Source organism: Bacillus paralicheniformis, from assembly GCF_002993925.1.
GTDB lineage: Bacteria > Bacillota > Bacilli > Bacillales > Bacillaceae > Bacillus > Bacillus paralicheniformis.
The window spans coordinates 2,506,334-2,737,019 of the sequence record NZ_CP023665.1; the positions used below are offsets into that span (position 1 = coordinate 2,506,334).

Here is a 230,686-nt window from a genome sequence, read left to right on the forward strand (position 1 = left end):
AAGTGCAGCAGCAGATCCAGCGGCCCTTCAAACGCCTCGATTTTCACCTGATATTCCATGTTCATTTCTCACCATTTTCAAAATCGCTTCTAAGCCGGCTAAAACTGGCTACCCTTTAGTATAAATTACGCGTCTGCATGAAGTCCAATATAATTTAAGAAGCTTTGGCATTCGCCTATACGATTTGAGCGTATGCTGCATAGAATACTGTGTAAAATCTTAAACCTGAGGAGGGAACAACATGGGAGGTAAAGGCTTCGGCTACGGCGGAGGATTTGCTTTGATTGTCGTTCTGTTTATTTTGTTGATTATTGTAGGAGCGGCATGGATCTATTAACATAAAAATGAGAAGCGTCCGTTACCCGGGCGCTTTTTTCATAGCCTGGATATATCTCCGTTTTTCCTCCGTTCCGTTCTTATGATACACTTTAACGGAAACTTAAAGGAGGATGTCAGATGTATCCCCAAGCTTATATCGATTACCTGGCCGAATTCCACGGGTCAAGGGATTATTTTGAATGCCACGAAATTTTAGAAGAACATTGGAAAAAGGACAATCCCGGCGAGCGGAAATCATACTGGGTTGGATTGATTCAGCTGGCAGTCGCACTCTATCATCAGCGGAGAAACAATTTTGCCGGTGCAGAGAGATTAATGGCGAACAGCATCCGCATCCTGGTGTCCGAAAAAGACGCAGTCGAATCGCTCGGATTAGATTACAGCCGCTTCATCAAGCTGTTAAGGAAGACTTACCAAAAAATCAAAGCCCATTCTCCTTATGAAAGCATCATGCTTCCGATCACAGATGAATCTTTGATCAAAGCATGCCGGAAACAATGTGAAAAAAAGTCGTATGAGTGGGGAGCAAACGATCCACCGGACGCCTTCATCATTGATAAACACCTGCTGAGAGACCGGACTGAAGTGGTTGCCGAGAGGGAAAAACAAATCGAACGGCGAAAAAAGAGCAGAGGCTAGAAGCCTCTGCTCATTGGTTATATGTGATGTCTTCATTTTCGTGATCCTGACAGCGCTCAAAGAATCCTTTAGTTAATTCATTCGGAACCAGCGGTTTAGGTGCAAACATTTGCGAAATGGCCGACACCATTTTTTTGCCGATTCCTTGATGACGGTGAGACGGGTTTACACTGATATGCTTGATCTCGACTTCTTCTTCTCTTTTCTCTACTCCTACACAGCCGACAATATCCTCGCCTTCTTTCCATAGGAACAGCTGCCTTTCAGTGTCCGTTTCATAGTCTTTAATTGTCTGCTGAAGCTGCTTGACGTCCTTCTCATTCGGCATAAACGAAAGGAGCCCCATCGCAATCTTTTCGAATGACTTTTTATAACGAATTAACATAAATACCCCTCAATATATCAAAATGTGGATCTAACGAAGGCTAGTCGCTTCACATCACATTATAAACATTTTTATAACCTTTTTAAACTCTTTTTCGGTAATTATTGAAGCGACCGGGTCAGGTTCGCCATTTCAATCGCTGCCGCGGCAGCTTCTGCACCTTTATTTCCGGCTTTTGTTCCGGCGCGTTCTACCGCCTGCTCGATCGTGTCTGTCGTCAATACGCCGAAGATCACCGGAACGCCTGTTGACATGCTGCTCGCCGCAATCCCCTTTGCCGCTTCATTGCAGACATAGTCATAGTGGCTTGTCGCTCCTCTGATGACCGTGCCCAGTGTAATCACGGCGTCGTATTTTTTCGTTTCAGCCATTTTTTTGGCGATCAGCGGAATCTCGAATGCTCCGGGAACCCAGGCGACATCAATATCATCAGCTTTGACCCCATGTCTCAACAGCGTATCTTCTGCACCGCTTAGAAGTTTGCTTGTAATAAAATCGTTGAACCTTGACACAACGATCCCAATTTTCAAATCTGTTCCAATTACATGACCTTCTATTTTATTCATATGAATCCCGTCCTTTTTTGTGATTGATTTTAGTTTAAAAATGAAGCATATGCCCCAATTTTGATTTTTTCGTTTTTAAGTACTTTTCATTGTCTTTTTTTGTCTCCATCTGCAGCGGCACCCTGTCTGCGATCGTCAGTCCGTAGCCTTCGAGACCGGCAATCTTTCGCGGATTGTTCGTCAGCAGCTTCATTTGTTTCACGCCGAGGTCTCTTAAAATTTGGGCGCCGATCCCGTAGTTGCGAAGATCTGGGAGAAAACCGAGCTTTTCATTAGCCTGCACGGTGTCATATCCTTCTTCCTGCAGTTTATAAGCTTTCAGTTTATTGATTAAGCCGATTCCTCTTCCTTCCTGTCTCAAATAAAGGAGCACGCCCCGGCCCGCTTGTTCGATTTGCGCGAGTGCGGCAGCAAGCTGCGGGCCGCAGTCGCAGCGGTAAGAGCCGAAAACATCGCCCGTCAGGCATTCTGAGTGTACGCGGACAAGGACAGGCTCGTCTCCGAAAGGTATATCGCCTTTGACGAGTGCTATATGTTCCTTGTCATCGATTTCGTTTGTATAGCCGTAAACCTTGAATGTGCCGAATTCGGAAGGCAGCGTAATCTTCACTTCTCGGTTGATCAGCGTTCCCTTGCTGTAGCGGTATTCGATCAAATCTTTAATCGTAATCAATTTCAAGTCGTGCTGGTCGGCTATTTTTTTGAGTTCAGGCACCCTTGCCATCGTGCCGTCTTCATTCATGATTTCGCAGATGACGCCGGCCGGCGCGGAACCGCACGCCTCCGCAAGGTCAACGGCCGCCTCCGTATGTCCGGCTCTTTTTAAAACGCCGCCTGTTTTCGCAATCAAGGGGAAAATGTGCCCCGGTCTTTTAAAATCGCCCGGAAGCGCGTGATCATCAATCAGCGACATGACGGTCAACGACCGCTCTTGAGCGCTGATCCCCGTCTTTGTATCGCGGTGATCCACACTGACCGTAAATGCCGTGTGATGAGAATCGGTATTTTCGTCCACCATCGGATGGAGGTCGAGCCGTGAAGCGATCTCTTCATTAAGCGGCGCGCAGATCAAACCCCTTCCGTGCGAAGCCATAAAGTTGATCACTTCAGGTGTTGCGTATTCTGCCAGCGCAACGAAATCGCCTTCGTTTTCCCTGTCCTCGTCATCGACCACGATGATGACTTTTCCTTGCTTCAAATCGCGTATCGCTTCTTCAATTGTGTGAAACATAGGCGCGCAGCCTCCTTTCATTTAAAACCCGTTTTCTTTAAAAAACGATTCAGTCAATGGCTTTGCCTGTTTGTCTTGTTTTGCTTGGTGGAGAAACCGGTAAATGTATTTGCCGATCATATCGCACTCGATGTTGACGATGCTTCCGGGCTTTTTTTCCGAAAAAATCGTTTCATCCAATGTGTGCGGGATAAGCGAGACTGTTACTTGATCTTCCGTCAGTCCAAAAATGGTGAGGCTGACGCCGTCTACGGCGATCGAACCTTTTAACACAAGCATTTTGGCCAGTGAAGGGTCAAGTTTTAAATCATAGTATACGGCGTTAGCCGCTTTTTCTATGCGCACGATAGACGCGGTGCCGTCGACATGCCCCGACACCATATGCCCGCCGAAGCGGCCGTTTGCCGCCATCGCCCGTTCAAGATTGACGCGGCTTCCTTTTTTTAATGTGCCGAGTGATGTTGCTTTCAGGGTTTCAAGCATGACATCCGCCGTGAAACTGCCGGAACCGAACTCATTTACGGTCAGGCAGACTCCGTTGACAGCAATGCTGTCGCCAAGCTTCACATCCTCGGTCACTTTGTTGGATTGGATGACTAAAGACATGGCGCTTCCCGCCTTTTTCATGTCCAAAATCATTCCGACTTCTTCAATGATTCCTGTAAACATATGCCACCGCCTTATTTTTTTATCGGTTTTGCCGCCAGCTTTATATCTTGGCCGATTTTGGTAATGGTTGTGAAATGCAGTAAGGGGACATCTTTCATCGATTGAAAGCCTTCACCGGAGAGGATGCTGGGAGATTGCAGCCCTCCGATTAATTTAGGGGCAAGATAGAAGATCATTTGCTGATAGAGTCCTTCTTTGACGAAGCTTGCGTGAACCGTCGCACCACCTTCGACAAAGACTGAAGCGATACCTCGGTCTGCAAGGTGCAGAAGCACGTCGCGCACCGGAAGTTCATCCGCATCCAGCACGGTTACCTGTACACCTTCTTTTTCCAGGTTCCGAACCTTTTCGGGATCTGCCTTGGACGTCGTGTAAATCCAGGTTGCCGCTGCTTTATCCTGAATGACTTTTGACTGAAGCGGGATTGACAGCGTCGTATCGAGAACGACACGCACCGGCTGATTCACTGCACCGGGGAGACGGCATGTCAAACTCGGGTCGTCTGCTTTTATTGTGCCCGATCCCACTAAAATACTCTGGTGGTTTTTTCGGTATTGGTGAGCGTCCATCCGCGCTTCTTCAGAAGTAATCCATTTGCTGTCGCCTGTTGCGGTAGCGGTTTTGCCGTCAAGGCTGGCAGCTGCTTTTAATGTCACATACGGAAGGCCTGTCCGCATAAAATGCATGAACTTTTCGTTCAGCTCTTCCGCCTGTTCTTTGAGAACGCCTGTTTCGACCTCGATCCCGGCGCTTCTCAGCATCCCGATTCCTCTTCCGGAAACGAGCGGATTCGGATCTTCGGCCGCCACGACTACCCGCTTCAAACCGGAACGGATAATCAGTTCCGCGCAAGGAGGCGTTTTGCCGTAATGGCTGCACGGTTCAAGCGTCACATAAATGACGGCTCCTTCCGCATGGCGGCCTGCCATTTGAATGGCGTGCACTTCTGCATGCGCTTCGCCGTATTTTAAATGAGCCCCCATTCCGACCACTTCACCGTCTTTGACGACAACGGCTCCGACAAGCGGATTGGCTCCTGTCTGACCTTCACCCTGCTTCGCAAGCTCCAATGCAAGATTCATATAATGCGCATCTGTCATGAATTTCCCTCCCTTCTTCCAAAAAAATAACCCCGGATGTCGATCCGGGGGGTTGTTTTTGTGCATGAGAAATAAAACTATGCATCATCATTATTTTTCACATAGTCTCTTCATCCTTCTCCCATCCAGACTTTCACTGTCGGCTTCAGCTTCTCACTGAATCCACCGCTTTGCACGAAGCACAGCGGGTCACGGGCTCTAAAGCTGTCTCTCGCTTTATTACCGCCGGTCGGGATTTTCACCCAGCCCCGAAGGATACAATCGATATTTACTTGTCCTTATGCGTAATTATAGCGGCCGCATATTAAAATTGCAATGAAAACTGCTTGCACAAAAAAACCCTCTGAGAAACAGAGGGTTTTTAATCTGCCACCTTGACGACTTTGATTAATCCGTCGATTCTGTTGGCATTAGAGAAGTAGGCCTTTACTTTGTCTCCTTCTTTAATGTCGGACAGATCCTGGTTGAGATTTTTCGCATTGAAAATGATCTTCGTTCCGTTATCTGATACCCCGTGGTATTCAGTGCCGTCAATTTTGGTGATCTTATATTGATAAATGGTATAGTTCTTTTCCTCAGATGAGACGGTTTGGCTGAGCGCCGTTGAGACATCTTGAACGCTTCCGTTTTTTAAATAATAAAAGCCTCCGGCCAGTACGGCAGCCAAAACGAGCAGAACCGTGAGCTTGAATCTTATTTTCCCCATGATCAAAACCTCCAGAACACGTTCTGAACTATCCTATGTTTATTTCCTGTGAATGATGAAATAAAACATGTTCGATTCAGACGGAAAATATGTGGTTTTTAAGTATAACGCAAAATGAAGGGAAATCGTTTCATATTCAGACGAAATACTACTTATAACCTACGAATGTACATTCTGGTTTAGGGGTGTGTGAGTGAAAACAAGCTTGAAAATTGAGTCTAAATAACTATGTTTCAAGAAACCGTTTGTTCTGTTTTCTTCACTTTAGGTTTCGCTGTAAAAGTCGTTTCGGATGGTGATAACGGACTGGTTTTTAAGATACTCGCTGTCTTTCGTTTTGGCCCAGGCGAGAAACTTCACATGCTCGGAATGGAACAGGGCCTCGTGATGGGGCGAGCGACCAGCAGCCGCGCCGAGTCTGTGCTTGATACCGCGCACGAACTTCCAATATTGATAGAAAGGCAGTTTTAATTTTGTCATAAATCCTGCCGAGTCTTCAATCACATATCCTTCCTCTTCAATCGACGGGTCATTTGACACAGATAGGTACCATTTATAAAAATCGGTCCACTGGTCAAAAGAAATGACTTTTTGCTTACATTCTACGCGAAATGTCTCAGAAAAACAGAGGACATCTTCATACGGCAGCTTTTCATATTTCATCTGTCTTTTGACAATGTCGAGAAGGACAAGCTTATCCGATTTGTACTCGATAATGTGCGGATCTTTTTCTGGCAGCACGACTTCAAACACTAACGAAACATTGCGTGTTTTTACATATTCTTTTATATCCTCAATCTGAGATGCGTCAAACGTTTTGTGAAACAGCTCTTCCACCCATTTCGCATGGCCGTCTTTTTGTCCGCTTGCCGATGTATAAGATTTTGAGGTGAAGACTAGCTCATCGGTTTCAGAATTGTAGCCGACCGTTCCCAAAAATCCATTCGCCTTATCATAAACAGTGACCGGAAAGCGCAGCGTGTTAACGAGAACATGCATTTTCGTCGTCAGGCGTTCATCGATGTTGAAAAATTTGTTGTAGCTTCTGCTGACGATTTCCTTGGTGTTTCTGTTGATAAACAGCCCTCTTGCCTTCATGCTGACGCTGTCCCATTTTCTCTCCTGAAAAGCCTTCCTCGTAAAGTTAAAAGAGGAAATGCCTCCGGCTAATTTTTGCTCAGATACATAATCGTGTTCGTCCAAATGCTTTAGAAAATGGTCGACAGTCAGCTCCTCGTGTTCGTGATGAGAATCAAGCGAAGGAGAGGACGTTTTAAACACATCATTTTTTATCTCATGTGTTTGAATGCCAGACCGATCGATGGTGACAACCCTTAAATGCCCGCCGTGCTCCACCTGCCCTTCCAGGTTATATGATTTTGCGGCTGCATGCACTGGAAGCCGGAACATGTTTCTGTGCCCGTGGATTTGAATGATGTTCCGCCCTTCCATATTTTTCGTAAAGACATGGTCGATATCTGTCTCATATCCGCCGACACCGTTGATCAGCTGGCTGGTAGCTGTAAGCAGAAGGTTGTCAGGAAGCGCGGAAATACCTCCGTGCGTGATGATGTAAGTATCTTCTCCATACGTGAAGTAGACAATTTGGTGGAAGCGCCTGGCCAGTTCCCTGATATCTTTTTTGTCAAAGCCTGCTTCGTCTAATTCCGGTTTTGTCTTCTTGTTGAATACGCTGCTTCTTGTTTCTTCATCATGCCCGTATTGCTTCAAATATTTATCATGATTTCCTTCGAGCAAAATCACATTTTTACGATCTTTGATACTGAGCAGGAATTGAACGACTTTTGCGTTTTCTATTCCTCTATCAAGCATATCACCTGTAAAAATATATAACTCGTCATCTTCGAGTCTGCCTTTCAAATAAGAATCCAGCACCGTAAAACAGCCGTGCACATCCCCGATCACATGTATTTTTTCATAACTGTCGAGCCGCCTCGGCTTATACTGCATCACATCGTCAAATTCTTCCGGCTTGATGACCGTTGTCCAGGAAGGCGCCGGTTCGGTTAAAATCCGCTCGTGCATGGCGTGAACCACGCTGTCGGGCACCCGCTTATGCTCAGCCCTCTCCCGGTTTCTCAACAGAGCGGTCTCAAGCGGAATATCGGAAAAATCAACCACATACGCTCTGTAGCGATACTTTAAAACGAGAGCTTTATAGCTTGAAATCATGCTTGGTTTCGCATGTGTGGCATCAACAACGGTGAATTCCCCCCTTTCCATCCTTTCTTCAAGGAGGGTGAACAAAAGCTTCCATACTTTTCCGTCATTTTTTTGAGAAATGTCGTATTTCCCTTCCAAATTTAACACGGGTGACTGATAGATCAGCCTCAGCTGATCAGCAGACAGTGTATATTGATTCAATTGATGATCCCTGATCCAGGTTGATTTTCCGGTGCCAGGGCAGCCTCTAAGCAGTACCAAAGTCCTCATTATTGATCTCCTTATTTAGTTCTGATAAGTTTTATTATAAAAAAATTTAGCATTCCTTCTAAGAATATACGTCCTTATTTGCTTTTTGTTTCAAAAAATAAACAAAAAATATCCCCTAAAGGGGACTTTTTACGTGTTATTTCACACCTATCCTCTTTTTATCGGACATAAAAAAGGCAGTGCTCATATAAGCGAGCACTGCCCTTTGACGGAATATTATGTTACATTTCGTTCTCCGATATGAATCGGTGACGTTTTGGCAGATGTTACGTTTCTCTCAGCAACATGTACCGGTGTGGATGTTACATTTCTCTCAGCGATTTGCACCGGTGTGGACGTTACGTTTCTCTCGGCGATTTGCGTCGGTGCGGACGTTACATTTCTCTCGGCGACTTTCATACCATCTGTTTGCGTCATCAGCACAGCACTTGCCAGAGAAAGTCCTGCTACTGAAGCAACGGCGGTTAACAACAGTTTAGATTTCATACGACCAGTCCCCTTTTTTCATTTGTTTTCGAGCACTGAATACCGTTTGATAGAAATAAACAGAGTCGCTCAAGCGCCCAATTTCATTATAGTATTCAGCAGCTTCCAATGCCAAGTCCTCAATATCGGGATACATCTTTTTTGACCCGAGCAGCTGAAAAGTTTCCAGCATTTGAGCTCTTCCGTCATCATCAAGATACAAGGCTTTCAAAAAATGAAATTTTGATAGATAGATCGAATCGTCTGATCGCCGGGCGATGTCAATCCCTTTGTTTAACGCGTCATCCGCCTGTTCCAGCTGCTTCAGCTTGAAATATGCATGTGCAAGACTAAAAAACGCTTTTGGGAGAATATCTGATGACTCTTCTTGATAAATCGCAGCAGCTCTGTTAAAGTATTCAGCCGCCCGATTAAAATCCCCCATCTTATAATAGCAGTTACCCAAATTGTAATAGGTGTGTCCTTCCAATATGAGCTGGCCTTTCTCCTGTGAAAGCTTCAGCGCCTTTTCAAGATGCGAAAGCGCTTTTTCATTCGAATCCAGATCGTCATAGTTGCCTGCGATGACGAACTCGCATTGGATTCTCCGAACCGTGTAAGTTTCATGCGCCTGGTAGGTTTCAATCGCTTGAAGCGCATAATTCATCGACACGTGGCTCTGTTTCATATGATAAAACACTTCAGCCATTTTAAAATGAAACTCTGCTCTCTCTATTTCGTCCTCGACATGCAGCAGCTTTTTTTCGGCGCGCCTGTAAAAAGAGATCGCTTTAATATAATCATGGTTTTTATATTCATACATCCCTCTAAAAAAATTGAAATAATATTCAAGCAGGCCTGTCAGCTTTCCTTGTTCATCTTCGATATCTTTTAATATTTCAGAAAAGTCAGGCGGGGTTTCGCCTTCTTCCAATGGTTTTACGTAATCAAGCATAATTCTGTGTCTGAATTCCATTAAGGCGTAATACAATAATAAGTCTTGATCTTCTTCCATTTGAGAAATTTCGCGCTCAATTTCTGCCTTCAGCATTTCGGCGTCCGTAACATTGAATTTGCGTATCGCGTTATACCAGTCATTAATTTTTACGCCGACTGCAGTCGATGGGATTTTTACGCTCACCCCTTACGCCCCTTCCTTTTATACAGATTGCGTTCTCTTTCTAGCTCTTCACTTGAATATATTTTACATAAAGGGTCATTTTTTCACAATTATTTTATTTATTAGGATCATCATTTCCTAGCAAAACGCGGTCGAAGAATCGGTCCCTGGTCCTATTGCATCTGGAAAATGAACACCGTTTCAGACAAAAAAACAGCCCGGCTTAGCGGGCTGTTTCTTCGCTTTCTAATTATGCGTCAAATACTTCGACTTTTTCCATGCCTTGTCCCTGCTCCATTGAAGTGACAGCATCAAGACCTGATGTGACTTTTCCAAAAACAGTGTGTACGCCGTTCAAGTGCGGCTGAGGCTCATGGACGATAAAGAATTGGCTGCCTCCAGTATCTTTTCCTGCGTGAGCCATTGAGAGAGAACCGGCTTCGTGTTTATGCGGATTCCCTTCTGTCTCGCATTTAATCGTATATCCAGGTCCGCCTGTTCCGGTGCCGTGCGGGCAGCCTCCTTGGCTGACGAAGCCCGGAATGACGCGGTGGAACTTCAACCCGTCATAGAACCCTTCGTTTGCAAGTTTTTCAAAGTTGGCGACAGTTCCCGGCGCCGCTTCCGGATATAGTTCAAACTCGATTTTTTTGCCGTTTGTCAGTTGTATGTATCCTTTTTTAGCCATCTTGATTCTCTCCTTTCATTTCACAAGGGTCATTATATCATATCAAAGAAGCACAGAGCCAATCTACCTGAAATAAACGGCGCTCTTGCATCACTTTTGTAAAAGATTTAAAAAAAAGGTTGAATCGCCTGTGAAAATCATGAATGATAAAAGAGCGTGTGATACGATACCCGGAGGGCATTTGACTTGAAGAAAAATGGATCTCTTTTTTTCTTTGAAACCTCTCTCATCTTTCATCCGTCTATATTTCGGAACGCATTATTTCCGTTCCGGCAGGCTTCTTTAAAAGTACAGCAATTCTGCCTGAAGCCTGCATTTTTAAGGAGGGCATTGAGCTTGAAAAAATCGATACTAGGAATCTTTACAGCATTGTGTCTGCTCATTTTCCCGCAGGTCAGCTTTGCTGACGCCGCAGTGGGTGATGTGATCGTCACGCTGGGGAAAGACTTGTCAAGCCAGGACAGACAAAAGGTATTAAAAGAAATGAATGCGCCTGAAAATGCGACCATCATCGAGGTGACAAATGATGAGGAGCATAAATATTTAGGGGATTATATACCGAAAGCACAAATCGGAACAAGAGCGATTTCTTCTTCTTCGATTACCGTAGCGAAAAAAGGCACCGGTTTGGAAGTGCAGACACACAATATCAGCAGAATTACGGATGAAATGTATTTAAACGCGCTGATGACAGCCGGTGTAAAAGACGCTAAAGTCTATATCACTGCACCATTTGAAGTATCAGGCACAGCCGCTTTGACCGGTTTAATGAAAGCCTATGAAACGACTTCGGGCGAAAAGATCTCCGAAGACGTGAAAAAAGTCGCGAATGAAGAGCTAGTCACCACTTCAGCGCTTGGCGAGAAAATCGGCAGTGAGAATGCATCAGCGCTGATGGCCAAAGTCAAGGAAGAAATCTCGAAAAACGGGGTTCCCGAATCAAAAGAGGAATTGGAAAAAACGATTGATTCCGCCGCTTCCGATCTGGGAGTGACGCTCACAGAGGATCAGAAAAAATCTCTCATGTCTTTATTTAATAACATGAAAAATATTAATATCGACTGGAACCAGGTTGGAGACCAGCTTGACAAAGCAAAAGATAAAATCACGAAATTCCTGGATTCTGAAGAAGGACAAAATTTCCTTCAAAAACTGATCGACTTCTTTGTGTCTCTGTGGAATGCCATCGTTTCCGTATTCACCGGCGGCGGCACCTCAGAGTCCAACGGTTAACACAACCGCCAAAACACCTCCTTTTTCAATTGAAGGGGGTGTTTTATTTTTGCAGAGGGGAAGCCCCCTCCGTCTTCTTCATAGTTTTCGTGAATAAAATCGGTCAGCAGTTTTGTAAATCGGTAAAACGTTTCGTTTTGCGTCGCTGCCCTGTCTTTTAGCGTGAACCGATCAAATAAAGATTGGCGGAATCCTGTGCTCATTTCAAGCTGAATGCTCAGCCCGGAAAGCGACTTGTTGGCGATGTTATTCGGATGGGTTCCGGCGTACTTGTCGTCCGTCGCCAGCATTTCAGCGGCAAACCCCGAGCGATTCAGCTCATCAACCAATATTCTGATTTTAACGCGGTCTGTCCCGCCCACTTTAATAGCGCGGTCTTCACTGTAATAGCCGTGAAGCGACATGACATACTGGTGACTCGCAGTGATGGCGAGCGCCGCCGGCTCGTCAAAACGGGTGCTTGTAATGTGAAGAGCCCTATTGCCTGATGATTTCAGCCCTTCAAACAAGTACAAGGAATAATTTTTCGCCACTTCATTGGCGATTTCACTTGTTCCGGGTTCGATGCCGCCTCCATGGATCGCCATGATGAGCATCGGCACTTTTGCGTCCTTCTCCGTCATTCGGTAAGACGCCGGATCTTCATTCCGCTTCAATTCTTCAAAGCTTGAATATTTATCAGCGGACTGTGTTGCAGGATGAGCCGCAGCAGAATATGGGAATGAAATCACAGCAGAAATTAATAAAATATTCACAGAACTGTTTATTGCTGTAAAACACTTCGCTATGTTACAATCAACACATTGCTTCAGGCACTGGAGCATGCGGTGGAGTAGGGATACTTTGGCCGGTTTCATCTACTCCGCCTCTAAATCCGCAAAATCAGCAAATCTCATCCTTTTCACCTTGATCATTGCCTTTACCATCTCCTTTGTTAAATTTTTGTTAAATTCCCAATATTATATACAATCAGCCCGGTCGCTGTTCTATGCATGTCATGATCTTTTTTGCAAAAAACACCGCCCGATGGCCGGGAAATATTCTTCATGCGGCAAACGGGAAAAAATTCTTTTTGAATAAAAAAATGGAGACCCCCCTTGAGGGAATCTCCATTTTTTATTGTTTTACTTTCGATTTCAGCGGCAGATCCAGCTTGACGATATCCTCATACGTCTCTCTCTGAATGACGAGCTGCGCTTCTCCATCCTCGACAAAAACGACGGCCGGGCGCGGAATGCGGTTGTAGTTGTTGGCCATGCTGTAGCCGTATGCACCGGTGCAGAAAACGGCGAGCACATCTCCGTCACGAACTTCGGGGATTTCCAAATCCCAAATCAGCATATCTCCGCTTTCACAGCATTTTCCTGCAATTGATACGGTATCATGACAAGCATCGTTCATCCTGTTGGCGACGGCCGCTTCATATTTTGCCTCATAAAGCGCCGGCCTGATATTATCGCTCATGCCGCCGTCAACAGCCACATATTTGCGAATGCCCGGCACCTCTTTTTGCGAACCGGTCGTGTACAGTGTGGTTCCCGCATCTCCGACAAGAGACCTGCCCGGTTCGATCCAAATCTCAGGGATGTCAAAGCCGAAATGCTCGGCATTTGCTTTGACCGCCTCGATGATTTTTTCAACATAGACATCGGCAGCGAGCGGCTCGTCGTCTTTTGTATAGCGGATGCCGAAGCCCCCGCCGAGATTGAGCACTTCCGGAATGAATGAGTAAGTCTCCCTCCATTCAGCGAGCTTTTCAAAGATTTTGTCTGCCGCAAGAACAAATCCTGCCGTATCAAAAATTTGCGAACCGATGTGGCAGTGCACGCCGAGGAGCTTAAACGCAGATGAGCGAAGGACTTGTTCGATGGCTTGTTCGACCTGCCCATTGTGCAGATCAAAACCGAATTTCGAATCTTCCTGTCCCGTCGTAATATAATCATGCGTGTGCGCTTCAACTCCCGGTGTGATTCTGAGCAAAACGTCTACAGTTTGTCCTGATTGCTTGCAAAGCTTTTCTGTAATGGCGATCTCGTGAAAGTTATCGAGCACGATGCAGCCGATTTGATGCTCCAGAGCCATGGCTAGTTCTTCAGGGCTCTTATTGTTTCCGTGAAAATGAATCCGTTCAGCGGGGAACCCTGCTTTGATCGCAGTAAAAAGCTCTCCTCCCGATACCACATCCAGAGACAGCCCCTCTTGTTCGGCAAGCTGAATCATGGCGACCGCTGAAAACGCCTTGCTTGCATAAGCTACCTGCGCTTTTAAACCGGCTTCCCTGAATGCCTTCTGGAATTTTCGGGCGCGCTCTCTTATCAGCGCGACATCGTATACATAAAGAGGTGTTCCATATCTTTCTGCCAATGATAGAACATCGACACCGCCGATTTCGAGGTGTCCACTTTCATTTCGTCTGCTAGTACCATGTAAAAACAATTGTCATTCCCTCTTTCTCTATCTACAAAGGTGCAAGGGGCGGTCCGATTGCTGCCCGATGCATCTTCCGGCTTCATGATAGTGCGATTCTTATGTTGTATTATAACATTTCGTTTTAAAAACTAAACCACCATTTGTCCAAATTTTCTTGATTTACAAAGGGAATAATCCCCTAAAAAACCAATCCATTCTATTGATTATAGAATAACAGAAAACAGCACTTGATAGAAATAGGCATACATAACGTCCATTCAGTTAAAAAAAGAGCTGAAAAATCGAGATTATCGCCCATACAAATAGGCATTTACCTGAATATAATCTTAAAGATGAAACCTAAAAAAACGAAGTGGGAAAGAGGTTATCATATGTATCCAAACCGTTACCCCTACACCCCGGCTCCAGGCTATACACCGGAAGATGTATACGGCTCTTATCAGCCGGCTGTACATCATGAACAGCGAATTTACGAGCCTTATGAAGGGCAGATTATTACAGCTCCGGCGAATACGAGATTTTGGCGGAGAGGAACCGAGGTTTTCCTTCATTCGTCAACGTTTGACCCGTCCGGCCGCGAAATGTTGTATGTCGTCTATCCGATCAGAAGACAGAACAACATCTGCAGTCTCCGGGCAGTCGCGATCTCTGCGAACGAATACAGAGGCATCGGGACCCCTGAATTCGATTACTGAAAAAGAGGCTTTTCCCCGGGGAAAAGCCTCTTGGAGTACCGTCTTCATGGCTGTCTGGAGCGGTTTCGCGGATGAACGATGCTCGGCCTGACTTTTCCCCCGGGAACGGAAGTGCGCACGAGAACATGCCAAAACGCTTTTCCGTTGAACGGGAGGAGGGGCCATAAGTAAGGCGTCCGCAATGATCTGATCGAAGTCATCACTATAGTTAAGATCGTTAATCCGATGACAAATCCCTCCACTTTAAAAAGCGCCACCAATATCAGCATAAACAGCTTCACCATTTTATTCGCCAGACTCAGCTCGTAGCTTGGTGTCGTGTACGCTCCGATTGCCGAGAGGGAAACGTATAAAATGACTTCGGGAGAAAACAAGCCGACATTGATCGCGATATCGCCGATCAATACGGCAGCAATCAGGCCCATTGCAGTCGAAAGCGCCGTCGGCGTATGAATGGCGGCCATTCTTAAAAATTCGACGCCGAGATCCGCCAGGAAAATCTGCATGATAATCGGGATATGAGTGTCTTTGTTTAAACCGATAAACGATAAATGATCAGGCAAGAGCGACGGCTGAATGACAAACAACAGCCAAAGCGGCAGCAAAAAGGTGGAGGCCAAAATACCGAAAAACCGCACCCACCTTAAAAACGTCCCAACAGCCGGTGTCTGTCTGTATTCCTCAGCATGCTGTACATGGTGAAACAAAGTCGTCGGCGTAATGATGACGCTTGGCGACGTATCGACGATCACGATGACATGCCCCTCTAAAATATGGCTTGCGGCTACGTCTGCCCTTTCCGTAAACCTGACAAGCGGAAACGGATTGAAGCCTTGGCCGACAATGAATTCCTCTACCGATTTATCCGACATCGGCAGTCCGTCGATCTTCACATTTTCAATTTCTTTTTTTAATACTTCAACAAGATCGGGATCTGCAACATCTTCCAAATAGCAAAGGCAGATGTCTGTTTTGGAGCGTTCACCGATATGAAGCATTTTATAGCGCAGGCGTTCATCTCTGATCCGGCGTCTGATCAGGGCTGTGTTGACGATGATGTTCTCGACGAGCCCGTCTCTTGCACCGCGTACGACTTTTTCTGTATCAGGCTCTTCCGGCGTTCTGCCCGGATAGCTTCTGACATCAATGATAAATGCAAATCCCGCATCTTCGACGATGATGGCAACCAGGCCCGACAGCACTTGGTCCACCGCTTCATCAAGCGTTTCTGCTTTTGAAACCTGCTGGTTCAAAAGCCTGTTTTCGACAATGTCTTCGACCTCGCCCGACTCTTTTTCTTTATCATTGAGATGCACCAGTTCCCTTAACAGGTGAATGATGTATTGGGTGTCACACAACCCGTTGACATAATAAAGCTGAACTTCATGGCCGAGGATAAAGACCTTGCGTACGCCAAGGTCAAAGCTTTCTCCCATGCCGACCCGCTTCTTGAAATACGCTTCATTCTTAGAAGGATCAAGGAATACGTTCGTCTTCTCTTGCTTTTGAGCACTCATGATACCCGCTCCTTTCTAAAATGAGCTCGACCGCTTTCATTGTAATCGGCGACCCTTTTTCCACATCGTCTTTTCTGTTCATTTTACCGATATCACCGATTCCGACGATGATCGGAACATCCAGCTGATCAAGGCAATAGACCGTGTCACCGTTCATTCGTTTGACATCGAGCTCTTTGACCCCGTGTTTATCGACGCCGAATTCCGTCAGTTCACCTTCCGCATCGATTGATACATCGACCCTTGTCCACTCTGCATAATGAGTTTTTGAAGCGACGGCGATGACCCCGAGCACCTCGATATCGGCATGCATCGCTACATATTTCATCGCTGTCTCTCCCGGCCCTTCGCCTTGAAGTCCGGAATCATCAAACATCACGAATACAGGATCATGAGGGGTTTCTAGGATCATGGATACAAGCTCCGGTCCCGTTTTAATGCTTGGATTCCCCGCCGATTGGGAAATACAGCGGCCGCCCGTTTTTCTTGCCGCATATTCGATTGCTTTTGCAGCGTATATATCGCCGTCTGTGACCAAAATGACCTTGCGTTTTGCTGGCATTATCCTTTATCCTTTCGGTTTAAAAATCACGGCAACAAGAAAAGCAAACAAGATAGCGGCAGATACACCGGCAGATGTCAGTTCGAATATCCCCATGCCGATTCCGATAAAGCCATGTTCCTCAGCCTGGTGCATCGCGCCGTGCAAAAGAGAATGGCCGAAGCTGACAATCGGGACTGTAGCCCCGGCACCGGCAAATTCGATAAAACGGTCGTAAAGGCCGAAACCGTCAAGGATCGCTCCTGATACGACAAAAGTTGACATGACATGAGCCGGCGTCATTTTAAAGATATCAAGCAAAAGCTGGCCGATGACGCAAATCAATCCTCCTGCAATAAAAGCAATGACATATTCCATCTTAAGCGTTCCCCCCTTCGGCCCGTTCAAATACGACGCCATGGGCAATGCATGGTATCGATTCTTTTTGCTGGACGATCGTCGGGCTTAAAAGGGCGCCTGTCGCTACAACAAGCACTCTGTTCAGCCTTCCCGCTTCAATTTCTTTAAAAATGTGGCCAAAGGTGACGACAGCGGAACAAGCACATCCGCTTCCGCCTGCAAAAACCTGCTGGTCAGGCGTATAGATCATCAGTCCGCAGTCATTATGTTTTGTCCCGACATTGATTCCTTCCTCTTTTAACAAATCCTTCAAAATCGGGCTGCCGACACCTGAAAGGTCACCGGTTAAAATTAAATCGTAATCATCAGGGGTGCGTCCCAGATCCTCTAAATGCTGCTTGATCGTATCCGCCGCAGCGGGGGCCATCGCCGAACCCATATCCTGCGAATCGGTAATCCCCAAGTCGATAACTCTTCCGACGGTTGCACTGCTGATTTTGATGCCGCCTGGCTGCTGACTGAGGACGACTGCTCCGCTTCCGGTCACTGTGGATGTAGCGGTTCCCGGCTTTTGGCCGCCGTATTCCGTCGGGTAGCGAAACTGCCTTTCAGCAGTAGCATTATGACTGCTGGTTGCCGCTAGGGCACGCTTTGCGAAACCTCCGTCAATCAATGCCGAACTGATCGCGATCGATTCCATTGATGTCGAGCATGCTCCAAATAAGCAAAGAAAAGGAATTTTCAAATGCCTCGCCACATAGTTGGCTGTCACGTTTTGGTTGAGCAGATCGCCTGCCAAAAAGATATCGATGTCTTCCTTTTTAAGGTTTTGTTTTGATAACGCAGTCTGAACCGCATCCTCCATCAGCTTGCGCTCTGCCATCTCCCAGTTTTTCTGGTTGCAGTGCATTTCATCATAGGTTTTGTCAAATAAGTGTCCAAGCGGACCTTCTTTTTCTTTAGGTCCAACCGCTGTTCCGCTCGAGTTAACAAACAGCGGGTTCTCGAACTCCCATGTTTGTTTTCCAGTTAATTTCATGATGTTTTCCTCCTAAAACAACTTGTCAAAGGCAAAGCGGATCATTCCCACAATATAAGCGGCCACAACGCCGAACACGATGACGTTTCCGGCAAGCTTGAACATGTTTGTCCCCACGCCGAGAACATAGCCTTCGCTTTTATGCTCAAGGGCTGCACTCGTCATACTGTTGGCGAACCCTGTAACCGGAACGGCGGAACCAGCGCCGGCAAACTGGCCGATTCTGTCGTAGACGCCAAGGCCTGTTAACAGAGCGGAGATTAAGATGAGCGTAGCAACCGTCGGGTTTCCAGCTGTTTTTTCATCAAAGTGGAATACGGCCATATAAAAATTCTGGAGAGCCTGGCCGATCGTACAGATCAGACCACCGACAAGAAAAGCCTTGATACAGTTCAGGACATAAGGCGGCGTAGGCTGATAAGCTTTGACTTTCGATTGGTAATTATCTTTCAAACTTGACATCATATTCCTCCTTTTATGACAAATGAACAAAAATGAGCCATTGAAACATCGAGCCAAGGATCTTCCCGAACACAATGGCCATTAAAAGTATCAAAATCCTGTCCCCCATACCGATGCGTTTCGCCAGTATCGGAAGCACGTTCAACACTTCTGTCAGCGCCGCTGCAAGCATTCCGATGAAAACGCCCGCAAAAAGGCCGATCGGAACAAGCAGCCATTTGGATAAAAAAAAGCGGGACATGTTCAGCGATTCCCATCCTCCGAACACCGCGCCCAGAATGACAGCCCATTCATACGCCTGGATAAACCCTTGCGTTTTCGTCAGCTGAGTCAGTCTCGGGATAATGCCAAGCACGGTAAGAAAAGCGACAAATCCAGATCCAACCGCAATCCCTCCTGCGAGTCCGAGAAAGATGATAAAGATCACGCTAATGATCATGAATATCCTTTGTCGTTTCTTTGTTTTCGTGCAATGCCACATAATGGTCCAAATCAAGCTGATATTTAAACATCTCGACCTCCAGAGGGCTCGGCTCCTCGTTAAACCGTTTTTTAAATAAATGATTAAAAAACAAAATCATGCCGAGACCGAGACCGATGCTGTACGGAATCTGCAAAAGGTATGGATAGCGGTTCTCCTTGCCCGTCACCATTTCGTAAAGCAAGATGTGTACGTCCCTCATGCTGACATCTTCATGAAAGTTCATGACAGCAAGGCCGGCACCGACGAACAGGAGCAGCCAGACGCCGACGAACAGTACGGGAGACAGCCCCCTTTTCGGATATTGGATCTCCACGATTGTTTCGGAACCGCCGACGGTTTGGACGTCAAGGTCAGGAAACGATTTATGTACAGCTTCGATCACCTTCATCACGTCCAACACCACCATGCTTTGATCCGCTTTGCTGACCTGATAAATAGGCAGCCGTTCAAGCTTTTCTTTGTATCGGCGGTCGCCCGCTACCTGTGCGATATGGCCGAGCAGAATCAATTCATCGGGATCGGCCTCAAGCCGGTGGCGGAGTCTGATAAAAACTTGACGTTCCATCTGGGTCACTTCCTATATGATGGTTATAGTTGTAGTATGAAGTACATCCCATTTATCATTCAGCAAGCGGCAAAAGACCATAAATTACCACAAAAAAACCGGAACACTCTTTTTTGGAGCGTTCCGGTTTTTCATTAGACATCCGAGCAGCCTCAGCTTTCAAATTGATCCATCTGGTTTTTGATTTGCTTTAAAATCTTTTTTTCAAGCCTCGACACTTGCACCTGGGATATGCCGAGGCGGTCGGCAACTTCAGATTGCGTCTTGTCTTTGTAATACCTTAAATAAACAATCAGCTTTTCCCGTTCATCCAAATCCTTGATGGCTTCCTTCAAAGCGATTTTATCGAACCACTTCTCTTCCGACTGATCGGCGATTTGATCCAGAAGTGTAATCGGGTCTCCGTCGTTTTCGTAAACCGTTTCATGAATGGATGAGGGAGAGCGGACCGCTTCCTGAGCCATCACGACTTCTTCCGAACTGATTTCGAGATAATCGGCGATTTCCTGAACGGTCGGAATCCGTCCGTTTGACTTGGAAAGCTCGTCTTTTGCCCGCCGGATTTTGTTGCCGAGTTCTTTCAGCGAGCGGCTCACTTTGACGGTTCCGTCATCTCTGATAAACCGCTGAATCTCGCCAATAATCATCGGGACGGCGTAGGTGGAAAACCGAACGTCATAGGAAAGATCGAATTTGTCCACCGACTTCAAGAGGCCGATGCAGCCGATTTGAAAGAGGTCATCAGGCTCATAGCCTCTGTTCAAAAAACGCTGAACGACAGACCAAACAAGACGCATGTTTTTTTCTATGAGGAGGTCCCTTGCTTTTTGATCGCCGTTCTGGCTGTTTTTAATCAGTTCTTTCACTTCATGGTCTTTAAGCTGAGTGTTCTGGTTTTCTTTTTTAACCTCCACATCCATAACAAATCTCCCTTAATTGCAAAGCGCTTTGCTTTTTGATAAGTGCTTTGTTAAGTGTATTGTGGTTCCCATCTCAGGTGAGGAGTCGATCGAGATATCATCCATGAAATTTTCCATGATCGTAAAGCCCATTCCCGACCGCTCGAGTTCAGGCTTTGTCGTGAACAGGGGCTGGCGCGCTTCCTCAAGATCAGGGATGCCGACTCCTTCGTCACGAATCGTTAAGTAGACGATATGATCATGAAGGGTGACGGAAATGTATACGTCTCCCTGCCCTGAGTTTTCATAACCGTGTATGATCGCGTTTGTGACCGCTTCGGATACGACCGTTTTAATTTCGGTCAGTTCATCCATCGTCGGGTCGAGCTGAGCGATAAAAGCAGCGACTGTCACCCGTGCAAACGATTCGTTTTGGCTGAGTGCCGTGAACTGGATATTCATTTCATTTTTCATGACGCCACCCCCAACGTTTCAAGTGCACGCTGCTCTGATTGCTCAAGGCGAATGATTTTAAACAGCCCGGACATATCAAATAAACGTTTGACAGCAGGAGAAATGGCGCAGACGATCATTTCTCCGCCGAGCTGTTTAATCTCCTTATATCTGCCGAGCACGACGCCAAGTCCTGAACTGTCCATAAACGAAAGGTCTGCAAGATTCATGACAATATGGCGAATGCCGGATTGTTCCAGATGGTCACTGACTTGTTTTCTCAAGGTTTCTGCTGTATGGTGATCGAGTTCACCTGTCAACCGAATGCATAGTACGGATTCTTTGACGTGAATATCGATTCCGAGGCTCATCCTCATTCCTCCTTGGTTTAAATCGGATAATGAGTGTTTCGCTTCAGACTTTATAAATTCCTTCACCGTGACAAAACTAGTGACCGTTCGGCATTATTCACTCCACTTCGTCCAGTGGGTCATCGTCCGCTTGAACATCGTCCACATCCCTGCTTTATCCATGTCTTTTTCCGCGACAAGAGGGCTTTCAGCGAGAACCTTTCCGTCCTTTTTCAATACGAGCGTCCCAAGCTCTGTGCCTTTTTTGACAGGGGCCTGGATATCTTCCTTCTGTTTGATTTCTTTTTTAACAGCTTCGATATTTTCGCCTTTTTTCGTCAAAAGGGAAATCGGTTCCGATGTGACAAGGTTTATTTTTTGCTCATGGCCTTTATTGACCTTCAAATCGGAAATGATTTCATTGCGTTTATACATCGGATGCGTTTCATATTGGCTGAATGCAAAATCAAGCATTTTTGTGATTTGGGCATTTCGTTCTTTTGGCGTACTGGCACCAAAAACGACAGCGATGACGCGCATGTTTCCTTTTTTCGCTGAAGCTGTCAGGCAGTACTTTGCTTCATTTGTAAAGCCGGTCTTGACTCCGTCAACGCCGGGATAAAATTTGATGAGGCGGTTTGTGTTGACGAGCCAGAATTTTTTATCACTGTTTTCTCTCAGATAGTCTTCATATGTTCCCGTAAATTTCGTGATGTTTTCATATTTTAAAAGCTCTTTCGCCATGAGTGCCATGTCATAGGCTGTGCTGTAATGGCCTTCTTCAGGCAGACCTGTCGTATTTTGAAAAGATGTATCCTTGAGGCCGAGCTCAGCGGCTTTTTCATTCATTCTTTTGACAAATTCCTCTTCAGATCCGGCAATATGCTCTGCCATTGCCACAGAGGCATCATTACCCGATCCGATGGCGATCCCTTTCAGCATATCTTCAACCGTCATTTCTTCGCCAGGCTCAAGGAAAATTTGCGATCCCCCCATTGAAGCGGCATACTCGCTTGTTCTGACTTTGTCTTTCATTTTGATCTTGCCTTCATCAAGAGCTTCCATGATCAACAGCATGGTCATCACTTTTGTCATGCTGGCCGGGGGAAGCTTTTCACGGCTGTTCTTGTCATACATCACCTTACCGGTATCCCGCTCGATTAAAACGGCAGATTTTGCGTCATCAGCAAGCTCCGACGGTTTCTTTTCGCTCTCTTTTGCAAACGCCGGCGGCGCAGTCATCAGGATTATCGTAAAAATCAGCAATTTGGATAAATGACGTTTCATCACCCAGACCTCCATTTCGTAATCCTCTCTATTTTTTCCAATCCAGTTGGATTTATACGGATTGTTTGGAAAAAATTTCTCATCAGGCAAAAAGAAAGAGCCAATGCAGGTTCTTATTTGAACTTGCATTGGCTCACATTTCAACTTCGCAGCGGTTTTAGCCGATTTTGGCGACGGCCGCTTTAACAAACCGCAAAAAGTCGGCTTTTACTTTTTCGGTGACTTCGATCACTTCGTCATGGGAGAGCGGCTGATCGAGGATTCCGGCTGCCGCGTTTGATATACACGAAATGCCGAGCACGCGAAGGCCCGCATGTTTTGCCACGATGACTTCCGGAACCGTCGACATGCCGACGGCATCCGATCCGATCGTTCTGAGGAAGCGCACTTCGGCAGGCGTTTCGTATGTAGGTCCTGTGACGGCTGTGTAAACCCCTTCTTGTACACTGATGTTCAATTCTTCGGCTGTTTTTTTCGCCAAGAGGCGCAGTTCCTTATCATATGCGGATGACATGTCAGGGAATCTGACACCCAGCGAGGAATCGTTCGGCCCGATCAGCGGATTCGTTCCCATATAATTGATATGATCGGATATGATCATCAAATCGCCGGGACGGAACGATTCATTGACGCCGCCTGCGGCATTGGTCACAATTAAAGTCTCGATCCCGAGTTCTTTCATGACACGTACCGGGAAGGTTACCTTGTCCATTGAATATCCTTCGTAAAAATGAAAACGCCCTTGCATCGCGACGACTTGCACATTTTCAAGTCTGCCGATGACAAGCTGTCCGGCATGCCCTTCAACAGTGGAAACAGGAAAATCCGGGATGTCTTCATATTTAATGCGAACGGCGTCTTTTATCTCATCAGCAAGCACGCCAAGGCCCGATCCCAAAATCAGGCCGACCGCCGGTTTGATTTCTGTTTTGCTTTTAATATAGTCTGCGGCATTTGCAATCATCTGTTTCACGTCGTTTCCTCCTATTTCAGCAGGGATAAAAAGCTTTTTCCGTACTTTGGCATATTCGTTTTAAAGTTGTCGGCAATCGTCGCGCCGATGTCCGCGAATGTATCTGCGAGCGGAAGCGCACCGGGCTTTTCGTGCTTTTTGCTGTATACAAGAAGCGGCACGTACTCCCTTGTATGGTCTGTGCCATGGTGAACCGGATCATTGCCGTGGTCGGCGGTAATGATGAGCAGATCGTCTTCACGCATCTTTTCAAATACTTCAGGAAGGCGCGCGTCGAATTCCTCGAGCGCTTTTCCGTAACCTTCAGGATCGCGGCGGTGCCCGAACAGCGCGTCAAAGTCCACGAGGTTTACAAAGCTGATCCCTGTAAAATCTTTGTCAAGCGTTTGCACCAGCTTATCCATCCCGTCCATATTCGATTTCGTTCTAAGCGATTCCGTAATGCCCTCGCCGTCGTAGATATCGGAGATTTTGCCGATCGCAATCACATCAAAGCTGTCATCTTTCAATTCATTCATTACGGTTCTGTCAAACGGCTTCAGCGCATAATCATGCCGGTTCGGCGTCCGTTTAAATTCGCCCGGCTTGCCGACAAACGGCCTCGCAATGACGCGTCCGACCATATATTTCTCGTCAAGCGTAAGCTCGCGCGCGATCTCGCAGATTTTGTACAATTCCTCGAGAGGCACGACTTCTTCGTGTGCGGCAATCTGCAGAACGGAGTCCGCTGAGGTGTAGACGATCAGCGCGCCGGTTTCCATATGCTCCGCACCGAGCTCATCCAAAATCGCAGTGCCTGATGCAGGTTTGTTTCCAATCACTTTTCTTCCGGACTTCTGTTCAAGTTCATGGATCAATTCGTCCGGAAAACCTTCGGGAAACACCTGGAAAGGTTTGTCTATGTAAAGTCCCATTATCTCCCAATGACCAGTCATCGTATCTTTTCCGTTTGAGGCTTCTTTCATTTTGCCGTAATAGGCAAGCGGCTCTTCTGCCTTTTCGACACCTTTGATTTCTCGGATGTTGCTGAGTCCGAGCTTCGACATGTTCGGCAGGCGGATGCCTCCCATGTGTTCGGCAATATGGCCCAATGTATCTGCGCCTTTGTCATTAAATTGATCGGCATCAGGCGCCTCGCCGATTCCAACGGAATCCATCACAATTAAAAATACGCGGTTGTAATCAAATGCAGGCATTTGTCGGCCTCCTTTTTTTCTTTCTGTCAGCTGTAGGCTGTCACGCTTGGCATAAAAAAACCAAAATACCGCTATTAGCCAAGTATAAACCGTTTACACAACAGTTGACAATACGAACGGGAATAGTGAGAAACTTCCCGCAATTTGCTGCTCACTCAACATGAAAAACCGTGCTTTCGCCTGTTCTTTTAGGCTATGCACGGGGATGGTATTGCTTATATACGTCTTTCAGCCTTGTTTTCGTCACATGTGTATAAATTTGCGTCGTCGAAATGTCGGCGTGTCCGAGCATTTCCTGAACGGCCCGGAGATCGGCTCCGTTTTCGAGCAGGTGTGTGGCGAATGAGTGCCTCAGTGTGTGCGGCGTCAGCTCTTTATTAATTCCCGCTTCCAAGGCGATTTTCTTTAAATTTTTCCAAAACCCCTGCCGGCTCATCTGTCTGCCGTGGTGATTCAGAAACAGGGCGTCTTCGGAATTTTTTTTCAAAAGCTTTCCCCTCGCTTTTGACAGATATTCGCCGACCGCATGTGACGCCGCTTCGCCGAGCGGAACGATCCGCTCCTTTCTTCCTTTCCCGAAGCAGCGGATAAAGCCCATCGATAAATGGACATCGGACAGCTTTAATGCGATCATCTCGCTGACGCGGATTCCTGTCGCATACAGTAATTCCAGCATCGCTTTATCGCGGTAGCCGAACGGCCCCGTCAGCTTCGGCGTATCGAGAAGCGTTTCGACTTCCTGTAATGACAGCACCTTCGGGAGCGTCCGTTCCGTTTTTTGTGACTCAATATGGACGGACGGGTCCTGGGCTGTTACTTTTTCCCTCAGCAGAAACTGGTGAAAGCTGCGGATGGAAGCGAGATGCCTCGCAATCGTCTTACCGGATTTTCCGGCGTCTTTTAAATGCTTTAAAAACTGGATGATGGTAAGCCTTGTCACCTGGTCAAAAGAGCTCAGCTGCTCCTGTTCCTCTAAATAGGCGGCGTAGCTGTTCAAATCCCGTTCATAGCTCACAACCGTGTTGTGGGAAAGCCCCCGTTCAACAACGGCGTAGTGGATAAAGTCTTTAATATGAACTTTCACGCTATCCTACTCCCCGTTCAAATAAAAAAAGATTAACCGGTTAAACCAGCTGCCCTGCTCGTCCCCTTCCATCGAGGCGACCTTGAGGGCTGCTCCTTCAGGTTTATCATACCGATGATAGTTTTCATACTCTGAATTTATCCATATCATAGCATAATAAAACAAGACGGTAAAACCGGTAAACAGCACGAACACCTTGATCATATCGGCAGCCGTTTTCAGCATTTTCATACGGTTTCAGGTCCCTTCTTTTGATTCGATTACTAAAACTTATGCCAAATGAGACAAGTTTTATACGTCTGAATCAAAAAAGAACCCGCTCATGGCTGAAAGGGTTCTCTCCGGTTTAGACTATTCCGATTCCTTTTGCTGACAGTCATGACAGATGCCGTGGAACGTCAGCCTGTGGTCTTTTATTTTAAATTTCCAATCCTTTTCAATGATTTCTTCCACGTCTTCAAGCAAATCTTCTTCAATTTCAACAACCGAACCGCATTCCATGCAAACAAGGTGGTGATGGAAATGTGCGGCACCTTCTTTACGGAGGTCATATCTTGACACACCGTCGCCAAAATTGATTTTATCCACTACTTTTAATTCAGTTAACAGTTCAAGAGTCCGATATACTGTCGCAAGACCAATCTCAGGAGATTTCTCTTTTACGAGGAGGTATACATCTTCTGCGCTTAAATGGTCTTCCTCATTCTCAAGCAGCACCCTTACAGTAGCCTCGCGCTGAGGGGTGAGTTTATAGCTGGAAGAATGCAGTTGCTTTTTAATCCGATCAATACGTGTTTCCATTGACTTTCCCTCCTACGCCGCATTACCTAGCTTATTATAACAAAACAAGCGCAGGGAGCCAACTATAATCATTATAAATTGAGAAACAAAATGAATATTTTTTAATAATCATTATAAATTAATGCTGTTTCGGCAAGACGTACTCCGTCAGCTTTTCCATCAACACCGGCGAAAGATATGCTTCAAAGGAAGAGGATATAAGAGACATCGCGAGAATCAGGACGAGCACAAAAGCGTACCGGCCAAACCAATGGACAGGCGCTTCTGCAAGGCTGCGTTTGACAAAAAGCTGGCGGATGAGCCTCATCGAAAAGGCGATGGCGCAAGTCCCCATGATCAAGTAAGCTGGGATCAGCAGCATATTTTGCGGGAGCACGGAGACAAAAGACAGGAAAAAGCCGTTGATTCCCATTTGATTGACGAGAAAGCCGACTGTAAATCCGACGACGATCCCTTTTAAGAAGACCATGATAAAAATGACGGGCAAGCCGATGATGGAAATCCCGAGAATCCACATTAAGCCTAAATATTTCATATTATGAAGAAAGCTTTGCAAAAACATTTCCTTTGAACTGGCTGCTTTTCCTTCGGAAAGCTGTCCAAAAAATCGATTCAAATAGTAGAACAAATCTTCTTTTTGACCGATCGTCATGCTGTTGACGATGACCGCGCCGAAAATCACACCCATTAAAAACAGCACTGAAACAAATAAATAGATTGACAGATGATCCTTCATATGTTGAAAGATGAGCTCTTTGATTGTGGGCTTCCGCATGTATCTTCCTCCCAGACGTGCTTTTGATTTTAATAGATTGTATGAGAGAAAAGAGAGCCGCATGACTTTTTTTGAAAAAAGACAGGCGCCCGTAAAAGGCGCCCTGATCACGTTATGATTCCTCCCTGTTTTCCGAAGAATGCTCCCTGTCCGTATTCACAGTCTTGTTGGCAGCCATTACAAACGGCAGATAAATCACTGTTGAAATGGCGAGGCAAAGAAAGCCGACCCCGAGCGCAAGCCAGTTTCCTCCTGTCCCGAGAAACGGAATCAACGGCCCGGGCGTTGTCCACGGAACAGCGTATGCGATCGGCGGAATCAGCTGAAACTTGATGAACAAGTAGCCGATGACAGTGTTGACTGCCGGAACGATGATAAAGGGAATCATGAAGATCGGATTGAGCACGACCGGAAGTCCGAAAATAACAGGTTCATTAATGTTAAATATCCCCGGCCCGATCGAAAGCTTACCGATGTCTTTATAATCCCGGCGCTTTGAAGCGATGAATATTGCGATCAAAAGCCCCAGCGTCATGCCCGATCCTCCGTAGTTTGCAAAGGCGTCATTCAGCGCCCATGTTTCAGGAAACGGAGCGTTCCAGGCAGAGCCTGTTTTGGCGGCAAAAGCGAGATTTTCAAGGTTTGCTTCGGCAAAGATCGTTTCTCTGATCGCCGCGATTGTATTCGGGCCGTGAATGCCGAACAGCCATAAAAAGTTGGCGACGATTCCAAGGAAAACAACAGTGAAAATATTCGTTCCCATCTCTCTCAACGGCGCCTGCAGCACGGTATACACCAATTCATGCAAACCGTTTTTCGACAGAGACAATAGCGCAAAGCTTAACATCGCAAAACCAATCGTAATGAAGATGATCGGAAACAGCACTTTAAATGTCCGGGCAACCGCAGGCGGCACCTGCGGAGGCATATGAATTTGCAGGCGCTTGGCATTTGAAAGCCTGCTGAACACTTCACCGACGAGGATCCCGATGATTAAGGCAACGAACAGCCCTTGCGCACCGAGCCACTTCGTCGTTAAAAAGCTCTCGTTTTCGATCAGGCGGTACGGTGAATAAATGATAAAATAACAGGATACGGCCGTTAATCCGGCAAGCAGTTCATCCGCTTTCATTGAGATGGCTAAATTGCGTGCGACGAGAAACACGACAAATATGGACATAATATCGAGCGATCCCCGCAGTACGGGGGTAAAGACCGACTGATAATCAGCCAAGTTCGGAAATATCTTTTCAAGGAACAAAATTTTGGCGATAAACCCGTCCGGAGATAAAATAGCGAAATTCAATAAAATGATAATCGACCCTGCCATAATAATCGGAAATGATAGAATAAAAGCATCTCTGATCGCACATATATGGCGCTGTGAGTTCAGTTTTGTAGCAACGGGAACCAAAAACCGTTCCACGTTCCGCTCAAACTTCTCCATAAACCCGCTCATCCCTGTCTCCCCTCCTTTTTATTTCATCAGCTGCAGCGCTTTTTGCAACACAGCTTCGCCGTTCATGGTGCCGTAGTCGCGCATGTCGATCACCTGAACCGGCGTGTCTCCCGCGCTCGCCTCAACCTGTGACTTTTGGTACCTGACTTGCGGCCCCAGCAATACGACGTCCGCGCTTGACGCGGCAGTCCCGGCTTCGGATACAGGCAGTGCGATGATGTCGACCTCTTCGTTCAGCGCCTCGGCATGCTTTTTCATTCTGCTGACAAGCAGGCTCGTTGACATGCCGGCCGCGCAAACCAATAAAATTTTTTTCATTATTTGTTAACCCCCTTCAGTTTCACCTTTTTCCCCGCCGATCAGAAAACGCTTTCATTACAATGCGGAGTAATATTTCAACCTGGTCTTTTATCCTATGACCGAGATAGACAACTGTTTCATAAAAATCAATATTTTTATAACGGTTTCAAACGGCTCGTTTAGTCAACCTCAACAAACGCCTTGAAACATTTGTTTAGTTTATCTAATGAATTTTTCAGAATAATAAGTTATATTTTTCCTTAAAAATAAGCGGAGGGATTATATGAAATCTGGCCAATATGAAAAAGTTCAATCAGACCGTACACTCTCAAACAGCGACCTGCAGCCTCTAAAGCCTGAGGAACGCACATGGAAAGCGGTCAATTTCGCATCGATCTGGATGGGCTGCATCCATAACATCCCGACTTACGCAACGGTTGGCGGACTGATAGCGATCGGGCTTTCTCCGTGGCAGGTGCTTGGGATTATCGCAGTCGCTTCGGTCGTGCTCTATGCAGCCCTCGCATTGAATGGACATGCCGGCACAAAATACGGCGTGCCTTTTCCCGTGTTAATCAGGGCTTCTTTCGGGATATACGGGGCTAATATTCCGGCGCTTCTCAGAGGTTTTGTGGCGATTATGTGGTTCGGCATTCAAGCGTTTGCGGGAAGCATGGCGCTTAACATCCTGATCTTAAATGTGTGGAGCGGCTGGAAAGACATCGGCGGCGATTGGAACTTGTTTGGATTGCATTTATCAGGGCTTTTGTCATTTGCTTTCTTTTGGGGAATTCATCTGCTTGTCCTTCACCACGGAATGGAGTCGATCAGAAAGTTTGAAGTCTGGGCCGGCCCGCTCGTTTATCTCGTCTTTGGCGGAATGGTGTGGTGGGCAGTCGATATTGCGGGAGGACTCGGTCCGATTTATTCGCAGCCGGGAAAATTTCAGACATTCGGCGAATTGATTTGGCCGTTTCTTGCCGGTGTGACGGGAATTATCGGCATATGGGCGACACTCATTTTGAACATTCCCGATTTTACGAGGTTTGCAGCCTCTCAAAAAGAACAAATCAGAGGGCAGTTTTACGGTTTGCCGGGCACATTCGTTCTGTTTGCATTTGCAAGCATTACCGTCACCTCCGGCTCACAGGCTGCCTTCGGGGAGCCGATTTGGGATGTTGTCGATATTCTCGCCCATTTTGACAACCCGTATGTGATCGCGCTTTCGGTCATTACGCTTTGCATCGCCGCCATTTCGGTAAACGTTGCAGCGAATATTGTCTCGCCAGCCTATGACCTGGCCAATTTTTTGCCGAAATATATCGATTTTAAGCGAGGCAGCTATTTGACAGCTGTTTTGGCCCTGTTCACTTTCCCATGGAAGCTGATGGAGAATGAAGCGAGCGTGTTTTCGTTTCTCGGCACAATCGGCGGAATATTGGGGCCGGTCGCAGGCGTTATGCTTGCCGATTATTTTATCATCCGGAAGCGCACGCTTCACATCGAAGATCTCTACTCTCTAACCGGGAGGTATACGTACTATAAAGGCTACAATTACCGCGCATTTGCCGCAGTTGGACTTGGAGCGTTTATGTCTTTGATCGGGACATACTTGCCGGCCCTGAAACCCCTCTATGATATTTCATGGTTTTCAGGCGTGCTGCTCGCATTTGCCGCATACATCTTTTTGATGCGCATCCATCCACCCGGCGTCCTTAGAGATAAAACCGCTGACTACGCTGCCGAAAGCAATGTATAAGCACGGGCTCAAGGTCCGCGAAAACGCTATTCGCGATCCATTTTTTGTTATATTCAGTCATTTTAAACAAATTCGAGCTAAGGAATGTGATAGACTAATGGATATAAAAAATGATTGGAATATCTCATGAACAAACGCTTTGATGGTAAAGGGCTGAGCTACATCGTCAGGCCAGCTGTCCAACAAGATGCAAAGGAATTATCTGCTGTAAGGGTACAGATCGATGGAGAAACCGAATATTTGGACAGGGAAAAGGGTGAAGGTTTTATTGATGAAGCGGGTTTTAGAGAGCTGATCAAAAGAGACAGCGAACATGACCGATGCTTGTTTTTAGTGGCGGTCGCTCGAAACAGGATCGTCGGCTTTTCAAGATGTGCCGGACAGGATTTAAAACGCTTCTCTCATCAAATCGAGTTTGGCGTATGCGTATTGAAAGAATTTTGGGGATACGGCATTGGAAAACGCCTTTTAAACGAATCGATTGTTTGGGCTGATGCCGCAGGCATTCAAAAAATGACCCTGCGCGTGTCGGAAACAAATGAGAGGGCTTCTGCCCTGTATCAAAAGCATGGCTTTAAAATAGAAGGGATTTTAAAAAAAGACAAGCGGCTTTCTGACGGAACATATAACAACACGATTATGATGGGAAGATGGCACAATCGAAAATAGAAAGAATATCTGGAGGGAACCTGGATGAATCCGATACTGCTCGATTTTCCGGACAGTTTTGAAACCCCGCGCCTTTTTGTCAGAGCGCCAAGGGCAGGCGACGGCGCGGCCGTCCATGACGCCATTCGAAAATCGTTGCCTGAGCTCAAGCCGTGGATGCCGTTTGCAAGGGAAATGCCCGAGGAAGAACATGTAGAAATCAACGTCAGGCAGGCACAGGCCGATTTTATTTTGCGCAACGATTTACGGATGCATATTTTCCATAAAGAAACGGGGAAATTCGTCGGCAGCACAGGCCTTCACCGCATGAACTGGCAAGCGAAACGGTTTGAAATCGGCTATTGGCGCAGTTCTGAATTTGCCGGACAGGGGTACATGACCGAAGCACTTAACGGACTGATTGATTTCGCGAGGGGACACATCAAAGCCAAGCGGCTTGAGATATGCTGTGACAGCATGAACACGAAAAGCAGAAAAATGGCGGAGCGCCTCGGCTTTCAGCTGGAAGCCGTTTTACAAAGCGATGACCTTTCGAATGATTTAAGCGAACATCGGGACACATGCATGTATTCGCGCATCTTCTAAAAAAAGAACCCTTATGATCTTCATGAAGCAAATCATAAGGGTTCTTTCGTTTATGTTTCATATGCAGCTTTGCAAGCTCTTCCCGCCTGCTTTTCGTTTTTCTGACGTGCGTGCTGAATTCAGGCGCCTTGCCTCTTGATACGGCGGCATCTCTGCCTGTGTTTCTCAACATGTGCTCACGCTTTTTCCTTGCCTTGCTTTTGGCCATGTTCCCCACTCTCCTGTCAAATTTTTATCTTATTATTATAGAAAGGCGGGGTTCTGAACGCAAGTCATACGGTTTCTGCCGTTTTGATCATATCCACATGCGGAATGCCGTCCTCCATATAGACGTCTGATATTGCTTTAAATCCGAAGGAGCCGTAAAAGGAACGCAAATGATTCTGGGCGCTGATCTTGACCCTTTTCTCCCCCCGCTCGTCTTCCAAAAAGCGGAGCGCTTGATCAAGAAGCGTCTGCGCATATCCCTTTCCCCTGTCCTCTTTACGGACGATCACCCGGCCGATTGATGCCTCCGGGTAAGCCGTACCGCTCGGGAACAGCCTGCAATACGCAGCGATCTCTCCTTCTTGGCTTAGAAATAAATGGTGTGCCCGCTCATCTAAGTGATCAAGCTCATGATACGGACAGTTTTGTTCAACGATAAAGACGTCTATTCTAAGCTTGATGATGCGGTACAACTCTTCCTTCGACAATTCCTCATACGATTTTAGTTTCCACTCCATCCCTTTTTCCAAAGCCCCCTTCAGCTCTGCACTTTTCCATAGGTTCCGCCGCCTCCGGCTTTCAGCTCTAAATCCCCGTTCCTTGCTTTGATCACGAGATCAGCCGTCTGCGGACGAATGGTTTCTTTTAGTTCGCCTTCTTTTACCCGGTGAAGGATATTCATCTCAGTGCCGAAAGCATCTTTCAGCTTCTGAATCGTTTTCGGACCGATGCCGGGGATCAGCTGCAGCGGAACCTGGTGAACGTACGGCGGGCGCTTGACCGGGCTTTTATCCTGATCGTAAAGCTCCATTAGACGTGTGCTGACGCCTTTTGTAAACTTTCGGCTTCCGCACGCTTTACACACCGTTTCACCTGCCTCCTGCAAACGGCCGCATGTTTCACAAGCGGTTTGAAAATATTTGCCCAACTGCGGATTCATTCCGTAATTGGCGGCAATGCAGCGCCCTTCTTGTCCTCTTAAAGCAAGTGAAAACTCTTGAAAGCTGGCATGTTTAATGTGTAGCTTATTATACTCCCTGCCGATTTTCCCAAGAGAATGGGCGTCCGAATTGGTCAAAAATGCATAGGGATTCAGTTCGGATACGTGTGAAGCCATATCTGTGTCGCTGCTCAGCCCGAGTTCAACCGCATCAATCATCTTCGGGTCAAGCACTTCTTGCAGCGAAAATTTGACTCCTTTGCCATACAGGCTCTTATGCGGCGTAAAAATGTGAGCGGGAATGAACAAGCCGCCGAGCTCTTTCACCTTCCGCTGAAGGCCGATGCCTGTCTCATAGATGCGCTGGGAGCTCAGATGGATATTCGTCACCCTTTCCGAGAGCCAGGCGGAAAACTGCTTCATTGCGGAGATCGACGGCATAAATGCCAGCACATGAATCGGGCCCCGGCATCTGTCATCATTGATTTCCAATTCAGAACCGCACAGAAGCACGGTATCTTTATATTTGATTCCGCCGTCTTCAAGCTCTGTATAACGGCCTGAAGACACCCCTTTTTCAATTTCCGCCAGCACCTCCGGTGAATGACAATCTATAATGCCGATCAGTTCCATTCCTTTATGCTCGCTTGCTTCAATCAAAATTTCGTCGAGCGTAAGCGTTCTGGCAGCCGTTATCTTAACGGGCCGGCCTGATTCCGTCCGCCCGATATGGATATGCATGTCTGCGAATATTTCTTTCATTTTTTTGCTTGCAGGGCCTTTCTCAGCTCCAGATACTGCACGGCATAAGCCGTTTTCGCATCATAGATGTCCTGAGTTTCCATCAGTTTCAGCGCACCTGTAAGCGGCACCTCCATTACTTCTACAAATTCGTCTTCATCAAGTTCGCGCTTTTCTTCAAGCGGTGTCAGCTCTTCGGCAAGATACAGGTGCACCAATTCGTCCGCAAAGCCCGGCGATGTGTAAAAAGCGGTGATTTTCTCCAGCTTTGCCGCCGTGTATCCCGTCTCTTCCTCAAGCTCCCGCAGCGCGGTATATTCAGGTTTCTCTCCTTTTTCAAGCTTGCCTGCCGGTATTTCAACGATCGTCCGTTCAAGCGCTTTTCTGTACTGCTTCACCAAAATGATGTTTCCTTTATCAGTCAAAGCAAGCACCGCAACAGCGCCCGGATGCTTCACGATTTCGCGCTTTCCCGTTTTACCATTCGGCAGTTCGACGTCTTCAAGATAAAGATCGATCACCTTGCCCGAAAAAAGTTTTTCTTTAGATATGGTTTTCTCCTCTAAATGCTTCAGTTTGATCATCTCCTAAGTTCTGCTCTGGCTTTTGATCCCATACATTTTATCATACACCATGGAAGGGGGACGCGCCATGAAGGTCTACCGGCTGAACAACTGCATCGTCATGTCGGGGAAAGCATGGGAAATCCGCGCCAAGCTGAAGGAATACGGACGAATGTATCACTATGTGAAAGACTGGCTTTCTGAAAAAGAAAATCGCATGATTTTGATTGACATCAAGAAGGATCGCATGAAATAATACTTTTCAGTAACATTACTTGAAAGTATTATTTTGGAGGCGGATGAATGTGGGAAATGAAAAAGGACGCAAAGGTAAAGAAAGCCGGAAGCGGCTGCTCACAGTTGCTGCAAACGAATTTGCAAACCGGGGATTCCATGAGACGAAAGTAAGTACGATTGTCAAAAGAGCGGGGCTGACTCAGCCGTCTTTCTACTTATACTTTCCAAGCAAAGGCGCCATCTATAACGAGCTGATCAATGGCTTTCACGCGAACTTAAAAAATCTGATCGAATCGTTTCGTTTAGAAGAAGGAATCGAGAAAAAACACGTATCAAAACGGGTAACGGCTGCTGTAGAGGCTGTATTTCGTTTTTTGGCAGAGGACCCGGATTTGACCCGCATCGGTTTTTTTCTCAGCCCGGAAGCATATGAAATGAAAAAAGATTTAACACTGGCCTTGAAAGAAAACTTGAAAGCAGAGCAGGAGCTTGGCTACTTCCGGTCCGGCCTGGAAATGGAGACCGTTGCCGAATGCCTGACAGGCATGATTGAGCACCTTGCCGATATCTATTTGCTTGACGGATCAAAAGACTCCTCAAGTCTCGCAAAACAAATCACGGATCTTTTGATCCACGGGATGCTCGTTAATCCGCAACATCCAGAAACGGAGTGAACATGGTGGCATTTATTTTCGTAAAAGCAGGATTGGCGGCATTTATGCTGATCGGAGGCGTAATCAAGGCGATGCACGTTCCTTTTCAAGTGGAACATTGGCGCCATTATCAATACCCGCTGTGGTTTCTTTCAGTAACAGGATTTCTTGAAATCGCCGGAGCGCTCGGCATGATCGCCGGGATTTGGAATGTGCATCTGGCTGTCGGCTCGGGGCTGTTGTTCTCCCTGCTTATGACAGGCGCCATTCATGCCCACCTATTCCGGGCGCGGCAGCCTTTTTTTACGGCCATCCCTGCCGCGGTTTGTTTGATTTGCGCCCTAAGCGTGATCATCTTCGAGCTGTACTTCTGATTCCGATGCCGATGGGTTGAAAACTTCGCTCCTTTGTATTACGTTCAAAGTAAGAAAAAAAGGAGTGAAGCTTATGAAAAAAAGGACGCTCGGACATTCCGATTTACAGGTGAGTGAAGTCGGCCTCGGCTGCATGTCTCTCGGAACAGACAAAAAGCACGCAGTGTCAATTTTGGATGAAGCTTTGGCGCTAGGCATCAATTATTTGGATACTGCCGACCTGTACGATTTTGGACGCAACGAAGAGATTGTCGGTGAAGCGATCAAATCAAGGCGCCAAGACGTGATCCTTGCGACAAAAGCAGGAAACCGCTGGGAGGAAGGAAAACAGGGCTGGTTCTGGGATCCCCGGAAAGCGTACATAAAAGAAGCCGTCAAGCACAGCTTAAAGCGGCTGCAAACCGACTACATCGATCTTTATCAGCTGCACGGCGGCACAATTGAAGACAATATCGACGAAACGATCGAAGCTTTTGAAGAATTAAAACAGGAAGGCGTCATCCGCCATTACGGCATTTCTTCAATTCGGCCGAACGTCATTAAGGAATACATCAAAAAATCAAACATCGTCACGGTCATGATGCAATACAGCTTGTTGGACAGACGGCCTGAGGAATGGCTTTCTCTCCTTGAAGAACATGGAATCAGCGTGATTGCAAGAGGACCTTTGGCAAAAGGGATTCTGACAGAAAAACCTCTGTCAGATGCAAACGCCGCGATCAAGAAAAACGGCTATTTATCGTATTCCTACGATGAACTCGTTAAAACAAAAGCGGACATTGAAAAAACGGCGCCTGATTTATCCGCGACCGAAACCGCGATGAAGTATATTCTCGCCCAGCCGGCTGTCGGAGCGGTCATCCCCGGAGCGAGCAAAATCTCCCAGCTTCGGGAAAACGTTGAATCTGTCGGCGGACGCGGTCTGACAGAACAGGAAATCAAAGCGCTCCGCTTTTATACAAAACGCGGCGTGTACACTGCACATCGCGAATAAAGCAATAAGAAAGCCCCGTCTCTTGATCAGACGGGGCTTTCTTACTTATACTTCTTCCAGTCGTCAATTCCGCTTTCGTTGAGGAGCTCTTCAAAGCTTTTATTTTTTTCCCTTTCTTGTCTTTCCTTGATGAGCCGCTCTTTCTCACGCTCTTTTCTTTTTTCGTCCTCCTCTTTCAATTCGCTCTTCATTTGCTGAAGTTTATCTTTCAAATCGTCGGCGAGCGCATCTTTCAGCAGCTGCCGGGCATTTGGGTCTTGTTTTTTCTTTCCCATATCCTGTCCTCCGTTCTCCCTGTTTGTGATGATAGTTTATCAGGAATCTAAAAGTTCAGGCAAGCCGTCACTCGGAGAGCCGTCTCTCTCGGCAAATGCCAATCGTTGTGTGGTATGATAAAGTGAGAAGCATTTAAGAAAGGAAGAATACATCAGATGTTGATTTGGCTGGCTGCTATCGGGGCGGTTTTGCTGTTTATTGCCGCGCTCGGAATCTATTTTACGAATCAAATCATGTACATTAAAAAACGGACAGACGAATACATTATCGAGCGGGAAACGGCTGACGGCCATTATGACGAAAAAGCTTTTGCCGCTCTCCCGAAAGAAGAAATCAACCTCCCTTCTTCTTACGGCTACAATATTAAAGGATACTACGTCCATCCGCACAAAACGAAAAACACCGTGATTATCTGCCACGGGGTGACGATGAATTTGCTGAATTCGATCAAATATATGAATCTGTTTCTTGATCTCGGCTGGAACGCCGTCATATATGACCACCGGAGGCACGGCACAAGCGGCGGAAAAACAACGAGCTACGGATATTATGAAAAAAACGATTTGAAAACGGTTGTCCATTGGCTTCGGGAAAAACACGGCGAACACGCGCTGATCGGCATTCACGGCGAATCGATGGGCGCTGTCACGACGCTTCTTTACGCGGGAATGGACGATGCCGACGCTGATTTTTACGTGGCCGACTGTCCGTTTGCCACATTTGAGGATCAGCTCGTTTACCGGCTGAAAGAAGATTTTCATCTTCCGGGAGCTTTCATTTTGCCGCTTGCCAGCCTCTTTTTGAGATGGCGGGACGGCTACCGCATCGGTGATGTCTCCCCTTTATCCGTCGTCGGGAAGATCAAAAAACCGGTGCTGTTCATTCACAGCAAACAAGACGACTATATCCCGGCTGAATCGAGCGAAATGCTTTACGAGAAGAAGCCGGGGGAGAAAAGGCTTTATATCGCTGAAAAAGGTGTGCACGCGATGAGCTATACCCAAAACAGAACCAGCTACAAAAACACGGTGCGGGACTTTCTTCAAGAGATCACAAATCGGCGTAAAGAAGGCGAACGAGCATAAGTCTCGTCCGCCTTCTTTTGTGCTACAAAATATCCGTAATGTCGCTCATATGATCGCCGATCCAAGAGATGGCCGTCTCAATTGTATCGAATTCCTTTGTTTCAAAAGTCATTTCATCCTGAAGAAGCCAGACATCCTTTTTGACGGACTCTGTCCCTCCGATTGACCAATGAAGGAGTGTATACGGATGATTTTGATGTAAAAAGGACGCCCATGTTTTATTTTGAGCGGTTTGTTTTAAAGATTTTACCTTTTGATTCAAATCGAACGCCACCCTATTTCACTAAAATACTCATTCTGGGAGAAAGCACCTGTGCCGGACTTTTCAGCATCAAGGCACCCGCTTTCTCATAATAGTCGATGGTCATCGCTTCATCAAAAAAGACTTTTTGCGATGACTGAATATAAATCGGAAGCCCGTTTGTCTCAAGAGGCTCGCAACTTCCCGATAATTCGTCCGTCAGCCACAGAACCGGCACGCCGCTGACCGCGCATCCGCAGCCCTCGGAATCATAGCGAAGCTGGATCTTTTTATCAGGATAAGGCTCTGTTGCCCGTTGAATGGCTTGTTTTGCCTGTGCAGTGATTTCAAGCTGCATGATATCATCCTTCTCTATTTCGTTTACGGACATTGTACCACAGGAGCGGGAAAAAGCGCATCGTTTCCGACTGTCAGGCATAAATATGAAGGGATTCGGAGGTGGAATGATGCCCAAAAAAGTGCAGATTAAAGTGATGGACAACGGCGGTTTCCGGGTCACGGGAGACGTCGAATTGATCGATATGGAAGGAAACCCGTTCCCTGAAAAACCCGCTTTTTCGCTCTGCAGATGCGGAAAATCGCTGAAAATGCCTTACTGTGACGGAAGCCACAAAGGAACGTTTGACTCTTGTGTCAGAGCCTGAAACAGGAGGGGGCTTTACCTGTCCTCCCCTCCCTTTTCCCATTGTTCAGCCAAGCGCTCAGTCTCTTTTATCCAGCCGTTTTTGCCGTCAACATAGCCCGCCATGTCAAGCGGAAACATCTCCGCCAGCTTCATCTTCAGAGCAGCATATTCTTCGGCCCGCTCCGGATGCGAGATTAAATAATCCCGAAACGCGAGATGCCGCCTGATATCGGGATGCCCGCTTTCATACAGATGGACATGGTGTGTACGCTTCCGTCCTCCTTTTTGAAAGAACCTTCTCCCCGGAATTCCGTTTTCCCCCTTCGATTCATAGCCGAGCATTTTCATCCCCTTTTCGAAGCGGGCGGCGGAGCCGAGATCGTTTACTTCGATCAGGATGTCAATGACAGGCTTGGCGCTCATCCCCGGAATTGACGTGCTTCCAATGTGGTGAATATGCAAGACTTCATTCTGGAAAAGCGCTTCAAGCTGCTTTTTTTCTTTGAAAAATTCGCCCTTCCACTCCTCTTGATAGGAGACGACTTTCACCTTTCTCGGCGCATTCAGCGTCAGTCTTGAAAGAACAATTCCTTTTTCAGGTTCATACTGCTCAATCTCGGAAAATCCCAATTTCTGATATAGCGCTTTTGCCGGTTCATTCTCCGCTCCCGTCGTCACTTCAAACGCTTCGGCTTCCTTCTCCATCAATAGATAACGAAGCAATGCCATCGCAATCCCTTTTCGAAAATGGACGGGATGAACGGCCAGCCTGCAGATCGTCAGCTTTTCGGCTGTATGTATAAAGGAAGCGATTCCGGCTAATTCTCCTCCCTCAAACCAGCCGATGAAAGTTTCACGGGAATCCATCACATCAAAAGCTGTTTCATTCAGCTGCGGAATGCCCTGAAATTGAATAATCTCCGCTTCTTTTTCATAAGCCGGCCTTTGAACATTTACAATGCAGCGGGCCGTGTGCGGGTCTTTATGATTTAACAATTGAATCATTGCATTTCCTCCCCGCCGGTGCCATCTGACGGGGGCCGGCCGGGCCGCTCCGAAATCCTTGCGGCTTCAACTTTTGCAACCCGCACGGCAAAGTCAGAATACCATTTTGTTCGGCCTTTTTCCTTCGCCTGCCGGTGTTCGCTGTGAAACTTCCATTTTTCAATCGCCTCAAGGCTTTCCCAATAGGAAACCGTTATTCCTTTTCCGTTCATGTCCCTTGCGCTTTCTGCTCCTAAAAAGCCTGGCTGTGCTGCGGCAAGCTTTAGCATGTTCGCAGCCGTCTCGTTGTAGCCATGATCCCCGTTCGTTCTGACCGATGTGAAAATCACTGCGTAATACGGCGGCTCCGGCGTTTTTGAAATCATGTTCATCCCCCTTTGGTAAACAGGACTTGATCCTGATCCGGTCTGTCATCATTCGAAACGTCTTTTTTTTACGAAAATCCCGTTTTCCGCTGATAAGCAATCAACACTTTGTTGATATGCAGCGGACCGCTTTGCAGTCGGAAAAAAACTGCACATGAGAGCACAGGCACATTGTTTTCAATGCCCATGTTTTCATCAAAATCTAACCTCTCCTTTCAACATTATACCTGACCATCGGCACAAATGTTCTGCAACTAAGCAATGGATATGCTTCCTTATTATACCGTTTCCCGCTCCCAATTTACCATTTTAATACGTCAGTAGATGAATGGGAGTAAATTCTTAGTTCTAATTCAACAGCACAAATCGATTTGCCATCTCCCTGAAAAGCTTCACTCACCTTGCCCCATAGGATACCGGCGCGCCCAGCGGCAAAAAACCGTTTCATATACTGCTCTTTTTCCGAGTGTAAAAAATAGATAAATTTACACTTCGTTTTCATATGTTCGTTTTATAGAATTGTCGTTGTTGTGAACTTATTACTTTTTTAGGAGGAGAAACAATGCGTCGCCATTCATTTTTATCTATTCTATTGATTTGCATGCTGTCTGTTGTGTCCGTATTTTCATGCCGGCCTTCAACAGCTTCCGCCGCTTCCCACAATCCGGTCGTCATGGTTCACGGCATCGGCGGAGCCAATTATAACTTCATCGGCATTAAATCGTATTTACAATCTCAAGGCTGGACAAGCAGTGAGCTTTACGCCATCAACTTTATCGATAAAACAGGAAATAATAAAATTAATGCGCCGACATTATCCGAATACATCAAGCATGTGCTGAATCAAACAGGAGCATCAAAAGTCGATATTGTCGCCCACAGCATGGGCGGGGCCAATACGCTCTATTATATTAAAAATCTGGACGGAGCAGATAAAGTCGGACATGTCGTTACCCTTGGGGGTGCTAACCGGCTGGTTACAAACACGGCGCCTCAGGGAATCGCTCCGAATGACAAAATCTCATACACTTCGATTTACAGCACAAGCGACTATATCGTCTTAAACAGCCTCTCCAAACTTGGTGGTGCAAACAATGTGCAAATCTCAGGCGTAAGCCATGTCGGCCTTTTATTCAGCAGCAAAGTGAATGCCTTGATTAAAGACGGGCTGACCGTCAACGGGAAGTAAAAGTGAAGGAACCTTGAAGAGCTAAATTTCTTCAAGGCTCCTCCTCATTTATCGGGACTGTCTTCCCGCCCGGCAAAAATAAAAAGGACTCTAAATAAACGCCATTTCCGATCGTTCATTCAGTGTCCGTCAACCCCGTCGATATATGATTATTCCACAATGATTTCAAAGACTCTTTGTTCGAGATTGTATTTAGCGTCTTGGAATGTAAATTTATAATCATCTGCGTCGGCATCAGGTGAAAGCCAAGCTCCGTATTTTCTGATCGTCTGGACGATGCTTTCGAGTTCAGCAGGAGTGAAGTCACCTATGTCTGTGCCTTCGGTTTCAGCGGTATGGCGTATTTTTACTGTAATCATCATCGCTTTATGGCTCCTTTCACTTGCTGTTTGAACATCTTATTAACAGCATATTTTTTTCCCCTGTAAATCGTTCCATTAACTCCCTTGTTTCAAATTATTCGGGCTTTCTTTTTTGCAGACCTATTTTATATGGAAAAGCTGGCCGGGCTCCGAAAAATTTGTCCACGCACTTTCGTCAAACACGAACAAACATTCCTTTACAACAAAGGAAATATCCCCTATGATAATGAGGGTAAATCGAAATCATTACTACTTGGGGGTATTAACCGATGGCTTACATAGCAAAACGCATGATCATACCGATTGTTTTTCTCTTCATTCTCGCTTCCTGCTCCGCCGGAGGCGCTGACTCAGCGAAAGGTGATGAGAAGAAACTCACCTTTCTTTTCAATATTCCAAGTCAAACCCTTGACCCGAATCTCGATGTCAATTATACGGCTGTCCGCGCCGGCATCAGCGAAACGCTCGTCAAAATCAGCGCTGACCTTTCCATCGAACCTTGGCTTGCCAAGGATTGGGAAAGTAAAGACGGACAAACATGGGTCTTCACCCTTAAAGACAATCTGACGTTTCAAAATGGCAAAAAAGCGGATGCCAAAGCGGTAAAAGCGTCTTTAGAACGGACGATACGCGAGAGCAAAGCGATGAATAACGCCTTAAAAATTAAAGAAATCAAAGCTGCAGGACAAACATTGACGATTACAACAAAGGAGCCTTTTCCCGAATTCCCTTCAGAGTTGGTTCATCCAAACACATCGATCATTGACGTCAGCGCAGCAAACATTTCTCAACAGCCCGTTGGGACGGGCCCTTTTCAAGTTTCCTCTTTTGAGGCCGGCCATAAAATAGAGTTAGAACGGTATGACGATTATTGGGACGGCAAACCGAAGCTGAAGCACGTCACATTTTCGTTTAATGAAGACGCAAACGCCCGCGTCATGGCTCTCCAATCAAAAGATGCCGACATTATTTACAGACCGAGCGTGGAGGATATTGACCAAATTCAAAAAGATTCATCGATTACCGTTGATTCGGTGCCGAGCTTGCGCGTTCACCAGATTCTCTACAATACAAAGAAGGATCATTTCGCTGACCGTCACCTGCGCCGCGCCTTCGACGCATTACTGGACCGCAAAGAAATCGCTGAAAGCATTTTGAACGGGCATGCTCAGCCGGCAGACGGACCTTTCTTAGCGGATTTCCCGTTTTCCGCCGGTACGGTTCAAAAGCCGAGCGGACTGGAAGCGGCAAAAGCTGAGCTGAAAAAAGCCGGCTACGAGCTTGAAAACGGCAAAGCCGTGAAGGACGGACAAGCCTTATCTTTTACACTGCTAACCTATCAGTCTCGTCCGGAATTGCCTTTAATCGCACAAATTCTTGAATCAAATGCGAAGGAACTGGGCATTTCGATTAAGATTCAACAAGTCGAAAATATCGATGAGTATTTGGCGAAGAACGATGATTGGGATTTGGCGACATACAGCTCGATGACCGCGCCCAGAGGCGATGCCGGCTATTTGCTGAACACCGCCTATATGCCGAATGGCGCTTTAAACTACAGCGGCATCGAAAATCAAACCTTGATCAAATGGATTGAGGAATTCAACCGCACAATCGACAAAGAGAAGCGGGACCGCCTTGCTAAAAAAGCAGCTGAATTGATCGAGAAGGAGACATTGAACTCTTTTATCGTCACTCCCGAAAACATCACGGCATACCGAGACGGTGTATTAAATTGGGAAACGAGCAAAAGTGAGTATTATATGCTGACGAAAGATTTGGATGTGAAAACGAAATGAAGCAGATCGCTAAGCGGCTGTTTGAACTGGTTCTATTCTTATTCCTGCTTTCGTTTATCAGCTTTGTATTTATGAAAGCGGCTCCCGGTGATCCGGTGAAACAGATGCTTCGCGTAGATGATGTAGCGGTAACAGACGAGCAGATCGAGGCATTCAAAGAGGAGCTCGGTTTGGACAAACCGGTTTATATTCAATATTGGAACTGGTTTAAACGCTTTTTCCAATTTGATTTGGGAAAATCCTATACAACACACGAACCCGTCATCGACGAGCTCAGCCGGAAATTCCCGGCGACATTGCTTCTGACCGGCGCATCGCTTCTCGTCATGCTGCTGATCGCCGTGCCGGTCGGAACGCTTTCCGCTTTATACCGGGATCGGTGGATCGATCATCTCGGCCGCTTGCTCGCTTTAGTGGGAGCCGCGCTCCCAAGCTTTTGGCTCGGATTGATACTGATCGATCTCTTCTCCGTCAGGCTGAATTGGCTGCCGTCGATGGGAGCCGGAACGTTTAAACATTTGATTCTCCCCTCTCTCACGCTCGGGATCGCGATGTCGGGCGTTTATGTCCGCCTTGTACGGTCAAGCTTGATCGAAAGCCTTGGTCAGGATTTCATCAGATCAGCCAGGGCGCGCGGTATCAGCGAGGCGAGAATTTTCTTCTTTCACGCGTTTCGCCACTGTCTTGTCCCTGTCATCACGATATTCGGGGTCAGCCTCGGCAGCCTGCTCGGCGGCACGGTGATTATTGAAGTCCTGTTTGCATATCCCGGCGTCGGCAAGCTTGTCGTTGACGCCATCGTTCAGCGTGATTATCCGATCATTCAGGGGTACATTCTTTTCATGGGGATCACGGTTGTCCTGATCAATCTTTTGGTCGACCTCTCCTATCGGTACCTCAATCCGGAAATTCGCTTAAAGGAGGCTGGACGCCGATGAGAAAAAACGTCAAACTTATATTCCGAACCAAAACAGGACTGTGGTTCGTGCTGCTGTTTTCCGCGGCGCTGTTCACCGTCCCCTTCTTTTTGCCGTTCGATCCGCTCCGCACAGATATGGCCAACCGTCTCCAGCCGATCAGCTTGCAGCACTGGCTCGGGACAGACCATTTGGGCAGAGATATATTTTCCCGAATGATCGCCGGTGCGAAAGCGACGGTCGGCACCGCCTTGGCCGCGATTCTGATCTCCGTTTTCATAGGCGTTCCCGTCGGGCTTGTCTCCGGCTTTTTCGGCGGACGGCTGGATCGGATGATCATGAGAATCGTTGACGCGGTCATGGCGTTTCCGGACTATATTGTCGCGATTGTTTTAAGCGGTTTGCTTGGCCCTGGTCTGATGAACTTAATATTAGCCGTTGTCGCTGTCAAATGGGTCGGCTATGCAAGGCTGGTCCGCAGCACGGTGTTTTCGGAAAAACAAAAAGATTACATCGCCTTGGCCGAGCTGACGGGCTTAGGCTCCGGGGCGATTTTAAAAAAGCACTTGCTGCCCCATGTTCTCGGCAACGTTTCCGTACTTGCGACACTTGATATCGGAAAAACGGTGTTAATGATTGCTGCCCTGTCCTATATCGGACTGGGTGCTCAGCCTCCATACCCGGAATGGGGCGCCATGCTGAATGACGGAAAACATTACTTTTTGCATGCGCCTCAGCTTATGGTGATTCCCGGTCTTGCGATCATGTTCATCGTTCTGTTGTCCAACCTGTACGGTGATCGTTTAAGGGACAGGTTTGACGTTAAACACAAGAAAGGAGTTTCTTAGCATGCCGATGTTATCCATTGAGGGCTTATCAATCAGCTCCCGACAGCACACCATTGTCAAAAATGCCTCCTTCTCGATCCATGAAGGGGAATGGTTCGCGCTGCTCGGGGAAAGCGGCAGCGGAAAAAGCCTGACCGCTTCGGCCATAGCCGGGCTGCTTCCGGACGGACTAACGGTGTCCGGCGGAGATGTGATATTTGAGGGCCGCCAGATGCTTCAAGCCGGCCGCAAAGCGCTCCGACGCATGCGCGGAAAGGATATCGCCTGTATTTTTCAGGACTGTCACGGAGCATTCACCCCTTTTATACGGATCGGCAGACAAATTGACGAAATGGTCAAAACGCATACCGATTGGTCTAAAAACAAGCGAAGAGAAGCGATTCTCCGCGCTTTTCGGGAGGTTTCTCTGCCGGAAAACAGAGTATATGAAAGCTACCCGTTTCAATTGAGCGGCGGGCAGCTGCAAAGGGCCGCGATCGCTCAAGCGATGGTGCTCCGCCCGAAGCTTCTCATCGCAGACGAACCGACAACGGCTTTAGACAGCATCACGGCCGCGGACGTCTTGCAACAGCTCACCGTGATGCGCGCCAAAACAAACTGCGCCATCCTTTTTATCACTCATGACCTCCGGCTTGTCAAAAGGTACGCCGATCAAACCGCTGTCATGCAAAACGGAGAAATCGTCGAAAGCGGTTTAACCGCTGATTTAATCAGACAACCGGCACATGAATGTACAAGACGTTTATTCGCAGCCGTCCCGCCGCTGAAAAATCCTCCGCCGAGGCTGACAGCCGCGCCTGAAACAAAGGAAGCGGTGCTGGCGGGAACAGGAGGTGCGTGATGACCCATTCAGCAGAAACCGTTCTTTTTGTCAGCAATCTGACAAAACATTACGCTTGCGGCCACAAAGCGGTTGACAATGTATCGTTCTCCATTCGAAAAGGCGAATGCCTCGGGCTCGCCGGCGAGAGCGGCAGCGGGAAAAGCACCCTCGCGCGCTGCCTTCTCCTGCTCGAAAAAATCGATCACGGAGAGATTCGGCTTCATCAACATCCGCTTCCCGGCATAAACAAAAAAGAGACCCGAAGACTGCGCCGAAAGCTGCAGGCTGTTTTTCAAAATCCGGCCGCATCATTGAATCCAAAGCTCAATATTATCGATTCAGTTATGGAGCCGCTTGATGTTTCCAAACAAGACATACCGCCATTTTTAAAGGACTTCCAAGGCAGCCGCCGTCTGACGGCTGAGCGTCTGTTCTCAATGGTCGGCCTTCCCTCGAGCCTCCTTGACCGCTATCCGCATGAATTAAGCGGCGGGCAGCTCCAAAGGGCCTTAATCGCCAGAGCCATCAGCACTCACCCGTCTTTAATCATCTTTGATGAGCCTACGGCAAGCCTGGATGTCACCAGTCAGGCGAAGATCCTCGACCTCCTCAAAGATTTGCAGGATGATATGGGGCTTTCCTATTTGTTTATTTCCCATGATCTGGCCGCTGTCCACTTTATGAGCCATCGCATCATGGTCATGAAAGACGGGCAGATTGCCGATCAATTTAAAAAAGAAGAGCTTTTTTCTGCCGAAAGGCACCCATATGCCAAAAAGCTGCTTCAGGTGTTTGAATCCTAAGGGGGGTCATAAGAGATGAATCACAGACATTATCTAGCACTCGCCGTTCCGCTGATCATTTCAACGATCACCACTCCTTTGCTGGGGGCGGTCGATACGGCGGTAGCCGGGCAGCTTTCCTCCCCTGCTTACATCGGCGGTGTTGCAGTCGGAACGATGATTTTTAATACGATGTATTGGCTCCTCGGCTTTTTGCGGGTGAGCACATCGGGGTTCGCTGCTCAGTCGCTCGGCTCCCAAAACAGATCAGAGAGCGTTTTGGCTCTTGCCCGGCCTGTTTGCATCGCGGTTTTTGCCGGACTGATGTTCATTCTCTTGCAAAAACCGCTTGAATACGCAGCGCTGACGCTGATACAGCCTGACCGCCATACCGCTGAATTCGCCTCGCAGTATTTTTCGCTGAGGATTTGGGGCGCTCCATTTGCTTTAATCAGCTATTGCATTCTCGGCTGGCTGATGGGAATGTCCCTTATCAAAGTGACATTGCTTTTGCAGATTTCGATGAACGTCTTGAATATCGTGCTTGACATCGTTTTTGTCTACGTCTTTCACATGGAAGTATACGGCATCGCTCTAGCCACTTTGATTGCGGAAGTGACGGGCTGCCTGATCGGCTGCTGGCTTGTGAAAACGAATGCCGCCATGCGGTTTAAGCTGCCGTCCGTCAAGGTTTTGTTCGACCCGAAACCGTTTAAAAAAATGATGGTTGTCAACCGCGATCTATTGATTCGGACATTGTGCCTTTTAACGGTTTTTAATTTGTTTACGGCTAAAGGAGCCGGCTTCGGCGCTGAAGTTTTGGCCGCAAATGCGATCTTAATTCAAATTCATTATATGATGGCTTATGTGTTTGATGGATTTGCCAATGCATCGAGCATTTTTGCCGGGAAAGCCGTTGGAAGAATGGATCGGGAACTTTATTCCCGTACGCTTTCCCTTTCGATCCAGTGGTCGCTGATCTCGGCCGCGCTGCTTTCAGTCGGCTACTTTCTTTTGAAAGGTGTAATCCTTCCCTTGTTTACACCGCTTGAAAGCGTTTTGGAAGCAGCGAAAACCTACGATATTTGGATCGCTCTCTTTCCTTTGGCCGCAAGTTTCGGACTCGTTTTTTACGGGATTTTTACAGGAGCGACTGAAATAGGCCCGGTCAGAAATTCAATGTTCTTGGCTGTTCTCGTCTTCCTGGCCGCCTTTTTTACCGCTGTGCCCGCTTTCGGAAACCATGGGCTGTGGCTCGCTTTTCTTTTATTCAGCCTTGGACGTTCCGTATTCTTATGTATGGCTGTTCCCGGGCTGACCACCCGTCTCTTCGGAGAGCGAAGTGCTGCAAAAGAGGCAGGCTAAAAGCCAAATCATAAAACCCCCCGGCTAAAGCTTAGCCGGGGGGTTCTCGTTTATTCTTTCGTTAATTGTGCGACGAAATGGTTCAGATGATCCAGCGTCATCACATTTTGATTGCATGTTTCACTGTCACAGCAAATATAATTGCCTCTGTCTGTATAGGTTTCTTTCCCGCTTTTCACCCGGGCCATGAACAGTCCGATCTCTTCGGTCCTGTTGCATATCGCGCAGATTCCTTTTTTATTGCTGGATTTGATGGTGCCGTGTATTCCGGTCAGCTTTCCGCCGGCATCCACAATCATGTACTTTCTGCCTGATCCTGCATCATTCCATCCCAGGTAGGAATATCCGCTGAAATCCATCTGTTCAAAATCGGGCGTCTTTAACTTCTTCACTTTAGAAAATAGCTTTTTAGCGGTTTTTACTGTTATACGCTGAAATGGAATGACATGAGGCTTTAATTCGGCTAAAAAGCGCATCGCTTCACCGCTGTCTTCCACTTCTGCCATCTTCTGCAGCAAAGACTTTTGATCGCTGCTGAGATCAGGAAACAGGTTGAACACTTGATCGAGCGCATTGCATTTCAAAGCGTCAAGTACGTTTTCGTCATTGATGTTCGCATGTCCCTGAACAAGGCTGTCCGTTTGAAACTTAATAAAATTATATTGGTCATTTCTGATAAAAGGTGTCTTCATTTCTGCCAGCTCCTTATTTATGGATCTATATTTAAAAATAAGGTGCAAAGCCGGATGATCAGAAATGATACCTTGCTTTTTTTAGGCGATTTGTTTATAACCCCGCCTCATGCAAAGTATCGCCTTTCAAGATAACAGGCTTTGCATGAGACGCTGCAGTCGGCAAATGAATGTCATTTACCATTTTATCCACCTCCGAATACTGATTCTATTATAAACGACAATCGTATTCAATCTCAATGATATCCTCCATCTTTAAAATGCATATTTCATCCGCCCGGCTTACGATCCGCAGCTCCCTTTTCAGGGCGTCGGCATAGTGAATCCGGCCGGCCAGCGTTTTCACTTCCCCCTGCCGATAATAGGCAAATTGCAACATTCTGTTTTCTGCCATCGCTTCACAAATGATTTCATTAAATTCTTCATATTTTTGTTCATCCAGGATCGGTTTTTTGAGTTTTTGAAGGCTTTCATGATATTCCCTGAGCAATTCCACGTGCTCAGGCAGCATCATGGAAACCCATTTGATACTGCCTCTGTCGCGAAGCATAAATGATTCTCCTTTCTATGCCTGATGGCCTCCGACCAATTTTGACCGCAGCCGGGCCGTCCCGGCGTTTGTATAGGAAACAGCCCGCAAAAGCGCTGTTGATCCGTGCCGTTCTCTGATGCCGTCCATCACGTACCCGAGCTGCCGCTTCTTTTCCTGATCGGGACGAAAAAGATCAAGCTGCATATTGGTGTCGTCTTGAATATTGGACAAAGAGACGGAAATTTTCCGAACCGTTTTGCCGGCATAAAACCGCTCGAACAATGCCAGACATGTATGGTAGAGATCAAGGGTGACATTTGAAGGGCTTTCCATTGTTTTTGAACGGTAAAACCCGCCGCCAAGCTCATCGCGGCTGTATTCGACGCCAAGACTGACGGTCCGGCCCGCCTGGCGGTGGGCGCGCGCCCTTTTGGCCACTTCTTCACACATTTCAAGAATGACATGCTTGACTTCCTCCGGATTCGGATAATCGCGAAGCAAAATCTGGCTTTTTCCATAGCTGACCTGCCCCTCCAAGAGCGGCGCTCCGATCGCTGAAAGGTCGATGCCCCAAGCGTGATAATAGAGCTGGTTTCCCATCACCCCGAATGTTTTCTCAAGCCGCTTGAGATCATAGTGAGCCAGCTGACCGACTGTAAAAATCCCCATCCGGTTTAACGTCTTTTCCAGCCTGGAGCCGATTCCCCACATGCGGCGCAGCGGAGACAGCGGCCACAGCTTCGTTTTCACGTCTTCGTAGCCCCAAACGGCCACTCCGTCTGCTGATTTTTTCGCTTCAAGGTCAAGGCACAGCTTTGCCATCAGCAGATTCGGTCCGATTCCGACAGCACAGGGAAGGCCAAACTCCCTTTCCATATCATCTTGAATTTTCATCGCAATCGTTCGGGCGTCTCCCCACATGCTCTCAACACCGTCCACCTGAATAAAGCTTTCATCCACGCTGTACGTATGAATGGCATCAGGCGGCACATAGCGGCAGAACAGCCGGGTGAGCTCTGTAGAAACACGGACAAACAGCCCCATCTTTGGATTGACCAGCTTGATGCGCGGATCATCCGGCAGCTGATAAAGCCTTGTTCCCGTTTGCACGCCGAACTCTCTTTTCAGAGCCGGAGAAGCAGCGAGAACGATGCTCCCCTGCCGCTCCGTGTTTCCGACAACCGCCAGCAGGCAAGTCATCGGATCAAGTCCGAGCAGGACTGCGGCACAGCTTGCATAAAAGCTCCGCATATCAACGCACAAAACCGAACGCGACGGATATTGACCGTAATCCATCTCTCTCCCTCCAAAAAGAACTGATGTTCGCACAATTAGTGTATGAATACTATACTCCGAATATACGTTCGATTTCCAGGCGTAATTTTATCCAAAGAAAATCCTGGCTGAAAGCAACAAAAAACACCTTCTTTGGAAAGAAGGTGACATGGCGGATCATTCCAGTTCGGAATGCTGCCGCATCCGGTTTAATGACTCAAATTGAAAGCTCCCTTGAGAACCTCGTTTTTTCCTAGTAAGATAAAAGAAAAAGCGCTCCTAAAGGAGAAAGACAAATGGATGAGAAACTGATTGAAAAAATGCTCGGACAGGCGCTGAAGCAGTACGGACGCAATGTTGCAACCGATCCGCTCAGCCCCGGCGAAAAAGAAATCCTGAAGATGGCTTTGCAGGAAAGGCGGATCGAGGAACCGAATGAGGGGCTGCATGCCCATATCGAAGATGTCATCTATGATTATGTCACAAATCAAGGCTTGTTCTCCTTTTGATCACCCAGCATATAGAAATTCCTCTATTCACCGCCATTTGTTTCATGTATGATAAACAAATAAAAACGTAACGGAGAGTTTCTCATGAAACAAAAATGGCAGAACATCCACCCGCTCAGCTGGACCATTATTGTCGGAACCATTTTCGGACGTATGGGCACAGCCATGAGCATCCCTTTTTTAGCAATTTATTTGACACAAGTGAAAGGCGCCTCTTCCGGCTTTGCCGGCGCCGTCATTGCAGCGAGCTCTCTGATCGGAATTGCGGCAAGCTTTTACGGCGGGTACTTATCAGACAGGTTCGGCCGGAAAACCATCATGCTCGTTTCGATTTTCGGCTGGACATTCGTGTTCGCCGGTTTCACGCTCGCCGATCATGTCTGGACATTCTTTGTCATGAATGCCTTAAACGGATTATGCCGCGCTTTGTTTGAACCGACTTCAAGAGCGCTGCTTTCAGACGTATCCAAACCCGAAACGCGCCTTTTCGTCTTTAATCTCCGCTATACCGCGATCAACCTCGGCGTCGTCTTCGGTCCGCTTTTAGGCCTGTACCTCGGATCTTCGAAAACGACGCTGCCGTTTTTCATTGCGGCTTTCATTTATTTTATTTATGCGGCGGTGCTGGTCATTCAATTTAAACACCACACCGTACCGGCAACTGAGCGGAATAAGCGTATAAAAGTGCGGGAAGCGCTGGAGGTGACAAAAAAAGACCGGGTATTTACGATTACACTAATCGGTTCGATTCTTTGTTTATTCGGGTATTCCCACTTCACATCCACGCTCGCACAATACATGGCGGCCAGCCCGTTCATCGAAGACGGGACGAAAGTGTTCGGTATGATGCTGACGCTGAATGCCTTGGCCGTGCTTGTCGTACAGTACCCGATCGTACATATCGCCAAACGGTTTTCACCGATTTTATCGCTGATTGCCGGAAATGTGCTGATTAGCGGAAGCCTGTTCAGCCTCTCGTTTTTCCACGATCTATGGTCCATCGTCTTGATCATTATCGTGTTTACGATCGGGGAAGTGCTTCTCTTTTCGATGATGGATTTACTGGTCGACCGGATTGCCCGGCCTGAGCTGAAAGGCACTTACTTCGGGGCTATAGGCTTCACCCAGCTGGGAAGCGTGATCGGCCCTTGGGCGGGGGGAATGCTGCTGGACGCCTTTGGAGCGGAAAAGCCGTTTTTCACTTTTGCAATCCTGTCCGCTGTCACCATTTGCGGCGTTCCTTTCCTGGTGGCAGCCTTCCGGAAGCTCAAAATAGATGAAGCAAAAGTCAAATTAAGTTCGAAAAAAACGATGCAGCATTAATTGAAAACAGGCCGGCTCGGTCAAAGGCCGGCCTTCCGGCGGACGCCCGCCTCAAGGCGCCGCAAGTTCGACTTTGATGCGGTCGGGATCTTCGGTATATAAGGCATAATGCCCGCTTCCGCCGGCAAACGGATGTCTGTCTTCATATAAAATGCGGCATCCCCGCTCCCTCAGTTTCATTGTCATTTCGTCGACCTGTTCTTTGGATGCCGCGTAAAAAGCAAGATGGTTTAAACCGACGCGGCACCTGTGATAACCTGCTTTGACAAACTGCTCTTTCGCCTGCACAAGCACGAGATAGGCGCCGTTTGCTTTCCAGCTGATCCCGTCTTCCCATTGTTGAAAAACCTCATAGCCGAGCTCTCCGAGAAACCAGCCCCAAAAGCGCTTCGACGCTTCCAAATCTGAAACATACAGTTCAATATGATGGATCATGCAAGCCTCCTCTTCTACACCCGTCTGACGAGAATCTCTTCCACCTTGTGGCCTTCGCCTTTTCTCAAGATTAAATCAGACCGGAATTTTGTAGGCAGAATGTTCTCATACAAATTCGGACGGTTGACGGTCTCCCATATTGACTTTGCCATATGGTCCGCTTCTTCGTCCGCAAGGTCTTTGAATTTATGGAAATAAGAACTCGGATCTTGAAATGCCGTCTCTCTGAGCATGCGAAAGCGTTCAAGATACCATTTGATAATGAGGTCTTCTTCGGCATCCACATAAATTGAGAAGTCAAAAAAATCGGAAACGAAAACCCGCGGTTTTGTCCGGTCGTCTTCGATCGTCGGCGTCTGCAGCACATTGACGCCTTCGATGATGACGATATCCGCTTGTTCAACCGTTTCGTAAACCCCTTCCAATCTGTCGTACGTTAAATGGGAATAAACGGGTGCGCGAACGATTTCCTTGCCGGATTTTAAATCGTTTAAAAACTCAAGCAATGCTTTGACATCATAGCTTTCCGGAAACCCCTTCCGCGACATCATCTGTTTTTCTGTCAGCACCGCATTGGGATAAAGAAAACCGTCGGTTGTGATCAGACTGACTTTCAGCCGTTCCTGCAAACGGGAGAGCACCGTCTGAATGATGCGGGCCGTCGTGCTTTTTCCAACCGCGACGCTTCCGGCAATCCCGATGATGAACGGAATTTTGGCCGCGTGAGGATGGTTCAAAAAACCGTTCACCCGGGTGTTCCGTTCATATTGAGTTGTCCGGTGTAAATAAAGCAGCCTCGCCAGCGGAACATAAACGGTTTCGACTTCTTCCAAAGACAGATAGTCATTTAAACCTTCAAGCCTTTTTACTTCCTCTTCGGTCATTTCTACCGCCATATGCCCGCCGAGATTTGCCCAGGCATCGCGGGTATGACTCGTATATAACGTGTGCAAATTCAAATCCTGATTCGCCATTATACTCACCTGCCCTCTGTTCAAAAGCTGTTTACTAAAAAGTGCATGAATTCCTGAGACCGCTTTATTATTATATAGAATTTTTCGAATATTTACGAGGAACAAGGTTTCAATCAAAACAACCGCCTCATCCAGAGACGGCAGATTCTGTTGTTCCAACTATTTGACACTCGCCTGCCAAACCTGAGCCAACGGGCATCCGTCGCTTGCAAAAAAAAGAGCGCAGGCACTTGCGCTCTTTTTTCAAACGACATATTTGCTTTGCCTGTGCGCCATATAATAAGTAACCGCAGACAGCAAGCCGATGGATGCGGCTAAAATGATGACGACCGGAATCATGTCCACCTTCACCGGTGTAAACAGTTTAAAGCCGCCGCTGAAACTGAAAACCGCATGCCCGAGATTAGACAGCAGGTTTTTCAAATCGAATCTCCCCAAAGCAGGGATAAGCAGGCTGTAAACGATATACAGCAAAGCAGGCGTAATAAAGCTTCTGAAGAGGACGCCCAAATAAAATCCGACCGTCGAAAAAATGAAGCTGACCGCCAGAACGACAACGAGCTGAAGCGGGATATTGCTTTTTGAAACAGCGGGTATTGTGAACTCGCCGACCGGTATGGCCCTTGAAGCCAGGGAATAAAAGACGAAGCTTGACACATATGCCGTACATACAACGGCGATCACGGCGGCAGCCATCACCATGTAAACCGAACACTGTTTGGCCAGCAGAACGGATTTCCAATCATGGCTGACAGCTTTCACTTTCACCGTCTTGAACCTGATGTCGTAAGAGGAGATATAGATGGCATACAGCGTAAAAGCCAAGGGAAAAATGATGAAGCCCATCAGCTCAAGCGTCATGATAACCGACTGCTTGGGCTCCAGATGATGGAGGGACAAGACGAAATTCTCATAGTCAAACCTTAAAATATTTTCGACGATCTCTCCGTCGCCATCCTCGCTTTTCAGCTCCCCTTCCTTCACCTTGACGGGCGACGCCAGCGCCTGCTTAATATCGATACCGAGTTCTTTATATTCGTCTTCAGTCTTTTTAAACTGCTGATAGCTGTCAATTGTATTTTTATAATGTACATATATGTATCCGGATGAAATGAATAATAGAGGAAGCAATAACATGACGAGCATTTTAGAATATGATTGAAATGCAAGCTCTTTTTTGAAAATATTATAAATATTCTTTATAGACATCGCCCAATTCTGCTCCATTCGTTTTAAAATTGTCTATGTGGATAGCTGAACCGTCTTTCAACACGTATAATTGATCGACGATTGAAGAATAAAACTCAAACTGATGGCCGGCGGCAACAATCGTCATCCTGCTCGACCAGTCATTGATCAGCGCCTGAAGCTCCATCATGGACCGGTAGTCAAGCCCGTTTGATATCTCATCCAAAAACAAATATGACGGTTTGTTTAATGCAGCGATCATTAAGGCCAGCTTTTTCTTTTGTCCGTATGAATAGGTCTTAACCTTTTTTTTCAGCAGCGCCCGGCCGAGGAACTTTTGCGATAATTGTTCCAGCTCTTCTTTGCCGGCAGGTTTATTGATCAACAGTTTAATATTTTGATATCCGCTCAGATGATCGTAAAACGGGGAATCGTCATAGATAACGTGCACTTTGCTCCTGACGGCTTCAAGCGGCTCTCCGTCGTACAGAATGCCGCCTTCGAAATGTTCCAGCTTGAGCAGGCATTTCAAGAGCGTCGTTTTCCCGGCGCCGTTTTCCCCCATCAGGAAGGTGACTTTGTTTTTTTCGATATTCATGTTGAGACGGTTGAATACCTTTTTGCTTCCATAAGATTTCGTCAGGTCATCGATTTTGATCAATTTAAAAAATCCTTTCTTGCATCAGGATGGTGTTGCAACATTCTCCATTATACAACGCTGCCATTAATTTCAAAATAGTCTTTTAGCAGCGTTGTATGAAATGGCTTACGGCAAATTAATCGTTTCCGTATTTTCCTTTTTTATTGACCCACCTTCTGTCTGTAAAGGTTGAGCTGGCGAATTCAACATCTCCCCACGGTGTAACGGTCCCGAAGCTCAGCGTTTTTTTCGCTCTCCATTTGTGAAGCCCTGAAGACTTGTAATACCTTTTAATCCCTTTTGCTCTCACGACATTCGGAAAGACGTAGCCGACATCCTGCGATCCGCTGCTTTTCGATACTTTTTTGCCGTTGTAGTACCAGTCGATATAATCTTTCGACCAGGCGAGGAAGCTTCCTCTTTTAATTGTGAGCCTTTTTCCTGCATATGCCGTCACACCGCTTTGGACAGATGCCTGTTCAGGAAGTGACTGCACGTATTCTGTCTTGGCTTCAAGCAGTTCTTTTTGCTCACTTGTCAGCTGCCCGTCCCCAGCAGCCGCAGCGAATGAGGATGGAACCAGGAGCGCCGCAGACAAAGAAAACCCTAAAATCGCTTTTTTCATTTCGTTTCCCTCCGTATTTTTGATAATTCGTATGTACGTCTTCAGCTGCCATCCATAAGCTACTGCCGCATCCAAAACAATTTAAGGTCCGAGTTCTCTCATTTTAATGGATGAAAAAATAGATTTCTAGCAGAATGGACCATTTTATCATTACCTATTGGAAATTATCACCTCCTATGTATTTGATATTATACCATATTTTTACTTATATTCAATTCCTATTATTTGGAATTTTCGTCATGAATAGCCCGCATCTTTTATAATGGGGATGAAAAAAGGAGGAAGAAGAGGAACCTATATACCTGGAAAGCGATTCTACAGCTGTTATTCGTACAAAAAAACAAAGCACCCGACAGACCGTCTACCTTCATGGAGACGGTCATATACTCTTGCTGTCGGGAACCGCCTTCGATTTGGAGGATGAAGAAGCCGATCGTTTATTTGTGAGTGCACATAGCAAAGGCTGCCTAAATCCAAGGCAGCCTCATCCTTTAAAAGTTCTTCGATTTATCGTTCGATTTGCTTTTGGAAGGAACAATCCGGTGTTCCACCTTTTCATAAAGGGACAGCATTTGATGAATAAATGACAGCTTTGGTGCTGTCCAGAATACAAACAGAGCTGACAACACGCCAAGAAGGGCTCCCGCCGCAACATCGAGCGGATAGTGAACGCCCGACCAAATGCGGGAAATGCCTACGGCAAACGCAAGCACAAGCCACAGCCAGCCCGTCTTTTTGTGAAACAGGAAGATTAAAAAGCCGATTGAAAAAAACAAAATCGTATGGTCGCTCGGAAACGAATTGTCAATTTCATGCTCTATCAGCTTGTTGACATTCGGAAGCGTGGCAAACGGTTGATAGTTGGAATGCAGAAAGCCCATGATTTTCCCAAGAATTTCGGCAATCACAAATGCGATGACTGCATAAATGACCATCAATCTGTTTTTTGTCGTCCGGGTCAGCCAATAAACGACAAGACCCAACGCGAGGAAGTACATCATATATTCGGCCAGAAAGTAAACGACCGGATTCAGCATCGAATACTCTTTTCCCAAATCATTAATGAAACGAAAAGCATCAATATTTAATTCTGAAAAAGACATGTTCCATTCTCCTTTTTTATACTTTTATCCTAAATATATCCATCAAAATTGTGCAATAAGCCTTTATCGGGATTAGGAATGTACAAACATGTGTTGCACATTCCCTTAGACTCCTCCTGCATCAATGAATATCGATTTTTTTAAAGTAAACGATTGTCGCGGCTAATCCAAGAACGGTTGTGGCGGCAACACTGATAAAAGAATATTCGGGCGGATATTCCGGAAAGAACGTACCCGAAGCGATCACCCATACCGCCGACCAGGGGAGTAAAGCGCTGTACTCCGTGCCGTATACCATAATGCTGACCATTGATATAATGATTGTAAAGATAATGGTGGGCACGTAGTTTTTAAACAGCAGTGTCACAAATATAATTGGACTGACCAGGAAGAAAAGAAGTGCCCCGCCTATCATAAATTGTTTAAACCCATCTATTAAAACCGCCGAACTGAGCCCTTCAAACTGGCCGATCAGCCCAAACAGCAGCGTCAGCACCCAGGCAATCAACGTCAGCATCATGATCCAAATGAGGAGCAGAACCAATTTGCTGACAATCAGGCTGATTCTTGAAACAGGAATCGTCAATAGATTCTTTAGCGTGCTTTCAGCGTATTCCCGATTGAATAAATATGATGTAATCACGCCATACAACGGGACTCCGATCAAAAGCACAATATACAGGTTGGTATCGGAAAAGGTCTCACTGAAGCGAATCGGTACATCAGGGTACTTGGCTTTTTTAGCCAAAGACGATATAAAACAGATGAAAGGGGCTGCCGCCGCTCCCAGGATACTGACAAGAAACATCTGTGACCGCTTAAGCTTCAGCAATTCGGTATATAGCAAATTAGCCAATCGTCCCGCCCCCAATCAACTTCACGAAATAGTCTTCAAGACTGTCTTCGCTCATCGCAATCTTCAATACGTCTATTCCGTTTTCGACAAACAATTTATTAAGCTTTCCCTGCTGGCCCAAATGGGAGTATACCCGGATGATCCCGTCCTGGTGAACTTCGTAGTCATGAATATCAAAATGCTGTTCCATCAGAACGACCGCTTTATTTTGATCGGATAATTGAAATTCCAGATATTTGCGGTTTCTTTTTTTGAGATGGTCAAACGGAATTTCTTCAAGCAGTTTTCCTTCATGAATGATCCCGACATGATCGACGAGCTGTTCGATTTCAGACAAAATGTGGCTTGATATAAAGATGGTGATGTTTCTTTCTTTGGCGAGAGAATGAATGAGTCTTCTCATTTCTTTGATCCCGATCGGGTCCAAGCCGTTTGTCGGCTCGTCCAGTATCAACAGCTCCGGATAGTGAAGCAAGGCTCTTGCAATTCCCAGCCTTTGTTTCATGCCCAAGGAAAACTTGCCGACGAGCTTTTTCGTTTCATGCTGCAGGCCCACGATCTCCAATACTTCATCGATCGCATTTTTTTTATGGATACCTATGATTTTCGCATTGATCAGCAGGTTTTCCCTTGCCGTCAAGTTCGCGTAAAAGCCGGGCACTTCCACGATAGATCCGATTCTTCTTAAAATTTCTTTTTTATTCTTGAAAAAATTCTCTCCGAAAATTTCTATCTGCCCGCTGGTCGGTTTGATCAGGCCCAGCAGCATTCTGATCGTCGTCGTTTTGCCGGCGCCGTTTCGTCCCAAAAATCCGTATATATCTCCTTGTTTTACATTGATATTGAGATGGTCTACAGACTTTTGCGGCCCGTACATTTTCGTGAGATCCGTCGTTTTAATAATTGTGTTCAAAGTTGATCCACTCTCTTTCACTCGCCTTATAACTACATCATAAACAGAAGGATTTAACTTCTTCTTAACCAATTCTTAATTAATTCTTAAATGATTGGAGATGGTTTTGTTTAGGCAGCGAAAAACCAAACGTCGTTTTTTCCCACGGAACGCTCTGTGCCCATATGCGTCCGCGGTTTTTTTCGACGAGCGATTTGGCGATGGCAAGCCCCAGGCCGCTCCCGTCATCAAGGCTTCTCGACCGGTCTCTGCGGTACATTCTATCAAACACGTTTTCAATATCGTTTTCCGGAATTCCCGGACCTTGATCCCAGATGAGAAGCTGATATTCATGTTCTGATTCCGTCAGTTCGATTCCAAGTACTTTTCCCTCTTTTCCATAATGAATGCCGTTTCTCACGATGTTTTCGATCACGCGGATCAAGCTGAGCCGATCTGCAATAACAGAGCATTTCTTTTCCGGGATCTGTACATTCAAATCAATGTCATGTTTTTTCAGTTCCGGCAAAAAGTCGATCAGCGTTTCCCTAGCGACTTCGGCCAGGTCAAAAAACTCTGTTTTCAACTGGACTTCATTCGCGTCTAATTTCGCCATGTTGAATATTTCATCGATCAATTGCTTGAGGCTGTTGGATTTTTTAGAAAGGATATTGAGATATTCCTGTTTCTCTTCTTCCGAAGACGCGACCCCGTCTTTTAATGCATCAACATAGCCAATAATTGATGTGAGCGGCGTTCGGATATCGTGGGAAATATTAGACAGCAGCCGTTTTCTGGCCGCTTCCGATTTTGCGGCGTTGATTTGAACTTTTTCAAGCTGCTCTATCAATTCGTTAATGGAAAAAATGATTTCATTAAACGGCTGACCGCCTTTCGCCAGCAATCTTCTTCTTAAATTTCCATCCGCCACGCGCTTCAGCTCGGTTTCGATCAGCTTTAAGCGATCGATGAAGCGAAGCCTCATCGTAAACAGCAGCGCGGTAACGGCAAACAGAAAAATAAACAACATTGTGCTGAAAACCCCAAAGGAAGCCGTTTTCATATAGATGAACAAAAGTGCTGCAATCGCCGCACATTGCAGAATGAGAAGCAGCAGCTTTTTATCGGTCAGCATCTTTCTCACCTACAAACTTATAGCCAATTCCCCAAACAGTTTGAATAAATTGTGGATCGGAAGGGTCCGGCTCTATTTTTTTTCTCAGCCTTCTGATATGCACCATGACCGTATTGTCATCTTCTATGTATTGATCGCTCCATGCGTTTCGAAACAGCTGCGTTTTCGTAAATACCTGCCCCGGATTTGAGGCGAAAAACTTCAGCAGTTCAAACTCCTTCGCCGTCAGAGAGATCTCCTGTCCGCCCGCGGTGACCGTATATGTTTTCAAATCGATGGTCAATCCTTTAAATTGAATCAGCGATTGTTCATCGGAGCGGCTTTCGCTTCCGAGGACCAAAAAGCGCCTCAGCATGGCTTTGATCCGCGCAAGCACTTCGTTTACGCTGAAGGGCTTTGTTATATAATCGTCGGCGCCGATGGACAGTCCTAAAATTTTATCGCCTTCAAGGTCTTTGGCGGTCAGCATCAGGATCGGAACATTCGTATGATTCCTCATCCTTCTGCAGACCTCGATGCCGTCGATTTTCGGCATCATGACATCCAATATCACGAGGTGGTAATGGTTTTGTTCAAACAGCCTTAACGCATCTTCTCCGTCAACTGCCACGTCAACCTCATAACACTCTCTTTTTAAATAGGTTTTCAATAAATCTCTGATTTCTTTTTCATCATCCGCTATGAGCACTCGAATGGTTTCCACTTGGTTCACCCGCTTTTATTTTGTCTTGATAGATGTTCACACCGCAGCACCAGCTGCTGCTTGTTTTTTGAAATATTTCCTCTCTTTTCTTTGCCTTTCATTATAACAGAGAGTTGATAAGGCAAACAAAAGGCACCCTGAAAAGGATGCCGTTTTGTTCATATTTTGACAGTCTTATTGATGATATCATGGATCAATCTTGCATTTCTTTCAAGAATGTCGGGATGGGACTTGGAGATCATTTGCATATGGGTTCCGGCTCCTTGAACGACTGTAAAGGTTTTGGACGCCGCTTTTTCCCACATCATCATATTTTCATCCCGCTGATTGTCGCTTGACTTGATATAGCTGATATGTCCGTCAATTGCGCCGGTTGTGACTGTGTTTTGTATATATACATAAGACTTCATCACCAAGTCCACTAAATAGTCGCTCAATAATTTCTCTGCATCGCGGTATTTCTCAAGTTCAAATGTTTTGGATATCTCTTCTCTGTATTCCTCCTCTGTGAACTGATGTTTCTCGGCTTTTGTCCGATATTTTGAATCCATGATGATCAAATCTTCGACTTCATATCCTTGCCGGTTCAATTCTTTCGCCACATCAAATGCCAGGATTCCGCCGGATGAATAGCCGATTAATGTGTACGGCCCTTCACCTTGAATGTTTTTAATGATATCCGCGTATTTTCGAACCCTGTTTGCGGATGGAATGAAGTTGAAGCTGTACACCGAATGCTGCTTTAGATACTTGGCCAAGCCCATGTAGGCAATGCCCATCGACGCGGCCGGCGGGAAGCAGAACAGGTTTTTGCCGCCTTCTTCCGCCCTGGTCAGCTGCATGCAATCATCTGTGTAGTCTTTCAGCAGGTCTTGTGCATGCTTCAGAAAATCAGACAGCTCTTTAATGGTCGGCTTGGAGAAAATGTCCTTAAACGGAACTCTGAAGCCAAGCTCTGCATATAGCCTAGAGACAAATGACATGATGTTTAAAGAATTCGCTCCGATATCGAATATGTTGGCGTTGATGCCAATCAGTTCGATATTCAGGATGTCTTCCCAAATGGCGGCCATTTTTTCTTCCAACTCATGTCTTGGAGGCTCATATTCCAGTAAAGCGCCCGCGCTTCGATCTGGCTCTGGAAGGGCCTTCAAGTCGACTTTTCCGTTTGGTGTCAGCGGCAGCTCATCAAGCTTCAGCAAATAGGACGGCACCATATATTCCGGAAGCTCCTTAACCAAAAACGCTTTGATGTCTTCCTGTGTGATGTCTCTTTCGGAAACGACGTATGCGCAAAGAACTTGATCGTTGCTTTGATCTGTTTTGGCGGCAACCGCCGCTTCTTTTATATCGCTGTGCCTTAACAATTGATGCTCGATTTCGCCAAGTTCGATGCGGTAGCCCCGAATCTTGACTTGGTGATCGATCCGGCCCAGATACTCAATATGTCCATCCGGCCTCATCCTTGCAAGATCTCCTGTTCGATACATTCTTTCACCCGGTAAAAACGGATTTGGCAGGAATTTTTCAGACGTCAGTTCCGGTTTGTTCAAATAGCCTTTTGCGACTCCGTCTCCGCTGATATACAGCTCTCCGGCAATTCCGACCGGCTGTACTTCCTGACGCTCATCCAGAATATAGAGCTGGACATTGGAGGCCGGCTTGCCGATCGGGACAGAAACTTGCCGGTCCCGTCCGGCATCATATTGATAGATCATGCAGCCGACAACCGTTTCGGTCGGACCGTATTCATTGTAGATTTCAATGTTGTGATGAAATCTCTCCGTGATTTCTTTGGCCAGTTCCGTTTTTAAATCTTCTCCGCCGACGATCAGGCGTTTGATGCTTGATCCGCTGGCACCCATGTCTTTGACAAGGCTTAAATGAGACGGGGTTAATTTGACAATCCCGGCTTTTTGGTCTCTGAACACTTTTCGAATCAGCGGTTCCCCGTCCCTGCTATGCTGATACACAATCACCCGGTTGCCTGAGATTAATGGCGTAAATATCGATGTCACCGTTAAATCAAAGGCAATGGATGAGTAGAGGGCAAAATCAAGCTGTTCGCCTTGGACATATACACGGGCAGCCCAGGTAATATAGTTAACCAGCCCTCTTTGCCTGATCATGACCCCTTTTGGTTTTCCTGTGGATCCTGACGTGTAGATGATATATGCAAGGCTGTCGGTGTTACCCGCCAGTTCCAGATTGTCAGCCGGATAACTGCTGAAATCTCCGGTTAATTCGACGGCTTCCTGATGAAGTGTGCCCAAGTCCTGCTTGTGATCCACAAGGATGATGGCCGCTCCGCTGTCTTCAAGCATATACTTGATCCTTTCTTCCGGATAATCGGGATCAATCGGCAAATAGGCTCCTCCGGCTTTCAAAATGCCCATGATTCCGACCACCATTTCCGGTGAGCGTTCTGCCATGATGGCGACAATCGTATCCTCTTTGACTCCTTTGTCCCTGAGGTATCTGGCAAGCTGATTTGATTTTTCATTGAGCTCACGGTACGTCAGTTTGTCATTTCCTGAGACAACCGCAGCAAGCTCAGGGGTTTTTTCGGCTTGTTCCTCAAACAGCCGGTGAATCGTCTGATTCGGATATTCCGCTTTCGTGTCATTCCATTCGTACAACAGCCTGTTTCTTTCAGCTTCCGAAAGGACTGTGATGTCGTTTAATGACTGATCTTCATTTTGGACGACCTGTTCCATCACTTGTTGAAGGTGTCCTTTGATACCGGCGATGATGTGGTCATGATAGATATTTCCGTCATAAGTCAATTTGATGACCAAACGTTCGCCCGGGACGGCCACAATATTAAATCCGTAATTTGTTTGTTCTTCGGCGTGAATTTCTTCAAAGATAAAACCAGCACCGCGTTTGCCGCTTGTCTCAAATGCACTCTGATCAACCGCGTAATTTTCGAAAATCAGGATATGATCCAGCAGCTCTCTTTTTAATTCACTGAGCGACTGTACTTCCGACAGATTCATGTCATGATATGTCCTGCCTTCCAAAGCCTGTTCCTGAACGCTTTTGATGAGTTCCTTAAAGCTTTGGCTTTTTTCCAGTCTAATTCTCGTCGGTACAGTGTTGATGAATAATCCGACCATTTTTTCGATTCCGGCTACTTGTGCATCCCTGCCGGAAATGACTGTACCGAATACGACATCATCCGTTTGATTGTACCTTGCCAAAAGCATTCCCCAAATGCATTGTAAAACAGTATGGAGGGTGACATTGTTACGGCTGGCAAGCTCTGTGATCCGGCCGGTTAATTGTTGCGGGAATTCTATGACGGCCTCTTTTCTCTTATATTTCGCATGTCCGGAAGAACTCGCCAAAACCGAAATCGGCGATTTTTCGGTAAAGCCTGATAAATAGTTTCTCCAGTACGCTTTTGGAGCTTCTTTATCTTGTTGCTCTAGCCACCCGATATAATCGCTGTACGGTCTTGCCTCTTCAAGCCGGTGTTTTTGCCCGCCTTCTTTCATATGATACATTTGGAACAGCTCTCCCATAATGATTCCCCGGGACCAGCCGTCAAGCAGAATATGGTGGTTTGTCCATATGAACGTATAACTGTCATCCTCGGTTCTCATTAGCGCGGCTCTGATCAATGGTTCGCTGTTTAAGCAAAAACCTTTCTCCCGATCTGCTTTGCGATACGTTTGAATCACTTGCTCCCGTTCCGCCGGACTCTGCTTTCGCAAGTCATGATAGTCAAGATTGATCTTTCTGTCCTTGATGATCACATTTCTTGGTTCATCCGTTATTTCATACTCGATCGAGGCCCTTAGAATCTCGTGTCTTTCCATGATGTCATTGAACGTTTCTGCAAACAGACGCTCATCGATCAATCCTTTCATATCGATGGCCATTTGTTCAAAGTACGCCTGTGATTCCTTGTCTTCGAGTGCGTGGAACAGCATGCCCCTTTGCATGTTGGCAAGCGGATAGATTTTTTCGATTTCCATCCCTTTATATTTCAGTTTGATTTCCTCAAGCTGATCTAAGCTGATGCCTTTGTCTCCGTAATCGGACGGCGTTTTTTCCGTCTCTTCTCGTTCCGCGCAGTGGCGAATGACCGCTTTCAAGGCTTCTTTATATTTTTGAGCAAAAGTTCTGACGACGTCTTCACTGTATGCTCTTGTGTTATAGGTCGTTTGAATGGCCAGTTGTCCCCTGAAGACCACCGCATTGATTTCGAGTGGATTTTCTCTAGTGATGCCCTTTCCGGCTGCTTCTCCCGGCGACAGGTGTGATGAAGAAAATTCTCCGCTGTTGATGTCTTCATCAAGCTGTCCCAGGTAATTGAACAAGATTGGTGATGTTGCGCCTTTTGCGATCTCACTGTCCCGGGTGAGATACTTTAAAATTCCGTAGCCGATGCCTTTGTTCGGCACGTTTCGCAAGTGCTCTTTCACCATTTTAATCGTTCTGGACATGTCTGTTTCTTGTCCCAAATCGATGAATACCGGGTATTTCGAGGTAAACCAGCCGACCGTTCTGCTGATATCGATGCCATCTGCCACCTGTTCTCTTCCATGCCCCTCCAGCGTGATTCTTAATTTATTTTGCCCGGTCATATCTCTTGCCGCCACCAGAAGCGCAGCGATCAGAAGATCGTTGATTTCGGTACGGTAAGCTTGGTTTGTTTCTCTTAAAAGCCGCGCTGTCTCCTCTTTTTCGAGTTCCGTGCTGAATGTTTTGCTGTCCTCAACTTTGAAGACACCTGCATCTTCATTCATTTCCAGGAATTTGACGTCTTCACAAACGGCCTTCAGCCAATACTGTTTTTCACCAAGCAGTTTTTCAGTTTTTGAATATTCCGTGATGTGATGTGCATATTCCTGGTAGGAAGCTGTTTTTGGATAGAACTCGACTTTTTCCCCATTTGATAACTGACTGTACCCCAGCGCCAAATCTTCAAATAATATTCTCCAGGAGATACCGTCGACCACAAGGTGATGGATGATGATCAGCAGGTGATCCCCATTATTCGTTTTGAAGAGCGCCAGTTTAACCAGAGGGCCGGTTTTAATATCGATGCTTTGCTGAAGCTCCGTTGCCAATTGGTACACTTTCTGTGGCTGGTCGTTTTCGCTCGAGACATCATAGACAAATAGGTCAAACAGCTTTTTGCCCGGTCCCCGGTTGTACTGAATGATCTTTCCGCCTTCTTCTCTAAACACCGTCCGGAGTGTATCGTGATGTTGGATGATTTCTCTGAATACACGTTTGACGATGCTCTCGTCGAATCCGTTTTTCCTATAAAGTATAACCGCATGGTTGTAATGGTTCCTGTCCGTTTTGTTCAACGAGAAATACTCTTGTTGAATCGGAGTCAAGAGAACCTCGCCCTCTACCGTTTCATATGATGCTGATTTGTCGGTTTCGGCCTTGACATATCGGCTCAAAGACTTGATTTGCGGATTTGCAAACAGATCTTTCATTTCTAGCGACAGGCCTTCTCTTGATAATCTTGAGATCATTTGCAGCGCTTTGATGGAATCGCCGCCTGCTGCAAAAAAGTGATGAGTGATCCCGATCTTGTCAATGCCAAGCACATCTTCCCATATTTGAACAAGCTTTTCTTCCGTCTCGTTCCGCGGCGGTTCGTATTCCGTCTCTTTTCCCGGCTGCGGTTCAGGCAATGCGGTTGTATCGATCTTTCCGTTGGCTGAAAGCGGCATCTTCTCAATTTGGACAAATGAAGACGGAATCATATATTCTGGAAGCTCGCGCATCAGATACGTCCTGATGTCCTCGAACGGTAATTCGGCGTTTGCTGTGAAATAGGCGCACAGCTGTTTTGCACCTTTATGGTCTTCCCTTGCAGCAATAAAGGCTTCCTTGATATCATCATGAGCCAACAGCCTGTTTTTGATTTCTTCCGGTTCTATTCTGTAGCCCCTTACCTTTACTTGGCTGTCCATCCGTCCTGCAAGTTCGATATTTCCATTGCTCAGCCTTCTGGCAAGGTCCCCGGTCCTGTACATTTTTGTATGCGGTGCAAACGGATCTTCGACGAATTTTTCTTTCGTGATATCCGGTTTGTTTACATAGCCGCCTGTCACTCCGGCGCCTGCGATGCAGAGCTCTCCGTACACACCTTCCGGAAGCAGTTTCATATTTTCATCAAGCACATATGCATTCGTATTATGGATCGGAGTGCCGATAACCGGATATTCTTTGAAAGAATTGAGGTGTTCCGGGTCGATTACTTTAAAGACTGAGCCGATTGTCGTTTCCGTCGGGCCATAATGATTCATGACTACATGATCGGGATATTGGTTGTAAAATGTCTCAACATCCCTTGTATTGATCATCTCCCCGCCCAAGACGACCAGCCTGAGAGAAGCGCAAGGTTTTTCGGCGGAAAAGCCCGGATCATTGACAAAAATGTTAAACAGAGACGGCGTCAGTTTGATATAGGTGATGCCGTTTTCTTTGATATACTTTAAAGCCCGGTGCGCATTTGTATAGCATTCTTTTCGTGCGATATGCAGTTCGCTTCCGCTTAACAGCGCCGAAAAGATGCTCGTATAGCCCAAATCGAACGCATATGAAGACACAAGCATGGCTTTGTCGTTTTCTGTAAGACCCGCTTCCTTCATAAACCATGCTGTATAATTCACCACATTCCCGTGTCTGATAAATACGCCTTTCGGCTTTCCGGTGGAGCCTGATGTGTATATAATATATGCATTCTGATCGGCTGCACCCGATGCAGACAGGTTTGACGCGGCCTTCGCATCAATCAAACCGTCGGCAACATTGACGATTTCTCCAGCGAACGCGACGTTTTCTTTGACAGAGCCTTTGACAAGCAATATTGCAGCTCTGCTGTCACTTAAAATCTCATTCGTCCGTTTGGCCAATTGCTCCGACTCGATCGGCACGTAAGCCGCTCCGGCTTTCAGTACCGCCATCATGGAAATGATCATCTCAAGCGATGGTTCAATCATGATCGCTACAGGTGCACCGGCGCTTGCTCCTTTGTCTCTCAAAAGCCTTGCCAATTGATTTGCTTTTTCGTTCAGTTCCCTGTACGTCAGCTTTTCATCCGCAAAGACCACCGCTGTTTGCTCCGGCGTTTTGCCAGCCTGATGCTCAAACAGCTGATGAACCGTTTGATCTTTAGGGTAATCTGTTCGTTGTCCTTGATTCTGATCCCGAAGCACTCTGATTTCTTCATCTGACAGCATGTTCACGTCGCTCAACGGCATTTGCGGATCGTTTGCCGCTTCCTTTAAAATATTGATCAAATGGCCCGCCATTCTTTCAATCGTGGACCGCTTAAACAATTTTGTACTGTAGTTGAAAACACATTGAATGCCTTCATTTGTCTCAGCGGCTGTCAGCGTCAAATCAAATTTTGAGATGTTCACCTCGGTTTGGAGTGGCTGGAATATCAAGCCATCGATGTCCGCTTCATCGCCGTCGAAGTTTTGCAGAACAAGCATGGTATCAAACAGCGGGTGTCTGCTCATATCCCGTTTGACATCAAGTTTTTCAACCAGTTCATCAAATGGATAGTCTTGATTTTCATAAGCTTTCAGCGCCGTTTCTTTAACCTCTTTTAAATAATCGGCAAATGGCATGTCTCCTATTGGATGGTTCCTCATCGCCAGCGTGTTGATAAACACTCCGATGACATGTTTCAAATCGCTGTGATGCCTTCCCGCGATCGGTGAGCCGACAACGATATCCTCCTGGCCTGTATACTTCGCCAAGAGCGTTGTGTATCCCGCCAAAAGCAACATATACATCGTCGCGCCGTTCTCTTTCGCCAGTTTGTTCAGCATGGCGGACGTTTCGCCGTCTATTTCAAACTGAACGATATCTCCTTCAATCGAACGCTTTTGCGGACGTTTTTCATCCGCCGGCAAATTCAGCACCGGCACTTCACCTTGAAAAACGTTGAGCCAGTAGTCTTCCTGGCGTTTAATCTCATCTTTTTGATAAAAAAGTTTTTGCCATTCTGAAAAGTCTTTGTACTGAATCGTTAACGGCTGCAATGTTTTCCCCTCATACAACTCGGCCAGTTCTCTTGTGAAAATGGCCATGGATACCCCGTCTGAAATGATATGGTGCATGTCGAACATCAGTACATGTTCATCGCCACTCGCTTTTAATACTTCCACTCTTAAAAGCGGCGCTTTTTCCAAAGCAAACGGCTTGATGAACGCTTTGATTTTTTCTTCCAGCCGGTCCTGTCCGAGTCGTCCGTACTTCACTTTAAAATCGACTTCTTTTTCGATTTTTTGTACAGGCTCGCCGTCAACCACCACAAAGGCCGTCCTCAAGGCTTCATGTCTTTCTATCAATTGCCGAAAAGCATCCTCGAACCGGTCGACATCAAAATCTCCTGCAATTTTCATGGCGAAAGGCATGTTGTAAGAGAGGCCGCCTGGTTCGATTTGATTAAGGATATACAGCCTTCTTTGTGCGGATGACAATGCGTAATACTCTTTCTCTTCCGCTTGTGTGATGGACGCATAAGGGCTTTCTTTCATGGATTCGATAAAATCACCGATGTCTTTGATTGTTGGTGTTTCGAATATTTGTCTTAAAGGGACTTCAATCTTCATTTCTTTATGCAATTTTGCAGTCAATGCCGCAGCTTTTAAGGAATGGCCGCCAAGTTCAAAGAAATTGTGGCTGATTCCGATGTTTTCGATCCCTAAAACGTCCTCCCAGATTGAGACAAGCTTTTCCTCTGTGCGGTTCCTCGGTGCTTCGTACGTCGCTTCACTGATTGTGCCGCTAGGTTCAGGGAGCGCTTTTCTGTCGATTTTGCCGTTTGCCGTAAGCGGCAATTGATCGAGCTTGACAAAGTATGACGGCACCATGTAATCCGGCAGTTCCTTTAACAAGCATTTTCTGACATCTGCAACGCCGGCCGTTTTGTCCGCGACGATATATGCGCATAGGTATTTTCCGCCGGCTTGATCTTCCCGCGCCATAACTGCCGCCGCGTCAATGCCTTCTATTTTCAGCAATTGGTTTTCGATTTCGCTCAGTTCGATTCTGAATCCGCGGATTTTGACTTGGTGGTCGATTCTTCCTAAATATTCGATTTGGCCATCAGGTAAAAATCTTGCGAGATCCCCCGTCCTGTACATGTTTTCTCCTGGAACAAACGGGTTTGGAACAAATTTTCCAAGCGTGAGGTCAGGTCTGTTTAAGTATCCGCGGGCAAGGCCTTCCCCGCTCAGACAAAGTTCACCGGGTGTGCCCAACGGCAGCAGTTGCTGGTTGTGATTTAAAATATAAGCCTTGTGATTGCTGATCGGCCGGCCGATGACGACTTTTTCGTCATCTTTTTGCAGCTCGCCCCGCGTTGAGCAAACGCTGTTTTCCGTCGGTCCGTATTCATTAAACAATTTGACGTTCGGCAGCTTTTCAAAATGCTGCCGGATCAGACTTTCATTGAAGCCTTCCCCTGCGACCGTGATAAATCTTAAATCCTCTAAAGGCTGCTCAATCGTGTCGAGCAGGCTTAGATAAAAGCTCGGAACGGCCAGCAAGTTTGTCGCTTTATGCGTTCGCAACGCACCGATGATCTCACGCGGATTCATCCGCAAATCTCTAATTAAAACCAGCTTCGCCCCAGATATAAGCGTCGTGAAAATATCTTCAACAGAACTGTCAAATGAAAAGGACGGCACTTGAAGTGTGGCATCGGCTGTACTGTAGCCATACGATTGTTTCCTCCAATAAAGCGTATTAACAATTGATTGATGGTTGACCATGACACCCTTCGGCTTTCCGGTCGAACCTGAGGTATAGATGACATAAGCCATGTCAGAAGAACCGCTCGTGTGCTCTAAGTTCTCTGTGGCTTTGTCTTTTGTCAGCCCTTTTTCGTTCATATCGATACAGGTGAGATCAACGTCAATCTGTTTGTCCGCCTTTTTCAGCAGGATGCTGATGCCGCTGTCTTCGATCATGTATCTGATCCGGTCTTCCGGATATTCGGGATCGATCGGCAAGTATGCGCCTCCGGCCTTCAGCACCGCCAGCATTCCGACAATCATCTCCACAGAACGCTCCGCCATAACGCCGACGATCATGTCAGGTTTTACGCCTTTTTCCCTTAACAGTCCCGCCAGCTGATTTGACCTTTCATTCAGTGCTTTGTACGAGAGCTTCTCCTTTTCAAATACGACCGCAGTATGCCCAGGCGTCCGTTCCGCCTGTTCTTCAAATAATTGATGGATCGTTTTATTCCTTGGATAATCTGCGTTTGTCCGGTTGAACTCATATAGAAGCGTCTTTCTTTCTTCCTCCGCCAGCATGTCAATCTCTGCGATTTTCGGGTTCTCATTTGCCGTCACTTGCTCAGCGACCCTTTTGATATGACCTTCGATATTGTTGATGATATCCCTGTCATAGACATTGCCGTCATATGTCAAAACAAGGGTGAGCTCTTCGCCAGGAGTCACCGACATGCTAAAGCTGTAATTGCTTTGTTCCGCAGCGCTGATCTCATTCACCTTAAAGCCTGTCTTCATTTGACTCTCTTCAAAGTCCTGTTCATCAGTTTCATAGTTCTCAAATACGAGAATATGATCGATCAGATCTTTCTTTAAGCTGCTCAAAGCCTGGACTTCAGCGAGATTCATATAGTTGTAGCGGTTGCTTTGAATCGCATCTTCCTGAACCTTTTGCAAACATTCGTTAAAACGCGCCTGCTCATTGAATCTGATTCTTGTCGGGATGGTGTTGATAAACAGACCGATCATGTCTTCGATTCCGTCTACGTTTGCTTCCCTGCCCGATACGACCGTTCCAAACACGACATCATCGATCTTATTATATTTCGTAAGCATCAAGCCCCAAATCGTTTGAATCACCGTATGAAGCGTAACGCTGTTTTTAGCAGCGAGCGCCTTCAATTGTTTTGTCAGCTGTTTTGACAAATGGATGACCTTCTCCCGGCGGTCATACAGGCTGCTTTTTTTGCGTTTTGTTAATGTAGGCAGCTGTGCCTGTTCCTCATACCCTTTTAAATATTCGCGCCAATATTGACGGCCCTCTTCCTGATCCTGTCTTTCAAGCCACTTAATATAATCGCTGTACGGCTTCGTCTCCTTTAATGGACTGGCTTTGCCGTTCATCCGGTTTTCGTAGATGACAAACAGCTCACGCATGATGATGCCAAGGCACCAGCCATCGAGTAAAATATGGTGATGGCTCCAGACAAGCCGGTACGAGCGCTCCGCCGTTTTCAGCAAGTAAGCCCTCATTAACACATCTCTGCTTAAATCAAAGCCTTTTTTTCGATCTTCATTGATCAATCTCTCAATGAACATTTCCTGTTGCTGTGCGGAGCTTTTCGCGATATTGAAATAGGTGAAATCGATGCTGCGGTTTTCGATGATGATCTGCCTCGGTTCTTCAACAATTTCATATTCATAAGAGGCCCTTAAGATTTCATGCCGTTTCATGATGTCATTAAAGCTTGCCTCAAGAATCGCCGGATCGACATATCCTTCAATATCCATAACCGTCTGCTGAAAATATGCATCTGAGGTATGATCCTCGATGGCATGGAACAGCATACCTTTTTGCATGTTGGCAAGCGGATAGATTTTTTCAATGACGCCTCTGTATCTTCCTTTGATTTCTTCAAGTTCGTCTAAACTGATATTTGTATCTCCATAGTCGGACGGCGTTCTTTCGCTTTCCGTCTGTTGCGTGCAGTGCTTAATGATTTGTTCCAGGCGTTCTTTTAATTGATGATTCAGCCGGCTGATCGTATCTTTTTCGTATTCCATTTGATTAAAGGTTGTATGAATCACCAGCTCATGATGAATCACGATGGCGTTGATTTCGATAGAATGACTTCTCGCGATTTTTCCGCCGATGCTTTCCCCTTCGGAGAAGCTTGAGCCGGAAAATTCGCCGCGATTCATGTCGGCATCGATCTCGCCTAAATAGTTAAATGAAATCCGGGCCTTTTCTTCGTTGATAAAATCCGGGTCTTCGGCCATATACTTTAAGAGCCCGTAGCCGATTCCTTTATTCGGTATTTTTCTCAACGTTTCTTTGACCATTTTGATATGTTGGGAGAGGGCTTTTTCTTCTCCTGCATCAAGAAGCACCGGATACATCGTCGTAAACCAGCCGATTGTTCTCGTGATGTCAACGCCTTCTAAAATATCTTCCCTGCCGTGGCCTTCCATCATGACCTTCAGTTTGTTTTCCCCTGTGATGTCCTTTGCTCCGGTTAGTAATGCCGTTAACAAAATATCGTTGATTTCGGTGTTGTAGGCTCTGTTCGTGTTTCGCAAAAGGTCCGCTGTTGCCTCTTTGCCGAGCTTGATGCTCAACGTCGTGCTGTTTTCGTATACATCTTCCTTTAATATGTTCTTTGGCGGAATAAACCGGACACGTGCCTTGGCAACGTTCCGCCAATATTTGGCTTCCTTCAATAAGGTTCGGCTGCGGGCGTATGCTTTTAACCTGCGGGCGAATTCTTGATAGGAATCCGTTTTGTAGCCGATCTCGAGCGTTTGCCCCTTTAATGCCTGACTGTACAATGTTTCGAAGTCCTCAAACAGTATTCTCCACGATACACCGTCGACGACAAGGTGATGGATTACAATGAGCAGGTGGTCGCCCTCATCAGCCCGGAAGATGCCGAGATGAACAAGTTTTCCTTTTCTGATCGATGTTTGTTTTTGAATGCTTGTCGCCAGCTCATACACCTTTTCCGCTTGACGATCAAGCCCTCTTACATCATAAACATCCAGGTCGAACAGGTCTTTCTGAAAGCTTCTGTTGTACTGAATGAAGTCCCCGCCTTTTTCCTCATAGATCATCCTTAACGCGTCGTGCTGCTCCATTATTTTATTGAAAGTCTTTTTAACACAGCTTTCGTCAAATCCGCCCTTTCTGAAGAGCACAAATGACTGGTTAAAGTGATCCAGCTCTTCTTTGTTATTAGTAAAATACCATTTTTGGATCGGAGTGAGTTCTGCATGTCCCGTGACGATTGTATTGGCATTTTGCCTCTGTGATTGTTTTTTAACATACTTGGAAAGATCCTTGATTCTCGGATTGGCGAACAGATCCTTCATTTCAAGCTTCAGGCCAAGCCTGGACAGCCTTGAGACGATTTGCAACGCCTTGATCGAATCTCCTCCTGCTGCAAAGAAGTGATGGCTGATACCGATGTCTCCGGCACCGAGAACATCCCTCCAGATGTCAACGAGCTTAGCTTCTGTGTCATCCCGCGGTGCTTCGTATTCCGCTCCTGTTGCGACATGTCTGTCAGGTGCAGGGAGGGCTTTTCGATCGACTTTATCGTTTGCGGTGAGCGGCAGCTTATCCAGTCTGACAAAATAAGCCGGAATCATATAGTGAGGGAGCTCTTTTTCGAGCCATTCACTGAGCTCGGTTGATGTCCAGTCTTCTTTGGAGACGATATAAGCGCACAAATAATCGCTGTTGTCATCGTCCTTCCTGGCTATAACCGCCGCTTCGTCGATTTTGTCAAGCTTGAGCAATTGATTCTCGATTTCTCCCAGTTCAATCCGGTATCCGCGTATTTTCACCTGATGGTCTATTCTTCCTAAAAACTCGAGATGTCCACCGGGCAGCCATCTGGCCAGATCACCCGTCCGGTACAATCTTTCCCCTGATACAAACGGATGTGAAATAAACTTTTCGGCTGTCAGTTCCGGCCGGTTTAAATACCCGCGTGCAAGACTGATTCCGCCGACGCAAAGCTCTCCAACAACGCCTGTCGGCACAGGCTTCTGGTTTTGATCCAATACATATACGTTTGTATTGTCAATCGGACTGCCGATATGAGGACGACCGGATCCTCCGTAAACCCCCGCCGTTGCACAGACCGTCGTTTCCGTCGGTCCGTAGGCATTGATAAACAGCCGATTTCCGAACCACCTTTTTGCGAGTTCTTCAGTGCAGGCAGAGCCCGCGGAAACGATCACTTTGAGGTTTTCCAATCTGAATTCATCCAACACATTCAGAACGGTCGGCGGCAAAGTCGCATGAGTGATGTCATACTGTCTTAGAAAGCTTGTTAACGGCTGCCCCGGCATCATTTCCTCCTGCCGTCCCAACACTAAAGCCGCCCCGGCTGCCAGCGCCGGAAAGATTTCAAATGCTGACGCATCAAATGATAGTGAAGCAAATTGAATCACTCTGCTGTCCGTGTTTAAATGCATCAATTTGACAACTGCTGAAACAAGATTGCTCAGCCCTTTTTGTTCGATTAAGACGCCCTTCGGTTTTCCTGTGGACCCTGAAGTATAGATGATGTAAGCCAAATCCCCACTATGGCTGACAGTCTCCAATTGAGCCGCATCCAGTGCGGCAATTTGTTTGTCGTGAATATCAATGTTGATCATGCCGGCCTCTTTGATAAAGGACCGTTTTTTGATGAGCGCCTCTTCCGACAGAAGAAACTTTGTTTGGCTGTCGCCTAGGATGTATTTGATCCTGTCTTCAGGATATGCCGGATCAAGCGGCAGGTACGCGCCTCCGGCCTTCAAAATTCCCAGAAGGCCGATGATCATCTCGGGAGAGCGGTCCACCATGATGCCGACGGCTGTGTCCGGTTTAACCCCTTTGTCTCTTAAAAACCGGGCCAGCTGATTTGACCTCTCATGCAATTGTCGATAGGTCAGCTTTTGATCTTCAAACACGACCGCGGTTTGGTCAGGCGATGTCTCCGCCCGCTCCGCAAACAGCCGGCAAATGGTTTTGTCTGTTGGAGCATCAGTTTTCGTATCATTAAACCGGTATAACAATGTGTTTTTTTCGTCTTCTGACATGGCCTCTATTTGATCAAGCCGCTTGTCCGGCCGATTGGAAATATCCTCTAAAGCACGGACGAAATGCGCCGCCATCCTTTCGACCGTTTCTCTTTTAAACAGCTTTGTACAGTATTCCAAATCAAATTCGATCTTCGAGTCTTTTTCGATTGCCGATAAAGTGAGGTCAAATTTTGAAATATGGATGTCGCTTTCAAACGGTTCAAATGTGAGCCCTTCTATTTCAGCATCCGCTTTTTCCAAGTTTTGCAGGACAAACATCGTATCAAACAGCGGATTTCTGCTCATGTCGCGTTCAAGGTCAAGCTGTTCGACAAGATCGTCAAATTGATAATCTTGGTTTTCATACGCCTTCAGCGCCGTCTCTTTTACATCTTGCAAAAATTCAGCGAATGTCTTGTCGCCCTTCGGATGATTTCTCATCGCCAGCGTATTGACAAACATTCCGATTACATGTTTCAGCTCGTGATGTTTTCTTCCTTGAATCGGCGTTCCGATAATCAAATCTTCCTGTCCGCTATATGTTCTAAGCAAAACCGTATATGCCGCCAGAAGAAGCATATACATGGTCGCTCCGTTGTTTTTGGCGATCCGCTTGAGCTTCTTCGTCAATTCGCCGTCGATTGCAAAACCGATTCTATCGCCTTCAACACTGTGCATTTGCGGCCTCGGGTAATCCGTCGGCATGTTGAGGACTGGAATCTCGCCTTTGAAAATATTGAGCCAGTACTCTTTTTGCCTTTTCATCTCATCTTTTTGATAAAAATCCCTTTGCCATTCTGAATAGTCTTTATATTGGAGGCTGAGCGGCTCCAGTTCTTTTCCGCCGTACAAATCGCAAATTTCTTTTGTCAAAACCCCCATCGATGCGCCGTCTGAAATGATATGGTGCATATCAAACAGAATGATATGTTCCTCGTCGTCAACCTTGACCACCTCTGTTCTAAAAAGCGGGGCCTTTTTTAAATCAAACGGTCTGACAAATTGTTTGATGATCTCTTGAATGGATAGAGACTCTATTTCGCTGGATTTGATGCTGAAATCTACTTCTTTTTCAATCTTTTGAACTGGCTCTCCATCCGCCATCAAGAAGGACGTTCTAAGCGCTTCATGTCTTTGAATGACAATTTGCAATGCGTTCTCAAACCGGCGTATATCGAAGGAGCCCTTGACTTTCATGGTAAAAGGGATGTTGTAGGACAATCCGCTCCCTTCGATTTGACCTAGAATGTACAGTCTTTTTTGCGCGGATGAAAGACGATAGTATTCTTTTTCTTCCACTTTTTTAATAGATGAATCAACACTATCTTTTGTCGATCTGATATATTCTCCCAATCCTTTGATTGTCGGCGTTTTAAAGATTTGCCCAAGAGGGATTTCCGCTTTGAGCTCCTTTCGGATTCTTGCCGCCATCGCGGCCGCTTTGAGAGAATGTCCCCCCAGCTCGAAGAAATGATCGTTGATACCGGCCTTTTCCACCTTTAAAATATCACGCCAAATTGCTGCCAGCTTTTCTTCCGTTTCATTTCGCGGCGCCTCATACTCACTTTCCGCTCCCATCGTTCTGTCCGGCTCAGGCAGGGCTTTTCTGTCCACTTTCCCGTTTTTGGTGAGCGGCAGCTTGTCCATGTTCACGAAATAGGCGGGAATCATATAATCCGGAAGCTTTTCACCTAAAAACCCTTTCAGCTCATCAAGGGAAATCTCACGCTTTGCCGTGATATAGGCGCAAATGTACGGGCGGTTCTCTCCGTCTTCTCTGACGGTAACGATCGTCTCGTTGATGTCTTCATGCATCTCCAACCGGCTTTCGATTTCGCCGAGTTCGATTCTGAAGCCGCGGATTTTCACCTGATGGTCGATTCGGCCGATGAATTCGATGTTGCCGTCAGGCAGCCATTTCGCTAAATCACCTGTTTTGTACAGCCTTTCTCCCGGAATGAACGGATGCGGGATGAATTTTTCCGCCGTCAGTTCCTCGCGGTTTAAATATCCTGTGCTTAAACCATCGCCTGCGATGCACAGCTCTCCGGGAACCCCGATCGGCACGAGCTTGCCGGCTTCATCCATGATCAAGACTGACGTATTCGCCAGCGGGCTGCCGATCGGGATTGTATCGGCTTTTTCATCTATTTCATTGATGAAATAATATGTCGCATATACCGTGCTTTCCGTCGGGCCGTAAACATGAATCAATTTATCCCGGCCGACATGATCCAACACTTTTCTCACATGCGGTATCGACGCTCTTTCCCCGCCGAAAAGGATTTTCCGCAGCTTGGCAAGGCAGCCGATATTGATGTCGGCGAGCGTATTGAACAGCGCTGTCGTAATGAACATCACGCTGACTCGTTCTTTCTCAATCACTTCGGCCAACTCATGTGTATTCAAGACCGTCTCTTTTTCGATCAGGACGAGTGAGGCTCCGTTTAAGAGAGCGCCGAAGATGTCGAACACCGATCCGTCAAACGAATAGTTGGACAGCTGGAGAATGGCGTCATCTTCAGTGATGTCGATATAATTGGTGTTTTTAACGACTCTTGCCGCACTGTAATGCGGGATGACCACTCCTTTTGGTGTTCCGGTTGAGCCGGACGTGTAGACGATGTACGCTGTATCGCTTGAGCAATTCACACGCGGAAGATTCTCTCCGCTTAGTAAGTGCAACTCGTCCGAACGCAAATCAACGGTTTTTATATCAAAAGGTTGAAGAAGCGAATCTGTTGTTACTAACAATGCCGCACCGCTATTTTCCAACATATAATCGATTCTGTCCCTAGGCGTTTCAGGATCGATCGGCAAATACGTGCCTCCCGCTTTTAAAATACCGATGATGCCGATGATCATCTCAAAGGAGCGGTCCGCGATGATCGCGGCAATCGAGCCTCTGCCGATCCCTTTTTCCCTGAGGAGTCTCGCGGTTTGGTTTGCTTTCTTATTCAGCTCTCTATAGGTCATGCGCTGAGCACCGAACACAAGAGCCGTCTGGTCAGGCGTCTTCATGGCCTGTTCCTCAAAGAGCTCATGAAGCGGCTTGTCTTTCGGATAATCCGTTTTTGTATCGTTGAATGTGTCTAAAATCCTCTGTTGTTCTTCTTTTGACACAAGGTTGATGTCTTGTAATGTTTGTGCCTCATCTTCCGCCACTTGTTCTGCGACGGTGATGATATGCTTTTCTAATGTTTCGATGATGGTGTCGTCATATACATTTTCATCATAGATGAAGAGCAGCTTTAATTGATCGTCAAGAGCCGCGGAAATGCTGAAATGATAATTGGTCTGTTCTTCCCCGCTGACATTCACCATTTCAAAACCTACATCATTTTTTTCTTCAAACGCTTTTTGGTCAACGGCATAGTTTTCAAAGACCATGACATGGTCGATCAAATCATTTTTCAACTCGCTTAGCGCTTGAACCTCCGCTAAATTCATGTAATTGTAGCGGCTGCTTTCCAAAGCGTCGGCTTGGGTTTGGCGCAGAACGTCTTTAAAAAGCTTGTCTTTGCCCAGCCTGATTCTGGTCGGGATGGTGTTGATGAAGACGCCGACCATTGTTTCTATACCTTCCACTTCGGCATCTCTGCCGGAAACAACGGTTCCGAACACCACATCCTCGCTGTTGTTGTATTTCGCCAAAATCACGCCCCAAATGCTTTGCAACACGGTATTGATCGTTACATGATTCTGGTTGGCCAATTTGATGAGGCGATTTGTCAATTCTTTGGAACATTCAATCGTTTTCTCTCTTCTTTTAAAACCCGTCTCAGAAGGTGTGCGAAGCTTTGGAAGCGAATTTTTTTGATCATAGCCGCTCAAATAGCTCTCCCAATAGCTCTGAGCTTCTTCTTTATCCTGATCCTCCAGCCATTTGATATAATCGCTGTACGGCCTCGGGTCTTCCAATTGATGATGTTGGCCTTTCCGCTTCATTTCATATATCGTCAACAGCTCATCCAGGATGATGCCAAGGCACCATCCGTCAAGCAAGATGTGATGATACGTCCAGACAAATTGATACGAATCGTCAGACGTTCTGATGAGACAAGCTCTCATCAACGTATCTTTGGCTAAGTTAAAACCCTTTTGTCTATCTTCTGCCAAATAACTCTCCAAAACGCCGTCTTGCTCATGCCGGCCTCGTATATCAAGATAGTCAAACTTCATGTGCCGATCTTTGATAATGACGTGCAGCGGCTCATCCAATCTGTGATGAAATGATGCTCTTAGGATCTCATGCCTTTTCATGACTTCATTTAGGCTTTCTTCAAACATCCGCTCATCCACATCACCTTTTAATTCAATGATGAACTGCTCAAAATATGCGTGTGACGCTTCGTCTTTCATGGCATGAAACAGCATTCCTTTTTGCATGTTTGATAACGGATATATTTTCTCAACTTTTGTTTTCATATCGTCATCTCATCTCCTAGAATTCCTTTTGTTTTCAGATCCACATGGGCCGCCCATTTTTAAGCAGCAGGTTAACCATTTCAAGGGGGCTTCTTTAGCTTTTTTCATGATATCTAGCTGTCGATAGATTCATATTCATTTAATAATTCTTCAAGATCTTCCAACGAGAGTTTGTCATAACCGTAGTCAGAGGACGTTTTTTCGGTTTCATTTTTGCCCGTACAATGGCTGATGACCATTTGCAAACTTTCTTTGAATGCTTGATTCAATTCGCTGATCGTATCTGGAGAATACTCGTATTCGTTAAATGTCGTACTGATCATCAATTGCCTGCCGACAACAACTGAATCGATTTCAACAGAAGCATCTCTTGCACTTTTTTCTCCGATGCTTTGACCTGTTGAAAGCTTTGACGATGAAAATTGTTCAGTCGTCAGATCATGATCGAGCTCACCAAGATAATTGAATAAGATCGGAGGCTTTTCATCCTTTATAAGCCCTTCGTCTTTTCTCAAATACTTGAGGATGCCGTATCCGATTCCATTATTCGGTATTTTCCGCAAAGTTTCTTTCACGATCTTAATCATCACAGACAAGTCTGTTTCATCTTCTAAGTCGATGAATACCGGATACATTGCGGTGAACCAGCCGACCGTTCTCGTAATATCCACATCTTGCAAAATATCATCTCTTCCATGGCCTTCCATAAGAATTTTCAGCCTGTTTTCCCCCGTCAGCTGCCTTGAGGCGATCAACAAAGCCGTTAAAAGGAGATCATTAATCTGCGTATTGTATGCTTTATGCGCATTTTTCAGGAGCTGTTCCGTCTCCATTTGGCTGAGGGATATTCTGAGTGTTCTGCTATTTTCATAGTTATCATGTGCCGCTTGGCGATGTTTAGGGAGGAATGCCATCTTTCCTTTGGATATCTCCCGCCAATATTCTTGTTCTTTCAGGAGCTTTTTGCTGCTTGCGTACTCAGCCAGTTTTTCGGAAAACGTTTTGTACGAATCCGTTTTATAACCGAGCTCTATCGGTTTGCCTTGCAAGGCTTGACCGTATGCCGCTTCAAAATCCTCGAACAATATTCTCCAGGACACGCCGTCTACCAAAAGGTGATGGATCGCAATCAGCAGATGGTCTCCCTCCGTTGTTTTAAACACGCAGAGCTTGATCATTTTGCCCTCGCTGATGGATATGTCTTTTTGAATATTCGTCGCTATCTGATAAACAGTTTCCTCGAGATTTTTTTCCGTTTTCAAATCATAGACATTCAGATCGAAGACGCTGTCTTCCAAGCCGCGGTTATGCTGAATGATTTCACCGTTCTTCTCCCGATAGACCATCCGTAATGCATCATGGTGTTCTGTGAGTTTACGGATAACCTTTTCGACGATCCTTTCAGCAAACCCGTTTTCCCTGTAGAGCATAAACGCTTGATTATAATGGTTTTGCTCCCTTTGATTCGCTTCAAAAAACGACCTTTGCACAGGAGTCAGCGGCACTTGCCCTTGCACGATTTCGCTGGTGCGAGCTTTCGTTTCTTTTTTGACATATTTACTGAGGTGTCTGATGGACGGATTGGTAAACAGATCTTTAACCTGAAGCTTGAGATCGGCTCTTGATAATTTTGAAACGATTTGCAGAGCCTTAATTGAATCTCCCCCGATTTCAAAAAAATTATCGTTGATTCCGATTTTGTCCCTGTCCAGCACCTCCTGCCAAACAGCGGCCAGCTTTTCTTCCGTTTCATTGCGCGGCGCTTTATATCCGTTTGCCGCTATGGCATCTCCGGCAGGTTCAGGAAGCGCTTTTCGATCGATCTTTCCGTTTGGCGTGAGGGGCATCTTGTTGATTTGAATAAAATAGGAAGGGAGCATATAATCCGGTAAATGATCGGACAAATATTCCCTCAGTTCATTTGCGTTTGTTTTCGCTCGAGCGACAATATAGGCGCACAGGTACTTATGTCCTTTCTTGTCTTCCCGGTCTATAACGACAGCTTCGCTGATGTTTTGATTTTCCAAAAGCTTCGTTTCAATTTCGCCTGTTTCTATTCTGAAACCGCGAATCTTGACTTGGTGATCGATTCTCCCGAGGAATTCGACATTTCCATCAGGCAGCCACCTTGCCAAGTCTCCCGTTTTATACATCTTCCCCCCGGCGGCAAAACGATTTGGAACAAACCTTTCCTTCGTGAGTTCCGGTTTGTTTAAGTATCCCCTCGCGACCCCTTCACCGCCGATGTACAACTCACCATAAACGCCGACCGGCTGCGGGTTTAATGAGGAATCCAATATATAAAATGCTGTATTGTCCAGCGGCTTTCCTATCGGCGTATTCGCAATCTCTGGAATCCGATCCAAAGCTTCTTCATAATAGCCGGAATCGACAGAAGCTTCTGTGACGCCATAGCTGTTGATGATTCTCATCCTTTGTCCGAACCGTTCAACGAGCCACTTATAATCTTTGATCGTGCAAGTGTCAGAACCCATGATCAACAGCTTCATGCTTGAAAGGTCAAGCTTGTGATGATCGATATATTTCATCAAAGGAATGATCAGGCTTGGCGTCGATTCCAACATATGAATGCCGTATTTGTTGATCATGTCATACAGCAGATTCATTTCCAGTTTGACATCATCCGGGACCATATACATTGTTCCGCCGTTGAGAAGACTGCGGCATAAATCTCCTGCGAATACATCAAACGACATGCTGGCAAGCTGGAGCAGGTTAACTGAAAATGATGCCAATTCATAGTGCTTTCTCCAAGTATAGTGGGCATGAATGATATTGCGGTGCTCGACCATCACGCCTTTCGGGTTTCCCGTCGTACCCGAGGTATAGATGACGTATGCCAAATCACCGGGGGAATTAAGATGCTCCAAATTGCTTCCATCCGTGTCGTAAGCATCGGCCTGATCGATTTGGATGATTTCTCCGGCAAAGCTGATGCTGCCAATAAGCTGATGCTGGGTCAGCAATAGATCAGCTCCGCTATCCGTGATAAGATATTGGATGCGCTCTTTCGGAAGCCCCGGATCGATCGGCATGTACGCCCCGCCGGCCTTTAGAACCGCCAATATGCCTGTCACCATTTCCAACGAACGCTCCGCCATGATTCCGACTACTGACTCCCGCTGAACCCCTTTTTTCCGCAATGTTCTGGCCAATTGATTCGCTTTTTCATTTAATTCGCGGTATGTCAACATATGATCTTTGAAGACCGCCGCCGGATGATTCGGTGATTTTTCGGCCTGCTCTTCAAACAGCTCAGAAAAAATTCCCGACGGGTGTTCGGCGTTCGTATCATTAAATTGATACAGCACTGTGTTCCTTTGTTCCTCTGAAAGCATGCTGATTTCGTTTAACGGCTTCTGCGGATGATCGGAAATATCTCTTAGGATATTGACGAAATGCTGCGCCAGCGTTTCGGCGGTTTCTTTTTTATACAGCCTTGTGCAGAATTCCAGGTGAAACGTAATGACGCCTGCGGACTCTGCTGCTGCCAGCGACAAATCGAATTTTGAAATCTGAAACTCCAAATCAACGGGTTCAACATGCAATCCCTCTATATCAGGCTCTGCATCATCCAGCGCCTGCATATCAAACATTGTGTCAAATAAGGCATTTCTGCTGATGTCCCGTTCCAAATCTAATTTGTCTACGAGTTCATCGAAAGGATAATCTTGATTTTCATAGGCGTTAAACGTATTTTCTTTTACATCTTGCAAATACTCAATGAATGTCCTGCCGCCTTTCGGATGGTTTCTCATCGCAAGGGTGCCTACGAACATCCCGACCGTCTGTTCCAACTCCTCCCGGGTTCGCCCCGCAATCGGCGAACCGACAATGATATCTTCCTGTCCGGTGTATTTCGAAAGCAGTATTGTATACCCGGCCAACAGCAGCATATACATCGTGACTCCGTTTTCTTTCGCTGTTTTTTTCAGCTTATCCGTCAGCTCTCTTTCGATTGCAAATGCGATTCGATCTCCTTCATAGCTTTGCATTTGCGGCCTTGGAAAGTCCGTCGGCATGTTCAGAACAGGGATGGCGTCTTGAAAAACGGATAGCCAGTATTCTTCCTGTTTTTTCAACCGGTCTTTTTGACAGGACTCTCGCTGCCACTCGGAATAATCTTTATATTGGATCTTTAACGGTGCAAGTTCCTTTTCTTCATATAAAGCCGCCCATTCTTTCATCAAGATCCCGATTGATACGCCATCGGAAATGATATGGTGCATATCAAGCAGGAGAATGTGTTCGGCTGCGTTCACCCTCACCAGCTCCGCTCTCAGAAGAGGGGCTTTTTCCAGGTCAAACGGTCTGATAAATTGATTCATCCGTTCCCGAAGGCTGCAATTGTCAAGCTCCCGGTATTTCATTTCAAATGTGACCCCTTCGTTTATATTCTGAACGGGTTCGCCATTGATGGTCACAAAGGATGTTCTTAAACTCTCATGTCTTTTGATTAGCGTTTTGAAGGCCTTCTCGGCCTTTTTCGTTTGGAGCCCACCTCTTATTTTCATCGCAAAAGGCATATTGTAGGCGGTTTGGCCTTCTTCGATTTGATTGAGGATGTACAGCCTTTTTTGAGCGGAAGAAAGCGGGTAGTATTCTTTCTTTTTCGCTTTTAGAATGTCGGATTGAACTTGTTTTTGTTTTTGTACGATATAAGCTGCGATGTCTTTAATCGTCGGATGGCTGAAGATTTCCTTTAGCGTCACTTCGACTTTTAATGCCGCTTGAATTTTCGCGGCCATTGAAAAAGCTTTTAACGAGTGTCCGCCGATGTCAAAGAAATGGTCGTTAATCCCGATCTGTTCCGCTGGCAAGATATCCTGCCAGATCGATAAAAGTAAGGCTTCCGTTTGATTGCGCGGGGCTTCGTAGCGGGCTTGGGCAAATGCCCCTCGATCCGGCTCCGGCAATGCCTTAAGATCAGCCTTTCCATTGATCGTGCGGGGAATTTGATCAAGCTTGATAAAGCAGGACGGAATCATATACTCCGGAAGGTCCTTCGCCAAGCGTTCTTGAACCTGCTCAATATCTGCGTTTTTGTTATTGAATGCGATGTAGGCGCATAGATATTTGCTGTTTTCCTGATCTTCCTTCGCCACCACGATGGCTTCATTAATATCGTCGTTCATCAGCAACCGGTGTTCGATTTCTTCCAGTTCGATCCGATAGCCGCGGATTTTGACTTGGCTGTCGATTCTGCCTAAAAACTCGATGTTTCCGTCAGACAGCCATCTGGCTAAATCGCCTGTACGATATACTCTCTCGCCTGATTCGTCCAGCACAAAGGCCGCTTTTGTCAATGTTTCATGATTCAAGTATCCCCTTGCGACCCCTTCGCCGCCGATCAATAGTTCGCCCGGTACTCCAACCGGTTGCGGCCGGCCGTATTGATCTGCAATGTATACTTTATAATTGCTTAAAGGCTTGCCGATAGGAATGCTCGTTTTTTTGCGGTCTGCGCTGCTTAGTTGATAATAGGTTGCACAAACTGTCGCTTCCGTGGGACCGTAAGAATTGTAAACGTCGGCGCCTTTGATGATATTTTCGACGTACTCAAATTTTAATACGTCGCCTCCACTGATAAATTTCATCTGCGGATGAAAGGTTAAGTGCTGATTTTTATCGATTTCATTCAATAGAAGCGGGGAGCAGCTGACAAGTGTGACACGATGCTTCCCGATCGTTTTCACCAGTTCATCAATGTTCAGATCGCTTACTTTTCTGCTGATCACCAAGCGCCCTGAGCAAGCTAAAATAGGGTAGACTTCTTCAGAAAATGCATCAAATGAAAAGGATACGACTTGCAAAACTGTATCATCTTCGCTCAAAGGGATCCTTTTCGTAAAAGCATCAACATAATGAACGACATTGCGGTGAGTCGTCATGACACCTTTCGGCCTGCCTGAAGAACCCGAAGTATAAATTACATATGCCAAATCAGAAGCCTTATTGACATTTGGGAGATTTTCTTTGCTGAAAGATCGGGTGTCTTCGGCGGTTATCAGTTGACGCCCGTCTATTTTCGATTTAAAGGGCTCCTGGATGACGACCATATCAGCCCCGCTGTCTTCCAGCATATATTTGACTCTGTCCTCCGGATAATCCGGATCAATTGGCAGATAGGCTCCGCCGGCTTTTAAAATTCCGATAATTCCGATGATCATCTCGAATGAACGGTCTGTCATGATCGCGACAATTGTATCCGGCTTTACGCCCTTCTCTCTTAAAAGCCAGGCCAATTGGTTGGCTTTTTCGTTCAGCTCTCTATATGTCAATTGCTGATCTTCGAATATAACAGCGGGGTGATCGGGTGTTTTTTCAGCCCGCTCTTCAAACAGCCGGCTGAGTGTCTTGTTTTTCGGACCATCTGTCTTCTCATGATTGAATGTATGTAAGATGATGTCTTTCTCCTCTTCCGACATCATCCTAATCTCGCTTAACGCCAGTTCAGGGTGATGAGCAGCGTCTTTTAAAACATTCAAAAAATGTCCGGCCATTCTTTCAATCGTTTCTTTTTTATACAGATCCGTGCAATATTGAAAATCAAATTTCAGGTTGTCTCCATGCAAAAATGCCGTCAGGCTTACATCGAATTTCGCGACATGAAATGGAATATCATACGTGTCAAAATGCCCCCCGCCGGCTTCAGATGCGAAATCATCCGCATGCTGCAGATCAAACATCGTATCAAACAGCGGATTTCTGCTCATGTCCTGTGTCAAGCCCAGATGTTCGATCAATGCATCAAATTGATAATCTTGATTTTCATAGGCGTTCAATGTATTGTTTTTGACCGTTTGGACATATTCGCTAAATGTCATGTTCCCCGTTGGCCGGTTTCTCAGCGCAAGGGTGCCGACAAACATCCCGATTGTCCCGTTTAAATCGGCATGCGGTCTTCCGGCAATCGGCGAGCCGACAATGATATCCTCTTGTCCGGTGTATTTTGACAGCAGAATGGTGTAGCCTGCCAAAAGAAGCATGTACATCGTAACGCCGTTTTTTGCGGCTATCGTCTTCAGTTTTTTTGTGGTGTCCTGATCCAATTCCACAACCGTTCTGTTCCCTTGAAAGCTTCGGATTTTCGGTCTCGGAAAATCAAGCGGCATATTCAATACCGGAATGTCTCCCCGGAAGGTGTTAAGCCAATACGCTTCCTGCTTCTTCAACCGGCTCTGCTGCTCGATGTCTTTCTGCCACTCTGAATAATCTTTATACTGAACCGCCACCGGAGGTAATTCTTTGCCTTCACAGCAGTCGGCGAATTCCTTCATTAATATTCCGATAGAGATGCCGTCTGAAATGATATGATGCATATCAACGATCATCATATGCTCAGCTTCATCCACTTTTACGATTTCCGCTCTTAAAAGCGGGGCTTTTTCTAATTGAAAAGGTTTGATGAAACGGCTGATTTTCTCCTGGATGCTTTGATCCCCCAACTCGCTGTATTCAAGTCGGAACTCGGCTTCCTGTTCGATTTTCTGCACCGGTTCGCCATCGAGCATGACAAAAGAAGTTCTTAACGATTCATGCCTTTTGATGAGCGCTTTCCATGCCTGTTCAATTCGGCTGATTTGAACTTCACCGTTTATTTTTACTGCCATCGGCATGTTATAGGCCGTTTTGCTGTCATCAAGCTGATTTAAAATGAACATCCTTTTTTGTTCCCTTGACAAAGGATAGGTTCCGCTTTTAGACGGCGCCGCTTTCGGAAAGCTTCGCTCAATGTCCGTTTCGCCCGCTTCCAGCGCTGCGATGATGTCATCTTTATACCGCTTGATTTGCTGTTTTAAGTCAGCCGTCAATAATTCTTGAGGACCGATGATTTTGATTTTTCCCTTGTTATGGTATAAGGTGATATTTTTCTTTTTCAAATCATTTATGAAGTCCATTATGCTCATACTCATCTCACTCCATTCGTCAGACTTGCGGCCAATATCAGAATCGTTTTTTTGCGGAAAATGGGGAAGCTGTACAATCTATCATTTCAAATGATAGATTGTACAGTGCAATTCCATCACACTTCCTCTTCCGCGTACTCCTCACTAACGGCCGATTCGGCTTCAGCGGTTAATACAAAACGCGCTAATGATTTTGCAGTCGGATGTTTAAAGAACGTGCTGATCCTCATATTAAGGCCAAACGTTTTGTTAATGGAATGAACAGCTTGCATCGCTTTCAGCGAATTCCCCCCCTTGTCGAAGAAATGGCAGGAAATACCCATCCGCTCTGTTCCGAGTACGTCCTCCAAGATGGAAATGATGCGCTGTTCGACATAGTTTCTTGGCGCTTCGTACTCCGCTTCAGTTCCTGCGCTTCTGTCCGGCTCAGGCAGGGCTTTTCTGTCCACTTTCCCGTTTTTGGTGAGCGGCAGCTTGTCCATGTTCACGAAATAGGCGGGAATCATATAATCCGGAAGCTTTTCACCTAAAAACCCTTTCAGCTCATCAAGGGAAATCTCACGCTTTGCCGTGATATAGGCGCAAATGTACGGGCGGTTCTCTCCGTCTTCTCTGACGGTAACGATCGTCTCGTTGATGTCTTCATGCATCTCCAACCGGCTTTCGATTTCGCCGAGTTCGATCCTGAAGCCGCGGATTTTCACCTGATGGTCGATTCGGCCGATGAATTCGATATTGCCATCAGGCAGCCATTTCGCTAAATCGCCCGTCTTGTACAGCCTTTCTCCCGGAATGAACGGATGCGGGATGAATTTTTCCGCCGTCAGTTCCTCGCGGTTTAAATATCCTTTGCTTAAGCCGTCGCCTGCGATGCACAGCTCTCCGGGAACCCCGATCGGCACGAGCTTGCCGGCTTCATCCATGATCAAAACCGACGTATTCGCCAGCGGGCTGCCGATCGGGATTGTTTCCGCTTCATCGTTTATCTCGTTGATAAAATAATATGTCGCATACACCGTGCTTTCCGTCGGGCCGTAAACATGAATCAATTTATCCCGGCCGACATGATCCAGCACTTTTCTCACATGCGGAATCGACGCTCTTTCCCCGCCAAAAAGGATTTTCCGCAGCTTGGCAAGACAGCCGATATTGATGTCGGCGAGCGTATTGAACAGCGCTGTCGTAATGAACATCACGCTGACTCGTTCTTTCTCAATCACTTCGGCCAGCTCATGTGTATTCAAGACTGTCTCTTTTTCGATCAGGACGAGTGACGCTCCGTTTAAGAGAGCGCCGAAGATGTCGAACACCGATCCGTCAAACGAATAGTTGGACAGCTGGAGAATGGCGTCATCTTCTGTGATGTCGATATAATTGGTATTTTGAACGACTCTCGCCGCACTGTAATGCGGGATAACCACTCCTTTTGGTGTTCCGGTTGAGCCGGACGTGTAGACGATGTACGCTGTATCGCTTGAGCAATTCACACGCGGAAGATTCTCTCCGCTTAGTAAGTGCAACTCGTCCGAACGCAAATCAACGGTTTTTATATCAAAAGGTTGAAGAAGCGAATCTGTTGTTACTAACAATGCCGCACCGCTATTTTTCAACATATAATCGATTCTGTCTCTAGGCGTTTCAGGGTCGATCGGCAAATACGCACCTCCCGCTTTTAAAATGCCAATGATGCCGATGATCATTTCAAAGGAGCGGTCCGCGATGATCGCGGCAATCGAGCCTCTCCCGATCCCTTTTTCCCTGAGGAGTCTCGCGGTTTGGTTTGCTTTTTCATTCAGCTCTCTGTAGGTCATGCGCTGAGCACCGAACACAAGAGCCGTCTGGTCAGGCGTCTTCATGGCCTGTTCCTCAAAAAGCTCATGAAGCGGCTTGTCTTTCGGGTAATTTGTTTTTGTATCGTTGAATGTGTGTAAAATCCTCTGTTTTTCTTCTTTTGACACAAGGTTGATGTCTCGTAATGTTTGTGTCTCATCTTCCGCCACTTGTTCTGCGACGGTGATGATATGCTTTTCTAGTGTTTCGATAATGGTGTTGTCATACACATTTTCATTAAATGTCAATTTGAGTTTCAGCTGCTCATTTTCTAAAACGCCGGTCAGATTAAAATCATAGTTGGTCCGTTCTTTTCCATGAACACCTTCCAGTTCAAAACCGCTTTCCCCGGATTGGCTTCTGAACAGCTCCTCATCAAACGCATAATTTTGAAAGGCCATGACATGGGTGATCAGCTCTCTTTTCATTTCACTCAGTTCCTGAATTTCCGATAAATTCATATAGCTGTATCGATTGCTTTCGATAGACTCGGCTTGTGTTTTCTTTAACACCTCTTTAAAGCTTCTTGCGCCTTCAAAGCTGATCCGGGTCGGTATTGTATGAATAAACAAGCCGACCATCTCTTCGATGCCGTCAACAGGAGCCTCCCGTCCCGAGACGACGGTTCCGAATACGACTTCATCGGTATTGTTGTATTTGGCGAGAATCATGCCCCAAATTCCTTGAAGAACCGTATTGATGGTGACATGATGCGTCTTGGCGATCCGGGTGATTTTCGTTGTCAGTTCTTTTGAAAACGATATGACTTTTTCTTTGCCGCCATATTCTTCTGACGTTGCGCCGCGATTGAACGCCGGAAGTTCAGACCGCGACTCATACCCTTTTAGATAATCCTTCCAGTATGCCGCCGCTTCTTCTTTATCTTGTTCTTCCAGCCATTTGATATAGTCTCCATACGGCTTCGGCTCTTTTAATCGGCGGGATTCACCTTTCATTATTTTTCCATATAGACTGAACAGCTCGCTCAAAACAATACCCAGACACCAGCCGTCCAGGAGGATGTGGTGATGACTCCAAATCAGCCGATACGATTCGTCATTCATTCTGATCAAACAAACCCTCATGAGGGCTTCACTGCTCAGATCAAAGCCTTTTTCCTGATCTTCTTTTAAATATGTTTCTATGAACCTATGCTGGCGAGTCCGATTTTCGCCTGTCAGATCTATTGATGCGAAAGGCGTTTTCCGTTCTCTAGCTATAATCTGTCTCGGTTCGGATGTGATTTCATATTCAAAAGACGCCCTTAAGATTTCATGCCTCTTCACGATCTCGTGAAAGCTTTCTTCTAAAATGTCCGGATGGACACGTCCTTTTAATTCGATGACAATTTGCTGGAGGTATGCCCCTGATGTCTGATCCATAGCGTTATGAAATAGCATTCCTTTTTGCATGTTGGCCAGCGGATAGATCTTTTCGATTTGAAAAGCGCTGTACTTATCTTTAATACGCTCCAGCTCTTCAAGACCAAGTGAGACATCGCCATAATCGGAAGGCGTCATGTCCGATCCTTCTTTATCAACGCAATGATCGACGATCTTTTCCAGGTTTTCTTTGAATGATTGATTGAGTTGTTCGATTGCGCTTGTTTGGTATTGGTCCTGGTTGAACGTCGTATAGATTGTCAATTCGCCGTTTAAAGAGATCGCATTCATTTCGACGGCGCAGTGCCTAGCGATTTTTCCGCCGATGCTTTCGCCCGGTGAAAATGGCGACTGGGAAAATACTTTTCTATTCATATCATTGTTCATTTCTCCAAAATAGTTAAAAGAAAGCGGAGCCTGAGTTTGTATTTTCTGAAGCTCTTCTGTCATGTATTTTAAAACGCCGTAGCCGATTCCTTTATTCGGTATTTTTCTCAACGTTTCTTTGACCATTTTGATATTTTGCGATGTTTCTTTTTCTTCTCCCAAATCGATAAAGACCGGATAAACCGTCGTAAACCAGCCGATCGTTCTCGTGATGTCAACACCGTCTAAGATGTCCTCCCTGCCGTGCCCTTCCATCATGACCTTCAATTTGTTTTCTCCGGTGATATCCCTGACTGCGGCGATTAATGCCGTCAGCAAAATATCGTTGATTTCCGTGTTGTAGGCTTTGTTTGCGTTTCGCAAAAGTTTTGCTGTCACGTCTGGGCTGATTCTGATGCACAAGGTCGCGCTGTGTTCAAACGTGTCTCGTTCAAGCTTTTCAGCAGGAATAAATGGAGCATCCGCTTCCAGGGCCTTTTGCCAATACTCCCTTTCCTTTAACAGCCTGCGGCTTTGGGCATACTTCTTCAATTGACGGGCGAACTCTTGGTATGAATCCGTTTTGTATCCGATGTCGAGAGGTTTGCCTTTCAATGCCTGAAGGTACAATGTTTCAAAATCCTCGAACAAAATTCTCCACGATACGCCGTCAACGACAAGATGATGGATCGCAATGAGCAGGTGATCGCCCTCATCAGCCCGGAAGATGCCAAGATGAACGAGTTTTCCTTTTCTAATCGATGATTTTTTTTGAATGCCTGTCGCCAGCTCAAACACCTTTTCCGCTTGATTGTCAAGGCCTCTTACATCATAAACATCCAGGTCGAACAAGTTTTCACGATAGCCTCTGTTGTATTGAATGATGTCTCCGTCTTTTTCTTCATAGATCATTCTTAACGCGTCATGCTGCTCCAGTATTTTATTGAAGGCTGTTCTGACGAAGTTTTCGTCATAGCCGTCTTTTCTAAAGAGCATAAATGACTGGTTGAAGTGGTCAAGCTCCTCTTTGTTGTTCGCAAAATATCTCTTTTGGATAGGAAGCAGTTCCGTCTCACCTGTAACGGGTTTGTTATGTTTGCGATGTCTCGTTTCTTCTGTGATCAATCGGCTGAGATCCTTTATTTTCGGATTGGCGAACAGCGCCTTCATCTCAAGTTTCAGGTTCATCTTTGCCAGCCTGGAAACGATCTGGAGCGCCTTGATCGAGTCTCCCCCTGCCGCAAAGAAATGGTGGCTGATCCCGATGTCCTCGGCACCGAGAATCTCTCTCCAGACTTGCACGAGTTTTCGTTCGATTTCATTTCGGGGCGGATCGTACCGAGTTCCTTCTATTAAATTTCCGTCCGCCTCAGGCAGTGCGCTTCTGTCCACTTTACCGCTTGGGGTGCGCGGGAGCCTGTCAAGCTTAACAAAATAGGACGGAATCATATAATCAGGCATTTCCCTTTCAAGAAATTGTCGTACATCAGCTGCAGGCAATTCCTGATCAGACGCGAAATAGGCGCATAAATAGCTGTTGCCGTTTTGATCCTTTCCTGAGATCACCGCCGCTTCTTTAATCTTCTCATGTGACAAGAGCTGCTGTTCCACTTCGCCAAGCTCTATTCGATAGCCGCGGATTTTCACTTGATGATCGGCGCGTCCCAAAAACTCAATCTGTCCATCAGGAAGCCACATCGCCAAATCTCCGGTTTTGTACATTTTTTTGCCCGGCTCAAATGGATGGTCGACAAACTTTTCCGCCGTAAGCTCAGGTCTGTTTACATACCCTCTGGCAACCCCTTCGCCTGCTATGCATAGTTCTCCGGCAATCCCAACCGGCAGAGGGTGGAGGTCTTTGTCCACAATATAGATGCTTGTATTGAGAAGCGGTCTGCCGATCGGAATGGACGGTGTTTGCGGCACTTTTCCCGATTCGATTTGATGTGAAGCAGCATCAACACAGCACTCTGTCGGGCCGTATACATTCGTGATATTGCATGACAGATTCGGGAATTTATGAAATAGGCCGCCTATGACATCAGGTGTTAAAGCATCTCCGCCGACAATCAATTCCTTCAGATCGAATTCGAGTTCCGTTTTGTCTACATACGCCAGCATGTTTAAATGAGCAGGCGTCATGTCCGATACATTGATGTTGTTTTTCGAATAATACTCAATTAAACTCATCGCATCCCAAGCTGTCTCGCGCGGGACGATGCAAAGGGTATGCCCGAAGAGAAGCGCTGCGAATATTTGTTTGACAGAGGCATCAAATATATAAGGCGCAACCAGTGCTACATTTAAATGAGCATCGAGATGATGGTAAATTCTTTCATTTAATCCATGAACAAGATTGTTCACACTATGATGCTCGATCATGACGCCTTTCGGTTTTCCAGTGGATCCCGATGTATAGATGACATATGCCAAATGCTCCGGCTTGATGTCATGCTTAAGGTTTTCCACGTGGTCATTTTGTCCGGTTTGATCAATCCGGATGATGTCTCCGGCATAAGCTTCACCCAGATCCACATCGCCTGCCGCGCATAATACGCTGACATCGCTGTCTTTTAACATGTAGCTTATTCTTTCCTGCGGATACGCCGGATCGATTGGCAGATAGGCTCCGCCAGCTTTCAAAATACCCATAATACCGACGATCATTTCGATTGACCGTTCTGTGAGAATCCCTGCTATCACATCAGGGCCTACTCCTTTTTGACGCAAGGTGAAAGCCAGGCTGTTCGCCCTTTCATTCAGCTCCCTGTAAGAAATCGTTTCATCCCCGAAGGCAACCGCCGGATGATCAGGCGTTTTTTCCGCCTGCTTTTCAAACAGCTCCGGTATCGTCATCTCTTTGCAGAACACACCGTCTGTTCGGTTAAAATCATACAGAACCCGATGTCTTTCACCCTTTGTCAGGACATCTATCTGATTGATGGCAATGTCCGGATGATCCGCCGCTTGTTCCAACAAGCTGATCAGGTGTTCAGATAGTCTTTCCATTCTTTCCTTGTTGAATAGCGTCGTTGAATACTCAACTTCCAATCTTAATCCGTCTGCCGCTTCACTCGCAGTCACTGTGATGTCAAACTTGGAAATGCCGCGCTTGATCTCCACCAGTCTGCTTCTCAGCCCCTCTGCTTCAAACGGCTTTACGTCTGTGTTATGGTACACGAGCATCGTATCAAAGAGCGGGTTTCGGGCCATGTCCCGTTTGATGTTTACTTTTTCTACAAGCTCTTCAAACGGATAATCCTGGTTTTCATAAGCCTGAAGCGTGTTTTCTTTTACCTCTTGCAAATAATGTCTGAAAGTCTTTTTCCCTTCCGGATGGTTTCTGATCGCCAAGGTATTGACAAACATGCCGATGAGATGTTGAATATCCTCATGATTTCTCCCTGCAGCCGGAGTCCCGACGATGATATCTTCCTGACCTGTATATTTGGAAAGCAGCGCTGTATAACCGGCCAACAGAAGCATGTACATCGTAACGCCGTTTTCTTTCGCCATATGCTGAAGCTTGCGGAATGTTTCACTTTCGATTGCTGCAGTGACGGTGTCACCTTCAGAGCTTTTCGTCAGCGGCCTTTTATGATCTGTCGGGAGATCAAGGACCGGGATATCGCCTTTATACGTCTTCAGCCAGTATTCTTCCTGTCTTTTCAGCTCCTCGCTACGGGCATGGCTATTTTCCCATTCTGCGTAATCTTTATATTGAATATCGAACGGTTCCAGTGATTTCCCTTCATACAGTGCTCCCAGCTCTTGAATGAAGATGTCGGTGGACACGCCATCGGAAATGATATGGTGCATATCGAACATCAGCAAGTGCTCACGTTCATTCACTTTGACGACCTCCGCCCTTAAAAGCGGTGCTTTTTCCAATTGAAACGGCCTGATAAAGCTTTTGATTTTTTCTTCGGCACTTTCTTTGCCGATGTCACTGTATGCGACTTGAAAATCGATCTCGTTTTCAATCTGCTGCATCACTTCACCGTCGATCATGACAAATGAAGTTCGAAATGATTCATGTCTTTTAATCATATTTTTGAATGTATTCTCAAATCGGCGGATATCAAAATCGCCTTCGAGCGTCATGGCAAAAGGCATGTTATATGCAACATGACTGCCTGCTTGAGAAAGGATATAGAGCCTTTTTTGCGCTGAAGACAATCGGTAATATGGTTTTTCTTCCGTTTTTCCTAACGATGTAAAAGTACTTTCCTTCGCCGCACCGATATATTCCCTCAGCCCTTTAATCGTCGGGGTATCGAATATTTGTCTTAAAGGCAGCTTGACATTCAGTTCTTTATGAATAGTTGATACCAAAGCGGCGGCTTTAAGCGAATGCCCGCCGGCTTCAAAGAAGCTGCTGTTGATTCCGATTTTATTGATTCCTAAAGCCTCTTCCCATATGGAAACAAGTTTTTCTTCCATCTGATCCCGCGGCGCTTCATAGCAGCGATCCATTGTGATGCTCCGTTCCGGAACCGGAAGGCTTTTCTTGTCCACTTTTCCATTCACGGTAAGCGGCAGCCCGTCAAGCTGGACAAAGTGCTGAGGAATCATATAATCCGGAAGGCTTTTCTTTAAAAACGCTCTGATCTTTTCCGGTTCTACTTCCTTTTTAGCCGTTACATATGCGCAAAGATACGGGTCATGATCTCCGTCTTCTCTTGCGATGACCGCCGCTTCTTCAATCTTTTCATATTTAAGCAGCTGGTTCTCGATCTCGCCGGGTTCGATCCGATAGCCGCGAATCTTAACCTGCTGGTCAACCCGTCCCAAAAACTGAATGTTTCCATCCGGCAGCATTTTGGCAAGATCACCTGTGCGGTACATTCTTTCCCCGGGTGCAAACGGATTTTCGATGAATTTTTCCCGAGTCAATTCCGGTCTGTTTACATACCCGCGGGCCAGCCCTTCCCCGGCGATGCAGAGCTCACCGCTGGCTCCGAGCGGACAAAGCTGAAGGTCTTTGTTCAATATATACACTTTGACGTTATCGATCGGTTTTCCGATCGGAATATTTTGATACGATTTGTCGATTGGAAAACTTGTAGCAACGACTGTATTCTCCGTCGGTCCGTAATTGTTTACGATTTGATAGCTTTTTTCTTTAAAGACGTTTAATTTATCTCCGCCCGTTAACAACGTTCTTAACGAATGATTGTCAAGCGCTGTAAATTGTTCGCAGACTGGTGTCGGCAAAAAGCTGATCGTAATATGATGGTCATGAAAATACCGGTTCAGCTTTTCAACATCCAGTCTTGTCTCCTGATTGAGGACATGAACGGTGGCTCCCGCTGTTATATAAGGGAACAGCTCCCAGACAAAAGCGTCGAAGCTGATGCTCGCATAAATCGAGCTGTTGTCGTTTTGTCCGACTTCAAAACAGGATTGATGCCAGCGGCACAAGTTGATCAATGATTGATGCTCGATCATCACGCCTTTTGGCTTTCCTGTTGAACCCGACGTATAGATGACATATGCAAGGTCGCCGCTTTGATTGACATTGTCAATGTTTGACCGATCCTGCCCGGCAATCCTCTCATCATCCATATGAATCAACTCGATCGATTCCGCTGTAAGCTCCTCGGCCAGCGGAACGTCAGAGATGATGACTTTGACTTCACTGTCAAAAGCCATGTATCTCATCCGCTCCAGAGGATACTCAGGATCAATCGGCAAATAGGCGCCGCCTGCTTTCAGCACACCGAGAACCGCTGCAATCATATCGGACGACCGCTCCATCACGATCCCGACGAGCGTATCCGGCTTGACACCTTTTTCTCGCAACAGCCTTGCCACTTGATTTGCTTTTTCATTCAACTGTCGGTACGTCAGTTTTTGATCTTCAAAAACAACCGCAGTGTGATCTGGTATTCGATTCACCTGCTCCTCAAACAGCTGGTGGATTGTTTTTCCTTTTGGATATGCCGTCTTTGTATGGTTGAAGAACTCTAAAAGTGTCCGTTTTTCTTGACGGGATATCATATCGATTTGATGTAAAGTAACATCAAGGTTTTCTGAAACTTCCTCTAAAATCCTGAAATAATCTTCCGCTATCTTTTGAATCGTCTCTTCCTTGAAAAGGTTTGTCGAATATTCAATGTTCAATACGATCTTTTGTTCAAAATCCAACACATTAAAGATCATGTCAAATTTTGCATTGTCCAGTTCAAAGATGATCGGACTCAGCTTGACATCGCCTTTCTGTTTGGTAAACATCCTGGCATCTTCCAGAACAAACATCGTGTCGAACAAAGGATTGCGGTTAGACTCCCGTACACCATTGAGTTTGCGGATCAAATCATCAAACGGATACTCGGAATTGTCAAAGGCCGCTATCGTACGCTCTTTCGTCTGCTGCAAAAATTCTTTAAAGCTGTTGGAAGTATCAATCTCGTTTCGCAAAGCAAGTGTATTTACAAAAACGCCGAATACATCTTGTAGATCAGGATGCAGCCTTCCGGCAGCAGCGGTTCCGACAACGATATCTGTTTGATTTGTATATTTATTTAAAAGCACATAATATGCGCTCAGCATCACCGTATAAAGAGTTGTTCCGGTGTGTTTCGCCAGCTTCCTTATATGATCTGACAGCTCCCGCTCCATTTCCAAAAACACGCTGCTTCCTTCAAACGTGTCGATATGATGACGTTTATAGTCATAAGGAAAGTCCAGCTTTGACGGTATATCGCGATAAACGTCAAGCCAATAAGCTTCCTGCTTTTTCATCGCGGCTGATTGATTAAATGTATGATTCCATTCCACATAATCTTTATATTGCACATTTACTTCCGGCAATGGCACATTGCTGTAAAGTTCCAATATTTCATTCATTAGGATCCCTTGAGAAACCCCGTCACTGATGATGTGGTGAAAATTTATGACCAGTATATGCCTAATATCGTCGATTTTGATCAGCTTGGCCCTCATAAGAGGCGGCCGGCTCAAATCAAAAGGCTTAATGGATTCTTTACAGTACCTGCTTGTGATCTCCATTAAAGCATGCTGATCTGTAATTGAAGCGTCTAAGCACTCGTATTCGAGGCGGAATTCGACATTCTCATAAATTTTTTGGATGAGTTCATTGTTTTGGATTTCAAACCCGGTTCGCAAAACTTCATGTCTTTGCAAAAATGTCTTCAATGCGTTTTCAAGCTGTATGGCGTTTATCCGGCCTTCGACAAGAAGGGCCATCGGAATATGGTAAGCTCCCCTTTCATTTTCCAGCATCGACAGCATATACATTCTTTGTTGGGCAGGGGATGTCGGATAATACTCTTTTTCGTGAGCTGTTTGAATCGGATGTTCCATATCGCTTTCTTCTCTGTTTTTCAAATAGTGGTCCAAAGCGATGATTGAATCATTTTTAAAGATTTCGCTGATCGGCATCTCAACATTCATTCGTTTGTTGATTTCCGTGATGATGGATATCGCTTTGAGTGAGTCTCCGCCGATTTCATAATAGCTGACATGAAGATTGATGCTGTCTAGGCCAAATATATCTTTCCAAATCTCCAGAAGCATGGCTTGTGTTTCATTCTCCGGCAGCATCGATCCGCCTCGTTGACCTTCATCTGCGGTATGCTGTTCAGCCAAGTCATGGAGCGTGCGCTTATCGACTTTTCCGTTTACAGTTAACGGGATTTTGTCAATTTCCACGAATTTCGCAGGAATCATATAGTCAGGCAGCGTTTTTTGCAAAAATTCCTTTACATCTAATTGGCTGATCGCGTTCTCTGCTACAACAAAAGCGTATAAGTTTTTGATTCCATCCGGACTTGTGTAATCAATAACCGATGCCTTCGTAATCTCCTGATGGCTTACGAGAGTATTTTCAATTTCCCCCATTTCCACTCTGTAGCCTCTGATCTTCACCTGGCTGTCTTTTCTTCCGAGAAACTCTACATAACCGTCCTCTTTCAAGACGCCATAGTCACCCGTTTTATAGATGTAACCTAATTCCTGATGATGGATAAATGAATGATCCGTTTTTTCTTGATCATGAATATACCCGCTTGCTACCCCTGCTCCGCCTATGTACAGCTCTCCTTCGACACCGACGGGACATAATTGTTTATTCTGGTTCAATACGTATATTTTTTGATTGGCCAGCGGTTTTCCATAAGGAATGCTTTTCCAGTCTTCCTCTACTTTTTGAATCGGATAGTAGATCGACCAGATCGATCCCTCTGTTGCGCCTCCCAAACTAATCACTTCTGCGTTTTTAAACGTCTTCTTTATGGTTGCAGGCAACTGAAGCGGTATCCAGTCTCCGCTTAGCAGGATGAGTCTGAGATGATGATTGAGCTCGTTGGCCGGGTATACATCGGCCGTCATTCCCATAATCGCCGGAACAGAATTCCAAATTGTAATCCGTTCTTTTTCGACTGTCTCTTTCAGACTGAATACATCCCTTTGGTCATCAATGATGACAAGTGACGCCCCGCTGCTTAAAGCGCCAAACACGTCATATACAGATAAATCAAAGCACAATGAGGAAATGCCCATTATGTTATCTTGTTCTGTGACGTTGAATTTTTCATTGATATCGAGAATGGTATTCGCTGCGGCACCATGCGTAATCTGAACGCCTTTTGGCTTGCCTGTGCTTCCTGACGTAAAGATGACATATGCCATGTCATCCAAATCGACTTTTCGGTCAACCGGCGCTTTTGAGAAGCGCTCGATATGTTCTTTGTCATACACGTCATGGCTGATGAAGAATTTGCAGTTGCTTTTTGATTGGATATACGCCTTTCTTTCTTCTGGATAATCCGGATCGAGAGGGATATAAGCTGCTCCAGTCTTCAATACAGCCAATAAATTGACAATCGTCCCCAGGCTTCTTTTGCCGATGACACCGATATAGTCGCCCCTTTCAACCCCTTTTCCAATGAGAAATCTTGCGACCTGGTTGGATTTTTCGTCAAGCTCCTGATAGGTCATCACCTCATCATGATGCTTGAGTGCCACTCTGTCAGGTCCATGTTTAACCTGGCCGGTAAACAATTCGTGCAAGGGCTCGGTATCGAAAGATTGATCTGTGTCATTATAGGCGCTGATCATCTGGCGGCTTTTTTCATTTATTTGGATGGTTGAAACGTCCTCGCCGGATACGGCTTTCTGGATGACTGCGATATACTGGTCAAACATCGATTCAATTACTTCATGTTCAAAAATTTGCTCCACATAGTCCCATGTAATATAAAGGCCGCCGTTTATTTCATATACTTGGTTGTCAATGTATACTTGCGACGTTCTTGTGCTAAAGAAATGAATGTTGTCAAAATCGACAAGACTGTCAAATGAGTCGTCGGGATTTTCACTCAGCACGCTTGTGAATACGATCGGCATGACCGCTTTTTTATTCATGCCATTCTTTTTGGCGATGTTTCTGATCACATCAACTCCGTCATAATGTCTGTGTTCCAGTGCTTCTAAAAGCGTGTCCTGAACATTTAAAGCAAATCTCCAGAAAGAGCTCGTGTTTTCTTCGGCATGGATGTCCAGCAGCATTAAAGAGGTAAAATCTCCGATCATGTTTTTGACATCCGGATGAAACGGGATTCTGTTAAATACGGTTAAATTGATAGCAAAGTGGTTTTGCCGGCTCCAATAAGCTAAAATATAGGCATATGCAGCACAAAGGACTGAGGTCGGCGTGAGATGATAATTCCGGGCTTTCTTTTTTAATTCATTCCATGTATGTCTATCCAAAAACGTTGAAAACTTCTTGAACGAAGGTTTCGCTACATGGGCTGGATCTGATTTAAGAGGCAGCTCAGGCGCACTTGGAAAATGATCCAGTTTATCCAGCCAATATTTTTGGTCTTTTTGATATCTGCTTGTTTGCTTAAAATCGATCGAGGCCAAAACATAATCTCTGAAGCTGTATGCTAGTGAAGGCAGTTTGAGGCCGGGGTTTTCATATAGTTGTTTAAACTCCCTGATTAATCGTTTCATACTGCTGTCATCGCAAATGAGCGGGTCCACATTGAGGAAAAAATATTTTTTCTCTCCCGGCAGCATAAACGTTTTGAGTTCAAACAAAGGCCATACACTTGGATCAATGATCTTTGATGTCATCTTCTCCCGCTGTTCTAAAATTCTGGCGTTGATTTCTTCTTCTGTGAAACCTCTTAAATCCTGAGTTTCGATTGTATAACGTTGTGTTGCTTCGAGAATTTTTTGCGTTCCGTTTTCAAATACGATCGTGCGGAGAATCGGATGCCTGTCAATCAATTTTTGCAGTGTCAGCTGAAATCGATTCAAATCGACATCAGCTTCAAATTCGACAGTTAAATTCGTAGCGACTCCGCCGATTTCGAACGACTCATCTCTTCCAACTAAATAAGCCAGCTGAATGCCTGTAAGCGGGAATGTTTCATGGATATTTTCCGGATCGGCAGCCCTTGTCACGAAGCCGTCTCCCTTGTCTTCTTGTTGATTAGCTTCGATAAAAGCGCTCAATTCCTTTATGGTCGCAAGCTTAAATAGCTGATGCAGCGGAATTTCAACATTCATTTTTTCCTTTATTTTGGCGATGAGCTCCATCGCATGCAATGAATGTCCGCCCATTTGTGCAAAATGATCATGAATGCCCGCTTTTTCAACGTGCAAAACATCCTGCCAAACAGCTGCCAGCTTTTCTTCCGTTTCATTTCGCGGCGCTTCATATTCGTTTTCCGCCCCCGCCGTTCTGTCCGGCTCAGGCAGGGCTTTTCTGTCCACTTTTCCGTTTTTGGTGAGGGGCAGCTTGTCCAATTTGACAAAATATGCGGGGATCATGTAGTCTGGAAGCTTTTCACCTAAAAATCCTTTCAGCTCATCAAGGGAAATCTCATGATTTGCCGTGATATAGGCGCAAATGTACGGGCGGCTTTCTTCGTCTTCCCGGACGATGACGATCGTCTCATTGATGTCTTCATGCATCTCCAGCCGGCTTTCGATTTCGCCGAGTTCGATCCTGAAACCGCGGATTTTCACCTGGTGGTCGATTCGGCCGATGAATTCGATGTTGCCGTCAGGCAGCCATTTCGCTAAATCACCTGTTTTGTACAGCCTTTCTCCCGGAATGAACGGATGCGGGATGAATTTTTCCGCCGTCAGTTCCTCGCGGTTTAAATATCCTTTGCTTAAACCATCGCCTGCGATGCACAGCTCTCCGGGAACCCCGATCGGCACGAGCTTGCCGGCTTCATCCATGATCAAGACTGACGTATTCGCCAGCGGGCTGCCGATCGGGATTGTATCGGCTTTTTCATCTATTTCATTGATGAAATAATATGTCGCATATACCGTGCTTTCCGTCGGGCCGTAAACATGAATCAATTTATCCCGGCCGACATGATTCAGCACTTTTCTCACATGCGGAATCGACGCTCTCTCCCCGCCGAAGAGGATTTTTCGTAAATTCGACAGACAGTCGACATGAATATCTGCAATCATGTTGAACAGTGCCGTCGTAATGAACATCACGCTGACCTTCTCCTCATTGATAGCGCTTCCAAGTCTATTGATGTTCAATAACGCTTCCTTCTCAATCATGACCAGCGACGCTCCGTTTAATAAAGCGCCGAAGATGTCGAACACTGATCCGTCAAACGAATAATTGGACAGCTGGAGGATCACGTCGTCTTCTGTGATATCGATATAATTGGTATTTTGAACGACCCTTATGACACTGTAGTGCGGGGTGACGACGCCTTTTGGCGTTCCCGTGGAACCTGATGTGTAGATAATATAGGCAGTATCGCCGGAATCATTGACAGAACTGAGCGGTTCTTTACTGAATCCGTCTGAAGCCTCTTTGTCCAGCTGAACGATGTCAGCCTCACAATCGATTCCGTCTGCCGCTTTTCCTTGCGTTAGCAGCACCGCGGCTTTCGTGTCGCTGAGCATGAAGGCCATTCTGTCTTTCGGCGTTTCAGGGTCGATCGGCAGATACGCACCTCCCGCTTTTAAAATGCCAATGATGCCGATGATCATTTCAAAGGAGCGCTCCGCGATAATCGCGGCAATCGAGCCTCTGCCGATCCCTTTTTCCCTGAGAAGTCTCGCGGTTTGGTTTGCTTTTTCATTCAGCTCTCTGTAGGTCATGCGCTGAGCACCGAACACAAGAGCCGTATGGTCAGGCGTCTTCATGGCCTGTTCCTCAAAAAGCTCATGAAGCGTCTTGTTTTTTGGATAATCGGTCTTTGTGTTGTTAAAATGTAGGATCAGTTCTTTTTCATTCTCTGTCATTTTGTGAAATACCCCATTTTCTAATGAATGTTTAGCAACCATATAAAAATTCTCCTTTTTGATAAAATATTCACCATAATATTGGTCTGTAGTTGCTCTTTTACCGATTTTTTATTGAACCTCCGTCTTGTGAAAACAGATTATCAAAAATAATCATTATTTTCCATGGGAATATTGTTTAATAATGGTTAATTTTTTATGAATTGGATATTTTATATTTTACATTGTCGAAACACGTATTTATGAGACAAGATAAACAGCAACCAGATCAAAAGACCTAAAAAACACTGTTCCGATTATAATAAAAGTAATTTTCGAAGCGGCGGAGGAAGGAAAAATAGATTAGACCCGGGCTTGAATCTCGCCGAAATCGTAGGTTAAAACGTCCGGCTGGCTGTCAGTGAATAATTGATGATGCCGGTGATCTTTTCAACGTGATGGTGCAAAAAGAAATGATTCCCCTCAAAGTAGTAGGCTGTAAAGTGTCCTGAAGTATGATGTTTCCAATCGGATACATCTTCCTTGCTCATAGCGTCTTCTTTTCCGTTGAGAACGGTAATGTCGCAATCTATTTTGCTGTTTCTTTCTTGATAGATATAGTTTTCTACCATTTTAAAGTCGCTTTTGAGAATGGGGATAAACAATTCAAATAGCTCTTCATGATTGATGAGCTCCTCAGGTGTTCCCCCGAGCTCGACAATTTTTTTCTTAAAAATAGGATTGGGCAAGGTATGCAGTTTTTCTTTCTTTCTGATCCTCTTTGGCGCTTTATAGCCCGAGAAAAAAATGTGAACCGGTTTTTCAGCCCCCGCCCCGCTCATTTGATAGTAAAGTTCATATGCCAAAAGGCTTCCCATGCTGTGCCCAAAAAGAGCGTAGTCGTCACCTTTTCGTTCAGCTTGAACCTGCTCAAAAATGTCTTGAACTGCTTCTTCAAGGCTTTCGTAACAAGGCTCGTTGAAACGCCGGCCCCTTCCCTTCAGCTGAATCGGACAAATCTCAATGTCGGGCTGCATATGGCCTTTCCAGGAATAAAATGCAGATTCGGATCCGCCGGCGTAAGGCAGGCAAAATAATTTCATTTCTATCATTCCCTTTCGTTGTAGATATTTTTTGGTGAATAAGCCGTTAATCGACAGATACGTCAGCCGTCCGATTCAGCGCTAAAAACTTCGGAAGGATAATCATGTAGAAAACGCCAACAGCAATCAGGCTTCCCCCGACTAGCCAATACAGGCTTTCAAGCGCGATCCATGCCGGGTAAAGCCACGCAATAAACAGAAGGGTCAGCGACTGTGAGAGCATCATAAGCGGATGAATCCATCCCTGCACCCTACCCATCATTTTCGGATTGACGATGTTTGGTATCCACCCTCCGATGGCAACGTTGATGCTTGGAAGCGAAACCGCGATAAAGCAGGAGCAGACCATATACAGCCACAAACTTTTAACCAGGGAGCCGGAAATCGTGGCACATCCGCAAACAATCAGCGCTAGGATCAAAAGTTGATAAAGCTTCAATTTTTGAGAAAGCAAGGATGCGGCGATGCTCCCCGCCAAAAACCCCGCACCGAAAACAATGCCGAGTACAATCGACATCTCTTCATAGTTTACAGGTGCAAGCTTGTATTTTAATATAAACACCTGCATGACCGAGAGCCCCCCATTGACAACTCCGAAAAGGACGAATCCGGACACGAGGGCAAGCAGCAATTTATGGTTGAGAATATAAGTAAAACCAAGTGTGAAATCTTTCCATATACCAGCGATATTCAGCTGTCTAATGGAATGTTTTCCATTTGGCATGCGGACGGCATCGGAAATCCGGCAGGCTTGAATTAAAAGCCCGCTCAGTGCGAAGCTGGCTGCATCAACCATAACGGCTCCTTCAACTCCAAGCGTCCAATAACAAAATACGCCAAGCCCGTTTCCGAACAGCATAAATAAACTGGCTACCATTTGATTCAATCCGACGGCCAGCGAATATTCGTTTTCAGATAATATTCCTTGAATAAGAGAAGTTTGGGCAGGGGTGAAAAAACTTTTAACGGCATTTCTTAAAAAAAGAACGGCAAATGTAAACGGCATCCATTCAAGATAGAGAGACAGCAGTAATACAATCGATAGTCCCATACAGATCCAATCGCAGTTTTTGGCGATTTTCTGCCGGTCAAACTTATCCGCGAAAACACCGACGAGGAAAAATACAGCCAATGTAGGCAATGACAGCATCAGCTCGGTCATTGTGGCATATGCAGGCTGATTGGAAAAACGGTCTAGCAGGTAAAACAAGAGGGCAGTGAGTCCGATGATCCCTCCCATTTGTGAGGTAAAGGATGCGAAGAACAGCAGCGCATAATTTTTATTTTGAAAAATAGAAAACATTTTTTTCATAGGCGCCTCCTAATTTGTATTGAGACAGACGGCTCCATTTGTTATTCTAAAAAAAGAACATCATTCTAATTTTCCGCCTCTTATCACGCTGATTTTCATTTTCAAAACTACACTTCTATCATTTAAAGTGTCACAGATTGAATTTCCCAATATAAAATCGCTGCTTCTCATAACGATTGCAGCCGTCTTTTTAACCCCCCGTTTCTTCTTTCAGATAGTATTCTCTAGCAAAGTGGAAGGGAAATCCTTGATCTCTACCCTTCAAATTTACAAAGAAGTAAATTTATGAAAAGTAATTCTAAGGTTATAGATTCGTCCTATTTCAACAATATCCTCTATCTTATATTCAATTTTTTAGAAAATGTCCTTTTTAAAAAACAATTACTATATTTAAAAAATAAAAAAACGCTTCCAATATGGAAGCCGAAAGACTCATCATACTGGAAGCTGTTTAGATGTTCATTTTTTTATGAAATTGTTATCCAGCACTTCGATCACCGAAGAAGTCGTTTTTGAACGGTCTTTTGTTTGCTGCACCAGTTTGATGATGTCTTTGTATGCCTGCTGCGCTCCGAGCACCAGCAAAGGAACCCCGATCGGATCGATTTTCAGCCTTCTTGAAAATAAACCGCCGAATGTCATCGCAATGGGCACAGTCGGAGACGTGTTTGAAAAAACGACTTTTTCCTGCAGTTTTCCGTTTTTTTCAAACAGCTCAAAAACGCCCAGCATGGCTGGAATGACCGCTTTTGATGATCCTCTGCCGATCGTGTACACCTGGTGGCCTTCTTCATCAAGACCGTGAAAGATTAATTTCCCCATTTCCTTCGGACTTAATTGATTAAAACAGTCGGTACTTAAAATTTCGTTTTTCGACGGTTTTCTGCTGAATGGGAGCTTTTTCAGATGATAAGCGGCGGCAAGTGCAGAAGAATGAGTGCCGCCGTAACAGTTGTATATATAGATCAACATACTCACCCTCTTAAATGTCTTTAGTTTTAATGTGACCCAAATATACAATCTTATTTATACCGCGTTTCCAAAACTTCTTTAACAGCTGAGACATACGTTTGGAACGTCTCATTTTTAGAACTTGCCCGCGTCCACAGGCCGAACTCCGAAAAAAAAGCCTCTCGTTGAGGCGTGCTGATTTCCAATTGAATGCTTTGACCTGTTTTGCATTGATTATTGATATTTTCGGGATTTCCCCCTGCAAGCCGGTGGCTTGGGCTGACCAGCTCCGCTGAAAAACCTTGGTTGTGCAGCGCTCTGACAATCGCTTTCGCCCCTCCGGTATCCGTTCCTCCCACAAGCGTATGTTCAACGATGTCATGATATCCATGAAAAGCCAGCGTATACTTGTGCTCTTTGACCGCTTTGACGGCCTGCGGTTCATCAAAATGATTGCTTGTGATGTGAAGATCCCAGTTTTGCGAGGGTTTGATTCCTTCGAATAAGTAAGTGGAATAATCGGCGCTGAAGGCGCGGACAAGTTCACTGACACCTCCTTCGATTCCTCCGCCGTGCGGCGAAAGAATCAGCAGTTCGGTGCCCATGTCTGTATATTCGATTTGATAATCTTCTCCTTCTGTTTCATGTTCGGCAAGCTCGGCAAAATTGGCGTATTTGTCTGCAGATGAAGCGACGCTCTGCAGCGGAAATTGAAAGATGACCGTTAAGCAAATCCCCGTGACTAACCAGATGATGCAACGATTTTTCATCAATGGGTTCCATTCTTCCTGCACCGTTAAGAAACTCCTTTTATCGTGTATTTTGTTGCGAGTATCACGTGATATCATGTTTCGGCCGGGATGAGAGAATTTCAATAAATGGTAAAATATTACTCCTTTTCGTCACCCAGTTGCCATTTTATATAAGAAGAACAGCATAACGAAAGCGACCTTTACCTTATTTTTCATCAGCGGCCGGCACGTGTTCCCGGAAGCACGGAATCTTTCGGCATACAGTATTTTTATATCGATTGCCTCAGACGGGACAGGTGCCTTCAGATCAAGCAAAGCCTATAGAAGGAAGCACAGGTTCGGTGCAGCGGTTTGAAGAGGGACAAAGTCTCCCTGTCTTTATATGATATTTTGAGCCTCTCTGACAGGAGATCATCTAAAAAAATGCAAATAAAAAAGAAACGGACGATTCCGTTCCGAAGGAATTAAAAAAATAGAGGGCTATTCAAGAGACTAAACTGTTTGGGATCTTTATACATACCCCTTTACAAGATCTGGAGTCACGAAAATTCAACAAGATAGGAATAAAGAGGAGATCCGTGCACTCTTGATCGGGCCAACATAGACTATGCTGCAAGCAGCAAATGCGACTATGTTGTTTCTAATAAAAATGCTGTATGTGAAATCCTAAGAATTATATTAGCTGACATTATGTTAAAAGAAAGAGATCAGATCTTAACAATTGATCTCTTTCTTTGTAAACTTAACCTAAATCTATGCAAACTTTCCTGAAAGAACTTTTGATCTATAAGATCTAACAATGGGCTATTGTTTAGATGGCTAATCCCAGAGTTTAAATACTCATGATATATTGAAGGAGTATATTGGTTTTAATTCCTAATTGTGTTAAAACGCCTTGAGTTTTAATGGAAAGGGAAGTAAAATAAAAAATGGAAAAAGAGGAAGGAAAAAGGGAGGGGAATATGGAGAGATTCAAAGGGCTTATTGGGATTGGGTTAATAATTCTCGGTTTAATATTTGGAGTCAACACCTACCAATACCAAGCTGTGTTACCGCGGCCAATCTTACAACTTGGCCAGATGACTGAATTGTTGCATTGGCTTTTTGGATAATATCCTCTTTCACAATTTTCGGAATTAAGGATACAGAAGCTGGATCATATAAAGCTCCTGTTGCAGAATGTATAAGCATTAGAAATATAATAAACCACAAAGGAGAAAAGCCATTAAAATAACATATTGGAATGATTAGCATTATTGATGCTCTGGTCAAATCTGAGAAGAACATCCAGAACTTTAATGTAGCTGTTTTCATCAGTGGCGTGATGATCGGCCCCAAAATCGCTTGAGGAAGAAAGCTTACAGATATCAAAAAAGCAGTACCGATAGCCCCCTTGCCATCTAAAATTAAAAACCACAGAATAGTGCTAAACGCAAAACTGTCTGCGGTTATCTTCACCATTTTGGAGCCGAATAAAAAGGTGAAGTTTTTTTGCCACAAGCTGTTGCTTTTCTGCATATTTTTGTCCCCCTTACATCAATACCTCAATTTTACAGTTATTCATTTTAATACAATATCCATATATTTGTCATTAGTCAATCATGGTTTTGATTTGAAATAATTTCATATATGTCAAGATTGCTAGACATTTACCACATTCACTGAAATCGGATCAAGACTTTAATACTGACATATTTTCAAAATATTGATATTTAATTACCTATTTTAATCAAAAACTGTTTATTTTTGGAGTATTGTTTGTTAACCTTTAGGTAAAGGGGGTGGATATAGGGGCAAATTAATCAGAAGTATAGGTGATACGGTGTAGGTCATAATCCTTGGAAAAAAGCTTGAGAGGGAGAGGAAAAATGAGGAAATTGATCCTGTTTTTTGTTGCTGTTTTTGCTACAATTGGATTGACGATGCCAAGTCAAATATCGGCCGCAGAGGTCCACGCCAACGATACAGCGTTTAAATACACTATAGAGGACTATATCAATTACCTGGCCAACTATAGTGAAGAAGATGCCATAAATGGTGGAGTTTCACCAGAATATGTTTCTTCCGCAGTGTTTGATGCACAAAATGTATTAAACCAATTTAAGGCGATGCCGAAAGAAGGTCAACAGAAGTTTGTTGACAATCTTACCAAGTTTGACACAAATGCTTTAACTGTAAATACAGAAGTAAATGAAGAAGAGGATATTATTGCGAAACCTCAAGCAAATAAGTCAGTTTCTTACACAGATTCAGTTAAATTTTTTGGAGCACCTGTAACTACATATAGGGTCTCAGTAAACTATAGTGTTACTAAAGGTAAAGTGAAAAAAATTAACTCTAGTAGCGCTTATGTCGTTCGAAACTGGAATCCTGTCGTCAGAACAGAATTAAACCCAGGTGGCAAAAATGCTTGGGTAACAGGTGACAATAAGGCAGCTGTCACAGGAAGCTTCTTTTATCGGATTGGGCCACTTAAAGATTTTGCGGTGCAATTAGGGAATGTGCATCTTAAAGCTGTTGGCGACAAAAATGGAAAGAGGACTTACAAAAAAACCAGGCTTGATTAATCGGCGACTGTGAGGTGAAACCAATGTCCAAAAAAGCAAAAACCATCTTGTGGTCTATTCTGGCAGTAATGATTGTATTATTAGCGGTAGGGATAATCGCTTATTATCAAACTGCTGCTGCATAAAATGAATGGCAGAGGTGTTTCCACATCTCTGCTTTTTTGGCTACCTAAAACATGAGATACTCGCATCTCAAAGATGATTTAGTTTCCTTATCATCTGCAATTTTAAGGCAGCTTTCCAATACATCGCCTCCCCTTCTTTTATGCCCCCTTCCTTGCTCCTAATATAATATGGATATTTTACAAACATGCCATCACATAACAACCTCTTGTATTTTGACATTTTCTTTTCTCAAATAATCGTTTATTTTCTTTGGGAAAACAGTTCTTTTAATTTGAGCTGATAATGTTCCTCTATTTTCTTGTTGCCACTTGCTTCAGCTTTATAAATTCTTGTTCTATCGCATGGACACAGAGGCAATTATAATTTTTTCATGAATGGCATTTTCAAGTTCGAAATTACAGGCTCTCAAAATTATTCACCTCATTCCGAATGTAAGTTCTATTATGACTATCCAAAATGTAATCAAAAAAATTACACATAAAAAAAGCCCTTTTAAAAGGACTTCTCTTCGACCTTATGAGTCTTCAAAACATATCGACCACAATATGGATTTTTAACTTCTGGGTGATGCTTCATCAATCCCTGAAAAAAGTAGTCATGTTGTTAATGACAAGGCTAGTTGGTGGACAGCAATTTGGACAAGTAGATTTTTAATATCTTTAAAATTTCTTACAAATTTATCCTTCTTCAATACCCCTATTGATGTGCCCCATGATTCCACTTTGTTTTTGTTTTTTCTATTTATAGTGTATAAATAATAATTCTGCTGCTATTCTGTCAGATTCTCAATTCCAATCTCTTTTGCAATTTCAACAAATTCATCAGGACCACTGACACTTTCTAGCTTTCTCTTTAGTCTAGAAACCGTTCCTTTCAGAGACGATCATTTTTTATAGAAAGCGCTCCGGCCTGCTCGTTCAACCAGGGCTGGGAAGAGCTGATAGAGTTTGCTGACGCCGTTCATCCAGCCTGGAAGATTAATTTCTCGCTTGTTCGTCATCATTGCCGAGACGACTTTCTTAGCAACCTGATCCGGATCAAGCATCCATCTCTCGACGCTTTTGACATAATCCCCTCTTTTATCGGCCGTCTTAAAAAAGTCGGTTTGAATCGGTCCAGGATTGACCGTTGTCACGTTGACCCTCGTTTCGGCAAGCTCCATTCTCAAGCTGTTTGAATACCCGAGCACAGCATGCTTTGTTGCCGCATAAAGGCTTGACTTGGGCGTCGCTAATTTGCCCGCTTGCGAGGCGATGTTGATAATATGGCCTTTGTCTTGCCTGATCATATGCGGGAGTGCCATTTTCGTGCAGGCGATCAGACCGAATACGTTGACCTCAAACATCGCTTTCATATCTTCAAGGGAAGCGTCAAGCGCGTTTTCGAAAATACCGAATCCCGCGTTGTTCACAAGAATATCAACCGGACCGGCCTCTTGGAACGCCGCTTTTATGTCATCCGTCCGGCTGACGTCCAATGCGATTATGCGGCATTTTGCACCGGTTTCATCGGCGATGTTTTGCTTCAAAGCCATGAGGCGGTCTTTTCTGCGCGCAGCCAGAATGACCTCGGCTCCTTCCTTGGCGGCATGGTATGCGATCCGTTCCCCAAGTCCTCCTGAAGCCCCTGTAATCATCACGTTTTGCTCTTTCAACTTTTGCTGCATGTTCGTCACCTACTTTGCGTAATAGTACTCGATTCCATCGGCCGTTTCTGCACCGATCCTCCCTTGGGATTCCAAATCGTCAAGCTGCCCAATCGTTTCTGACATCGTTAAGAACAGCTCTTTTTCATAGACTGCAGGGAACAGTTTTTGACATATCTGATAAGGTGAATGCGGTTTTTCAGTAAGGATGCGGTACACCTCTTCGGCTCTGTTTCGCTGCTTTTCCAGCCTTTTGGCGACAAGCTCATTCACTTTTGTGATGTCCTCCCCGTGGCCGGGATAAATAATGTTGAGCGGAAGCTCCCGCAGCCTGCCGAGCGATTTCAAATAGTCCAGCAGCGGAGTCGGGCGCCTTTCTCCTTTTTGCGGCACTTCAAGAAGCGGATTTGAAGAAGACGGCTTTAACAGCAAGTCTCCTCCGAGCATGCTTCCAAGCTCCTCATGATAAAGGACAATATGTGAAGCGGCGTGTCCGGGCGTCTCAAGAACCCTCCACCCTTCAAGCCCGTCAATTTGCGCGCCTTCTGAAACGGTCTCTGTCAAAGTCCGATTACAGGAAAACCGGTACGACGCTTTTACCGTAAGCCCCGGCGGCTTCATATCGCCGGGAACGCCGAATCGCTGATACAGGTATGTAAAAAAGGCCTTTTGTTTTTCAATAAAATCGGGATTTTGGCTGATATACGGTTCATTGAACGGATGGCCGATGATGTTGACCCCTGCGGGGAATTCGTCCAGCAGTCCGGCGTGATCAGCGTGATGATGGGTCAGAACGACCTGGTCAATATCGTTTAATGACAGTCCCTGGCCGGCCAGCTCTTTCTTCAAAACGGCGGCCGCCTCCTTTGTGTTGGGCCCGGCATCGACCAGAGTCAGCGCCTCGCCTCTGACCAAATAAATGTTGACGTCTCCGACTGCAAACGGAGTCGGCAGTGAAATAGGAATGATTCTTGCGTCTTTCATCGTTTGATTCTCCTCATCCTGCGAATTGATGTTGATCATATTTTACCTTTTTCTCCCGCGCATGTCATTTTTGCTTCAAATGCCTGTTGACATTTCATCATTCCTCATAGCATAATGAACAACAAATATATGCAGGTAAATGATTGAAGACGCAATGAAGAGGAATAGTAAACAAGCAATGGTGAAAGAGAGTGAAATCCACGGCTGAAAGATTTCACAGCCCGCTTGCATGTTGAACCTGCCCTCAGAGCGCTTAGGCAAACCTAAACGTATCCCGCGTTACGGGGCAAGAGCTGAGCATTTATATGCTAATGAAGGTGGTACCGCGAAACCTTTTCGTCCTTTGTGAAGACGGAAAGGTTTTTTTGTTTTTTAGAAGGAGGAATTCATAATGAAACGAATGGGATTTATCGGAGCCGGTTCGATGGCTGAAGCGATGATTAAGGGGCTTGTCAAAAGCGGTGCGATGGAGCCGGAAGCGATATTCGTTACGAATCAGTCGAATACGGCCAGACTTCGTGAGTTAAGCGAGACATACGGGGTGTGCGGAGAAGCCGATACGGCAAAAGTCGCCGCCCGTTCGGATACACTCGTTTTGGCGATGAAGCCGAAGGACGCGGCGGCCGGAATGGCCGCACTCCGCCCCTATTTGCGAAAAGATCAGCTGCTGATTTCAGTCCTTGCAGGCATTCCGATTCGCACGATCCAGCACTACGCCGGGCTTGATCTGCCAGTTGTAAGGGCCATGCCGAATACATCGGCCTCCATTCAAAAATCAGCCACAGCCTTTGCGGCAAGCCCGCTCGTGACGAAAGAGCAGATGCGGGAAGCAGCTGACCTCTTTGCGACAATCGGAAGCGTTGCAATCGTTGAGGAATCTGCCCTTGATGCGGTGACAGCAGTAGCCGGAAGCGGCCCCGCTTTTGTTTATCGATTTGTCGAAGCCCTGCTGGCGTCAGCTGCGGAATTGGGACTTCCTGAAGAAACGGCGAAACAGCTGATTATCGATATGATGTCAGGTGCAGCTCAAATGCTTGAAACCGGCAGGAACCCTTCTGTCATGAGAAAAGAGATTACAAGCGCCGGAGGGACAACAGAAGCAGGCCTTCGGGTGCTTGACGACCAACAATTTGAACAGATCGTCATATCCTGCGTCAAAGAAGCGGCGAATCGTTCTGCGGAAATCAGGGATATGTTTGCGGCCAAAATTTAAAAAAATCGGGAGACAGCGTTTCGCTTGTTCCCGATTTTTCCCCAAGCGGCCCCGTCCGTATACTTAGAGAAGCTTGTGTATCGCCAGCCGAAGGATATCGGGCAGCTTTCCGAATGAAAACGGCACATGGAGGCGTTCCGTCCATTTATGAGGGTCTTTGCCGGCCGGCCCGATATTGATGACCGGCACAAACAGTGCGTTTTCTCGTCCTTTAGGCAATGAATAGCCGTGTTGAAACAGCGGCATATTGGATGTGAACGCATCGACAGACTGCTTTTGCAGCTGAAGGTAGCTTAAATCGGACAGGCCGGGAAAATATTGGACTTCTGTAAATTCAATACCGTACCTGTCGGCCGCATACTGTTTCACATCTTTCATCACCTTTCGGATCAAAGGATCGTCCTTTGAAGAAACAGCCGGATAAAACGGCGGACTGTAAAACAGAACGATCATCGGAGCATCTTCTTTGCAGAGCGAAGCCAATTCAGACACGATTTTCGTTGAAAAATCGCGGTCTCCAAGCTTCCCCCTGTTGGCAAATGCAAAGTTGAGTATGCGCTCCGCCTCGGACTTCCCGGCCTTTTCCTTTGCTTTGTTCCACAGCTCCTCAAACGTCAGCACGGAAACGGTCGGATTCATTGGCGTGAATGCTTCAAATCGCTGATATTCGGCCGTTTTACGCTCAATATTTGTTTGAATATTGGCGGCCGCTTCCTTGGCTGTGTCAAGCAGCATGTGATGGAGCTCGGCGGCGGAACGCTCCATCATCAGCACATTAAAGAGCGACACCGCTGCGTGAGGAGTCTGAACCGAGTACGCTTCCTTCAAATCTTTTTGCATCAGATTGGCCGGGGGAGGCGTCACTTCTCCATCCGCTTCTTCGCAATAGTCAACGTTTAATTCGAGCAGCCTGTTGATTTCGGACACCATTAAATTCGCATTCACCCCTGCAAACGGCTCGCCGACATGCGTCTCAATCCCTTTGCAGAAAAATCCGGCAAGCGCTTTGCCGATGCTGCCTGAATAGACGTATTGCTTCTGATCTCCCGGATGTTTTTCAAACATCGGCTCACAATTTAAGCATGATGTATAATGAAGGCCAAATTCCTCTTCTAAAGCTTTCAGTGCGGGTACGGCTTCAAGCATCCCCTGTGAGTTGACTTCTTCGTCCGGAACCGTAATTAATAGAAGGTTTCCGTCAAATTCTCCGTTCATCGCCCGTTCCAGCATCGAAAATTGAACAGCAAGACCCGCTTTCATGTCCATGCTTCCCCTTCCAAACAGCCACTCGCCGCTTTCCAAGTCTCTTCTGACCCGTTCAGGCAAAAGTTCTTTTTTATCATTTAATACATCCATGAGTTCTGGGACTTTGCATGCCGTATGTTTGAATTCGCCGTAGTCTGCCGTATCGACCACGTCAAAATGGCTCAAGAGGAGCACCGTATTTGATTTCTCTTCCTTTTTGACGAGGGCGGTTAGAAAATAACGCCCGTCTTCCATCGGGTGAAGCTTTAAATATTCAGGATTCTTTTGAAAGTACGAACGGTCTTTTAATAAATCATGCATATACTTCGCAAGCGCCACTTCTCCGGCCGTGCCTGAGATGCTTTCGTATTGAACTAGAGAAATGAGCAGCTGTTTCAGTTCTTCCACTGTCTGCCACTTCACAAAGCAAACCCCCTCTTTCGCTGTTTTCCGCAGGTGTATGCAAATATCGTATTTAGTAAAAAATAGAATGTGAACAACTTTATTGTACTGAACATTCTTACATATGGAAATGACTTGAGCAGTTTATATGACGTGAATGGGCAGAATTGGTATAATCGAGGCGAAAACTTACGGGAGGCGAAAAAATTTGAGTAATCGAAAACTGTTCACACCATGGAGTTTAAAAGGAGTTACACTAAAAAACCGGATTGTCATGTCGCCGATGTGCATGTATTCCTCCCATGAAAAGGATGGAAAAGTGCAGCCGTTCCACATGACCCACTACATCTCCCGCGCCGTCGGACAAGTCGGACTGATCATGGTAGAAGCTACCGCCGTCACCCCAGAGGGCAGAATCTCCGATCAGGATCTTGGTATATGGGATGACGCGCATATTGACGGACTTGCCGCATTAACGTCACAAATCAAGCCGTACGGCAGCAAAACGGCGATTCAGCTGGCACACGCCGGAAGAAAAGCCGAGGTCGAAGGTACAATCTACGGGCCTTCAGCTCTTCCTTTCGACGAAAATTCGCGAACACCTATTGAAATGACAAAAGAAGACATAAAAGAAACCGTTCAGGCTTTCAAAAAAGGAGCTGAACGCGCGAAAGCCGCCGGCTTTGACATCATTGAGATTCATGGGGCCCACGGATATTTGATCAACGAATTTTTATCACCGCTTTCCAACAAACGCGAGGATGAATATGGAGGATCACCGGAAAACCGCTACAGGCTGCTTCGCGAAGTCATCGACGCTGTAAAAGAAGTCTGGGACGGGCCATTGTTCGTACGCGTTTCAGCTTCAGACTACAAAACAAAAGGCCTTGATGTCGCCGATTATGTCGGTTTCGCCAAATGGATGAAAGAACAGGGCGTTGATTTGATCGATGTCAGCTCCGGTGCAGTCGTGCCTGCCGACATCAACGTCTTCCCGGGCTATCAAGTCGGCTTCGCCGATACAATTCGCGCCCAAGCCGAAATCCAGACAGGTGCAGTCGGGTTGATCACAAGCGGCCTTCAAGCTGAGGAAATCCTCCAAAATGGACGCGCAGATCTCATTTTCGTTGCGCGAGAGCTGCTGAGAGATCCATACTGGCCGAAAACCGCTGCCAAACAGCTGAACACAAAAATTGAAGGACCTGTTCAGTACGACAGAGCCTGGTAAGTTGCTGATATCCCGCCTCAAGGCGGGATATTTCTTTTTTTCAAACTCGTGAGAAACGAACATCCTTGTTCGTGCGTCTTTCCTAATAGAACACCATATACAGAGAGAGGATGACCTCTATGACCATAACGGAAAGAATATATACAGTTGAAGGATGCATGTTTTACACAAAGCAGAGAAAAGGAAAAAAGAACGCAACCATTATTTTTGAAGCGGACTACGGTTCTTCTTCAAAGACTTGGCAGCCCATTTTACCCGATATAGACGAAGATCTCGGCTTGTTTGCATACGACCGTGCAGGCCTTGGCAACAGCGGGCCGAGCAGCAGCAAAAGAACAGCGGATCAGATGGTGAAGGAACTAAAAGCGCTGCTTGCAGCAGCAGGCGTCAAACCACCATACCTGTTTGTTGCCCATTCGTTCGGCGCCGTCATTGCAAGGTTGTTTGCAAGCCGGTACAGCGATGAAGTCATCGGCATGGTGCTGCTTGATCCCGCTTGTGAAGATCAGGAGGAAACAGTGCTGCCTCTTCTTCCGGAAACATTAAAAGAAGACTACAGCAAACAGTTTTCGATCGAAGGGTCCCATGAGGACTTTCAACAAAGCCTAGACATTCTGAAGCAGGAAAAGAAACACCTCGGTTCGGTTCCTTTGCTCGTCCTTTCGGCGGGAAAAAGAACGGAGGCGGCGAAACAGGCTCATCACGAGTGGCTGAAGCTTCACAGCAGACTGCTGTCTCTTTCGCATCAAAGCGGCTGGATTCAAGCGAAAAACAGCTCGCATTTGATCCATCATGATGAGCCCCACATCGTCCAGCTTGCGATCTATGATGTGTGGTATGCCGCACAGCAGCAAACATACGCTTATCAAGCCGCCAATTAAACAAAAAAACCAGCAGACATTCTGCTGGTTTTTTGTTATTTTGTTTCTCGGTGTATCGTGTGCCTTTTCAGACGCGGAGAATATTTTTTCAATTCCAGGCGATCCGGATTTGTACGTTTGTTTTTTGTCGTAATATAATTGCGGTCCCCTGTTTCAGTACACGCCAATGTAATTTTGACTCTCATGTTGTCCTCCTTTTCAAAACGTAATGATTACGCTTTATTATACACCATTTTAAAACCGTGTCAACAAAAAAAGCTTCCCGTCCCGCATTGCCGGAACAAAGAAGCTTCGAATGCCAATTAAGTTCTTTTGATCTCATGCTCATAAAAGTCAAAAGCTGCCACGGTATCAGGAAAGATCGCTTTCGCTTCATTGACCAGTTCAAGCACGTTTTCCCCCTGGTATCTTGCACTGATATGGGTTAAAATCAGTTCTTTTGCGCAGGCCTCCCGCGCTGTTTCCGCCGCTTGTTCTGAAGTGCTGTGATAATAGTCTCCGGCAAGCTCCCTGTCGCCTTTCGCAAATGTTGCTTCATGGATGAGGACATCGGCTTTTTCGGCAAGCTTCTTCACATTCTCGCATGGCCTCGTATCTCCGGAAAAAGCGACAATCCGCCCTTTTTTCGGCGGTCCGATAAAGTCTGCACCGCGAATCTTCCGGCCATCTTCCAATGTGACCGTCTCCCCGTTTTTCAGCTTTTGATAAACAGGGCCAGGCGAGACTCCGGTCTGTTTCAGCGCTTCGGCGTCAAGTGCGCCTGGAACATCTTTTTCCTGCACGCGGTATCCAAAAGCGGGGATGCCGTGAGATACGCTTCTCGCCGTCACGATAAACTGGTCATCTTCAAAGACTGTCCCTTCTTCAATCTCCTTAATCACAAGCGGATATGTGACATGCGTCCCCGATACGTCAAGCGCCGTTTCAAGAAACGTTTTGATTCCTTGCGGTCCGTACACGGTCAGTGGACCTTCTCCTCCCTGGAAAGAGCGGCTGCTGACAAGACCCGGAAGCCCGTATACATGATCGCCGTGAAGATGGGTAATAAAAATCTTTTCAATTTTTCTGGGCTTGATCGATGTATGTAAAATTTGATGCTGTGTGGCCTCCCCGCAGTCAAACAGCCAAACAGACCGCCTTTCTTCTAAAAGCTTCAATGCAACGGATGTGACATTCCTCGTTTTTGCGGGGATGCCTGCTCCCGTTCCTAAAAATAATAACTCCAATATCCTTTCCTCCTGCTAAAAACTTCATCTATCACAAGCATACAGGAAGTCTGAGAAAAAAGAAACGCCGGCTTCACGCCATGCTATGCAACTAAATACCCTGCCCGTTTTCAGTAAACTTTTCATACGATTCGATCTCAAATGTTTGCTTTAAGGGATTATTAGCTTTAAAATGAAGAAAATAAACTTAGCTTCGAATAAAGTGAGGTACGTTTAATTGAAAAAAGATCAAATGGAACCAAAAGCAGTTATCGTAATATTTGGCGCAACAGGGGATTTGGCAAAACGAAAACTATATCCTTCTATCCACAGGCTCTACGAAAACGGACAAATCGGGAATGAATTCGCGGTTGTCGGAGTCGGCAGACGCCCTTGGACAAATGAAGACTTTCGCAGTACCGTACAGCAATCGGTTTCGAAGTTTCCGTTAAACGAAAAGGATGTAGACGAGTTTACATCTCACTTCTACTATCATCCTTTTGATGTTACAAATTCCGGCTCATACCGGGAATTGAACGAACTTTTAGAGAAGCTGGAAAGTACATATGATATTCCGAATAACCGGATGTTTTACTTAGCGATGGCTCCTGAATTTTTCGGAACGATTGCAAAGTTCCTAAAATCAGAGGGTGTCACTTCAACAACAGGCTGGTCAAGGCTCGTGATCGAGAAGCCTTTCGGACATGATCTGCCGAGCGCAAAATCCTTGAATCAGGAAATTCGTGAAGCCTTTACAGAAGATCAAATCTATCGGATTGACCATTATCTAGGAAAGCAAATGGTGCAGAACATCGAAGTCATCCGCTTTGCCAACGCGATTTTTGAGCCGCTTTGGACAAACAGATACATCTCGAATATTCAAATCACGTCAAGTGAAGATTTGGGTGTGGAAGACAGAGCGAGATATTATGAAAAATCCGGTGCGCTTCGAGACATGGTTCAAAACCACATTCTTCAAATGGTGGCGCTGCTTGCGATGGAACCGCCGATCAAGCTGAACACGGAAGAGATCCGCAGCGAAAAAGTGAAAGTGCTCAGAGCCCTTCGTCCGATTCGAAAAGACGAAGTCGATCAGTTTTTTGTGCGCGGCCAGTATGACGCGGGTGTCGTTGACGAAAAACAGGTTCCGGCTTATCGCGATGAGCAAAATGTAGCAAAAGAGTCGAATACGGAAACGTTCGTTGCCGGCAAACTGCTGATCGACAACTTCAGATGGGCCGGTGTGCCATTCTACATCCGGACAGGGAAACGGATGCAGAAAAAATCAACGCAGATTGTCGTCCAATTTAAAGACATTCCGATGAATCTTTATTACGGAAACGGCAACACGATGCATCCTAACCTGCTGGTGATCCATATTCAACCTGATGAAGGCATCACCCTTCATTTAAACGCAAGGAAGCTTGGAGGCGGCACTTTTGCCCAGCCGATCAAGCTCGACTACTGCCATAACTGCGGGGACGGCATCAACACGCCTGAAGCTTATGAAAAGCTGATTTTGGACTGTTTGCACGGAGACGCGACAAACTTTGCCCACTGGGATGAAGTTGCGCTTTCCTGGAGTTTTGTTGATGCGATTTCTCAAAACTGGGAGGAAAACAAAACCCTTTCCCCTAACTATGAGGCGGGCTCTATGGGACCGAAAGCTTCTGATGACCTGCTCGCAAAAGACGGCTTTCATTGGTGGCCGCTTTAATAAAAAACAGCCTTCACATTGAAGGCTGTTTTTTTATTTATGCTTTTAAGGCCTGCATTTCTTCCGGATGGCTTTTGTCCCGCTTCCACATCAGCTGAAGAACGAACAACAGAAGGAATATGCCGAGACCGATTATGTCGGAATAGCCCTCCGGATAAATCAGCAGAAGACCGCTGGCAGCCGCCATTATTCTTTCAAACCAGAACACTTTTCTCATCCAGAATCCAATCATGCTCGCACCGATGGCGATCATTCCGGACAATGCGGTAAAGATCACCCAGAGAATTTCATACCAATGCGCGTCAATCATGAGAAGCTCCGGAGACAGGACGAATACATACGGGATGATAAAAGCGGCAATCGCAAGCTTTGCTGAATTGATCCCCGTTCTGATCGGCTCTCCTCCCGCAACACCGGCGGCGGCAAATGCGGCCAAAGCAACGGGCGGTGTAATGTCAGCTACGATGCCGAAATAAAACACGAACAAGTGGGCCGACAGATCAGGAACATTCAGCAAAATCAAGGCTGGTGCGGCAATCGTCGACGTAATCACATAGTTCGCCGTCGTCGGCGATCCCATTCCGAGAACAAGAGCGGCGATCATTGTCAAAAAGAGCGAAGGCAGCAATGCACCTCCTGCCAAATCGAGCAGACCGTTTGCAAGTTTAAGGCCGAGGCCCGTCTTTGTGACGACTCCGACGATGATGCCGGCGGCAGCCGTTGCCGCCGCAACGGAAAGTGCCATTCTCGCTCCTTCCGCGAGAGCCAGCACAATCCCTTTAAGGCCCATTCGCGTCTCCCTGTTGAACAAACCGACCAGGATCGCCAGAACGATCGAATACAAAGCGGCATGCATGACTGTAATGCCCGACATTAACAAAACGACGACCGAAACGATCGGAAGCAGCAAATAAATCTTTTTGAATACTTCCTTGCGGTTCGGCATTTCTTCTTTCGTTAAACCGCGCAAGCCGAGGCGCTTCGCTTCAAAGTGGGTCATAATCCAGATGCCCGTAAAGTACAAAACAGCCGGAATCATCGCGGCTTTCGCGATATCCCAGTACGTAATGCCTCCGCCGATGAACTCAACCATTAAAAAGGCGGCGGCTCCCATGATGGGAGGCATCAGCTGTCCGCCGGTAGATGCGGAAGCTTCGACTGCACCGGCAAATTCTTTTTTATAACCCAGTTTTTTCATCATCGGAATCGTAAACGATCCGGAAGTGACGACATTGGCGACAGAGCTTCCGCTGATCGTTCCCTGAAGCGCGCTTGAAAAAATCGCGACTTTTGCCGGTCCGCCAGTGCTTCGTCCGGCGATCGCCACAGCAAGGTCATTAAAATACTGCCCCACACCGGTTCTGACAAGAAATGAACCGAACAGGATGAACAGGAAGATGAATGTCGAAGACACAGCGAGCGGCGTGCCCAAAATTCCTTCCGTCGTAAAATACATCGTCTGAACGAGCCTTTCCAGCGTCAGGCCGTTGTGAGACAAAAAGCCCGGCAGATACGAGCCGTAAAGGCCGTACAAAAGAAACAGGCCGGCGATGATCGTAATCGGCAGCCCGACAGCACGTCTTGTCGCTTCCAATACGAGCAGGACGGCCAACAGTCCGACATAAAAGTCCGTTTCCGTGATCAATCCGATCCCGCCTACAATCGTTTCATAATTGGCAACCCAATAAGCGCCGACGCCCGCTCCTAATACGGCTAAGATTGCGTCATACCAGGCGACTTTGAATTTGCCGGTCTTCCGTAAACCTTTTGTCGCCGGAAACAATAAAAAAATCAGACCGAGCGCAAATCCTAAATGAACCGACCTTTGAATTTGAGCCGGAAAAACGCCAAAAATGGCTGTGTATAATTGAAACAAAGAAAAAGCGAGCAGGCCGACAAATGCAATGACCCCCGTCAACCCTTTGAGCTTTCTCGTCCCCGCTTCAGGATCGTATTTCTCCAGCAGTTCCTGCTGATCTTTTTCCGAAAGCTGCTCAGTCATTGATCTTCACTCCCCTCAGTTGTTGCAAGACATTTAGTTTTCGGACACTCATCCTTGTCCATGTGCCGGGGCGGATGTACCGCTTTAACTCATGTTCAGCGCCTGAATACTTGATCCTGTGATTCGCCCTCACCCTTCCGATCCGCATATCAATGAACGGAAAGGTCCTCTTCATATCCGAAATGGTATAGACACCGTTATTGATGACGAGCCTTTCACCTTGCTCCGCGTTTGCGGGCATCCCGACGGCCGGATCATGATAGTTCAGAGCGGTCTGCCGAATCATTCTTTTTTCCCACACATACGATTCGATCACTTCTGTCCGATGGATGGAATGCGTATAGATCACATCAAAGCTTTTCTCCTTTTGGAGGGGAAGAAAAGCAATGATCTCGCCGCTGTCCTCTTTCTCGAACACGACAGCGGTCTGATAAGGAATCAGGCATGCCGCTGCAAAAGCGGCAATGATCAGCGCCGGCACAAGCCGTTTTACAATTTTAAATTTCCCCATTTTTCCAAATCCCCTGCCGAATAGAAAAACGATAGACCGATGTTTCATTGCAACGGTCTATCGATTGTCCGGGCTTGTTCATCGCTTATCTGCCTGCGGCTTTACGATTTTTCTATCCCTTTTTCTTTGAAATATTTAGCCGCTCCAGGATGAATTTCAATATCGCCCAATCCTTCAAGCGCGGTTTCAGGCTTGATAAATTCGCCTTTGGCATGATTGATTTTATCGGCTTCAAACAGCGCTTTCGTCATTTTATAGACGGTGTCCTCATCCATCTTGTCGGATGCGACGAGCATCGCTTTGACAGCGACCGTGTTCATATCGCTCCCGATGCCGTAGGTGCCTTTTTTGATCGTATCCTCAGCATAGAACGGATACTTTTCCATCAGCTTTTCCTGCTTATCTTTTTCAATATTTAAAATTTTTATTTTATTTTGCGCAGAAAGCCCTTCGACAGCCCCGGTAGGCGTTCCAGCCGTGATGAAGGCGGCATCGATCGCGCCTGACTGAATGCCGTCTGTCGACTCTTCAAAAGACAGGTTTTGCGGTTTGATGTCGTCAAAAGACATCCCGTGAACCTCCAAAATCTGCTTGGCATTAATGTTGACCCCTGCACCCGCAGCACCCACGGAAACCGTTTTGCCTTTTAAATCTTCAATCGAATTGATTCCGCTTTTTTCCGTTGTTACAATCTGTACAGTTTCAGGATACAGGGCGGCAATCGCCTTGATTCCTTCAATTTTTTCTTTAAACATTTCTTTGCCTTCTATGGCATAAGTGGCAATGTCCGTCTGAGAAAAAGCGACCTCAGCTTCCCCTTTTTGCAGAGTTGCCATGTTTTCAGCAGAAGCACCTGTAGTCTGCGTCGTAAATTTGTCTCCTGTTGCATCCTCCCAAAGGTTTGCAAATTGACCGCCGAGCGGATAATATGTACCGCCGGTTCCCCCTGTCAGCAGACTGTAGCTTTCTGATCCTTTTGACGCAGATCCGCCGTCCTTATTTCCTGATGCATTGCCGCTTCCGCACGCTGCCAATCCCATGACAAGCGTCAGCAGCAATACAATCCATGATAAGCTTTTCCACTTTTTCATTCATTCTCCCCCTTTGCTTGTTGGACAAATAACAATCCTATCGTACCACGAAAAATGTATTAGTTGTCAATATATTGTTTTATTTCTAATTATTTAGTTAATTTTATGAGCAGCTGGTTCTGAATATGCGCACGGCCTCGGAAATTCCCGTTCGCTAAAGCGATGGTAGCCCACGATCCCCTCGGAGGACAAGCGTGCTGGAAGATTGCATGACAAAACAAAAAACCCGCGGTTATGCAGGTTTTTCATTTCCGAACATGGACGCTGGAAAACACAAACTTGTCGTAGCGATGCCTTGCAAAAGAATATTCAAACGGTTCTCCCGTATTTAAAAAAGCGACCTGTTCAACTTCAAGAACCGGATCGTCAGGGGCGCATTCCAAGTACTCTCGGTCGAGCGCATTCGACTTATCCGCCCTGATCTTCCGGTGCGAGCCGGCGATTGTCAGTTTCAGCGTCTCGGTGATGTGCCGGTAAACGGAGCCGTGAAGAACGTCTTCATTTAATTCAGAGATGACATTCGAAGGCATATACGTTTCTTCAATGACATACGGTTCGCCTTCAACCTTTCTGAGCCTGATGATATGATACACCGGAACGGTCTTTTCGATTGACAATTGCTTAGCCACTTCATCTGAAGGGAATTCGACATCAAATTGAATGATGCGGCTTTCGATTTGTTTATTGGCGAGAAGCTTGGTCAGCCCGAGGTTTTCGCGGTCTGTCACACTGACGGGAAGCTGCTGAATCGATGATTTTACTATGAAGGTGCCGTGTCCGCGCTTGCGGTACAGCATGCCTTCTGACACGAGAATATCGAGGGCTCTTTTCATCGTCATTCTGCTGCAGGAAAATTCTTTGGCGAGAGAAAGCTCATCAGGTATGGGCTGATCAATCGGATAGTATTCTTCCTGAATCCGCCTCCTCATTTCGTTTGAAATATATTCGTATTTTCTCATGTTTTAACCACCATTACTAAGGATTCTGTATGCTTGTAACACCTTCCTTATCATTATATCGGTTTTGAAGCGGAAATAAAAAGATGGCCCAACAGACCATCTTTTAGCCCGAGTCCTTTTTAAAAACCGTTGTTCTCGGCAAGTTTCTTAAACCAGTATCCGCTTTTTTTAATCGTTCGTTCGCCGTTTTTGTCAAGGTTGACAGATACAAATCCGTAGCGGTTTTTATAGGCGTTCGTCCATGACCAGTTGTCCATGAATGTCCAAAGGTGATAACCTTTGACATTCGCTCCTTCCTGAATCGCTCTGTGCACCCATTTTAAGTGTTCTTCGATAAACGCAATTCGGTAGTCATCGCGGATTATGCCGTCTTCGCCGCGGAAACGCTCTTCTCCTTCAACACCCATTCCGTTCTCAGAAATAAAGCATTCAATATTTCCATAGTTTTCTTTGACATTCATTAAAATATCATAGATTCCTTTTTCGTATATTTCCCAGCCGCGGTGGCGGTTCATTTTTCGTCCGGGCATTTCATAATGGTCAAAAAAACGCTCCGGCATAAAAGGCGCGTCCGGATGAGGCATGTGCTCCTTCGCTTTCACCCGTCTCGGCTGATAATAATTGATGCCGAGCAGATCGACAGTGTGATTTTTGATCAGCTCCAAGTCTCCTTCTTCCTTGACAGGCAAATAGCCTTTTTCTTTTAAAATATCTGTTAAAAGCTGCGGAAACTCACCCTTAACGGCAGGATCAAGAAACGACCGGTTAAAGAAAGCGTCAGCTATTTCAGAAGCTCTCACATCTGCCGGGTGCTGGCTTCGCGGATAGGATGGCGTTAAATTTAAAATGATGCCGATTTTGCCGTCGCCTCCGAGTCTGCGGTAGGCTTCGACCGCTTTGGCGTTTGAAAGAATTTCATGGTATGCGACCTGGACGGCCTTTTGAAAGTCGATGATGTTCGGATAATGAAAATCGTATAAATAGCCGCCTTCAGCAGGAACGATCGGTTCATTGTGGGTAAACCATTTTTTCACACGATCCCCGTACAGCCGGAAGCACGTTTCCGCGTATGAAACAAAGTGATCGACGACTTGCCTGTTTTCCCATCCGCCGATATGCTGGAGCGCAAGCGGCATATCAAAATGATAAAGGTTGACAAAAGGCTCGATCCCAGCCGCCAGCAGCTCATCGATGACTTGGTTATAAAAGGCAGCTCCTTCCTCGTTCAACCGCCCTTTTCCTTCAGGAAACAGACGGGCCCACGAAATGGAGAAACGAAAAGAGTTGTGGCCGAGCTCCTTCATCAGCAGAATATCTTCTCTGTAAGTCTCGTAAAAACGCGAAGTCTTCTCAGGGCCTACTCCGTCAAAAAATCGGTTCGGCTCTTTTTCGTACCAGTGATCCCAAATGTTCTTTCCTTTGCCTCCTTCAGCCGCCGCTCCTTCAGTCTGAGTCGCGGATGCCGCCGACCCCCACCAGAAGCCTTTTGGAAAACGGTATTGAATTTGTTCTAGCTGCAGTTCTGTTTTTGACATGTCATCAATCTCCTTTTAAAGTCCTAGCGTTGTCTGATCTTGTTCCGCTGCATTGATTTCCTGCTCTTTTTTCATATTCATCCGGTCGATGAATTTCAAAAACGGGAACCAGATCATAAAGACAACGGCTAAATTCACAATCTGTAGAATGCCACCGGCAAGCGAATTGGTCGCCATCATTCCGCTGATAAAAATCGGCACAGTCCAAGGAATCGTGACCCCGGTCGGCGGCGGCACAAGCCCGGACGCCATTGCGAAATACGTAATTAAAGTGACGATCATCGGCGAGATCACCCACGGAATAAAAATGAGCGGGTTCATGACGATCGGCAGGCCGAAAATGATCGGTTCATTTACGTTGAAAATCCCCGGCGCTGCTCCGAGTTTTGCGACCTGCTTCATTTGCTTGCTCTTCATAAACAGCAGGATGGCAATAATCACGGCCAGTGTCATCCCGGTTCCGCCCATTCCGACGGTGTACACTTCCATAAACTGCTTATTGATAATATGCGGAACTTCCCCTGTTGCGGTATAGCTATTCAAATTTTCGATCGAAAGCGTATTCCAGATCGGATCCATAACAGAGTTGATGATAATTTGCCCGTGGAGTCCGAAAAACCAGAGAAGCTGAGTAAAAAATATAGCAATCAAGGTCGGAATGATACCGCTTCCAAGACCGACAAGCGGAGCCTGTACCAGATTGTAAATTAAATCGTGCATATTCGTATTAAACGCTTGGGTCACAAGGATATTGATGACCAAGTAGACGGACAAGGTCATCACCGCCGGAATCAGCGCGGCAAAAGATTTAGCTACAGCAGGCGGAACGCCGGCGGGCATTTTGATCGTATAGTTTTTCTGGACAAAAAATCTGAAAATCTCCGCGGATGTAAAGGCGGTAATCATTCCGAGGAACATCCCTTTCGCACCGAGCCTGTCAATCGGGATGACGTTCGGAATCACTTCCCCTCCTTCGCCGTTTAATACAAACGGAGTCAGCAGAAGGAACGATGCCAAAGCGACGACTCCTCCAAAAACCGCTTCGACTTCATAAGTTTTGGATAAATAATACCCGATCCCGAACACGACGAAAACGGACATAATGCTGATCGTTGCGCTCGGCGCTATGCTTAAAGCCGACTGGAACGTTTCAAGCGCCGATTTGCTCATCATTTTATTGAGAAACGGCAAATTGGTTAAAACGACAATGATCGATCCGAAAATGGTGAGCGGAAAAGCCAGCATAAACGCATCCCTCAGCACGCCTAAATACCGGTTGTTATTCAGCTTCCCGGCAATCGGCACCAAGAGGTTGCTCAATTTTTCAAACATGGTCTCTTATCCCCCTTCGATTTTGCCATACAGTGCGAATCATAGATTTTTCTCTTTGAATAATTCCAATAATTCGGACACAAGTTCCTTCATCGTGAGCGTCGACATCAAATGGTCCTCCGCGTGCAAGAGCAGCAAAGAGAACTCACTTTTTTCCCCGCCCGCTTCTTTTTGAATCATTTGAAAGTGAATATCATGGGCCTGCTGCAAATCGGCTTCAGCCTGGTGCAGCAGCTCCTCTGCTTTCTGAACGCTGCCGGCGCGGTATGCCCTGATGGACTGAATGACTTTGCTGCGGGCGTTTCCGCTATGAAGAATGAGCTGAAAGCAAATTTGTTCGCCTGTTAATTCATCGAGTTTTAATTTTCCCATCATCATCAATCTCCGATCAAGCTGAGCGCCTGTTCATAAGCTTTCTTTCCGTCTGCCATTCCGTAAGCCATCATATCAATCACATCAACCTTAGTACCGTACTGTTCTGCTTCTTTCTGCAGCTCGCCTTTTAAAAAGCTCATTTGCGGGCCGATGAGAACGACGTTTGCCTCTGCCATCTCTTTTTTTGCCTGGTCCTGTCCGACCGCCCAAATTTTTGCCTCGTCACCGATTGAATGCGCGTATTCCTCCATCTTGGTGACAAGGAGACTTGTCGACATACCCGAACTGCATGCAAGTAAAATCTTTTTCATCGTCATATCCTCCTTTATTAAAAGCGCTTTCACACAACTATTATTATATCTTTTTATTTTTATATGTCTAGACATTTAAAAATAAATGTATGTATTTATTTTGAATAATAAAAACCCCCTCTTCTTTCAAGAGGGGGGCCAAACAAATTATCGGGCGTATTTTTTGAACAGCTGAACTGCTTCCTTCGGCACGTAGAAGGATCCATTGCTTTCAACAATCACGCTGTCTAATTCATATTCCTTTCCGTTGATTCTGATGAGGTTTTTGTTCACCGGCATTTCGGCTTTCCCTTTTTTGCGCGATGCGACAAGAACTGGATTAGCCGGATCTTTCTGATCGATCGTTACGCTGGCTCCGGCTTTTTTAAATGCCTGTTTTGCTTCGATAAATAATTCGTTTGTTAATTTGTCTAAGTTGAAGCCCATTGCTTTTGCCATCGTTTTAGCGATGCCGGTGTTATCGACGAGCCCCTGCGGCTTTTCGGGACCGTACGAATACAGGAAGACATCTTCACCTGTATGACCGCCTGTTGTGAATCCGATGTTGGCTCGGTTGCTGAGCAGCTTGGTGAATAATGAAGCCGCTTCTTTTTTGTTTTTCACGCTTTTCAGCTGTTCCTTCTCTGCCGGCGTTAAATCATCAAGTCCGTAAAGCTTTGCCGCTTCTTCGATATTCGATAAATCGTCTTTTAATTTGCCGGTTGCGCCTTCCACCGTCATTTTAGCCTTTTTCAGCGGATCGATATATGCTGATACCGGCGTTGTGTCATAGCCTTTCGTCGTGTTGCTGTTGCCGATGGAGATGCCGCTGTTGCCGTGGTCTGAGACGGCAATAACCATTGTATGTTTGTCTTTTTTAGCGAATTCAAGCGCTTCTTTCACCGCGTTATCAAATGCCAATACATCGCTGATCATGCCGATCGGATCGTTTTGATGCGCTGCCCAGTCAGGCTTGCTTCCTTCCACGAATAAAAAGAAACCGTCCTTGTCTTTAGAAAGCGTCTGAATCGATTTTTTCGTCATCTCCGCAATCGTCGGCTGCTCTGGATGCGTTGCACGGCGGTCCATGTCATACGCGAGATCGCGCTGTGAGAATGCGCCCCAAATTTTTTTCGATTTTGACTTGAGGAGCTGATCTTTCGTTTCAACAAAATCGTACTTTTTATCTTTGAGCACTTTGACAAGGTCTTCACCGTCTTTGCGGCTTTTATCCTTTGTCCCCGGCTGAAGCGATTCTTTTCCTCCGCCAAGGACAACGTCCATGTTTTGATAAACCTGCTGTTCACCGAGCACTTCAAAGTTATTGCGGTCCTTATGATGGCCGGAATAGCCGGCAGGCGTGGCATGCTGAATTTCAGAGGTTGCAATAATGCCAGTTGCTTTTCCCTTCTGTTTGGCGCCTTCCAGCACGTTTGCCACAGGCCGGTATTGATCTTTTTTACCGACCTTCTCGACACCTGGTGTATTCACCTTTGAAGGCAGCACTCCAATATAGGAAGAGTTTGATTTTCGTCCCGTTGCCATCGCAGTTGCTGCAGGTGCAGAATCAGTGATCGCCGATTCTGCCGAATGCGTCCGGACACCGCCGCTGACAATCTGGTCCATCGCGAGCGGTTCGCCTTTATACCAGCGTGCCAATGTTGTTGCAGAAGAGCTTGTTCCATCCATGACCATCATGATCACGTTTTTGACCTTTGGTTGTTCCTTCTTTTTCGCTGTTTCCATTGCTGCACTGCCTGTTCCCGCTGATCCTAAAGCGACTGCGCCTGCCAGTGTAATGCCGACGATTCTGTTGCGTAAGAAACCCATTCTTATGTACTCCCTCCATAACCGCTTTTTGTTGACAAACCTACACTATCATTGCTATGTAAACAGCACTTTTGCTTTCTATTAATCTTATGTAAATTTTTTTGGGCTTATGATGAAAAGAAGGCACCCCGCCTTCTTTTCATCCTTTTCCAGCTTGGAATCCCGGGTATTTCGTCATTCCGCCGTCCACATACAGCGTCAGGCCCGTCACATAGCTCGCTTCTTCGGATGCAAGCCAGGCCGCGCAAGCCGCGACTTCCTCCGGCTTTCCGATATACCCGATCGGAATCAATTCAACAACGCCTTTTTTCAATTCGGGATCAGCGAATTTTTCGGCGTTAATCGGCGTATCGATCGCACCCGGTCCGATCGCGTTTACCCGAATTCCTTTCGGGGCATATTCAAGGGCAAGGGTTTCCGTCAGCAGTTTTGCCCCGCCCTTGCTTGCCGCATAATGGACAAAATGCGGCCACGGGATTTGCTGATGGACGCTCGACATATTAATGACCGAGCCTTTAATATTATGATCGAGCATATAGCCGATCGCTTCCCGGCATCCTAAGAACATCCCTGTCAAATTAGTTGATATGACGCGGTTCCAGTCTTCCAGAGACAAATCCTCAGAAGGTACTTCATTTTCCACCCCGGCGTTGTTCACCATCACATCTACGGAACCGAATGAATCAACAGCCTGTCTGATCAGCGCTTTTACATTGTCTTCTTTTGAGACATCTCCTTGAACGGCAATCGCGCGCGCTCCGCTGTTTTCTATTTTCTTCACCGTCTCTTCAGGATTTTCTTCTTCCTTGAAGTAATTGATCACTACATTGGCTTTTTCAGAACCGAAGCGAAGTGCCATCGCTTTTCCAAGACCTGTACCCGCCCCTGTAATAACCACCGTTTTTCCCTCTAAACTAGGATACATGGGTTGATTCCTCCTTATTGAAACTCTCTTTTGAGTAGGTTTCCACAGAAGCGCTTAAACATGCATCCTTCCGAAATCAAAAAACCGCAAGCTTTTCAGCTTGCGGTTTTACATCTTATTTCATCCACTCAGTGTGGAAAATGCCTTCTTTATCTGTACGCTCATACGTATGTGCGCCAAAGTAGTCGCGCTGCGCCTGAATCAGGTTGGCCGGCAATGTCGCAGTGCGATAGCTGTCAAAATAAGCGAGAGCGCTTGAGAAGCAAGGTACAGGAATTCCTTGTTCAACCGCAAGAGAAATCGTTTTGCGGAGAGCGCCCTGATAGCCTTCAACGATATTTTTGAAGTAAGGATCAAGAAGCAGGTTGTCAAGCCCCGGATCGCGGTCATACGCTTCTTTGATTTTTTGCAGGAACGCCGCGCGGATGATGCATCCTCCGCGGAAGATCATCGCGATATCGCCGTATTTCAAATCCCAGCCGTATTCTTCTGATGCGGCTTTCATTTGAGCGAAGCCCTGTGCGTAAGAACAGATTTTGCTCATGAAGAGTGCTTTTCTGACCGCTTCGATCAGCTCTTCTTTGTTCTCGGCGGCTGGTTTCGCTTCAGGACCTGTCAGAAGCTTGCTTGCTTTGACGCGCTCTTCTTTCATGGAAGAAATGAAGCGGGCGAAAACGGATTCCGTAATGATCGGAAGCGGCACGCCCAGGTCAAGAGCGCTTTGGCTCGTCCATTTTCCTGTGCCTTTTTGACCTGCTTTATCGAGGATGACGTCAACGAGCGGCTTGCCAGTTTCCTCGTCTTTTTTCGTGAAAATATCAGCCGTGATTTCAATCAGATAGCTGTCAAGCTCTCCTTTATTCCACTCGGAGAAGACTTCGTGAAGCTCATCTGAAGACAGACCGACAATGTGTTTCAAAATAAAGTATGATTCTGAGATCAGCTGCATGTCTCCGTATTCGATGCCGTTATGAACCATTTTTACATAATGGCCGGCGCCGTCTGGACCGATGTATGTCGTACACGGTTCACCGTCTACTTTTGCAGAAATGGCTTCAAGAATCGGCTTGACAAGCTCATGGGCTTCTTTTTGTCCGCCTGGCATGATAGAAGGACCTTTCAGAGCGCCTTCCTCACCGCCGGAAACACCGGTGCCGATGAAGTGAATGCCGCTTTCGGCCAGCTCTCTGTTTCTTCTCTGCGTATCTTTATAATATGTATTTCCGCCGTCAATCAAAATGTCGCCTTTTTCAAGATGAGGCAGGAGCGATTGAATCGTTGCGTCTGTCGGTGTTCCAGCTTTGACCATCAACAGAATTTTGCGCGGTTTTTCAAGAGATTGAACGAACTCTTCAATGCTGTATGTACCGACAACGTTTTTGCCTTCGGCTTCTTTCAGAAACTCTTCCGTTTTCTCGCTTGATCTGTTGTAAACAGAAACCGTAAACCCGCGGCTTTCAATGTTTAGAGCCAAGTTTTTTCCCATTACTGCTAAACCAACTACACCTATTTGTTGTTTTGCCATGTCTAACGTCCCTTCTAAAGCGTTTAGCATTTTAGTTTAATTTTTATTTAAATTGAAATTACCACACTTTGACCTACATTTTCAAGCTATTGATCTTGTCTCTCGTCCTGGAAAAAATCTTTGTTAAAGCTTGTTCCGCTCGTCTTGCTTTCTTTTTTCACGATCCTGATCCCTTTTTTGATGAGGTCTGTTCCATATTTTTCATTCAATTCGGCCATCACTTTTTGGATCGGCTCATCTTTGGCATCCTCATGAAACGAAAATAAATCAAGCTGTTTGACGGCTTCCTTCCGATTGACGAGGTCTGTTCCCGTCACGCCTAAAAGTCTGACAGGGCTTCCGTGCCAATGCTGCCTGAAAAGGGCTTTCGCTTCCTTCGCAATATCTTCTCTTGAATCGGTCGGATTCAGAAGGGTCTTGCTTCTGGTTATGTTTGTCCAATCCGCAAAGCGGATCATGATGAAAACTTTTGCTGCCATGACCTCTTTTCGCTTCAGCCTGTCGCTTACTGAGACGGAAAGCTTGTCAATCAGGCCGCACAATTCCTTCTCATCTGTGCTGTCATACGGGAGAGTCGAGGAATTGCCGACGCTTTTGAATTCGTATATCCTGTCGGGATTCACCTCTCCGGTGTCGATGCCGTTTGCCCTCCTTTTTAAACGGGGGCCGTTGATACCTAGGAGGCGCTTTAAAGCATACTCATCTGCGGCAGCCAAATCGCCGATCTTGCCGATATCAAGCGTCTTGAGCTTTTCAGCGGTTTTCCGGCCGACTCCGTACATCTCGCTGATGTCCATGGGCCAAAGAATCCGGGGCACTTCGCGCTTTCTCAATATCGTAATGCCGAGCGGTTTTTTCATATCCGAAGCCATTTTGGCCAGGAATTTATTCGGAGCGATCCCGATGCTTGACGGAAGAAGCAGTTCTTCTTGAAGGCGCTCTTGAATTTCCTTCGCCGTTTCATATGCCCGATTTCTGTATGGCGTGTCCGTTAAATCCATGTACCCTTCATCAATGGAAACAGGCTCGACAAGGTCCGTATACTCCCTGAGCACTTGAAACATTTCTCTTGAAGAGCTTCTGTAGCGGTCGAAATTCGGCGGCTTGACGATCAGCTCGGGGCAGAGCCGCTTCGCTTCCCAAAGCGGCATAGGCGGTTTTACGCCGCGTGCTCTCGCCTCGTAGCTGCACGTGACGACGATGCCTTTCCGCTCCTTTGCATTTCCCGCGATGGCGAGCGGCCTGCCTTTCAGCGAAGGGTCATACGCCATTTCAACAGACGCGTAAAAGCTGTTCATATCGATATGAAAGATGACTCTTCCCTTTTGTTTATCAGCAGACAAAACGGCTCCCTCCTGGTACTCAGATTAGACATCCCGGCATTCATATAGTAAGATGTTAAATGAAACGGAAGTGATAATAGATGATTCTTGAATCTTTCAACGATGCTTTTTTACTGTTTGAGTTTTTCACAATCGTCCTTCCCGCACTGACGGCGATCGGTATCGCCCTCATCCTAAAGGACTGCAGTACGGGCGACAGCTGGAAAACGAAACGGTTTGAAGAATATCATGCAATACAGTTTGTTTCTGCAATCGATTTTCTTATCATCCTATATCATCGCATTACGGTATGGATAAGTAAAGTCATTCGCATGAAAGCTTCATCGAACGACGATGAAGACCACCGTTCCCTTCTTCTTTCAATTTAAACGGGAAAAGGTGTCCGGCAGACGGGCCCTTTTATTCAGAAGGAGGAGAACGTGTTGAACACGAAATTAAAACAATTGTTTGCGACTGCAATGTTTTTGATCATGACCATGTTTATAGGTGAACAAGCTTCGGCAGCCACCGGCAGTACCGGAGGAAGCGACAACTTCTTCCAACACTATGTCGTGGGGCCTTTTTCAGAGCTGATTAAAGGAATCGCCGGATTTTTCCACGGAAACTACGGACTGTCGATTATTTTTGTGACCATCATCGTCCGGGTTCTCGTCTTTCCGCTGTTTGCCAACCAGTATAAAAAACAGCGGGCCATGCAGGAAAAAATGGCGCTTGTCAAACCTGAGCTGGATGCGATTCAAAGCAAGCTAAAAAAGACGAAAGATCCTGTGAAGCAGAGGGAAATTCAGCAGGAGATGATGCAGCTTTACCAAAAGCATAACATCAATCCGCTGGCGATGGGCTGCCTGCCGATGCTGATTCAGTTTCCGATCCTGATCGGTTTTTATTATGCGATCCGCTCGACGCCCGAAATTGCTTCACACTCTTTTCTCTGGTTTAACCTTGGGCATTCGGATATTATCGTATCTTTATGCGCCGGGTTCATGTATTTTATCCAGTTCTATGTGTCTCAAAAGCTGAACGCACAGAACGCCCAAACAAATCCGGCGGCTCAGCAGTCCGCCAAAATCATGGGCTTCTTTTTCCCTGTGATGATGACGATCTTTTCGATCAACGTCCCTGCAGCCCTGCCGCTGTACTGGCTGACAAGCGGACTGCTTCTGACGATTCAATCCGTCGTTCTTCATCAAGTTTACCAAAAAAACAAAAAAGCCATTCAGCCTGCTGAATCGGCTACAAAATAAAAAAGCTTGCGCCTTTAAAGGCGCAAGCTTTTTTGCGTTTCCCTTCCATCTTCTCGATCGCGACTTCAGGTAGTGTGACCGTTTCCGCTGAAACCATCGGCTCGAGCTGAAACGGTCCCTGTAAAAACCCGCCTTTATGACGGGTTTGCTACTTCCTCAATAATGGCAACAACCATTTCTGCAGTTTTGACAAGTTCCTCAATCGGCATTTTTTCGTTTTTCGTATGGATTTGTTCATATCCGACTGCAAGGTTGACAGTCGGAATGCCGTGTCCTGCGATGACGTTCGCATCGCTTCCTCCGCCGCTCGTCAATAGCTCGTACGGACGGCCGATTTTCCCGGCGGCTTTTTTGGCGATTTCAACGACGAGATCCCCGTCTTTGTATTTAAAGCCCGGGTACATGACTTCGATTTCCACCTCGGCTCTGCCACCCATTTCAGCGGCGGCTGCTTCAAACGCCTGCTTCATTTTTTCGGTCTGCTTTTCCATTTTTTCCGGAACAAGCGAACGGGCTTCAGCGAGAATGTCGACCTGATCGCAGACGATATTGGTTTGCGTTCCGCCCTCAAAGCGGCCGATATTAGCCGTCGTCTCCTCGTCGATGCGGCCAAGCGGCATTTTGGCAATCGCTTTTGAAGCGATCGTGATGGCGGAGACTCCTTTTTCCGGCTCTACTCCGGCATGAGCCGTTTTTCCGTAGACAGTTGCTCTAATTTTCGCCTGTGTCGGCGCTGCTACGATAATATTGCCGACCTTCCCGTCGGAATCAAGCGCATATCCGTAATCGGCTTTGATCAGCGATCGGTCTAAAGCTTTCGCTCCGACAAGCCCCGATTCTTCGCCGACCGTAATGATAAACTGGATCGTTCCGTGCGGAATGTTTTTTTCTTTCAGCACTTTTACGGCTTCGAGCATCGCTGCAAGGCCTGTTTTGTCGTCAGCTCCCAAAATCGTTGTGCCGTCTGTTTTGACATATCCGTCTTCAATGACCGGCTTCACACCTTTTCCGGGCACGACGGTATCCATGTGGGATGTAAAGTAAATCGTGTCCGCCTCTTTCGTTCCAGGAAGCGTGCACACGAGGTTTCCCGCTCCGTGCCCCGTTTTTGGCGCGGTGTCATCCTCCACGACATCCATTCCAAGAGCAGCAAATTTTTCTTTCAGCACCTTGCAAATATCAGCTTCGTGTTTTGTCTCGGAATCAATTTGCACAAGTTCTAAAAACTCTTCTAACAGGCGTTTTTCATTCATGCTAGTTTCCCCTCCATTTTTAAAGCGGTATATTTCCATGCTTTTTGTCCGGCCTGATTTCTCTTTTGCTCTTCAGCATGTCAAACGTTTGGATCAGCTTCTTCCGCGTCTCTTTCGGATCGATGATATCGTCTACCATGCCGTATCTTGCAGCGGCAAAAGGGCTTGAAGCGTGCATGCATTTCCGGATTTTTTCCTCGCGGGCGGCCCGCGGGTCTTCCGACCGTTCGATTTCCTTCGCGAACAGCACATCTGCAGCTTCCGAGGCGCCCATCACTGCAATTTCTGCATTCGGCCAAGCAAATACGGCATCCGCTCCAAGCGCCTTGCTGTTTAAAGCGACATATGCTCCGCCGTATGCTTTTCTTAAAATGACCGTCACCTTGCAGACGGCGGCTTCCGCATACGCGTAAAGGATTTTAGCGCCGTGTCTGATCACCCCGCCGTGCTCTTCGCGTATTCCCGGAAGAAAGCCGGGGCAATCCACCAAAGTCAAAATCGGGATCTGAAAGGAATCGCAAAAACGGATAAACCGGGCGATTTTGTCAGCCGCATCCATGCTGAGGCTTCCAGCTAAATACTTCGGCTGGTTGGCCACGATCGCCGCCGTTTCCCCCGCTATCCTTGCAAAACCGATCACCGCGTTTTTGGCAAAGTGGCGCTGCACTTCAAAAAATGTTCCGCTGTCTGCGATTTCCGCGATGATCTGTTTGATGTCATACGGCCGCTGACCGTCTTCAGGCAGAATCGTCATTAAATCAGGCCTTACCTCATCGTCTTTCGCCTTTCTCGCCTTAGCCGGGGGCTTTTCTTCGTGATTCTGGGGGATGTAGGACAAGAGCTTGCGCACCTCACTGAGGACGGCCTCATCGGAATCCCCGGAAAAATGGGCATTCCCGCTGATTGAATTATGTATATAGGCGCCCCCCAATTCTCCGGAGCTGACAGCTTCGCCTGTCGCCGTTTTGATGACTTTCGGACCGGTAATGAACATCTGTCCGGTTTTTTCGTTCATGAAAACGAAGTCGGTCAAAGCTGGAGAATAAACCGCGCCGCCCGCACAAGGGCCGAGAATGACAGAGATTTGCGGAATGATGCCTGAGCAAAGGACATTTCGGTAAAAAATATGACCGTATCCATCTAATGATAGCACACCCTCTTGAATTCTCGCACCACCTGAGTCGTTCAGACCGATGAAAGGGGCCTTATTTTTGAGGGCAAGATCCATGACGGCCGCTATTTTTTTGGCGTGCATTTCTCCGAGCGCTCCGCCGGTGACGGTAAAATCCTGGGAAAACAGATAAACGGGCCGCCCATCGATTTTTCCGAATCCCGTGACAACCCCGTCGCCTAACGGGCCGCCGGACTGCCGGCTTCTGGCAAAAGCATTCAGCTCAGTGAACGTTCCCTCATCAAGCAGAAGATCGATTCTCTCTCTGGCGGTGAGCTTGCCTTTTTGCTTCTGCCTGTCGATCCGTTCCTGCCCGCCCCCTAGCAAAGCTTGTTGACGGCTGTTGTTTAAATCGTCGACTCTTTCAAACATATTCATCGTGTTCTGCCCCTTCTCTATTTGATTCTTACACGAAACTTGTCCGATGAAAAAAAGCAGTATAAAATAATGGGAGATTAAAAAACAGAGGTGAAAAGCTTGTCTCGAAAATTCATCAAATTCATGGTTATTTTAATGATCGGCGTCATGGTGCTGACGACTCTGCTTACCGGACTCAGCATGATTTTTTAATACAAATCATGAAAGCAGGCGGCTCTTTTTGCGGAGAAACGCCTGCTTTTTTTCAAGCCCGGACTTCCGCAAGAATAGAAAAAACCGCACGGGTTTCCCCCTGTTTCATTAGATTGACCAATGAAGGAGAAACTCATGCGGTTATGCAGGAGATTTAATTCCTTTAAAGTAGCTCTTAATCACAAGATACTGTTCCATTTCGCCGAGAAAATTGAAAAGAGCAGCGCGCGCTTCAAATTCTTCGCGTGTCGTCGGCAGCTCCATCTCATCAATTTCCTCTCTCATTTTCACGAGCCGCTTCAAAAACTTATGAGCCGTATTGCCGGGATGGATGGCTCCTCTTAAATCATGAAGAAACGCTGCGATCATATGCCCCTGTTCAACCGTCATCGAAATCGACGTGATTTTCGGCAGGACCCTTTCGATAATTTCAAACTGCTTTTCTCTCATTTTAAAGTAGTGATAATAGAGATTTTCGTGCCTGAGAAAGTGATTTTCCACATCACGGTATGCCAGGGTCTTCGCTTCATTGATCAAACGGTGCGTCTCAGGAATCTCTTTTCCCGTCCAGTCCTGTTCCCCGGTCAGCAAATACCGTTCGATTTCTTCAAAAATCTTGGCAAAGTTATCTTCGATTTTCTGCTGATACTGTTTGAGCTCTTTATCGAGGCTCGGCATGTACAAATTCATCAGCAGGGCAACGCCGATTCCCGTAATGATGATGAGGCATTCATTCCAAATGAGAGAAAGGGTGATCCCTTCTGACATATAAAGATGAAGAATGATGACCGAACTTGTGACGATTCCTTCTTTTATTTTCAGAAGAACGGTTGTCGGAATAAAGAACAGCAGCATCAGACCGATGACAGCCGGATGATAGCCGATCAGTTCAAAAAACGCGTATGAAAAAACGATCGCAAGAATGCATGCCGCAAACCGGGCCCATGATGCCTGAAGGGACCGCTTTTTCGTCACTTGAATACAGAGGATCGTGATGATCCCTGTCGACACAAAATTATGAAGGCCGAGCAGCTGTGCGATATAGATGGCCAATGCTGTGCCAAGCGCTGTTTTCAATGTGCGATAACCTATTTTAAACATCGTTAACCCCAATCTTTTCTGCTAGTCTTAGTGAATAAAAAGAAGAAGATCAGCATCTTCTTCAGCTTATTTTATAGTATTTTCTCTAAAAAGTCTTGAGCTCTTTTCGATTTTGGAGAAGAAAAAAACGCTTTAGGATCATCGTCTTCGACAATGGTTCCTTCATCCATGAAAAGCACCCTGTCGGCGACTTCTTTGGCAAAGCCCATTTCGTGCGTCACGATCACCATCGTCATCCCGGTTTTCGCCAAATCCTGCATCACCTGAAGCACTTCTTTGACCATCTCAGGATCAAGGGCCGATGTCGGCTCGTCAAACAGCATGATGTCCGGATTCATCGCCAGCGCCCTCGCAATCGCAACGCGCTGCTTTTGCCCCCCTGATAAACGGTTCGGATAATCATCTTTTTTATCGATAAGCCCCACTTTCTCAAGCAGTTCTTCCGCTTTTTTCGCTGCTGCCTGTTTGCTTTCTTTTTTGACATGGACAGGTGCATACGTAATATTTTCAAGAACCGTTTTATGCGGAAACAAATGAAAATGCTGAAAGACCATGCCGATGTTCTCTCTGATTTTCAGCACATTTGTTTTCGGTCTTGTAATCTCTTGATCCTGAATGAAAATGCTGCCCTCCGTCGGCTTTTCGAGCATGTTTAAGCAACGCAGAAACGTGGACTTGCCTGAGCCTGACGGACCGATGACAGCGGCTACTTCGCCTTTTTCAAAGGAAACGGAAATATGTTTAAGCACCTCGTGCTTTCCGAAAGATTTTGAGAGATTGCGAACATTAATCATTGACATTCAGCTTCCTTTCAATCGCTTTGCCGACAAACGTCAGGATCAAAACGAGCACATAGTAGATGAGACCCGCAAACAGCATCGGCTCAAGCGGGCTGTAGATCGCCGCTCCCGCCTGATAGCTTCGTCTCATAATATCGCCGAGTCCGATGACGGTGACAACAGCCGATTCCTTTGTCAGTGTAATCGATTCGTTGATCAGCGCTGGCATGATATTTTTAAAGGCCTGCGGCAGCAAGAGATCCTTCATCATCTTTGCATACGGGACGCCCAGCGCCATCGCCGCTTCTTTTTGCCCTTTGTCGATCGCATTGATTCCGGCTCTGATGATTTCTGACACATAAGCGGCGGAATTTAAGCCGAATGCGATGACGGCCGCCCAGTAAGCATCAATATCGAAGCCCAGCACCTGAGGCAGCCCGTAATAGACGATCATCAGCTGCAGAACAAGCGGTGTCCCCCGGAATATGGAAGTGTAAAAATCGGCAATCCATGCGAGGGGCTTGATCGAACTGATTTTTAAAAGCGTAATCAAAACCCCCAGCAAAAATCCAAGCACGGCCGCAGCCGCGACCACTTTTAAGGTGACGCCCAAGCCTTCCAAAATGAAAGGCATCTCGGGTATTGTACTAGAAAAATCAAGAAAATTCATGTGACTCTCCCTCTCCCGCCTCATCATCAAAGAGGCGCACATCGCTTTAGAAAAAAAAGTTCAACAAAAAGTTGAACTTTTCACGCTTACTTTTTCGTTTCTCCGCCGAACCATTTTTCTTTCAGCTTTTCAAGTTCTCCGCTTTTCTCCATTTCTTCAAGCGCTTTGTTGAACTTCTCGGTCAAATCGCTTCCCTTTTTGAAGGCGATCGCGGAGCCGGCTTTTTCATCCGGTTCTTTCGGCAGATTGTAGCCAACCAGTTCTTCATTTTTATTAATATATTTTTCGGCAACGATATCCTCTATGATTGCTGCGTCAAAGCGGCCCGCTTTGATTTCTTCGGTTAAATCCGAAATGCGGTTGCGGTTTTCAACTTTTAAATTATAATCCGGCGTAAGCTCCTTCGCTTTTTCTTCCTGAATGGAGCCAAGCTGCACGCCGACCGTTTTTCCTTTCAAATCGTCAAGCGATTTGATGCCGCTTGATTTTTTTGTAACGATCATGTTGTGAGCCGTATAATAGACGTTTGAAAAATCGACCTGCTTTTTGCGTTTAGGCGTCGGCGTCATTCCTGAAAGCACGATGTCGACTTTGTTTGTTTTAAGAGCGGTCACCAGGCCGTTGAAGTCCATGTCTTTCACTTCGATTTCATGGCCCGTTTTTTTAGCCAGTGCATTGGCCAGATCAACATCAAAACCGACAATCTTATCTCCGTCTTTCGATTCAAAAGGCGGGTAATCGGCTGAAGTTCCCATCACCAATGTTTTTTTATCAGCAGAACTGCTGCTCGTCCCGCATGCAGTCAATGCAAATGTGACACATGCTGCCACTACCAGTAACATCCATTTTTTCATGTTGTGTATCCCCCTGAACCTTTTTTGAATATTTATTCGTTGATATGTATTTTAAACATTTTCTAGGCCAGATGCAATACCATTTTGAAAAATAACTGAAAAACCTTCAAACAAGCATTTAAATACCAATTGAAAGCCTGTGTTTTTATCTTTCTGATTGCATATAAAAAGAATTTTTATACACAAAAAAAGCCTGCCACTGTTTTGGCAGGCGGTATTTCCTTTACCTTATACTTCTTCACAGTATTCTTCAAACAATCCTTGTAGCTTAGTGATGACAGCCATCGGCTCATAGCCTTCAATTTCATGGCGTTCGACCATTTTTAAAATCTTGCCGTCTTTTAAAAGAGCGAATGACGGAGAAGAGGGCGGATATCCTTCAAAATATTCCCTTGCTCGAGCCGTCGCTTCTTTGTCTTGTCCGGCAAAAACGGTGACGAGATGATCCGGGCGCTTATCGTAATGAACCGCATGATGTGCGGCTGGCCTTGCAATTCCCCCTGCACAGCCGCAGACGGAGTTGACCATCACAAGCGTAGTCCCTTTTTTCGTGAGCGCTCCATCGACCTCTTCAGGCGTTTTCAATTCGGTGTAGCCGGCAGCCGTTATTTCCTGTCTGGCTTGGCGCACGACATCATTCATAAACAGATTAAAATCCATGTTCACTTTAAGATCTCTCCTTTTTAGCCGCCTTTAGCATGATGCTAAAGGCGCTGTTTGCTCATCTGTTCTAATGATACTTTGAAACCGTCCGAACCGCAAATCAGGCGATTCGTGTTCCTTCAGGTTTATGGCACGGGCAGCCCGGGGAAAAATAAGTAAAGACTCTATCAAATAAAGGAGCACCTTTATGAACCGAAAGAAAGCAATGCTGATTTACAACGGAAATGCAGGACAAAAAAATGTTGAAAAAACACTGGGTGCTGCCGTGCCTGTTCTTTCACAGGCTATAGACGAACTCATCGTAAAACCGACGAGAAAGAAACGTGATGCATTCGAATTTTGCCGAAAGATCGGGGAGGATATCGGGCAATTGTTTATATTAGGCGGTGACGGAACGGTGCACGAATGCATTAACGGCATCAGCCAGCTTCAAACGAAGCCAGATATCGGCATTCTCCCGGGCGGCACATGCAACGACTTTTCGAGGGCGCTCCGCATTCCCCAGAACATTGAAAAAGCGGCGGAAGCGCTCGTCAATGGAAAACCTGTCCCGGTCGATGTGTTAAAAGCAAATGATCATTATTGTCTCAACTTCTGGGGCATCGGATTGATTACGGAAGCTTCCACCCATATCAATCAAACGGAAAAAGCGCTGCTCGGGAGAATCAGTTATTTTACAAGCGCACTGCGGACCATCTCCAATCTTGAGCCTTTCTCTTTCCGCCTGTCGATCGACGGAGAAGAGTTTACTGACGAAGCGGTCATGGTGGTCGTGCTGAACGGACCATTTATCGGAACAAACAAGATCCCCCTTCCGCAGCTGAGCATTAACGACGGAAAAGCGGACATCCTCGTCTGCCGGAATACGAATCTGGCTGCATTGAAAGAACTTTTTGCAATGGATGATCCCGAATGGGATTCCTTTGCAGGCGAGCTCTCCTATTATCAGGGGCAAACCGTTGAAGTTGAAACCGCCCTCCCAATGGAAGCCGATACAGACGGCGAAATCTGCACAAAAACGCCGGCTTCAATCGAGGTGCTAAACGGACATCTCCGCATGCTCGCCCCCTTAGAAAAAGAAAAGAGCTGACCCTTAACGGGCCAGCTCTTCTTTTTTAATAAATGGAAGTATGATCATCGATTTGTTCCAAAATCTCTTTCACACGGGCAAGGAATCTGCCGCAAACGAGGCCGTCAAGCACTCTGTGGTCGAGGGATAAGCACAGGTTCACCATATCTCTGACCGCGATCATGCCATGCTCCATGACGACGGGACGCTTGACGATCGATTCAACCTGCAGGATGGCCGCCTGCGGATGGTTGATGATCCCCATTGACTGAACCGACCCGAACGAACCGGTATTGTTGACCGTGAACGTACCTCCGCTCATATCCCCGCTCGTCAGCTTGCCGCTTCTGACCTTATGAGCCAGTTCGGAGATTTCTCTCGCGATGCCTTTAATCGTTTTTTCATCGGCATGCTTGATGACAGGAACGTACAGCGCATCGTCAGTCGCTACTGCAATTGAGATGTTGATGTCTTTTTTCTGAATGATTTTATCTCCGGCCCACATGCTGTTCATTTGCGGGAATTCCTTCAGTGCCTGTGCGACCGCTTTGACAAAGAACGCGAAAAAGGTCAGGCTGAAGCCCTCTTTCTTCTTAAATTCGTCCTTTATTTTGTTGCGGTAGCTCACAAGACTTGTAACATCCACTTCCATCATCGTCCAGGCATGAGGGATTTCATGCTTGCTTCTGACCATATTGGTCGCAATCGCATGACGGATTCCGGTCACAGGAATCTCGACGTCTCCAGCCGCACTTTGAGGCGGTGCAGCTTGAGGGGCGGCTTGCGCCGGCTTTTGGACGGGCTCACTCGCTCCCGCGGCATTTGTATCCGGCTGTTTTTCCGGCGCCGCATCAGCTTGAGGAGCAGCTCCGGAAGCAATGATGCGCTGGATGTCTTTTCTGGTGATCCGTCCGCCGGCACCGGTACCTTCCACCTGCTCCAAATCAATGTTGTGCTCACCGGCAAGTCTCAGCACCGCCGGGGAATAACGTTTTTTCTGAGATGTATCTTTTTCCTCCGGTTTGGCCGGCTCCGCTTCCGCTTGATCCAGATTGGAAACAGCCTCAGCCTCCGGTTTCGCTTCTTCGTTTGTTTCGACTTTGCAGATGACGTCTCCGACTTGCAGAGTTTCGCCTTCTTTCCCGACAAGCTCGGTAATCGTTCCCGTGAACGATGAAGGGACTTCAGCATTGACCTTATCCGTCATCACTTCAGCAATCGGATCGTATTTGTTGACGTGATCTCCGACGCTGACAAGCCATTTGCTGATGGTTCCCTCCGTCACGCTCTCCCCGAGCTGCGGCATTGTCATTTGTTCCACTGCCATACGATATGTCCTCCTTCGCTATATTAAAACTCGGCCAATTCTCTCATTGCTGCTTCTGCTTTATCCGGATTGACCATAAAGAATTTTTCCATTGTAGGAGCATACGGCATTGCCGGGACGTCAGGGCCCGCCAACCGCTTAATCGGCGCATCCAAATCGAACAGGCAATGCTCTGAAATGATCGCGGCTACTTCACTCATAATGCTGCCTTCCTTCGTATCCTCGGTCATCAGAAGCACTTTGCCCGTTTTGGAAGCCGCTTCAATAATCGCTTCCTGATCGAGCGGATATACTGTTCTTAAATCAAGGATATGTGCGGAAATCCCGTCTTTGGCAAGCCGCTCGGCAGCCTGAAGGGCGAAATGGACGCACAATCCGTATGTGATGACGGTGATGTCTTCGCCTTCCCGCTTCACATCCGCCTTTCCGATCGGCAGCACATAGTCGTCACTCGGCACTTCGCCCTTGATCAGCCGGTACGCACGTTTATGCTCGAAGAACAGGACAGGGTCGTCATCGCGGATGGCCGCTTTCAAAAGCCCTTTGACATCATAAGGTGTCGAAGGCATGACGATTTTCAACCCGGGCTGGTTGGCAAATACGGCTTCAACTGACTGAGAATGGTACAGCGCGCCGTGCACGCCTCCGCCGTAAGGTGCGCGGATGACGATCGGACAATTCCAGTCATTGTTGGAGCGGTAGCGGATTTTTGCCGCTTCTGAAATAATCTGGTTGACAGCCGGCATGATAAAATCTGCAAACTGCATTTCGGCGACCGGTCTCATCCCGTACATGGCAGCCCCGATTCCGACGCCGGCAATTGCGGATTCCGCCAAAGGCGTATCCATCACCCGCTCTTCGCCGAACTGGTCGTAAAGACCGGCTGTTGCCTTGAACACACCGCCTTTTTTGCCGACATCCTCCCCTAAAACAAAGACGCGGGAATCCTTTTCCATTTCTTCTTTCAAAGCCAAAGTGACAGCATCTATATATGACATAACTGGCATTGTTCTTCCCCCTTACTCCGCATAAACATGCCGCAGCGCATCTTCCGGATCTGCATAAGGTGCATGTTCAGCATAATCTGTTGCTTCATTGACGATGGTTGTGATCTCATCCGACATTTGCTTCTCAGACTGGTCGTCCAGAAGCCCTGTTTCTTTTAAGTAATGCGCGAATTTGTTAAGCGGATCATTTTTCTTCGCCTCCGCCACCTCTTCGCGCTCTCTGTAGCTTCGATCATCATCATCGCTGGAGTGCGGGGTCAGCCGGTATGATATCGTTTCGATTAATGTCGGACCTTCGCCTCTTCCGGCACGTTCCCTTGCTTCTTTAACCGCTTTGTAGACTTCAAGCGGATCATTTCCGTCAACGGTCACGCCGGGCATGCCGTAACCGACGGCGCGGTCGGAAATGTTTTCACAAGCCACCTGCTTTTCGTAAGGAACCGAAATGGCGTATTTATTGTTTTCACACATGAAAATGACGGGAAGCTTATGAACGGCGGCAAAGTTCGCCCCTTCATGGAAGTCCCCCTGGTTTGAAGAGCCTTCGCCGAACGTCACAAAAGTCGCGATGTCTTTCTTTTCAAGCCTTCCGGCAAGCGCTACACCCACCGCGTGCGGAACTTGCGTTGTCACTGGCGAAGAGCCCGTGACGATCCGGTTTTTCTTTTGACCGAAGTGGCTCGGCATCTGCTTTCCTCCCGAATTCGGATCCTCGGCTTTTGCAAACGCCGACAGCATTAAATCTTTTGCCGTCATGCCAAAAGCAAGGACAACGCCCATATCTCTGTAATATGGAAGCACATAATCGTTCTCACGGTCTAATGCAAATGCCGCTCCGACCTGGGCGGCTTCCTGTCCTTGACAAGAGATGACAAAAGGAATTTTGCCTGAACGGTTTAAGAGCCACATCCGCTCATCAAGTTTTCTGGCTAAAAGCATGGTTTTGTACATGTCGATTGCTTGTTCATCTGTTAATCCAACTGCTTCATGACGGTTATTGCCCATTTTTTTCACTCCTTCATGCTTTCTAAAAATGAATCGCTTTTCCATCTACGGCAAGGGCGGCTTCTCCGATCGCCTCCGACAGCGTCGGATGCGGATGGATCGTTTGTCCGACTTCCCACGGGGTGGCGTCAAGCACCTTTGCCAGACCGGCTTCAGATATCATGTCTGTCACATGCGGGCCGATCATGTGAACGCCCAAAATATCATCTGATTCGCGATCGGCGACGATTTTGACAAAGCCGTCCGTCTCACCGTACACGAGCGCTTTGCCAATCGCCTGAAACGGAAATTTGCCTACTTTGACGCTTTTGCCCTGTGCCTTCGCCTCATCCTCTGTCAAGCCGACCGATGCGGCTTCAGGACTTGAATAGATGCATTTTGAGACAAGCGAATAGTCGATGTCGTGCGGATTCTCGCCAGCAATGTGCTCAACAGCCGTAATCCCTTCATGGGAAGCAGCATGTGCAAGCTGAAGGCCGCCGATCACATCTCCGATCGCATAGATGTGGGATTCTTTTGTCTGGTACATGCTGTTTGTCGCGATAAAGCCGTTTTCCACTTGGATATCTGTGTTTTCCAGACCGATCCCTTCAACATTTGCCTGCCTTCCGACAGATACGAGCATTTTCTCAGCGGAATAGGTCTGTTTTTCTCCGTCTTTTTCCGCTTGAATGCTGACCGTATCGCCTTTCGCCAATGTGTCGGGCAGCACTTTCGCTCCCGTGATGATGGTGATGCCTTTTTTCGCCAGCTGCGTCTGCATTTCTTTAGAAATATCGGCATCTTCAGTCGGCAAAATCCGGTCTGCATACTCAATGACGGTCACGTCAACACCGAAATCGCACAGCATGGAAGCCCACTCGATTCCGATGACACCTCCTCCGACAATCAGCATGGAAGCCGGAAGCTGCTCAAGTTCAAGCGCTTCGTCGGATGACAGCACGTTTTCCCCGTCAAGCTCAAGCCCCGGCAGCGACCTGGGCCTTGAGCCTGTGGCGATGATGACGTTTTTCGGTATGAGCATCTCATTCTCATCCCCGTTTGCCATCTCAACGGAAACCGTCCCCGGCATCGGGGAAAAAATCGACGGCCCGAGAATCCGTCCGATTCCTTCGTAAACATCAATCTTTCCTTTTTTCATCAAGTGTTTGACACCGTTGTGCAGCTGGTCAATTATTTTTTGTTTTCTGCTTTGAACTTGAGAAAACCGCAGGCCGACTTCAGAAATGACCACTCCGAATTCGTCCGCCTTTTTTGCTGTCCTGTAAACTTCCGCGCTTCTTAGGAGCGCTTTCGACGGGATGCAGCCTTTATGAAGGCACGTGCCGCCGAGTTTCCGCTTTTCAACGACGGCTGTTTTCAGCCCCAGCTGCGAAGCTCTGATGGCAGCCACATAGCCGCCTGTGCCCCCTCCAAGAATCACGATATCGTATTCAGTTGCCATGACTTTCCCTCCTCTGGTTCGGATACTGTTTCGCCTCTTCTTCGCCGTTTAATACGCGAAATGCACCTTCAGCCAATGCTTGAAGCTCATTTTCTCCCGGAAAGACGACGACATCCGAAATCCAGTCTATGTATTGTCTGATCGAGGTAACAAACGATTTTCCGTACGCCAGTCCGCCTGTCAAAATAATGACATCGACTTCGCCTTTTAAGACGGCGCTGGCCGCCCCGATTTCTTTGGCGATTTGATAAGCCATCGCTTCATAGATGAGCGCAGCCTTTTGATCGCCTTCCTTGATCATTTTCTCAACTTTAACCGCATCCGTCGTGCCGAGATAGCCGGCGAGGCCTCCGCCGCCGACTAGCATTTTCATCAGCTCGCCTTTCGTATACTTGCCGGAGAAGGCCATTTCGATCAGATCACCCGCAGGAATGGTTCCGGCCCGCTCCGGACTGAGCGGACCTTCTCCGTGGAGGCCGTTGTTGACATCGATCACCCGACCGTGGCAATGAACGCCGGTCGTAATGCCGCCTCCCATGTGGGTGATGATCATTTTCATATCTTCATACCGCTTTCCAAACTGCCAGGCCGCTTTCCTCGCGACAGCTTTTTGGTTGAGCGCGTGAAAAATACTGCGCCTTTCAATGGCCGGCGTGCCGGAAATTTTTGCGATAGGGGCCATTTCATCCACAACAACGGGGTCGACGATAAAAGCGGGAATATTTAATCCGTCGGCAATCTCCCTGGCGATGATACCCCCGAGATTTGATGCATGCTGCCCCGCATATCCGTTCTTCAAATCGGTGATCATCGCATCGTTGACTTCGTAAGTGCCGCCTTCAATCGGTCTGAGCAGCCCTCCCCGGGCGCAAACGGCATCCAATTTAGAAATATTGATTCCCTGTTCATGCAGGGTTTCGAGTATCGCCTGTTTTCTGAACGAATATTGATCAATAATGGTTTGGTATTGCTGTAACTCAGCCTCGTCATGACGGATTGATTTTTCGAAAATCGAACGGTCATCATGAAAAACGCCGATCTTTGTAGATGTTGATCCCGGATTGATGACGAGAATACGTTTTTCCTGTACCTGCATTGATATAAAACCTCCAATAGCGAATAGGGGTTATGATCTTAACGCCTGCTTAAAATGTGATGGCCGTTTTGCAAAAATTGACTTCTCGATTGGCGCATGCGCTCAATACGCTCTTCCGCCAGGCGGTCTGCGGCCAAGTATGTCGGAATGCGGTCGCGTTTTGAAATTTCAAGGACGCGTTCAATATTTCCGTAGATGCCTTCGACTTTTTTCAACGCGCGCTCTGAATTATAGCCGTAAAGCTCGTCAGCGACATTGATGACGCCGCCGGCATTGATGACATAATCAGGGGCATAAACGATACCCATGTCGTGGATTTGATCCCCGTGGCGCGTTTCTTTCAGCTGATTGTTGGCTGCCCCGGCAATCACTTTGGCTTTCAGCTGCGGAATCGTATCATCGTTGATTGTCGCTCCCAGAGCACACGGTGCATATATATCGCACTCCTGTGAATAAATATCATCCGGATCGACGGCACGGGCGCCGAATTCGGCGACTGCGCGTTCGACCGCTTCTTTATTGATGTCGGTCACGATCAGTTTCGCGCCTTCTTCGTGGAGATGACGGCACAGATTGTATGCCACGTTTCCGACCCCTTGGACAGCAACGGTTTTTCCTTCAAGCGAATCTGTCCCGAAGGCCTCTTTTGCCGCAGCCTTCATCCCTTTATATACCCCGTAAGCCGTTACCGGGGAAGGATTGCCAGATGAACCGAAAGCAGGCGAAATGCCTGTAACAAAATCAGTTTCGTCATGAATGATGTCCATATCTTCAACGGTTGTACCGACGTCTTCCGCGGTGATGTATCTGCCGTTCAGCCCTTGAATGTAACGGCCGAAAGCGCGGAACATTTCTTCGTTTTTATCTTTGCGCGGATCGCCGATAATAACGGTTTTGCCTCCTCCGAGGTTCAGTCCGGCCGCCGCGTTTTTATAGGTCATTCCCCGCGCAAGGCGCAGCGCATCTTCAATTGCGGCTTCTTCACTTTCATATGTCCACATTCTCGTGCCGCCGAGAGCCGGCCCGAGCGTCGTATCATGAATCGCGATGATCGCTTTTAATCCGGACTGTTTATCTTGGCAAAATACCAATTGCTCATAGTCATACTGTTCCATATATCGAAATAGTTCCATTTTTTATTCCTCCTCTTGTCGTGCTTCAGACGTACACAGCGCCAAAGCAATCGAATACAGCTTGTTTTCTGCGGAATCGGCCCTGCTTGTCAAGGCGATGGGCGCTTTTGCCCCTGCCAAAATGGCTCCCACTTTCGCACCCGCAAAATGAATCAATGATTTGTAAAGGACATTGCCTGTTTCAATTGAAGGAACAAGCAGGATGTCAGCCTCGCCCGCAACGATTCCAGAAATGTTTTTATGCCGGGCGGCAAGCGGTGAGATCGCGTTATCCAACGCAAGAGGCCCGTCAACGATGCAATTTTTGATTTGGCCCCGATGATTCATCTGCGTCAAGGCAGCTGCATTTAATGTCGCTTCCATTGCGGGATTCACCGTTTCCACCGCGGCGAGGCAAGCGGCTTTCGGCATTTGCACGCCGACCGCTCTCGCCACGCCGACTGCGTTTTCTAAAATTTGTTTCAGCTCATCAAGCTTGGGGCTGATATTCATTGCCGCATCTGTTACATAAATCAGCCTCTCAAACCCGCTGACTTCAAAAGCTGCTACATGTGACAGTACATGCGAGGAACGGAGCCCGTACTCTTTATTCAAAACGGCTTTTAATAGCACGGCTGTCGGGACATTCCCCTTCATGAGAACATCAGCATTTCCGCTTTTGACAGCTTGAACGGCAATTCTCGCCGAATCCGCCGGCGATTCCGAATGAATGATATCCACGTGCCGTTTTGAAATGTTCTGTTCTGTCATCATATGCCTGATCTTTTCTCTGTGCCCAATCAACAAGAACCGGGCAAATTGTTTGTCGACCGCAAGTTTGACTGCTTGCAGCACTTCGTCATCTTCTGCATGTGCGACGGCGACCGTTTTATTGTCTAGCTCCGCCGCTTTTTGCAATAATTGTTTCAGCTTCATAGTACCCACCTTTCTTAGCAAACATCCGCCCACTATATCATGCAAGTTTCGTGCCAGTATAAAAAAGCGGTTCGGTACTGTGATCCTGTTTTACAGTTTGCATGATTTTGCACTCGTTTTGCAATTTATTGCATGCTATCTTTTGCAAGATTGTATTTATCCATTTTGTAATAGAGATTGCGGATACTGATTCCAAGCGCTTTCGCCGTTTTCGTTCTGTTGTATTGATGCTTTTCAAGCGTTTCTTTTATGACATGAGCTTCAAACCGCTCAACCGCATCAGACAGCTTTTCCTCTTCAATCTCAGGGAAAGCTGCTCCGGCTTCCACCTTTTTTTTCGGACGGTCTGCTTCAGGCAGGTGTTCGAGATCAATCCATTCCATTTGCGGTTTTAAAAAGATCATCGCCCGCTCAAGGACATTTTCAAGCTCTCTGACATTCCCCGGCCACTTCCGTGCTTTTAACGATTTGAGTGCGTTTTTCGTGAGCCCCTTTACATTGCGTCCGTATTCTTGATTGATCTTCCCAATCAAATGCCTGCTCAAGGCTTCGATATCCTCTTTCCGCTGCCTGAGCGGCGGAATTGATATCGGATAGCGATTGATCCGGTAGTACAAGTCTTCGCGAAACCTGCCCTCAGCGAGCGCTTTTTCAATATTGACGTTTGTCGCTGCGATGACCCGGACGTTCACAGAAATCGGTTTGGTCCCGCCGACTCTGACAATTTCTTTTTCCTGAAGAACGCGGAGGAGCTTCGCTTGTGTGTTTTGCGTGAGCTCTCCGATTTCATCCAAGAAAATGCTGCCGTTGTTCGCCTCTTCAAAAAATCCTTTTTTGCCGCCGCGGCGCGCGCCTGAAAAAGCGCCTTCTTCATAGCCGAACAGCTCTGATTCAAGCAGTGATTCCGAAATGGCCGCACAATTGACGCGAACAAACTTATTATACTTTCGGTCACTTTCGTTATGTATGGCATGGGCAAAAAGCTCTTTCCCCGTTCCCGATTCGCCTCTCAGCAAAATCGTCGCAGGCGTCTTCGCCCCCAATTTCGCCTGTTCCAGCGCGACGAGCATCTGCTCGCTTGAACCGATGATGTCGGCAAATGTATATTTCGCCTCGAGTGTACGGATAATCTGGCGCGCTCTGTTCAGCTCGTTTGTGAGCGATTGAATTTCAGATACATCGTGAATAACACCGACGCTCCCTTTTAAAATACCGTCAACAATAATCGGCGCGACATTGACGATCACTTCTTTTTTATTGGGGCCGACTTTCATTCTGACCCCTCTGACAGGGCGCCTCGTTTCAAGCACTTTCAAATGCATGCTTTCACCTTCGGATATGTCGGTATTGGCCGGCTTCCCGATCACCTGGTCTTTTGTCAGGCCCGTCATCTTTGTATACGCCCTGTTGATCATCATCCCGTTTCCGTTTTCATCAACGACCGATATCGCTTCATCCGAAGATTGAATGATCGCTTCAAGCATCGTTCTGACTTCCTTCAGGTTGGTCACCTCTTCAGCCAGCTCGACCGCATCGGTAATGTCCTTAAATATGCTAAGCGCCCCGAGCAGCGTCCCTCCGTCATCGATAATCGGAATTCTGGTCGTGACGATCTGCCTGTTCGGATGGAGAAATTGTTTTTGATGATACTCAGGCTCTCTCGTATTGAGAATGCGCGGCAGCTTCGTCGTCGGGATCACGCTTTGAATATGCTGGCCGATCGCTTCAGTGCGCTTTGTCCCGGTCATCACTTCCGCCATTTTGTTAAACAAAATGATCTCTTCGTTAATGTCGATAAAAATCATGCCGTCATTCATAGAGTTGAAAATACGGTCGTGTTTATACGTCTGCTCTTTTAACATTTGGATGAGCTGCTGCTTTTCGTTCATCAGCTGAGAGATGATATAAGCGAGCGATCCCGGCACCACGATCGTACTGTCGTGCTTTTTTCGCATCAGTTGCTTTAATACGCCGGCGTCTCCGGTCGTTTCAATGATGATATCGATCTGTTCTGTGATGTACGGTGCCCAATCGAGCGCCGTTTCGATATCGTTTTTTTGCGCGATGAAAAGCCCGGGAGCTTCCGGATTTTTATCGATGACCGCCTCGATATGCATCGTCTTTGTTTTCAGCAGCACATCCAAGAGAGCGGTCCCCCCTTTTCCAGCACCAACGATCAGTACTTTTTGCATCATCCCTTTACCCCTTTGTATGAAAAATTTTGCACACTATCACGTTCACTTGCAACAATTTGCACAACATCTATGTTATCATGTTTTCCTTTCTTGACAAACTTTTTTTTCAAATAGACAATAAAGGTAAATCTTTGGTAAGGGGATTCGTGTATGGGGAGAATGATCGCACTGCTCGTTTTGCTGATACCGGGAGGCCTGGCTGCTCTCGGAATTAAATTGATGCGCGACACTGTTTTCGGCGTTTTGATCAGCCCGTTTCAGATCCTTTGGCTTCAGGGGCTGGCGGGGTTCATATGCTTCGCAGGCGGCCTTTATTTATTAGGCGGATTTATTCTATACAGAGACAGAAAACGCAACCAAGTAAGCCCCCGCTTTAGAAAAAAGCAGAGCGGCCGCGAGGTGTGATCTCTGCGAACGGAAAGCAAAAAGCCGCAGATATTGTCTGCGGCTTTCAGATTGTTGACAAAATCCCAAAACGACTTTTAGTTTTGGGATTTTGTAATCCTTTTCAGCGTATCACATCTCGGCTTTTATTTTTAACGCTTTTTCGGGAAAATCGGTGAAGAAACCGTCAATTCCTTCAGCAATCAGCTTTTTCATCTCCTCTTCACGGTTGATGGTGAACGGCCGGACCGCTTTTTGTTTCAAATGGGCGTTTTTGATCATGTCAACCGACATTGAACGGCGATACGGATGAAATCCTGCAGCCGGAATCATTTCAATGTACTCCTCCGGCTTGTAGATGACATCCATGTAAAGCGCGGCCAACTCGATACTTGGATTCAATCTGCTGCATAACGCAAGGCTTTCATGATTAAATGATGAAAGAATGATCCGGTCTTGAAGGCCGTACGCTTCAATCATCGACATCACCTTTTCTTCCATCCCTTCATAACGGATAATGCTGTTTTTCAATTCCACATTGAGAAGAAATTCAGCATCTGCCGCCCACTCAAACACTTCTTCAAGGGTCGGTACCGGGACAGAGCCGGTTTTTTCGGAAAAACGGTGGCTTGCGTCTCCGCGCTTGATCTCCTTATATGTAAGATCCTTCACATATCCTTTCAGCGAAGTCGTCCTGTCAAGCTTTTCATCATGTATTACAACAAGACGTCCGTCTTTTGCCATTTGTACATCCAATTCGATGCCGTCTGCACCGATGGCCGCCGCCTGCTTAAACGCCGCCATTGTATTTTCGGGGAAAGTGCCTGAAGCTCCTCGGTGTGCAAATATTTTCGTCATTTCTGGTTCACCTCTACAAGAATTGCAAGTTTATATCCCATTATGAAGGTCTTACTGTTTTCTTTCCACACATAAGGCCTTTTTTAACATAAACATAACACAAGAACCCCGGTCTTATACCGGGGCCCCTATTGTTATTCGTAATAAGCTGTGACAGCGTCAGCAATCGCGTCTGCCGCTTTTTCCTGATATTCCGGACTTTCGAGTTTAGCTGCATCAGTTTTGTTCGTGATAAAGCCGAGTTCGACTAAAACACTCGGCATTTGAGAATTTTTGATGACATAAAACCCTGATTCTTTTACACCTCTGTCCCGAGTGCCAAGCGCATCCGGAAGGCGTTCTTGAATGTTAGACGCCAGACGTTCGCTGTCAGCGGCTTGATAGGCAGAATCGAAGTATGTTTCTGTACCTGACGCTTCAGGGACGGCCGAGTTTGCATGAATGCTGATCAGTAAGTCCGAAGCGTGCTTGCTCGCTTTGGCCACCCGGTCTTCCAGTGTCAAAAACGTATCATCCGTTCTTGAGGCGACTGTGGCAGCTCCCTCTTCTTTCAGTTTTTCATCAACCAGCTTTGCCACTTCAAGATTGACATCTTTCTCAAGCAGCCCGTTTCCGACCGCGCCGCTGTCTTCGCCCCCGTGACCTGCGTCAACATATACCGTCTTACCGGAAAGCGGCTCAGCTGCAAAAGCAGCTGGAAAAACCGCAATAAACGAAAACAGCAGCAAAACTAAACTCCTCATTAACAGTTTCACGATTAGTTCCTCCTACAATCCCTTTTTGCAAACGATCATTCTTTCTCTTTCATATCTTCAAGCTGTAATGTTCCGTCCTCTGTTTTCGTGTACTTCACTTCCACCTTTGTATCATCCTTGATCCCCTTATATTTATCCCGTTTTTCGGGAGGGACCTGAAACGTCGTTTCTTTACCGTCAATATTGACGGCGACGGTATGCTGATCCGCCAAACCGACAAAGGTGCCTTCTTTCACAAACGTTTCCCCGCCTGTTCCTTTTCGGCTCTCATTATGTTGCGTTGTCCCGCAGCCTGCCAATAGCAGCATAGCGAACAAAACAAGGATGACTCCTTTTTTCATGTCGACCACCTCGCCCGCTGAATTTTTTACACCCCGTACCTTATCTTTAATACCCGGCGGCTGTAAAGCAGGCCACTCCAGCAGATATTCGCCCGATTTACCCGTCCAACGCCCCAGGGATTTCCGAATTGTTAGAAGCCATCCGCTCAAAAACGTCTGTGAAAAACGGTCTACCCAAGGCGAAAAATGGTTGTCATCTGGAAGAAATCAGATCTATTTCATCATTTTTATTTTTTTGTATAAAAAAACGTCTTTTTTCATAAGAAAAAAGACGTTTCATGCGGCTTTCGCTTTATATGATTCATTCTATGACGCCAATGCACCGGGCGTGAGACAAACTTTGAAAAATAGACGGATACACCGAAAGCTGGCTGCGTGCTATGTAGCTTTTATCAGAACTTGCAGGAATGCATTTTTTAAAGCCCGGCTGCTTCATGACAACATTTAGTCCTTCATAGCGGATGATTTAGCAGCGCTGCTCCTTCCGCAGTTCTCATGCTTATATTTGCTGCTGCAGAGCCTGCTTCCGGTCCATTGTTGACGGCGCCTCTTTAATCTTTTTGGCAGGCACACCGGCTATTGTAATGTTTTCCTCAGTGAAAGATTTGTTGACTACGGCGTTTGCGCCAATCGAAATGCCGTCGGCAATGTGAATGCTGCCAAAGAGCTTTGCTCCAGGCCCGATCCAGACATTGTCTCCGATTGTTGGAACATCGTGGTGAGCGTGATTTTGCCCGATGTTAACTCCTTGATGAATGTCACAGTTTGCACCTATTTTTGCATTGCTGTTTACGATGAGCAATCCGTAATGGTTGATCCTCAACCCCGGACCGAAAACATTCACCGGGATGTCAAATCCGAGCTTCAATCCTCTCTTTTTATGCAGATACCGGTAAACATGCTTGAACACCTTGGAGTTGGCATTTGAGTAATATTCATGTTTGCGCAAGGCTATCTGATACTTCCAAATATCATCGCCAAACCATTTAGGCCTTTTTCGACTTGAGATTCCTAACGCTTTCTTGTCTTGTTCGAGATAATAGCGAAGATCTGTTTTCGTAAAGATCATCATACCACCTGCTTATTTCATACTTTTAACTCGAGATTGGCTTTTTCGAAAGGTTTTACATTCTCCGCCATCTATTTCCGTGAAATTACTAAAAGGAAAACAAAAAAAGGGGGAGCCCCCCTTTTTTGTTCATCCTTCGTAAAAACCAACCCAAGTGTTAAAAACATTACTGTAAAATTTCCCTTTGAAATACCATGTTCCATCGCTATCAGAAAATTTGTTACTGAAAACTCCTGAAGAAGATTTTACACATTTTGATGATTTGCTGCTTTTGAATGAGCTTGGCAAGTCACTTGGACAATTGATGTATTGAGCAGTCGGATGTGCAATCACCTCAGATGAATGCGGTGCAGCAAATACCGGCGCTGTAGAAATAAGTAAACCAACAGCCAGAGTCGTACCAGTTAATAATTTATTGACTTTCATTTTAAAACAACTCCTTTTCCATTTATTTCATTTCGATTTCATCATATAACAAACAGGCATTTCTAAAAAGTGCATAAATTACAATATTTTGGTATTTTTTGATAAGCTGTTAGGCTGACTTTACACAATACACACCGTGCTGAAACACAAACAGTACATTTAAGAGCAAAAAAACAGCCTCGTTTATAAAAACGAGACCTTCAAATACTGTATGAAACCCTTCGGATCGCAATTCATCGCAATAAGGACGAAAAATTCATCGGAATTACGATAAACTATTCGTTAGAAACAGGTCGGCAATTCAACGGTAAATCTTCGTCAAAACCGCGCCATGTCAACGTTTAAGAAGCCTTATGCTCCAGTCTCAGCTTGTCTGCGACCATCGCGATGAATTCTGAATTCGTCGGCTTGGCTTTTGACATGCTGACTGTGTAGCCGAAAAGTGACGAAATCGAGTCGATGTTGCCTCTGCTCCATGCGACTTCGATGGCGTGGCGAATCGCCCGTTCGACTCGGCTTGCAGTCGTGTTGAATTTTTTGGCGATATCCGGATAAAGCACTTTTGTAATGCTTCCGAGCAGTTCGATGTCGTTATACACCATGGAGATGGCTTCCCTTAAGTATAAATAGCCTTTTATATGAGCGGGCACGCCGATTTCGTGGATGATGGTCGTAATGCTGGCGTCCAGGTTTTTCTTCGGCGATTCCGACTGCGGCCGAAGCACACTGCTTTGAGAAGACGGGGCACGGTGTGTCAATTGAGATCCGTTTCCGCTGACCTGGCGGATATGGCCGACTAAGTTCTCCATGTCAAAAGGCTTCAAAATAAAATACGACGCGCCCAAATCTACAGCTTTTTTCGTCACGTCTTCCTGACCGAACGCCGTCAGCATGATGACATTCGGCTGCTTTTTAAGCTGCGATTCCCTCAGCCTTTCAAGAACGGCCAATCCGTCGAGGTGAGGCATGATAATATCCAGCACAAGCACATCGGGCTCCTTGTCTTTAAACAACGAAAGGCATTCCTGTCCGTTGTATGCGACACCAAGTACTTCCATGTCGCTTTGTCCCTCGATATATTCGCTTAATAGGCCGACAAGCTCCCTGTTATCATCAGCAACACATACTTTAATTTTCTCCACGTTTCTTCCTCCCCAATGTGTATGTTGATAAATTTCATCATTCTTTTTCTAATATGTTTAATTCGACAGCACCACTTTATTCCCTTTTTTTAAAAAGGATTTTTCCAATAATAGTGGTATCTCTCGCTTTTTCTCTGTTTTTTTCTGATTTTCTCGATTTTTCGACTCGAAATGCGACTTGACAAACCGGGGAACGTGAATTTGTCGAAAAATCTTTTCTTCTTTCATTTTAACGCACAACGCGCAAGAAAAAAAGACGAAATCAAAAACTGCCGGAGGAATCCGGCAGTCAGCTTGCTTTTTCTTTTTTATAAATATCGATTCCCGCTTCAGACAGCATCCATTCAATATGCACGCCGTATCCGCTCGTCGGATCATTGACGAAAACGTGAGTTACGGCGCCAATGATCTTTCCGTTTTGGATGATCGGGCTTCCGCTCATCCCTTGAACGATGCCTCCTGTTTTGCTCAACAGCCTCGGGTCGGTAATTTTCAGCACCATCCCTTTTGTAGCCGGAAACTTCTGAGGTGTCGTACTGACGACCTGAATATCGAATTTCTCGACTTTGTCGTTTTCGATAACCGTTAAAATTTGGGCCGGGCCTTCTTTTACTTCATCTGAAAATGCAATCGGAATGGCTTTGTCAGCGATGCGGTTTTTGATTGACTCGTGAAGCGTCCCGAAGATCCCGAATGGACTGTTTCTGTTGATATCACCGATCACTTTTCGTTCTGATGCGAAACGGGCCAGTTTCTCTCCGGGATTTCCGCCTGTTCCTTTTTCAATCGAAGTGACGGTCGATTTCACGATTTGCCCTTTTTCAACAACGATCGGTTTTTTCGTATCCATGTCTGAAATGACGTGACCAAGCGCTCCGTATTTTTTCGATTTCGGCTCGAAAAAAGTCATTGTGCCGATTCCTGCGGCAGAGTCCCTGATATATAAGCCGATTCTGTATTTATCTTCAGCCTGGTCTTTTTTCGGAATGAGCTTCGTTTTAATTTCTTGTTTATCTCTTTTAATCGACAGATGTAAGGTTTCTCCTGTTTTCCCGGCCTTTTGAATAAAAGGGGTAATGTCATTCATTTTTTCGATTTTCGTGCCGTTGATTTCGGTGATAATGTCGCCTACCGCGATTCCGGCTGCTTCACCGGGCGATTTTTTGCCTTCAGAGGTATTGATTTGATGAAAACCTACGACCAATACGCCAACGGAGTGAAGCTTTACACCAATAGACTGCCCGCCGGGGACCACTTTCAAATCAGGCAGGACATTTACTTTCGTTTTTTTAACTGGGAATCCGGCAAAATCATAGACGAGTTCTGCCTTTCCATTCTTTTCACCTTTTATTTCCACTTCACTTTGATTTTCTTTCAGTGTGAATGCTTCCGATGATCCATCTTTCGAAGCACTGACGGATAAGCTCGTTTCAACCGCACGGGTACCCGTCTCAAAAATGTTCAAGTTTTTTGGGATTACAATGTATTCTTTCACCGGTTTGTAAAACCCTACACTTATTAAAGAAACAAGGAGAATCATACCCACAACTTTTCTGATTTTTTCAACATCCACCTTTTCACTCTCCTCGCACCTAACCCACACCATATAAAATTTCTTTCGCTACATTCATTACTTTTGCCTTTCGGACAGCGATTTATAACTGCGGACGGAAGAAAATCATTGGATAAAATGATAAGAAAGAGTTTGTATAAGAAAATGCCGACAAAAAAATAAGCTGTTCAGGATGAACAGCTTATCCGGTAGTTTTAACAAGCTTAGCTTGGTTCAAAAGTTCTTTCGCATGGCGCTTCGTCAGATCCGTTACTTCGACTCCGGCGATCATCCGGCCGATTTCCGCTATTTTTTCCTGTTTTGTCAACGGTGTGACGCTTGTCGTCGTTCTCCCGTCTTTCGACTGTTTCGTAATCAAAAGATGGGTGTCAGCCATCGCGGCCACCTGCGGCAAGTGGGTAATGCATAAAACTTGAGAGCCGATCGAGACGCGGTGTATTTTTTCGGCGATCGCCTGCGCGACTCTGCCGCTTACACCTGTATCCACTTCATCGAAAATGATCGATGTAACATCCTGCTGAGCAGAGAAAATGCTTTTCATGGCCAGCATGATTCTTGACAGCTCTCCTCCAGATGCAACCTTTGACAAAGATTTGAGCGGTTCTCCCGTGTTTGTTGAGATTAGGAAATGGACGGTATCAATGCCGTGCTTTGTGAGCTGAACCGGCATACCGTTGACGACGGGTGCATCATCATCCCGTTCCGCTTTTTTCACCTGGAATTCCGTATCGAATGTCGATTTTTCCATATACAGATCTTTCAGTTCCTGCTGAATCTGTTTGGCCAGTTTTTCCGCCCATTTTTTTCTGATTTCGGACACATTGGCGGCTTCAATCGCCACATCCTTGCCGATTGATTCGAGGCGGGATTTTAAAGCCTGCAAGTGGCTGTCCCGGTTTTCGATCCGGTCGATCTCTTCCTCTATCTTAGCCGAATAAGCTTGGATATCTTCGACAGTAGCGCCGTATTTGCGTTTCAGCTGTTTGATTTCGTTTAATCGCGATTCGATATAATCGAGGCGCTCGGGGTCGTATTCGAGTTCATCCAGCATATTTCTGATCTGAAAAGTTGAATCTTCGAGAATGTAGTATGCGTTGGCTACGGATTCAGATACTTTATTGAGCCCTTCATTGATGCCTGAGACGTTTTCAAGCTCGCTTGAAGCCATGCCGACCCAGTCAAGCCCAGCCTGCTCGTTGCGTAGCGCATTATAGGCATTTTGCAGAGCTTCGTATATTTTTTCGAAATTAGCGATTTGACGGCGCTCTTCCTGAAGAAGTTCGTCCTCTTTCGGCTCAAGGTTTGCAGATTCGATTTCATCAAGCTGGAACTGTATTAAATCGAGTCTGTGAGCCATTTCCTGCTCGCTTTCAGAAAGCTCTTTCACCTTTCTCATGACGTCCATGTAGCGGCTGTAAACTTCCTGATACGCTTTTAGAGCATGCTCGATTTCTTCTCCTGCAAACCTGTCCAGAAGCTGAAGATGGTGCTCATCCTCCATCAGCAGCTGATTGTCGTGCTGCCCGTGTATGTCAAGCAGCAGTCTGCCGACTTCCCGCAAAGCGGCAATGGTGACAAGTTTTCCATTGACGCGGCAGATGCTCTTGCCGTTTGCGTTAATATCTCTCCTCATGACGATCATGTCATCCGAGGCTTCAATCCCGAGTTCTGTGCACAAATCAAAAACCGGATGGCCGCTGTCAAGGAGGAAAAGCCCTTCCAATTCGGCTCTTTTTTCGCCATACCTGACATATTCGGACGAGCCGCGGCCTCCAACAAGCAAAGAGACGGCGTCGATGATGATCGATTTTCCGGCCCCGGTTTCACCGGTCAGAACCGTCAGCCCTTTTTCAAAAGAAACGGTTAATTCTTCGATAATGGCAAAGTTTTTGATCGATAATTCAGCTAACAAGCTTTCATGACACCTCTTTTCAGGCCTTCGTTTATAAAAGCTCCAATATTTTCTTCTGTACGATTTTGGTATCATCATGCGTCCGACAGATGATCAAAATGGTATCATCTCCGCAGATCGTTCCCATGATTTCTTCCCAATCCAAATTGTCCATCAGCGCCCCGATCGCCTGCGCGTTGCCTGGCATTGTTTTTAAAACGATCAGATGGCTGGCTGAGTCGATTTTGACAAATGCGTCCATCAATGATCTTTTTAATTTGGAAAGGGGATTAAAGCGCTGATCAGCAGGCAGGCTGTATTTGTAGGAACCGTTGTTTGTCGGCACCTTGACCAAATGAAGCTCTTTAATGTCCCGCGAGACGGTGGCCTGCGTCACATTATAGCCGTCTTTCTTTAAAATATCGACAAGCTCATCCTGCGTTTCAATTTCATTAGCGGTGATAATCTCCCTGATTTTAATATGCCTTTGACCTTTGTTCATTTCACACCTCGTTTTATACACAAATTGTGTATGTTTATACATTTATGTTAAATGATTTTGTCGGAAAAGTACATGTTTGCAGTAAAAAAGGAATAATAGCCCACTATTATTCCTTTTTGCGTGCCGGCCACCCTCGCATTCGCCGTACGGCTCTCAAGGGTTTTTAATCACGCGGATCCGTTTTTTTCGCTTTTAATGTCTTGTGAGCTTCTTCGACAATTTGATTGATCGTTTCTTCTGCTATCGGCGTGCCAGGTTGCTCTTCTCCGTCCCAATGCAAATGGAGAAGGAATTCGATGTTGCCGTCGCCGCCGGTAATCGGCGAAAACGAGACGTTTCTGCAGTCATATCCTTCCCGAGCCGCAAACCGGCTGATGTCATCAAGCACAGCTTGATGGACGAGGGGATCGCGGACGATCCCTTTTTTCCCGACGGATTCCCGCCCTGCTTCAAACTGCGGTTTGACGAGAGCGATGCAGTCGCTTCCCGGAACTAAAATGCTCTTAAGCACAGGCAGGATGATTTTCAGTGAGATAAAAGAGACATCGATCGTCGCGAACTCCGGCAGTCCTTCCGTAAAATCGGCTGGTGTGCAATACCGGAAATTCGTGCGTTCCATCACTACAACCCGCTCATCCTGTCTCAGCTTCCAGGCGAGCTGATTATACCCGACATCAACGGCATATGAGCGGAGAGCGCCGTTTTGCAGCGCGCAGTCTGTGAAGCCGCCGGTGGAAGAGCCGATGTCAATCATCAGCTTGCCTTGAACGGAAAGCTGAAACTCTTTTAATGCTTTTTCAAGTTTTAATCCGCCTCTTGAGACGTATTTTAACGGGTTTCCTTTAACGGTCAGCGGAATCGTGCGGTCGACCTTTTCGCCCGGCTTGTCCAGTCTGTTTTCATTCGTATAGACGATGCCGGCCATGATGGCTCTTTTCGCTTTTTCCCGCGTTTCCATTAACCCTCTTTCTACTAATAAAACGTCGAGCCGTTCTTTTTTTCCTGTCATGATCCAATTCCTTTATGAGTCTTTACGGGCGTCAATAGTCTTATTCGTCTGATGACGTCTTCTTTTGTCATTCCGATCTCTTCCAGAAGCTTGGCGACGCTGCCGTGTTCAATAAATTGATCAGGTATCCCCATTCTATCAATGATCGGGCTGTATGACTGATGTTCATGGGCATACTCAAGGATCGAGCTGCCGAATCCGCCTTGGAGCACAGCCTCTTCGATCGTTAAAATCGGAAGCCCTTCGTTCAGGATTTCCATCAGCATGTTTTCGTCAAGCGGCTTGATAAAACGAGCGTTAACCACTCTGACCGAACGTCCTTCTTTCTGCAGCTCCTCCGCGGCAGCAAGCGCCATCGGAATGGTGGTGCCGAATGTTAAAATGACCGCGTCTGTCCCGGGTCTCAGCACTTCCCACGTTCCGATCGGGATCGTTTTCAATTCTTTATCCATTTTGACGCCGAGTCCGTTTCCGCGCGGAAAGCGCATGGCAATCGGGCCGTCATCGTATTTGACAGCCGTGTTGACCATGTGCTGGCCTTCGTTTTCGTCTTTCGGCATCATGAGAACCAAATTCGGAATATGCCGTAAAAAAGCAATGTCAAACACGCCCTGGTGTGTTTCCCCATCAGCGCCGACTAGGCCCGCTCTGTCAATGCCGATAAAGACATTTAGGTTTTGCCGGCAAATATCATGGACAACCTGGTCATAAGCGCGCTGAAGAAATGTCGAATAGATCGCCAGAAACGGCTTCATATTCTGAGTCGCGAGACCAGCCGCCATCGTTGCCGCATGCTGTTCCGCAATGCCGACATCAAACATGCGCTCCGGAAACTCGCTCGCAAACCCTTCAAGTTTTGAACCGACAGGCATGGCCGGAGTAATGGCTACAATCCTTTCATCCTCGCGGGCAAGCTTCCTGACCGTTTCGCTTACGAGCGCGCTCCATGATGGCGCAGCGGCTTTCGGCTTAACAAAATCACCGGTATCGATTTTATATGGGCCGGTTCCGTGCCATGTGCCGGTTTTATCGGTTTCCGCAGGCTTATAGCCTTTTCCTTTTTTCGTAATAACGTGGAGGAGTACCGGGCCTTTCGTCTTTTTCGCATACTGCATGTTTTCAAACAGTTCATCATAGGAATGACCGTCTACAGGCCCTAAATACGTAAATCCGAGCTCTTCAAAGAACATCCCGGATACCAGCAGGTATTTCAGGCTGTCTTTGATCCGCTCGGCTGTAGCGGCAAGCTTCCCGCCAACAGCAGGAATCCGCTTGAACAAATACTCAAGCTCATCTTTGACCCATTGGTATTTTCCGGCTGTGCGCAGCCTTCCGAGCATGGAATGAATCGCTCCGACGTTTGGAGCGATGCTCATTTCGTTGTCATTCAAAATGACAATCATGTCTTTTTGCTCATGGCCGATATGGTTAAGCGCTTCAAGAGCCATGCCGCCGGTCAGTGCACCGTCTCCGATGATCGGGATGATATATTCGTTTGTCCCTTTCAAGTCTCTCGCAGCTGCCATCCCCATCGCACCGGAGAGAGAAGTCGAACTGTGGCCCGTTTCCCAGACATCATGTTCGCTTTCATTCCGCTTTGGAAAACCGCACAGTCCTTTATGCTGACGCAGGGTGGCGAAGTCCTTTCCGCGGCCGGTCAGCAGTTTATGGACATACGATTGATGCCCCACATCCCACAAAAACTTATCTTTCGGGCTGTTAAATTCTTTATGCAATGCAATGGTAAGCTCGACAACGCCGAGATTCGGACCAATGTGCCCTCCGGATTCAGAAAGCGTTTCAATTAAAAAACGGCGAATTTCAGCGCTCAAGCTTTCCAGTTCTTGATTTGAAAGGTTCTTCAAAAATGCAGGGTTCTTTATCGATAACAGATCCAATCGGATCAACTCACTTTCAGCATGATTTCTGCAAGTATGCGCCTTGCTTCATTTTAAGTTTCAGCTTGAATTATTATATGACGAATTCATCCCCATGCGCAAACTTGCATATGCGGACGCTTCGTTTGAAAAAACAGCCGCTAACACAACGTGATAACGGCGCGGCGTTTTAGAGTTCAACTCTTTATATTTTAGCATAATAAGCCTTTGATGCTCAAATGGAAGCCCTGTATCAATGATCCCTTGCGGCAATCATATCGCAAAACTCGTACATAAGCTCTTTTTCAAGCGGAAGCTCTGAAATCAGCCGTTTTGCTTTTTCAATATGTTCATCAAGCTTTTTGTTGGCGCCCTCAAGCGAAAGGAGCGACGGATAGGTCGATTTTCCGTTTGTCTCGTCAGATCCGATCCGTTTGCCGATTTTATCCTCTGATCCTTCAAGGTCGAGAATGTCATCTCTGATCTGGAAGCCGATGCCGATATGATGGCTGAATTCGCGGAGCTTTTCGATCTCTTTTTCAGATGCATCTGCTAGAATCGCCCCCGCGATGACGCTGAAGCTGAGGAGTTTAGCCGTTTTTCCTTCGTGAATCCGCTGCAGTTCATCAAGAGAGACAGACTTTGATTCCGCTTCCATATCTAAAATCTGACCGCCGACCATGCCTTCAGCCCCCGCTGCCGATATCAGCTCATTCACCAGTCTGATGCGTTTTTCAGCAGATACATCAGAAGGCATATTGGAAGTGATCATTTTGAAGCTTTCGGTTAATAAGGCGTCTCCGGCGAGAATGGCCGTCGCTTCCCCGTATATTTTATGGTTTGTCGGCTTTCCCCTTCTGAGGTCATCGTCATCCATACAAGGGAGATCGTCATGGATTAATGAATACGTATGGATCATTTCAACCGCGCACCCTACCGGAATTCCGGCTTCTTCGTCTTTTCCGTACGCATGAAGAAGCGCAAGTACCAAAATCGGTCTCAGCCGTTTCCCTCCGGCTTCCAATGAGTACAGCATGGATTCCTTAAGGATGGACGGCGCTCGCAGGTCTTTAATATACATCGGAAGGCGTTCTTCAATTACTGTTTTTCTCGATTTTAAAAATCCGTCAAGTTTACCGGTCACCTTTTTCCTCCTCCCGAACACTGAAAGGAGCTAATTCCCCATTTTCCCGCAAAATGTAGTCCATCTGCTTTTCGACATTTTGCAGTTTTTCGTGGCACATTTTCGAAAGAGCCATCCCTTCCTGGAAGTAGTCGATCGCCTTTTCCAAAGGCACATCCCCTTCTTCAAGCTTTGATACGATCTGTTCCAGACCTTTCATCGCCTCTTCAAATGTCAGGTCTTCCCGGTTTGTTTTGTTTTCTTCAGCCATTTGTTTCGCCTCTCTTTTGCAGTACCTCACAGGTCAGCGTCCCATCGTTTAATGTGACGCGGATCTCGTCTTTTTCATGAACCTGTTCAATACTTTTAATCAATTCGTTTTCTTTATATGTCAAACTGTACCCTCTTTCCATCACTTGGAGAGGGCTTAATGCATTCAGTTTACCAAGAACCGTTTGAAACTGCGAGTGAATCTGCTTAAGCTGCACATCCATATTCCGCTTCAGCCGGACTGTCTGCTCTTCATGCCTCTTTCTCGCTTGTTTAAGCTGCTCCTCGGGATGAAGCATTTCCAGCTTGTATGTCTGTTCGTTCAGTTTTTGTTTTTTGCGTTCAACGGTCATCGCCAGCTGTTTTTGGAAACGGTCGAATATCAGGTCGAATTCCTGTTCCTTTTGGGCATACAGCCGTTTCGGGTAGCGGAAGGCATAAGAGGACTGGAGGGTTTTCACGCGCTCCTGCCGCTTTCTTAAATCCTGCTTCATCGATTTTGCAATTCTCGCTTCGAGCGTTTTCAGACGCTCCAGCAAATCAATCATATTAGGTACGGCCTGTTCGGCCGCTCCCGTCGGGGTCGCCGCGCGCAAATCCGCAACAAAATCGCTGATTGTAAAATCCGTTTCATGCCCGACGGCGGAAATGATCGGAATGTCGGAAGAAAAAATGGCCCTGGCGACAGCCTCTTCATTAAATGCCCACAGCTCTTCGATCGATCCCCCTCCGCGTCCGACGATTAATACATCGCATAACTCTCTGCGGTTAGCCTCTTTGATGCTGCTGACGATGGACTCGCCCGCGTTTACTCCTTGAACGAGCGTTGGAAAGACGATCACTTTTACAAGGGGGTATCTTCTTTTAATGGTGGTGATCACATCGCGTACAGCCGCTCCGGTTGGAGATGTGACAACACCGACGACGGATGGGAACGCGGGGATGGGTTTCTTATGTTTTTCATCAAACAAGCCTTCTTGCGACAGCTTTTTCTTAAGTTCTTCATACGCGAGATGAAGCGCACCTATGCCGTCAGGCTGTATTTCTTTCGCATAGAGCTGATAATTGCCGCTCGGTTCATATACCGAAATGCCGCCTCTCACCAATACCTTCATCCCGTTTTCAGGGGTAAAGGCAAGATTTCTGTTTTGTCTGGCGAACATGACGGATTGAATGCGGGCGTTATCATCTTTCAGTGTAAAATAAATATGGCCTCTGCTATGTATTTTAACATTTGACAGCTCGCCCTTGATCCAAATATCTTCAAGATGGGGGTCCACGTCAAATTTGCGCTTAATATATTTTGTCAAAGCCGTGACCGTGACAAATGAAATTTCACTCATGGCACAGTCTCCTTTCTAAGAAGGCACAAGCACGTTCATCCGCCGGCGCGAGACCAGGCGGATGAACGGCTGTACATTAAAGTTAAATTGTACGCTTCGCTGATTTAACCGTGTTATGGGCCAGCATTGTAATCGTCATCGGACCGACACCGCCCGGTACAGGTGTAATATAGGAAGCCTTTTCCTTCGCTTCTTCAAAATCGACATCACCGACGAGCTTTCCGTTGTCAAGGCGGTTAACGCCGACATCAATGACAACGGCTCCCTCTTTCATTTGATCCGCTTTGATGAAATTCGCCTTTCCGACAGCGACAATCAGAATGTCGGCTTTTTTTGTGTGAGCCGTAATGTCGGCCGTTCTTGAATGGCAGTACGTAACGGTTGCGTTTTCGTTCAAGAGCAGCTGCCCTACCGGCTTTCCGACGATATTGCTTCGCCCGACGACAACAACCTCTTTTCCCGACAGATCAATCTCGGTTTTCTTTAAAAGCTCCACGATGCCCGCAGGCGTGCAAGGTAGAAATGTATCTTCGCCAAGCAGCATCTTTCCTACGTTTAATGGATGAAAACCGTCAACATCTTTGTCAGGGGATATTCTTTCAATCACCGCTTGTTCGGAAATATGATCCGGAAGAGGCAGCTGGACAAGAATTCCGTGAAAGTCGTTATTTTGGTTGTACTGGTCAATTACTTCAAGAAGTTCCTGTTCAGAGAAACTTGCATCGAAATGATCCAGCTGAAAACGAATCCCCATGGCTTCAGCTGCTTTTTTCTTTCCCCGTACATATGAAAGAGACGCCGGATCATCACCAATTAAAATAACGGCCAGTCCCGGGGTCACTCCTTGTTTTTTCAGCTCTTCAACTTCCTTGGCCAGCTGCCCGCGCTTTTCCTTTGCTGTTTCTTTCCCGTCGATGATGGTTGCTGTCATTTGCTCTCCTCCTAGATTATTCAAGATCGGATTTAATGTTAGAAAGAACACCGTTTACAAACTTCGCCGACTTGTCATCTCCAAATTGCTTGGCCAGTTCAATCGCTTCATTCATAGAGACGTTGACAGGTATGTCTTCTAAAAAAATCATTTCGTAGGCGGACAAACGCAAAATCGCGCGGTCGACATTCGCTAGCCTGTCAAGCTTCCAATTGACGAGATGCCGTTTGATCATCTCATCGATTTTCTCTTTGTTCTCTAAGACCCCGTAAACAAGCTGCTCGAAAAAAGCGTCGCTTTCCTGCCCGTCCAAGGCGTGCTGCATCGCTTCATTCGGTTCTGTATCACTGACATCAATCTGGAATAGTGACTGCAAAGCCTTTTCTCTTGCTGTTCTTCTTTTCATTCTTTCTTTTTCTCCTTTAACCCTCTTTGCCGCTTGCCGTTTAAGCCACAAAGAGATCATATCATATTTTTAGTCTTTCCGCATGCAAAAATCGCGGTTTTATCGTCAATAACCGAATAATAAGAAACAAACATTTGTTATCATTCGTTTTTCGAACTTCTTTGCAAACTTTCCGGTTCCTCTTATTTTTGGTCGATAACAGCGGAAAGATGCTTTTAAACGTCATTTTTTAAAACGGAACATGAAAAAACCAAAGGGCCGTCATTCCCCTTGGTTCTTCCACTTCACCGCACTACATCTCTTGATCGACTTCCACCTCGTGCGTTTTTGAATCGAATTGAATGCCAACGATGTGAATATTGATTTCATTAATCGAAAGAGCTGTCATATTGAGAAGCGTCTGGCGGATATTATCCTGAACGGCATTTGCAACTTTAGGAATCGAAACGCCAAACATCATCACGCAATAAACATCAATGATAATTCCGTCATCTGACAAATCAACTTTGACGCCTTTGCCGTGATTCTTTTTTCCAAACCGTTCCACGACACCTGTCGCAAAATTGCCGCGCATTTCAGCTACGCCTTCAACTTCGGAAGCTGCGATTCCGGCAATGACTTCGATGACTTCCGGAGCGATTTCCACTTTTCCTAAATGATTGTCTTCATGGCTCATTTCCAATAAGCTGTTGTCGTCTTTCAATATGTTCACCTCCGTTAAAATTACGACCCCATTACATCATATATTTCTAAAAACTTCGTATTGAATTCTCCGCTTACGAATGTTTCGTGCTCGAGCAGTTTCAGATGGAACGGTATCGTCGTATGAACGCCTTCGATGACGAATTCGCTCAACGCTCTTTTCATTCTTGATACAGCTTCTTCCCTCGTCTTCCCGTATGTGATGACTTTTGCAATCATGCTGTCGTAATAAGGAGGAATCGAGTATCCCGGATAAGCCGCAGAATCCACTCTGACGCCGAGCCCGCCCGGAGGCAGATACATCTCGATTTTTCCCGGAGAAGGCATGAAGTTTTTCTCAGGGTTTTCCGCATTAATCCGGCATTCGATGGCCCAGCCGTTAAAAGTGACTTCATCTTGGATGAGGGCTAATTTTTCACCTGACGCCACTCTGATCTGCTCTTTAATCAAATCAACGCCCGTCACCATCTCTGTTACCGGATGCTCAACCTGAATGCGCGTGTTCATTTCCATAAAGTAGAACTTCTGCTCGCGGTAATCGTAGATAAATTCAACTGTTCCCGCGCCCGTGTACTTAACGGCTTCAGCCGCTTTGACAGCCGCCTGCCCCATTTGCTCCCTGATTCCTTCATCAAGCGCAGGTGAAGGGGTTTCTTCAAGCAGCTTTTGGAGCCTTCTTTGGATTGAACAGTCGCGTTCACCCAAGTGAATCGTATTTCCGTGTGTGTCCGCAAGCACTTGGATCTCGACGTGTCTGAAGTCTTCAATGTACTTTTCAATGTAAACACCCGGGTTGCCGAAAGCAGTGGCCGCTTCTTGCTGAGTGATTTTAATGCCGTTGATCAGTTCTTCTTCCGTACGGGCGACCCTGATTCCTTTTCCGCCGCCCCCGGCAGTTGCCTTTATAATGACAGGATACCCTATATCGCGCGCTAATGAAACCGCATCTTCAATATCTTCAATAATTCCTTTGGAACCCGGTACGATCGGAACGCCAGCCTGCTGCATCGTTTCCCTGGCAACATCCTTTGTCCCCATCTTAGAGATCGCGTCTGCTGTCGGACCGACGAAGGTTACGTTTACCTCTTCGCAAAGCTCGGCAAAATCGGCGTTTTCCGCCAGGAAGCCGTAGCCCGGGTGAATCGCATCAGCGCCGGTCATTTTGGCGACGCTGACGATGTTCGTTATATTCAAGTAGCTGTCTTTTGATAGCTTAGGTCCGATGCAAAATGCTTCATCAGCCATCTGAACATGGAGCGCCTCTCTGTCGGCCTCGGAAAAGACGGCTACTGTATCGATCCCCAGTTCTTTACAAGCTCTGATAATTCTGACAGCAATTTCTCCCCTGTTCGCAATTAATAGCTTTTTGATCATCTTATTGCTCCTTACTCTGCTTTTACTAAAAATAAAGGTTGTCCGTATTCAACCAGCTGGCCGTTTTCAACCAATACTTCAACGATCTCGCCTTTCACTTCGGCTTCGATCTCATTAAAGAGCTTCATTGCTTCCACAATGCAGACGACAGAGGATTCTGTTACCTTCGAACCGACTGTTACGTAAGGGTCGGCTTCAGGCGAAGAAGACGCATAAAACGTTCCGACCATCGGAGAGGTAATTTTGTGGAGGTTTCCGCCGTCTTTTGCGGCTTCTTCTGCTGCAGGCGCATCCTGAACTTGCGCTTGCATCGCGGGAGCTTCCGGAGCCGGTGTTTGAACAGGCGCCGCAGCCACTTGCTGGATGGTTTGCACGGTTCCGCTTTGTTTTTTCAGTTCAACCTTCGATCCTTCGTTTTCGTATGTAAATTCATTTATCGAAGATTCATCAATTAATTTTATCAACTGTCTGATTTCATCAATGTTTAACATGCTATCGCACTCCTAATGAAAAAGATTTTACGCATTTATCAGTTAGTACTAAAAGTACATACTATATTCATCTTACAGGAGAGGAATGCCGAATTCAACTACAATCATGAGCGCCCTGCATCAACAGGAGCCTCAAGCATAAAAAAATCCCGCTTTTTGCAAGCGGGACATGTTTACTCTGCTGGCTCGAACGTCACAGCCACATCGTTTAAGTTTTTCACTTCTTTTGCGACGATGTCGATGATATCGGTGGCAGCGGCCTTCGAGTGCTCCTTCGCCTTCACCGTAATATTGACTTTATCGCCGTCGGCATTGACCAAGGCGTCTTTATAGCCTTTTGTTTTGATCAGCGTTTCAAGCGTCTTTTCCGTTCCTTCAGCTTCACTGAGCTCTGTCATCTTGTCGTAAGCTTCGCTTTTTTCTTTTGCCGTCGCTTTATCGCTTCTGACGATTTCGGTTAATTCCTCCCTCTCCCTGCTGCGCTGATCGTCCATTTCCATGCGGTATGTTGTGAATAAATCTTCATCACCGGATGATTCTTTTGTTACAACTTCTCCGTTCTGCTCACTCGCAGACGTTTCTTTATCTTTTGTGTCTTTCCCTTCAGTTTTGTCTTTAGCAGGCGCGGTGTCTTCTTTGCCATCTTTGGCAGGCTCTTCTTTCATCGGTTTTTCTTTTTCAGCAGCGACTTGTTCTTTGTCATCCACCGTGACGACATTTTCTCCTTCAGGCGACATAATGTAGTAGACACTCAGCACAACGACGAGACTTAACATGGTTAAAAGCCAAACCGTTTGTTTTTTCAGCATCATTTATGAATCCTCCTTCATTTTTTTAGGGGCAACAGCGACGCGGTGGCTCGGAACATCAAGAACCCTTGTCACTGCTTCAATGATGGTCTTTTTTATTTGAACGTTGTCGACTCCTTGAGCGACAACGAGAACACCCCTGATATCGGGCTTTTTCGTCTGAACGACGACAGGCGTCTCTTTATCTCCGTTTTTGATGATGACAATTTCTTCGTCAGAAGACATTTCAGACACCGTTCGCTTGCCTCCCTGTTTATCTGTCTCATTCGTTGAAGTCTCCTGGGTTTTTCTATTTTTCTCGAATATTTTCAATGAGGTTGCATCAACATTGACGACGATTGATACGTCTTCCACGCCGATAATCGTTTCCAATATGTCTTTGAGCTGATTCTCATATTCCTGTTCGTAATCTTGGATCGAGTCCTTCGGTTTGTCATCTGAGGCGGGTTTGAACACTTCTTTTTCACCTTCACCGCTCTGTCCGGCGCTTTCAGACGAAGCTTTTTGTGAAGCCGACGGCTGATCTGCCGCTCGATCTTGAGAAGGTTCGGAAGAGAAGATTTGACTGATGAGCATGAAGGAAACGCCGAGAACAAAAAGCAGCAGAAAATAGTGATATTTCGTCAGCTTTTTTCCGTTTTTCTCGTCTTTGGGCAGCAGGTGGCCGATCAGCTTTTCGATCCAGGTTCTTTTATTCATTGCCGCTTCGTTCTCCCCCTTCAATATGAACTGTAATCTTGTCGGGGCTTATTTCCCATATGCCTGCAAGCTGTTCTCTGACTTCCCCCGTCTCTTTCTTTTCTCTTTCTCGCATTGGCTGGTAGCCGCGATCCGTATTGATTTCGACAGGAGCGACGGCTTGGACCGTTTTTTCGGATGCCGGTTCCATGAATACCGAGACTTCCGCATGCTTACTGAGATCTTTCTCTGTTTTCAGCTGGCCGTCAGAAGAGACCGCGACTCGGTCAATCTTGTATTTGTCGCTGGTAAACCTTCCCTCTGCGCTCTTTTTCAATTGAACAGCCATCTGTTCTAAGATATATGCTTGTTGTGAGGCTTGTATTTCTTTTTTTTCTGAATTCAACTGATTTTTTATTTCGTTTGACTGAACTTGTCCGTTTTTTGTAAGCCTCTCAAAGATTACATCCGGATCGGTCCTGAATAAAGAGAAGATCGGATTCAGTATCACAACGATCAAGAGCAGGCTGATCACCATTTTCGCGTATTTTTGCATGCTCGAATTCGGCAGAAGCATATCGATGACGATCGCCATCAGAATAAATAGAATAATGTTCGTGAGCCACTCTGTCAGAAATTCCATCTCATCCCTCCCTACTTCATCATCATCGTCAAATTCCCCGCTGTAATGATCACGGTTAAGCTTAAAAAAAACATCAGCGAAACGATGGCCATGGCCGCGAAAATGTAGATGACGCTTTTGCTGATGACATCCAGGCAGCTGATCACCGGACCGCCTCCGAGAGGCTGGAGAACGGCTGCGGCAATTTTGTATATGAGCGCGAGGGAGAGGATTTTGATTGCGGGAAAGGCTGCGATGCAAATCAAGATCGCCACCCCGAGTATCCCGACGGTGTTTTTCAACAGGAGAGACGCGCTGATCACCGTGTCCGTCGCTTCGGTAAACATGCGGCCCAATACGGGGATGAAGTTTCCGGTGATGAATTTGGCCGTCCGCAAAGTAATGCCGTCCGTCACTGCGGCTGAGGCGCCCTGAACCGAGATGACACCGAGGAACACGGTTAAAAATGCAGCCAGCGTGCCGATCGCCGCGTTTCTGAGGAGCTGAGCCAGCTGTGTGACTTTATACTGGTCCGTCATCGTGCTGACAATGCTTAAAATCGCTGATAAAAACAAAAGCGGCAGCACGATATATTGGATAAACAAGCCGCTCGTGTTCATGAGAAAGAGAATGACCGGATGAAAAAATGCGGCTGAGGCGGCTCCTCCCGAAGTCGCCATCAGCGCTAGAAGCAAAGGTACGAGCGACAGAATAAAGCTTGTCATCGTCTGGATCGCTTCATTCGCATATGTGACGGCAACCCGAAAGCTGTTGAGCGCAAGAATGATCAGCACCATGTAGACAATTGCATACGCCACTTTGCTGACGGTGCTTTGCTGAAACGCGTTTTGCAAAAGCTGAAGCAGCACGCAGAAGATGGTCAACAGGATCAGCGTCCCGAGCAGTTTCCCGTTAGCCAGCACTTCATGAAACAAGTAAGAAAACAGCGCTTTGCTCCATTCCTCAGGCGAAAAGTGCTTTTCACCTTTGACAAATTCAAGCAGGCTTCCTTTTTGACTTTCGGGAAGGTGTCCTCCATACTCAGTCAAAATGTTGTTCCAGAACTCCCCGACCCGGTCAAGCTCCAAACCTTCAGCCTGCTCTCTGGCCATCGCTTCAGCCGATTCTTCCGCGGCGGGTTCCCCAGCCGGCTCCGCTTCTTTTGGCGAAGCTTGTACATCATGCGCTCCAAAGCATACGATTCCTATGACCAAGAGCCAGAACAGAAAACGCTTCACTCAGGAAATCCTCCTTTCTGACTAAGACATGGAAGGGATGAGTCCGATGATCGTTTCGATAATGACGGTTAAAATAGGCACGGCCATGACTAAGATGAGGATTTTGCCTGCCAATTCGATTTTTGAAGCAATCGCACCCTGTCCGGCATCTTTCGTCAGCTGGGCGCCAAACTCCGCTATATAAGCAATCCCGATAATTTTCAAAATCGTTTCGACATACATCATGTTGATGTTGGCATTGGCAGCTATTTTTTCAATCATCCGAATGATTTCGTAGACTTGATCGACTAAGAATAAAAAAATCGTGCATCCGGCAAAAACGACAATCATAAAAGCAAACGTCGGTTTTTGCTCTTTCACAATCAAGCTGAGGAAGGTGGCGATCATTCCCAATCCTACGATTTGTACGATTTCAATGAGTGAGCCCCCCTATCCTTGAAATAGAAAGACAGCTTTTATCTTTTGGAATAGATCATCGACAACAGTAGCCACCATGAACAATATATAAATGAATCCTAAAAGCGTGACCCATTGGGCATATTCCTTCTTCCCCATTTGATCCAGTATGGTGTGAAGAAAAGCGACGACGATCCCGACGCCGGCAATTTGAAAAATAATATTTACGTCTACTCCCATTTCGTGTATGCTCCCCTCTTCATTACATCAATAGAAGAATCAGCAGCAGTCCCGACAAGAACCCAAGGCTCTTCACCATTTTTTCATTTTTCGCCTGGGCGAGATTTGCTTCAGCTTCCTCTGTCTCTAAATGGGTTAACGCCAGTTTGATATGTTTTTGCTGAGAAATCAGATCATGACGGCCAAGCGTTTCGCCGAATTGCCGTAAAATCTCGTATTCTTTCTTTTTGAGAGCCGTTTCGGGCCATACTTTCTCCAAGCTGTCTTCCCATGCCGTCCCCGCTGAAGCGCTGCCTTTTTCCAGCTGTTCTGCAAATGTCTGAAACAAAGAAGCTATCGGCCCGGAAAGCTGGTGTGCGATCTGCTTTGACGCCTGAAGGAGCGGTGTGTGCCCGTACATGATTTCAGCCTCTAAAGACTGCAAAGCGGCCAACAACTGGCGGATTTGCTTCGGTCTATCCCTGAAAGGCTTCGCCATTTCAAATCCTGTCCATGTGGCTGCTGCCAAAATAAGCACGGCACCTAAAAGCTTCAGCATGATAACATCCTCTTCGCCGCACCGAGCGGCTCTCCATTCCCGTTCAAGATGCGGCTCAGGCTGCCGGGACCGTTCTTTCTGGATAGTTCCACGATTCTCTCAAAAACCCGGTGCTCCTGAAGCATTTTCAATGATGGACGCCTGGCGATATCGGCATATGAGGAGCCGTGAGCCGAAACGATGACAGACACCCCCGCATGGACCGCTTCCAAGAGCGCTTCTGCGTCTTCCATTCTTCCGATCTCATCGGCGATCATAACCTCCGGACTCATCGATCTGATCATCATCATCAGGCCTTCCGCTTTTGGACAGGCGTCAAGGATGTCTGCCCGGTCGCCGAGCCGATATTGCGGGATGCCGTTTACACAACCTGCGATTTCAGACCTTTCGTCGACGATTCCCACCTTTTTGGCAGACACGTTGCCGCTCCCTGAGCTGATCAGCCTGGCGAGATCTCTGAGCAGTGTTGTTTTTCCGGTTTGCGGCGGACCGATGATCAGCGTGTTCAGCCACGAGTTTTGAAATAAATGAGGGACATACGGTTCGGAAATGCCGATTTTTTCTTTGGCAATGCGGATATTAAATGATGATATTTCTCTGATTCCTTTGACTGCTCCGTTTTCGACGACAACCCGGCCGGCAAGCCCCACGCGGTGTCCGCCTCTGATCGTGACATATCCTTTTTTCAATTCCTCTTCCAGTGTATACATGCTGTAATTTCCCAGCCTGTTTAAAAGAAGCGCCGAGTCTTCAGGCGTCGCCGCATAAGGGAGAAAGCGTGGCTTTCCTTTGTTCACCAGTTCGAGCGGACGACTTGTCCGAATCCGAATTTCTTCTATCTGATTGATTTCATGGTCGCCAAGACCGTTGAGCGCGCGTTTGATCGTATCGGGGAGAATCTCTGTGATGTGATGCAAAAACACTCCCTCCTCTTTTTGCTTGTCTTCTATAAAAATGTATGATCAACGGAAGACATTATGACAAGTCGGTCTCTCTTATCATGTGTCACTATTTATAGATCCCCGCGATGATCAACACCACTCCCATAAAGATCAAAATCAGCTTTGCGTAAGAAAGCTGCCCTGCAATCTGATAGATGCCGATTGTCATTGTAATAATAAAGATGAGCGGTCCGACCATCGCAAGCACACTGTTGACCGCCACGGCTTTTCTGACGTCGTTTGTCAAAAGCATTACGACAGCCGCCGTCAGTTCGATCAAAGATGATACCACTCTTAACGCAGCCATTGTCAGAACCGTCGGATTGACTTGTCCAAAGAAAAGCTTCATGATCTTAAACCTCCAGTAACACATCCTCTTTTTTTACAATCTATGCTCCTCATTGAAAAAGTAGTCTTCCGATTTTTCTATTTGGCCTGTGAGAGGTAAAAGATTTCAGACAGCAAAAAAAGAGCCGGCTTCAATGAAGCCGACTCTTTCCCGCTGTTACTCTTATGCTCTTGATACGTAAGATCCGTCAGAAGTATTGACAACAAGCGTATCTCCTTCGTTTACGAAGAACGGCACGTTGACAACAAGGCCTGTTTCTGTTTTTGCCGGTTTTGTTCCGCCTGAGGCTGTGTCGCCTTTAATGCCCGGTTCTGTTTCCACAACTTTCAGTTCAACTGTATTCGGAAGTTCGATTCCGATCGTCTCTGTCTGATACATCATGATGTGGACAGACATATTTTCAAGCAGGAATTTGAGCTCGTGTTCGATTTGCTTCTCGTTCAGCTCAAGCTGCTCGTAAGATGTCGTATCCATAAAAACGTGCTGGTCGCCGTTGGCATACAAGTACTGCATCGTTTTTGTTTCAATTTGGGCGCGTGCCACTTTTTCACCTGCGCGGAATGTTTTTTCCTGAATCGCGCCTGTGCGAAGATTTCTCAGTTTGGAGCGGACAAATGCCGCACCTTTTCCCGGCTTAACGTGCTGGAAGTCAACAACACGCCAGATGCCTCCATCTACTTCAATCGTTAATCCTGTACGAAAATCGTTTACTGAAATCATGATTATCCTCCTATTGCTCCAATCAAACGGATTATAAAATAATTAATTCTTTCGCGGAATGGGTAAGGGATTCGTTTCCTTCCTCTGTCAGGACAATATCATCTTCTATCCTGACCCCGCCTTTTCCCGGTATGTAAATTCCCGGTTCAACCGTTACAACCATGCCTTTTTCAAGCATCTGGTCCGAACGTGCTGAAAGCGCCGGACTTTCATGAACTTCCATGCCGAGGCCGTGGCCTGTTGAATGGCCGAAATACCCGCCGTAGCCTTGTGAAGATATGTAGTCCCTTGTATAAGCGTCAGCCTGTTTCCCGGTGATTCCCGGCTTGATGCTCCGCATGCCGATAGCCTGCGCCTCAAACACGGTTTGATAAATGCGTTTCAGCTCATCATCCGGCTCTCCTACCGCGACCGTACGCGTTATGTCCGAGCAGTAACCTTTATAGTAAGCCCCGAAGTCCAATGTCACAAGGTCGCCTTTCTCAATCGCTTTGCCGCTTGCCACTCCGTGCGGCAGACTTGAGCGTACGCCTGATGCCACGATCATATCGAAGGACGAATGATCCGCTCCCTGGCTCCGCATGTAAAACTCGAGCTCATTGGCGACTTCAATTTCGGTGATGCCGGGCTTTATGACCGTCAGAATATGGCTGAATGCATCATCTGCAATCTTTGCAGCTTCCTTTAATATCTTAATCTCTTCACTAGACTTAATCAAGCGCAACTTTTCCACAGATTGAGAAACAGGAACGAGTTCAGCTGCGCCAAGCTGCTCTTTGTAGGCGGCATACGTTCCGTATGTCATTTTATCCTGTTCAAAACCGATTTTGTTTATCCCCATCTCTTTGATCACTTCGGCGGCCTTTTGAACGATTCCGCCGGCATGCTGAACAATGTCAAAGCCTTTGACTTGATCTTTCGCCTGTTCTGTATAGCGGAAATCTGTAATAAAGACCGCTTGGTCGCCGGAGATGACCGCCAGTCCTGAAGATCCGGTAAATCCGGTGATGTACCGCAGATTAACGCTGCTCGTCACCAAAATCCCGTCAATACCCAAACCGCCGAAAAGCTCTCTCAATTTGTTTAGTTTCATTGTCCACTAGTCCCCCTATTTGTTATTTGCGTTCATAAAATAACAGATGGCCAGCTTATAACCTTCAAAGCCGAGTCCCGTGATCTGGCCTCTTGCAACCGGAGCGATGACCGAGCGGTGCCGGAACTCTTCCCTCGCATGAGGGTTTGAAAGATGGACCTCAATCACCGGTATGCTGATTGCTGCCACCGCATCGCGGATGGCATAGCTGTAATGGGAGAAAGCCCCCGGATTCAGGACGATTCCATCGTATTGTTCCTCTGCCTCATGAAGAGCATCAATCAGGTCCCCTTCGTGGTTTGATTGAAAAAAAGTCAATTCAATCTGAATGCCTTCGGCAAATTGAAAAAGTTTTTGTTCCAAATCAGTTAATGTGTCTGTACCGTATACATCGGGTTCGCGTTTTCCAAGCCGGTTTAAATTCGGTCCGTTCAATATTAAAATATGCGGCAACTCTGCCTCCCCCTTCTCATCACGCAAAAAAATGTCCACTTACAGTGAACATTTTATCATATTGCTTCCTGATCAGGCACTATTCTCTTGTTTCTCCAAGGGCCCGCGTCAACTTTTCAGAATTGAGCTCATTGTATTCAAACGAAATGGAATAGCCGACGAATAAACCGTAAAGCAGGTAAATGCAAAGCGTCGTCACAACCGTTTCCCTCTTTAATTCAGCCACAGTCTGAACATCTGGGAACATCGGATTGAACAGGTAAAACACGACAGCCCACAAAACGGCTCCATATACAATGCCTGCCCACATGCCTTTGACCTGCTTCAAAGTGCCGTAGTAAAGCAGGGCAGCTCCGATGGAAATAACACCGATCAGCAGGATGCTGATAAACGTCCCGAGAAATCCGTTTTTCCAATCGCCGATGACAAAAGGCTGGAGAATCATGTTTGCATTGACTTCGGAGAACTTAAAAAGGTACGCAAGCTCACCGAGTGCACTCCAAAGCACTCCGCCGACAAAGCCAGTCGTGATCACCCTTCCGATGAAAGTCATCGGAGTTTCACGCTTATTTTGCTCAAGCTCTTCCGGCTGTTTTTGATTGTCTTCATTACCCATACAGTCCAGATCACCTCCATTTCCAGTATGTCCAAAAACAGCCTCTCCAACATCAGCTTTCCCGGATTTTTAAGATCCGAGTGTAAAAAGCATGAAAAAGGGTATACTTTAATTAGATTTGGCTTTGTAATAGGTTCGAATTTCTTAAATTTTTGAGCCCGTCAATCTAGAGGTTTCAGCGTTTTTCCTGTACAATAGGTGTAAGGAAATGGTTAATGTACTCATAGATTGATACAGATAGGTTGATGCAAATGTCAAATCAAACAAAACAGCCCGCATACGGAGGGCAGGCTGTCGTCGAAGGCGTTATGTTCGGCGGCAGGCGCCATTATGTAACCGCGATCCGCAGAAAAGACGGAACCCTTGAATTTTTTAAGCTGCCTCGGAAAACCAATCCGGCGCTTGAAAAATTTAAAAAAATTCCTTTTCTCAGAGGGATTATCGCGATTATTGAAGCAAGCGCGAACGGCACCAAGCACTTGAATTTTTCGAGCGAACGCTATGACCTCGATCCTTCTTTAGACGATCAATTGAAAGAAGAGAAGCCGTCCAAGCTGACGATGATTTTTGGCCTCGCCGCAGTCGGCGTCCTGTCTTTTTTGTTCAGCAAGTTTATTTTTACGCTCGTGCCCGTTTTTTTAGCGGAGCTCACCCGTCCGGTCTTTCAGTCGGACGTCGCGCAGATTATGATCGAAAGCTTTTTTAAGCTGCTCCTTCTCTTAAGCTATATTTACGCCATATCATGCACTCCTTTTATTAAAAGAGTTTTTCAATATCACGGAGCAGAACACAAGGTCATAAACTGTTACGAGCAAAATCTGCCGGTCACGGTTGAAAACGTTCAGCGGCAGTCAAGACTGCACTACCGATGCGGAAGCAGCTTTATTTTATTCACCGTCATCGTGGGCATGTTTGTTTACTTGCTCGTTCCTACTGACCCTCTCTGGGTCCGTATTTTGAATAGACTCGCACTGATACCCGTCGTTCTCGGCATTTCATTTGAAGTTCTGCAGCTGACAAACAAACTGAGAGACATCCCCGTATTGAAGGTGCTCGGCTATCCGGGTTTGTGGCTGCAGCTTTTAACAACGAAAGAGCCGTCTGACGATCAGGTGGAAGTCGCCATCGCAAGCTTCAATGAGCTTCTTCATATGGAGACCAAAGCAGAGGACGAACAGAAGGAACCTTCTAATATCGTAATGTAATGCAACGAATTGGTTAATTTTTTGGGAGGTGGACAGTTATGAAGCAACGCGTACATCCTGTCTCAGCTTTAATTATTGCGTTTGGAATTTTTGGGTTTGTCTATTTCGCCGTCACAAGTCCGGGCCGCCTGCTCCAATACTTGGTTGTTTTTGCAGCGGTCGGCGCCATCATTTATTTCGTGATCAGGCGCATTTCCAATCGCGATATGGGCAGTGAAGGAGCCGCTTTTAAGAAAGCAGCCAAGCAATCCAACAAGCGTTTTCAAGATCACAAAAAACGCTCTATAAAAGGCAAGGTTAATCATCTGAGAAGCGTACCGTCTATTAATAAATCGAAGCCGGTATTGGTGAAGAAAAAAAGCCAGACTCAGCTGACAGTGATTGAAGGCAAAAAAAGCAAAAAGAAAAACAGGGCTTTCTTTTAAAACGTCCACTGTTTCAAAAATAATTCTGTTCGTTTTTTTCCTAGCTCGATTAGAGCTAGTTTTTTTTCTGCCGACATCGCGAATTCAGTCGACAGGACTTCCTCAACAGGTAAAAAAATGATGTTGCGCTCATGTTTTGTGGCAATGTGCCTGGCGTCATGCGCCTCTTTCATCGTCTCAAACAGCGCCCCGAACAGTTCGAACGCATTTTTAATCGTTTTCTTCGGCCTCTCTTTTTCATTGGGCATCAGCGTGATCCCCAATACTGGCCGTTTTTTTTCTGTTGTAAACAGCCACATCGGAAAATTGCTCAGAACTCCGCCGTCTACGACAACGCTGATGCCGCTGGAGGACTTGAGCTTCACCGGCTCAAAAAAATAAGGAATGCTGCAGCTCATCCGGACCGCCCTGGCGACGGAAAAACGCCTTGGGTTTAAGCCGTATCTGTTTAAATCGTCAGGCAGCACAAGCATCTTGCCATTCGATAAGTCGGAGGCGATCAACTTCAGTTTTCCCTGTTCAAGATCCCCGAAAACTGAAATGCCTTTCGCTTTCAGCTTTTCGGAAATCCAGTTTTCCAGTTTATCTCCTTTATATAAACCGAGCCGCCAATAAATCGATGCCCATTGCAGCATTTTCAAAGGCAAGAGTGAAAATCTCGGGTCAAGGAGCTCGCTTTCATTTAATTCTTCCATCATTTGACGGATCTCCGCGCTTGTATAACCTGCCGCGATAAACGAGGCAATAATCGAACCGGCGCTCGTTCCGGCCAGCCTTTTAAATCGGAAGCCCCGTTTCTCAAGCGCCTCGTATGCCCCCACAAGTGCAATCCCTTTCATACCGCCGCCTGAAAAAACCCCGTCGATGTACATCGCGATCTCCCTCCCTTAAAAGATGGCTTTACACCATTTTAAGAAACGGACAGAAAAAAAAGACCATGAGACAAAGCGGCAGCTGGAAAAACTGATACGGAAAGAGAAAAGCCGCCGTTACCCGGCGGCTTTTATTGATTTTCCTGTTCGTTTCTTTTTTGGACGCTTCTCAAATCGTCGATTCTTTTGCTGTCGTCTTCAAAATACTGCACAAGATCTCCGACACGGTCAATGCTGTTCCAGCTTAAATGATGCTCGATTCCTTCGACATCATCATAAATTTTCTCTTCGTCAACACCAATGATTCGTAAAAACTGCTCCAATAATTCATGTCTGTATACTAAACGTTTGCCTATTTTCTTCCCTTTAGGCGTCAGCACGAGGCCGCGATACTTTTCATAAATCAAATATTCGTCTTTATCGAGTTTTTGAACCATTTTTGTAACCGAGGAGGGATGGACGGCCAGAGCTTCGGCTATATCTGAGACCCTTGCATATCCTTTTTCTTCAATCAGCATATAAATTTGTTCTATGTAATCTTCCATACTCGGTGTTGTCATCAAATCCCTCCAAATCACACCTATTCAAATCATAACAAGTTTACACTATGTGCATGTAAAAAACAAGCAACGGGATAACGTTTTCACCCGATTACCTTCTATAATTCCATTCATCTGCCGCATACTTCGTTCTGGCGAGACCGGCGACAAATTCCGTTTCCTCTTCTGTCAGTTCATAAGGCTCCAAATGAATGTTAAGCCCCTTTTCGAACCCTTTTTTAAAAGCTTTGCTCGCTTCTTCAATCGTGATTTTTTCTTTTGCGAGCTCATTGATGGCAACCGCTTTTTGTTTGAAGTTTCTCTGCATGCGCTCTCTGAGGCGATCATTTTTGTAAATAAACAAATCAAAGAGCTTGTCCTCATCCAGATCAAGAAGGATCGAACCGTGCTGGAGAATGACTCCTTTCTGCCTCGTCTGGGCGCTTCCTGCGACCTTTCTGCCTTCGACAACGAGCTCATACCACGACGGCGCGTCAAAACAGACGGAAGATCTCGGGTTTTTCAGGCTCTGTTTCTCTTTTTCCGTTCTTGGTATGGCGAAATACGCATCAAGTCCCAGCTCTCTGAAGCCTTCAAGAATACCTTCTGAGATGACGCGGTACGCTTCCGTCACCGTCTTGGGCATTTCCGGGTGTTCTTCAGACACAATAACACTGTAGGTCAGCTCTTGATCATGGAGCACGCCTCTTCCGCCGGTCGGCCTTCTCACAAAGCCTAAACCGTGTTTTTTGACGGCATCCAGATTGATTTCCTTTTCGATATTTTGGAAATAGCCGACTGAAAGCGTTGGCGGATTCCAGCCGTAAAAGCGGATGGTCGGCGGAATCTTATTTTCGCTGTGCCAATAAAGGAGCGCCTCGTCGAGCGCCATATTAAAAGCGGGATCCTGTCGTCCCGAATCGATAAAACGCCATATTTCTTTTTCCATAACCTACCCTCTTTTTCTTTGGTATAAAATAAGTCTACCATTCCCTCTTAAAATTGAAAATAAATTCGGCGAATCAGATGACAGATTTCTGAGGCTTTACTATAATAGTATTTGTCTTAACATATCGTTAAAAATCTCCCGATTATCAGACGGGATGAATTCAAAAAGGAGTCGGATCAGATTGTCTACCAGCAGCATTATCATTCTCTTGATTTGCGCCGCGCTCATCATCTACGCGGTCGTTTCATACATCTATCAGCAGCGCATTATGAAAACCTTGACAGAAGAAGAATTCCGGGCTGGCTATCGCAAAGCGCAACTCATCGATGTGCGCGAGCCGAACGAGTATGAAGGCGGCCACATTTTGGGTGCGAGAAACATTCCGCTTTCACAGCTTAAGCAAAGAAAAAGCGAAATCCGTCCTGACAAACCGGTTTACCTGTACTGCCAAAACAACGTCAGAAGCGGAAGAGCCGCCCAAACGCTCCGCAAACACGGCTGTAAGGAGATTTACAACCTGAAAGGCGGGTTCAAAAAATGGGGCGGAAAAATTAAAACGAAAAATTAATAACCGCAGCTGTCTCCAGTTGCGGCCAACATCCTAAAGCGTCTTTGCGTTTTAGGATTTTTTTTAGCATATCCTGCAGACAATCAAAACAGGCGGAGCAGATGATCCTTCAAATAAAAATAAGCCGGCGAAATGGGTTCGCCGGCTTTGTTCGTTATTTTTTCAAGTCTTCGATTGAATTGACATCTTTCATGTATGTCGGAACGACAAGGCCAATTTTTACGCCTGTCATGCTTGTACCGATATCTTCGTATTTGCCTTTGTATTTTTCAGCATATGTTTTATGCGTTTGCGGCAGCCATGCAGCAAGTGAAGCATCGACGCTTCCATTTGCAATTCCAGTCCACATCGGGCCTGCTTCTACTTGGCTGAGCGTCACGTTGTAGCCTAAGTCTTCAAGAACTTTTGCGATGACATTTGTGCTCGCAATTTCACTGTCCCATGCCACATAGCCGAGCTTAATTTTTTCGCCGTCCGCTTTATCGACGCCTTTTGTCCATTTCTTAACAAGGTCTTGATGTTTTTTAACGAAATCTGCTGCAGCTTCTTCCGCTTTTTTGCCTTCCTGAACGGCAAGCATGACTTCTCCCATATCATCCTCTGTCCAGCTGAATTGGCTGAGCAGCTTGTGTGCGCCCGGATGATCGTCCTTGAATCCTTTGCGCGTAACAGTATGGATTTCTTCGGCATCGCCGTAAGAACCTTTTGGATCTTTCAAATATTTGAGATCGTATTTTGCAAACATCCAATGCGGTGTCCAGCCCGTAATAATGATCGGATCTTTTTTATCGTAAGCTTTTTTCAATGCGGCTGTCATCGCTGAGCTTGAGCCTGATGTTACAGCCCACTTGCTGAGATCGTAGTCCTTGAGCGCCTTGTCCGTTGCATTCATAATGCCCGCTCCAGGATCAATGCCGGTAATTTTATAACTGACTTGATCGCCTACAGACGCGTTTTCATTATTATTGCTGCTTCCGCAGGCAGCCAGACCCAATGTCAGTACTGCTGCAGTGCCGATTCCCGCTATCTTTTTCCACATTATGCATTCCCCCTGCTTTTTTTCAATTTTATATTTTGTGTAACCCGGTCAAGTACGATCGCAATAATAACAATCGCAAGCCCGGTTTCTACACCGGTACCCGTTTGCAGCTGGGTAACAGCCCGGTAAACTTCTTCTCCAAGTCCAGGCGCACCTACCATGGATGCAATAACGACCATTGACAACGCAAGCATGATGCTTTGATTGATACCGGCCAGAATGGTTTTCGTCGCAAGCGGCAGCTGCACTTTAAAGAGCCGCTGGCTTGTCGTTGAACCAAATGCTTCTGTAGCTTCAATCAGATCTTCCGGCACCTGCTGAATTCCTAAGATTGTCATCCGGATTGTCGGAGGCATCGCAAAGATAACGGAAGCGACAACACCCGGCACAACCCCGATATTGAAAAAGAAGATGGCCGGAAGCAAATAAACGAATGCCGGCATCGTCTGCATTAAGTCAAGAATGGGCGTAACGATTCTCCGAACCGTTTTCTTTTGGGAGCCCCAGATTCCGACCGGAATGCCGATAATGACAGAAATCAGAACGGATGTGACGACAAGCGCCAATGTCTGGAGCATGGCGTCCCAATATCCTAAATAATCAATGATAAAAAATCCGATTAAAGTAAACAGCGCAATGCCTCTTTTGCTGATCAGCCAGACGAGCGCGGCAAAGATAACGGTCAAAATAACCGGCGGAACAAAACCCAGGCCTTGGACAATCGCATCAACAAACGATTCCACTCCGCTGGCAATTCCGTTAAATACCCCGCCGAACGACACCGTCAGCCAGTCAACAAACTGATCGATCCAATCGGCTAAAGGAATGCGGGGAAGCGATGATAAAGTAAACATTATCTCACCTCCTGAACAACAGTTTCATGAGCTGGTTCATGATCTGAATGTGCATTAATATACCGGTCATTTCCGGCAAGCGCTCCGATTAACGCGCCTTTGACGATGATCCCTTTCATCCGCTGTTTTTCATCGACGACAGCAATCGGGATGCTGGCATCAGAGACCAATTCAAAAATATCCGTCAGGACCGCATTCTCTTCCACGGTTGTAATGTCTCTCGAGATGACGCTCTCCAGCGTCTGGCTTTTTTCGGCTGCTTTTTTAGCTGTTTCAGCATCAACAGAACCAAGAAGCCTATTGTGTTTGTCAACGGCATAAATCGAGGAAATCCCGAGGTTTTTCATCAGCGTCAGAGCGACGCGCGGCCCTTTGTCTGCGCGTACGGTTTCAGCGCGTTTCATAATATGACCGGCTGTCAGCACTTTAGACAAGTCGACATCTTCAACGAATTTTTCAACATATTCATTTGACGGGTTCATTAAGATCTCTTCCGGCGTACCGATTTGAACGATGTTTCCGTCTTTCATCAATGCGATTCGATCGCCGATTCTCAGCGCTTCATCAAGATCATGGGTAATGAAAATAATCGTTTTGCCTACTGATTCATGCAAATCGAGGAGTTCATCCTGCATATCTTTGCGAATCAGCGGGTCAAGCGCGCTGAACGCTTCGTCCATCAGCAGAATGTCCGGATCATTCGTCAATGCGCGGGCAAGCCCGACGCGCTGCTGCATCCCGCCGCTCAGCTGATCCGGATATTGCTGTTCATATCCTTCAAGACCGACAAGCTTTAATGATTCCATAGCTCTTATCCGGCGTTTACTTTTATCGACTTTTTGCAGTTCCAATCCGTACTCTGTGTTTTCAAGAATCGTTTTGTGCGGAAACAGAGCGAACTTTTGAAAGACCATGCTGATTTTTTTCCGGCGGATTTCCCGAAGCTGGTCTTTGGACATATTTGTTATCATGTCACCATCTATGTACACATGTCCTGCAGTCGGTTCAATCAGCCGGTTTAAAAGCCGCACCAAGGTTGATTTACCGCTCCCTGATAGACCCATGATGACAAATATCTCACCTTCATACACGCTAAAATCCGCTTGGTTCACCCCGACGGTCGCCCCGGTTTCTTTCAGAATTTCTTTTTTGGTTTTGCCATCGGCAAGCAGCTGCGTTGCTTTCTTTGTATTTTTCCCAAAAACTTTAGACACTTTTTCTACTTTTATCTTGATTGGCTTTTCGTCTGAATTCATATTTCTCCTCCCGTATGAAGCAATCTAATATACCGTAACATTTATGTAACATATGAGACAAACGGCATATTCACTGTCATTTTGTATCAAACCTTCATATTCATCGTTGTCACTCTCTACCCTTGTGAATCCTTTTAAATACTCCATAATCCTCTTCTTTTAAGGCAAATTAAACCATTATATTTGATAAAAACATTGAAACTATCACGTTTTACAATGTAATTTTTATTTTTAATTTTAAATTTGATGAATTTACTATTTAATACGAGAGAAATCCTTATCATTCAGTACATAAACCGTTTACATAAAGATGTTTTTTTCACAAAAAAAACCGGCGAAATTGATCCGCCGGCTTCTTATCATTTTTCATAACGCAGCACGGGCTTCCGCGCAGCTTTTGTTTCATCCATGCGTTTCACAACGGTTGAATGCGGTGCTTCCTGAACGACTTCAGGCGTTTCCTCCGCTTCTTTTGCAATCTGGATCATCGTATCGATAAACGCATCGAGCGTTTCTTTAGACTCTGTTTCTGTCGGTTCAATCATGATGCATTCCTCGACATTGAGCGGGAAATAGATAGTCGGCGGATGGAAGCCGAAGTCCAAAAGCCGCTTTGCGATGTCAAGCGTCCTGACTCCCAGCTTTTTCTGGCGCCTTCCCGACAGCACAAATTCGTGCTTACAGTGCCGGTCAAACGGCAGATCGTAGTATGGAGCAAGCTTTCTCATCATATAATTCGCATTTAAAACGGCGTTTTCCGTTACTTCTTTGAGCCCGTCCGGCCCCATTGAACGAATGTACGTATAAGCTCTCACATTGATGCCGAAGTTTCCGTAGTAAGGTTTCACCCTGCCGATCGAATGCGGACGGTCATGGTCAAAGGTATAACGGCCGTCTTTTTTCACCAGCACCGGCTTCGGCAAATACGGAATCAATTCCTTCTTGACGCCGACAGGGCCTGATCCAGGTCCTCCTCCTCCATGCGGTCCTGTAAAGGTTTTGTGAAGGTTCAAATGGACGACGTCAAATCCCATGTCACCCGGCCTTGCTTTGCTGAGAACGGCGTTCAGGTTCGCTCCGTCATAGTACAGCTTTCCTCCGGCTTTATGGACGATTTCAGCCATTTCTAAAATATTTTCTTCAAAAAGGCCGAGCGTATTTGGATTAGTCAGCATTAACGCGGCTGTTTCTTCATCTACGACACGCTTTAAATCTTCAAGATCAACAAGACCGTCGTCATTCGATTTGACGGTGACCGTTTCAAATCCGGCAACAGTCGCAGACGCCGGGTTTGTACCGTGGGCCGAATCAGGTACAATGACCTTCGTCCTTTTATGATCGCCGTTTGCCTCATGGAACGCGCGGATCATCATCAGCCCGGTCCACTCGCCGTGCGCACCCGCAGCCGGCTGAAGGGTGACCTCATCCATCCCCGTGATCTCTTCCAAATGCTCGCTCAAGTCGTACAAGAGCTCTAGCGCACCCTGCACGGTCCGTTCATCCTGGAGCGGATGGATCGCAGAAAGTCCTGGGATTCTCGCGATTTTTTCGTTAATCTTCGGATTGTACTTCATCGTGCATGAACCGAGCGGATAAAAGCCCGAATCCACTCCGTGGTTGCGCCTTGATAAAGCCGTATAATGGCGCATAATATCAAGCTCAGACACTTCGGGGAGATCTGCCGGTTCATCTCTGAGATACGCTTCGTCAAGGACGTCTGTCACATCTGTTTTAGGGACGTCAAGCTCAGGAAGGCTGTAGCCGACCCGCCCTTCTTTTGATACTTCAAAAATAAGCGATTGATCCTGATTATTCATGGCGATCCCCCAATTCATTCATGAGTGTATCGATTTCCTCTCTTGTTCTGAGCTCTGTCACGGCGATCAGCATGTGCTGTTTTAAATCCCGATATGAAGCGCCGAGATCGTAGCCTCCGATAATATTTTTCTCAAGCAGGCGTTCATTCGCTTTTTCGACAGGTTCATTGAGCCTGACGACAAACTCATTGAACATCGGCCCGTCAAACACGACTTCAAGACCGGCCCGTTTAGCTGCTTCTTTTGCGTAAGCCGCTTTTTGCAGGTTCTGCCATGCGATTTCCTTGACGCCTTTTTTGCCGAGCGCCGTCATGGCGACTGATGCGGCAAGCGCATTGAGCGCCTGGTTGGAGCATATATTTGATGTTGCTTTATCCCGTCTGATATGCTGCTCGCGCGCCTGCAAGGTGAGAACGAATCCCCTTTTCCCGTTTTCATCTTCCGTCTGACCGACGAGACGGCCAGGCACTTTTCTCATCAATTTTTTCGTGACGGCAAAGAATCCACAGTGCGGCCCGCCGAAAGCGGCCGGTATTCCGAACGGCTGGGCATCCCCGACAACGATGTCAGCTCCCAGTGCCCCGGGCGGTGTTAAAAGCCCGAGAGCCAGCGGATTGGCGGACACGATGAACATGCTTTTCCCTTTATGGGCGATCGGTTCAATGTCTTTCAGCGGCTCAATTCGCCCGAAAAAGTTAGGGTATTGGACGATCACTGCTGCTGTATCTTCGCAGACGGCTTCATCAAGAGCCGCAAGATCTGTTGTTCCGTTTTTGGCAGGGACTTCTACCACGTCGATGTACTGTCCTTTCGCATACGTTACTAAAACCTCGCGCGATTCGGGATGGACGGTTTCCGAAACGACAATTTTTTTCTTTTTTGTATGTCCTGAAGCAAGCATTGCCGCTTCGGCTAATGCCGTTCCCCCGTCATACATCGACGAGTTGCTGATATCCATGCCCGTCAGCTCGCAAATCATCGTTTGAAATTCAAAGATCGCCTGGAGCTCCCCTTGAGAAATTTCAGGCTGATACGGTGTATAAGCCGTGTAAAATTCCGACCGCGAAATCACGTGGTCCACGATGACGGGCTGGTAATGATCGTATACGCCCGCTCCCAAAAAAGAGGCGTGCATCACTGTATCTTTATTTTTAGCCGCGAGTTTCGTCAGCTCTTTTGTGAGCTCAGTCTCGGACTTTGCCTTTTTAATTTGGTATTCCCCTTTAAATTTGACGCTTTCGGGTATATCGGAGAATAGCTCTTCGATCTTCTCGACTCCAATTGCCTCAAGCATTTCTTTTTTATCCTGATCTGTAGCTGGCAGGTAACGGTGCTTCATCTTCAGTCTCCTTTCACGGCCATGGCAAACTTACGGCTGCCGTTTGTAAAATGGGGTTTTCACGATTTTGGCTTTCAAGCGCTTATTTCTGATTTCCACTTCAACGACGGTGTCGAGGGCGCAGGCTTCTTTTTTCAGCAATGCGAGGCCGACGTTTTTCTTTAAGGTCGGCGACTGTGTGCCGGTTGTCACCTCGCCTGCTTGTTCGCCTTGATAATAGACGGCGTAGCCGTGCCTTGGAATGCCTTTATCGATCATTTCAAGGCCGACGAGCTTTCTGTCCGCTCCATGTTCCTTTTGGCTTGCCAGGACGGCTTTTCCGAAGAAGTTCGAGGCTTTGTTTGTTTTGACGGCGAATCCGATGCCGCCTTCGATCGGTGTAATATCTTTTGAGAGCTCCTGTCCGTACAGCGGCAGCTTCGCTTCAAACCTCAGCGTATCTCTGGCCCCGAGGCCGCACGGCACTAATCCCGAATCCTTGCCCGTTTCAAGAAGCAGCTTCCAAATGTAGGCTGCATCTTCACTCCGGCAGTAAATCTCAAAGCCGTCCTCTCCCGTGTATCCCGTTCTGGACACAAGCGCCTGCACGCTGCCGATCGCCGCATCATCCCTGAACGTAAACGGCTTTAACCCGGCAAGATCGCTATCTGCGACCTGTTTTAAAATCGATTCGGCCTTCGGTCCTTGAAGGGCAAGCAGCGCAACCTCGTCAGACACGTTTTGAACCGAAACGTCTCCTTCTTGGTGCTTGTTCATCCAATCGACGTCCTTGTCGATATTGGCTGCGTTAATGACGAGCATGTAGACATTGGCCGCTTTCTTATAGACGAGGAGATCGTCGATCGTTCCGCCGTCTTCATAGCACATGGCCGTATACTGAGCACCGCCTTCTTTCAGTGTCGAAACATCGTTTGTCAACAGTTTTTGCAAAAACGGAAGGCTGTCTGTTCCTGTGATTTCGACCTCCCCCATGTGTGAGACGTCAAAAAGCCCCGCTTTCGTCCTGACGGCTTCATGCTCCTCTTTAATTGAAGAAAATTGAACAGGCAGTTCCCAGCCGCCAAAATCAATCGTTTTTCCGCCATATTCCTTATAAAGGTCAAATAAAGGCGTTCGTTTAAGCATTCTGCTTCCCCCTTCGCTTTTCAAACTAAAAACAAGTTTGCCAATCATCAGAAAACAAGAAAGATTCCAACATCACCTGGATGGTTCCGCCGCTTTGGACGGCACAAAAAAGGACAGAGAAGCCCCTTTGTCAGTTCTGAGGCTCTCTGTCCTGGCACCTGAAAGTTTACTTTGCATCAAAAGCAAAGATGTCCCCTTTGGTGGTTTGTTAAAACATCATATGATACAAACTCTCTCCAGAGTTGCGTCAAGCAAGAGTTCTTTTGCCTGAGAGATTCACTGTTTCCCCAGCTTGCTCCTTCGGCGCCGCTTTAAGGTTTCCCGCTATCGGTCTCTCCCCTTGCTGTCATTCGCTCATATTCATTTCTTTTCATGGACATACTATATAAAGCTTATGATTTTTTTACTGATGATCTACAAATATCCTACCATCATCACAACAATTGGGCAACAGGAAAAATCATTAACAATTTATTATTTTAAAATAAGAATGTTCGTGTTTTGTTTATTCGTTAGTAAAATCCGTTTTTTTCACGCAATATTTTCTTTTAAAAAAGAACATTTGAATCTCAGAAGAGAAAGGCGGCATTAGTGATGAGACCAGACATTCATTTCGACAACGAGTGGCCGGAACAGTTCAAAAAGCACCTTGATGAAGACGGACCATGGGCGAATTGGGAGCTTTACAAGCTTTCCTGTGAAGTGCAGAAAAGGCTTGCGATTCCGACGTTTGAAGGCTTGCAGGCCCCTTATCACCTCCCAGGATTCACCCCGCTTCCCCATCAGCTCGAAGTCGCCCGGAAGGTAGTCGAGCAGATGAACGGAAAAGCCATCTTGGCGGATGAAGTGGGCCTCGGCAAAACGGTCGAGGCTGGGCTGATATTAAAAGAATACATGATTCGCGGGCTGGCCAAGAAAATCTTAATCCTCGTCCCCGCCTCGCTCGTCTCGCAATGGGTGAAGGAACTGCGGGAAAAGTTTTTAATTCCGGCCGTGGAACAGAAAAAAAGCTATGTCTGGGAGCAGTGCGATGTTGTCGTCTCCTCCCTTGACACGGCAAAGCGGTCGCCGCACAGGGAGACGGTTTTGTCGATCCAGTATGATGTGGTGATTATTGATGAAGCTCACAAACTGAAAAACAATAAAACAAAAAATTACGAGTTTGTCCGCAGCTTAAAGAAAAAATATTGCCTGATGCTGACGGCGACGCCCATCCAAAACAAGATCGACGAAATATTTAATCTCGTTTCCCTGCTAAAACCCGGACACTTGGGAAATGAAAGCAACTTCAACAAAGATTATACAAAACAGATCAATTCAGCTGAAGCGCATGAACGCTTAAAGTCCCTTATCAATAAAGTCATGATCAGAAACAGACGGCATGATACCGGCATCACCTGGACGAAGCGCCATGTCGAAACCGTGCCCATTTCCTTTTCTCCTACAGAACAGGCTTTGTATGACGAGATTAAAAAGCTGAAGACAAGTCATCAGCATTCATCAAGCATGTTCTCAATCATGACATTGGAGCGCGAATGCTGTTCAAGCAGAGAAGCTGTCTATATGACGCTGAAAAACATGCTTGACCGAAAGGATCGCGAAGCGCCGGTGATCTCCGAACCTGTCATCCACCATTTGATCGAAAAGGTCAACGAGGTCGCGCAAAATTCAAAAGCTCTGAAAGTTGTTGAGCTCATTCAAGAACTCGATGACAAAGTCATCATCTTTACTGAATACAGGGCGACGCAGATTTATCTGCAATGGTTCCTCCAGCAGAACGGTATCAGTTCTGTACCGTTCAGAGGCGGATTTAAAAGAGGAAAGAAAGACTGGATGAAAGATTTGTTCAGGGGCAAAGTTCAAGTTCTGATCGCGACTGAAGCAGGCGGCGAAGGGATCAACCTTCAATTTTGCAATAAAATCATCAACTATGACCTTCCGTGGAACCCGATGCGTCTCGAACAAAGGATCGGCCGGATTCACCGGCTCGGCCAGGAACGCGATGTTTACATTTACAACATGGCAACAAAGCATACCGTAGAAGAGCATATTTTAAAACTTCTCTATGAAAAGATCCATTTGTTCGAAAAAGTCGTCGGAGACTTGGATGATATTTTAACAAAAATCGAGGTCGGCAATTTTGAAGACCACCTTCATGACATTCTCTTTTACTCCGCGACAGACGAGGAAATGAAGATTAAAATGGAAAACTTAACCTCTTTCATTTCATACGGAAATGAAGCCGTTTCAAACCAAGAACAGATCGGAGGCTAAAATCAAATGCGTCAGGAAGAAATATACCTGTTTTTAGAACGCTTTTTCATCGCAAACGGCTGCACGATCACCGACAAAAGTTCAGGCCACATGACTGTGCAGCTGACGGTTGAAGTCGATAAACAGATTATGAACAGGCCGTTTTACTGGCACTGGCTCGAAAAGACGGGCGGAGAACCTAATCCGATGAAAATCACGCTGATCACGAATGAAGACGAGGCCCCTTCCGATATCGAAGGTGAGTTTATTCATTTTGGATCACCAAGACTTTTTCAAATTTTCCAGGCCGTGCAAAAAAACGGCAAATTTATTCGCCTTTATGAGAAAATCCGTTCCGATGGAGCCCATATTTCCCTGGAACCGTGGCTCGGCATGAATGTGACGATCTCGTACCAATCCGACATGAAAAAAGATAAGCTTTTGTCTCTCGGCCTTCATTTAATCAGCGGTCAGCTGGTCGAATCGTTTCAAGAACAAATGGAGGCCCGAGATCTCTCTTCACAGATCTCTGACTACTGCTACACGATGTCGCCGTTGATTAAGCCGGAAAGCGGCATTAAACGGCTTGAGCGCTATATCGAACAGGCGGCCAGAAGCGAGCCGCTTGATTGGGCTGAAGCTTCCCTGAAACGCTGGAATAACGACCTGTCACTTTTAAACCAATTTTACGAGGATACTGAAGAAAAACCGGAGGAATACGAAATTGAGAAAAAGGCTCTCCAAACGCTTTACGAGCCTAAAATCGATATTAAAGTTCAAAACGGGGGATTATTTTATTTGCACAAAAAAAATTCAGGATAATTTTTCCGATTCGACAACATTCTTGTTTTTATTCAGTGAGCTGGACTTATAATAGAACTAAAGAGATAGGAGGAACTTTCGTAACGCCATTTGGACAAGCTTGGTAAAGTGTTGAGTCTCGGGGTTTATCTTTGTTTATCACAACACGGTTGTCTGAAATACATAATGAAGTATTTTGGGGGGGAAATGTATGAATAAAGATAAAAATGAGAAAGAAGAATTGGATGAGGAGTGGACAGAACTGATTAAACACGCTCTTGAACAAGGCATTAGTCCAGAGGATATACGTATTTTTCTCAATTTGGGTGAGAAGTCTTCAAAACCTTCCGCATCAATTGAAAGAAGTCATTCAATAAATCCTTTCTGAATGTGCTATAATATCGAAAGGAAGGTGATGACATTGATTGGCCAGCGTATTAAACAATATCGAAAAGAAAAAGGCTACTCACTATCTGAACTAGCTGAAAAGGCTGGGGTAGCGAAGTCTTATTTAAGTTCAATAGAAAGAAACTTGCAAACAAACCCCTCCATTCAATTTCTAGAAAAAGTCTCCGCTGTTCTGGACGTCTCGGTTCATACCCTGCTCAATGAGAAAGATGAAACCGAATACGATGGTCAATTAGATAGTGAATGGGAAAATCTAGTTCGTGACGCTATGGCATCAGGGGTTTCTAAAAAACAATTTCGAGAATTTTTAGATTATCAAAAGTGGAAGAAAAGACAGGAAAAGGAGTAAGGGAAACATATCTTACTCCCTTTGGCATTTTTTACGCTGAATAAGCCGATTCCTCATGAACATAAAAAAACGGATCATACAGATCCGTTTTTTAAATTGCACCATTATTTATCTTCACTGTGTGCTCTTTCGTTCTCTTTTACATAACCTTTTTCATCGGCATGTTTTTTGCCGTCGATTGTCAAGCCGTTCCATTGAGTACCTTCGAATGAGAAGTCAAGCTGCACAGAATCTCCTTGATATTTGTTCTGTACCATTCTGCCGCTGGCGTCTGTTGTTTTGTCATTGACGAACTCAATCACCAATTGAACTTTGTCAAAGTCATATGGATCTTTCGGAATGCCGTCGTATTCAGGCGCCGTTTTTCCGTTGATTGTCGCTACATTGATTTTGCCATTGTCATGCAGGAACTCTGGCTCGATTGCTTTCTTCACTTTTTCGTACGCGGCCTTATCTTTTTTCGCGGACATATTGTACAGATCATAAAGGTTGGCTTCATCTAAAATGATGTTTTTAGGATAGCCGTTTCCGCCTTCAACTCCGACAGTCAGAACGCTGACTTTAAATTGTTTCAGGAAGTCTTCCGCTGTGCTTTTTCCGCCGTTTTTCGCGTTTCCGTCAACGAAATTGCTGTAGCCAACCTGCATCAGCACTTCTTTAATCGCAAGTGATCCGTCATTTTTGAATTCGAAATCTTTAGTGAATTTGTCGCCAGGTTTTAAGTTGGACAAGTTCACTCTTGCAGATGTATCTTTCGCATTCAGGTCAAGTGTACCTGCTGCATAAGTTGCTTGAGTTGTTTCGATGTCGTTAAACGCAGCCCAAGTTCCTCCTCCTACTAATGCCAGTCCAAGCGCAGCAGACGCAACGCCTAATCCGAGTTTTTTCTTTGTACCCATTGATAACTCCTCCTTTTATAATAAGAAAATCTGTATATATGGAGACCTGAATGTTCAGGTGACCAACGAAGATTACATGGAAACTGATTGATCTTTCCCGGCGGCTTCAATTGCCTTAGTTTTTTGGTCAATCTCTCTTAAAGCCGCGGATACAGTAATCACTGCGTAAAGAATCAACAAGAGTCCCGGCACGATCAGCAATATGGCTGTGCCGATCGGTTTACTTGCAAAATCCAGCAAATACCCGGCATACGGAACCGTAATGCCCGAATACTTAGCGACAACATTTTCCGCCAGCACCGGATCGGAATCAGGGTTTTGGTTATTGTCACCCTTTGTTTTAAACATGAGGTTTGATTTATTTTTTGTTATACCGATAATTCGGTGGGTAACCATGGTGTTTTCGTCTTGCATGAATGTAATGACATCTCCCTTTTTCAAAGACCCGGGATTTTCAATCTTTTGAACGGCTATCACAGAACCTGTTTTAAATTCCGGCTCCATCGAACCGGATAAAACCGTTTTCAATTGATAGCCGAAAAGCTGCGGCTCTCCGCCGGACGACTTTGTCGAAATTACGACGATGACCGCGGCGATGATGAGTGTGAAAATAATCACATATAAGATATTGCTGACCCATTTGATCACATGTTTCATGACGCTTCCCCGCTTTCTAATGAATTTTCTTCTTTTCTATTTTCTTTATCTACGGATTCACTGCTCTTTGGTGTTTTCTCTATGTCCTGTTCAGACTTTTCCCGTGTTTCTGTCTGTTCTGTTTGCTTCGGCTTTTCTGATGCTTTTTTAGGCGGCTTCGGTGTTTCTTCTTTACAGTCTTGAAGCTTCATCACATTTGACCAAATAAAAGGTTTGCCCTTTTTCACATCGGGATGGCCTTCAGGCTTAATCAATTTAAATGCGTAGAGCCCTCCTTTTGCCGCCCGCTTTGACTCTATCCGGTAGATGTTCTTTTCGGCTTCTTTTTTGAACGCGCCTTTATCGATCACAGTCCCGTCCTCTAACGGTTTTTTGGCATTACCGAGTTTATGCAGCTCCCACTTCCATTCAGAGTCGGCGATTTGGCTGCCGCGGTTTTTATATTCTGCAAACAATGTCAGCGGTGCACAGACCGTTCCTTTCGTCTTTGTCTGTTTTTGAAGCTTCAAATTGCTCCCGTCCCACTGTTTCCCATCTTGAGGAAATGAAGAGGCCGCTTTCATTGTCATGCTGTATGTTTCCACATCGTGAAATGATGCGTTTGTATGCTGTGACAGCTGACTCCCCAATCCAATTAAAAGATAAATGATCAGCAGCGTTTGAAAAACGATGATGTTTTTTCCGGCTCTTTTTCGGGATCTCCTAGTTCGAGATAATCGGATCATGACTACCCTCCTAGCGAGTATGTAATGGCTTTTTTCGCTCGTTCGTTTTAAAGAACTTGATAGTTAGAGTATAAAGAACAAATGTGCCATTTGAAAACTATCAAAATAGTCGATTAAGTTCGTTTTACAGAACGTTTTCGTTTGATTCCTCAAAAAATCTCTCAAATTCTCATCTTTTTGAAAAGTTTGAAGTTCTTTATAAAGTACATAATTTCTTCTTCATTTTTGTATAAACACTGTTGACAAGGAAAAAATAGGATAGAAAGGATGATGCCCCGTGCTGAAAAATGCTATGTTATGCTCTTTTTTACTGCTTGCAAGCATTGGGCCGCTCAATGCCCATGCGGCAGCTTACGAAACAGCCCGCATGTCTAAGTGGGAAGAAAAAGCGGTTGAGGAAGCAAAAAAGAGGTATCCGGAAGCAGAAGTGCGTCTCACGAAAAAAGTATGGGATCGAAAGCGGGCGGATGAAGCGGTCAAACAATACCATGTCACATTGAGTGAAGGAAATAAAAATTTCGGAGTATTTGTTACAATTTCATTTGAACCTGCGACACACAAAATCAACAAAGTCGTCGTTGTAGAAGAATATAAATAAGCCGCTTTGCAGTAGAAAGCGGCTTGTCTTTATTTATGCCTTTTAAAAAACATGATACAGCCAAGAGGAAGAATGCCGAACCATTGATATATCCTGGACGGCGGCTTTGATTCTTTACGTTTTTCTTTCATTTCTTTTCTTTCCTGCTTAGGCGTGTCCATATATTTTACGAGCTGTTCCGTCATATATTTAACATAATCGTTCGTTTTCATCACATCACCTCTTGGGGAGTTCTGTCAGTTGAAGTGTTGTCATACGAATCTTTTTTTATACATTCTTCATGATTCCGACACACAATTTTTAATATTCTTTCCACTGTGTGATTTTCTTAGTGCTCAAATCATATTGAAATTCAGCGCTCGTTCCTGTGCCGGAAGCTGTCGTTACCTCTATCTTCACTCGCTTGAGCCGCTGATGAGCCGGATTGACAGTATACGATATCAAGCCATGCTGTTTTTGAATTTTCTCTTTTGTCTCTTCGTGAATATGAGACAAGGCATGGAGCATTCCATTTTGGAGAAGGTTTTGCTGAATATGAAATTCTTTTGTTTGCTGTGCAAACATTCGTTGATTCGTTAATAAAACGGCTGAATGACCCGCGCAGAGCATGCAAATCACAGCTGTGAAAACAGCAGCCGGATAAATGAATCCTTTTGAATTTTTCACGTGATCACCTTTTACATATGATAGAGCGGAATGGACTTACGGTATGACTTGCCGCTTAAACTTGTCGCTTCAAGGATCAGCAGATGATCTTCAATCACAAACCTCATGTGTTTGACATGTTGCAAAAGCGGCACATGACCTTTTCCATTGACTCTTTTTCGGATAACTGTCTGATATTTCTCATAGCGAACAGCGGCACCTTGGCGATTTGTCATTTCCAATGACTGATGATCGTCGCCCGCTCTTAGATCAACCGAGTTCCTGCATTCCTTCAATATTTGCTCGGCAGTAATCGTCCATTCGCGCGGGTGAATATCCGCACCGTTTCTTTCCGGGGATAAAAACAGATGAAATATCGAGGCCATCGTTCCTGCAATGAACATATACACCATTAAGGAAACAAGTACATTAAGAAGGGTAAATCCCTTTTGACCGCAAAATGGTGAAGCAACGCCGTTGACTGTCTCTTTTTTTAATGGAGATGCATACTTTATAATCATCTCCCTGCTCCTTCCATTCAATAAAGTAAGATGTGTTTCGGTAAAGCACAGTTTCTTTAGGCTGAAACCGTCCGGTCAGTGTGTAGCGGCTGATCTTTTCATCCAATATGCGATATGCCTCTTCTTCTTTTTCAGATGCCCCGCGCTGCAAAGACAGCTGATGAACCATAGGAATCAATAACATGGTGATCATGACCCAAATGCCGAATGCGGAAACAGCTTCAACTGTTGTAAAGCCTCTATTTTTTTTGCACATTAATCTTTCCGCTTCCTAAATGGATCGTCAGTGCAAAAGAGGCGTGCTGTGTATCGATCACGATTTTTCCCCCTTGATTCGGAACTCCGCTTGGGTTAAAAGTAAGAGTTCGTTTGAGCGTCGCTTTTTTGAACGCAATATGGCAACTGTATGTCCTGACCAGCTTAGGCGATGAGCCTTCGTCCGCGTGCTTAATAATATAGCGGCAGCCGGCAAAGTCAAACTGCACCTTAACCGTCGCATGGCGGACGAGAGCTGTCTGCTGTGCGTAAAGCAGATCCTCTTCAAGCTGTGAGACAAAGTGCTGAACAACTCTTTTTTCATAAACGGGAGGCAGTGCGGCAAAGAGAAGAGAGAGCATAATGGAACCGATCATCAATACAGTTAGGCTTTCCAAAAGCGTAAATCCTTTTTGATTCATAACCGTCAATCAGCCTGTGCTTTGCCGTTTGAAATTTTAATTACTTTCCCATTCGGGCACTTTAAGTTCTTCTTCACGTAACCTTCAGATTCAAGGTCCGCCCTACTCGGCGTTTTCCCGTCATGATCCATTTGATAAGCCGTGATTTGCGCTTGAACCATATTAATTAACCCTTCGCATCCTTTCTTTTGAATACTTTGATTATGCTTGGTCACATTCGGTATGGTGATCAACAGCAGGATGGAGATGACGAGCATGACGACTAACATTTCTATCAGTGTAAATCCCTTTTCATTCACAGTTCCGTCCTCCTTATAACTGGTTCATCATTTGATACATTGGCAAAAGCATAGACAAATAAAGAATTAATATCATCGCCGCTGTTAGCCCGTAAATCAATGGCTGGATCAAACCTGTCCATTTTTCTGCTTTCCGTTCAAGCCGTTCAATCAAAAATTGACTGTATGAATACAGCTCTCTGTATAAGTGTCCGTTTAATTGGCCGTGAGCAACAGCCTTCGCCAGATCATTTTCATAAAACGGATGCCCGGCCAGCATCTGCTCCAGACTCTCCCCTTGTTTCAGCCGCTCGATCAGGCGCTTCGCTTCATTTTTATGAAATGTTAAAAACGGCTGGCTTTCAAATGCTTTTAAACTGTCATATACAGACAGACCAGCTTGCAAAAGATTGCTCAATTGGAGCGATAAAAAATAACTGTTGAATAGTTTGAAGGTTTGGCCCAGCAAGGGAATTCTAATGAGAAAGGTCATTTTGTCTTCTGGAGGTTTATGGCGAAATGAACACAGATAATAGAGGGATAAAGCGGCGGCAATCAACATCATTCCTGCGATAAAAAGATAAAAATGATCAAAAACCGAAAAGATGAGGGTCGTTGCAAAAGACGTTTCAACGTTCATTGATTCATAGATCGCGGAAAATTGCGGGATGATTGCCGATTTCATAATAGAGATAATGACGCAGACCGTTAAAACTAAAAACAAGGGATATCTGGCGGCTTTCTTTAGTTTTTCGGTTTGAGCGATCTTGCGGTGAAGCAGCTCTCCGCTCTGCCGAAAGGCATATGGCAAATTCCCGTGCTGTGCGGCAAAGTAAACAATGGTAACAGCATCCTTATGAAATGAAATCATTTCAAGCACTTGAAACACAGATCGCCCTTCTGTCAGCTTCTCTATCGCAAATGTCAGATCTGCACTTCGCCTTTCATTCAATTGCAGTTTCAGCATACTTAAAGCATCCAAAATCGTATATCCGCTCTTCATCATGTCTCCGAGTTTTTTCAGAATGTCCGCCTGTTCCCGGACGGGCCACTTCATTTTAATCTTCATGGCCTATCCAGCGTTCATAAGTATTCGACGGCAGATATCCGAGTGCTATTCCCTTCTGGATCAGCGTTTTCAATGTTTCTGTTTTTATGTCACCGCACCTGCCTTTTGCTTCTTCGATGCAGAGATTGAGGCTTTTTCCGTACAAAAGCTCGAAGACGCTTGCTCTTCTCACAGGCCTCGACAATCTGCAATATAAAGAGCAGCTGTCGCCGCAAAACGGGCAGACGAGACCGACGAGGCGCTGGGCGCTGATTGCGACCAGTGTTTGTTCAATTTCTGTCATATCAACGCCGAACTCGAGCAGCCTGTATATTGCGCCTTTGGCATTTTTCGCATGCATGCTCGATAAAACAAGGTGTCCTGTCAAAGCTGCCCTGACTGCGATTTGGGCTGTTTCGGCATCGCGAATTTCCCCGAGGATGATCATGTCCGGATCGTGGCGAAGCACCGCCTTCAACCCCGCAGAATAAGTCATGCCAGCTTTTTCGTTTACTTGCACTTGCAAAATGTTTTCGCTTCTTGATTCAACAGGGTCTTCCAAGGTAATGATATTTCGCTTAAAATGCCGCTTGGCGTATTCAATTAAAGAATAGAGTGTTGTCGTTTTCCCCGAGCCTGTCGGACCGGTGAACAGAATTAATCCGTGGGAATGCTTCAGAAAAGACAGCAGCTTGAATGTTGCACTCGGAAACAATGAGAGCTTTGTGAGCGGCTTGCTGCTCATCTTGGGAAGAAGCCTGATGACCAAGCTTTCATCATGGATGGTGGGCAGAGTAGACATTCTTAAATGAACGGGCTGACGGTTGATATAAAGAGTTAAAGCTCCGCTTTGCGGCAGCCGTCTTTCCCCAATATCCATCGAAGAAAGGAATTTAAAGTGAGAAATGAGCCTTGAGCACTCATTTCTCGTTAATCTGTCTTTTTGAAAAAGTTCATCATCAATCCTGAAGCGAACCACCGCCTCTTTTTCACCGGGAACAATATGAATGTCTGACGCCTTCATTCTATATGCCTCGTCAATTAATCTTCCGCTTAATGATTCAATCGTGTACAAACCATTGCGCCTCCTTTCTAAGCGCAGTTTATACGAAAAACATCGGAAGCATCAAATCCTTAAAAATCGCAAATCAAGCTGAATACGAAGCAAAAACGGAATTTCCGAATACCGATTTGACTATTTTATTCAGCTTCCAACTGCTGAAATGAGAAATTTAAACCTTCTCTTCAGCCTTGCCGTTTTCACGGATGCAAAAGCCTTTATTGCAAAGCGCCTTAGCAAGGCTCTGTTCTGTGTTAATATGCGAAAAATCCATCCCAAGCTTCACAACTGTTTGGGCAATCTCCGGTCTCAAGCCCGAAAGAACCGTCTCAACGCCAAGTAGTTTTGTGCTGTCTACGACTTTGAACAACTGGTAGGCAACCATCGTATCGACGACAGGAACACCGGAAATATCAATAAACAGATGCGAGAGATGAAGCTCAGCACACTGCTTAAGCGCAGATTCAATGATCACCGTTGCCCTGTGAGTATCAATTTCGCCAATGAGCGGCAGCACACCGATGTGTTCTGATACCGGTATAACAGGTGCGCTCAGTTCGCGTATCATCTCGGTCTGCGCCTTCAATTGTCTCTTTGTCGTATGCTCATATTCAAGAATAAACTGTTCAATAACCTCATCCAGCATTGAGTGAAGCTGTTTATTCCAGATAAAAAAGTCTTTTTTCGAACAGTCCGGTGCATGTTTATCCGAAAAATGCTCGATTTCATCTATTAAAAGTTCACGGCACACTTTAAACCCCTTTATGCTTTCAGTCACCGGAATTTGGCTGACAGCCCTGTCGTAGGCAATTTCCTTGGCGCATCCGGAGGCTTTATCCCAGCATAGCGCCTGTTCATCCTTGGCAAATACCCTTGAAACAGCCAGTAAAAAGTCCTTATATTGCTGTGCCGTTTTTTCTTTTTCAGACGCTGTTCGGGACAGCCATTCATCGGTGATTCTGTCCGCCTGTTTGACCAAATACTCATAAAGGGCTGCATGCTTGTTTTCCATGTCAATCCTCCTCATTGTTTTCCTTTAAAATCAATCGGCTATATGACCAACATTTTGATCACTATGTATAAAACGAAATCGATTGTCTACACTATACGTAAGCGCATTGGGCTATAGCCAAGCGGTAAGGCAACGGACTTTGACTCCGTGACGCGCTGGTTCGAATCCAGCTAGCCCAGTTACACAGGCGAAAAAACGAAGATATGCTGAACATGCAATGTGTCAGCAATCTTCGTTTTTTTCAGGAAACAGAACGGTGTAAGGTGTGTTTTTTTAATTTTAAGAGTTCGCCGGGATTATATCCGACAACCAGCTTATCGCCGTTTACGATAATCGGGCGTCTCAGCAGCTTTGGTTTTTGAATTAACAATTCCAGCACTTCGCTGACCGTTAATTCTTCGATATCAAGATTTAACTCTTTAAATGCCTGGCTTCTTGTCGCCAATATCTCATCAATTCCTTCGGTCGTGAGAGACAAAATATGTTTCAGCTCGTCCTGATTCGGCGTTTCCCTGAAAAGATGCCGCTCTGTAAAATCAACCTGGTTCGCTTTCAGCCAATGTTTCGTTTTCCGGCATGATGTGCAGCTCGGGTATGAATAAAAGGTCAGCTCTTCCATGAATGATTCCTCCTTAACATGTACTGACTTTGTCTTTGTATGTTTTAGTACCCGTGATATTTTCCGTTTAAACACGTGACAGGTGATTTTTTAAAAATGCTTATCACAAAATTGTAAAAAATGAATTGATTTTCCCAAAATGAAAATGTTTACATTTCAAGATAAATTGGCTTATAATAAAATCAAAGGGGCTTTTTGGGAGGGATATAAATGAATCGCATGTTCCGTGTGTTAGGATTCTGGACAGGTATCTTTGCGGTCATGTTTTATTTAGGAAATATGAAAGATGCATCACTGCTGTTCTTCGGTCAAACTGTATTTTTTGTGTTCTTATCGTATCTCAACTTGACCGAGCGGATGTACATTTATATTTTCGGTGCTTACTTGACAGTCTTTTTTGCCGCATTTACATATTATTCTGTGTTTATTATGGTTCCCGGTCAGGGAGGCCATTAAAAAAGACGATCCATCAGGATCGTCTTTTTTATGTTTTACAAAGTAAATCCGTTGATGAACGGGTTTTGTTCCTGTTCTGTTGCAATGTCCGTCTCGGGGCCGTGACCGCTTAACACAAGCGTCTCTTCCGGAAGCGTCAGCAGTTTTTGATGAATACTGTCCATCAGCACCTTTTGATTTCCTCCCGGCAGGTCTGTACGCCCGACTCCCCCTTTAAATAAAACATCCCCGGAAACGATCAGGTTTTCTTCTTCCGCATAATACGAGACGCTGCCCGGAGAATGTCCAGGCGTAAAGAGCATGCGGAGCGTAAAAGAGCCGATTTTAAGATCCCCCTCTTCTTCGATCAGATGATCTGCTTTTTCTGCTGTGATCGTCTGTCCCGTAAGCAGCGCTGAACCATTTAATGAAGGATCAGTCAGCCATTCAGCTTCATTTTTATGTACGTATACAGGAATGTTCCATTCTTTTCTGACATTGTCCACGGCTCCGATATGATCAAAATGAGCGTGAGTGAGCAATACTGCAAGAGGCTTCAAACCGTTTTCTTTTATGTATGCATTCAGTTTCCCTGATTCGCTGCCGGGATCAATTATTAAACAGGTACCGTCATCATGGGATAAAATATAAGCGTTCGTCTGGATAGGCCCTAAAGGCATTCTTCTCCATTTCATTTTCTTCACCTCAGATTCATCTTTCTTTGTTCCATTATGAAGGTTTTGCGGGAAACTTTCAATGAATCATGTTGTCCTCGACAAATTTGATGAAAACGGTTAAAATAAAATTGGAAATATACTGCAGGGGATCCAAACGAAGGGGGTTTATATTGATGTTGCTCGTGATCATTTTCGGTCTAGTCACGATATTATCTGCTCTTGGAGTTCTTCGTTCTCTTAAACAAATCAACGTTCTTGGCATCTTATTTGGCGGGGCGGCTTTTTTAGTGTTTGGATGGTTTACCGTCATGACAATCATTAACAGCGGGTATCCGACAGTCCACTAAACCCGGTGCCTTTAGACAAAAACAGCCTTATTCCGTTATTCCGGAATAAGGCTGTTTTTCTTATTGGCTGAAATGACGCTGGACGCTTGCAAGCTTGCCTTCCATCGTCGTTTTCTTGTCGCGGCGGTCGTCAATCCTGATATTCGTCGCCACTCTGTGGATGCCTTTTTGGAAAGGCGCTTCGTGAATCGTCTGAATCACCTCAAATAAATCGCTTAATTCCCCTTCAATCAAAGTATTCATCGGTGTCAGCTGATATTGGATTTTGCCTTCTTTTTTAAATCCTTCTAAAATGGTTTGAATCTCCGCTACATACGTGCTTACGCTCGGAGTTTCGGTACCGATCGGTATGATGGTAACGTCTGCTATGGCCACTGTCCATTCTCCTTTCTATTCTTTTGTCACAAGGGGTGCTGCAGTTTTTGAGTTGAATGAAATGATTTGATCCTGGGTATAACCGTACAATGCATAATCCCCGTCAGGAGATACGGTAATCGGAAGCATTTCCACTTTTTCACGAATGACTTCCCGTTTGCCGGTTTTGAGACTGACGGAAATCAGATCATACAAGGAGCCCGACTCATTCGGCTGATACGTATAAAACAGCTCATGCCGAGGGTCGTAGCTGTATTCCATCGGTGACAGGCTGCCATATTCCGAGAACAGCGGCAATTTGAAAGAAATTTTCTTTTCCGAAGAAGAAACGTCTGAAAATATGTAGGTGCCCTGGCGATGACTGGATGAAGGCGCTACAATCAGCCGCATATCCCCCAGAACATCGAGCAGTACGGCATCACCGGCGAGCTTCTTTTTCCGTCCGTCCGCTGTGTTGAAGGAATAAACAGGAGCCGGTTTTTCCCGGTTCCGTTCATTCCATTTGATATATTCAAAAGTGTCGGCGGAAGTCCAATGAACAAAGGCGGCCTGTGCGATGTCTTTTTCGGTTTGCTGTTCTTTCGCATCAATCAGGCGCGATTCATAATTCCAATCTTTCGTAAAAGTTGTGACGTATAAAAGATAAGGGTCAAACCGATTCCAGTCCACTTGCAGTTCATGCGTGCGAAATTTTTTTGTGTACAGCTGTTTTCCCTGTAAATTAAGCAAAGTTAACTTCATTTCAGAGCCGTTTCCGGCGGTTTGGATGAGAATCATGCCTTTTTCCCTGTTTACTTCCGCCGCTATCAGCCTGTCATCCGTCTTGTAGATCGTTTCGCCCGTCCCTTTAAATATATCATATGATTTGACTTCACTTCCTGCGACCGGATCGGTTGCGGTGTATATAACGGTTTCATTATCAAGCCATCCTGCCGCCTCATCAAAGTGCCGGTCCTTCAGCGCTATCACTTTTTTATCTTTTACTGCTGCACTGCTTTTCTTTTTCCCTTCCGGCTCCTCATGATGAACGCTTTTCGTTCCTTCCTGATGCTGCGGTGTGCAACCAGCCGCAGCCACGGTCATCACAGCGGCAATAAGCCATAACGAAACTCTCAAACCGGCCATTCTCCCTCCATAAATGATTGGCTGTCTAATTTACGATTTTCACCGTGAAAAGTTTCAGCTTTCAAAAAAGCAGGATGCCCAAAGTATGCCTCTGCTTTTACAATATATATCGTCAAATTGTTTCATTGGTAAAGGATTTTTTCCTTTGCCGAGTTCAACAGTATATCCTTCTCTTCCGAAAAAATGAATAAACCAATCTCTAAATCCTGCATAGCTGTCTATATATCTGACGCCCTTATAACCGCTCAGGCGCTCAAATGTTTGGATCACATCGGCTGATTCAGGAGGCTCCAGCCCCTTGTATCCCCAATAAATTTCCTCTCCCTGTGTGTGAAGCGCCACAAGCCGATCAGGCGGCTCGTTTGCGATTAAATCCCTCATCGCTGCCGCTTCCAGTTCTGTCAGCGGTTCATCTCCGGGGTAGTCCCTGTAGGAAGGGGATTTGGGCGGTTTTCTCTGTTTTTCGATCTCCCAAAAAGACGGAAACTGATTATTTAAATCCACTCCGTTTATATTGGCTTTCCATTCCCGGAAATCCGGTTGATGCTCATTCATCTCATCCAGTGCTTCCCGCGCTATCCCAAGATGACCGGGACCGTTAAGCACAAGATCAACCCCGTCGGGATTAACGATCGGCACGACGGAAAGCTTTGTTGATGAAAAAATGTCAAGCGGTGAAAAACCTAAAGCGGACCGGCCTGTACATAAATGATAACAATATTCTTTGAGCCATTTCATCAAAACAGAAGTGGTGATCCATTCATTGGCATGAAAAGAAGCATTCATATGCGTTTTTTTTTCGGCATATTCAGCTCCGAGGAGCAGTTCGTATATAGGCTGGCCCATGCTTGAGCGACCGATGATGCGGGAAGTAACAAACGGAAAGCACTCCGTCAATCTGTCAATTTCCTTTTTCAGTACTGCTGAATCGTAAACGACTGTTTTTGTCAGCCACTGTTCATCTTCAAGTGTGTATTGATTCACCAATAATTGCAGCTGTTCATATGTTTCGGCTGCTGGAACGCTTTTTCCTGCTTGAAAAGACGCTCCCGGAAAATAAAATTCGTCCGCGGCTGCATTCGCGTTTGCGCTGATTAAAAGCGGTTCGGGTATGTTCAGGATATTAGACAATCTTTCCATATTCTGCTTTAACTCCGGTTTGATGTTGATGAATGCCATCAATGATCCCTCCCACAATAGCATATGATGAAGGCTCGTTTAAAAACTCTCCCGGTTCGCTTAAAAAACGCTTTTTCAATAAGGTTTCAGCCCGCAAAAAAACTTCCGCCCAAATAGGCGGAAGTTCATCTATTATTTCGCTAAGCTTTCTGTAATAAAGTCAAGCTGGCCCTCTAATGAAATCGGATCGGAAAAGTAGAAGCCGACAGGGTCGATTTTATAGACATGTTGATTTTTGACCGCGCCAAGGTTCTTCCAAATGGAGGTATTAAGCACGGCGCTGTCGTCTCCGCTTGATTCCCAGGGCCCTATAAATATATAATCTCCGGCGAATTCAGGCAGCTTTTCTAATGAAATGCTCGTGTAGCCCGGCCCTTCGTCGATTGCTTTTTCCTTCGTCAGCTTTGTCGCCTTTAAGCCGAGATCTTGATAAACAATGCTTCCTCCCCTTCCGAATTGATCGCCGAATACAAAGATTTCTTTGCCATTCGTTTGCATAATGGAAACCGTTTTGTCCCCGACCGCTTTTTGAATTTTTGATTTTGCCGCGGCAACTTTTTTGTCCCAATCAGCCAGCCATTTCTCCGCTCGATCTTCAGTACCTGTCATTTTTGCGAAATCCTTCAGCCGTTCAGTGTTATTCAAGCTGTCATATTTCAAAGCGACCGTCGGAGCGATTTTTTCCAGCTTTTCGATATCAGCGCCTTGGGTCGTCCATACGACAATCAGGTCCGGTTTTAATTGAATAACCTTTTCAGCGGAATTTCCTTCACCAATGTTTGTCACACCCTCGGTTTTCCCCTTGAAATAAGGATTTTTGAATACCCTGTCAGGGGCACCCACTACATTGAGACCGAGTGTCTTGAAATAGCCGAAATAATCGTCAGCCATGACAACCACCCGTTTCGGATGCTTCGGAACTTTAACCGTTCCGTTTTCAGCCTTGTATGTAATCGTTTCTTCGCTTTTTGATTGAGAAGACGAATCTTTGCTCTCCGTTTGATTACCGCATGCTGTCAATGCTGCGATCAATAATAGTACAAAGCATGCTCCAGCGAGCGTCTTTCCTTTCATATTCACCTTTCATACCTTCTTTCTGGTTTAAATATCGATAAAGAGAATCATTATCAATTATATCATAACCGGCATCGGCTTGGATCATGATTTTGATGACGGACTCTTGTCATTAAAAACAGGCCGGAACGATATCCGGCCTGCTGCATTAGCTTTCTCCGCCAAAAGAAAAGCTTACTCGTCTTTCGGCTTGGCGTCAGATTGCTTTTTTAAGCGCTCGCTGTCATAAAACCTCAGCAAGTCGCCATAAATGATTTGATCTGAATATGAAAGCTCCTGTTTCGCTTTTTCAATGTACGGCTCACAGCCTTTTTTATCTTTAGACGGCTCTCCTGTCGATTTATCATAGCATATGCCGTCTGTGTATACTTTGTCTTTCGTAATAAAGCTGCCGTCGCGAAGCACTGTAAACTCCGTTTTGTCTTTGGCAAACAGGTCGTTTCCAAACTGGATCTGATCGCTCGAATCGATTCCGAGAAGGTTCAGTACAGTCGGCCGAATATCGATTTGGCCGCCGACGGTGTCAATGGCTTTCGGCTCTTTATCCGTCACTCCCGGAATGTGGATCACAAGCGGGACTCTTTGAAGCTGTACTTCCTCAAACGGGGTTACTTCTCTGCCGAGGAATTGGCTCATCGCTTCGTTATGGTTTTCGGAAATCCCGTAATGGTCACCGTATAACACGATAACAGAATTATCGTAGAGGCCGTCTTCTTTCAGCTTTTCAATAAATCGTTTAAGCGCTTCATCCTGATAGCGGACGGTCGGGAAATATCTGTTTAACGTACGGCTTTTTGAATCAAATTCATCGATCAGTTTATCTTCCTCATCCAGCTCAAACGGAAAATGGTTTGTCAGCGTGATCAGGCGGGTATAAAACGGCTGAGGCATTTCTTTCATCAGCTCTGATGTTTGTTCAAAGAATTCCTTATCTTTCAGTCCCCAGCCCACTGAGTTTTCTTCGTTTACATCATAGGAATTGATATCGTAAAACTTATCGTATTTAAACGTATCGTACATAATATCCCGATTCCAGAAGCTTTTGTTGTTCGCATGGAAAATCGAGGAATAATAGCCGTGGTTTTTCAATATTTCAGGCATTGCCGTATACTCGTTTCCTGCATTCGTAAAGAAGACCGCTCCTCTTCCAAGAGGATAGAGAGAGTTGTCAACGATGAATTCGGAATCTGCCGTTTTGCCTTGGCCTGTCTGATGATAGAAATTCTCGAAGCTGTAGCTTTTCTTTATCAGGTCGTTTAAATAAGGCGTAATCTCTTTGCCGTTTAACTTTTGGTTCACGACAAAGCTTTGGGTGGATTCCAGGGAAACGAGGATCACATTCCGACCCTTGGCGATCCCGGCCAGGTTATGATTGGTGTCCGTGCGGTTTGCGTTGACATAGTTTTCAATCTCCGTGAGGCTGTTGCTGTCGGCCAGCGCACGCTGTGCAGATTGCTTTGACTGGATCAGCCCGTCATAGATATGGAAGTTGTAAAGACTGATATTCTTCACAAGAACTTCCCTGTCAAACGATCTTGTCAAAAGCTGCGGTCTTTCTGTTTCAGAAATCCCTAAATTGAAAAAGAAAACGGCAGCGACAAATAGATAGTAAGCCGCGCGTTCCTTTCTTGTCGCCTTTCCGCCTGTTTTGGCAGGCTGGCGCTTGTACAGCCAAATTAAAATGGCAATGTCGACGACGAGGAGCAAATCGGTCGGCATAAACAAAGAGTTGATACTGCTTCCCAAATCACCCATATTATTCGTCTGGAACAATACAGGAATCGTTAAAAAGTCGTTGTAAAAACGGTAGAAGATCATGTTCGCAAGCAAGACAAACGTCAGGACGATGCTTGCCCCGATAATAAACCGGTTCCTGTTTTTTTCTTTGAAAAACAGGCCGATTCCGAATATAAACAGCAAAAAGCTTAAAGGATTGATGAACAATATAAACTCTTGCATGAAGTTTTCAATTTTAATGTTGAAGCTTGTTTTGTAGACGACATACGTTTTCAGCCACATCAGCAATGTCGCAATTAACAAAAACGAAATTTTTGAAAAAAATGACTTTCGCATTCGAAACCTCCCTATGCAGCAAGACGCATGTTTCCGCAAACTGAATTTCCACATATTGTTTTATTTTAGAAAAATCGCTAAAATTACTAAATCATATCTTAACCTGTCTGTACAAAAAAATCAATCATTTTTCACATTGGCTTAAAAGTGTTAACAATGCTGCAAAGCGGTCCGAAAATGCTTATAAAACAGGCTCCGCCTGGCTTTTCAGCCATTGGTTTTTGGCGATCCATGCGCCGCCGATCACGCCTGCGTCGTTTCCAAGTGAAGCGATTACGATCTCAGCCGCCTCGCCGGCCCGCGGGAATACGAAGCGGTTGAAAGATTGTTCAACTTTGGAGCGCAGGATTTCTCCTGCTTTTGAGACGCCTCCGCCAATTACGATTTTCGAAGGATTGAGCGAGCTCGCCAAGTTGCCGAGGACCATTCCTAAATGACCCGCCACATAATCGACGACTTCGCAAGCAACCGGATCATTTTCCCGGGCCGCTTCAAAAATATCGCGCGCCGTGATATCCGGACATGCACGCAAGTCTGTATCTAGATGACCGGATTCTATTTTTTCTTTGGCAATCCTGACGATGCCCGTAGCCGAAGCGATCGTTTCGATACAGCCGCTTTTCCCGCAGTTGCACGGCGCTCCTCCTTCAGGAACTGAACAGATGTGGCCGATTTCTCCGCCTGCACCGTTTTGCCCGCGGACGATTTCTCCGTTTACAATAATGCCGCCTCCGACACCCGTTCCCAACGTGACAAGAATCAAATCCTTTGCGCCGTCTCCCGCTCCTTTCCACATTTCGCCGAGAGCCGCGATGTTCGCGTCATTTTCAATGACCGCCGCTAATCCTGTCTCTGCTTCAAGGTGGTCTTTTAACGGATAGTTCTCCCAGCCCATGTTCGTCGTTTTATAAACGATGCCGGTCTCCGTATTGACGGGGCCCGGAGCGCCCATGCCGATCCATTTTAAGATGTGCTTCGGTTTGCCGAGCTCTTTCAATTTTCCGTCGATGGCTTTTGCGATGCTTACCGTAACCGTTTCCCCCGATTTATCGGTCGGAATTTCCCACTTGTGCAGGATTTCACCATAAGCGCTTACAAAAGCGAGCTTTACCGTTGTTCCTCCAAGGTCGACTCCGACCAGCCAGCTGTCATTCATTTTGCTCCCCCTCTAATCCCTGTTTTATTTTCTCTTTACTTTTGTGAGTTCATTCTGCAAAATTGAAACGCCTTTAAGCCACTGTTCTTTTTCTATCAGATTCGAAAGAAACATTTCTTTCAGTTCGTCCATCATATATTCAAGTTCAAGTTCGCGATCTCCAAAATAAACATAACATCCAAACTGTTTCAGCAACAGCTGTACATCATAGGCTGTTTTCATTTTATTTCACCATTCTTTAAAGGTCTAACATTAGAGTATTCATAAAGCTGTCCGGCGTCAAGCAAAAAAAAAGCCTGTTTTCCTGAAGGAAAACAGACATTCAGCGGTCTGGATCCTGGGGATCCAAAAATACGGGCCTTCTATTTTTCAGCGGCATTGGCGTTCGAATCGCGATATCTCGAAAGGCTCTGTAGTCAAAGGGGATAAACGGCCATAAATACGGCACATGAAACGACTTCATTCTGACCAGATAAATCACCCAGCAGAAGATCGCGATGACAAAGCCGATCGGTCCGAATGCGCCGGCCGCGATCAGGAGAACGATTCTTGCCAGCCTGTTCGCTATGCTCAGCTCATAGCTCGGCGTAGCAAACGTGCCGATAGCCGCAACAGCGAGATACAAGACGACTTCATGCGAGAAAAGTCCGACCTGCACCGCCACTTCTCCGATCATTAAAGCAGCTACAAGTCCGAGAGCCGTAGCCAGAGACGACGGGGTGTGGATTGCAGCCATCCGCATCATGTCGACGCCTATTTCAATTATGATGAATTGCGCAAGCAGCGGAAGGGCCCCTTTTTTTTCAGGCCCTATATATTGAAGGGCGTCCGGCAAAAGATCGGGATGAACGGAGAGCAAAAACCACAGCGGCAGCAAAAAGATCGATGCCAACACAGATATAAAACGGACCACTCGCAAATAGGCGCCTGCAAGCGGTTTGTTTCTGTACTCTTCGGCATGCTGCAGATGGTGCCAAAAAGTAACAGGGGTAATCAGCGCGCTTGGCGAACCGTCCACAAAGACGAGAATGTGGCCTTCGTACAAATGAACGGCCGCAGTATCAGGCCTTTCTGTATAGCGGACCGTCGGATAAGGATTCCAATGACGGCCGCCGATATATTCTTCCAGTGTCTTTTCCGCCATTGTCAAAGCGTCCGTATCAATCGCTTCAAGCGATTGCTTCAGCTTTTTTACACTTTCCAAATCAGCGATATCTTCCAAATAGCAGATGACGACATCTGTTTTGCTTCTTCTGCCGACCTGAAGGAACTCCATTCTGAGGGAACGGTCGCGGATTCTTCTTCTCGTCAGTGCGGTGTTGAACACGATCGTTTCGACGAAGCCGTCTCTTGAACCTCTGACGACACGTTCATTGTCGGGTTCCTCCGGGTTTCTTGCCGGGTATGTCCGCGCATCGATAATAATGGCATGGTCCACCCCGTCGACAAGGAGAACGGCCGGCCCGGACAACACCTGGGCGGCTGCTTTGTCGAGGTCGTCTTCCGTATCAATTTCGATGTATGGGATGTACGTTTTGATCAGCTTCTCAAGCGGATCGTCTTCCAGACTTTCAGGGGTGAGCCTTGAGAGATTCTTAAGCAAGTGGTGCATAATATCATCTTTTACAAAGCCGTCGACAAGATAAAGCGACATGTCTCTATCAGCATAAACAACATCAAGCCGGATCATATCGAAGCTTTTGTCGACCCCCAGCTTTTCATTTAAATATTCAACATTTTTCGCTAAATTTTTTTGGACCGCATGCTTTTTTTCCATTGTATATTAAAAGCTCCCGTCAAATGAGTCTATACTAAAGACCATTTTTAACATAACGGAAGCTTTTCATACTTGGTTACCGGGCGGTTTCTTTCTTAAGTTCGTCCCGAAACGCTTTATACATCTCTTCATCAGGCTTTTCTGCCAACGCTCTTTCAACAGACTGTTCGGCTTTGGCGAACTCGCCTTTTTGAGCATAGAGCCTGGCAAGATTATAGAGTGAGGCGTGATCTGATGGATCTTTTTCAACGACGGCCTCGAACCTTTTCTCAGCGTTTTCAAACTCGCCGAGCTGAAATTCGGAATAAGCGAGCAGCTTTAAAGTGTCGCTGGAAGCGTCCTGCTTTGAGCCCGCTTCCTGCAAGGCATCTTTTACCTTTTCATAGTCTCCCTCTTCATACCATTTCGCCGCCTGATGCAGCATGGCATTTTCCTGCATCGAAGCTGAATGTGTCCCAATGTACAGAGCGCCTCCTCCGATGACAAAGATGAGAACCCAGCCTGTCAGCCGCTGGAGTGGTCTTTTTTTCCCGGGGATTCCGACTGCCAAGGCCGTCAGGAGTCCGCCGATCAATCCGCCGATATGGCCGGCATTGTCAACATTTGAAATCGTGAAACCGAGGCCGAGGTTCAGAATGATAATCACAATGATATTTGTTCCAATCGTTTTTAAGAAAGCTTTCCGATTTGAAAAAGCCAGATACAAAAGTGCTCCCAAACAACCGAAGATGGCTCCCGAAGCCCCTGCGGACGGATACGGGCTGAACAGAAAGCTGCCGATCGATCCAAAAATTCCTGCTGATATGTATATGACAAGAAAGCGGAATGATCCAAACACCCTTTCTGCCGCGGCTCCGACAGACAGCAATGCAAATGTATTGAACATGAGGTGGACCAATCCGATATGAAGAACGATCGGCGTGACAAGCCGCCACCATTCCCCTGCTAACAGGAGGCTGTTTTCCTTCGCACCGAACCGGATGAGCGTGTCGGTATTCTGACTGCCGCCCGACATTTCCAGAAGCAGAAACATGAAGACTTGAAGCACTGCAAAAATCCAGGTAAACATCGGTTTGCCTTTCTCAAATACAGCCGCTTCCCGCCGCCTTTCTTCTTCTCTTGCTTTAGCCGCTGCTAATACTTCGGCTCTCTTCTCTTCCACATTCTCGTATCCGGCATCGTGCATGTGGCCTGTCAGCTCATCCGGCCCCATGTTTAAAGCAACGGCGAGTTTGCGGAAGCCTTCTTCAGCCGAAGCGTGCTCAATAAAAACCGGCACGATGCTGATCCGTTTATCTGCGACCGGATGACTGACAACATCTTCCCACTCATCTACAGGTGCTTCCTGTGACAAATAGACGTTTAATATCGAGAGCTTTCGCTGCCTTGATGCTGCTCTCAGGCGCTCCGCTCTTTCATAAAGAGATTCCAAGTCACCGACGAGATCCTGTCTGAAATCGATATCCTTCCGAAAAACGCGAACCAAATCATACGGCGCGCTCCCCCTTGCTTCAAGCCAGGCTTCTCCGAATGAAGCTGGTGCCTGCACAAGCTCAAAATCCCTGTCTAAGAGGTTCCCGATGAAATTCCAATACAAATAATCGATTGAATACATACCGACGCTCCACAATTGTTTTTGTCCATTATAACAGGAAACGCGTCATTCTGCGCCTTTTAAGCGCTTTAAAAAAATCCCGTTTTTAAACGGGATTCAGAAAGCCTGCTGTATAAACTTATTGCGAAAAAACGGAATTCTCATCATCAAATGGATAAAATAGTGGCGGATCTGGTTTTGACCAAGAATGAAATTGATGACACGATAACGGTTTTGAAAAAACACAAGGGCGGCAATGACGCCTACTGCAATGAATGTAACTTTTCTCATATGATCCCTCCTATAACCGTATCGTGTCTCATTTTTTAATAATTATTCAGCAGACCCGCTGCAGGTGTAAACGGCGTCTTCGGTAAAAATTTGCTCAACCGGAATGTCGTGCGGCTCCTTTGGGACATGATCGATCACTTGGCACTCGAAAGCCAGCGATGCGGTATCTTTTGTGAAACCGGCCAGGTATCTGTCATAATAGCCGCCTCCATAGCCGATTCTGTATCCTGTCCGGTCATAGCAAATTCCCGGCACAAGGATGAAATCGATGTCTTCAGGCTCCATCCGCCCGGTTTTGTGCACGATCGGTTCCTGCAGGCCAAAATACACAACTTCAAGATCGCTTTCATCCTGAAAGCTGCGAAAGTGCATCTCTTTTGTATCAGGCATACATTTCGGAATGCACACCGTTTTTCCTTCAAGCCGTGCCTGTTCGATAATCGGTTCTGTCGGAACTTCGCGATTTCTGGAAATCGTAAGGGCAATGCCAGACGCTTTTTTCCACTGTTTGGATTGAAAAAGCTTCCGGTGAATCGCTTCCGCCTTTAGAAGAAACTCCTGTTCCGGCATGTTTGCAAGCCTCTTTCTGACCTCATTTCGTAAAGAACGCTTCACATCTCTTTCCCCCTTAAAAACAGAAAAACAGCAGGAAAATCCCTGCTGCTTACTTTGTTTCGCGGTGTAATGTTGATTTTTTGTCACGTGGGCAATACTTTTTGAATTCAACGCGATCTGGATTGTTACGCTTGTTCTTTGTAGAAATATAGTTACGCTCGCCGCATTCAGTGCAAGCTAAAGTAATATTAACGCGCATTTATTTTTCCCTCCAAACTATATATCATTTCTGTTCAGACTTATCTATAATACCACTTATGATGCCGGAATGCCAGGCGTTTTTTTTAGTTTGTCACGGTTTGTTAAAAAGACGTGTGATACACATGTTGCAAAAACACATTTTTGATATATCCAGGATCATGCAAATCTAATATATAAGCCTCTGCCGTTTGTCCGACCTTGTGCAGCTGCTCCTTATCGCGGACAATTTCTGCAAGCGCATATGCAGCTTTATCAGGATGATTAAAATCAACCTGAAAACCGGTCACCCGATCGATGACGAAATCGTTCCATCCCCCGTTGTTTCCGACGGCGACGGCAGCGCCGGCTGCCATGCTTTCTTGAGCAGCAATGCCGAACGGCTCATAACAACTTGGAAAAACAGCCATTTCACAAAATGCCAGCCAGCTCTCTCTTTCTTCTTCACAAAGGAAAGGAAGAATTGTCACACTTTCCTTAATGCCCAATTCTCTTGCCTTGGTCTCGATCCCGCTTTGAAGCGGTCCTTCCCCGGCAATGACAAGTTCAAGATCAGGCTGCCGTTTGCGAAGCTGCTGAAAGGCGTGCAGCCATTCGATAAACCCTTTTTCCGGAACAAACCTTCCGCAGGAAAAAAAGTACGGTACGCTTTTCATTCGTTTTTTCACCGTGCGGCTTTTTATGCACGGATGGGGAATGACGCGGACTTGCTCGAAAGGAAGCGAAAACGCCTTTTGCATGTCTGTCTTCATCATGCTGCTCAGCACGAGAATTTGATCGCTTTTTTCAGCCAGAAGCCGTTCGAGGCTTGCTCTGTATGGGTGGACATTCTCGCCTGCTGCCGTTTTCCGGCCGCTTTCAAGGCCGTGTACCGTGGAAATCAGCGGAAGAGCCAGCACCTCGCTGAGATAAACGGCGGCAGGCGCGGTGATATCATCATTTGCATGGATAAAATTAAATTGTCCTTTATACGCCAGCACGGTTTTGATCATCTGAAAATTCATGGCGGCCACCGCCTCTTCAAAAGAAGCGAACGCTTTTAAATCAAGCGGAATCTTAAGCGTTTTCCATCCATTGCTGTTTTGCCCGGCAGCCGTCGTGCAGACGGTAAAGCTGACTTCGTTCCGCAATAGTTCAAGGTGACTTTTCACATAGCGCCCCGCTCCGCTTTTCAATAAAAGAGGATTTTCCAACGACAGCAGCAATACATTGATCAACGGAAACGCTCCTTTCCTTCTATTAAAGAATAACTCGTGTACGCGGAAAATTGAGTCGTCCAATCCTGCTGATTGTCGTGATACAGAAAACAGCTGCTGTTTGAATGGATTCCGTTTTCCCCAAGGTAGAAGCAGCCGGAGGTGAGAACGGCCAGCGACATGTTGAGCGAATTGTATATCCGGTATTCCGCTTTGTAGAACGCATTGCCTGCAGCGGGAAAAACCGAGGCTTCTCCTTTAAATGCATCGGTATGGATCGTCCGTACGCTGCGCTCTCCGTTTTTTACGCAAAAGAGAAGAATTTGCTTTTCGACGTCTTTTATACTTTCAAACAGAACCGCTTCAGCCGCTGAAAGCACAGCATCTGAGATTTCCCAGCTCAGCCGAACGGTTTCATGATCCGGCGAAGATATTTTTAAAATATCGTTACAAAACAAAGATTCGCTTCGAATACTATGTTGAAAAGGTTTTTTCGAGATGATTATCCTTTTCACCGTGCGCCCTCCCGTTAAGCCCTGTTATGTATTTATCCTATTGGAAATGGCCCCGCAGGCGCAACGAAAATAAAATTCTTCGACAAAATTTTTATTTTTTGCATTAACTCCTTTTGAAGCAAGCGTTTTTATGGTATAAAAAAGAAGGAGAAAATTAGAATTGAAGGTGATGAACGTGGAAATTGCTATCATTGCGCTGCTCGTTGTCAGCATTGCGCTGATTGCATTCTCATATTTTCAAAGAGAACCGATCAAGGAAGTTGAACAGGAGTTGGAAACCCTTCAGCTGTCCGCCATGCAGGAAATCTATAAATTGAAAAAGAAGATGACCGTGCTTGAGGAAGAGCTCCTCGATTCAAATGTGGTCGTCCGCAGACCAAATGCCGGCATCAGCCAGCATATTGCGAAGCAGATTCTTTCAAAATACCAAAACGGCATGTCTGTAGACGCCATCGCTAAAGCTGAGCACGTATCTGTCGAAGATGTGAAAGCGATCATTAAAGACAATGAGAGGGTGCTTGTATGACCAGACAAAGTGTACAAGCATTTGCCGGAGGAATGATTTTGGCTACCGCTGTTCTTGCAGGCGCATTTTATTTGACGGATAACGGAAAAGCTGAAGCTTCTAAAGACGCTCAAAACATCAGCGAAACCGATGTCAAAACCTATTTAAAGGACAACCAGCAGGTTTCGCTGAAACGCGAAGAATACCAGCAGCTGCTCCATTATAAAGAGACCGCTCTGAAGCAGGATGCTTCGTCTCAAAACAAAAAAGAGAAAGAAGCAGAAAAAAAAGATTCCAAGTATAAGCTTGAAATCAAAAGCGGCATGAGCACGGCTGAGATAGCAGACCTCCTTGCAAAAGGAAAAGTCATTTCATCTGCCGATGACTTCAAAGATTATGTGAAAAAGACCGGAAACGAATCTAAAATCCGCGCAGGTAAGTACGAACTGAAGCGCGGTGACAGCTTGAAAAACATCGTCAAAACACTGTCCAAATAAAAAAGCAGGCTGGAACGGGACTGACCCCCGTTTTGAGACAGGATTTAAAAACACCTTTAAACAACCAATTCCCGATAGTTTACCGGTGATTGGTTGTTTAGTTTTGTTTTAATACGAATATTGTTAAAATAATGAATGTATTTCTTTAACAGTGTGTTCTACGATGGCAGTCGTAGTTCGATCAATGCTGTTAAGATCAAACGTTTCAGACTTTAGTGAGGAATGAAACGATCCGATGGAGGCATTATATTAATAGCTTTCTGATACTCATAAGATGTATACACTTAACCTTGATCGCACAGTAAGCAAGGACCCATATGTAATTTTTACAAGCTGAAGCAGTGCGGGTACAGTTCATAAAAAGGTTGTGGCTCCTGCACCATCTAAGTGTGAGATCATCCCACTTGCAGCTGTACCCATGGAAACAGTGACAACATTCCCCTTTGTCAGCTGTTTAATGCTTTGATTAGAGGTTCAAAGAATACTGTGTCTTGTAGAATGCAAAAATTAAAGTGACGAAGATAAACATGGTCGCCACTGGCAGTACTTTGATAATCCCTTCTTTAAATATCATTGATGCCAAATCCAGAAATAAGCACCCCTACCAAAGGCACCATGGTCGGACTTGCTTTCCCCAAACCAGTAAACGTTAACATAAGCCCTCCCCCTACAGAAACCGTTTACATACCTATACAATAAAAAAAGATGGAGAACCCATTCGTAGTACGAAGTTGAACTTGTCAAAAAGCAATTCAAATTATTAATTTAAACGATATAAAAAAACATCCATTAAGGACGTTTTTTGATTGAGAATTAAGCAATCAATTTAACCAAAAGAAAGTAACTGTAATTAAAAGTATTAAATATATGGCCGAAAAAATTCTATAAATACCTTTTTTGGTTTGGAAAGGTGGGGATATAAAAGTTACTAAAATGGTCGGGCCAAACAAAGCAATCAAAAAGTACCTATAATCAAAAAAGACAGTACAGATTGATAGTAGTATTGAAAAATAAAATACTATTATAAATGAAGTATTAACTTTACTTTTCGTTTCTTTTTGTTCTTCTTCTGTATGATCATCCAGTAATTTATCTATCTGCTTTTTATTAAAAAACATAAGAGCCTCCTAATGTTAATTTGTTAAGTAAATAAGGCGTTATTAATGCTTCTGTAACAGCAGCAAGTAATGTCAATAAAAAAAGTATAATAACAAAGTACAAAAAATCTTGTAAAAACTGTTTTTTTGAAAAATAAATACCCCTTATCTTCATATACACGTAATCTAACAATTTGAAACCAAGTGCTCCCGACAAAATCATTGCCGGAATCTCAAAAATACCGTGAGGAACCAAAGCAGTTAATATAAATAAGACATCGTTTCCATGGTCAGTGATACTATGTAAAGAAGATAGACCGACTAAGAAGCCATTCAATAGTAATAAGATAGATGTCAAAATTCCAAATGTAAACATTGAAAAAATGAGAAATAAATTTGCTGCAAAATTATGTGTAAAGTAACCTGATACTGTGATATTTTGAACATTATCTTGACTAAGGCTAGGTAGAATATTGTTAAAAATCACACCAAGAACTAAACCCACTATGTAAAAGGAGCTTGCTATATAGAGTATACGCTTATTTCTTTTTATTAATTCCTTCATTTTAGTATCGTATCCATATCCCTTATAATCAAATCTTCAAAATCCTTTATGTCTGTCAGGTGATTATATTCTTTAACTAAAGTACCATTAATCAGTATACCAACCTTATCGCATAGTTGTTGCGCTATGTTTACAAGGTGTGTAGACATGATGACAGTATTTCCCTGTTCAGCATAACGTTTGAGAAAACTTTTCATCATCTTTGTAGTGGGGGGATCAAATGCCCCTAATGGTTCATCTAATATTAATATTTCTGGTTCATGAACTATGGCTCCTGCAACAGATAACTTATGTTTCATACCAAAAGAAAATGTAGATATCATGTCGTTTTCATTATCTTTCAATTTAAATTGACTTAACAAAAGATCTATTCTATCATTTTTAATCTCATAAGGGACTTCTTGTAAATCAGCAACAAACTCAAGGTACTCTCTAGGTGTTAAATAATGATAGATAAAAGGTGCGTCTGGAACGTATCCTATATATTTAAGGTAAGAGGATCTTTCAGATTCCAAGGTTTCTCCTTTGACAGTGATTTTACCTTCGTAAGGTTTCACTATACCAAGGATACATTTTAAAAGAGTTGATTTACCAGCTCCATTTGGTCCAAGTAAGCCGTAAACTTTGCCTTTCTCTATCTTTAAATTAATAGATTCAAGGATCAGTTTATCTTTATATTTGAAAGACACATTTTCAATGTTCATGTTTTCATCTCCCAATTTTTCGTTCCTATTCTTTTAATCCAAAAATAATAAAAGACTCCAATACCTATAACAAATAAAATGGTACCTGTCACAATGATTAAAAAGAATACTCCCCTATTAATAATATTAAAAGTAACGAGAACGCCTGTGATACCATACAACTGAAGGTAAAATGCCAGTAACACTCCGAGAATAGTATGTTCAAAAAATGATGCTTTAACAGATGAACCAATGTCTTCAAAGTTCTCCCAATCTAAACGAGGATAGAGAAATGTTCCAATAATTTGTCCAGCCCCTATGATAAGACTGATGGAGTTAATCATGATGAACAATATAAGCTGCGTCATAATATCTAAGTTGAATAACAATAAGATGAATAAAAATAACGTATTCATTAAAATAAGAATCACAGATAAGTGCAATAAAGATTTTCCTGCGATCAATTTAAAAATAGAAGCACCCGAGCTCTTATAAACGTAAAGGTTCTCACGCTCTGCATCTGCTGAAGTTACGCCAAGTAATCCCTCTCCTAATAAAGATGTATTATAAGTCACAGCAAATAAAATTGGGTAGATAACAAAAATGTCTGAGAAATCAAACCACTTTTGATTTAAACTAAGACCTATCAATACACCTAGTTCTACTGCAATCATATTAATGGAAAGTACCAGTCGTTTTTTTATTGTAAAATTAGCTCTTAATAATGCAGTAAGGTCTTTCTTTAGAATAGCAATATTTTGCCGTGGTAAGGTCTTTTGTAAGAAACTTAAAAAAGGCAACTTGATTGGTTTTAATTTTGGCAAAAGATTATTAGGTACTGCTTCTTTTATAATCAATACTTTCAAAATTAAATGAAAGGTAATAAAGGCGAAAAGGCAACCTAAAGCAATATAACCTATAGAACATAAAAAAAATAAATGTATATCACTTGTTGAAAGTAAAAACCAATTTGTAGGCAGCCAATTGGTGGTTAATATCGTATCTAATTTGAATAGATATATGAAATTGCCAATAGCTTCGAGGAGATCATTTTGATAAAAATAATTAAGTCCAATCCAACCAAGAAAAGTAGTTGAAATGGCAGATATACAGGCAATTCCTATAAGGGATAACAAGCTTTTTAATCGTGAATTTAAAATGTTATGTAGAAATTTAGAATAAACGATGTATGTAAGCGATGAATAAAGACTTGTCAGTCCAACAATAAATATTAGCAGTGATGGAAATGATAACAAAAGATATATACGGTCATGTGTAGAAAAATTTATAAAAAAGAGTATAGGGAATAACACTACTGTTAATTTAAACAGGATGTTTAGAAAAATTGTTGTGAAGAATCTTGATAATAAAATTTTTTTGGGATCCGTTTTTAAAGTATGAAGAAGAAGAAAATCTTCAGGATATACATATCGATGTATGATATCAGTCGATGATTTTAATATATTCAAAACAAAAAAGAGAATGATAAAGTTAGTACCTAGAGTTAGAATATGCTCTGGAACTCCAGTTAAAAGAGTCTGTGAGGCTTTATATAGAATAAATATATACACCAAGAAAAAGGGCGCAAAGACAAATAGAATTTTATTTGATTTAAGTAAATTTTCGCTTGATGGGAAAAAATAAATCAAGCGATTTAAAGTTCGTCTATAGGTTAGTTTAAAGTTTGCAATGAGAACCCTTTTGTTGAGCATGTGTATATTCCTCCTAGAACGAAAATAAGGAGGAGTATAATTATACTCCTCAATCTCTTCCTTTTGAGCATCTTACCATTCAGCAGCATATTTCTTGCCGTATTTTTTAGCTAGCTTTTTCGCTGTAGCTACCATTGCAGCTGTAATTAGACCAGTTCCGCCCAAAACAACAGCCAATAGGCTGAGAATTGTTAATACATCGCCTGTTGTCATAATAACACCGATTGCTACATAGGCTGTTTTTTTACTAATTCCTAGGTTTGTTGCAAGGTCTAAAGCGAACTGATGACCTGAACTAAAGTCAATAGAAGCTAAACCTGCAATACCTTCTGAAGAGCCCATAAGGAAAGTAGCAATGGCAAAGAGAGAAACTACACCTGTAATACTTGCAATTTTAAAAAGATTGCTATTTTTCATCTTGAAATCTCACCTCCTTTCAGTTTATAAAAATAAACTTGTTGAAAAAAGAGAAATAATACCTAAAGACATTGTAATGCTAATGATTATGATGGTTTTTTTATAAGAAATTTGATGTATTACTTTTAAGGCAATACACCCTAGAATAGTAGACCACCAAAAGAAAGGGTCGATAATAATATTCAAGATAATATCTAGCGGCTGTTGAGAATTTGGGTAAATAACTGAAAAGGCGAAATCACTACCTAAAAAGAAAGAAAAAATAATGAGTATTGTAAATTTGATGCCTATAGGTATGATTGAATAAATAAAACTAGGGAAAAATTCTTTGGCTGTAGCGGTCCCGCCAATTAATATCCCAATAATATGTATAATAAAAAAGCTTACAAGAACCATCGAGGTAAATTGAATAATACCTAATACTAATGTAATGATCATAATGAGTGTATTCATATCAGTTGTATAATCAATTCCATTGTCTTGAAATGAATTATTAATCAAGGTAGAGAGTGTTGGGAAGATAGCTAAATAAAAGCCTAAGAACAGAAACAATACAGCTAGGAAGACAAACCAAGAATGACGATAATTCTTATCGCTAGAATACTTGATAGAAAGAAAGTCCTTTGGAGAAAATATGAAATGATGTACGAGAGTAATAAAGTTTTGTTTATTATCCATAAATGCTCCTTATATAAACAAAAGTATTTTTTGTTAATTCTATTAAAAACATATCACCTTTTACAATGTTTGGTCAATATGGGATTTTATTTATTAAGGTAAATTTAAGGTTGAATTGTTTCGTGAAAATCGAAAAGAATGCCTCTGGGACTACCCCCTTTTTTAAAACTTCATTTTGTTGTTTCAGCTAACGACTTTCTGCCTGCATTCAGAAGAATACTCGGGATCCTTTCGATAAGTATATTGTTTTCCAACAGGCTGTTCGAATCAGTGTTTATCCGCAGCCTTATACCACCTGCCCCATGCCTGAACCCGCGCCTTATTCTTGATATTCGATTTCTGCATGATCTCTTTCTTAGGTACGCCTACCAATCTCATTTCTAAAGCCTTCCGTTTGACTTCAACCGGATAATTCACTCTTGTCCCCATAGAAAAAACACCTCCACGTCTTATTTCGGATAACAACTATCCGTTCAACTTTGAAGGTGTTTTTTATTTGTCTCATCTTATGGGACCGGTCCCCTTCGTACCAGCCTGCTTTTTTATTGCCTCCGCTCCGGTGCAAAAAAGGCTGCCGCTTTAAAGCGGCAGCCTCTTTCTCATCCGAACCGGCCTGTAATATAATCTTTTGTCCGATAGTCGTCAGGACTTGAAAACATTTTGACCGTATCGTTGCACTCAATCAGCTCGCCCATGAGGAAAAATGCCGTTTGATCGGAAATTCTCGATGCCTGCTGCATATTGTGCGTGACGATTGCAATCGTGTATTTCTCTTTCAGCTTGAGCATCAGCTCTTCAATTTTCAAAGTCGAAACTGGATCAAGAGCTGATGTCGGTTCATCCATCAAGAGAACGTCCGGATTGGTGGCCAGCGCCCTTGCGATGCAGAGGCGCTGCTGCTGCCCCCCGGAAAGTCCGAGCGCCTGGGAATGAAGGCGGTCTTTCACTTCATCCCACAGCGCCACATCCACAAGCGCTTTTTCCACCCTCTCATTCAATTCCTTTTTGTTTTTCAGTCCATGGATCCTTGGTCCGTATGCGACATTATCAAAAATCGACTGGGGAAACGGATTTCCTTTTTGAAACACCATACCGACTTTCTTCCGCAGCTCAACAAGATCGACTTTGCTGTTGAGTACGTTCGTTCCGTTGTAGCTGATCTCTCCGGTCATTTTGACATTCGGAACCATATTGATCATGAGATTCAGCGTTTTAATGAAGGTCGACTTTCCGCAGCCTGACGGACCGATGATGGCGGTAATTTCGTACTCGGGTATTGTCAAGTTAATGTTCTTTAATGCGTGATGTTCGCCGTACCATAAATTCAAATCATTGATCTGGTACACATCTTTTGGCTTTACGGCTGTTACAGCGCTCATACCGGCCCCTCCTTATCCAAACCTGCCGTTGATGTAATCCTCTGTCTTTTTTTCTGAAGGATTCATAAAGATCTTTTCCGTACGATCGTATTCGATCAAATCTCCGTTAAGGAAAAATGCCGTTTGATCGGAAATTCTTGAAGCTTGCTGCATGTTATGCGTGACAATGATGATCGAGTATTCTTCTTTTAAACCGACGATTAATTCCTCTATTTTCGCATTTGAAATCGGATCGAGCGCTGAAGCAGGCTCATCCAAAAGCAGGACTTCAGGCTTCATCGCGAGCGTCCGGGCGATGCAGAGGCGCTGCTGCTGCCCGCCTGACAGCGAAAAAGCCGACTCATGCAGCCTGTCTTTCACTTCATCCCACAGCGCGGCTTTCCTCAAGCTTTCTTCCACGATCTCATCAAGCACAGATTTACGCCGTTCACCCGCATACTTTAAAGCATGGGTAATGTTGCTGTAAATCGATTTTGGAAAGGGATTCGGCTTCTGAAATACCATTCCGATTTCCCTTCTCAGATTGACGACATTGATATTGGAATCAAGGATGTTAAGTCCTTCATATCGTATTTCTCCGGATGTTCTGGCTGATGGAATCAGATCGTTCATCCGGTTGATGCTTCTTAAAAAAGTTGATTTTCCGCAGCCTGACGGGCCGATCAAAGCCGTAACGGCATGTTTGTCAACATGCATGGAAATGTCGTTGACGGCCCGCTTTTCTCCATAGTAAATATTTAAATTTTTCACTTCTAAAATATGTTCTTTCGCTTCGGGAAACGGAGCGATTCCGATAGTGTCGCGCACGGTTTCCAAAACCGGCATCTGAACCTGAACCATATGATTTCATCCTTCCTTCTTATTTGTTTGCCGTTAACTTTTTATGAATAAAAGAGCCGAGCCATCGGGCTGCCAAATTAAAGATCAAGACGGACAGTACAAGAACGGCGGATGCCCCGTTTGCGATCGCTTCAGCATCAGGGATGATCCCCTGTGTGTTTACATTCCAAATGTGAACGGCCAGCGTTTCAGCCGGTCTGAAAATATTGAGCGGCGAGGTCTCAGAAAACGGATTCCAATCGGCGAAATTCAGTCTCGGCGTGGTTAGTCCGGCTGTAAACAGCAAAGCGGCAGCTTCGCCAAATACGCGGCCCGACGCAAGAATCGCCCCTGTGATGATGGACGGCACCGCACCAGGGATCAAGACCGTTTTAATCGTATGCCACTTGGACACACCTAAAGCAAGGGAAGCTTCTTTTTGTTCCTTAGGTACAGAGCGGATCGCATCCTCTGTCACCCTGACCATGACGGGAAGGTTGAAAATCGTCAAAGCAAGCGCTCCGCCGATAATGCTGTACCCCCATCCGGTCAAATTAACAAACATCAGCATGCCGAACATCCCCATGACGATCGAAGGAAGGGATGACAGAACTTCAATACAGACACGGATAAAATCGGTCAATTTGTTGGCGGGCGCATATTCAGCCATATAAATTCCTCCGCCGACTCCAAGGGGAACCGTGATCAGCATCGTCAGTGCGAGAATATAAAACGAGTTGAACAGCTGATCGCGGATTCCGCCGCCGCTTGAAAGCGCACTGGAACGCGAAGTTAAAAAGCTGAGACTGATATGTGAAACACCATTGATGATGATATAAGTGAACAAACCGACAAGAATGGCGGCGATTACCGCAGCAATCAATCCAAAAACACCGGTTGCTAAACGATCT

214 protein-coding genes, 1 tRNA gene, 4 pseudogenes, 2 riboswitches and 1 other annotated feature (2 of these 222 cut by a window edge) are annotated in these 230,686 nt (G+C 45.8%); of the genes and pseudogenes, 45 read left to right on the forward strand and 174 right to left on the reverse strand.

Annotated elements, in window-relative coordinates:
* Positions 1-59 carry the beginning of a segregation/condensation protein A gene (locus CP943_RS12785; RefSeq protein ID WP_023857489.1) on the reverse strand. The gene continues 697 nt to the left of window position 1, outside the view, so only the first 59 of its 756 coding nucleotides appear in the window; its start codon is at positions 57-59; the stop codon falls past the left edge of the window.
* A gap of 182 nt (positions 60-241) precedes the next feature.
* On the opposite strand from CP943_RS12785, the gene CP943_RS12790 reads away from it, so the two are divergent.
* Positions 242-337 (forward strand): YjcZ family sporulation protein, encoded by a 96-nt coding sequence (locus CP943_RS12790; protein WP_003183108.1) that lies wholly within the window; start codon positions 242-244, stop codon positions 335-337.
* Between the two features lie 119 nt (positions 338-456).
* On the forward strand, positions 457-978 hold the full coding sequence (locus CP943_RS12795; RefSeq protein ID WP_101561047.1) for a DUF309 domain-containing protein: 522 nt from the start codon (positions 457-459) through the stop codon (positions 976-978).
* A gap of 10 nt (positions 979-988) precedes the next feature.
* Here the strand turns inward: CP943_RS12795 and CP943_RS12800 are convergent, their stop codons facing one another.
* From CP943_RS12800 to CP943_RS12845, 10 genes are all read right to left on the reverse strand, one after another.
* Positions 989-1,363, reverse strand: a complete 375-nt coding sequence (locus tag CP943_RS12800) for a GNAT family N-acetyltransferase (protein ID WP_020452011.1) — start codon at positions 1,361-1,363, stop codon at positions 989-991.
* 101 nt (positions 1,364-1,464) lie between these two features.
* Positions 1,465-1,929 (reverse strand): 6,7-dimethyl-8-ribityllumazine synthase, encoded by a 465-nt coding sequence (gene ribH, locus CP943_RS12805; RefSeq protein ID WP_003183115.1) that lies wholly within the window; start codon positions 1,927-1,929, stop codon positions 1,465-1,467.
* A gap of 34 nt (positions 1,930-1,963) precedes the next feature.
* A complete protein-coding gene (locus tag CP943_RS12810) occupies positions 1,964-3,160 on the reverse strand; it encodes a bifunctional 3,4-dihydroxy-2-butanone-4-phosphate synthase/GTP cyclohydrolase II (RefSeq protein WP_105981053.1) in 1,197 nt (398 codons plus the stop codon).
* A gap of 21 nt (positions 3,161-3,181) precedes the next feature.
* Entirely contained in the window at positions 3,182-3,829 is a 648-nt protein-coding gene (gene ribE, locus CP943_RS12815; RefSeq protein WP_023857491.1) for a riboflavin synthase, read from the reverse strand.
* An 11-nt stretch (positions 3,830-3,840) separates the two neighbouring features.
* On the reverse strand, positions 3,841-4,929 hold the full coding sequence (ribD, locus tag CP943_RS12820) for a bifunctional diaminohydroxyphosphoribosylaminopyrimidine deaminase/5-amino-6-(5-phosphoribosylamino)uracil reductase RibD (RefSeq protein WP_105981054.1): 1,089 nt from the start codon (positions 4,927-4,929) through the stop codon (positions 3,841-3,843).
* Between the two features lie 109 nt (positions 4,930-5,038).
* Positions 5,039-5,189, reverse strand: a riboswitch (FMN riboswitch).
* 101 nt (positions 5,190-5,290) lie between these two features.
* Positions 5,291-5,635, reverse strand: coding sequence for a hypothetical protein (locus tag CP943_RS12825; RefSeq protein WP_020452015.1), 345 nt, complete (start codon positions 5,633-5,635; stop codon positions 5,291-5,293).
* 264 nt (positions 5,636-5,899) lie between these two features.
* Positions 5,900-8,089, reverse strand: a complete 2,190-nt coding sequence (locus CP943_RS12830) for an RNA ligase (protein WP_105981055.1) — start codon at positions 8,087-8,089, stop codon at positions 5,900-5,902.
* Between the two features lie 216 nt (positions 8,090-8,305).
* Positions 8,306-8,575, reverse strand: coding sequence for a hypothetical protein (locus tag CP943_RS12835; RefSeq protein ID WP_105981056.1), 270 nt, complete (start codon positions 8,573-8,575; stop codon positions 8,306-8,308).
* Positions 8,565-9,695: a Rap family tetratricopeptide repeat protein gene (locus tag CP943_RS12840; RefSeq protein WP_043054368.1), complete on the reverse strand. Its 1,131-nt coding sequence runs from the start codon at positions 9,693-9,695 to the stop codon at positions 8,565-8,567. The genes CP943_RS12835 and CP943_RS12840 overlap by 11 nt, the downstream gene beginning before the upstream one ends.
* Before the next feature lie 229 nt (positions 9,696-9,924).
* The gene (locus tag CP943_RS12845; RefSeq protein ID WP_020452019.1) at positions 9,925-10,362 is read right to left on the reverse strand and encodes a peptidylprolyl isomerase; all 438 of its coding nucleotides are present in this window, start codon (positions 10,360-10,362) and stop codon (positions 9,925-9,927) included.
* Between the two features lie 336 nt (positions 10,363-10,698).
* On the opposite strand from CP943_RS12845, the gene CP943_RS12850 reads away from it, so the two are divergent.
* Complete coding sequence (locus CP943_RS12850) at positions 10,699-11,595, forward strand: DUF1002 domain-containing protein (RefSeq protein ID WP_095291671.1); 897 nt, start codon at positions 10,699-10,701, stop codon at positions 11,593-11,595.
* Here CP943_RS12850 and CP943_RS12855 read toward each other — a convergent pair.
* Both CP943_RS12855 and lysA read right to left on the reverse strand, forming a co-directional pair.
* Complete coding sequence (locus CP943_RS12855; protein WP_105981057.1) at positions 11,592-12,452, reverse strand: poly-gamma-glutamate hydrolase family protein; 861 nt, start codon at positions 12,450-12,452, stop codon at positions 11,592-11,594. The genes CP943_RS12850 and CP943_RS12855 overlap by 4 nt on opposite strands.
* A gap of 259 nt (positions 12,453-12,711) precedes the next feature.
* Positions 12,712-14,031 carry a diaminopimelate decarboxylase gene (lysA, locus tag CP943_RS12865; RefSeq protein WP_020452022.1) on the reverse strand — a complete coding sequence of 440 codons (1,320 nt, stop codon included), beginning with the start codon at positions 14,029-14,031 and terminating at the stop codon, positions 12,712-12,714.
* A gap of 365 nt (positions 14,032-14,396) precedes the next feature.
* Here lysA and CP943_RS12870 point away from each other — a divergent pair, with 365 nt between their 5' ends.
* Positions 14,397-14,720 carry a hypothetical protein gene (locus CP943_RS12870; protein ID WP_026579354.1) on the forward strand — a complete coding sequence of 108 codons (324 nt, stop codon included), beginning with the start codon at positions 14,397-14,399 and terminating at the stop codon, positions 14,718-14,720.
* Between the two features lie 44 nt (positions 14,721-14,764).
* Here CP943_RS12870 and CP943_RS12875 read toward each other — a convergent pair whose 3' ends face one another.
* The 19 genes from CP943_RS12875 to CP943_RS12965 all read right to left on the reverse strand — a co-directional run bounded on the left by CP943_RS12875 (position 14,765) and on the right by CP943_RS12965 (position 29,283).
* Positions 14,765-16,237 carry a spore germination protein gene (locus CP943_RS12875; protein WP_020452024.1) on the reverse strand — a complete coding sequence of 491 codons (1,473 nt, stop codon included), beginning with the start codon at positions 16,235-16,237 and terminating at the stop codon, positions 14,765-14,767.
* Positions 16,197-16,799 (reverse strand): stage V sporulation protein SpoVABEA, encoded by a 603-nt coding sequence (locus CP943_RS12880; RefSeq protein ID WP_043054370.1) that lies wholly within the window; start codon positions 16,797-16,799, stop codon positions 16,197-16,199. Before CP943_RS12880 ends, CP943_RS12875 begins: the two co-directional genes overlap by 41 nt.
* A 6-nt stretch (positions 16,800-16,805) precedes the next feature.
* Positions 16,806-17,156, reverse strand: a complete 351-nt coding sequence (gene spoVAE, locus CP943_RS12885; protein WP_020452026.1) for a stage V sporulation protein AE — start codon at positions 17,154-17,156, stop codon at positions 16,806-16,808.
* A gap of 1 nt (position 17,157) precedes the next feature.
* Positions 17,158-18,177 carry a stage V sporulation protein AD gene (gene spoVAD, locus CP943_RS12890; protein WP_020452027.1) on the reverse strand — a complete coding sequence of 340 codons (1,020 nt, stop codon included), beginning with the start codon at positions 18,175-18,177 and terminating at the stop codon, positions 17,158-17,160.
* A gap of 12 nt (positions 18,178-18,189) precedes the next feature.
* Positions 18,190-18,639: a stage V sporulation protein AC gene (gene spoVAC, locus CP943_RS12895; RefSeq protein WP_020452028.1), complete on the reverse strand. Its 450-nt coding sequence runs from the start codon at positions 18,637-18,639 to the stop codon at positions 18,190-18,192.
* Between the two features lie 13 nt (positions 18,640-18,652).
* Positions 18,653-19,078: a stage V sporulation protein AB gene (locus CP943_RS12900; RefSeq protein WP_025811211.1), complete on the reverse strand. Its 426-nt coding sequence runs from the start codon at positions 19,076-19,078 to the stop codon at positions 18,653-18,655.
* Positions 19,068-19,688: a stage V sporulation protein AA gene (locus tag CP943_RS12905; protein ID WP_020452030.1), complete on the reverse strand. Its 621-nt coding sequence runs from the start codon at positions 19,686-19,688 to the stop codon at positions 19,068-19,070. The genes CP943_RS12900 and CP943_RS12905 overlap by 11 nt, the downstream gene beginning before the upstream one ends.
* Positions 19,689-19,840: 152 nt before the next feature.
* Complete coding sequence (gene sigF, locus CP943_RS12910; RefSeq protein WP_020452031.1) at positions 19,841-20,608, reverse strand: RNA polymerase sporulation sigma factor SigF; 768 nt, start codon at positions 20,606-20,608, stop codon at positions 19,841-19,843.
* Positions 20,609-20,620: 12 nt separating this feature from the next.
* Positions 20,621-21,061 carry an anti-sigma F factor gene (gene spoIIAB, locus CP943_RS12915; protein WP_020452032.1) on the reverse strand — a complete coding sequence of 147 codons (441 nt, stop codon included), beginning with the start codon at positions 21,059-21,061 and terminating at the stop codon, positions 20,621-20,623.
* Complete coding sequence (gene spoIIAA, locus CP943_RS12920; RefSeq protein ID WP_020452033.1) at positions 21,058-21,411, reverse strand: anti-sigma F factor antagonist; 354 nt, start codon at positions 21,409-21,411, stop codon at positions 21,058-21,060. Before spoIIAA ends, spoIIAB begins: the two co-directional genes overlap by 4 nt.
* A 93-nt stretch (positions 21,412-21,504) precedes the next feature.
* Positions 21,505-22,677, reverse strand: a complete 1,173-nt coding sequence (locus tag CP943_RS12925) for a D-alanyl-D-alanine carboxypeptidase family protein (protein ID WP_020452034.1) — start codon at positions 22,675-22,677, stop codon at positions 21,505-21,507.
* Between the two features lie 157 nt (positions 22,678-22,834).
* Positions 22,835-23,641, reverse strand: a complete 807-nt coding sequence (locus CP943_RS12930; RefSeq protein ID WP_031304985.1) for a purine-nucleoside phosphorylase — start codon at positions 23,639-23,641, stop codon at positions 22,835-22,837.
* Between the two features lie 20 nt (positions 23,642-23,661).
* Positions 23,662-24,846, reverse strand: a complete 1,185-nt coding sequence (gene deoB / locus CP943_RS12935) for a phosphopentomutase (RefSeq protein ID WP_043054372.1) — start codon at positions 24,844-24,846, stop codon at positions 23,662-23,664.
* A 193-nt stretch (positions 24,847-25,039) separates the two neighbouring features.
* Entirely contained in the window at positions 25,040-25,930 is an 891-nt protein-coding gene (gene xerD, locus CP943_RS12940; RefSeq protein ID WP_023855928.1) for a site-specific tyrosine recombinase XerD, read from the reverse strand.
* 6 nt (positions 25,931-25,936) lie between these two features.
* Positions 25,937-26,161 carry a YqzK family protein gene (locus tag CP943_RS12945; protein WP_023855929.1) on the reverse strand — a complete coding sequence of 75 codons (225 nt, stop codon included), beginning with the start codon at positions 26,159-26,161 and terminating at the stop codon, positions 25,937-25,939.
* A gap of 120 nt (positions 26,162-26,281) precedes the next feature.
* Positions 26,282-26,731 (reverse strand): ferric iron uptake transcriptional regulator, encoded by a 450-nt coding sequence (gene fur, locus CP943_RS12950; RefSeq protein WP_003183178.1) that lies wholly within the window; start codon positions 26,729-26,731, stop codon positions 26,282-26,284.
* Between the two features lie 118 nt (positions 26,732-26,849).
* Positions 26,850-27,506 carry a stage II sporulation protein M gene (gene spoIIM / locus CP943_RS12955; protein ID WP_026579353.1) on the reverse strand — a complete coding sequence of 219 codons (657 nt, stop codon included), beginning with the start codon at positions 27,504-27,506 and terminating at the stop codon, positions 26,850-26,852.
* A gap of 112 nt (positions 27,507-27,618) precedes the next feature.
* A complete protein-coding gene (locus tag CP943_RS12960; RefSeq protein WP_095291550.1) occupies positions 27,619-28,965 on the reverse strand; it encodes a PTS sugar transporter subunit IIC in 1,347 nt (448 codons plus the stop codon).
* 18 nt (positions 28,966-28,983) lie between these two features.
* Positions 28,984-29,283, reverse strand: a complete 300-nt coding sequence (locus tag CP943_RS12965; protein ID WP_003183185.1) for a PTS sugar transporter subunit IIB — start codon at positions 29,281-29,283, stop codon at positions 28,984-28,986.
* A gap of 265 nt (positions 29,284-29,548) precedes the next feature.
* Between CP943_RS12965 and CP943_RS12970 the strand changes: the two genes are divergently transcribed.
* The 3 genes from CP943_RS12970 (at position 29,549) to CP943_RS12980 (ending at position 32,278) form a co-directional block, all read left to right on the forward strand.
* Positions 29,549-31,024 (forward strand): NCS1 family nucleobase:cation symporter-1, encoded by a 1,476-nt coding sequence (locus CP943_RS12970; RefSeq protein WP_039072808.1) that lies wholly within the window; start codon positions 29,549-29,551, stop codon positions 31,022-31,024.
* Positions 31,025-31,150: 126 nt separating this feature from the next.
* Complete coding sequence (locus CP943_RS12975) at positions 31,151-31,693, forward strand: GNAT family N-acetyltransferase (RefSeq protein WP_039072809.1); 543 nt, start codon at positions 31,151-31,153, stop codon at positions 31,691-31,693.
* A gap of 24 nt (positions 31,694-31,717) precedes the next feature.
* Positions 31,718-32,278: a GNAT family N-acetyltransferase gene (locus CP943_RS12980; protein ID WP_039072810.1), complete on the forward strand. Its 561-nt coding sequence runs from the start codon at positions 31,718-31,720 to the stop codon at positions 32,276-32,278.
* A 272-nt stretch (positions 32,279-32,550) separates the two neighbouring features.
* On the opposite strand, the gene CP943_RS12985 is transcribed toward CP943_RS12980, so the two are convergent.
* Genes CP943_RS12985 through CP943_RS12995 form a run of 3 tightly spaced genes read right to left on the reverse strand, consistent with a single transcriptional unit; the run spans position 32,551 to position 34,741 of the window.
* Positions 32,551-33,003, reverse strand: coding sequence for a GNAT family N-acetyltransferase (locus CP943_RS12985; RefSeq protein WP_023855935.1), 453 nt, complete (start codon positions 33,001-33,003; stop codon positions 32,551-32,553).
* A 20-nt stretch (positions 33,004-33,023) separates the two neighbouring features.
* Positions 33,024-34,187, reverse strand: a complete 1,164-nt coding sequence (locus CP943_RS12990; protein WP_039072811.1) for a TIGR00375 family protein — start codon at positions 34,185-34,187, stop codon at positions 33,024-33,026.
* Positions 34,184-34,741: an NUDIX hydrolase gene (locus CP943_RS12995; protein ID WP_026579348.1), complete on the reverse strand. Its 558-nt coding sequence runs from the start codon at positions 34,739-34,741 to the stop codon at positions 34,184-34,186. The genes CP943_RS12990 and CP943_RS12995 overlap by 4 nt, the downstream gene beginning before the upstream one ends.
* Before the next feature lie 76 nt (positions 34,742-34,817).
* On the opposite strand from CP943_RS12995, the pseudogene mciZ reads away from it, so the two are divergent.
* The 4 genes and pseudogenes from mciZ to CP943_RS13015 all read left to right on the forward strand — a co-directional run.
* Positions 34,818-34,934: pseudogene (gene mciZ / locus CP943_RS13000) on the forward strand (Z-ring formation inhibitor MciZ); the annotation flags it as partial.
* Between the two features lie 100 nt (positions 34,935-35,034).
* On the forward strand, positions 35,035-35,640 hold the full coding sequence (locus tag CP943_RS13005) for a TetR/AcrR family transcriptional regulator (protein ID WP_105981058.1): 606 nt from the start codon (positions 35,035-35,037) through the stop codon (positions 35,638-35,640).
* Positions 35,641-35,645: 5 nt separating this feature from the next.
* The gene (locus tag CP943_RS13010) at positions 35,646-35,993 is read left to right on the forward strand and encodes a DoxX family protein (RefSeq protein ID WP_023855940.1); all 348 of its coding nucleotides are present in this window, start codon (positions 35,646-35,648) and stop codon (positions 35,991-35,993) included.
* 73 nt (positions 35,994-36,066) lie between these two features.
* Positions 36,067-36,987, forward strand: a complete 921-nt coding sequence (locus tag CP943_RS13015; RefSeq protein WP_105981059.1) for an aldo/keto reductase — start codon at positions 36,067-36,069, stop codon at positions 36,985-36,987.
* A 41-nt stretch (positions 36,988-37,028) separates the two neighbouring features.
* On the opposite strand, the gene CP943_RS13020 is transcribed toward CP943_RS13015, so the two are convergent.
* Positions 37,029-37,262 (reverse strand): YqkE family protein, encoded by a 234-nt coding sequence (locus CP943_RS13020; RefSeq protein WP_023855942.1) that lies wholly within the window; start codon positions 37,260-37,262, stop codon positions 37,029-37,031.
* A 156-nt stretch (positions 37,263-37,418) separates the two neighbouring features.
* On the opposite strand from CP943_RS13020, the gene CP943_RS13025 reads away from it, so the two are divergent.
* Entirely contained in the window at positions 37,419-38,348 is a 930-nt protein-coding gene (locus tag CP943_RS13025; protein WP_105981060.1) for an alpha/beta hydrolase, read from the forward strand.
* Between the two features lie 22 nt (positions 38,349-38,370).
* Here CP943_RS13025 and CP943_RS13030 read toward each other — a convergent pair whose 3' ends face one another.
* On the reverse strand, positions 38,371-38,610 hold the full coding sequence (locus CP943_RS13030) for a YqkC family protein (RefSeq protein WP_003183211.1): 240 nt from the start codon (positions 38,608-38,610) through the stop codon (positions 38,371-38,373).
* Positions 38,611-38,623: 13 nt separating this feature from the next.
* Entirely contained in the window at positions 38,624-38,947 is a 324-nt protein-coding gene (locus CP943_RS13035) for an iron-sulfur cluster biosynthesis family protein (protein WP_020452052.1), read from the reverse strand.
* Between the two features lie 109 nt (positions 38,948-39,056).
* Here CP943_RS13035 and CP943_RS13040 point away from each other — a divergent pair, with 109 nt between their 5' ends.
* Positions 39,057-39,254 carry a CDGSH iron-sulfur domain-containing protein gene (locus CP943_RS13040; RefSeq protein WP_043054379.1) on the forward strand — a complete coding sequence of 66 codons (198 nt, stop codon included), beginning with the start codon at positions 39,057-39,059 and terminating at the stop codon, positions 39,252-39,254.
* A 14-nt stretch (positions 39,255-39,268) separates the two neighbouring features.
* Here CP943_RS13040 and CP943_RS13045 read toward each other — a convergent pair whose 3' ends face one another.
* Positions 39,269-40,240 carry a bifunctional GNAT family N-acetyltransferase/GrpB family protein gene (locus CP943_RS13045; protein ID WP_105981061.1) on the reverse strand — a complete coding sequence of 324 codons (972 nt, stop codon included), beginning with the start codon at positions 40,238-40,240 and terminating at the stop codon, positions 39,269-39,271.
* Positions 40,237-40,611, reverse strand: coding sequence for an antibiotic biosynthesis monooxygenase family protein (locus CP943_RS13050; RefSeq protein ID WP_026579343.1), 375 nt, complete (start codon positions 40,609-40,611; stop codon positions 40,237-40,239). Before CP943_RS13050 ends, CP943_RS13045 begins: the two co-directional genes overlap by 4 nt.
* A 556-nt stretch (positions 40,612-41,167) precedes the next feature.
* On the opposite strand from CP943_RS13050, the gene CP943_RS13055 reads away from it, so the two are divergent.
* On the forward strand, positions 41,168-41,794 hold the full coding sequence (locus CP943_RS13055) for an esterase/lipase family protein (protein WP_023855948.1): 627 nt from the start codon (positions 41,168-41,170) through the stop codon (positions 41,792-41,794).
* A 149-nt stretch (positions 41,795-41,943) separates the two neighbouring features.
* On the opposite strand, the gene CP943_RS13060 is transcribed toward CP943_RS13055, so the two are convergent.
* The gene (locus CP943_RS13060; RefSeq protein WP_023855949.1) at positions 41,944-42,156 is read right to left on the reverse strand and encodes a hypothetical protein; all 213 of its coding nucleotides are present in this window, start codon (positions 42,154-42,156) and stop codon (positions 41,944-41,946) included.
* Positions 42,157-42,425: 269 nt separating this feature from the next.
* Between CP943_RS13060 and nikA the strand changes: the two genes are divergently transcribed.
* Genes nikA through CP943_RS13090 form a run of 6 tightly spaced genes read left to right on the forward strand, consistent with a single transcriptional unit; the run spans position 42,426 to position 48,690 of the window.
* Positions 42,426-43,955 carry a nickel ABC transporter substrate-binding protein gene (gene nikA, locus CP943_RS13065; RefSeq protein WP_026579342.1) on the forward strand — a complete coding sequence of 510 codons (1,530 nt, stop codon included), beginning with the start codon at positions 42,426-42,428 and terminating at the stop codon, positions 43,953-43,955.
* Entirely contained in the window at positions 43,952-44,893 is a 942-nt protein-coding gene (gene nikB / locus CP943_RS13070) for a nickel ABC transporter permease (RefSeq protein ID WP_020452058.1), read from the forward strand. Before nikA ends, nikB begins: the two co-directional genes overlap by 4 nt.
* A complete protein-coding gene (gene nikC / locus CP943_RS13075) occupies positions 44,890-45,720 on the forward strand; it encodes a nickel transporter permease (protein ID WP_020452059.1) in 831 nt (276 codons plus the stop codon). Before nikB ends, nikC begins: the two co-directional genes overlap by 4 nt.
* A gap of 1 nt (position 45,721) precedes the next feature.
* On the forward strand, positions 45,722-46,561 hold the full coding sequence (locus CP943_RS13080) for an ATP-binding cassette domain-containing protein (RefSeq protein ID WP_105981062.1): 840 nt from the start codon (positions 45,722-45,724) through the stop codon (positions 46,559-46,561).
* Complete coding sequence (locus tag CP943_RS13085) at positions 46,561-47,346, forward strand: ABC transporter ATP-binding protein (RefSeq protein WP_020452061.1); 786 nt, start codon at positions 46,561-46,563, stop codon at positions 47,344-47,346. Before CP943_RS13080 ends, CP943_RS13085 begins: the two co-directional genes overlap by 1 nt.
* Before the next feature lie 15 nt (positions 47,347-47,361).
* Positions 47,362-48,690, forward strand: a complete 1,329-nt coding sequence (locus tag CP943_RS13090; protein ID WP_025811203.1) for an MATE family efflux transporter — start codon at positions 47,362-47,364, stop codon at positions 48,688-48,690.
* A 50-nt stretch (positions 48,691-48,740) separates the two neighbouring features.
* On the opposite strand, the gene CP943_RS13095 is transcribed toward CP943_RS13090, so the two are convergent.
* The 3 genes from CP943_RS13095 to CP943_RS13105 all read right to left on the reverse strand — a co-directional run bounded on the left by CP943_RS13095 (position 48,741) and on the right by CP943_RS13105 (position 51,210).
* Positions 48,741-49,382 carry a FusB/FusC family EF-G-binding protein gene (locus tag CP943_RS13095; RefSeq protein WP_020452063.1) on the reverse strand — a complete coding sequence of 214 codons (642 nt, stop codon included), beginning with the start codon at positions 49,380-49,382 and terminating at the stop codon, positions 48,741-48,743.
* Between the two features lie 211 nt (positions 49,383-49,593).
* Positions 49,594-49,932, reverse strand: a complete 339-nt coding sequence (locus CP943_RS13100) for a YolD-like family protein (protein WP_020452064.1) — start codon at positions 49,930-49,932, stop codon at positions 49,594-49,596.
* A 15-nt stretch (positions 49,933-49,947) separates the two neighbouring features.
* Positions 49,948-51,210, reverse strand: a complete 1,263-nt coding sequence (locus tag CP943_RS13105; RefSeq protein WP_023855953.1) for a Y-family DNA polymerase — start codon at positions 51,208-51,210, stop codon at positions 49,948-49,950.
* A gap of 275 nt (positions 51,211-51,485) precedes the next feature.
* Between CP943_RS13105 and CP943_RS13110 the strand changes: the two genes are divergently transcribed.
* Both CP943_RS13110 and CP943_RS13115 read left to right on the forward strand, forming a co-directional pair.
* The gene (locus tag CP943_RS13110) at positions 51,486-51,698 is read left to right on the forward strand and encodes a YqzH family protein (RefSeq protein WP_095291534.1); all 213 of its coding nucleotides are present in this window, start codon (positions 51,486-51,488) and stop codon (positions 51,696-51,698) included.
* A gap of 84 nt (positions 51,699-51,782) precedes the next feature.
* Positions 51,783-53,021: an MDR family MFS transporter gene (locus tag CP943_RS13115; protein ID WP_105981063.1), complete on the forward strand. Its 1,239-nt coding sequence runs from the start codon at positions 51,783-51,785 to the stop codon at positions 53,019-53,021.
* A 51-nt stretch (positions 53,022-53,072) separates the two neighbouring features.
* Here CP943_RS13115 and CP943_RS13120 read toward each other — a convergent pair whose 3' ends face one another.
* The 18 genes and pseudogenes from CP943_RS13120 to CP943_RS13215 form a co-directional block, all read right to left on the reverse strand.
* Complete coding sequence (locus tag CP943_RS13120; RefSeq protein WP_023855956.1) at positions 53,073-53,456, reverse strand: VOC family protein; 384 nt, start codon at positions 53,454-53,456, stop codon at positions 53,073-53,075.
* A 14-nt stretch (positions 53,457-53,470) separates the two neighbouring features.
* Positions 53,471-54,430, reverse strand: coding sequence for a type I pantothenate kinase (gene coaA / locus CP943_RS13125; protein WP_020452068.1), 960 nt, complete (start codon positions 54,428-54,430; stop codon positions 53,471-53,473).
* 243 nt (positions 54,431-54,673) lie between these two features.
* Entirely contained in the window at positions 54,674-55,639 is a 966-nt protein-coding gene (locus tag CP943_RS13135; RefSeq protein WP_095291528.1) for an ABC transporter permease, read from the reverse strand.
* Complete coding sequence (locus CP943_RS13140; RefSeq protein ID WP_023855958.1) at positions 55,617-56,279, reverse strand: ATP-binding cassette domain-containing protein; 663 nt, start codon at positions 56,277-56,279, stop codon at positions 55,617-55,619. The genes CP943_RS13135 and CP943_RS13140 overlap by 23 nt, the downstream gene beginning before the upstream one ends.
* A gap of 115 nt (positions 56,280-56,394) precedes the next feature.
* Positions 56,395-56,883, reverse strand: coding sequence for a hypothetical protein (locus CP943_RS13145; RefSeq protein ID WP_023855959.1), 489 nt, complete (start codon positions 56,881-56,883; stop codon positions 56,395-56,397).
* Between the two features lie 491 nt (positions 56,884-57,374).
* Positions 57,375-57,986 carry a bacitracin resistance undecaprenyl-diphosphatase BcrC gene (gene bcrC / locus CP943_RS13150; protein WP_023855960.1) on the reverse strand — a complete coding sequence of 204 codons (612 nt, stop codon included), beginning with the start codon at positions 57,984-57,986 and terminating at the stop codon, positions 57,375-57,377.
* A 121-nt stretch (positions 57,987-58,107) separates the two neighbouring features.
* Positions 58,108-58,794, reverse strand: a complete 687-nt coding sequence (gene bcrB, locus CP943_RS13155) for a bacitracin resistance ABC transporter permease subunit BcrB (RefSeq protein ID WP_229029997.1) — start codon at positions 58,792-58,794, stop codon at positions 58,108-58,110.
* 40 nt (positions 58,795-58,834) lie between these two features.
* On the reverse strand, positions 58,835-59,755 hold the full coding sequence (gene bcrA / locus CP943_RS13160) for a bacitracin resistance ABC transporter ATP-binding subunit BcrA (RefSeq protein ID WP_023855962.1): 921 nt from the start codon (positions 59,753-59,755) through the stop codon (positions 58,835-58,837).
* 79 nt (positions 59,756-59,834) lie between these two features.
* Entirely contained in the window at positions 59,835-60,869 is a 1,035-nt protein-coding gene (locus CP943_RS13165) for a sensor histidine kinase (RefSeq protein WP_023855963.1), read from the reverse strand.
* On the reverse strand, positions 60,856-61,572 hold the full coding sequence (locus CP943_RS13170) for a response regulator transcription factor (protein ID WP_025811198.1): 717 nt from the start codon (positions 61,570-61,572) through the stop codon (positions 60,856-60,858). The genes CP943_RS13165 and CP943_RS13170 overlap by 14 nt, the downstream gene beginning before the upstream one ends.
* Before the next feature lie 158 nt (positions 61,573-61,730).
* The gene (gene bacC, locus CP943_RS13175) at positions 61,731-80,804 is read right to left on the reverse strand and encodes a bacitracin non-ribosomal peptide synthetase BacC (protein WP_105981064.1); all 19,074 of its coding nucleotides are present in this window, start codon (positions 80,802-80,804) and stop codon (positions 61,731-61,733) included.
* Between the two features lie 113 nt (positions 80,805-80,917).
* Entirely contained in the window at positions 80,918-88,735 is a 7,818-nt protein-coding gene (gene bacB / locus CP943_RS13180) for a bacitracin non-ribosomal peptide synthetase BacB (RefSeq protein ID WP_105981065.1), read from the reverse strand.
* A 116-nt stretch (positions 88,736-88,851) separates the two neighbouring features.
* Positions 88,852-104,616, reverse strand: coding sequence for a bacitracin non-ribosomal peptide synthetase BacA (bacA, locus tag CP943_RS13185; RefSeq protein WP_105981066.1), 15,765 nt, complete (start codon positions 104,614-104,616; stop codon positions 88,852-88,854).
* A gap of 335 nt (positions 104,617-104,951) precedes the next feature.
* The gene (locus CP943_RS13190) at positions 104,952-105,656 is read right to left on the reverse strand and encodes a thioesterase II family protein (protein WP_095291179.1); all 705 of its coding nucleotides are present in this window, start codon (positions 105,654-105,656) and stop codon (positions 104,952-104,954) included.
* Between the two features lie 46 nt (positions 105,657-105,702).
* Positions 105,703-106,968, reverse strand: a complete 1,266-nt coding sequence (locus CP943_RS13195) for an MFS transporter (protein WP_095291177.1) — start codon at positions 106,966-106,968, stop codon at positions 105,703-105,705.
* A gap of 459 nt (positions 106,969-107,427) precedes the next feature.
* Positions 107,428-107,937 carry a DUF3189 family protein gene (locus CP943_RS13200; RefSeq protein ID WP_023855132.1) on the reverse strand — a complete coding sequence of 170 codons (510 nt, stop codon included), beginning with the start codon at positions 107,935-107,937 and terminating at the stop codon, positions 107,428-107,430.
* Positions 107,938-107,990: 53 nt separating this feature from the next.
* Entirely contained in the window at positions 107,991-108,713 is a 723-nt protein-coding gene (locus tag CP943_RS13205; RefSeq protein ID WP_105981067.1) for a poly-gamma-glutamate hydrolase family protein, read from the reverse strand.
* A 993-nt stretch (positions 108,714-109,706) separates the two neighbouring features.
* Positions 109,707-110,189, reverse strand: a pseudogene (locus CP943_RS13215) (MFS transporter); the annotation flags it as partial.
* Positions 110,190-110,539: 350 nt separating this feature from the next.
* Between CP943_RS13215 and CP943_RS13220 the strand changes: the two are divergent.
* On the forward strand, positions 110,540-111,238 hold the full coding sequence (locus CP943_RS13220) for a hypothetical protein (RefSeq protein WP_095291176.1): 699 nt from the start codon (positions 110,540-110,542) through the stop codon (positions 111,236-111,238).
* Positions 111,239-112,247: 1,009 nt separating this feature from the next.
* On the opposite strand, the gene CP943_RS13235 is transcribed toward CP943_RS13220, so the two are convergent.
* On the reverse strand, positions 112,248-113,030 hold the full coding sequence (locus CP943_RS13235; protein ID WP_025811193.1) for an SDR family NAD(P)-dependent oxidoreductase: 783 nt from the start codon (positions 113,028-113,030) through the stop codon (positions 112,248-112,250).
* A 9-nt stretch (positions 113,031-113,039) separates the two neighbouring features.
* A complete protein-coding gene (locus CP943_RS13240; protein WP_023855135.1) occupies positions 113,040-113,993 on the reverse strand; it encodes an MBL fold metallo-hydrolase in 954 nt (317 codons plus the stop codon).
* A gap of 145 nt (positions 113,994-114,138) precedes the next feature.
* Positions 114,139-114,340 (forward strand) — a binding site (T-box leader).
* A gap of 44 nt (positions 114,341-114,384) precedes the next feature.
* Between CP943_RS13240 and proC the strand changes: the two genes are divergently transcribed.
* Complete coding sequence (gene proC / locus CP943_RS13245; protein WP_023855136.1) at positions 114,385-115,206, forward strand: pyrroline-5-carboxylate reductase; 822 nt, start codon at positions 114,385-114,387, stop codon at positions 115,204-115,206.
* A 63-nt stretch (positions 115,207-115,269) separates the two neighbouring features.
* Here the strand turns inward: proC and CP943_RS13250 are convergent, their stop codons facing one another.
* Complete coding sequence (locus CP943_RS13250) at positions 115,270-116,874, reverse strand: M20/M25/M40 family metallo-hydrolase (protein WP_023855137.1); 1,605 nt, start codon at positions 116,872-116,874, stop codon at positions 115,270-115,272.
* A 136-nt stretch (positions 116,875-117,010) separates the two neighbouring features.
* Between CP943_RS13250 and namA the strand changes: the two genes are divergently transcribed.
* Positions 117,011-118,081, forward strand: a complete 1,071-nt coding sequence (gene namA / locus CP943_RS13255; protein WP_095291163.1) for an NADPH dehydrogenase NamA — start codon at positions 117,011-117,013, stop codon at positions 118,079-118,081.
* A gap of 119 nt (positions 118,082-118,200) precedes the next feature.
* Positions 118,201-118,962 (forward strand): alpha/beta fold hydrolase, encoded by a 762-nt coding sequence (locus CP943_RS13260; protein ID WP_033155092.1) that lies wholly within the window; start codon positions 118,201-118,203, stop codon positions 118,960-118,962.
* Between the two features lie 35 nt (positions 118,963-118,997).
* On the opposite strand, the gene rpmG (CP943_RS13265) is transcribed toward CP943_RS13260, so the two are convergent.
* Both rpmG (CP943_RS13265) and rnz read right to left on the reverse strand, forming a co-directional pair.
* Positions 118,998-119,147 (reverse strand): 50S ribosomal protein L33, encoded by a 150-nt coding sequence (gene rpmG, locus CP943_RS13265; protein WP_003183271.1) that lies wholly within the window; start codon positions 119,145-119,147, stop codon positions 118,998-119,000.
* 117 nt (positions 119,148-119,264) lie between these two features.
* Positions 119,265-120,188, reverse strand: a complete 924-nt coding sequence (gene rnz, locus CP943_RS13270; RefSeq protein WP_025811189.1) for a ribonuclease Z — start codon at positions 120,186-120,188, stop codon at positions 119,265-119,267.
* 232 nt (positions 120,189-120,420) lie between these two features.
* Between rnz and zwf the strand changes: the two genes are divergently transcribed.
* On the forward strand, positions 120,421-121,884 hold the full coding sequence (gene zwf / locus CP943_RS13275) for a glucose-6-phosphate dehydrogenase (protein WP_031304722.1): 1,464 nt from the start codon (positions 120,421-120,423) through the stop codon (positions 121,882-121,884).
* Between the two features lie 37 nt (positions 121,885-121,921).
* Here zwf and CP943_RS13280 read toward each other — a convergent pair whose 3' ends face one another.
* The 12 genes from CP943_RS13280 to CP943_RS13335 form a co-directional block, all read right to left on the reverse strand.
* Positions 121,922-123,886, reverse strand: a complete 1,965-nt coding sequence (locus tag CP943_RS13280; protein WP_105981068.1) for a TRAP transporter permease — start codon at positions 123,884-123,886, stop codon at positions 121,922-121,924.
* Complete coding sequence (locus CP943_RS13285; RefSeq protein WP_105981069.1) at positions 123,879-124,397, reverse strand: DUF1850 domain-containing protein; 519 nt, start codon at positions 124,395-124,397, stop codon at positions 123,879-123,881. The genes CP943_RS13280 and CP943_RS13285 overlap by 8 nt, the downstream gene beginning before the upstream one ends.
* Positions 124,398-124,498: 101 nt before the next feature.
* Entirely contained in the window at positions 124,499-125,488 is a 990-nt protein-coding gene (locus CP943_RS13290; RefSeq protein ID WP_023855143.1) for a TAXI family TRAP transporter solute-binding subunit, read from the reverse strand.
* A 245-nt stretch (positions 125,489-125,733) separates the two neighbouring features.
* Positions 125,734-126,447, reverse strand: a complete 714-nt coding sequence (locus CP943_RS13295; RefSeq protein ID WP_020452095.1) for a GntR family transcriptional regulator — start codon at positions 126,445-126,447, stop codon at positions 125,734-125,736.
* A 119-nt stretch (positions 126,448-126,566) separates the two neighbouring features.
* Complete coding sequence (locus CP943_RS13300; RefSeq protein ID WP_105981070.1) at positions 126,567-127,982, reverse strand: glycoside hydrolase family 1 protein; 1,416 nt, start codon at positions 127,980-127,982, stop codon at positions 126,567-126,569.
* A gap of 15 nt (positions 127,983-127,997) precedes the next feature.
* Positions 127,998-129,314 (reverse strand): PTS cellobiose transporter subunit IIC, encoded by a 1,317-nt coding sequence (celB, locus tag CP943_RS13305; RefSeq protein ID WP_035338357.1) that lies wholly within the window; start codon positions 129,312-129,314, stop codon positions 127,998-128,000.
* Positions 129,315-129,353: 39 nt separating this feature from the next.
* Positions 129,354-129,686 (reverse strand): PTS sugar transporter subunit IIA, encoded by a 333-nt coding sequence (locus tag CP943_RS13310; protein WP_025811183.1) that lies wholly within the window; start codon positions 129,684-129,686, stop codon positions 129,354-129,356.
* Positions 129,687-129,691: 5 nt separating this feature from the next.
* A complete protein-coding gene (locus tag CP943_RS13315) occupies positions 129,692-130,000 on the reverse strand; it encodes a PTS sugar transporter subunit IIB (protein ID WP_020452099.1) in 309 nt (102 codons plus the stop codon).
* A gap of 147 nt (positions 130,001-130,147) precedes the next feature.
* On the reverse strand, positions 130,148-131,809 hold the full coding sequence (locus CP943_RS13320; RefSeq protein WP_020452100.1) for an alkaline phosphatase: 1,662 nt from the start codon (positions 131,807-131,809) through the stop codon (positions 130,148-130,150).
* Positions 131,810-131,948: 139 nt separating this feature from the next.
* Positions 131,949-132,734, reverse strand: coding sequence for a glucose 1-dehydrogenase (locus CP943_RS13325; protein ID WP_020452101.1), 786 nt, complete (start codon positions 132,732-132,734; stop codon positions 131,949-131,951).
* A 115-nt stretch (positions 132,735-132,849) separates the two neighbouring features.
* Positions 132,850-134,259 (reverse strand): NADP-dependent phosphogluconate dehydrogenase, encoded by a 1,410-nt coding sequence (gene gndA / locus CP943_RS13330; RefSeq protein ID WP_020452102.1) that lies wholly within the window; start codon positions 134,257-134,259, stop codon positions 132,850-132,852.
* An 86-nt stretch (positions 134,260-134,345) separates the two neighbouring features.
* On the reverse strand, positions 134,346-135,557 hold the full coding sequence (locus CP943_RS13335) for a DNA polymerase IV (protein WP_229029996.1): 1,212 nt from the start codon (positions 135,555-135,557) through the stop codon (positions 134,346-134,348).
* Between the two features lie 125 nt (positions 135,558-135,682).
* Between CP943_RS13335 and CP943_RS13340 the strand changes: the two genes are divergently transcribed.
* Together CP943_RS13340 and CP943_RS13345 are read left to right on the forward strand one after the other, a co-directional pair.
* On the forward strand, positions 135,683-135,970 hold the full coding sequence (locus CP943_RS13340) for a hypothetical protein (protein WP_020452104.1): 288 nt from the start codon (positions 135,683-135,685) through the stop codon (positions 135,968-135,970).
* A gap of 90 nt (positions 135,971-136,060) precedes the next feature.
* Positions 136,061-136,846, forward strand: coding sequence for a membrane protein insertase YidC (locus CP943_RS13345; protein WP_229078641.1), 786 nt, complete (start codon positions 136,061-136,063; stop codon positions 136,844-136,846).
* A gap of 134 nt (positions 136,847-136,980) precedes the next feature.
* On the opposite strand, the gene CP943_RS13350 is transcribed toward CP943_RS13345, so the two are convergent.
* Positions 136,981-138,099, reverse strand: a complete 1,119-nt coding sequence (locus CP943_RS13350) for a tripeptidase T (RefSeq protein WP_023855148.1) — start codon at positions 138,097-138,099, stop codon at positions 136,981-136,983.
* Between the two features lie 19 nt (positions 138,100-138,118).
* Complete coding sequence (locus tag CP943_RS13355; RefSeq protein WP_103749516.1) at positions 138,119-139,648, reverse strand: acyl-CoA carboxylase subunit beta; 1,530 nt, start codon at positions 139,646-139,648, stop codon at positions 138,119-138,121.
* A gap of 90 nt (positions 139,649-139,738) precedes the next feature.
* Between CP943_RS13355 and prli42 the strand changes: the two genes are divergently transcribed.
* A complete protein-coding gene (prli42, locus tag CP943_RS22305; RefSeq protein ID WP_230368212.1) occupies positions 139,739-139,840 on the forward strand; it encodes a stressosome-associated protein Prli42 in 102 nt (33 codons plus the stop codon).
* Positions 139,841-139,981: 141 nt separating this feature from the next.
* Here the strand turns inward: prli42 and CP943_RS13360 are convergent, their stop codons facing one another.
* The 5 genes from CP943_RS13360 to CP943_RS13380 form a co-directional block, all read right to left on the reverse strand.
* Entirely contained in the window at positions 139,982-140,941 is a 960-nt protein-coding gene (locus CP943_RS13360; protein ID WP_020452108.1) for an aromatic acid exporter family protein, read from the reverse strand.
* A gap of 71 nt (positions 140,942-141,012) precedes the next feature.
* Positions 141,013-141,735, reverse strand: coding sequence for an arginine ABC transporter ATP-binding protein ArtM (locus CP943_RS13365; protein ID WP_041817247.1), 723 nt, complete (start codon positions 141,733-141,735; stop codon positions 141,013-141,015).
* A complete protein-coding gene (locus tag CP943_RS13370) occupies positions 141,728-142,390 on the reverse strand; it encodes an arginine ABC transporter permease ArtQ (protein WP_020452110.1) in 663 nt (220 codons plus the stop codon). The genes CP943_RS13365 and CP943_RS13370 overlap by 8 nt, the downstream gene beginning before the upstream one ends.
* A gap of 86 nt (positions 142,391-142,476) precedes the next feature.
* Entirely contained in the window at positions 142,477-143,244 is a 768-nt protein-coding gene (locus CP943_RS13375) for an arginine ABC transporter substrate-binding protein ArtP (protein ID WP_023855152.1), read from the reverse strand.
* Between the two features lie 228 nt (positions 143,245-143,472).
* Positions 143,473-143,910, reverse strand: a complete 438-nt coding sequence (locus tag CP943_RS13380) for a BrxA/BrxB family bacilliredoxin (RefSeq protein WP_025811179.1) — start codon at positions 143,908-143,910, stop codon at positions 143,473-143,475.
* Positions 143,911-144,094: 184 nt separating this feature from the next.
* On the opposite strand from CP943_RS13380, the gene CP943_RS13385 reads away from it, so the two are divergent.
* Positions 144,095-144,997 (forward strand): YegS/Rv2252/BmrU family lipid kinase, encoded by a 903-nt coding sequence (locus tag CP943_RS13385; protein ID WP_020452112.1) that lies wholly within the window; start codon positions 144,095-144,097, stop codon positions 144,995-144,997.
* A 25-nt stretch (positions 144,998-145,022) separates the two neighbouring features.
* Here CP943_RS13385 and CP943_RS13390 read toward each other — a convergent pair whose 3' ends face one another.
* From CP943_RS13390 to CP943_RS13425, 8 genes are all read right to left on the reverse strand, one after another.
* A complete protein-coding gene (locus CP943_RS13390; RefSeq protein ID WP_025811177.1) occupies positions 145,023-146,303 on the reverse strand; it encodes a dihydrolipoamide acetyltransferase family protein in 1,281 nt (426 codons plus the stop codon).
* A 23-nt stretch (positions 146,304-146,326) separates the two neighbouring features.
* Positions 146,327-147,310, reverse strand: coding sequence for an alpha-ketoacid dehydrogenase subunit beta (locus CP943_RS13395; RefSeq protein WP_026579328.1), 984 nt, complete (start codon positions 147,308-147,310; stop codon positions 146,327-146,329).
* A gap of 12 nt (positions 147,311-147,322) precedes the next feature.
* The gene (locus CP943_RS13400) at positions 147,323-148,315 is read right to left on the reverse strand and encodes a thiamine pyrophosphate-dependent dehydrogenase E1 component subunit alpha (protein ID WP_020452115.1); all 993 of its coding nucleotides are present in this window, start codon (positions 148,313-148,315) and stop codon (positions 147,323-147,325) included.
* 22 nt (positions 148,316-148,337) lie between these two features.
* A complete protein-coding gene (gene lpdA / locus CP943_RS13405) occupies positions 148,338-149,759 on the reverse strand; it encodes a dihydrolipoyl dehydrogenase (RefSeq protein WP_105981071.1) in 1,422 nt (473 codons plus the stop codon).
* Positions 149,749-150,855 carry a butyrate kinase gene (gene buk, locus CP943_RS13410; RefSeq protein ID WP_023855156.1) on the reverse strand — a complete coding sequence of 369 codons (1,107 nt, stop codon included), beginning with the start codon at positions 150,853-150,855 and terminating at the stop codon, positions 149,749-149,751. Before buk ends, lpdA begins: the two co-directional genes overlap by 11 nt.
* Positions 150,856-150,893: 38 nt before the next feature.
* Positions 150,894-151,988, reverse strand: a complete 1,095-nt coding sequence (bcd, locus tag CP943_RS13415) for a branched-chain amino acid dehydrogenase (protein ID WP_020452118.1) — start codon at positions 151,986-151,988, stop codon at positions 150,894-150,896.
* Positions 151,989-151,991: 3 nt separating this feature from the next.
* The gene (yqiS, locus tag CP943_RS13420; RefSeq protein WP_023855157.1) at positions 151,992-152,903 is read right to left on the reverse strand and encodes a phosphate butyryltransferase; all 912 of its coding nucleotides are present in this window, start codon (positions 152,901-152,903) and stop codon (positions 151,992-151,994) included.
* A 125-nt stretch (positions 152,904-153,028) separates the two neighbouring features.
* Entirely contained in the window at positions 153,029-155,095 is a 2,067-nt protein-coding gene (locus CP943_RS13425; protein WP_023855158.1) for a sigma-54 interaction domain-containing protein, read from the reverse strand.
* Positions 155,096-155,248: 153 nt separating this feature from the next.
* Between CP943_RS13425 and CP943_RS13430 the strand changes: the two genes are divergently transcribed.
* Positions 155,249-155,503 carry a DUF2627 domain-containing protein gene (locus CP943_RS13430; protein WP_020452121.1) on the forward strand — a complete coding sequence of 85 codons (255 nt, stop codon included), beginning with the start codon at positions 155,249-155,251 and terminating at the stop codon, positions 155,501-155,503.
* A 111-nt stretch (positions 155,504-155,614) separates the two neighbouring features.
* Here the strand turns inward: CP943_RS13430 and CP943_RS13435 are convergent, their stop codons facing one another.
* From CP943_RS13435 to CP943_RS13595, 32 genes are all read right to left on the reverse strand, one after another.
* Positions 155,615-156,340 carry a glycerophosphodiester phosphodiesterase gene (locus CP943_RS13435; RefSeq protein ID WP_025811173.1) on the reverse strand — a complete coding sequence of 242 codons (726 nt, stop codon included), beginning with the start codon at positions 156,338-156,340 and terminating at the stop codon, positions 155,615-155,617.
* A 134-nt stretch (positions 156,341-156,474) separates the two neighbouring features.
* Positions 156,475-157,095 (reverse strand): N-acetylmuramoyl-L-alanine amidase family protein, encoded by a 621-nt coding sequence (locus CP943_RS13440; protein ID WP_020452123.1) that lies wholly within the window; start codon positions 157,093-157,095, stop codon positions 156,475-156,477.
* Positions 157,096-157,130: 35 nt separating this feature from the next.
* Positions 157,131-157,436 carry a membrane lipoprotein lipid attachment site-containing protein gene (locus tag CP943_RS13445; protein WP_020452124.1) on the reverse strand — a complete coding sequence of 102 codons (306 nt, stop codon included), beginning with the start codon at positions 157,434-157,436 and terminating at the stop codon, positions 157,131-157,133.
* A 499-nt stretch (positions 157,437-157,935) separates the two neighbouring features.
* Positions 157,936-158,505, reverse strand: coding sequence for a serine O-acetyltransferase (locus CP943_RS22460; protein WP_020452125.1), 570 nt, complete (start codon positions 158,503-158,505; stop codon positions 157,936-157,938).
* Between the two features lie 129 nt (positions 158,506-158,634).
* Positions 158,635-158,931: an antimicrobial peptide LCI gene (locus CP943_RS13460; RefSeq protein WP_020452126.1), complete on the reverse strand. Its 297-nt coding sequence runs from the start codon at positions 158,929-158,931 to the stop codon at positions 158,635-158,637.
* Between the two features lie 341 nt (positions 158,932-159,272).
* Positions 159,273-160,073, reverse strand: coding sequence for a sporulation transcription factor Spo0A (spo0A, locus tag CP943_RS13465; protein ID WP_075213036.1), 801 nt, complete (start codon positions 160,071-160,073; stop codon positions 159,273-159,275).
* Between the two features lie 289 nt (positions 160,074-160,362).
* Positions 160,363-161,613 carry a SpoIVB peptidase gene (gene spoIVB, locus CP943_RS13470; RefSeq protein ID WP_031304732.1) on the reverse strand — a complete coding sequence of 417 codons (1,251 nt, stop codon included), beginning with the start codon at positions 161,611-161,613 and terminating at the stop codon, positions 160,363-160,365.
* A gap of 214 nt (positions 161,614-161,827) precedes the next feature.
* Positions 161,828-163,558, reverse strand: coding sequence for a DNA repair protein RecN (gene recN / locus CP943_RS13475; RefSeq protein ID WP_101561071.1), 1,731 nt, complete (start codon positions 163,556-163,558; stop codon positions 161,828-161,830).
* 31 nt (positions 163,559-163,589) lie between these two features.
* Positions 163,590-164,039 (reverse strand): transcriptional regulator AhrC/ArgR, encoded by a 450-nt coding sequence (gene ahrC, locus CP943_RS13480; protein WP_020452129.1) that lies wholly within the window; start codon positions 164,037-164,039, stop codon positions 163,590-163,592.
* A 163-nt stretch (positions 164,040-164,202) separates the two neighbouring features.
* Positions 164,203-165,048 carry a TlyA family RNA methyltransferase gene (locus CP943_RS13485; RefSeq protein WP_020452130.1) on the reverse strand — a complete coding sequence of 282 codons (846 nt, stop codon included), beginning with the start codon at positions 165,046-165,048 and terminating at the stop codon, positions 164,203-164,205.
* Positions 165,045-166,946: a 1-deoxy-D-xylulose-5-phosphate synthase gene (gene dxs / locus CP943_RS13490; protein WP_105981072.1), complete on the reverse strand. Its 1,902-nt coding sequence runs from the start codon at positions 166,944-166,946 to the stop codon at positions 165,045-165,047. Before dxs ends, CP943_RS13485 begins: the two co-directional genes overlap by 4 nt.
* A gap of 232 nt (positions 166,947-167,178) precedes the next feature.
* Positions 167,179-168,069 carry a polyprenyl synthetase family protein gene (locus tag CP943_RS13495; RefSeq protein WP_023855167.1) on the reverse strand — a complete coding sequence of 297 codons (891 nt, stop codon included), beginning with the start codon at positions 168,067-168,069 and terminating at the stop codon, positions 167,179-167,181.
* Positions 168,059-168,319 carry an exodeoxyribonuclease VII small subunit gene (locus tag CP943_RS13500; protein WP_020452133.1) on the reverse strand — a complete coding sequence of 87 codons (261 nt, stop codon included), beginning with the start codon at positions 168,317-168,319 and terminating at the stop codon, positions 168,059-168,061. Before CP943_RS13500 ends, CP943_RS13495 begins: the two co-directional genes overlap by 11 nt.
* The gene (gene xseA, locus CP943_RS13505; RefSeq protein ID WP_105981073.1) at positions 168,312-169,661 is read right to left on the reverse strand and encodes an exodeoxyribonuclease VII large subunit; all 1,350 of its coding nucleotides are present in this window, start codon (positions 169,659-169,661) and stop codon (positions 168,312-168,314) included. Before xseA ends, CP943_RS13500 begins: the two co-directional genes overlap by 8 nt.
* Positions 169,662-169,743: 82 nt before the next feature.
* A complete protein-coding gene (folD, locus tag CP943_RS13510) occupies positions 169,744-170,592 on the reverse strand; it encodes a bifunctional methylenetetrahydrofolate dehydrogenase/methenyltetrahydrofolate cyclohydrolase FolD (protein WP_020452135.1) in 849 nt (282 codons plus the stop codon).
* Positions 170,593-170,608: 16 nt separating this feature from the next.
* Positions 170,609-170,998: a transcription antitermination factor NusB gene (nusB, locus tag CP943_RS13515; RefSeq protein WP_020452136.1), complete on the reverse strand. Its 390-nt coding sequence runs from the start codon at positions 170,996-170,998 to the stop codon at positions 170,609-170,611.
* A 292-nt stretch (positions 170,999-171,290) separates the two neighbouring features.
* Entirely contained in the window at positions 171,291-171,674 is a 384-nt protein-coding gene (locus CP943_RS13520; protein WP_031304734.1) for an Asp23/Gls24 family envelope stress response protein, read from the reverse strand.
* A gap of 47 nt (positions 171,675-171,721) precedes the next feature.
* On the reverse strand, positions 171,722-173,074 hold the full coding sequence (gene accC / locus CP943_RS13525) for an acetyl-CoA carboxylase biotin carboxylase subunit (RefSeq protein WP_105981074.1): 1,353 nt from the start codon (positions 173,072-173,074) through the stop codon (positions 171,722-171,724).
* Between the two features lie 11 nt (positions 173,075-173,085).
* The gene (gene accB, locus CP943_RS13530) at positions 173,086-173,565 is read right to left on the reverse strand and encodes an acetyl-CoA carboxylase biotin carboxyl carrier protein (RefSeq protein ID WP_035338362.1); all 480 of its coding nucleotides are present in this window, start codon (positions 173,563-173,565) and stop codon (positions 173,086-173,088) included.
* Positions 173,566-173,738: 173 nt separating this feature from the next.
* Complete coding sequence (locus CP943_RS13535; RefSeq protein ID WP_035338363.1) at positions 173,739-174,377, reverse strand: SpoIIIAH-like family protein; 639 nt, start codon at positions 174,375-174,377, stop codon at positions 173,739-173,741.
* Positions 174,378-175,073, reverse strand: coding sequence for a stage III sporulation protein AG (spoIIIAG, locus tag CP943_RS13540; protein ID WP_079289193.1), 696 nt, complete (start codon positions 175,071-175,073; stop codon positions 174,378-174,380).
* The gene (gene spoIIIAF / locus CP943_RS13545) at positions 175,066-175,695 is read right to left on the reverse strand and encodes a stage III sporulation protein AF (RefSeq protein ID WP_026579321.1); all 630 of its coding nucleotides are present in this window, start codon (positions 175,693-175,695) and stop codon (positions 175,066-175,068) included. The genes spoIIIAG and spoIIIAF overlap by 8 nt, the downstream gene beginning before the upstream one ends.
* A gap of 11 nt (positions 175,696-175,706) precedes the next feature.
* Positions 175,707-176,912 carry a stage III sporulation protein AE gene (gene spoIIIAE / locus CP943_RS13550; protein WP_026579320.1) on the reverse strand — a complete coding sequence of 402 codons (1,206 nt, stop codon included), beginning with the start codon at positions 176,910-176,912 and terminating at the stop codon, positions 175,707-175,709.
* A gap of 21 nt (positions 176,913-176,933) precedes the next feature.
* Positions 176,934-177,299: a stage III sporulation protein AD gene (gene spoIIIAD / locus CP943_RS13555; protein WP_020452144.1), complete on the reverse strand. Its 366-nt coding sequence runs from the start codon at positions 177,297-177,299 to the stop codon at positions 176,934-176,936.
* Positions 177,300-177,341: 42 nt separating this feature from the next.
* Complete coding sequence (gene spoIIIAC, locus CP943_RS13560) at positions 177,342-177,548, reverse strand: stage III sporulation protein AC (protein WP_003183409.1); 207 nt, start codon at positions 177,546-177,548, stop codon at positions 177,342-177,344.
* Positions 177,549-177,570: 22 nt separating this feature from the next.
* Positions 177,571-178,086 carry a stage III sporulation protein SpoIIIAB gene (gene spoIIIAB / locus CP943_RS13565; RefSeq protein ID WP_020452145.1) on the reverse strand — a complete coding sequence of 172 codons (516 nt, stop codon included), beginning with the start codon at positions 178,084-178,086 and terminating at the stop codon, positions 177,571-177,573.
* Entirely contained in the window at positions 178,080-179,003 is a 924-nt protein-coding gene (gene spoIIIAA / locus CP943_RS13570) for a stage III sporulation protein AA (RefSeq protein WP_020452146.1), read from the reverse strand. The genes spoIIIAB and spoIIIAA overlap by 7 nt, the downstream gene beginning before the upstream one ends.
* A 91-nt stretch (positions 179,004-179,094) precedes the next feature.
* Positions 179,095-179,376, reverse strand: a complete 282-nt coding sequence (locus CP943_RS13575; protein ID WP_003183412.1) for a YqhV family protein — start codon at positions 179,374-179,376, stop codon at positions 179,095-179,097.
* 162 nt (positions 179,377-179,538) lie between these two features.
* Positions 179,539-180,096 carry an elongation factor P gene (efp, locus tag CP943_RS13580; protein ID WP_020452147.1) on the reverse strand — a complete coding sequence of 186 codons (558 nt, stop codon included), beginning with the start codon at positions 180,094-180,096 and terminating at the stop codon, positions 179,539-179,541.
* 31 nt (positions 180,097-180,127) lie between these two features.
* Positions 180,128-181,189 (reverse strand): M24 family metallopeptidase, encoded by a 1,062-nt coding sequence (locus CP943_RS13585; protein WP_026579316.1) that lies wholly within the window; start codon positions 181,187-181,189, stop codon positions 180,128-180,130.
* A gap of 15 nt (positions 181,190-181,204) precedes the next feature.
* Complete coding sequence (gene aroQ, locus CP943_RS13590; protein ID WP_020452149.1) at positions 181,205-181,642, reverse strand: type II 3-dehydroquinate dehydratase; 438 nt, start codon at positions 181,640-181,642, stop codon at positions 181,205-181,207.
* Positions 181,643-181,721: 79 nt separating this feature from the next.
* Positions 181,722-182,258, reverse strand: a complete 537-nt coding sequence (locus CP943_RS13595) for a YqhR family membrane protein (RefSeq protein WP_020452150.1) — start codon at positions 182,256-182,258, stop codon at positions 181,722-181,724.
* Positions 182,259-182,509: 251 nt separating this feature from the next.
* Here CP943_RS13595 and CP943_RS13600 point away from each other — a divergent pair, with 251 nt between their 5' ends.
* Complete coding sequence (locus CP943_RS13600) at positions 182,510-183,463, forward strand: DUF1385 domain-containing protein (RefSeq protein WP_095291125.1); 954 nt, start codon at positions 182,510-182,512, stop codon at positions 183,461-183,463.
* A gap of 38 nt (positions 183,464-183,501) precedes the next feature.
* Entirely contained in the window at positions 183,502-183,888 is a 387-nt protein-coding gene (locus CP943_RS13605) for an SA1362 family protein (RefSeq protein ID WP_020452152.1), read from the forward strand.
* On the opposite strand, the gene CP943_RS13610 is transcribed toward CP943_RS13605, so the two are convergent.
* The 3 genes from CP943_RS13610 to CP943_RS13620 form a co-directional block, all read right to left on the reverse strand.
* Positions 183,885-184,760 (reverse strand): patatin-like phospholipase family protein, encoded by an 876-nt coding sequence (locus CP943_RS13610; protein WP_020452153.1) that lies wholly within the window; start codon positions 184,758-184,760, stop codon positions 183,885-183,887. The genes CP943_RS13605 and CP943_RS13610 overlap by 4 nt on opposite strands.
* Before the next feature lie 131 nt (positions 184,761-184,891).
* Positions 184,892-185,320 (reverse strand): transcriptional regulator MntR, encoded by a 429-nt coding sequence (gene mntR / locus CP943_RS13615; RefSeq protein WP_020452154.1) that lies wholly within the window; start codon positions 185,318-185,320, stop codon positions 184,892-184,894.
* Positions 185,321-185,411: 91 nt separating this feature from the next.
* On the reverse strand, positions 185,412-186,248 hold the full coding sequence (locus tag CP943_RS13620) for a lipoate--protein ligase family protein (RefSeq protein WP_105981075.1): 837 nt from the start codon (positions 186,246-186,248) through the stop codon (positions 185,412-185,414).
* Between the two features lie 154 nt (positions 186,249-186,402).
* Here CP943_RS13620 and CP943_RS13625 point away from each other — a divergent pair, with 154 nt between their 5' ends.
* A complete protein-coding gene (locus CP943_RS13625; RefSeq protein WP_043054396.1) occupies positions 186,403-186,816 on the forward strand; it encodes a rhodanese-like domain-containing protein in 414 nt (137 codons plus the stop codon).
* Positions 186,817-186,970: 154 nt separating this feature from the next.
* Here the strand turns inward: CP943_RS13625 and CP943_RS13630 are convergent, their stop codons facing one another.
* From CP943_RS13630 to gcvT, 6 genes are all read right to left on the reverse strand, one after another.
* Positions 186,971-187,855 (reverse strand): glycine betaine ABC transporter substrate-binding protein, encoded by an 885-nt coding sequence (locus tag CP943_RS13630; protein ID WP_023855178.1) that lies wholly within the window; start codon positions 187,853-187,855, stop codon positions 186,971-186,973.
* Entirely contained in the window at positions 187,855-188,709 is an 855-nt protein-coding gene (gene opuAB / locus CP943_RS13635; RefSeq protein WP_023855179.1) for a glycine/proline betaine ABC transporter permease subunit OpuAB, read from the reverse strand. Before opuAB ends, CP943_RS13630 begins: the two co-directional genes overlap by 1 nt.
* Positions 188,709-189,965, reverse strand: a complete 1,257-nt coding sequence (opuAA, locus tag CP943_RS13640) for a glycine/proline betaine ABC transporter ATP-binding protein OpuAA (RefSeq protein ID WP_023855180.1) — start codon at positions 189,963-189,965, stop codon at positions 188,709-188,711. Before opuAA ends, opuAB begins: the two co-directional genes overlap by 1 nt.
* A 359-nt stretch (positions 189,966-190,324) precedes the next feature.
* A complete protein-coding gene (gcvPB, locus tag CP943_RS13645; protein WP_023855181.1) occupies positions 190,325-191,782 on the reverse strand; it encodes an aminomethyl-transferring glycine dehydrogenase subunit GcvPB in 1,458 nt (485 codons plus the stop codon).
* A complete protein-coding gene (gene gcvPA, locus CP943_RS13650; protein ID WP_020452161.1) occupies positions 191,775-193,121 on the reverse strand; it encodes an aminomethyl-transferring glycine dehydrogenase subunit GcvPA in 1,347 nt (448 codons plus the stop codon). The genes gcvPB and gcvPA overlap by 8 nt, the downstream gene beginning before the upstream one ends.
* Before the next feature lie 30 nt (positions 193,122-193,151).
* The gene (gcvT, locus tag CP943_RS13655) at positions 193,152-194,246 is read right to left on the reverse strand and encodes a glycine cleavage system aminomethyltransferase GcvT (RefSeq protein WP_095291099.1); all 1,095 of its coding nucleotides are present in this window, start codon (positions 194,244-194,246) and stop codon (positions 193,152-193,154) included.
* A 245-nt stretch (positions 194,247-194,491) separates the two neighbouring features.
* A riboswitch (glycine riboswitch) is annotated at positions 194,492-194,596 on the reverse strand.
* A gap of 244 nt (positions 194,597-194,840) precedes the next feature.
* Here gcvT and CP943_RS13665 point away from each other — a divergent pair.
* The 4 genes from CP943_RS13665 to sinR all read left to right on the forward strand — a co-directional run bounded on the left by CP943_RS13665 (position 194,841) and on the right by sinR (position 198,057).
* Complete coding sequence (locus CP943_RS13665; RefSeq protein ID WP_020452163.1) at positions 194,841-196,520, forward strand: DEAD/DEAH box helicase; 1,680 nt, start codon at positions 194,841-194,843, stop codon at positions 196,518-196,520.
* A gap of 6 nt (positions 196,521-196,526) precedes the next feature.
* The gene (locus CP943_RS13670) at positions 196,527-197,321 is read left to right on the forward strand and encodes a YqhG family protein (protein ID WP_020452164.1); all 795 of its coding nucleotides are present in this window, start codon (positions 196,527-196,529) and stop codon (positions 197,319-197,321) included.
* Positions 197,322-197,511: 190 nt separating this feature from the next.
* Complete coding sequence (gene sinI, locus CP943_RS13675; protein ID WP_023855184.1) at positions 197,512-197,688, forward strand: anti-repressor SinI; 177 nt, start codon at positions 197,512-197,514, stop codon at positions 197,686-197,688.
* A gap of 33 nt (positions 197,689-197,721) precedes the next feature.
* Entirely contained in the window at positions 197,722-198,057 is a 336-nt protein-coding gene (gene sinR / locus CP943_RS13680; RefSeq protein ID WP_023855185.1) for a transcriptional regulator SinR, read from the forward strand.
* 104 nt (positions 198,058-198,161) lie between these two features.
* Here sinR and tasA read toward each other — a convergent pair whose 3' ends face one another.
* The 3 genes from tasA to tapA all read right to left on the reverse strand — a co-directional run bounded on the left by tasA (position 198,162) and on the right by tapA (position 200,338).
* On the reverse strand, positions 198,162-198,956 hold the full coding sequence (gene tasA / locus CP943_RS13685) for a biofilm matrix protein TasA (protein WP_020452167.1): 795 nt from the start codon (positions 198,954-198,956) through the stop codon (positions 198,162-198,164).
* Between the two features lie 72 nt (positions 198,957-199,028).
* Positions 199,029-199,613: a signal peptidase I SipW gene (gene sipW, locus CP943_RS13690; RefSeq protein WP_020452168.1), complete on the reverse strand. Its 585-nt coding sequence runs from the start codon at positions 199,611-199,613 to the stop codon at positions 199,029-199,031.
* Positions 199,610-200,338, reverse strand: a complete 729-nt coding sequence (gene tapA / locus CP943_RS13695) for an amyloid fiber anchoring/assembly protein TapA (protein WP_020452169.1) — start codon at positions 200,336-200,338, stop codon at positions 199,610-199,612. The genes sipW and tapA overlap by 4 nt, the downstream gene beginning before the upstream one ends.
* 277 nt (positions 200,339-200,615) lie before the next feature.
* Here tapA and CP943_RS13700 point away from each other — a divergent pair, with 277 nt between their 5' ends.
* On the forward strand, positions 200,616-200,936 hold the full coding sequence (locus CP943_RS13700; RefSeq protein ID WP_023855188.1) for a YqzG/YhdC family protein: 321 nt from the start codon (positions 200,616-200,618) through the stop codon (positions 200,934-200,936).
* A gap of 29 nt (positions 200,937-200,965) precedes the next feature.
* Here the strand turns inward: CP943_RS13700 and CP943_RS13705 are convergent, their stop codons facing one another.
* The 9 genes from CP943_RS13705 to CP943_RS13745 form a co-directional block, all read right to left on the reverse strand.
* The gene (locus tag CP943_RS13705) at positions 200,966-201,148 is read right to left on the reverse strand and encodes a YqzE family protein (protein WP_020452171.1); all 183 of its coding nucleotides are present in this window, start codon (positions 201,146-201,148) and stop codon (positions 200,966-200,968) included.
* Positions 201,149-201,236: 88 nt separating this feature from the next.
* On the reverse strand, positions 201,237-201,602 hold the full coding sequence (gene comGG / locus CP943_RS13710; protein ID WP_025811163.1) for a competence type IV pilus minor pilin ComGG: 366 nt from the start codon (positions 201,600-201,602) through the stop codon (positions 201,237-201,239).
* An 11-nt stretch (positions 201,603-201,613) separates the two neighbouring features.
* Complete coding sequence (comGF, locus tag CP943_RS13715; protein WP_224067282.1) at positions 201,614-202,102, reverse strand: competence type IV pilus minor pilin ComGF; 489 nt, start codon at positions 202,100-202,102, stop codon at positions 201,614-201,616.
* The gene (gene comGE / locus CP943_RS13720) at positions 202,011-202,358 is read right to left on the reverse strand and encodes a competence type IV pilus minor pilin ComGE (protein WP_023855191.1); all 348 of its coding nucleotides are present in this window, start codon (positions 202,356-202,358) and stop codon (positions 202,011-202,013) included. The genes comGF and comGE overlap by 92 nt, the downstream gene beginning before the upstream one ends.
* Positions 202,342-202,779 (reverse strand): competence type IV pilus minor pilin ComGD, encoded by a 438-nt coding sequence (comGD, locus tag CP943_RS13725; protein WP_039072845.1) that lies wholly within the window; start codon positions 202,777-202,779, stop codon positions 202,342-202,344. Before comGD ends, comGE begins: the two co-directional genes overlap by 17 nt.
* Before the next feature lie 5 nt (positions 202,780-202,784).
* Complete coding sequence (gene comGC / locus CP943_RS13730; RefSeq protein ID WP_039072846.1) at positions 202,785-203,078, reverse strand: competence type IV pilus major pilin ComGC; 294 nt, start codon at positions 203,076-203,078, stop codon at positions 202,785-202,787.
* A 13-nt stretch (positions 203,079-203,091) separates the two neighbouring features.
* A complete protein-coding gene (comGB, locus tag CP943_RS13735; RefSeq protein WP_105981076.1) occupies positions 203,092-204,126 on the reverse strand; it encodes a competence type IV pilus assembly protein ComGB in 1,035 nt (344 codons plus the stop codon).
* Entirely contained in the window at positions 204,116-205,180 is a 1,065-nt protein-coding gene (gene comGA, locus CP943_RS13740; protein WP_025811157.1) for a competence type IV pilus ATPase ComGA, read from the reverse strand. The genes comGB and comGA overlap by 11 nt, the downstream gene beginning before the upstream one ends.
* 157 nt (positions 205,181-205,337) lie before the next feature.
* The gene (locus CP943_RS13745) at positions 205,338-206,177 is read right to left on the reverse strand and encodes an STAS domain-containing protein (protein WP_105981077.1); all 840 of its coding nucleotides are present in this window, start codon (positions 206,175-206,177) and stop codon (positions 205,338-205,340) included.
* A 107-nt stretch (positions 206,178-206,284) separates the two neighbouring features.
* Here CP943_RS13745 and CP943_RS13750 point away from each other — a divergent pair.
* Positions 206,285-206,356 (forward strand) — tRNA-Gln (locus tag CP943_RS13750).
* Positions 206,357-206,418: 62 nt separating this feature from the next.
* Here the strand turns inward: CP943_RS13750 and CP943_RS13755 are convergent.
* Complete coding sequence (locus CP943_RS13755; protein WP_003183482.1) at positions 206,419-206,796, reverse strand: Spx/MgsR family RNA polymerase-binding regulatory protein; 378 nt, start codon at positions 206,794-206,796, stop codon at positions 206,419-206,421.
* A gap of 210 nt (positions 206,797-207,006) precedes the next feature.
* Here CP943_RS13755 and CP943_RS13760 point away from each other — a divergent pair, with 210 nt between their 5' ends.
* Positions 207,007-207,252: a DUF2626 domain-containing protein gene (locus CP943_RS13760; protein ID WP_020452180.1), complete on the forward strand. Its 246-nt coding sequence runs from the start codon at positions 207,007-207,009 to the stop codon at positions 207,250-207,252.
* A 35-nt stretch (positions 207,253-207,287) separates the two neighbouring features.
* Here the strand turns inward: CP943_RS13760 and CP943_RS13765 are convergent, their stop codons facing one another.
* The gene (locus CP943_RS13765; protein ID WP_020452181.1) at positions 207,288-207,926 is read right to left on the reverse strand and encodes an MBL fold metallo-hydrolase; all 639 of its coding nucleotides are present in this window, start codon (positions 207,924-207,926) and stop codon (positions 207,288-207,290) included.
* 155 nt (positions 207,927-208,081) lie between these two features.
* Between CP943_RS13765 and CP943_RS13770 the strand changes: the two genes are divergently transcribed.
* Positions 208,082-208,255 carry a DUF2759 domain-containing protein gene (locus CP943_RS13770; protein WP_003183486.1) on the forward strand — a complete coding sequence of 58 codons (174 nt, stop codon included), beginning with the start codon at positions 208,082-208,084 and terminating at the stop codon, positions 208,253-208,255.
* A gap of 60 nt (positions 208,256-208,315) precedes the next feature.
* Here the strand turns inward: CP943_RS13770 and CP943_RS13775 are convergent, their stop codons facing one another.
* The 14 genes from CP943_RS13775 to CP943_RS13835 form a co-directional block, all read right to left on the reverse strand.
* Positions 208,316-208,630 carry an MTH1187 family thiamine-binding protein gene (locus tag CP943_RS13775; RefSeq protein ID WP_095291085.1) on the reverse strand — a complete coding sequence of 105 codons (315 nt, stop codon included), beginning with the start codon at positions 208,628-208,630 and terminating at the stop codon, positions 208,316-208,318.
* A gap of 15 nt (positions 208,631-208,645) precedes the next feature.
* Entirely contained in the window at positions 208,646-209,755 is a 1,110-nt protein-coding gene (locus CP943_RS13780) for a YqgU-like beta propeller domain-containing protein (RefSeq protein WP_105981078.1), read from the reverse strand.
* Between the two features lie 54 nt (positions 209,756-209,809).
* Entirely contained in the window at positions 209,810-210,934 is a 1,125-nt protein-coding gene (locus CP943_RS13785; RefSeq protein ID WP_105981079.1) for a M14 family metallopeptidase, read from the reverse strand.
* Between the two features lie 132 nt (positions 210,935-211,066).
* Entirely contained in the window at positions 211,067-212,008 is a 942-nt protein-coding gene (locus CP943_RS13790) for an iron-hydroxamate ABC transporter substrate-binding protein (protein ID WP_105981080.1), read from the reverse strand.
* 174 nt (positions 212,009-212,182) lie between these two features.
* On the reverse strand, positions 212,183-214,081 hold the full coding sequence (locus tag CP943_RS13795; RefSeq protein ID WP_020452186.1) for an LTA synthase family protein: 1,899 nt from the start codon (positions 214,079-214,081) through the stop codon (positions 212,183-212,185).
* A 181-nt stretch (positions 214,082-214,262) separates the two neighbouring features.
* Positions 214,263-215,237 (reverse strand): ROK family glucokinase, encoded by a 975-nt coding sequence (locus CP943_RS13800; protein WP_020452187.1) that lies wholly within the window; start codon positions 215,235-215,237, stop codon positions 214,263-214,265.
* A gap of 24 nt (positions 215,238-215,261) precedes the next feature.
* Positions 215,262-215,459 carry a YqgQ family protein gene (locus CP943_RS13805; protein WP_020452188.1) on the reverse strand — a complete coding sequence of 66 codons (198 nt, stop codon included), beginning with the start codon at positions 215,457-215,459 and terminating at the stop codon, positions 215,262-215,264.
* 100 nt (positions 215,460-215,559) lie between these two features.
* The gene (locus CP943_RS13810; protein WP_020452189.1) at positions 215,560-217,014 is read right to left on the reverse strand and encodes a spore germination protein; all 1,455 of its coding nucleotides are present in this window, start codon (positions 217,012-217,014) and stop codon (positions 215,560-215,562) included.
* 76 nt (positions 217,015-217,090) lie between these two features.
* Positions 217,091-218,629 carry a rhomboid family intramembrane serine protease gene (locus CP943_RS13815; protein ID WP_025811154.1) on the reverse strand — a complete coding sequence of 513 codons (1,539 nt, stop codon included), beginning with the start codon at positions 218,627-218,629 and terminating at the stop codon, positions 217,091-217,093.
* Between the two features lie 96 nt (positions 218,630-218,725).
* Positions 218,726-218,899 carry a hypothetical protein gene (locus CP943_RS22465; RefSeq protein WP_020452191.1) on the reverse strand — a complete coding sequence of 58 codons (174 nt, stop codon included), beginning with the start codon at positions 218,897-218,899 and terminating at the stop codon, positions 218,726-218,728.
* Between the two features lie 42 nt (positions 218,900-218,941).
* Entirely contained in the window at positions 218,942-219,514 is a 573-nt protein-coding gene (locus tag CP943_RS13820; RefSeq protein ID WP_020452192.1) for a 5-formyltetrahydrofolate cyclo-ligase, read from the reverse strand.
* Between the two features lie 49 nt (positions 219,515-219,563).
* On the reverse strand, positions 219,564-219,713 hold the full coding sequence (gene rpmG / locus CP943_RS13825; RefSeq protein WP_003183500.1) for a 50S ribosomal protein L33: 150 nt from the start codon (positions 219,711-219,713) through the stop codon (positions 219,564-219,566).
* Between the two features lie 103 nt (positions 219,714-219,816).
* Positions 219,817-220,929, reverse strand: coding sequence for a glycosyltransferase family 4 protein (locus CP943_RS13830; protein ID WP_101561081.1), 1,113 nt, complete (start codon positions 220,927-220,929; stop codon positions 219,817-219,819).
* Entirely contained in the window at positions 220,926-221,423 is a 498-nt protein-coding gene (locus CP943_RS13835) for a hypothetical protein (RefSeq protein WP_101561082.1), read from the reverse strand. Before CP943_RS13835 ends, CP943_RS13830 begins: the two co-directional genes overlap by 4 nt.
* Before the next feature lie 175 nt (positions 221,424-221,598).
* Here CP943_RS13835 and CP943_RS13840 point away from each other — a divergent pair, with 175 nt between their 5' ends.
* Entirely contained in the window at positions 221,599-221,949 is a 351-nt protein-coding gene (locus tag CP943_RS13840) for a hypothetical protein (protein WP_011198121.1), read from the forward strand.
* Entirely contained in the window at positions 221,946-222,425 is a 480-nt protein-coding gene (locus CP943_RS13845; protein ID WP_023855204.1) for an endolytic transglycosylase MltG, read from the forward strand. Before CP943_RS13840 ends, CP943_RS13845 begins: the two co-directional genes overlap by 4 nt.
* Positions 222,426-222,481: 56 nt before the next feature.
* Here the strand turns inward: CP943_RS13845 and CP943_RS13850 are convergent.
* The 11 genes and pseudogenes from CP943_RS13850 to pstA form a co-directional block, all read right to left on the reverse strand.
* Positions 222,482-222,709: pseudogene (locus tag CP943_RS13850) on the reverse strand (IS3 family transposase); the annotation flags it as partial.
* A gap of 537 nt (positions 222,710-223,246) precedes the next feature.
* Positions 223,247-223,543: a hypothetical protein gene (locus CP943_RS13860; protein ID WP_020452196.1), complete on the reverse strand. Its 297-nt coding sequence runs from the start codon at positions 223,541-223,543 to the stop codon at positions 223,247-223,249.
* On the reverse strand, positions 223,533-224,087 hold the full coding sequence (locus CP943_RS13865; protein WP_020452197.1) for a stage II sporulation protein M: 555 nt from the start codon (positions 224,085-224,087) through the stop codon (positions 223,533-223,535). Before CP943_RS13865 ends, CP943_RS13860 begins: the two co-directional genes overlap by 11 nt.
* Entirely contained in the window at positions 224,084-224,791 is a 708-nt protein-coding gene (locus CP943_RS13870) for an ABC transporter ATP-binding protein (RefSeq protein ID WP_020452198.1), read from the reverse strand. The genes CP943_RS13865 and CP943_RS13870 overlap by 4 nt, the downstream gene beginning before the upstream one ends.
* On the reverse strand, positions 224,788-226,482 hold the full coding sequence (locus CP943_RS13875; RefSeq protein ID WP_020452199.1) for a hypothetical protein: 1,695 nt from the start codon (positions 226,480-226,482) through the stop codon (positions 224,788-224,790). The genes CP943_RS13870 and CP943_RS13875 overlap by 4 nt, the downstream gene beginning before the upstream one ends.
* Before the next feature lie 72 nt (positions 226,483-226,554).
* Positions 226,555-226,899, reverse strand: coding sequence for an uberolysin/carnocyclin family circular bacteriocin (locus tag CP943_RS13880; protein ID WP_020452200.1), 345 nt, complete (start codon positions 226,897-226,899; stop codon positions 226,555-226,557).
* A gap of 24 nt (positions 226,900-226,923) precedes the next feature.
* Positions 226,924-227,577, reverse strand: a complete 654-nt coding sequence (locus tag CP943_RS13885; RefSeq protein ID WP_020452201.1) for a YIP1 family protein — start codon at positions 227,575-227,577, stop codon at positions 226,924-226,926.
* A 157-nt stretch (positions 227,578-227,734) separates the two neighbouring features.
* Positions 227,735-228,006 (reverse strand): annotated as a pseudogene (locus tag CP943_RS13890) (IS3 family transposase); the annotation flags it as partial.
* Between the two features lie 170 nt (positions 228,007-228,176).
* The gene (gene pstB, locus CP943_RS13895; protein ID WP_023855209.1) at positions 228,177-228,956 is read right to left on the reverse strand and encodes a phosphate ABC transporter ATP-binding protein PstB; all 780 of its coding nucleotides are present in this window, start codon (positions 228,954-228,956) and stop codon (positions 228,177-228,179) included.
* Positions 228,957-228,968: 12 nt separating this feature from the next.
* Positions 228,969-229,781 carry a phosphate ABC transporter ATP-binding protein PstB gene (pstB, locus tag CP943_RS13900; RefSeq protein ID WP_043054596.1) on the reverse strand — a complete coding sequence of 271 codons (813 nt, stop codon included), beginning with the start codon at positions 229,779-229,781 and terminating at the stop codon, positions 228,969-228,971.
* A 34-nt stretch (positions 229,782-229,815) separates the two neighbouring features.
* Positions 229,816-230,686, reverse strand: the 3' portion of a protein-coding gene (gene pstA, locus CP943_RS13905) for a phosphate ABC transporter permease PstA (RefSeq protein WP_023855211.1). 17 nt of this gene lie beyond the right edge of the window; the window shows 871 of its 888 coding nt (coding positions 18-888); the start codon falls outside the window, past its right edge; it ends in the stop codon at positions 229,816-229,818.

What these genes read in the sequence shown, in the direction of transcription:
- CP943_RS12790 (WP_003183108.1), top strand. Translation starts at nt 242, where the DNA reads ATGGGAGGTAAAGGCTTCGGCTACGGCGGAGGATTTGCTTTGATTGTC.
- CP943_RS12795 (WP_101561047.1), top strand. Translation starts at nt 457, where the DNA reads ATGTATCCCCAAGCTTATATCGATTACCTGGCCGAATTCCACGGGTCA.
- CP943_RS12800 (WP_020452011.1), bottom strand. Translation starts at nt 1,363, where the DNA reads ATGTTAATTCGTTATAAAAAGTCATTCGAAAAGATTGCGATGGGGCTC.
- ribH (WP_003183115.1), bottom strand. Translation starts at nt 1,929, where the DNA reads ATGAATAAAATAGAAGGTCATGTAATTGGAACAGATTTGAAAATTGGG.
- CP943_RS12810 (WP_105981053.1), bottom strand. Translation starts at nt 3,160, where the DNA reads ATGTTTCACACAATTGAAGAAGCGATACGCGATTTGAAGCAAGGAAAA.
- ribE (WP_023857491.1), bottom strand. Translation starts at nt 3,829, where the DNA reads ATGTTTACAGGAATCATTGAAGAAGTCGGAATGATTTTGGACATGAAA.
- ribD (WP_105981054.1), bottom strand. Translation starts at nt 4,929, where the DNA reads ATGACAGATGCGCATTATATGAATCTTGCATTGGAGCTTGCGAAGCAG.
- CP943_RS12825 (WP_020452015.1), bottom strand. Translation starts at nt 5,635, where the DNA reads ATGGGGAAAATAAGATTCAAGCTCACGGTTCTGCTCGTTTTGGCTGCC.
- CP943_RS12830 (WP_105981055.1), bottom strand. Translation starts at nt 8,089, where the DNA reads ATGAGGACTTTGGTACTGCTTAGAGGCTGCCCTGGCACCGGAAAATCA.
- CP943_RS12835 (WP_105981056.1), bottom strand. Translation starts at nt 8,575, where the DNA reads ATGAAATCTAAACTGTTGTTAACCGCCGTTGCTTCAGTAGCAGGACTT.
- CP943_RS12845 (WP_020452019.1), bottom strand. Translation starts at nt 10,362, where the DNA reads ATGGCTAAAAAAGGATACATACAACTGACAAACGGCAAAAAAATCGAG.
- CP943_RS12855 (WP_105981057.1), bottom strand. Translation starts at nt 12,452, where the DNA reads ATGAAACCGGCCAAAGTATCCCTACTCCACCGCATGCTCCAGTGCCTG.
- CP943_RS12870 (WP_026579354.1), top strand. Translation starts at nt 14,397, where the DNA reads ATGTATCCAAACCGTTACCCCTACACCCCGGCTCCAGGCTATACACCG.
- CP943_RS12875 (WP_020452024.1), bottom strand. Translation starts at nt 16,237, where the DNA reads ATGAGTGCTCAAAAGCAAGAGAAGACGAACGTATTCCTTGATCCTTCT.
- CP943_RS12880 (WP_043054370.1), bottom strand. Translation starts at nt 16,799, where the DNA reads ATGCCAGCAAAACGCAAGGTCATTTTGGTCACAGACGGCGATATATAC.
- spoVAE (WP_020452026.1), bottom strand. Translation starts at nt 17,156, where the DNA reads ATGGAATATGTCATTGCTTTTATTGCAGGAGGATTGATTTGCGTCATC.
- spoVAD (WP_020452027.1), bottom strand. Translation starts at nt 18,177, where the DNA reads ATGAAATTAACTGGAAAACAAACATGGGAGTTCGAGAACCCGCTGTTT.
- spoVAC (WP_020452028.1), bottom strand. Translation starts at nt 18,639, where the DNA reads ATGTCAAGTTTGAAAGATAATTACCAATCGAAAGTCAAAGCTTATCAG.
- CP943_RS12900 (WP_025811211.1), bottom strand. Translation starts at nt 19,078, where the DNA reads ATGATCATTAGCGTGATCTTTATCATCTTTCTCGGACTCGCAGGAGGG.
- CP943_RS12905 (WP_020452030.1), bottom strand. Translation starts at nt 19,688, where the DNA reads ATGGAACGTCAAGTTTTTATCAGACTCCGCCACCGGCTTGAGGCCGAT.
- sigF (WP_020452031.1), bottom strand. Translation starts at nt 20,608, where the DNA reads ATGGATGTGGAGGTTAAAAAAGAAAACCAGAACACTCAGCTTAAAGAC.
- spoIIAB (WP_020452032.1), bottom strand. Translation starts at nt 21,061, where the DNA reads ATGAAAAATGAAATGAATATCCAGTTCACGGCACTCAGCCAAAACGAA.
- spoIIAA (WP_020452033.1), bottom strand. Translation starts at nt 21,411, where the DNA reads ATGAGCCTCGGAATCGATATTCACGTCAAAGAATCCGTACTATGCATT.
- CP943_RS12925 (WP_020452034.1), bottom strand. Translation starts at nt 22,677, where the DNA reads ATGAAACGTCATTTATCCAAATTGCTGATTTTTACGATAATCCTGATG.
- CP943_RS12930 (WP_031304985.1), bottom strand. Translation starts at nt 23,641, where the DNA reads ATGATTGCAAATGCCGCAGACTATATTAAAAGCAAAACAGAAATCAAA.
- deoB (WP_043054372.1), bottom strand. Translation starts at nt 24,846, where the DNA reads ATGCCTGCATTTGATTACAACCGCGTATTTTTAATTGTGATGGATTCC.
- CP943_RS12945 (WP_023855929.1), bottom strand. Translation starts at nt 26,161, where the DNA reads ATGAAAATGCTGAAAACGGCTGCCGATATGATCAAGGTGTTCGTGCTG.
- fur (WP_003183178.1), bottom strand. Translation starts at nt 26,731, where the DNA reads ATGGAAACACGTATTGATCGGATTAAAAAGCAACTGCATTCTTCCAGC.
- spoIIM (WP_026579353.1), bottom strand. Translation starts at nt 27,506, where the DNA reads ATGCGGAAGCCCACAATCAAAGAGCTCATCTTTCAACATATGAAGGAT.
- CP943_RS12960 (WP_095291550.1), bottom strand. Translation starts at nt 28,965, where the DNA reads ATGAGCGGGTTTATGGAGAAGTTTGAGCGGAACGTGGAACGGTTTTTG.
- CP943_RS12965 (WP_003183185.1), bottom strand. Translation starts at nt 29,283, where the DNA reads ATGAAAAAAATTTTATTGGTTTGCGCGGCCGGCATGTCAACGAGCCTG.
- CP943_RS12970 (WP_039072808.1), top strand. Translation starts at nt 29,549, where the DNA reads ATGAAATCTGGCCAATATGAAAAAGTTCAATCAGACCGTACACTCTCA.
- CP943_RS12975 (WP_039072809.1), top strand. Translation starts at nt 31,151, where the DNA reads ATGAACAAACGCTTTGATGGTAAAGGGCTGAGCTACATCGTCAGGCCA.
- CP943_RS12980 (WP_039072810.1), top strand. Translation starts at nt 31,718, where the DNA reads ATGAATCCGATACTGCTCGATTTTCCGGACAGTTTTGAAACCCCGCGC.
- CP943_RS12985 (WP_023855935.1), bottom strand. Translation starts at nt 33,003, where the DNA reads ATGGAGTGGAAACTAAAATCGTATGAGGAATTGTCGAAGGAAGAGTTG.
- CP943_RS12990 (WP_039072811.1), bottom strand. Translation starts at nt 34,187, where the DNA reads ATGAAAGAAATATTCGCAGACATGCATATCCATATCGGGCGGACGGAA.
- CP943_RS13015 (WP_105981059.1), top strand. Translation starts at nt 36,067, where the DNA reads ATGAAAAAAAGGACGCTCGGACATTCCGATTTACAGGTGAGTGAAGTC.
- CP943_RS13020 (WP_023855942.1), bottom strand. Translation starts at nt 37,262, where the DNA reads ATGGGAAAGAAAAAACAAGACCCAAATGCCCGGCAGCTGCTGAAAGAT.
- CP943_RS13025 (WP_105981060.1), top strand. Translation starts at nt 37,419, where the DNA reads ATGTTGATTTGGCTGGCTGCTATCGGGGCGGTTTTGCTGTTTATTGCC.
- CP943_RS13035 (WP_020452052.1), bottom strand. Translation starts at nt 38,947, where the DNA reads ATGCAGCTTGAAATCACTGCACAGGCAAAACAAGCCATTCAACGGGCA.
- CP943_RS13040 (WP_043054379.1), top strand. Translation starts at nt 39,057, where the DNA reads ATGCCCAAAAAAGTGCAGATTAAAGTGATGGACAACGGCGGTTTCCGG.
- CP943_RS13045 (WP_105981061.1), bottom strand. Translation starts at nt 40,240, where the DNA reads ATGATTCAATTGTTAAATCATAAAGACCCGCACACGGCCCGCTGCATT.
- CP943_RS13050 (WP_026579343.1), bottom strand. Translation starts at nt 40,611, where the DNA reads ATGAACATGATTTCAAAAACGCCGGAGCCGCCGTATTACGCAGTGATT.
- CP943_RS13055 (WP_023855948.1), top strand. Translation starts at nt 41,168, where the DNA reads ATGCGTCGCCATTCATTTTTATCTATTCTATTGATTTGCATGCTGTCT.
- CP943_RS13060 (WP_023855949.1), bottom strand. Translation starts at nt 42,156, where the DNA reads ATGATGATTACAGTAAAAATACGCCATACCGCTGAAACCGAAGGCACA.
- nikA (WP_026579342.1), top strand. Translation starts at nt 42,426, where the DNA reads ATGGCTTACATAGCAAAACGCATGATCATACCGATTGTTTTTCTCTTC.
- nikB (WP_020452058.1), top strand. Translation starts at nt 43,952, where the DNA reads ATGAAGCAGATCGCTAAGCGGCTGTTTGAACTGGTTCTATTCTTATTC.
- nikC (WP_020452059.1), top strand. Translation starts at nt 44,890, where the DNA reads ATGAGAAAAAACGTCAAACTTATATTCCGAACCAAAACAGGACTGTGG.
- CP943_RS13080 (WP_105981062.1), top strand. Translation starts at nt 45,722, where the DNA reads ATGCCGATGTTATCCATTGAGGGCTTATCAATCAGCTCCCGACAGCAC.
- CP943_RS13085 (WP_020452061.1), top strand. Translation starts at nt 46,561, where the DNA reads ATGACCCATTCAGCAGAAACCGTTCTTTTTGTCAGCAATCTGACAAAA.
- CP943_RS13090 (WP_025811203.1), top strand. Translation starts at nt 47,362, where the DNA reads ATGAATCACAGACATTATCTAGCACTCGCCGTTCCGCTGATCATTTCA.
- CP943_RS13095 (WP_020452063.1), bottom strand. Translation starts at nt 49,382, where the DNA reads ATGAAGACACCTTTTATCAGAAATGACCAATATAATTTTATTAAGTTT.
- CP943_RS13100 (WP_020452064.1), bottom strand. Translation starts at nt 49,932, where the DNA reads ATGCTTCGCGACAGAGGCAGTATCAAATGGGTTTCCATGATGCTGCCT.
- CP943_RS13105 (WP_023855953.1), bottom strand. Translation starts at nt 51,210, where the DNA reads ATGGATTACGGTCAATATCCGTCGCGTTCGGTTTTGTGCGTTGATATG.
- CP943_RS13110 (WP_095291534.1), top strand. Translation starts at nt 51,486, where the DNA reads ATGGATGAGAAACTGATTGAAAAAATGCTCGGACAGGCGCTGAAGCAG.
- CP943_RS13115 (WP_105981063.1), top strand. Translation starts at nt 51,783, where the DNA reads ATGAAACAAAAATGGCAGAACATCCACCCGCTCAGCTGGACCATTATT.
- CP943_RS13120 (WP_023855956.1), bottom strand. Translation starts at nt 53,456, where the DNA reads ATGATCCATCATATTGAACTGTATGTTTCAGATTTGGAAGCGTCGAAG.
- coaA (WP_020452068.1), bottom strand. Translation starts at nt 54,430, where the DNA reads ATGGCGAATCAGGATTTGAATTTGCACACGTTATATACGAGTCATACC.
- CP943_RS13135 (WP_095291528.1), bottom strand. Translation starts at nt 55,639, where the DNA reads ATGTCTATAAAGAATATTTATAATATTTTCAAAAAAGAGCTTGCATTT.
- CP943_RS13145 (WP_023855959.1), bottom strand. Translation starts at nt 56,883, where the DNA reads ATGAAAAAAGCGATTTTAGGGTTTTCTTTGTCTGCGGCGCTCCTGGTT.
- bcrC (WP_023855960.1), bottom strand. Translation starts at nt 57,986, where the DNA reads ATGTCTTTTTCAGAATTAAATATTGATGCTTTTCGTTTCATTAATGAT.
- bcrB (WP_229029997.1), bottom strand. Translation starts at nt 58,794, where the DNA reads ATGTTTCTTGTCAGTATCCTGGGAGCGGCGGCAGCCCCTTTCATCTGT.
- CP943_RS13165 (WP_023855963.1), bottom strand. Translation starts at nt 60,869, where the DNA reads ATGCTGACCGATAAAAAGCTGCTGCTTCTCATTCTGCAATGTGCGGCG.
- bacC (WP_105981064.1), bottom strand. Translation starts at nt 80,804, where the DNA reads ATGAAAACAAAAGTTGAGAAAATATATCCGTTATCAAACATGCAAAAA.
- bacB (WP_105981065.1), bottom strand. Translation starts at nt 88,735, where the DNA reads ATGAGCATAATGGACTTCATAAATGATTTGAAAAAGAAAAATATCACC.
- bacA (WP_105981066.1), bottom strand. Translation starts at nt 104,616, where the DNA reads ATGGTTGCTAAACATTCATTAGAAAATGGGGTATTTCACAAAATGACA.
- CP943_RS13190 (WP_095291179.1), bottom strand. Translation starts at nt 105,656, where the DNA reads ATGAAATTATTTTGCCTGCCTTACGCCGGCGGATCCGAATCTGCATTT.
- CP943_RS13195 (WP_095291177.1), bottom strand. Translation starts at nt 106,968, where the DNA reads ATGAAAAAAATGTTTTCTATTTTTCAAAATAAAAATTATGCGCTGCTG.
- CP943_RS13220 (WP_095291176.1), top strand. Translation starts at nt 110,540, where the DNA reads ATGAGGAAATTGATCCTGTTTTTTGTTGCTGTTTTTGCTACAATTGGA.
- CP943_RS13235 (WP_025811193.1), bottom strand. Translation starts at nt 113,030, where the DNA reads ATGCAGCAAAAGTTGAAAGAGCAAAACGTGATGATTACAGGGGCTTCA.
- CP943_RS13240 (WP_023855135.1), bottom strand. Translation starts at nt 113,993, where the DNA reads ATGAAAGACGCAAGAATCATTCCTATTTCACTGCCGACTCCGTTTGCA.
- proC (WP_023855136.1), top strand. Translation starts at nt 114,385, where the DNA reads ATGAAACGAATGGGATTTATCGGAGCCGGTTCGATGGCTGAAGCGATG.
- namA (WP_095291163.1), top strand. Translation starts at nt 117,011, where the DNA reads ATGGGCAGAATTGGTATAATCGAGGCGAAAACTTACGGGAGGCGAAAA.
- CP943_RS13260 (WP_033155092.1), top strand. Translation starts at nt 118,201, where the DNA reads ATGACCATAACGGAAAGAATATATACAGTTGAAGGATGCATGTTTTAC.
- rpmG (WP_003183271.1), bottom strand. Translation starts at nt 119,147, where the DNA reads ATGAGAGTCAAAATTACATTGGCGTGTACTGAAACAGGGGACCGCAAT.
- zwf (WP_031304722.1), top strand. Translation starts at nt 120,421, where the DNA reads ATGGAACCAAAAGCAGTTATCGTAATATTTGGCGCAACAGGGGATTTG.
- CP943_RS13280 (WP_105981068.1), bottom strand. Translation starts at nt 123,886, where the DNA reads ATGACTGAGCAGCTTTCGGAAAAAGATCAGCAGGAACTGCTGGAGAAA.
- CP943_RS13285 (WP_105981069.1), bottom strand. Translation starts at nt 124,397, where the DNA reads ATGGGGAAATTTAAAATTGTAAAACGGCTTGTGCCGGCGCTGATCATT.
- CP943_RS13290 (WP_023855143.1), bottom strand. Translation starts at nt 125,488, where the DNA reads ATGAAAAAGTGGAAAAGCTTATCATGGATTGTATTGCTGCTGACGCTT.
- CP943_RS13295 (WP_020452095.1), bottom strand. Translation starts at nt 126,447, where the DNA reads ATGAGAAAATACGAATATATTTCAAACGAAATGAGGAGGCGGATTCAG.
- CP943_RS13300 (WP_105981070.1), bottom strand. Translation starts at nt 127,982, where the DNA reads ATGTCAAAAACAGAACTGCAGCTAGAACAAATTCAATACCGTTTTCCA.
- celB (WP_035338357.1), bottom strand. Translation starts at nt 129,314, where the DNA reads ATGTTTGAAAAATTGAGCAACCTCTTGGTGCCGATTGCCGGGAAGCTG.
- CP943_RS13310 (WP_025811183.1), bottom strand. Translation starts at nt 129,686, where the DNA reads ATGGGAAAATTAAAACTCGATGAATTAACAGGCGAACAAATTTGCTTT.
- CP943_RS13315 (WP_020452099.1), bottom strand. Translation starts at nt 130,000, where the DNA reads ATGAAAAAGATTTTACTTGCATGCAGTTCGGGTATGTCGACAAGTCTC.
- CP943_RS13320 (WP_020452100.1), bottom strand. Translation starts at nt 131,809, where the DNA reads ATGGGTTTCTTACGCAACAGAATCGTCGGCATTACACTGGCAGGCGCA.
- CP943_RS13325 (WP_020452101.1), bottom strand. Translation starts at nt 132,734, where the DNA reads ATGTATCCTAGTTTAGAGGGAAAAACGGTGGTTATTACAGGGGCGGGT.
- gndA (WP_020452102.1), bottom strand. Translation starts at nt 134,259, where the DNA reads ATGGCAAAACAACAAATAGGTGTAGTTGGTTTAGCAGTAATGGGAAAA.
- CP943_RS13335 (WP_229029996.1), bottom strand. Translation starts at nt 135,557, where the DNA reads ATGAACAGCTTTTACGCGTCTGTTGAAATGGCGTATGACCCTTCGCTG.
- CP943_RS13340 (WP_020452104.1), top strand. Translation starts at nt 135,683, where the DNA reads ATGATTCTTGAATCTTTCAACGATGCTTTTTTACTGTTTGAGTTTTTC.
- CP943_RS13345 (WP_229078641.1), top strand. Translation starts at nt 136,061, where the DNA reads ATGTTTTTGATCATGACCATGTTTATAGGTGAACAAGCTTCGGCAGCC.
- CP943_RS13350 (WP_023855148.1), bottom strand. Translation starts at nt 138,099, where the DNA reads ATGAATGAAAAACGCCTGTTAGAAGAGTTTTTAGAACTTGTGCAAATT.
- CP943_RS13355 (WP_103749516.1), bottom strand. Translation starts at nt 139,648, where the DNA reads ATGAATATGTTTGAAAGAGTCGACGATTTAAACAACAGCCGTCAACAA.
- CP943_RS13360 (WP_020452108.1), bottom strand. Translation starts at nt 140,941, where the DNA reads ATGTTTAAAATAGGTTATCGCACATTGAAAACAGCGCTTGGCACAGCA.
- CP943_RS13365 (WP_041817247.1), bottom strand. Translation starts at nt 141,735, where the DNA reads ATGATTAATGTTCGCAATCTCTCAAAATCTTTCGGAAAGCACGAGGTG.
- CP943_RS13370 (WP_020452110.1), bottom strand. Translation starts at nt 142,390, where the DNA reads ATGAATTTTCTTGATTTTTCTAGTACAATACCCGAGATGCCTTTCATT.
- CP943_RS13375 (WP_023855152.1), bottom strand. Translation starts at nt 143,244, where the DNA reads ATGAAAAAATGGATGTTACTGGTAGTGGCAGCATGTGTCACATTTGCA.
- CP943_RS13385 (WP_020452112.1), top strand. Translation starts at nt 144,095, where the DNA reads ATGAACCGAAAGAAAGCAATGCTGATTTACAACGGAAATGCAGGACAA.
- CP943_RS13390 (WP_025811177.1), bottom strand. Translation starts at nt 146,303, where the DNA reads ATGGCAGTGGAACAAATGACAATGCCGCAGCTCGGGGAGAGCGTGACG.
- CP943_RS13395 (WP_026579328.1), bottom strand. Translation starts at nt 147,310, where the DNA reads ATGCCAGTTATGTCATATATAGATGCTGTCACTTTGGCTTTGAAAGAA.
- CP943_RS13400 (WP_020452115.1), bottom strand. Translation starts at nt 148,315, where the DNA reads ATGGGCAATAACCGTCATGAAGCAGTTGGATTAACAGATGAACAAGCA.
- lpdA (WP_105981071.1), bottom strand. Translation starts at nt 149,759, where the DNA reads ATGGCAACTGAATACGATATCGTGATTCTTGGAGGGGGCACAGGCGGC.
- buk (WP_023855156.1), bottom strand. Translation starts at nt 150,855, where the DNA reads ATGCAGGTACAGGAAAAACGTATTCTCGTCATCAATCCGGGATCAACA.
- bcd (WP_020452118.1), bottom strand. Translation starts at nt 151,988, where the DNA reads ATGGAACTATTTCGATATATGGAACAGTATGACTATGAGCAATTGGTA.
- yqiS (WP_023855157.1), bottom strand. Translation starts at nt 152,903, where the DNA reads ATGAAGCTGAAACAATTATTGCAAAAAGCGGCGGAGCTAGACAATAAA.
- CP943_RS13425 (WP_023855158.1), bottom strand. Translation starts at nt 155,095, where the DNA reads ATGCAAAAAGTACTGATCGTTGGTGCTGGAAAAGGGGGGACCGCTCTC.
- CP943_RS13430 (WP_020452121.1), top strand. Translation starts at nt 155,249, where the DNA reads ATGGGGAGAATGATCGCACTGCTCGTTTTGCTGATACCGGGAGGCCTG.
- CP943_RS13435 (WP_025811173.1), bottom strand. Translation starts at nt 156,340, where the DNA reads ATGACGAAAATATTTGCACACCGAGGAGCTTCAGGCACTTTCCCCGAA.
- CP943_RS13445 (WP_020452124.1), bottom strand. Translation starts at nt 157,436, where the DNA reads ATGAAAAAAGGAGTCATCCTTGTTTTGTTCGCTATGCTGCTATTGGCA.
- CP943_RS22460 (WP_020452125.1), bottom strand. Translation starts at nt 158,505, where the DNA reads ATGATCTTTACGAAAACAGATCTTCGCTATTATCTCGAACAAGACAAG.
- CP943_RS13460 (WP_020452126.1), bottom strand. Translation starts at nt 158,931, where the DNA reads ATGAAAGTCAATAAATTATTAACTGGTACGACTCTGGCTGTTGGTTTA.
- spoIVB (WP_031304732.1), bottom strand. Translation starts at nt 161,613, where the DNA reads ATGATTCTCCTTGTTTCTTTAATAAGTGTAGGGTTTTACAAACCGGTG.
- ahrC (WP_020452129.1), bottom strand. Translation starts at nt 164,039, where the DNA reads ATGAACAAAGGTCAAAGGCATATTAAAATCAGGGAGATTATCACCGCT.
- CP943_RS13485 (WP_020452130.1), bottom strand. Translation starts at nt 165,048, where the DNA reads ATGACAGGAAAAAAAGAACGGCTCGACGTTTTATTAGTAGAAAGAGGG.
- CP943_RS13500 (WP_020452133.1), bottom strand. Translation starts at nt 168,319, where the DNA reads ATGGCTGAAGAAAACAAAACAAACCGGGAAGACCTGACATTTGAAGAG.
- xseA (WP_105981073.1), bottom strand. Translation starts at nt 169,661, where the DNA reads ATGAGTGAAATTTCATTTGTCACGGTCACGGCTTTGACAAAATATATT.
- folD (WP_020452135.1), bottom strand. Translation starts at nt 170,592, where the DNA reads ATGACAGCAACCATCATCGACGGGAAAGAAACAGCAAAGGAAAAGCGC.
- nusB (WP_020452136.1), bottom strand. Translation starts at nt 170,998, where the DNA reads ATGAAAAGAAGAACAGCAAGAGAAAAGGCTTTGCAGTCACTATTCCAG.
- CP943_RS13520 (WP_031304734.1), bottom strand. Translation starts at nt 171,674, where the DNA reads ATGAGCCATGAAGACAATCATTTAGGAAAAGTGGAAATCGCTCCGGAA.
- accC (WP_105981074.1), bottom strand. Translation starts at nt 173,074, where the DNA reads ATGATCAAAAAGCTATTAATTGCGAACAGGGGAGAAATTGCTGTCAGA.
- accB (WP_035338362.1), bottom strand. Translation starts at nt 173,565, where the DNA reads ATGTTAAACATTGATGAAATCAGACAGTTGATAAAATTAATTGATGAA.
- CP943_RS13535 (WP_035338363.1), bottom strand. Translation starts at nt 174,377, where the DNA reads ATGATGCTGAAAAAACAAACGGTTTGGCTTTTAACCATGTTAAGTCTC.
- spoIIIAG (WP_079289193.1), bottom strand. Translation starts at nt 175,073, where the DNA reads ATGAATAAAAGAACCTGGATCGAAAAGCTGATCGGCCACCTGCTGCCC.
- spoIIIAF (WP_026579321.1), bottom strand. Translation starts at nt 175,695, where the DNA reads ATGGAATTTCTGACAGAGTGGCTCACGAACATTATTCTATTTATTCTG.
- spoIIIAD (WP_020452144.1), bottom strand. Translation starts at nt 177,299, where the DNA reads ATGATCGCCACCTTCCTCAGCTTGATTGTGAAAGAGCAAAAACCGACG.
- spoIIIAC (WP_003183409.1), bottom strand. Translation starts at nt 177,548, where the DNA reads ATGGGAGTAGACGTAAATATTATTTTTCAAATTGCCGGCGTCGGGATC.
- spoIIIAB (WP_020452145.1), bottom strand. Translation starts at nt 178,086, where the DNA reads ATGCTGAAGCTTTTAGGTGCCGTGCTTATTTTGGCAGCAGCCACATGG.
- CP943_RS13575 (WP_003183412.1), bottom strand. Translation starts at nt 179,376, where the DNA reads ATGAAGCTTTTCTTTGGACAAGTCAATCCGACGGTTCTGACAATGGCT.
- efp (WP_020452147.1), bottom strand. Translation starts at nt 180,096, where the DNA reads ATGATTTCAGTAAACGATTTTCGTACAGGATTAACGATTGAAGTAGAT.
- CP943_RS13585 (WP_026579316.1), bottom strand. Translation starts at nt 181,189, where the DNA reads ATGAAACTAAACAAATTGAGAGAGCTTTTCGGCGGTTTGGGTATTGAC.
- CP943_RS13595 (WP_020452150.1), bottom strand. Translation starts at nt 182,258, where the DNA reads ATGGGTAATGAAGACAATCAAAAACAGCCGGAAGAGCTTGAGCAAAAT.
- CP943_RS13600 (WP_095291125.1), top strand. Translation starts at nt 182,510, where the DNA reads ATGTCAAATCAAACAAAACAGCCCGCATACGGAGGGCAGGCTGTCGTC.
- CP943_RS13605 (WP_020452152.1), top strand. Translation starts at nt 183,502, where the DNA reads ATGAAGCAACGCGTACATCCTGTCTCAGCTTTAATTATTGCGTTTGGA.
- CP943_RS13610 (WP_020452153.1), bottom strand. Translation starts at nt 184,760, where the DNA reads ATGTACATCGACGGGGTTTTTTCAGGCGGCGGTATGAAAGGGATTGCA.
- mntR (WP_020452154.1), bottom strand. Translation starts at nt 185,320, where the DNA reads ATGACAACACCGAGTATGGAAGATTACATAGAACAAATTTATATGCTG.
- CP943_RS13620 (WP_105981075.1), bottom strand. Translation starts at nt 186,248, where the DNA reads ATGGAAAAAGAAATATGGCGTTTTATCGATTCGGGACGACAGGATCCC.
- CP943_RS13625 (WP_043054396.1), top strand. Translation starts at nt 186,403, where the DNA reads ATGAATTCAAAAAGGAGTCGGATCAGATTGTCTACCAGCAGCATTATC.
- CP943_RS13630 (WP_023855178.1), bottom strand. Translation starts at nt 187,855, where the DNA reads ATGTGGAAAAAGATAGCGGGAATCGGCACTGCAGCAGTACTGACATTG.
- opuAB (WP_023855179.1), bottom strand. Translation starts at nt 188,709, where the DNA reads ATGTTTACTTTATCATCGCTTCCCCGCATTCCTTTAGCCGATTGGATC.
- opuAA (WP_023855180.1), bottom strand. Translation starts at nt 189,965, where the DNA reads ATGAATTCAGACGAAAAGCCAATCAAGATAAAAGTAGAAAAAGTGTCT.
- gcvPB (WP_023855181.1), bottom strand. Translation starts at nt 191,782, where the DNA reads ATGAATAATCAGGATCAATCGCTTATTTTTGAAGTATCAAAAGAAGGG.
- gcvPA (WP_020452161.1), bottom strand. Translation starts at nt 193,121, where the DNA reads ATGAAGCACCGTTACCTGCCAGCTACAGATCAGGATAAAAAAGAAATG.
- gcvT (WP_095291099.1), bottom strand. Translation starts at nt 194,246, where the DNA reads ATGCTTAAACGAACGCCTTTATTTGACCTTTATAAGGAATATGGCGGA.
- CP943_RS13665 (WP_020452163.1), top strand. Translation starts at nt 194,841, where the DNA reads ATGAGACCAGACATTCATTTCGACAACGAGTGGCCGGAACAGTTCAAA.
- CP943_RS13670 (WP_020452164.1), top strand. Translation starts at nt 196,527, where the DNA reads ATGCGTCAGGAAGAAATATACCTGTTTTTAGAACGCTTTTTCATCGCA.
- sinI (WP_023855184.1), top strand. Translation starts at nt 197,512, where the DNA reads ATGAATAAAGATAAAAATGAGAAAGAAGAATTGGATGAGGAGTGGACA.
- tasA (WP_020452167.1), bottom strand. Translation starts at nt 198,956, where the DNA reads ATGGGTACAAAGAAAAAACTCGGATTAGGCGTTGCGTCTGCTGCGCTT.
- sipW (WP_020452168.1), bottom strand. Translation starts at nt 199,613, where the DNA reads ATGAAACATGTGATCAAATGGGTCAGCAATATCTTATATGTGATTATT.
- tapA (WP_020452169.1), bottom strand. Translation starts at nt 200,338, where the DNA reads ATGATCCGATTATCTCGAACTAGGAGATCCCGAAAAAGAGCCGGAAAA.
- CP943_RS13705 (WP_020452171.1), bottom strand. Translation starts at nt 201,148, where the DNA reads ATGAAAACGAACGATTATGTTAAATATATGACGGAACAGCTCGTAAAA.
- comGF (WP_224067282.1), bottom strand. Translation starts at nt 202,102, where the DNA reads ATGATTATAAAGTATGCATCTCCATTAAAAAAAGAGACAGTCAACGGC.
- comGE (WP_023855191.1), bottom strand. Translation starts at nt 202,358, where the DNA reads ATGTGCAAAAAAAATAGAGGCTTTACAACAGTTGAAGCTGTTTCCGCA.
- comGD (WP_039072845.1), bottom strand. Translation starts at nt 202,779, where the DNA reads ATGAATCAAAAAGGATTTACGCTTTTGGAAAGCCTAACTGTATTGATG.
- comGB (WP_105981076.1), bottom strand. Translation starts at nt 204,126, where the DNA reads ATGAAGATTAAAATGAAGTGGCCCGTCCGGGAACAGGCGGACATTCTG.
- CP943_RS13745 (WP_105981077.1), bottom strand. Translation starts at nt 206,177, where the DNA reads ATGGAAAACAAGCATGCAGCCCTTTATGAGTATTTGGTCAAACAGGCG.
- CP943_RS13755 (WP_003183482.1), bottom strand. Translation starts at nt 206,796, where the DNA reads ATGGAAGAGCTGACCTTTTATTCATACCCGAGCTGCACATCATGCCGG.
- CP943_RS13760 (WP_020452180.1), top strand. Translation starts at nt 207,007, where the DNA reads ATGAATCGCATGTTCCGTGTGTTAGGATTCTGGACAGGTATCTTTGCG.
- CP943_RS13765 (WP_020452181.1), bottom strand. Translation starts at nt 207,926, where the DNA reads ATGAAATGGAGAAGAATGCCTTTAGGGCCTATCCAGACGAACGCTTAT.
- CP943_RS13770 (WP_003183486.1), top strand. Translation starts at nt 208,082, where the DNA reads ATGTTGCTCGTGATCATTTTCGGTCTAGTCACGATATTATCTGCTCTT.
- CP943_RS13780 (WP_105981078.1), bottom strand. Translation starts at nt 209,755, where the DNA reads ATGGCCGGTTTGAGAGTTTCGTTATGGCTTATTGCCGCTGTGATGACC.
- CP943_RS13785 (WP_105981079.1), bottom strand. Translation starts at nt 210,934, where the DNA reads ATGGCATTCATCAACATCAAACCGGAGTTAAAGCAGAATATGGAAAGA.
- CP943_RS13790 (WP_105981080.1), bottom strand. Translation starts at nt 212,008, where the DNA reads ATGAAAGGAAAGACGCTCGCTGGAGCATGCTTTGTACTATTATTGATC.
- CP943_RS13795 (WP_020452186.1), bottom strand. Translation starts at nt 214,081, where the DNA reads ATGCGAAAGTCATTTTTTTCAAAAATTTCGTTTTTGTTAATTGCGACA.
- CP943_RS13800 (WP_020452187.1), bottom strand. Translation starts at nt 215,237, where the DNA reads ATGAATGACAGCTGGCTGGTCGGAGTCGACCTTGGAGGAACAACGGTA.
- CP943_RS13805 (WP_020452188.1), bottom strand. Translation starts at nt 215,459, where the DNA reads ATGAAAACAGCCTATGATGTACAGCTGTTGCTGAAACAGTTTGGATGT.
- CP943_RS13810 (WP_020452189.1), bottom strand. Translation starts at nt 217,014, where the DNA reads ATGGAAAAAAAGCATGCGGTCCAAAAAAATTTAGCGAAAAATGTTGAA.
- CP943_RS13815 (WP_025811154.1), bottom strand. Translation starts at nt 218,629, where the DNA reads ATGTATTCAATCGATTATTTGTATTGGAATTTCATCGGGAACCTCTTA.
- CP943_RS22465 (WP_020452191.1), bottom strand. Translation starts at nt 218,899, where the DNA reads ATGAGAAAAGTTACATTCATTGCAGTAGGCGTCATTGCCGCCCTTGTG.
- rpmG (WP_003183500.1), bottom strand. Translation starts at nt 219,713, where the DNA reads ATGCGCGTTAATATTACTTTAGCTTGCACTGAATGCGGCGAGCGTAAC.
- CP943_RS13845 (WP_023855204.1), top strand. Translation starts at nt 221,946, where the DNA reads ATGACCAGACAAAGTGTACAAGCATTTGCCGGAGGAATGATTTTGGCT.
- CP943_RS13860 (WP_020452196.1), bottom strand. Translation starts at nt 223,543, where the DNA reads ATGTTTTTTAATAAAAAGCAGATAGATAAATTACTGGATGATCATACA.
- CP943_RS13865 (WP_020452197.1), bottom strand. Translation starts at nt 224,087, where the DNA reads ATGAAGGAATTAATAAAAAGAAATAAGCGTATACTCTATATAGCAAGC.
- CP943_RS13870 (WP_020452198.1), bottom strand. Translation starts at nt 224,791, where the DNA reads ATGAACATTGAAAATGTGTCTTTCAAATATAAAGATAAACTGATCCTT.
- CP943_RS13875 (WP_020452199.1), bottom strand. Translation starts at nt 226,482, where the DNA reads ATGCTCAACAAAAGGGTTCTCATTGCAAACTTTAAACTAACCTATAGA.
- CP943_RS13880 (WP_020452200.1), bottom strand. Translation starts at nt 226,899, where the DNA reads ATGAAAAATAGCAATCTTTTTAAAATTGCAAGTATTACAGGTGTAGTT.
- CP943_RS13885 (WP_020452201.1), bottom strand. Translation starts at nt 227,577, where the DNA reads ATGGATAATAAACAAAACTTTATTACTCTCGTACATCATTTCATATTT.
- pstB (WP_023855209.1), bottom strand. Translation starts at nt 228,956, where the DNA reads ATGAGCGCTGTAACAGCCGTAAAGCCAAAAGATGTGTACCAGATCAAT.
- pstB (WP_043054596.1), bottom strand. Translation starts at nt 229,781, where the DNA reads ATGCCGGTTTTGGAAACCGTGCGCGACACTATCGGAATCGCTCCGTTT.